Consider the following 225006-nt stretch of genomic DNA (forward strand, 5'->3'; position numbering starts at 1 on the left):
TCCACCGGACCCTCGGACTCGGCGACATGTCCCGGGTGGACCTCATGGTCGACGACGCGGGCGGCATCCAGGTCCTGGAGGCCAACGTCGCCCCCGGGACCACCGAGACCTCCCTGCTGCCCATGGCGATCGAGGCCGCGGGCCTCGACTTCGGCGAGGTCCTCGCGACCATGGTCCACCGGGCGCTCGCCCGCGGCTAGCCGAACGGCGACGAGACGAGAGGGCGTCGATGTTTCACGTGAAACATCGACGCCCTTCTGCATGGCGTTGCGGGGGTGTCTGAGCCCCGGATGGCAAGGGGCCGTTGAGGTTCAGTCGTCGCTGAGCCAGGCGGCGATGTATTCGAGGTTCATCTTCCACTCGTGCTCCTCGACCGGCGGGAGGATCTCGTCCCACATGGTCATGAACGGGCCGCGGAGCTGGAGGTAGCCGTGGGGGCGGGCCAGGAACCACTGCTGGAGGTGCGCGGTGCCGTCGCCCCAGCGGTTGACGTGGACCTGCGCCACCGATTCGAGCGAGCGGATCGCGCGTTCGAGGCGCACGGTGAGGACGCCGAGCTCGGCGGCGTGCATCGTCGACAGGTCCCCCAGATCGAGGTGGGCCCGCGGTTCGAGGATCACCACCACCGGGAGGCCGCTCGGCGCAGGCGGCGACTTCAGGCGCCAGCGTTCGTTCGACCAGAGGTACACCGAGTCGGGCGTATGGCAGGCCGCGCACTGCTCCTGGCGGTCGCCGCGACGGGGCGGCTCGGCCGGGACCGGCTCCTGGAGCGGCTTGATGCGGAGGTCCCCCTCGAAGGGGAAGGCCGGCCAGTCGACGAACGCGGGCAGGGCGGGGCGAACGCCGCTCGCGCGTGGTGTCGGGGGTCGGGTGCTCTGATTCGCCAAGTCGGGCTTGGAATTCGGGCCGGGGGTACTCGCAGCTGCCACCATCGAAAAATACCCCATGAACGCGAGCGTGGAAACCACCGGAATCCACCTTTTGGCAGATTTCAAATGGGTTAACTCACGGTCCACTCGTTCGACCCCCGACTGTGGAGGGATCATGGCCCGCGAACCAGGAGAATCAGCCCGGAAAATGGTATTCGAGGGCACAAGTGACGTGCGCCCATATGGCGGGAAGCCCCTGTCGGGAGGGCCGGTCCGTAGGGCAAGCTGGAAGGCGTGCAAGCAACAGTGACTGATAGTTCCACGCCGGAGGCGACGCCCGTTTCGGGCGACGACATCGCCGTCCTGGTGGACCCGCCGGTCACCGCCGCGCTCGTTGACGAACTCAGCCATCTCTGGGTGAGAGTGACGAACGCCGGCGGTTCCGTCGGGTTCGTCCCGCCGGTCAACATCGACGAGGTCCGCCCTCACACCGTCTCCATTCTCGCGCGAGTGATCGACCGGACTGACACGCTGGTCGCTCTAAAGGAAGGAGCCGCCATTGTCGCTTGGTGTGTTCTCACATCAAACGACAGCCCGCCGCGACACGGGTGGCGGACCATGCGCCACGTCCAGGTCGACCCCGCCCGGCAGGGCGGCGGACTCGGGGGCAAGCTGCTGGCGGCCGTCGACCACGTTGCCCGCGAAGAGCTGAAGCTGGAGGCGCTCAGCCTCAAGGTCCGCTCGGGCACCGGCGCCGACGCCTTCTACCGCCGACACGGATTCACTGAGGTGGGACGTCTGCCGCGCGCCGTGCGCATGGCCGATGACGACTACCGGGACGACATCATCATGTGGCGGGAACTCTCCTAGCCGCGCAGAGCGAATAGAACGAGGGGCGGGATGTTTCACGTGAAACATCCCGCCCCTTGCTCGTGCCTTGGAACTACTCGGCCGTGCGGCTACTCCACACCGATCTGCTCGACGATCCGGTCGAGGTCGGAGAGCGAGCCGAACTCGATGACGATCTTGCCCTTCTTGCGGCCCCAGGAGATCGACACCTGCGTCTCGAAGTGGTCGGAGAGGCGCTCCTTCAGCTCCTCCAGACCGGGGGCCTTGATGCGGTCCTTCGCGGCGCGCGAGTCGCGCGGGCGGGGCTCGTCGAGCTCCGGCTTCTCCTCCAGGCGGTTGGCCGTCACGAGCTCCTCGGTGCTGCGCACCGACAGGCCCTCGCTGATGATCCGCTCGGCGATGTGCTCCTGCGAGTCGGCGCTGTCGAGGCCGAGGAGCGCGCGGGCGTGGCCCGCGGTGAGGACGCCCGCGGCGACCTTCGTCTGCACGGTCGGCGGGAGGCCGAGGAGGCGGATCATGTTGGAGATCTGCGGGCGGCTGCGGCCGATCTTCTTCGACAGCTCCTCCTGCGTCACGTTGAACTCTTCGAGGAGCTGCGCGTAGGCCGCGCCCTCTTCGAGCGGGTTCAGCTGGACGCGGTGGATGTTCTCCAGGAGCGCCTCGCGGAGCATCTCGTCGTCGGCCGTGCGGCGCACGATCGCCGGGACGGTCTCCCAGCCGAGGGCGGTGGCGGCGCGGAGGCGCCGCTCCCCCATGACGAGTTCGAAGCGGGCGCCGTCCTCGCGGGGCTCGTCCGGAGTGCGCTCACGGACCGCGATCGGCTGGAGCATCCCGACTTCCGTCAGGGAGGTCTGGAGTTCGAGGAGGTGCTCGTCGTCGAAGAACTGCCGCGGCTGCTTCGGGTTGGTGCCGATGTCGGCGATCGGGATCAGCTGGAAGCTCGCCCCCGGGACCGGCACGAGATCCGGGCCGTCCGATGTTTCACGTGAAACATCGGGTTCGGGGGACGCCTCGGGGGCGGGCTCGGGAGTCGATGTTTCACGTGAAACATCGCGCTCGACCGGAGCAGCCTGACGGGGTGCCGCCACCGGAGCGGGCGCCGGGTCGTCCTCGGACTCCGTCGTCGTGCTCTCGGCCAGACCGGTCGGGATGAGCGCGCCCAGTCCGCGACCGAGCCCTCCGCGCTTCGCCGCAGCCATCGACTAGTTCCCGCCTTTCTGGTTCTTCCCGCGCCGGGAGAGCTTCGCACCGCGCAGGGCGATCTCCTCGGCCGCTTCGAAATAGCTCGTCGCACCCCGCGAGCCGGGGTCGTAGGTCATGATCGACTGCCCGTAGCCAGGGGCCTCGGAGACGCGCACGCTCCGCGGGACGACCGCGTCGAGGACGATCTCGCTGAAGTGCCCGCGCACCTCCTGCTCCACCTGGTCGGCGAGCTTGGTCCGCTTGTCGTACATCGTCAGCAGGATCGTCGAGACCCGAAGGCGCGCATTGAGGTGCGCCTTGATGAGCTCGATGTTCCGCAGCAGCTGGCCCAGCCCTTCGAGCGCGTAGTACTCGCACTGGATGGGGATGAGCACCTCCTCCGCGGCGACGAGCGCGTTCACGGTGAGGAGGCCCAGGGACGGCGGGCAGTCGATGAAGATGTAGTCGAGCTCCCCGCTGAAGGTCTCGATGCTCTTCTCAAGGCGCCCTTCGCGGGCGACCACGTTGACGAGTTCCACTTCGGCGCCGGCGAGGTCGATCGTCGCCGGGATGCAGTAGAGCGAGGGGATGCCGTCGACGGGCTTCGCGATCTCGTCGAGCGGCTGGCCCTCGACGAGCGCCTCGTAGACGCTCGGGGTGCCCGCGCCGTGCTCGACGCCGAGACCGGTGGAGGCGTTCCCCTGCGGGTCGAGGTCGATGACCATGACACGGTTCCCGTGCAGCGCCAAGGCGACCGCGAGGTTCACGGTGCTCGTGGTCTTGCCGACGCCGCCTTTCTGGTTGGCGACGGCGAAGACGCGGCGGCGGGTCGGGCGCGGCATCGTCACGGCCCCGGAGGGGTTGAGGACGCGCACCGCGCGCTGGGCCTCGCGGGCCAGCGGGAGGTCGTCGTCCAGCGGCCCGCCTTCCTTGATCGACGACGCCTGCTGCGGCACCGTCTTCGCGGCGGCCTTCCGCCCGTTGTTCGCCTGCGCCTCTTCCGGCGCCAGATGCCGTCCGGTCTTGCCGCGCGATGCTCTCGCCATGCCGTCCCCCCGTTCCCCGCTGGTGTCAGACCGGTCGGACGTGCCGACGCCCGCGCCGGACTGCCTCGCAACCGATTCTGACCCAGTCTGCCCGTAGGCCGGGGCTGCGCCACCCGATTCGGGGGAGGTTTCTCGATAGCGGTGGCGGCGGGAGGGGGGCGCCTCCTCGCTCACGGCGGCATCGAGGAGGTTCCGGATGCGCCGCTCGGCCGGGGTATCGCCGCCAAGGGAGCTGTGTTCACGATCTTCGGAGGGAAGGGGGTCGCGCACGTTCACCGCCACAGACTACGGGCCGAATGTTTCACGTGAAACATCGCCCTGCTCGGAGTAGCTTACTCGGGATAGGTTATCCGAACCCGGAGCGCACTGCCGAATACGCAGTGCCGCGATGCGGGTCTCATCGCGGCACTCGTTGCAGCCCTTGGGCTTTCGCTGTATGAATTTTCCGGTCGGGTTGGCTGGGCGGCTATTTCACCCGCTCGATCTCCACAACCGTTGCGGGGACGGGGAACACGGGGTCGCTCAATTTCGACTCGCCGCACACGATGATCCTGGCGGGCCCGCCGCCGAGGCGCCTGACGGCCCGCGCGTCGCGCTCGATCTCCTCGGCCGCGCTCTGCCCCTTGATCGCGAGCATGACGCCGCCGACCCGGGCCAGCGGCAGGCACCAGCCCGCAAGCTTCCCCAGGGGCGCCACGGCGCGCGAGACGACCACGTCGGCCTTGCCCCGCGGGTCCACCTCTTCGGCGCGGGCGCGGAGCACCTCCACGTTCTCCAGGCCGAGCGCGGCGATCACCTCGTCGAGGAAGTCCACGCGCCGCTGCATCGGCTCCACGAGGGTCACCCAGAGGTCCGGCCGCGCGATGGCGAGCGGGATGCCGGGGAGGCCGCCGCCGGAGCCGACGTCGATGACGTCGGACTCGCGGGGGATCGCCTCCTCGACCACGGCGCTGCCGAGCACATGCCGCCCCCACAGCCGCGGCACCTCGCGCGGCCCGATGAGGCCGCGCTCGATCCCGATGGTCGACAGGAGGCCGACATAGCCTTCCGCCAAGGCGATCCGATCCTCGTCCGCTCCGAACACAGAGGCCAATGTTTCACGTGAAACATTGGCCTCGGCGGGTTCAGAGCCTTCCGGCTCGTCGTTCATGCGTTCTCGGGCTCCGTACTACTCGGCCGGCTTCACGACGACCCGGCGGCGCGGTTCAGCGCCCTCGGACTCGCTCTGCACGCCGTCAGTGGCGTTGATGACGTCGTGGACGCACTTGCGCTCGAAGGCGCTCATCGGGTCGAGCTTCACCACGCTGCCGGTCTCGATCACGCGCTTGGCGGTCTTCTCGGCCAGCTCGGCGAGCTTCTTGCGACGCCCGGCGCGGTACCCGCCGATGTCGAGCATCAGGCGCGAGTGGTCCCCGGTCTTGCGGTACACCGCGAGCCGGCACAGTTCCTGGAGGGCTTCGAGGGTCTGGCCCTTGGGGCCGACGAGCCCGCCGAGGTCTTCGCCGACGATCTCGACCTGGGGGCGGTCGCCGACGACGAGTTCGTCGATGTCCCCGTCGAGGTCGAGGATGTCCAGCAGGCCCTCCATGTAGTCGGCTGCCACTTCGCTCTGCTCGAAGAGGTCGTCTTCGGAGGCCACCTCGTCCTCCCGCACCTCAGTTGCTCCCATAATTGCCAACTCGTCCTATCGCTCGTTATAAGCCTAGTTTGCACCATTGTGGCTGATCCGCGGCGCCTGCGCCGCCGCGGACCGTCCCCCTAGCCTTTTTTCTTCTTGGAGGCCTGCTGCGCGCCGCTGACCTTCTTGGCCCGGGCGATCCGCTCCGCCCGCGAGAGGTTCTTGCCCGCGCCCGGCCCGCTCTTGGCGGCGCCGGAGCCGTTGACGTTCGCGCCGTTCACGCCCGAGCCGGAGGCCGGCTTCGAGGCGCCGCCGGCCTGCTTCGGCTTCTGGCCCGGCTTGGGGGCCAGGTCCTTGCGGCGCTGCTCGGTCTCGCGCTGCTCTTCGAGCATCTTCTCGTGGGCCTTCGTGCCGGGCTTCGGCGGCTTCGCGTTCGCGGTGTTCTGCTGGGGCGGCGGGTACTTGCGGAGCACGTACTGCTGCTGCGCCAGCGAGAACAGGTTGTTGATGGTCCAGTAGATGACCACGCCGATCGGGAACGCGCCCGCGGAGAAGACCATGATGACCGGGATGCCGTAGAGCATCACCTTCTGGATCATCCGCTGGTTCGGGTCCTCGTTCCAGCCGGTCTTGAGGATCATCTGCCGGGTGGTGAGGAACGTCGTGAGGATCATCGCCGCGCCGAGGATGCCCGCGACGAGCTTGACGTTCAGCGAGGAGGAGTCCACGGCGTCGAGCTGCGAGGCCGGCGTCAGGAAGGTGCTCCAGAACGGGGCGCCGAAGAGCTTCGCGTGGACGTACGTGTTCCAGTCCGAGGCGGGCCCGCCCGCGAGGCCGGTCCACCCGTACAGGTCCGTGTTCAGGGTCTGCTCGGGGTCGGGGCGGCGGAGGATGTGGAAGAGCGCCAGGAAGACCGGCATCTGGATCAGGATGGGAAGGCAGCCCATGAGCGGGTTCGCCTTCTCCTTCCGATACAGCTCCATCATCTCTTTCTGGAGCGTCTCGCGGTCGTTCTTGTAGCGCTCCTGGAGCGCCTTGATCTCGGGCGCGAGCTTCTGCATGGCCCGCTGCGACTGGATCTGCTTGACGAAGAGCGGGAACAGGATGATGCGGAGGGTGATGACGACGCCGACGATGGAGAGGACCCAGGCCCAGTCGCTCTGCAGGAATCCGTTGTCGTCGCCGCCGAAGACGTTCGACCAGAGGTCGTGCCACCGCAGCAGCACCCACGACACGCCGTTGTAGGCCCACTCCATCACTTGCGGACTCCAGTCATCTCGCTCGAATTCATCACGTGCTCACTCATGCCGAGGGGGCACGGGGTCGAAACCCCCCGGATGAAAGGGGTGGCACCGTCCCAGCCGTCGCAGGCTCAACCATATGCCACGGGCTGCACCGTGCCGGGACAGCGCCTCAAGGGTATATGCGCTGCAACTGGGGTAGAAGCGGCAGCGTGCCGGAAGCGCCGGGCTTATCCACCGACGGTACGCGATCACGGGGGCGGCCACCACTCGGACCAGGCGTGATTCCGCCTTGCGGTCAAAGGCTTTCGCCGTAGGCGAACAAGGGTCCGGCGCCCTGGGCGAACAGCCGTCGTGGGGTGAGGCGGCGGCGGTCACGACCGGCCCCGGTGCTGGCGGCCGCTCTTCCCGGTGCGGGCCGCCTGGACGGCCTCGGTGAGGTCGCGGCGCAGTTCGGCGAAGTCCCGCTCGGCGGCTTTCGGGGTGGCCCGGACGACGACGTCGGTCCCGGCGGGCCAGTGGGGGAGCTCCGCGGCGGCGGCGTGGCGGAGGCGGCGCTTGACCTTGTTGCGCACCACGGCGTTGCCTACTGCCTTGGAGACGACGAAACCCGCCCGCGCCGTGCGGTCCGCATCGGCTTCGGACGGTGTCGCCGGCTCGCCGGCCGGTTGGAGCGCTGGTGCCCAGTGCACGACGACGCCGCCGCGGGCGGCGCGGCGGCCGCGCTTGAGCGCGGCACCGAAGTCCCGGCTGCTGCGGATGCGCGCGTCGGCTGGTAGCACCTGGATCACGTCCTCATCCCCCGCGGGCGGGCCTTCGCCCGCCTCGCGCAGGGGATCTGAGGCAAGCGCTCAGACGGTCAGCTGCTTGCGACCCTTGTTGCGGCGCGCGTTGATGATGGCGCGGCCCGCACGGGTGCGCATGCGCAGCCGGAAGCCGTGGGTGCGCTTGCGACGGCGGTTGTTCGGCTGGTAGGTGCGCTTGCTCACGACGGATGTCTCCCATTACGAATCAAATTGCCACTGCGCCGGGCCTTCGAGGGCCCAGCCCCGGATCGGGGCTACGGGGACGCGGAGAACAGCCTAGCAGGGCTTTCGCTCCGGGCCCCAGCCGCGGACGGCCGATGTGGCATGCCCCTCTGGTTCGACGGGCAACCACCTCATGTTACTCGCCGCACCGGGAGGGTCGCCGCCGCGGGTGCTTCGGCGCGGGACGCGCGGCCGCGGTCGTCCACAGGTCGATCCGGACGGTCCCGGAGGGCGTCCGGGGAGGTCGCGCGACCGCCGCGAGCAGCCTGTGGATAACTTCTCCCGGACTGTGGGCGACTTCCGCGGCGCCGGAACGGCATCGTCAGGGACGTTGCGAGAAATACCAGGTCATGACCGTGATTCAGGAAACATTGTCACAAGCGGCGCACGTGCACAGGGCACCTGAAGGCCTGTGGATAACCTGTGGAAAACTTGCTGGGACGCGGCGAGGGCGCCGCCGCGGGAAGCGGGTCCGGCAGTGCGGACCGCCTGGATCCGAGCCTACCGTCCGCGGCCGCGGAACTTCGCGAAACCGGCCGTTCGGGACAAGAGCACACCGACGATGAACACGAGGGATGGCGAACGTGACCGACCAGGATCTGTCGGCAGTCTGGTCGGCGGTGTCCGCCGAGCTGGCCGAGGCGTCGTCGCTCACCCGCCAGCAGGCGGCGTGGATGCGCCTGTCGCAGCCGGTGCTGTCGATGCCGGGCACGTTCATCGTCGCCGCCCCCGACAAGTTCGCCCGATCGGCGTTCGAGTCGAAGCTCCGCGTCCCCATCAGCGAGGCCCTCTCCCGGCACCTGGGCCAGCCGACGCAGATCGCGGTCACCTTGCAGGAGAAGCAGGCCGAGGCCGCTCCCGCTCCCGAGGCGCCGGCCGTGCCCGAGCAGCAGCCGGCGAACGGGACGCCCGCGCCCGACGCCGCCGACGCGACGATCGTGTTCGAGCGGCCGAAGTTCGACGACCCCGAGCCCCCGGCCGCGCCGCGCGGGCCGGTGCCCGCGCAGAACCCGCCGAGCCTGTTCGACACCGCGGCGTTCCGCCCCGGCGAGCCCGCCGCCGCGCCTGAGCGCCCGGCGCCCGAGCGTCCCGCGCCTCCCGTCGAGCGCGCCCCCGAGCCGGAGCCCGAGCGGCCCGCGCCGATCCCGCACCAGCCGGCGCGCCCGGCCGAGGCCGAGGCGCCCCGCTGGGAGGAGCGCACCCCCGAGCCGCCCGCCGACGGCGCCGAGCTCGAACGGGTGCTCTCCGAGACCGCGGCCCGCCGCGCCGACGGCCACAAGGACCAGGCCGCGCCGCCCGTCGCCCCGCCCCCGTCGGACGACCCCGACCCCGAGCGGCGCGGCGGCATCACCAAGGCCCACCAGGCCGCGCCCGCGAAGGCCGTCGACGGCGTCGGCCGCCTGAACCCGCGCTACAACTTCGACACGTTCGTCATCGGCTCGTCCAACCGGTTCGCGCACGCGGCCGCGTTCGCCGTCGCCGAGGCGCCCGCGAAGGCCTACAACCCGCTGTTCATCTACGGCGGCTCCGGGCTCGGCAAGACGCACCTGCTCCACGCCGTCGGCCACTACGCGCACGACCTGGGCACCGCCCAGTCCGTCAGGTACGTGACCACGGAAGAATTCACCAACGACTTCATCAACTCGCTGTCGGACCGCCGCCAGCAGGCGTTCCAGCGCCGCTACCGGGACGTCGACATCCTCCTCATCGACGACATCCAGTTCCTCATGGACCGCGAGCGCACGCAGGAGGAGTTCTTCCACACCTTCAACGCGCTCCACAACGCCAACAAGCAGCTGGTGATCTCCTCCGACCGCTCGCCGAAGCAGCTCCAGACCCTGGAGGACCGCCTGCGGACCCGCTTCGAGTGGGGCCTGCTCGCGGACATCCAGCCGCCGGACCTGGAGACGCGCATCGCGATCCTGCGCAAGAAGGCGGTGCAGGACGAGCTGAACGTCCCCACCGACGCGGTCGAGTTCATCGCGACGCAGATCCACCACTCCATCCGCGAGCTCGAAGGCGCGCTCATCCGGGTGACGGCGTACGCGAGCCTGAACAAGAAGCCGGTGGACCTGGGCCTCGCCGAGGAGGTGCTGCACGACTTCATCCCCGAGGGCGGCAACACCGCCGAGGTGACGGTGGACCAGATCATGCAGGCGACCGCCGACTACTTCGGGGTGGCCTCGGCCGACCTGAAGGGGAACTCGCGCTCGCGGATCCTCGTGAACGCCCGGCAGGTCGCCATGTACCTGTGCCGGGAGCTGACGGACATGTCGCTGCCGCGGATCGGGCAGGCGTTCGGCGGCCGCGACCACACGACGGTGATGCACGCGAACAAGAAGATCCGGAAGCAGATGGCGGAGCGCCGGGCCCTCTACAACCAGATCGCGGAATTGACGAACCGTTTGAAACACACCGACGAATGAGCGGCCTGTGGACAACTCTGTGGAAAAGCTGTGGATAAGCCCAGGAATCTGTGGAAAGCCTGTGGACGACGTGTGGAAAACAGGCGGAAGCGCGATTCTCATTCGCTTTGCGGCTGTGGAGAACCCTGTGCATAACCTGTGGAAAAGCTGTGGACAGACCTGTGGATGAGATGTGGAAAACTCGGCGGGTGTCGGAGGCTGTGGATAAGCTCCTGATTCATCCACAGGTTCTCCACAGGCCGTCCACAGGCCCGTAGCCGGAACACGCTGCGGAAAGGCGGGTTTTCCACAGTTTCCACAGCACCGACGACTACGACGACAGTTATATCTATAGAGAAACCATTAGTAATAGCGCTGTGAACAACCGAGCTTCATCGAGAAGGAGCGACCCATGAAGTTCCAAGTCGAACGCGACACCTTCGCGGACGCGGTCTCCTGGACCGCGAAGAGCCTCCCGGCCCGCCCGTCGGTGCCTGTCCTCGCGGGCGCCCGCCTGTCGGTCGACGAGGGCACCCTGACGATCTCCGGTTTCGACTACGAGATCTCCACCCGGGTCACCGTCGAGGTCACCGGCGAGAGCGCCGGGACCGCGCTGGTCTCCGGCAAGCTCCTCGCCGAGATCGTCAAGGCCCTCCCCAACAAGCCCGTCGACTTCGTCGTCGACGGCCCCCACGCCGAGCTCACCTGCGGGTCGGCCCGGTTCACCCTGCCGACCATGCCCCTGGAGGACTACCCCTCGCTGCCGCAGATGCCCGAGGCGATCGGGACGATCGACGCCGAGGAGTTCGCGAAGGCCGTCGCCCAGACCGCCGTCGCCGCGGGCAAGGACGAGACCCTGCCGACGATGACCGGCGTCCAGGTCGAGATGACCGGCGGCGGCATCGGCATGCTCGCCACCGACCGCTACCGCATGGCCATCCGCGACTCGTCGTGGGAGCCGGGCGACTCCAGCGTCTCGGTCACGGTCCTGGTGCCCGCCAAGGCCCTCGCCGACACGGCCCGCACCTTCGGCTCCCTGTCGGGCCCGGTGACCATCGCCGTCCCCACCGGGACCGACGGCGCCCCCGGCATGATCGGCTTCACCGCGGGCGGTCGCCAGACGACCTCCCGCGTCCTTGACGGCCAGCTGCCGCCGCTGCGGAGCCTCCTGGCGACCTCGTACGCGACCACGCTGAAGGTCAAGACCTCCGAGCTCATCGAGGTGGCCCGCCGCGTCGCGCTCGTCGGCGACCGCAACTCGCCGATCCGCCTCTCGTTCGACGAGGACGGCCTCGTGGTCGAAGCGGGCGGCGCCGAGGACGCGAAGGCGTCGGAGGCCATGGACTGCGCGCTCGACGGCGAGCCCGGCAAGATCGCGTTCAACCCGACGTACCTCCTCGACGGCCTCGCCGCCATGGACGCCCCCTACACGGCGTTCAAGATGAACGAGCTGGGGAAGCCGGTCGTGATGACCGGGCAGCCCGCGCCCGAAGATGAGGATTCGGACACAAACCACGACGTGTACCTGTACATGCTGCAACCATTGCGTTGGGACGCCTGACCGCACAACGACGTGAACGACCCTGGCGCGAACACCGCGGAACGCTTTCGTGTTTGAAAGGGGGCGCGACATGCAACTCGGCATGATCGGGCTCGGCAAGATGGGCGGCAACATGAAGTTGCGGCTCGAAAAGGCTGGACACCGGGTCGTCGGCTACGACCGCAACCCGGACGTCGCCGACGTGGACTCGCTCGCCGCGCTCGTGGAGGCGCTCGACGCCCCGCGCGCCGTGTGGGTCATGGTCCCCGCCGGCGAGGCCACCAGGTCCACCGTGGAGGAGCTGGCCGGGCTGCTGTCCGAGGGCGACATCGTCGTCGACGGCGGCAACTCCCGCTTCACCGACGACGCGGTCAACGCGAAGACCCTTGCCGCGGGCGGCATCGGCTACGTCGACGCGGGCGTCTCCGGCGGCGTGTGGGGCCTGACCGAGGGCTACGCGCTCATGGTCGGCGGCGCCGAGGCCGACGTGCGGCGGCTCCAGCCGGTGTTCGACGCGCTCAAGCCCGAGGGCGAGCACGGCTTCGTCCACGCGGGCGGCGTCGGCGCCGGGCACTACGCCAAGATGGTGCACAACGGCATCGAGTACGCCATGATGCAGGCGTACGCCGAGGGCTACGAGCTCCTGGAGGCCAGCGAGTACGTCGACAACGTGCCCGAGGTCTTCAAGTCGTGGCGCGAGGGCACCGTCATCCGGTCCTGGCTGCTCGACCTCATGGACCGGGCGCTGGAGTCGGACCCGAAGCTCGACCACGTCAAGGGCTACGTCGAGGACTCCGGCGAGGGCCGCTGGACCGTGGACGAGGGCATCCGCCTGCGCGTCCCGCTCCCGGCCATCACCGAGTCGCTGTTCGCCCGCTTCACCTCGCGCCAGGAGGACTCCCCGGCGATGAAGGCCGTCGCGGCCCTGCGCAACCAGTTCGGCGGACACGCCGTGAAGTCCGAATAACCGAGACGGCAAGATAGAGGCGTGCGTGTACGACAGCTGCAATTGACGGACTTCAGGTCCTACGCGCACGCCCAAGTCATGTTCGACGAGGGGCCCTCGATCCTGGTGGGCCCCAACGGACACGGCAAGACCAACCTGGTCGAGTCCCTGGTCTACCTGGCGAACCTCCGCTCCCACCGCGTCTCCTCCGACGCGCCCCTGGTCCGCCAGGGCTGCGAGCAGGCCGTCGTCAGGGCGGAGATCCTCCACGACTCCCGGCGCCTCCTCGCCGAGCTGGCGATCGTCCCCGGCAAGTCGAACAAGGCCCGCCTCAACCGGACCGACCTCAAGCGCCCCCGCGAGATCATCGGCGCCCTCAAGGCCATCGCGTTCGCCCCCGAGGACCTCGCGCTCGTGCGCGGCGAGCCCTCGGCGCGCCGCCGCTACCTCGACGAGCTGCTGTGCGCCCGCTACCCGCGCTTCGCGGGCGTGCGCGCCGACTACGAGCGGGTCCTCAAGCAGCGCAACACCCTCCTGCGCACCGCGTACCTCGCGAAGAAGACCGGCGGCCGCGGCCCCGGCGGCGCCGAGATGGCGACCCTCGACGCGTGGGACGCCCACCTCGCCGCCCACGGCGCCGAGCTCATGGCCGGGCGCCTCGCGCTCCTCGACGACCTCGCCGAGCCCGTCGCGAAGGCCCACTCGCGCATCGCCGACGGCCGCGCCGAAGTGGCCCTCACGTACGAGTCCGAGCTCGGCGGCGGCCTCACCGCCGACCGCGACGTCCTCGAAGCGCGCCTCGCCGCCGCGCTCGCCGCGGCCCGCTCCAAGGAGGTCGAGCGCGGCTCGACCCTCGTCGGCCCGCACCGCGACGACCTCGACCTGGTCCTGGGAAGCCTCCCCGTCAAGGGCTACGCGTCCCACGGCGAGACCTGGTCGGTCGCGCTCGCGCTCCGCCTGGGCGCCTTCGAGCTGCTGCGCGCCGACGGCACCGCCCCGATCCTCATCCTCGACGACGTCTTCGCCGAGCTCGACGCCACGCGGCGCGAGCGCCTCGCCGAGTACGCCGAGGCCGCCCCGCAGACGCTCATCACCTGCGCGGTCGCCGGAGACGTCCCGGACCGGCTGACCGGCGCCCGCTACGACGTGTGGGAAGGGGAAGTGAAGCGTGTCCTCTAACGGCGGCTACGACTACCGCCCGCGCCCGCGCCGGCGCGGCAAGTCCGACGACCCGCGCTTCCGCAAGGAGTGGTCGGGCCCCGGGCCCGACAAGCGCGACCCCGAGCTGCTCGGGAGCCTCCTCCCCCAGATCGTGCGCAAGAACGGCTGGACCCGCAAAGTCGCCGACGCGTCGGTGTTCGGCCGCTGGGAGGCCATCGTCGGCCCCGACATCGCGGGCCACTGCCGCCCCGAGCAGCTGGAGAACGGCGAGCTCCTCGTCGTCGCCGAGTCCACCGCCTGGGCCACGCAGCTGCGCCTGTTCTCGCGCCAGATCCACTCGAAGATCGCCGCGGCCCTGGGCCCGAGCGTCGTCAAGCGGCTGAAGATCGTCGGACCGAGGCAGCCGACTCGTTCCTACGGTCCCAGGCGGGTGCGGTTTAATGGCTCTCGTGACACGTTCTGAAGCCGTCCACCCCTAGGTCCGTAGGGGGGTTCATGTCCGCGGCTCCCAGTGCGACTGTGACGACAATGAGGCGCACAGACACCGGATCGCGAGCTGAATCGCAGTAGACTTGACGGATGCAGTCCGGCCGGCGCTCCCAGCGTCCGGCCGTCTCCATGGCCGACCCGCCGCCGCGGGGCCCGCGCCCTCCCACCCGGACCAGACAATCCGGCAGGGCCGAGGCCAGACGGCTGAAAAGTGTCACAACCATGGACTAGCTTTCTCACTACGATGCGTGAACGACAGAAGGAGTTGCCGGTGGCGGCGAAGCAGCAGGACGAGTACAGCGCCAGTTCGCTTCAGGTGCTCGAAGGCCTTGAGGCCGTCCGGAAGCGCCCGGGCATGTACATCGGCTCGACCGGCGAGCGCGGCCTGCACCACCTCATCCAGGAGGTCGTCGACAACGCGGTCGACGAGGCCATGGCGGGATTCGCCACGGACATCCTGGTGACGCTCACCGACGACGGCGGCGTCAGCGTCCGCGACGACGGCCGCGGCTTCCCCGTCGACCTCCACCCGAAGCTGAAGAAGCCCGGTGTCGAGGTCGCCCTCACGGTCCTCCACGCGGGCGGCAAGTTCGACTCCCAGACCTACGCCGTCTCCGGCGGTCTGCACGGCGTCGGCGTCTCGGTCGTGAACGCGCTCTCCACCCGCGTCACCGTCGAGATCAAGCGCGACGGCTACAACTGGCGCCAGGACTACAAGCACGCCCAGCCCGGCCCGCTCGAAAAGGGCGAGCCCACCGACGAGACCGGCACGGTCGTCAGCTTCTGGCCCGACGGCGACATCTTCGAGACCCTCGAATTCGACTACAAGACGATCTACCGCCGCCTCCAGGAGATGGCCTTTCTCAACAAGGGACTGGCCATCACCCTCCGCGACGAGCGGCCCGAGCAGGTCGACGAGGACGGCAACGTCCGCGAGGTCAAGTTCCAGTACGACGAGGGCATCGCCGACTTCGTGCGCCACCTGAACGCCTCCAAGAACCCGATCCACCCCACGGTGGTCCAGTTCACCGCGGAGGACGAGAAGGAGTTCCACACCGTCGAGATCGCGATGCAGTGGAACGAGTCCTACGGCGAGTCGGTCTACACGTTCGCGAACACGATCAACACGCACGAGGGCGGCACCCACGAGGAGGGCTTCCGCGCGGCGCTCACCAACGCGGTGAACAAGTACGGCCTTGAGAAGAAGATCATCAAGTCCGAGAAGGACCGCCTCTCCGGCGAGGACATCCGCGAGGGCCTGGCCGCGATCATCTCCGTGAAGCTCCGCGAGCCGCAGTTCGAGGGCCAGACGAAGACGAAGCTCGGCAACACCGAGATCAAGGGCTTCGTGCAGCGCGTCTGCAACGAGTGGCTGCCCGACTGGCTCGACCGCCACCCGAAGGAAGCGCGGATCATCGTCCAGAAGGCCTCCAGCGCGGCGAACGCCCGCAAGGCCGCGGCGCAGGCCCGCAAGCTCGCCCGCCGCAAGAGCCTCCTGGAGACCTCGTCGATGCCCGGCAAGCTCGCCGACTGCCAGTCGACGAACCCGGAGGAGTGCGAGATCTTCGTGGTCGAGGGCGACTCGGCCGGCGGCTCCGCGAAGCAGGGCCGCAACCCGCGCACGCAGGCGATCATGCCGATCCGCGGCAAGATCCTCAACGTGGAGAAGGCCCGGCTCGACAAGATCCTCAAGAACAACGAGGTCCAGGGCATGATCACCGCCCTGGGCACCGGCATCCACGAGGAGTTCGACGCCGAGAAGCTCCGCTACCACAAGGTCATCCTGATGTCGGACGCCGACGTCGACGGCCACCACATCAACACCCTGCTGCTGACGCTCCTGTTCCGCTTCATGCGCCCGCTCATCGAGCTGGGCCACGTGTACATGAGCCAGCCGCCGCTCTACAAGATCAAGTGGAACAAGAAGGGCGACCTGGTCGACTACGCGTACTCCGACGCCGAGCGCGACCGCATCGTCGAGGCGGGCGTCGCGTCCGGCAAGGCCGACCCGCGCAAGTCCGACGGGATCCAGCGCTACAAGGGCCTCGGTGAGATGAACTACACCGAGCTGTGGGAGACGACCATGGACCCCTCGCAGCGCAACCTGCTCCAGGTTCAGCTCGACGACGCGGCAACCGCCGACGAGCTCTTCAGCGTCCTGATGGGTGAGGACGTGGAGAGCCGCCGCCGCTTCATCCAGGAGAACGCCAAGGACGTCCGGTTCCTGGACATCTAGGCAACGGCCCGATACGACTTCGTCTGACACAGCAAGGAAGCACTGGTGCCTGAGAACAACCAAGACCAGCTGGAGATCCCCGAGGGCCACGGCCGCATCGAACCGGTCGGCATCGAAGTGGAGATGTCGCGCTCGTACCTCGACTACGCGATGAGCGTCATCGTCGGGCGCGCGCTGCCCGACGTGCGGGACGGCCTCAAGCCGGTCCACCGCAAGATCCTCTACGCGATGTACGACGGCGGCTACCGCCCCGACCGCGGGTACGTCAAGTGCTCGCGCGTCATCGGCGACGTGATGGGGCAGTTCCACCCGCACGGCGACGGCGCGATCTACGACTCGCTGGTGCGCATGGCCCAGCCGTGGAGCCTGCGCTACCCGCTCATCGACGGGCAGGGCAACTTCGGGTCCCCCGGCAACGACCCGGCGGCCGCGCACCGGTACACCGAGTCGCGCCTCGAACCGCTCGCCATGGAGATGCTGCGGGACATCGACGAGGAGTCGGTGGACTTCGAGCCGAACTACGACGGCAAGACCACCGAGCCGACGATCCTCCCCAGCCGCATCCCGAACCTCCTCGTGAACGGCTCCGAGGGCATCGCGGTCGGCATGGCCACGAAGATCCCGCCGCACAACCTGCGCGAGGTCGCCAAGGCCGTCGACTGGTGCCTGGAGCACCCGGAGGCCACCGAGGAGGAGGCCCTGGAGGCGATCCTCGGGATCATCACCGGCCCCGACTTCCCGACCGGCGCGACCATCCTCGGCCGCGCCGCCATCGAGGACGCCTACCGGACCGGCCGCGGCTCGATCAAGATGCGCGCCGTCATCGAGGTCGAGGAGGACACCAAGGGCCGCCCGTGCCTGGTCGTCACCGAGTTGCCGTACCAGGTGAACCCCGACAACCTGGCCGAGCGGATCGCCGACCTCGTCAAGGAGGGCAAGCTCGGCGGCATCGCCGACATCCGCGACGAGTCCTCGGGCCGCACCGGCATGCGGATCGTGGTCGTGCTCAAGCGCGACGCGGTCCCGAAGGTCGTGCTCAACAACCTGTACAAGCACACGCAGCTCCAGGACACGTTCGGCGCGAACATGCTCGCGCTGGTCGACGGGGTCCCGCGGACGCTGAACATCGCGCAGATGGTCCGCTACTACGTGGCGCACCAGATCGACGTGATCGTCCGCCGCACCCGGTACCGGATGCGCAAGGCCGAGGAGCGCGCCCACATCCTGCGCGGCCTCGCGAAGGCCCTCGACCTGCTCGACGAGACGATCGCGCTCATCCGCCGCTCGCCGTCGGCCGAGGAGTCGAAGCAGGGCCTGATGGAGCTGCTGGAGGTCGACGAGGTCCAGGCCGTCGCGATCCTCGACATGCAGCTGCGGCGCCTCGCGGCCCTGGAGCGGCAGCGGATCATCGACGAGCTCGCCGAGATCGAGGCGAAGATCGCCGACCTCGCGGACATCCTCGCCAAGCCCGAGCGGCAGCGCGAGATCATCCGCGAGGAGCTCGGCGCGGTCGTGGCCCGCTGGGGCGACGACCGGCGCACGCAGATCCTCCCCGACGCCGGCGAGGTGTCCATGGAGGACCTCATCGCCCGCGAGGACATCGTGGTGACGATCACCCGCGGCGGCTACGTCAAGCGCACCACCACCGACTCGTTCCGTTCGCAGAAGCGCGGCGGGAAGGGCGTCCAGGGCGCGCAGCTCAAGCAGGACGACATCGTCAGCCACTTCTTCGTGACGACCACGCACGACTGGATCCTGTTCTTCACGAACAAGGGCCGCGTGTACCGCGCGAAGGCGTACGAGCTGCCGGAGGCGTCCCGCACGGCCCGCGGCCAGCATGTGGCGAACATCCTCGCGTTCGGTCCCGATGAGACGATCGCGCAGGTCATCCAGCTGCCCCACTACGAGGTCACGCCGTACCTGGTGCTCGCGACCCGCAACGGCCTGGTCAAGAAGTCCAAGCTCACCGACTTCGACTCCCCGCGCACCGGCGGCATCGTCGGCATCAACCTGCGCGACGGCGACGAGCTGGTCGGGGCGGCGCTCATCCAGCAGGAGGACGACCTGCTGCTGGTCTCGCGCAAGGCCCAGTCGATCCGCTTCCAGGCGACCGACGAGGCGCTGCGCCCGATGGGCCGGGCCACCAGCGGCGTCATCGGCATGCGGTTCGTCGGGGACGACGAATTGCTCACGATGATCGTGCTCCGCGATAATATGGACATCCTCGTCGCGACCAGCCGCGGCTACGCGAAGCGGACTCCGGTCGACGCGTATCCGCAGCAGGGCCGCGGCGGCAAGGGCGTCCTGACGGCTAAGATCACGGAACGGCGCGGCGACCTGGTTGGGGCGCTGTCGGTGACGCCCGACGACGAGCTGTTCGCGATCACCTCGGAGGGAGGGGTCATCAGGACTCCTGTGAAGCCGGTCCGCCAGACTTCGGACCGCAACACCCAGGGCGTCAAGCTGATCGACCTGCCCGAGGAAGTGTCGCTGCTCGCCATCACCAGGAGCGCCGAGGAACCGGAACCCGATGAGGGGCAGGACGAGTAGATGACCGACGCGAAGGCCACCGCAGCGGAGACCGAGCGCGAGGACGACGTGCCGGAGCTGCCCTCCGAGTCGCCCGCCGACACCGAGCCGACCGCCGACGACAAGCCGTCGCCGGAGCCGGCCCCGGCGCAGGACCAGACGCTGACGCTGCGTCGCCCTCCGGGGATGACGCCGCCGCCGGTGACGCCCGAGGCCGTCCCGATCGCGCAGTCGACCGGGCCGACCGGCAACACCGCGGCCCAGCAGGCCGCGGGGGTCGCCTCCTCGGCGCGCGTCGCCGACGCGGTCCGGGCCGCCCGCGCGGCGGTCAGCCAGGCCGCGGCCCGCGGCCCGCGCCGGGCCCGCCTGCGGCTCAAGCGGATCGACCCGTGGTCGGTGATGAAGTTCGCGTTCGCCGTGTCGATCGTGCTGTTCATCGTCATGGTCGTGGCGACCACCGTCCTGTACATCGCGCTCGACGCGATGGGCGTGTTCGACACCGTCAACGACATGCTCCAGATGCTCATGGGCGGCAGCGGCGACTCGGCCGCGGCGGCCGAGGACTTCAGGATCACCGCGAAGGGCGTCATCGGGGCCGCGGCCCTGCTCGGCGTGGTGAACATGGTCCTCTTCACGGCGCTGGCGACCCTCGGGTCGTTCATCTACAACGTCTGCGCCGACCTCGTCGGCGGCGTCGAGGTCACGCTCGCCGAGCGCGACTAGCAGGACTCTGACGGAGCGCCCGCGGCCATTCCCGGCCGCGGGCGCTCCGCCGCTGTGCCCCCGATGTGTCCCAGTGATGCCCGTCCCTCCAGGGAGGGCCCCTGATTCGCGCACGGGACGAACGTGGGGTAATCTTTCTCAGCGCCGCCGATGAGCGGCCGAAGCAAGGGCGTATAGCTCAGGTGGTTAGAGCGTCGAGCTGATAACTCGAAGGTCCCAAGTTCGAGTCTTGGTACGCCCACAGACACCCGCCGGTCATCGGCGGGTTTTTTCTTGCCCGGAATACCGGGACCGGCCCGCGGCCTTGAACGGGGAGACCCCATGTCCCCCGCTCGAAGGTGCCCCCATGGACTCCCCGCGCTCGTTCCTGTTCGTCCTCGGCAGCTCCCGCACCGGCGGCAACACCGAGACCCTCGCCCGCGCCGCCGCCGAGCACCTCGAACCCGAGGCGGCCCAGCAGTGGCTGCGCCTGTCCGAGCTCGGCCTGCCGCCCTTCCGGGACCGCCGCCACCTCGGCGACGGGAAGACCCCGTTCGCCGAGGGGCCCGAGAAGACCCTCCAGGACGCGACGCTCGCCGCCACCGACATCGTCATCGCGTCGCCGCTGTACTGGTACTCCGTGAGCGGCTCGGTGAAGAACTACCTCGACTACTGGTCGGGCTGGCTCCGCGTCCCCGGCCTCGACTTCAAGGCCCGCATGTGCGGGCGGCGCCTGTGGGGCGTCACCGTCCAGGGCGACGAGGAGCCCGACGTCTCGGCCCCGCTCGCCGGGACCCTGCGCCTGTCCGCCGAGTACCTGCGCATGGAGTGGAAGGGCGTCCTCCTCGGCTACGGCTCGCGGCCCGGCCAGGTCCTGCGCGACGAGGCCGCCCTCGCCGCCGCCAAGACCTTCCTCGACCCGGCCCGCGACACGCCCGGCATCAGGTACTGAGCCTGCGGGCCGCGGCCCGGCGGCCCGCCGCGCCGCAGTTTCGCTATGCTGAGGCGCATCGCGCGATGCCGACCGCGGCATTGCTGTACGCGGCAATCTCTGATATGGGGGCCTGGGTCCATGTGGAAGAAGATCTTGATCGTCGCCGGCGTGGCGACGGTCGCGTTCGTGGTCGCCAAGAAGGTCAAGTCGATCAACGACGACCGCACCCTGTGGCACGAGGCCACCACCTCCGCGGAGGACGTGCGCTAGCGAATCGCGTTAGCCACCTCACTGCACCGCGGGTATCCTCGCTGTTGCCCCGCGCGCAGCGGGGATACTCGAACGGACCGGCCTCACCGCCGGCCCGCGAGGGGTCTTAGCTCAATTGGCAGAGCACCGCCTTTGCAAGGCGGGGGTTAGGGGTTCGATTCCCCTAGACTCCACTGTGAAAGCCCTGGTGACAGGGCTTTTTTCGTGTCCAGGGGGCGGAAACGGCCGTGCGGGGTCCGGGGCGGGGCCGGTAGCCTGCTGCGGTGGACGCTTCTGAGGGGCCCGGGGCCGGGATCGACGCGGTCGCCGCGGTGTACAGGCTCGGGGCGGTGCGCCGGGTCCGGTATCTGGCCGACGGGCTGCTGAACCGGAACTGGCGGGTCGAGGCGGACGCGGGGGTGTTCGCGCTCAAGGAGCTTTCCTCGACCGAGCCGGAGGCGGCTCGGCGGAGTCTTGCGGTGATGGGGGCCGCCGGGGAGGGCGGGGTGCCCGTCGTCTCGGTGGTTCCGGGGCCTCGCGGTGAGCTGGTCACTGAGGTTGGCAACCACTGCTATTACTTGGCGCGGTGGGTCGACGGGGATCATCGGCGTGGCAGCGAGATGACCTTGGACGCGTCGTTTCATATGGGCGAGATGCTCGGGCGGGTGAGGCTCGCGTTGGCGCGGCCCGGATTGCTTCCCGATGAGGCGCCTCGGGTGGAGCCACCGCCTTCTGTCGGAACGGCGAAGGAGCGGATCGGGGATTATCTCGGGCTCATCGGGGCGAAGGGGGAGCTTGACGAGTTCGATTCGGCGGCTTTGCTTCTGCTGGAGAGTCGGATCGAACTGGTTGCGGCCCATGGGCGTCTGCGGCCCGAGGGGCCGGTGGTCGGGCCGGTGGGGTGGATCCACGGGGACTGCCAGAACTGGAATCTGATCTGGCAGGGGGAGCGGATCGCGGCGGTGCTGGACTGGGACCGGTTGCGGGTCAACGCGTACGGGGAGGAGGTCGTGCGGGCCTCCATGTACCAGTGCGCGCTTCCGGACGGGAGCGTCGACCTGGAGTGCATCGCGGCGATCCTGGACGGGTACCGGTCGGTGGTGCCGATTTCCGGTGCGGCGCTTGCGGATGCGGCGCGGCGGCGGTGGTGGCGGCTCATCACCAGCGTGTGGCACTTGAAGTACCACTACTACCTGGGCGAGCCAGCGAGCGACCGGGTGTTCTTCTCGGACGAGCGGCTGCTGCGGTGGTGGACGGCGAATCTCGATGCGGTGGAGGCGGTGTTCGGTCAGCGCCAGCGGTAGCGGCGTTCGGGGCGGCCGCGGCCGGCGTATTTGAGGGCGACTTCGGCGCGGCCGCGTTCGGTGAGCTGTTCGAGGTAGCGGCGGGCACTGACGCGGGAGACGCCGATGCGCTCGGCGCATTCGGCGGCGGAGAGGGACCCTTCGGCGTCGCGGAGTGTCGACTCGACCAGTTGGGCCGTCTCGCTGCTGAATCCCTTGGGCATCAAGGTGGCCGAGCCGGTGCGTTCGAAGGCCCGGTCGATGTCCGCCTGGTCGTGGACGGCCAGTGCGAGGCCGGCGCGGGTGTTGGCGTACTGCTCCAGGCGTTCTTGGAAGTCGTTGAAGCTGAAGGGCTTCAGGAGGTACGAGACGACGCCGAGGCGGACGGCGGCCCTGACGGCCTCGGATTCGCGGGCCGCGGAGATGACCATGACGTCGGTCTCGTGGCCTTCGGCCCGCATGCGGCGCACCAGGTCGAGGCCGAAGACGTCGGGCAGGTAGAGGTCGAGGAGGACGAGGTCGGGGCGGTGCTCGTCGAGGGCGGCGAGGGTCTCCTCGCCGGTGCGGGCCGAGGCGACGGCCTGGAAGCCCGGGGTGCGTTCGACGAATCCGCGGTGGATGTTGACGAGGCGGAAGTCGTCGTCGACTACCAGCACATCGATCATGTCGGTTCCTCAGCCGTTGCAGCAATGGACGTTGTCGGGGCGGGCGTTGAAGGGACAGGCGTTGCCGGGACGGGTCGGTCGGGCAGCGGCAGTTCCGCGGTGAAGCGGGCGCCGTCGCCGGTGTTCTCCACGCGCACGCCGCCGCCGTGATGCTCGCACACGAGCCTGGTCAGCGCCAGCCCGATCCCGCGCTCGGCGGTGGTGCCGGTGTTCGCGGACTTCGTGGTGAAGCCGTGCTCGAAGACCTCTTCCGCGGTCTCCTGCGGGACGCCGGGGCCGTTGTCCTCCACCGTGATCGTCACGGCGCCTTGGGCTTCGCGGATGTCGACCCTGACCCAGGCTTCGGCCGCGAGGGGGAGGGGGGAGCCTGCGGCGGCGTCGACGGCGTTGTCGATGAGGTTGCCCAGGACGGTGCCGACGTCGGCCGAGTCCTCAGCGGAGAGCGGACCGAGGGCGGTGCCTTCGGCGATGTCGAGGCGCACCTGCCGTTCGGAGGCCTGCGCGGACTTCGCCATGAGGAGCGCGGCGATGGCCTTGTCGCGGATGGGGCCGCCGATCGACAGGTCGAGGGACTGGCGGTGGCGGTTGAGGGCGTCGATGTAGCGGACGACCTCGTCCTGCTCGCCGATCTGGATGAGCCCGGAGATGGTGTGGAGCTTGTTGTCGAACTCGTGGGCCTGCGCGCGGAGGGCCTCGGCGGTGGAGCGGAACGAGCCGAGGTCGCGTTCGAGCTGGGCGAGTTCGGTGCGGTCGCGGAGGGTGGCGACGGCGCCGAGGGCGCGGCCGTCCTTCTCGACGGGCATGCGGTTGACGACGAGGACCCGGTTGCCCTGGAGGACGACCTGGTCGGAGCCGGTGACGGTGCCGGTGAGGACGTCGCGGAGGCGCGCGGTGAGGTCGAGGTCGTCGAGGGTGCGGCCGACGGCGCCGTCGGGGAGGTCGAGGAGGCGGCGGCCGACGTCGTTGACGAGGGTGACGCGGTGCTGGTCGTCGACGGCGATGACGCCTTCGGCGATGCCGTAGAGCATGGCCTCGCGGTGCTCGGCGAGCCCGGCGATCTCCCTGGGCTCCATGCCGAACGTCTGCCGTTTGATGCGGCGGGCCAGAAGCCACGACCCGGCGACGCCGAGGACGCTCGCGACCCCGAGGTACAGCAGGAGCGTCGGCACGGCCTGGACGAGGAGCCGCGCGAGCGTGGGCGCCTCCTGGCCGACGACGGCGACGCCGAGCTGGACGCCGAGGTTCTCCGGTTCGGCGCCGATGACCGGGGCCTGGCCGACGAGTTCGGTGCGGCCGCCGAGCTCGATCTCGCCGCGCCAGCCGCGGCCGTCGAGGACGCCGTCGCCGAGGGGGAGCTGCGTGCCGATGAGCAGCGGGTTCGTGGAGGCGACGATCCTGCCGTCGGGGTCGGCGAGGGTCACCGAGGAGACCTGCCAGCGTTCGAGGTCGGCCTGGATCTGCGGGGCGAGCGTCTGGGAGGGCGCGGGCTCGGGGAGGCGGCCGCGGACCAGGTCGGAGGCGGCGAGCGACTCGGCGAGCTGGGTGACGCGGCGGCCCTGCTCGGCGTTGAAGACCGCCGCGGACTGGGCGAGGGAGAGCCCGGCGACGGCGGCGAGCACCAGCAGGATCACCGTGAGCTGGAAGAGGAGGAGCTGGCCGGCGAGGGTCGGGCGGGTCAGGGGCCTGAACACAATGAACTCAATGATCGATACGGACACAAGGCTGACGCGGGGGCGGCGCCGGGGTGACCATCGTCTCTCACCCCGACCCCGAAATGAAAGAGCAACGACGATGAAATTTCACCGGAGGGCCCTCCTCAGCGCTGCGGCGGCCGTCCCGGCCCTGGCGGCGGCCTCGGCGTGCGGCCTGACCGCCGAGGGCGAATCGGGCGACGGACCCCTGACCGGCCTGCGGATCATGGTCCCCAACAGCCCCGGCGGCGGCTACGACACGACCGCGCGCTCCATCGCCCGGATCATGGAGGACGAGGGCATCGCCAAGGCCATCGAGGTGTTCAACCTCGAAGGCGCGGGCGGCACCGTGGGCCTCCAGCGCACCGTCAGCGAGGAGGGGAACGGCGACCTCGCGATGCAGATGGGCCTGGGCGTCGTGGGCGCCTCCTACACCCAGAACTCCGAGGCGAAGCTCACCGGCACGACGCCGATCGCGAAGCTCGTGGAGGAGTCCGGGGCCATCGTCGTGCCCGTCGGCTCCCCGTACCAGACGATCGAGGACCTGGTGGCGGCCTGGTCCGCGGACCTGGACGGCGTCACCGCGGGCGGCGGCTCCTCCCCCGGCGGCCCCGACCACCTGCTGCCGATGCGCCTCGCGAAGGCCGTCGGCATCGACCCGGTGCAGGTCAACTACGTGTCCTATGACGGCGGCGGCGAATTGCTGCCCGCGCTGCTCGGCGAGAAGGTGTCGTTCGGCGCGAGCGGCGTCGGCGAGTTCATCGACCAGATCGAGGCCGGCCAGCTGCGGGTCCTCGCGACCTCCGGCGCCGAGCGGGTCGACGTCGTGCCCGATGCGCCGACGTTCCGCGAGTCCGGGATCGACTTGGAGTTCACGAACTGGCGCGGCTGGGTCGCCCCGCCCGGGATCTCCGACGAGGACGTCCAGAAGTGGACCGACGCGCTCACCGCGATGTACGAGTCGTCGGCGTGGCAGGACGAGCTGGAGAAGCAGGGCTGGACCGACGCGTTCATGACGGGGAACGACTTCGCGGACTTCCTCACCGACCAGGACTACACGGTCGCCGCGACGCTCCAGGAACTGGGCCTCGCATGACCGCTGCCGACCGCGGCGACGCCGCCGAGGCCGTGGAGACGGAGGCGGACGAGGCCGCCGCGACCGAGGCCGTCGATTCCGAGACCAAGGCCGCGGCGCCGCCGAAGCGGGACCTCGCGCAGCTGTGGGTGTGCGGGTTCCTCGCCGTCCTCGGCGTCCTGGTCATCGTCGACGCCTCCCGCCTCGGCGGGTTCTCCGCCTCGAACGACCCGATCGGCCCGAAGCCGATCCCGATCATCCTCGGGGTGCTCCTGTTCGCCGTCGCCGCGTTCTACGCGCTGAACGTGCTGCGCGGCGGGCACGGCGAGGACGAGGGCGCCAACGCCAACGAGAAGTTCGACCTGAAGACCGTGGGCCTGCTGTGCGCCGTGTTCATCGCGAACGCGCTGCTCATCGACTGGCTCGGGTGGGTCATCTCCGGGTCGCTCCTGTTCTGGGGCGCGGCGATCGTGCTGGGCTCGCGCCGGTACTTCCTGACGCTCGCCGCGGCGGTGGTGCTCGGCCTGGCCACGTTCTACGGGTTCGCGATCGGGCTGGGCCTCGGCCTGCCCGCGGGCGTCCTCCAGGGAATCCTGTAGGGGGGCAAGCGAAATGGACAACCTGAACTCGCTCCTCGACGGCTTCGCCGCGATCCTCACCCCGGGGAACCTGCTCATCGCGCTCCTGGGCGTCACCATCGGCACGGCCGTGGGGATGCTGCCGGGCCTGGGCACGGCCATGGCGATCGCGCTGCTCCTGCCGATCACGTACGGGATGGAGCCGACGCAGGCGTTCATCATGTTCGGCGGGATCTTCTACGGCGGCATGTACGGCGGCTCCACGACGGCGATCCTGCTGAACACGCCGGGCCAGTCCTCGTCGGTGGTCACGGTCCTCGAAGGCTTCAAGATGGCCCGCAACGGGCGCGGCGGGCAGGCCCTCGCGACCGCGGCCATCGGCTCGTTCGTGGCCGGGACGATCGCGACGGTCGCGCTCGTGTTCGTCACGCCGATCACCGTGCAGTTCGCGATCGGCCTCGGCGCGCCCGAGTACTTCGCGATCATGGTGCTCGCGCTGGTCGCGACCGCGTCGGTCCTGGGCTCGTCGCGCATCCGCGGGTTCGCGTCGCTCCTGGTGGGCCTGGTGATCGGGACGATCGGCATCGACGCGGTGACCGGGCAGCAGCGCCTCACGTACGGCGTGCCGGAGCTGGCGAGCGGCATCGACATCGTCATCGTCGCGGTCGGCGCGTTCGCCGTCGGCGAGGCGCTGTGGACGGCGGCGCGCCGCAAGAACGGCAAGGACGAGATCATCCCGGTCGGCCGGGTGTGGATGGGCCGCAGCGACTGGCGCCGCTCGTGGGGGCCGTGGCTGCGCGGCTCCGCGCTCGGGTTCCCGTTCGGCGCGGTCCCCGCCGGGGGCGCGGAGGTGCCGACGTTCCTGTCGTACGTGACGGAGCGGCGGCTCTCGAAGCACAAGCAGGAGTTCGGGAACGGCGCGATCGAGGGCGTCGCGGGCCCGGAGGCGGCGAACAACGCCTCCGCGGCGGGCACGCTCGTGCCGATGCTCGCGCTCGGCCTGCCGTGCAACGCGACCGCGGCGGTCATGCTCGCGGCGTTCCAGACCTACGGCATCCAGCCCGGTCCGCTCCTGTTCGAGAAGGAGTCGGCGCTGGTGTGGACGCTCATCGCGGGCCTGTTCGTGGGCAACGCGATGCTGCTGGTGCTCAACATGCCGCTGATCCCGGTGTGGGTGAAGCTGCTGCGCATCCCCAAGCCGTACCTGTTCGCGGGGATCCTGTTCTTCGCGACGATGGGCGCGTACGCGACGAGCGGCCAGTCGTTCGAGCTGTTCGTGCTGCTGGCGCTGGGCCTCATCGGGCTCGCCATGCGGCGCTTCGGGATTCCGATGCTGCCGATGATCGTGGGCGTGATCCTCGGCCCGATGGCGGAGCGGCAGGCGCGCATGGCGCTCCAGCTGTCCGGCGGCGAGCCGTCGGGCCTGGTCGGCGGGCCGGTCGCGTGGACCGTGTACGGGATCATCGCGCTGATCGCCTTGTGGCCCTTGGTCTCGCTCGCGCGGCGGCGCCTGACCCGCGACCGCACCGGCGACCGCGAGGCGGTCGCCGCCTGACCTGTCGGGTGAGTGGGAGGTGCGGGCCGGTCGTTCCCCGGCCCGCACCTCTTTCCTTGTCTCCTAGCGGAGGACGGCTTTCTGCAGCGCCTCGGCGGGGCCGCTGCTGAAGCGGCGCAGCCACAGCCGGGACCCGATGAGGAGGAACGCGCTGATGCCGAGCCACAGGGCCGGGGCGAACCAGGCCTGCGTCCCGTACTGCGCGGCGAGACCGAGGCCCCAGCCGTAGCAGACGACCGACGCGAGGAGGTTCTGGAGGATGTACCCGCTGAGCGCGGTGCGCCCCAAGGACTCCAGCGCGGTCATGACGGGGCCGCGCCGCAGCCGCTCCACGAGGAAGCCGGTCAGGCCGATGTACCCGAGCATGACGACGGGCGCGACGAGGTACCGCTCCGCGTAGAGGAAGTCGTCGGGCGCGAACTGCACGGCGATGTTCAGCGGCAGGCCCAGGCCGAGGCCCCATACCATGAGGCGCTTCCTGATCCGGCGTCCCGCGTCCTCGGTGCCGAAGGCCCCGGCGCGGAACAGCTTGACGCCCACCAGGAACAGGAAGACGAGCATCGGGAACGTGATGATCGGCTCGATGCGGAAGACCAGGGCGTGGTCGAGGCGGAACCGGACCTGGTCGAGCCAGGAGCCGTCGGCGTAGAGCGCCGCGACCTCGGCGTCCCGGGACGGGTCGTTGCCGGGGCCGAGCGCCGTCGCGGCCGTGATGAGCGCGATGATCGCGAGGTGGAGGCTCAGCGCGGTCCACATGACGGCGCGCTGGGCTCGTTCGGAGCGCTTGAGCAGCCAGGCGACGGTGATCGCGGTGACCGCGTACCCCATGAGCACGTCCCACGCGAACAGCAGGACGAAGTGGACGGTGCCTTCGGCGAAGAGGAACAGGGCCCGCCAGTGGTAGCGGCCGGGCCAGCGCCGCCCCTTCTTCTCGGCGGACCGGTACTGGATGGCGAGGCCGACGCCGAAGAGGACGGTGAGCATGGAGAGGAACTTGCCGTTGGCGAGGAGTTCGAAGACCTCGCCGAAGGGGCCGCCGCCGGTGATGCCGTAGCCGAGGAGCGGCCCGGCCTCGCCGTGGGCGGAGGTGAAGATCCAGACGTTGGTGCCGAGGGTGCCGAGGATCGCGACGCCGCGGAGGACGTCGAGCAGCGGGAGCCGCTTCGCTGCGGGCGCCGCGGTCCGCTCGGGCGCGGTGGCGGTGGTGGTGTCCATGCCCTTCAGCATCGCGCCGGGGCGGGGCCCGCGAATCCTTCCGCGGCATGGACTTTCACGCAAGCGAGGGGCGACCGGGGGTGGAGCCCCGGCCGCCCCGAAGGTGGCACCGGCCGTTACGCGGCTGCGACTTTCGTCGCAGGGGTGTTCCGCGCGCGGCGCTTGGGCCTGCGGTCGAGCCACCACTGGGCGATCATCAGGTTGACGATCCAGCTGAGCCAGATGGAGGCGACGGCGACGTCCGCGACGAGCGCGTCCATGTCGCCGCCGTAGTAGGAGTCCTTGAACGGCAGCAGGATGACGAGCAGCAGGACGATCCACACGCGGTTGACGACGATGGACCAGCACAGGGCGAAGCTGCGGATCATCCAGCGGCGGTGGGCCTGGAAGTCGTGGCGGCGGGCGGCGAGGAATCCGGCGAACGTCGTGGCGAACCACAGGAGCGAGAGCAGGACGTTGCCGATCTTCCCGTCGGGGCCGACGGTCGACATGATGGAGACGACGAGCGCGAAGATCCCGGAGGGGACGACGCCGAGGAACACGTAGAGGCGCCCGGAGATGCGGTGGACCTTGGGGTGCTTCTGGCGCAGCCAGGTCCACACCTGCATGGAGCAGGTGATGAGGGCGACCGAGCCGAACAGGATGTGCGCCGAGAGCATCAGGTAGTGGGTCTCGGGGTTCGCGGGCTGGAGTTCGACGAGGGAGTCGCCGGTGTCGAAGGTGAGGTAGAAGGGGAGCCGGGCGGCGACGAACAGCCCGGCGACCGCGAAGAGCGGGACGATCCAGGGGCGTCGGTACCACTTGGGCCTGGCTGGCGCGGGGGTGCTGTCGGGGCGGTCGAGGGTCTGGGTCACCGGTTTCTCCGATCGATGGTGGGGTCCGATCGATGCGTATGGGATACGCTATTAAGCGTACATCATACGCACGCCCGGTGGGTGCACGCGAGTCCGCCACGGGCCCTAGGCTGCGGAGCAAAACGAGGGGGTGCGGCGCTGTGGGACAGGGCGAGTACGAGCTGCTGTGGGAAGGGGCCGCGGGCGCGGCCCCCCGGCCCGGGCGCGGGCGGCCCTCAGGCCTCACCCGCGAGCGCATCGTCGCTGAGGCCGTCGCCATCGCCGACGCCGAAGGGCTCCAGAAGGTCTCGATGAAGCACCTCGCCGACCGCCTCGGCTCCGGCGTCATGTCCCTCTACCGGCACGTCCCCGGCAAGGACGAACTCGTCGTCCTCATGTACGACTCCCTCATGTCCGCCCCCGCGCCCCTCCCCGACGCCGACACCTGGCGCGACGTCCTCGCCGGATGGGGCCGGTGCGTGCGCGACCTGTTCCTCGCCCACCCGTGGGCCCTCCCCGTCGCCACCGGCGACCGCCCCATGGGCCCCGGCGAAGCCGGCTGGGTCGACCAGGTCCTCGGCCGCCTCGCCGCCGTCGGCATGCCCGAAGGGACCGGGCTCCTCGCCGTCCTCACCGTCGACTGCTTCGCGCTCGGCGCCGTCCGCCCCGAGATCGGCGGCGGCGAATCCACCGGCGCGTTCTTCCGGTTCCTCCAGGACCCCGCCGTCGCCTCCCGCTTCCCCCACCTCGCCGCGCTCGCCGTCGCCGGACCCGCCACGAACCTCGGCCACTTCGAATTCGGCCTCCAGCGCGTCCTCGACGGCCTCGAACAGCACTACGGCGCTTAACGAACGAGGGGCCGGCCCTTCCGGACCGGCCCCCCGCTACTCAGGAGAGAACAAAGCTATGCGGGCTGGAGCGCCGCCTCGCCCTTCTGCTGCGAGGGGACGTCGCCCCCGAACGCGGCCGCCTCGTCGAGCGGCTGCGGCGCCGCGTCGTACACGCCGCGGTCGAGCAGCTTCTCCGACTTCGCGACGATCACCGGGACGACCATCTGCCCCGCCACGTTCGTGGCCGTGCGGATCATGTCCATGATCGGGTCGATCGCCAGCAGCAGGCCCACGCCTTCCAGCGGCAGGCCCAGCGTCGAGAGGGTCAGCGTCAGCATCACCGTCGCGCCCGTGAGGCCCGCGGTCGCCGCCGAGCCGATCACCGACACGAACGCGATCAGGAAGTAGTCCTGCACCGCCAGGTCCACGCCGTACACCTGCGCCACGAAGATCGCGGCGATCGCCGGGTAGATCGCGGCGCAGCCGTCCATCTTCGTCGTCGCCCCGAACGGCGACGCGAACGACGCGTAGTCGCGGTCCACGCCGAGCCGGTCCGTGACGGTCTTCTGCGCGAGCGGCAGCGTCCCCACCGACGAGCGCGACACGAACGCGAACTGGATCGCCGGCCACGTCTTGCGGTAGAACTGCACCGGCGAGACCTTCGCGAACACGCGCAGCAGCACCGGGTAGACGATGAGCAGGATGATCAGCGCACCCGCGTAGATGTCGATGCTGAACACCGCGAGCGGCTCCAGCAGGTCCCACCCGTACGCGTACACCGACTTGCCGATGAGCGCCGCGGTCCCGATGGGCGCCAAGCGGATCACCCACCACAGCGTCTTCTGGATCAGCGCCAGCGCCGACGCGTTGAACTTCAGGAACGGCTCGGCCTTGTCGCCGAGCTTCGCCGCCGCCGCGCCGACCACGATCGCCACGAACACGATCTGGAGCACGTTGACGTTCACGAACGCGTCGACGAGGTTCGTCGGGATGATGCCGGTCAGGAAGTCCGTCCACGAGCCCTGCGTCTCCGGGGCGGCCGCGGCGCTGGAGAGCTCCACGCCCGAACCCGGGTTCGTCGCCAGGCCGATCGCGATGCCGATGACCACGGCGATCAGCGACGTGATCGCGAACCAGCCGAGGGTCTTGGCGACCAGGCGGCCCGCGTTCGCGAGGTTGCGGAGGTTCGCGATCGACGCGACGATCGCGGTGAACACCAGGAACGGGACGATCAGGAACAGCAGCTGCACGAACAGCGTGCCGACCGTCTCCAACGTGGTGCCGAGCCACGCGACGGACCACTCGCGGGCCACGTAGCCCAAGGCGAGGCCGAGCACGAGGCCGATGAGCAGCTGCGCGGCGAACGGGACGCGCTTGCGGCGCTTGGGCTTCGAAGAATCAGATTCCACCACGGCCTGGTCGGCCGTGCTGTCGGGAGCACTGGACATGAATAAACCTCTGGTGAAGGCGGGCGCACCGCGACAGGGCGCGCGGTCGCGCACCTCAAGCGGTGTCAGGAATGCGGGTCGGGCTCGGACCCAGCGGGAGAAAAGACGAGTACGTCGGCGAGCCGGCCGGTGGGAGCGGCGCTAGCGACGACAGAGCACGGTCGACACGCGGCAGAAGTCGAGGTGACGCCTGCGTGTCAGGTACTGGTTCGTGACGGTGTAACTCATCGCCTGCCAACGGTAGCGCCTTTCGCATTTCGGGCGCAAGAGGCGTGAGGGATCGCATACGGCCCGCGCCGGGGACTAGATTCGAGCCGTGCCCGGAACCAACCGACCCACCCTGCGCGACGCGCTCCGCACCGTCCCGCCCGTCGTGCTCGGCGCCGTCGCCCTCGGCGGCGTCATCGGCTCCCTCGCCAGGTACGGCCTCCTCGTCGCCTTCCCGCCCCAGCCCGGCCGCTTCGAGACCGCCACGTTCCTCGCCAACGCGATCGGCGGCCTCCTCATCGGCGCCCTCATGGTCGTCGTCACCGACATCGCCCCCGACCGGCGCCTCCTGCGCCCCTTCCTCGGCGCCGGCGTCCTCGGCGGATTCACCACCTTCTCCACGTTCATCGTCGGCGTCGGCCGCGCCGTCGACGCCGGCGCCGCCCTCCTCGCCCTCGCCTACGCCACCGCCACCATCGCCGCCGCCCTCGCCGCCGCCGCGACCGGCATGTGGGCCACCCGCCGCCTCACCGCCCGGCGGCGCCGATGACCCTCCTCCTCGTCGCCGCGGGCGCCGCCCTCGGCGCCCCCGCCCGCTTCCTCACCGACCTCGTCGTCGCCCACTACCTCGGCCGCTACCTCCCCTGGGGGACCCTCACCGTCAACGTCCTCGGCTCCGCGCTCGCGGTGTTCCTCGCCGTCGCGGTCGCCGACCCCACCTGGTCCGCGGTCCTCTCGATCGGCTTCTGCGGCGCCCTCACCACCTACTCGACGCTCTCCTACGAGACCCTCGTCCTCGTCGAAGCGGGCCGCTGGCCCCACGCCGCCCTCAACATCGCGATGAACCTCGCCGGGGGCCTCGCGGCCGGGCTCGGCGGGTTCGCGCTGGCGCGCGCCCTCGGGTACTGACGCCTGCGGCGGCGGCCCGACACGCGCGCGGGCCGCGCGGCAAATGCGCGGTTCCGCGCGGTCGATGCCCGACGATCGAGGTCCTGCCATAGCCGCCCGCCGGGGGTTCCGGGCGCCTCCGCGAACCCCCGGCGGGCGCCCCACCCGAAGGGACTCCCGATGCCGGGCTCGCGCACGCTCCCCTCCGTCCCGCCCGCCTGGCGGCGGCCGCTCGCCGCCGCGGTGGCACTGCCGCTGCTGGCCCTCGCCGCGCCCGCCGCGCACGCGGAGCCCGACGGGCCCGCGCAGGTGTGGCTGATCGAGTTCGCCGAAGGCGCCGACGCGTCCGTGCTCGACGCCGCGCAGGGCCTCGACTTCGAAGTGCGCCACGACTTCGAGCGGATCTGGAACGGCGTCTCCGTGGAGGCCGACCCGGCGACCGCGCGGCGCCTCGGCCAGCTCGGCATGGTCGAACGCGTCTGGTCGGACGTCGTCTTCGGCGGCCCCGCGACCCGGTCCGACGCGGTCACCGAGTCGGACGCGGCCGCCGAATCCGGCCCGGTTCCCGAACTCGCGCAGGCGATCCAGACGACCCGCGCCGATGTGGCCCATGACCGCGGGATCACCGGCGAGGGCGTCAAGGTCGGCGTCATCGACACCGGCATCGACTACACCCACCCCGACCTCGGCGGCTGCTTCGGCGACGGCTGCCGCGTCGCCTTCGGCACCGACTTCGTGGGCGACGACTTCGACTCCGACGACCCCGAGCGCTCCGAACCAGCCCCGGACGACGACCCCGCAGACTGCGCCGGGCACGGCACCCACGTCGCGGGGATCGTCGGCGCCGACGGCGAGGTCACCGGCGTCGCGCCCGACGTCGAGTTCGGCGCGTACAAGGTCTTCGGCTGCGAGGGCTCCACGAGCGCCGAGGTCATCATGCAGGCGCTGGAGGCCGCGCTCGACGACGGCATGGACGTCGTGAACCTCTCGCTCGGCCAGTCGTTCCAGTGGCCCGGCTACCCGACCGCGAAGGCCGCCGACCGGCTCACCGAGGAGGGCGTGGTCGTCGTCGCGTCGATGGGCAACGACGGCGAGTCCGGGATCTACTCGGGCTCGGCCCCAGGTGTCGGCGAGGACGTGATCGCCGTGGCCTCCACCGACAACCCTGCCGAGCGCATGGACGCCGCGTTCGTGTCGGCCCTCGACCGCCCGGTCGGCTACAAGACCCTGTCGGACTCCCCTGAACCGGAAGGGAAGACCGACGGCCTGGTCTGGCTCGGCCGGGCCTGCAAGGACGACCCGTCCGAAGGCGACGTGAACGGCAAAGCGGCCCTCATCGTCCGAGGCACCTGCACCTTCAAGGAGAAGTACGAACGAGCCGTCGAGGAAGGCGCCACGGCGGTCGTCATCTACAACGACAGGCCCGGCCCCTTCGGCGGCTCCGGCATCGAAGACCTCGGCGTCCCCGCGCTCTCCGTCACCGACGCCGACGGCAAGGACCTCCACGACCTCGCCGCGATCGGCGAGGCCCCGGTCCTGGAGTTCACCGGCGACACCGTCCTCGTCGACCTGCCGCGCGGGGGCCTCGCGTCGAGCTTCTCCGCGTACGGCCCGGCCCCGGACCTCGCGTTCAAGCCCGACGTGGCCGCGCCCGGCGGCGGCATCTGGTCCACCGTGCCCGTCGCCGACGGGTCCTACGAGTCGCTCTCGGGCACCTCGATGTCCTCCCCGCACGTCGCGGGCGCCGCGGCCCTGCTGCTCGACGCGGAGCCGCGCCTCGACCCGCGCGACGTGCGCACCCGCCTCGCGAACTCCGCGAAGCCCGTCCCGTGGGGCGACAATCCGGGCCTCGGCGAACTCGAAGCGGCGCACCGGCAGGGGACCGGCGTCATCGACGTGGTCGACGCCCTCGACGCCGAGGCGTGCCTCTACCCGACCGGCGTGAACACCGGCGACGGCACCGGACCGCGCACCTTCGAGCTCACGCTCACCTCCCGCGACCACCACGTGCGCGACTACACGATGACCCACCAGGCGACCATCGCGACCACCGGCGACGACCGCGACCCCGGTTTCAGCGCCGCCGCGCCCGAGGTGGACTTCTCACCGAAGGAACTGCGCCTCTACCCGGGCCAGTCCGCCACGATCGAGGTCACCGTGACGCCGAGCGCCGACCTCCCCGAAGGCAGCGTCTTCGGCGGCCGCATCACCGCCCGCCCCGAGGGCGGCGGCGAGTCCCTGACGGCCGCGTACTCCGGCTACCAGGGCGACTACCTCGCAATCCCGGTCCTGGAGCACCCGGACTTCCCCAAGCTCGCGGCCGTCGTCGCCCAGGACCCCGAGACCCGCGAGTACGAATACCGCGACATCGAGGACGGCGAGACCTTCAGCCTCGCCGACGGGCCCGCCCTCGCGGCCCTGGTCTATCTCGGACACCAGCCCACCGCAATGGCCGTCAGCGCCGCGAACGCCGACACCGGGGAGGTGGTCGAATGGGACCAGGAGGCGTTCCTCCCGCGCTCCCCTGGGCCCGACGACGCGATGGGGGTCCACCTGGAGGACCTCGTGGCCCAGCGCCCGGGGGCCCTGGAGCCCGGGCGGTGGACGCTCACGGTGAAGGTGCTCAAGGCCCTCGGGGACGAGGACGACCCCGGGGACTGGGAGCAGTGGACCTCGCCCGAGTTCAGTTTGAGTGAGTAGCGCTGGACGGCTTGATCTGTGGTTCGTCGCGGGCGGCCGGCTGTACTGGCCGGCCGCCCGCGGTCTCCGCGGAGGAGGTGGCACCTGCGGCGGTTCCGCGCGGGGAGCTCCCCGCGCGAGACCTGGCGACGTTCGCGAATTCCCCTCTGTCGCCGCCATCCCGCAGGTGCCGGATGGCCTGTTTTTGCTATCTACTACAACAGGTGGGGTAGCAAAGTGTCGAATGTGAAGAACGTACTTGTGGATAACTTTGTGTAGTGCCTGGTCAGAGCTTATTGGCGGCGGTGGACCAGTTGGGCGCCCGCCTGGTCTCGCGGGGTGATGGTGAGCTGGTCGATGTTGACGTGGGCGGGCCGGGTCGCGACCCAGGCGATGGCGTCGGCGATGTCGGCGGCGACGAGCGGGGTCATCCCGGCGTAGACGGCGTCGGCGCGGTCCTGGTCGCCCTCGAAGCGGACGAGGCTGAACTCCGTCTCGACCATGCCGGGGTCGATCTCGCACACCCGCACCGGCTGGCCGAGCAGCTCCATGCGCAGGACCCGCGTGATCGCGGCCTCGGCGTGCTTGGCGGCGTTGTACCCGCCGCCGCCCGGGTACGGCTGGTGGCCCGCGATGGAGCCGATGACGACGACCTGGCCGTCGCCGGATTCGACGAGCTTCGGCAGGAGCGCCTTGGTGATCCGGGCGGTGCCGAGGACGTTCACGTCGTACATGCGCTGCCACAGGTCGAGGTCGGCGCCCGCGATCGAGTCGAGGCCGAAGGCGCCCCCCGCGTTGTTGACGAGAATGTCGCACCGGTCGATCTTCGCCGCGAAGTCGGCCACGGACTGCTCGTCGGTGACGTCCAGCGGGAGCGCGGTCCCGCCGAACTCGGCCGCGACCTCGGCGAGCCGGTCGGCCCGGCGCGCGCCGAGGACCACGTCGAATCCGGCCTCGGCGAGGGCCCGGGCGGTGGCCGCGCCGATGCCGCTGCTCGCTCCCGTGACGACTGCGGTCTTCCTGCTCATCGATTCCTCCTCGGGCGTGTACCGGGCCGCGGTCCCGGCCCGGCTCGGACCTTACTCGGCGGCCCGCAGGGTCCCGCGCCGGTTCTCACACTCTGGCCGGGACGCACGGCACGCCCGGCCGCGGCCGTACCATCGCAGTCGACGCTGGTTCCGCAGCGCCGCAAGGCGCCGCGGCCAAGAGGGAATCTGGTGCGAATCCAGGACTGCCCCGCAGCGGTGAGGGGGAACGAAACCCGCCATGAGCACTGGGCCCGCGAGGGCCTGGGAAGCGGCGGGGAGTAGGTGCCGGCGACGGCGCGCCTCCGAGTCCGAATACCTGCCCGCGTACCGCGCGCGACCGCGCGCGGTCCCGCTGTCGCAAGTTCGAGGGAACTGACACATGAACCATCGCACTGCCGTGCGCTCGACCGCTCTGGGCTACCCGCGCATCGGGTCCGACCGGGAGCTCAAGCGCGCGCTCGAAGCCCACTGGGCCGGACGCCTCGACGCCGCCGGGCTCGAACGGGCCGCCGCGGCCGTCCGCGCCGAGATGCTCGACGACCTGTCCGTGCTCGACCAGGTCCCCACGGGCGTCTTCTCCTACTACGACCACGTGCTGGACGCGGCGTTCGCCGTCGACGCGGTTGCACCTCGTCATCGCCGCGGCGACCGGCTCGCGTCGTATTTCGCCGCCGCCCGCGGGGACGATGCCGCTGCTCCTCTGGAGATGACCAAGTGGTTCGACACCAATTACCACTACCTGGTGCCTGAAATCGGGCTTGCCACTGCCTTCGCTCCCCGGCCTGAGAAGGCTGTCGCAGAGTTTCTTGAGGCTCGTGAGCGCGGGCTGAGCGCCCGGCCGGTGCTGGTCGGGCCCGCCTCGCTGCTGCTGCTCGCCAAGGCCGCCGAGGGGGCGCCCGCGGATTTCCGGCCGTTCGACCGGCTCGGGGATGTCGTCGAGGTGTACGTCGAGTTGCTTGCCGCTCTTGCTCAAGCCGGGGCCGGGCTGATCCAGCTCGACGAGCCCGCGCTCTGCGCCGACCGCACGCCCGCGGAGCTGGAGGCCGTCGCCGCCGCGTACCGGCGGCTCGTCGCCGAAGCGGAGATCCTCGTCGCCGGGGGCTACGGGCCGTTCGGCGAGTCGCTGCCGGTGCTGCTCGAATCGGGTGTCGAAGGCATCGCCCTCGACCTGGTTCGCGGCCGCTCCGACCTGGAAGCACTTGCGTCTCTGGATGTTTCACGTGAAACATTCATCGTCGCCGGGGTCGTGGACGGCCGCAACATCTGGCGCACCGACCTCGCCGACGCCGCGGCCGACATCGTGGCCGTCAAGGCCCTCACCGACCGCGTCGGCGTCGCCTCCTCGTCGTCGCTCCTCCACGTCCCCGTGGACCTCGCGCCCGAGACCGGCCTGCCGCCGCTGCTCGCCGAGCGGCTCGCGTTCGCGCGCCAGAAGCTCATCGAGCTCACGGTCCTGGCCGATCCGGACGGCGCCCGCGACGCCCGGCCCGCGAGTCCCGACGCCTGGCGCGACGCCGCCGTCCGCGAGCGCCTCGCCGCGCTCGGCGACGGCGCCGACCGGCGCGCGCCCTACGCCGACCGTCAAGCCTCCCAAGCGAAGCGCGTTCCGCTGCCGCCGCTGCCGACCACCACGATCGGCTCGTTCCCGCAGACCGCCGAGCTCCGCAAGGCCCGCGCCGCGCACCGGCAGGGCCTCATGATCGACGCCGACTACCAGGCCCGCATGAAGGCCGAGGTCGCCGCCGTCATCGCCGAGCAGGAGCGGCTCGGCATCGACGTGCTCGTGCACGGCGAGCCCGAGCGCAACGACATGGTCCAGTACTTCGCCGAACTCCTCACCGGGTTCGCGACCACGGCCGCCGGATGGGTCCAGTCGTACGGCTCGCGCTGCGTGCGCCCGCCGATCCTCTACGGGGACGTCGCGCGCACCGCGCCCATGACCGTCCCGTGGACCTCCTACGCGCAGTCGCTCACCGCGAAGCCCGTCAAGGGCATGCTCACCGGGCCCGTGACGATCCTCGCGTGGTCGTTCGTGCGCGACGACCAGCCGCTCGCCGACACCGCAGACCAGGTCGCCCTGGCCCTGCGCGACGAGGTGGCCGACCTCGAAGCGGCCGGGACCGCGATCATCCAGGTCGACGAGCCCGCGCTCCGCGAGCTCCTGCCGGTGCGGGAGGCGCCCCGCGCGGCCTACCGCGAGTGGTCGACGCGGTCGTTCCGGCTCGCGACCTCCGGGGTGCGGCCGGACACCGCGATCCACACGCACCTGTGCTACTCCGAGTTCGGCGTGGTCATCGACGCGATCGCCGCGCTCGACGCCGACGTCACCTCCATCGAGGCCTCGCGCTCGAAGATGGAGATCGTCGCCGACCTCGGCCGCGCCGGGTACCGCAGCGGCGTCGGCCCCGGCGTGTGGGACATCCACTCCCCGCGCGTGCCCGCCGCCGCCGAGATGGCCGAGGCCCTGCGCCTCGCCGTCGCCGCGCTCGGCCCCGACCGGGTCTGGGCCAACCCCGACTGCGGCCTGAAGACCAGGCGCTACGAGGAGGTCGTGCCCGCGCTCGAAGGGCTCGTGGAGGCCGCGCGCACCGTCCGCGCCGAGGCGGCCTAGCGGCCTTCGGGCATGGCGGCGGTTCCGGATCGTGCATCCTATTTCCTATAGGATGCACGATCCGGTCGCTGCGGCCGGGCCGCCGCGGCGCCACGTACCCTTGAGCCGTGGCGATGGACAACTACCGCATCCTGACCGAGCCGGTGAACGGCGGCATGTCCGGCCTGGCGAAGGCCAGCGCGGACTGGCGGCGGCTCGCGCACAACGTCGAGGCGCTCGCGCGCACCGCGGGCGTGCCGATGATGGCGATGGTCAAGGCCGACGCGTACGGGCACGGCATGGTCCCGGCGGCGCGCGTGGCCGCCGAGGCCGGGGCCGACCGGCTCGGGGTCGTGACCCTCAAGGAGGCGTGGCAGCTCCGGCAGTCGGCGGGTCTGGAAGCCGTGCCGGTGATGGCGTTCTTCTTCGCTCCCGAGCAGCCCGGCCTCGCGGAGGTCGTGGGCGCCGGGATCGATCTGGGCGTCTCGTCGCTCGCGCAGCTCGAAGCGGCCGCCGCGGCCGGGGACCGGGCGGGGACGCCCGCGCGGATCCATCTCAAGGGCGACACGGGGATGTCGCGGGGCGGTGTCGCCGAGCACGAATGGGAGCTCGCGGCGGAGGCGGCGGCGAAGCACCAGGCCGCGGGGTCGGTCGTGGTGGCGGGGGCGTGGAGTCATCTGGCGTGCGCCGACGAGATCGGGCATCCGGCGAACGCGGCGCAGAAGGCGGCGTTCGAGCGGTTCCTGTCGGCGGTGTCCGCGGCGGGCCTGGCGCCGGAGGTGCGGCACCTCGCGAATTCGGCGGCGCTCATCAGCGACCCGGAGACGCGGTACGACCTGGTGCGGCCGGGGATCGCGCTGTACGGATACAACCCGGTGCCCGATTTCCCGGTGGACCTCCAGCCGGTGGTGGAGGTGCGCAGCCAGGTGATGAGTGTGAAGCGGCTTCCGGCGGGGTCGGGGATCTCCTACGGCCACACGCACATCCTGGAGCGGGACACGAATGTGGCGCTGGTGCCGCTGGGGTACGCGGACGGGATTCCGCGGGCCGCGTCGAACAAGGCGGAGGTGTACCTGGCGGGGAAGCGCCGCCGCGTGCTCGGGCGGATCTGCATGGACCAGTTCACGGTGGACTGCGGTGACGACCCGGTGAAGCCGGGGGAGCCGGTGGTGCTCATCGGCGCGGGCGAGCAGCACCCCGACGCGGACGACTGGGCGGCGTGGGCGGGGACGATCCCGAACGATGTGCTGACGGGCCTGGGGGCCCGGATTCCCCGGTTGTGGAACCGGGGCCTCGACTAGACGTACCATCTTCCTTTCCCTTCCTTTGGACCCCTTGGGCCCGTTGAGTTGTGCAGTGAGGTCGCATGAGCGAGAGGCAATCGGGCCGGGGCGGCCGGCGGGCGCGCGGCTGGGCGATCGCCGGGGGCGTGACCGGCGGGATCGCGGTGGGCGCGGCGCTGGCGTACGGGGTGCCGCGGTATCTGGCGCGGCGGACGCGGGCGTCGTCGGCGGACCCGTATGCGCACGAGCCGTTCGAGATGCCGCCGGTGAACTCGGTGCGGACGGTGGAGGCGCGGGGCGGGGCGTCGGTGCACGTGGAGACGGCGGGGCCGGAGGACGCGGGCCTGACGGTGGTGCTGATCCACGGCTACATGCAGGACATGGGGACGTTCTACTTCCAGCGCAAGGCGATCGCGGATGCGGTGCGCGGCGGGGTGCGGCTGCGGGCGGTGCTGTACGACCAGCCGGGGCACGGCCGGTCGGGGGGTCTGACGCGCACGGAGTACTCGATCGAGGATCTGGCGGAGATCCTGCACGACGTGCTGGAGGAGGCGGCGCCGGAGGGGCCGCTGGTGCTGGTGGGCCATTCGATGGGCGGGATGACGATCATGCAGTACGCCCGCTTGTACCCGGAGGAGTTCCGGGAGCGGGTGAAGGGCGTGGCGTTCCTGTCGACGTCGGCGGCGGGCCTGGACACGGTGGAGACGAAGCCGATGCGGGCGCTGCGGCGGCTGCGGCGGACGGTGCTGCCGATGCTGCAGCAGGTCGCGGGGTGGACGCCGGACCTGATCGACCGGTCGCGGCTGCTGGCGGGGGACCTGGGGTGGCTGCTGACGCGGAAGGCGGCGTTCCGGTCGCCGAATCCGCCGGGGTCGATCGTGACGCTGGTGGAGCGGATGAACCGGCGCACGTCGATCCAGTCGATCGTGGGGTATGCGCGCGCTATCCTCGACCACGATGCGACGGCGGTCCTGCCGCAGTTCAAGGGCCTGCCGATCCTGGTCGCGGTGGGGGACGGGGACCCGTTGACGCCGCCGGGGCATTCGCGGCGGCTCGCGGAGGCGCTGCCGGGGTCGCGATTGGAGCTCATAGCCGAGGCGGGGCATTCGCCGCAGCTGGAGTATCCTGGTGAGATCTCACAACTGTTGTTGGAGATGATCGACAAAGTCGCGGCGGAGATCGGTGACGGTCCGCCGCCTCGGGCGGCCGCGCCGCTTGAGGGCGACCGGGGGCGGCACCGCCGCTGGGCGCCGTTCTCCCACGGGCACCGCCGGGATTCCTGACCGGCATCGATACGGCATTGACACTGAGGAGTGAGACGTGAGGCTGACGCTCCAGACGGCCGGAGACACCCACGAGTTCGGGCTGCGGCTCGCCGCGGTCCTGCGACCGGGCGACCTCGTGATCCTCACCGGCCCGCTCGGGGCCGGGAAGACCGCGCTGACGCAGGGCGTCGGCGCGGGGCTCGGCGTGGAGGGGCGGATCACCAGCCCCACGTTCGTGATCGCGCGGTCGCACCGCGCGGGTGCGGCGGGCGTGCCGCTGGTGCACGTCGACGCGTACCGGCTGGAGACCCTCGACGAGCTCGACGACCTGGACCTGGACACCGACGTGGACGCGGCGGTGACCGTGGTCGAGTGGGGCGCGGGCCTGGCCGAGCGCCTCGCCGACTCGTACCTGGAGGTCGCGATCGAGCGCCGCGCGGACGAGGTGCGGGAGGCGGTCCTGCACGCGCACGGCGGCGACTGGGCCGAGCGGCTCGCGTCCCTGGGCCTGCCGGTCGGCGCGGCCGCATGAGAGTCCTCGCCCTCGACACCTCGACGAGCGCGGTGCAGGCCGCGCTGGTGGACCTCGACGGTCCCGCGTTCGAGCCGGAGCTGTTCCTGACGGCGTTCCGCCGGGAGGTCGACGGCCGCGGGCACGTGGAGAAGCTCGGCCCGTTCATCGAGGCGTGCCTCGCGGACGCGGGACGCACCGTGAAGGACGTGGACGCGGTGGTCGCGGGCGTGGGCCCGGGGCCGTTCACGGGCCTGCGGGTCGGGATGGTCACGGCGGCGGCGTTCGCCGACGGCGCGGGCATCCCGGTGTACGGGGTGTGCTCGCTCGACGGGATCGGCGGGAACACGCGGGGCCGGGCGCTCGCGGCGACCGATGCGCGCCGCAAGGAGATCTACTGGGCCGTCTACGAGGACGGTGTGCGCGAAGGCGAACCGCAGGTCGGCAAGCCCGCGGACCTGCCTGAGACGCGCGCGGACTACGCGGTCGGGGAGGGCGCGGCGAAGTACGCGGCCGAGCTGCCGGTGCCGGCCGAGGCCGGCGCGGTGTACCCGGACCTGGTGAAGCTCGTGGAGCTGGCCGCGCCGCGGCTGCTGTCGGGCGCGCCGTCGGAGCAGTTGACGCCTTTGTACCTGCGGCGTCCGGACGCGCAGCCCGCGAAGGGCGCGGTGGCGCCGCCCGCTCAGCCCGCGAGCGGGGCGTGACCGGCCGGCGCGGCGTGGTACTCCTTGACTGATGAACGGTGAACTGCTGATCGGCCGGGTCCGCTGGTGGCACCTGACCGAGATGGCCCGCATGGAGACCGCGATCTTCGGGCCCGAGGCGTGGAGCGAGGGCCTGCTGTGGTCCGAACTCGCGGCCGGGCACGACTACCGGGCCGTGTTCGACCGGTCCGCGGGCGGCCCCGAGGGCCGGATCGCGGGGTATGCGGGGACGGCGTTCAGCGACACCGAGGCGTGGATCAACAACATCGCCGTCGACGCCGGGTACCGGCGCCGGGGGGTGGCGACGATGCTCATGGACGACCTGGTCGCGCGCGCCCGCGCGGGCGGCGCGAAGTCGGTGTTCCTGGAGGTCGCGGTCGACAACGTCCCGGCGCAGCGCCTGTACGACCGGTACGGCTTCTACGGCATCGGCGTGCGCAAGAACTACTACCAGCACACCGGCACCGACGCCGCCGTGATGAGGATGGACCTGTGAAGACCGAACCTGTGGTGATGGGCATCGAGACGTCGTGCGACGAGACCGGTGTGGGGATCGTGCGCGGCCACGAGCTGCTGGCCGACGCGGTCGCGTCGTCGGTGGACGAGCACGCGCGCTTCGGCGGCGTGGTGCCGGAGGTCGCGTCCCGCGCGCACCTGGAGGCCATGGTGCCGACGGTGCAGCGGGCCCTCGACGACGCCGGGCTCGCGCTCGGCGACCTCGACGGGATCGCCGTCACGGCCGGGCCGGGCCTGGCCGGGGCGCTCATGGTCGGCGTCGGCGCCGCGAAGGCGTACTCGATCGCCACGGGCGTCCCGCTGTACGGCGTCAACCACCTGTCGGCGCACATCGCCGTCGACACCCTGGAGAACGGGCCGATCCCCGAGCCCGCGATCGGCCTGCTCGTCTCGGGCGGGCACTCGACGATCATGATGGTCGAGGACCTCGCCGGGAAGGTCACGCAGCTCGGCGCGAGCATCGACGACGCCGCGGGCGAGGCGTTCGACAAGGTCGCGCGCCTGCTGGGCCTGCCGTTCCCCGGCGGCCCGTACATCGACCGGGCCGCGAAGGACGGCGACCGGGCGTTCGTGGAGTTCCCGCGCGGCCTGTCCGCGCCGAAGGACCAGGAGCGGCACCGCTACGACTTCTCGTTCTCCGGTTTGAAGACCGCGGTGGCGCGGTGGATCGAGGCGCGCCGCGCCGACGGCGAGGACGTGCCCGTCAACGACGTGGCGGCCGCGTTCCAGGAGGCCGTCTGCGACGTCCTCACCCGCAAGGCGATCCTGGCCGCGAAGGAGCACGGCGTCGAGACGATCCTCCTCGGCGGCGGCGTCGCCGCGAACTCGCGCCTGCGCGGCCTCGCGGCCGAGCGCGCCGAGGCCGCGGGCCTGACGCTGCGGTACCCGCGCCCGAAGCTGTGCACCGACAACGGCGCGATGGTCGCCGCCCTCGGCTCGCACCTCGTCGCCGCGGGCGTCGCGCCCTCCCGCATCGACTTCCCCGCGAACTCGTCGATGGACGTCGAGGTCGTCAGCCTCGCCAACACGCTGTAAGGGCCCGCCTGTCGGTCCCCGCCGCTACCGTGACCGGCATGACCGACAACATCCCTTCCTGGGAGCCGCCGCTCGCCGGCACCGAGTCCGAGCACCTGCTCGCCATGCTCGAACGGCTCCGCACCACCTTCCGCTGGAAGGCCGACGGCCTCGACGCCGCGGGCCTCGCCCAGCGCATCGGCGCCTCCGACCTCACCATCGGCGGGCTGCTGAAGCACCTCGCGCGCGTCGAGGACATCACGTTCGCGTGGAAGATGCGCGGCGAGTCCCCCGGCGAGCCGTGGGTGTCCGCGCCGCTCGACGACTCCGACGCGTGGGAGTTCGGCTCCGCTGCCGACGACAGCCCCGAGTACCTGTACGGGCTGTACGACGCCGCGGTCGCCCGCTCCCGCGAGCGCCTCGCCGCGATCACCGCCGACGGCGGCCTCGACCAGGACGCCCACTGGGAGTGGCCCGGCCGCGGGCACTTCAGCGTCCGCCGCATCGTCTGCGACCTCGTCGAGGAGTACGGCCGCCACACCGGCCACGCCGACCTCCTGCGCGAAGCCGTCGACGGCCGCGTCGGCGAGGACCCGCCCGAGGACTGGACGCCCGTCTCCTGAGCCTCCGGTAGCGTTGCGGGTCAACCGCACCGAGGAGGCACCGATGGCACCCGACCCGCACGCGATCGTCGCGGCCCTGCGCGCCTGGGCCGAAGCCGCCGACTGGGTCGAATGGGTCGAACTCGGCGGGTCCCTCGGCCGCGGCGCGGGCGACGCGTACTCCGACGTCGACGCCGGGATCGGCGTCACCGCACTCGCCGACGACGACCCGCGCATCGCCGCCGCGCTCGACGCCGCCACCGGGTTCGCGCCGACCGCCGCGACCCTCCGCCAGCGCCTCGGCGACGTCACACACCTCGTCTGCGTCTACCGCGACGGCCGCCAGCTGTCCCTCGTCGTCTTCGACGCCGCCGCCCGCAACGGCCTCGCCCCGCAGTCGACCGCGGTCGTGGACAAGGCGGGCCGCCTCGCCGAGCCGATCGACCCGGCCCGGTGGACCCCCGACGCGGCGGCGCGCCGCGAGTGGGCGTTCCTGGCGTGGATCGCGCTCGGCGACGCCGCCCGGCACGCGGCCCGCGGGCGCCCCTGGCGGGCGCTCGGGTCCCTCACCGAGGCGCGGAACCACGTGTGGAGCCTCCACGCCGCGGACCTCGGGCTCACCTACCCGCAGTTCGGGGCCGTCACCGTCGAGAACGCCGACGCCCCTGCCCCGCAAGGCATCGCGGCCACGCACCCCGCCGACCTCACCGGCCCCGCGGTGCTCGGCGCGATCGAAGCCGTTGCGGCCCTGCTCGACCAGTACACCGGCGCGGACCTCAAGCCCCTCGCCGACGCGGTCCGGCCCCGGTTCGACCTGCTCAGAGACTGACCGCGGAGGCGTGTGGACGGTGCCGGTTAGGCTCCGGTCCCATGACCGACACCGAAGTGACCGAAGCGGACGGGGCGCCCGAGGCGGCCAAGCGGCCCTGGTGGCGCTCTCGGTGGCTGCGGATCCTGTCGTGGACCGGCACTGCGGGGGTCGTCGCGTACACGCTGATCCGGGTGCTCGGGCTGGAGACCGGGTGGGTCCTGGTCACCACGGTCGCGTTCGTGCCGTACTTCGTGCTCGCGGCGCTCGTCGCCGCGGGGGTGCAGGCGGCCGTGCGGCACTGGGCCGCGCTTGCCGTCACGGGTGCGGCCGTCATCGCGCTCGCCGTGGTGCTCGTGCCGCGGATGAGCGCCGATGAGCTGCCTGCGGCGGGCGGCGCGGAGTTCACCGTCATGTCCGTGAACCTGTACGTGGGCCAGACGGACCTGGGGAAGGTCGTCGACCTCGTCGCCGAGCACCGGCCCGACCTGCTCAGCGTCCAGGAGCTCACGCCCGGCGCCGCCGAGGGCCTCGCCGAGCTCGGGCTGGAGGAGCTGCTCCCCTATTCGATCCTCGAACCCGACGAGCTCGCCGTCGGCACCGGGCTGTACGCCGCGCACCCCCTGGAGCGCATCACCACGGTTGGTCGCGACGGGATCTTCTACCAGATCGGCGCCGAAGTCGACCTCGGCGGCGAGGCCGTCAGGTTCATGGCCGTTCACACCGCCGCGCCCGCGACGCCGGAGCGGATCCCGTTGTGGGAGGACGACTTCGAGCAGATGCCGCGCCCCGACGGCGGCGCGCCGTGGGTCCTCGCGGGGGACTTCAACGCCACGCTCGACCACGACAACCTGCGCGGCCTCCTCGCCGACGGGTACACCGACGCCGCCGACGCCGCGGGCGAGGGCCTCACCCCCACGTGGCGGCCCATCGAGGGCGGGTACCTGAACGGGATCGTCCGCCCGCCCGCCGTGACCCTCGACCACGTCCTGGCCGAGGACGGCCTCGCCGTCCTCGACTACGCGGTGCTCGACAAGGACGGCAGCGACCACGCGCCCGTCCTCGCGACCCTGCGACTGCCCTGACCGGGTTCCCCGCCATGCTTCCTGCCATGCTTCCTGAACTGGATTTCAGGTTCGCGATGAATCCTGTCGGGGGCCGTCGTCATAGTGGGAGAGCGAGCATCCACCGAGCGAAAGGGCCCGCATCATGCGCCAGATCATCGTCACCGCGTTCGTCTCCCTCGACGGCGTCATGGAGGCCCCCGGCGGGGAGCCCGGCTACCGCAACAGCGGCTGGACCTTCAAGGACGTCGAGTTCCTCCCCGAGGCCTACGAGATCAAGGGCCGCGAGCAGGAGGAGGCCGGGGCGCTCCTGCTCGGCCGCGCCTCCTACGAGGCGTTCGCGCCCGTGTGGCCGACCATGACCGAGGAGTTCGCCGGGTACAACGCCAAGCCCCGGTACGTCGTGTCCACCACCCTCAAGGAGGACGACGAGCGCTGGCCCGCCACGATCCTCCGCTCGATCGACGAGGTCGCCGCGCTCAAGGAGACCGACGGCGGGCCGCTGTCGGTGCACGGCAGCGCCACTCTCGGGAAGAGCCTCGCGGACGCCGGGCTCGTCGACCGCTACCACCTGCTGGTGTTCCCGCTGCTCCTGGGTGCCGGGAAGCGCCTGTTCAGCGACGCCGACCAGGACGCCGTGAAGCTCGACCTCGTCGAGCACGAGGTGTACGGCAACGGCGTCCAGAAGCAGGTCTTCGACGTCGTTCGGTAGTGCGGGGTCCGGTAGTGCAGGGTCCGGCAGTGCGGGCGCGGGCCGCGGTCAGGCTCCTTTGAGCGTCAACCGTTCACAGGGGATGGTCGCACCGCTGAGTTCCATGGTCTTGCGGGCGCCGTCGGACTCGAAGCCGTACCGCTCGTAGAAGCGGCGGCTGATCTCGCTGCCCTCCATGATCCACACCCGGACGGGCGCGAACCCCTGCTCGGCGAGCCAGCGCACGCCCTGGTTCATGAGGGCCCGGCCCGCGCCGCGGCTCCAGTGGTCGGGGTGCACGTAGATCGACTGGACCAGGCCGGGGGTGCCGGGGCCGGCGCCGTCCTCGTCGGTCTCGTCGCGGTCCCAGGTGAACGAGGCGAAGCCGATCACGTAGGGGCCCTTCTCGGCCACGAACTCGGTTTCGAGGGGGCGCTTCTGTGCGAGGTAGCGCACGTAGCGTTCGGACGCCTCGTCGGGGAGCCCGGCGAGCACGTCGGCGTCGACCAGGCCTTCGTAGGCCGCGCGCCAGGATGCGGTGCGGACCTGAACCATCTCGTCTGCGTCGGCGGGGGTGGCCGTTCGGATCCTCATGTCTACCAACCGTGCCCGAAGGTCCACAAGAAAGCAACCGCTTAGGGTCCGGGAATTGCGAACGCAGCCCGTTCGTGCAAGAAGCGTCTAGTCGACCGGCGACTCCAGGAGCCGCAGCTCTCGGGCGGTGGCGTCCACGGAGGCCAACGCGCCGATGGGCATCGGCAGGTTCGGGCCGGTATGTCCGAAGTCGACTCCGGCGAGGACCGGGAACGGGTGGTCGCCGAGGACGTCGAGCACGACGTCCTTGACGCCGGCGAGGGTCCCGTCGGGGAGGTCGCGGTCGGAGATCCCGGCGGGGATGCCGACGACCATCGCGGCGGTGCGGTCGAAGACGCCCTGCATGCGCAGCACGTGGAGCTGGTTCCACACATGGCCGAGGTTGCGGCCCACGTCCTCCCAGAAGAACACGGCGCCGTCCCAGGTCTCGGGCGCGAGCGCGTACGGGGAGGCCTGGACGTTGATGAGCCGGTCGAGCAGGCCGCCGACGAGGCGGCCCGTCGCCTTCCCGGGTTTCCATGTCTCCCAAGGCTGGTCGGCGGGTAGGGCGGTCTCGGTGATCTCGCCGGTGAGGAGCCCGAAGAGGAGGTCGCGGATCTGGGCGTGCCGCTCGGGGGAGGCGTCGGCCCAGAACCGGCCGCTGAGGCCGGGCGCGAAGTCGGCGTGCATGCCGACCAGGCCGGTGCGGGAGTGCAGGGCGAGGTGGAGCGCGGTGATGTCGCTGAAGCCGAGGAGCGGCTTGGGGTCGCGGCGGACCGCGTCGTAGTCGATGCGGTCGAGGTACGCGGTGGTCGCGTTGCCGCCCGCGAACGGGATGATCGCCCGCACCTCCGGGTCGTTCAGCAGCGTGTTCAGTTCGGCGGCCTGCTCGGCGGGGGCGGCCGAGCGCCAGAACCGGTGGCCGCCCGCCTCGACGAGGGGCGTGAGGCGGACGCGGAACCCGGCGTCTTCGAGGACGGCGACCGCGCCGTCGAGCTCCTCGGCGCGGTGGGCGCTGCGCGGGCCGGACAGGGCCGCGATGGCGACGGTGTCGCCGGGGCGCAACCGTTTGGGCCGCAAGGGTTCCATGTCTGCTGCCTCCTGTGGGACGGGTCGGGGCCGGGACCAGCCTAACGGCGGTCCCGGCCCGATGCAATGCCTGGAAGCAAGCGTTATCTCAGTTCGAGCGCCCGGTCCTCGGCGTCGACGGTGCGGCGGGCGCGGGCGACGGTGAGGGCGATCCCGGCGGCCGCGACGAGGACGGCCGCGCCGTAGGCGGCGAGCGAGGCCGCGTCGGGCGAGGCGAACGACTGGCCGCGCACGGCCTGCCACGCGGCGGTCGCGAACACCCCGAGGTACCCGGCGGCGCTCCAGCGGACGACCGCGGCGCGGACCCGGTCGTCGCGCAGCCACGCCCGGCGGACCGCCAGGAAGCTCAGGAGCATCCCGAGGCCGATGAGCACCTGGATGCCGTGCAGGCCGATGAAGTGGGCGACGCGCATGTCGCCGCCGGTGGTGGACCAGCCGGTGAGGAACATGCCGTTGCCGTCGAGGTCGCCGACGCCGTGCCCGGCGTTGAGCGGGACCTCGGTCCCGTTGGCGTCGACCTGGGTGCGCTGGCCCTGGCCGCCGACGGTGACGATGAAGAACGCCGCGAACATGCCGAGGCTCGACAGGAGCAGGCCCCACCGGATCACGGCCGTGACGGCCCGGTCGCCGATGCGCTGGAACAGGACCAGGACGGCGATGACGACGTTCGCGAGGAACATGACCGGCACGAACTGGAACGCCATCTGGACGACCTGGTTGAACGCGTCGTCGGAGGCGTTGAAGTGGCTGAACGTGCCCATCGCGGCCGCGGCGGTGATCACGGCGACCTCGGCGGCGCTGATGACGGCGAACAGGGTCCCGAAGGCCCAGCCGGTGCGCCGCAGCTTCGTCATGTGGGAGAGGAGCCAGGCGAGCGACAGGCAGTAGGCGAAGAACGAGAACCCGAACTTGAAGGACTTGACCCAGACGGACTCGCCCAGGATCGTGCGGTCGTCGAACGGCATCGCGGCGAGCGACGCGAGCGCGACGACCCCGCACGCGATCCCGAGGACGAGGAGGGGGCGGTGCCAGCGGCGGTCCCCGTGGGTGAGGGCGATCCCGGCGCCTGAGGCGCGGTCGGCGACGGTGGGGCGGCGGTGGGCGGCGAGGGTGGTGCTCATGCCTACGACGGTATTTCCGATCGCGTTGCCGCACACTGACGTGCGCTGGCGGAACGGTGGTGGGGTCTGCCTTACCGGCCGGGCGGCGGGCGGCGCGAAAGCTCCGGTTGCGCGGGCGGGGGCGGCGGGCGACGTGGGCGAATGGTGCATTGCGGGTGTCGCAGCGGGGGATCTTAGACGAAGTGCGCATGAACGCTTGCGCGTTCATCGCGGCGTAACGAGGATGTGACGAATGAGCTCTAATCTCAGTCGCATCTTGGACAGCGTGGACCCCTTCATCGGTACAGCGGCTACTGATCTGCCCGCGGCGCAGGGGCTGGCCGCCGCTTGGTGGTGGCCGAAGGCCCAGGTGGGGAACACCCACCCCGGGGCGTGCTACCCACTGGGCATGGTCTCGGCGTGCGCGTGCTCGGGCGCCTACCCGACCGGGTACGGGCGGTACGGCATCTCCAAGGAGGGCGCGCCCGAGGCGATGTACGACGAGTACCTCGCCAGCGGCTTCACCCACTTCCAGCAGTCCGGGACCGGCGCGATCCGCAAGTACTACAACTACTTCCGCGTCACCCCGATGGTCGAGCCGCTCGACTCCCTCGGGAACCGGTGGCGCCTGGCCGACGAGGAGGCCTCGCCCGGGTACTACGCCGCGACCCTGGAGAACGGGATCCGCTGCGAGCTGACCGTGGGCGCCAAGACCGCCGTCCACCGGTACACGTTCCCCGAGTCGTCGTCCTCGCGCGTCGTCATCGACTTCTCGTACGGCGGCCTCGCGATCGAGCACGGCACCACCGTGCCGCTGCGCGCCGGCATCGAGAGCCTCGGGCAGGGGTGCGCGCAGGGCACCGTCGTCATGGAGGGCATCCCGCTGTCGGTCTACATCGACACCGACGCGCCCGGCTGGCGCCAGCTCGTCTGGTACGACCGCCGCCGCGTCGACGGCGGCACCCGCCTCGACTTCGACTACATCCGCCGCACCACGCTGCGCCCGTTCGGCCTCATGTTCATGGGCCCCACCAGGGCCGGGCAGGTCGTGGAGATCCGCATGGGCTTCTCCATGCGCGGCACCGAGCAGGCCAAGCGGAACCTGGAGCAGGCCCTCCCCGGGCAGGCCGGGTTCGACGCGGCCCTGGCCGACACCCGCGACGCCTGGTCCGACTACTTCTCCCAGGTCGAGGTCCAGGGCGGCACGCCCGAGCGCCGGACCGTGTTCGCGACGAGCCTGTACCACTCGCTCATCAAGCCGTGCTTCGCGCAGGACGAGAGCCCGTTCTGGCCCTCCAAAGGCCCGTTCGTGTTCGACATCGCGACCATGTGGGACATGTACAAGACCCAGTTCCCGCTGCTCACGGCCCTGAACCCGGCCAAGGGCGCGGACATGCTGGAGGCGATCGTGCGCATCGCCGAAGAGGAGGGGAACCTCCCCATCGGGTACCGGATGGCCCGCGGCTCCGACCGGTTCTTCCGGCAGGCCTCCGCGCTCGCGCACACCGTCCTCGCCGACGGGTTCCAGCTCGGACTCGAAGGGCCCGAATGGGACTGGGCGCTCGTCCACATGCAGGACGACCTGCGGCGCGGCTACGGCGAGGACTACACCGAGCGCGGCGTCGTCCACCCCATCAGCCACACCCTCGACCTCGCCACCGGCTACTGGTGCACCGCGATCCTCGCCCGCGGCCTCGGGGACCTCAAGCTCGCCGACGAGCTGGAGGCCAGGGCGAAGGGCTGGGTGAACGCGTTCGGCCCCGACGGGCTCCTGCGCGATTCGAGCTTCTACGAGGGCGGGCGCTGGAACTACTCGTTCCGGCTCCTCCACGACATGGCCGCCCGCATCACCCTCGCCGGGGGCGATCAGGAGTTCACGTCGATCCTCGACCGGTTCTTCGGGTTCGGGGCCGACCCGGTCGTGCAGCTCGGAGTGCCGCCGTTCGGCAGCGAGTTCGCGATGGGCCTGGACCTCGACCGGTTCGAGGGCCTGAACAACGAGCCCGACATGGAGGCCCCCTGGGCCTACCACTACGCCGGGCGGCCCGACCGGACTGCGGAGGTCGTGCACGCGGCCCTGTCGTACCAGTTCGGGACCGGCCGCGGCGGGCTCGTCGGCAACGACGACTCCGGGGCCCTGTCCTCGTGGTACGTGTGGGCCTCGCTCGGCCTGTTCCCCGTCGCCGGGCAGAACCTGTTCCTCGTCAACGCGCCCGCGTTCGCCGAGGCGCAGCTGCGCTTCGGCGGCAACGACTTCGAGCTGGTCACCACCGGGCACGCCGAGACCGGCATCGGCGAGGACGCGCACGGGACGGCCCCGCGGTACGTCCAGTCCGCGCGCTTCAACGGCAAGCCCCTCGACCAGAGCTTCATCACCGGCAACCAGCTGCACGGCGGCGGGCGCCTGGAGATCGAGCTCGGGCCCGAACCCTCCGACTGGGCGACGAAGACGCGCCCGCCGTCCGCCTCCGACCGTGCCGACCATGCTCGGGACGCCGGAGCCCGCTTCCAGGAGTTCCTACCGTGACCGAGCAGTCCCGCGGCCCGCAGCGCCGCCTCGTCATCGTCGTCCGCGCCGACCCGGTCGTGTGCGGCCACGCCACCGAGGCCCGCGGCCTCGCCGAAGTCGCCCTCACCCGCGGCTTCGACGACGTGCGGATCGTGACCTGGCCGATCGAGACGCTCAAGGCCGCGGGACTGCCGCTCAAACCGCTCGACGAACTCCTCCCCTACTCGGAGGGCATCACCGTCGAGCGGCCCGGACCCGTCGGGGACTACCGCGTCCCCGACGGGCGCCACCTCCTCGGCATGACCGGCCGCCTTGTCGAGCTGTTCACCGACGGCGTGCCGACCGTGTGCATGTCGATGTACCTGTCCCCCCACGCGAACGCCGTCGTCGACGCGCTCCGGTCGGTGCGCGCCGCAGGGCTCGAAGCGGACGTCACCACCATCGCCGAAGCGGTCGGCTCCGACATCACGAACGTCGTGCGCGGCTGCCTCGAACGCGGCGAGCTCGGCGCCGCCGCCGCCCTGTTCACCACCTACCTCGCCAACGACCGGTGCGTCGCGGTCTCCCAGTACACGAAGGACCTCATCGAAGCAGAAGCGGCGCAGGTCGACCTCGCCCTCGGCACCCGGTTCGCCGAGGAGGTCGCCGCGCGCGTCCAGGTCTCCTACCCGGCCGTCGACGCCGCCGCCTACACCGACCTCGACCCGGCGGCCGTCGACGCGGCGCTCGCCGCGCGCGGCCTCGCCCGCGACGGGTACGTCCTGTTCCTCTCCCGCGTCGCCGCCGCGAAGGGCGCCGACGACCTCATCGCCGCCTACCGCGATTCCGCTGCGGCGCAGACGCACCGGCTCGTCATCGCCGGGACCGGCCCGGCCCTCGCGGACACGAAGGCCCTCGCCGCCGGGGACGACCGCATCGTGTTCCTCACCGACGTCTCCGACGAGGAGAAGCCGCTGCTCATGAACGGCTGCGCCGCCTACGCGCTGCCGTCGAAGCCGCGCCCCGAGTTCACCGAGACCTTCGGCATCGCCCTCGTCGAGAAGCTCCTCGCCGGCGGCGGCCCCGTCATCACCACCGCCACCGGCGGCATCCCCGAAGCCGTGGGCGACCACGCCATCGAGGTCCCCGCCGCCGACCCGAAGGCCCTCGCCGCCGCGATCGACCTCGCCGTCTCGATGGACCCCGCCGAACGGGCCGACCGGGCCGAGCGCGCCCGCGCCCACGCGATGCGCTTCGACCGCACCGCCGTCTTCGACAACCTCTTCACCGGACTCACCGCCCCCGCCCGCATCGGCTGACCTGCACCGGCGCTTCCTCGCGAAAAAACTTCGGGAAAACCCCGGACCGGCGGCAACCTTCGGGGCGTCCGCGGCGACTGGGAGACGGTGCGGCAACCCGGCTCCGCCGCACCGCACAGCTACCGGAGGGACGGGCCGCGATGTCCGCAACGACGTTCACCACCACCCCCGCCATGGCGCGCCGCCCGTAACGACTCCGCTGGTTCCACGGATGGGCTTCCTGCCATGGGAGATCGACAGGCGCGGGCACCGGGGGTGCCTGCGCCTGTCGTGCAACGGAACGTGAGGGGGTCACGGTCCTGCTGCTAGAATCGCCTCCCCGCATCGCGACCGGAAGGCCCCCGTTGGACGTCCCCGCTGCACTCGACGAGGACGCCTTCCGCGCCTTCTTCGAGCGGCACCACGCCGAGCTCGCGCGCTTCGCGTGGATGCTCGTCGGCGAGCGCACCGCCGCGGAGGACATCGCCGCCGACGCCATGCTCGCCGTGTGGCGCCAATGGGACCAGGCCCGCCGGGCCCGCTCGCAGATCGCCTACGCGCGCGGCATCGTCGCGAACCTCGCCAAGACCCGCATCCGCGCCGCCGTGCGCGAACGCCGCCGCAACACCCTCTTCTGGCAGAAGCCGACCGAAGCCGCCGAAGGCCCCGACACCGCCGCCGTCGTCGACGTGCGCGCCGCCCTCGACCGGCTCCCCATGCGCCGCCGCGCCTGCGTGGTCCTGCGCCACTCCCTCGGCCTGTCCGAGCGCGAGACCGCCGACGCCCTCGGCATCTCCGTCGGCACCGTCAAATCCCAGACCTCCAAAGGGCTCGCCGACCTGCGCCGCCTCCTCGGGCCCTCCCAGGACGGCCCCGCGTGGGCGCCCATCAGGAACGGGGTGGTGTCGTGAGCGAGGAACTGCCCGACAGGCTCCGCGTCCACGCCGAGGACTTCGAACCCGACACCGACCGCATGTGGAGCCGCGTCGCCGAAGGCATGCGCGCGCCCCGCGGCGCCGCCGCCGCACCCGAACGCGCGCGCTGGCGCGTCCCGCACCTAGCGATGGCCACCGGCGCGGCCGTCGTCCTCATCGGCGGCGTCGTCCTCTTCGGACTCACGCAAGGGGTGCCGTCCGCGGACCCCGACCCGGCCCCGCCCGCCGCCGGCCCCGGCGCCCAGACCTCCGAAAGCGAAGCGGCGGAAGAGGACACGGGCGGCGAGTCCACCCCCGACGGGCCCTCCGGGTCCGGCAGCAGCGCCGAAGGCGACGACGGCACCTCGGACGCGCCCGAGGCCCCCGACTGGCTGCGATGCGAAGGGTCCCTCGACCCGAACAACTCCGACTACTGGACCCAGTCGCTCGTCAAGTTCCGCTCCGAGGAGGCCCTCACGGGCCTCGAAGTGGAGCTGCGCCTCGCCGAAGGCGAGGGCCTCGCCTACCTCGACTCGTGGACCACCGACGACAACCTCTTCACCGAAGCCATCTACACCAGCGAGGACGGCTACGCGGTCCTGCGCTGGACGTTGAAGGACGGCGCGGTCGTCCCCGCCGGGAACGAGTACACGCTCGCGGGCCAGTTCGACCCCAACGGGGGTCCGCGCAGCGCCGACGGCGACGGCTTCACCGTCACCGCGACCGGCGAGGACGGCGAGACCGGCGTCCTCGAAGGCGGCTTCTAGGCGTTCCGGCAACCCCAGAGCGGTGCGGGGGCCGGGCGACCCGGCCCCCGCACCCGCGCACCGGTCGGCCCGGGCGGCGTCAGCAGTCGCAGGAGACGCCGCTCGACGGGGCGGTCAGCGGGTCGGGGCGGCCGCGTTCGACGCCGGCGTCGGTGGCGACCGGGAGGCCCTCGCGCACCCAGTACTCGTAGCCGCCCATCATGTACTTCACCCGGTAGCCGAGCTTCGCGAACTCGACGGCCGCGCGGTAGGCGCCGTTGCAGCCGGGGCCCCAGCAGTACACGACCACGGGCTTCGCGGGGTCGACGAGTTCGCTAGCGCGCGCGGCGATCTCGTCGGTCGGCAGGTGCACGGCCCCGGGCACGCGGCCCTGGAACCAGGCGGCCGCACCGCGGGTGTCGACGAGCGTGAAGCCGGGGTCCTCCAGGTCGGCGGCGGCGAACACGTCGGAGACGTCGGTGCTGAAGGTCAGCAGGCCGGTGAAGTGGGCGAGCGCGTCGGCGGGGGAGGCCGGGGGCACGCGCAGCACGGCGTTCTCATTCGTTCCCATGCATCGAATGTACATGCCAATACAAAGATTTCTTTGCACTGGTACAAAGCGCGCCACCTGTCGGGTCGGGAGGTAGCGTTAGACGCCGAACCGCAACCGATGAGAGAGGGACGCAATCGTGGCTCCCACCGCACCCACGGTCGACCTCGTCCACGGCGCCGCCATGCCGCGCCTGGGCCTGGGCACCTGGCCCATGGACGACGCCGAGGCCGAGCGGGTGGTCGCCGAGGCGATCGGACTCGGCTACCGCCTCGTCGACACCGCCGAGAATTACCGCAACGAGCGCGGCGTCGGCCTGGGCCTCAAGGCCTCCGGCGTCGCCCGCGAGGACCTGTTCGTCACCACCAAGTTCAACCGCGAATGGCACGGCGTGGACCTCGCCGCCGAGGCCGCCGAGCGCGCGCTCGACCGCCTCGGCCTCGACTACCTCGACCTGCTGCTCATCCACTGGCCCAACCCGGACCACGGCAAGTACGTCGAGGCCTGGCAGGGCCTCGCGCGGCTGCTCGAATCGGGCCGCGTCAAGGCGATCGGCACCTCGAACTTCAAGCCCGCGCACCTCGACCGGATCATCGACGCCACGGGCGTGGTGCCGGACGTCAACCAGATCCAGTTGAGCCCCTTCACGACCCGCGACGCCTCGCGCGAGTACGACGCCGCGAAGGGCATCGTCACCCAGTCCTGGTCCCCGATCGGCGGCGCGGGCGGCGAGGTCCGCAAGGACCCGCTCGTGACCGCGCTCGCCGAGAAGTACGGCAGGACGCCGGGGCAGATCGTGCTGCGCTGGCACCTGGAGCTCGGCCTGGCGGTGGCCGTGAAGTCCTCGAACGCCGAGCGCCTGGAGCAGAACCTCGACGTGTTCGGCTTCGAGCTGGACCCGGCCGACGTCGAGGCCCTGTCGGGCCTTGACCGCGGCGAGGCCGCGGCGGCCGACTCGGACCAGTTCGGGCACTAGGGAAGACGGAGACGGCGGCACCGGTCTCCGGTGCCGCCGTTCGCTGTTCCTTACTCGGGTTCGGGGACGAAGCGGAGCACGTCCCCGGGTTGGCAGTCGAGGACCCGGCAGATCGCTTCGAGCGTGGAGAACCGCACGGCCTTCGCGCGCCCGTTCTTGAGGACCGCGACGTTCGCGGGGCTGATCCCCACCGCCTCGGCGAACTCGCCCACGGACATGCCGCGCGCCGCCAGCAGGACGTCGATGTCCACCGCGATGGCCATCAGATGACCTCGGCCATCTCGGTCTTCAGCTCGGTGGCCTTGCGCAGGAGCCCCCGCATGATGACCATGAGCATGGCGAACGAGCACCCGGCCCCGATGCACGAGGCCAGGCCGAGCATCGCGCCGAAGAAGACCATCTCGTCGATCCCGGGGTCGAGGGCGAAGAAGCACACGGTCACGGCGAGCGAGAGGAGCACGCCCGCGAGCGCGGCGCCGATGATGACGTCGATCCAGCGGAACGCCTTGCGGCTGAAGATCGCGTCGCGGTCGATCATGCCGAGGAGCATCCAGCCCGCGACGAGCATGACCTGGACGCAGGCGACGCCGATGATCGAGGCGGCGGCGAGGATCGGCGCGAGGTCGTGGCCGTAGTCGCGCTGGAACTCCAGCATCCCCGAGTTGGGGACGATCATGATCTGGCCGAAGAGGGAGGCGAGGAGGGCGGCGGCGATCGCGAGCCGCAGGATGAGGGTGAAGAACTGGTTCATGCATCGATTCTCGATCGGTATCTATCGAAAGTCAATAGATACCGATCGAGGAACGATGCATGACACGATTCCGGGAGTCCCGGCGCCGTCTCAGTCGTCGAGGAGCGTCAGGTCCATGCCGCGGATCCGGGCCGCGTCGGTGACGCCCTCCATGGCGGTGATCCGGCCGTCCTCGACGGTGAACACGAGGACCCGCGTGGGCAGGCCGGGGATCGAGGAGACCGCGCCGACCTTGCCGTCGACGAACACGAGCTGCGCCTGGGAGGCCATGGCCGCGAACGTCATCGCGCCGCCCGCGATGGTGGCCGCGCCGCGCAGGATGGTCCCGACCTCGGCCGCGTCGGTCCGCAGCGTCACGTCGGGGTCGAGCACCGACACGAGCGCGTCGAAGTCCCCCTCTTTCGCGGCGGACATGAACGCCTCCACGACCTGGCGCTGCCGGGCCGCGTCGCGGCGCTCCGGCTCGCCGAGGCCCCGCACGCGGCTCCGGGCCCGGCTCGCGAGCTTCCTTGCGGCCGTGGGGGTCCGGTCGACGATCTGGGCGATGTCGGTGAACGGGACGCCGAACATGTCGTGGAGAACGAACGCGAGCCGCTCGGCCGGTTCGAGGGTCTCCAGGACCACCAGCAGGGCCAGGCCCACCGAGTCGGCCATGACCGCCGCCGACTCCGGGTCGTCCGGCGCGGGGGCGAGGCCCGGCAGCGGGGCGGGCTCGGGCCCGGCCTCGGGGATGGGCTGCTCGGCGCGGGACTTCCTGCGCCGCAGCTGGTCCAGGCACACGCGCCCGACCACCGTGGTGAGCCACCCGGACAGGTTCTCGATGCGGTCGGCGTCGGAGGCGGCCAGGCGGAACCAGGCCTCCTGCACGGCGTCCTCGGCCTCGCCGGAGGAGCCGAGCATCCGGAACGCCACGGCCTCCAGCCGCGGGCGGTCCTCGTCGAAGCGGCGTGCGAGCCACTGGTCGTCGGTCATGTCCGGTCCCTTCCCCGAAGTGCGGTCACCGGTATGACGCAATCTTCGGCCCCGATGTGACCGCTGAAGCGCCCGAGTGGCGGCGGTCACTATCTGCGGCCGGTCAGAAGTCCACGGGGTCGCGCACGATCGGGCAGGTCATGCAGTGCCCGCCGCCGCGCCCGCGCCCCAGTTCGGCGCCGACGATCGTGACGACCTCGATCCCGGCCTTGCGCAGCAGCGTGTTCGTCTGCGTGTTCCGGTCGTACGTCATGACCACGCCCGGCTCCAGCGCGACCGCGTTGTTCCCCGAGTCCCACTGCTGCCGTTCGGAGGCGTACACGTCGCCGCCGGTCTCGATGACGTGCAGGCCCGATAGGCCCAGCGCCGCCGCCACGATGTCGGTGAACGCGGCCGTGCCGTGGTCGACCAGCTCCAGGCCCGGCTCCCGGTCGGCCGGGTACAGCGAGAACGTGTGCACCGAGTCCATGATCTTCGGGTACAGGGTGACCACGTCGCGGTCGGCGAACGTGAACACCGTGTCGAGGTGCATCGCCGACCGCAGCTTCGGCATGCCCGCCACCACGACCCGCTGCGCCGCGCCGCGAGCGAACAGCGCCCGCGCCACCTGCGTGATCGCCTGCCGGGAAGTGCGCTCGCTCATGCCCATGAGCACCACGCCGTTCCCCACGGGCATGATGTCGCCGCCCTCGAACGTCGCCTGCCCCCACTGCTCGTCCGGGTCGCCCCACCACACCGTCGAGCCCGTGAACTCCGGATGGAACGTGTACACGGCCTTCATCAGCAGCGTCTCGTCGCGCCGCGCGGGCCAGTACAGCGGGTTCAGCGTGAGCCCGCCGAACAGCCAGCACGTGGTGTCCCGCGTGTACAGCGTGTTCGGCAGCGGCGGCATCAGGTATTCGCGCACACCGGTCGACTCGCGGGCCAGCGCGATGTACGGCGGCCGCAGGTCCTCGGGCAGGTCCGCGGTCGAGAGGCCGCCGATGAGGAACTCCGCGAGCGACGCGGGCGTCAGCGACTCCAGGTACGCGCGGGTCGGCTCGACCAGGCCGAGGCCCACCTCGTTCGGGGTGATCTTCCGGTCGAGGAGCCACGACCGGGCCGCGGGGTCGGCGACGGTGGCCGCGAGAAGGTCGTGCAGCTCCACGACCTCGACGCCCCTGGCCTGCATCTTGTTCACGAAGTCGAGGTGGTCGCGCTGGGCGTTCTCCACCCACATGACGTCGTCGAACAGCAGCCCGTCCGCGTTCGTCGGCGTCAGCCGCCGGTGCGCGAGGCCCGGCCGGCACACGAGGACCTTCCGCAGCCTGCCCACTTCGGAGTGGACGCCGTATCCGTTGGCCATGTTGTCTCCCTTAGATGCTGATCCAGCCGAGCGCCAGTGCGAGGACGCCGAGCGCGGCGCCCGCGACGGACACCGCGAGCAGCACCGCCTCGCCAGGGCTGAAGACGCGCCGCCCCTGCTCGCGGCGGGTCATGACGAACAGGATCGTCGCCGGTGCGTACACGATGAACGACACCAGCACGAACTTCAGGCCCGCCGCGAACAGCAGGAACGCCGTGTAGACGACCGCGAGCAGCGCGATCGGCAGCGCCCCGCCGGTTCGCGAGCCCACGGCGCCGCGGTCCCGTCCCGTCGCCACTTTCACGGCGAACAGGGCCGCGAGCAGGAACGGGATGAGCGTCAGCGCGCTGGTGAGGTCGAGCGCGAAGTTGAACGCGTCCTCCGAGAAGTACGTGACGACCAGGACCACCTGGCTCAGCGCCGTCGACAGGGCGAGCGCCGGTACCGGCACGTCCTCCGGGGTCGACCGCGCGAGGAACCGCGGCATGTCCTTGTCCTTCGCGGCGACGAACAGGACCTCGGCGGCCATGAGCGTCCACGCCAGGTACGCGCCGAGCACGGACACGATGAGCCCGATCGAGACGAACACCAGGCCCCAGGTGCCGACCGCGTGCTCCAGGACGCCCGCCATGGACGGCTGGCGCAGCTCCGCGATCTCGTCCATCGGCATGATCCCGTAGGACACGATCGTGACCGACGCGAAGACCGCGAACACCGACAGGAAGCCGGTGACGGTGGCGCGGCCGACGTCCTCGCGGCGCTTCGCGTGCCGCGAGTACACGCTCGCGCCCTCCACGCCGAGGAACACGAACACCGTCGCCAGCATCGTGCCTTTCACCTGGGAGAACAGGGAACCGGCGTAGTCGGCGCCGCCCCAGTTCTCGGCGAGCGCGCGCGGGTCGAGGAAGAACAGCGCGAGGATGACGAACACGGCGATGGGGATGAGCTTCGCGACCGTCACGACCCGGTTGATCGCCGCGGCCTCCTTGACGCCGCGCTTGATGAGCAGGAAGAACCCCCACAGTCCCGCCGAGGAGAGGACGACCGCGAGGACCGTGTCGCCTTCGCCGAGGGCCGGGACGACCGCGCCGACGGTGGACATGATGAGGACCCAGTAGGTGACGTTGCCGACGCAGGCGCTGGCCCAGTACCCGAACGCGGAGAAGAAGCCGGGGTACTCGCCGAACCCGGCTTTGGCGTACGCGTAGACCCCGGCGTCGAGGTCGGGGCGGCGGACGGCGAGGTGCTGGAACACGAACGCGAGCATGAGCATGCCGGTCCCGGCGACGGCCCAGGAGATGAGCGCACCGGCGATGCCGGTCTGCTGCGCGAAGCGGGCGGGGAGGGAGAAGACGCCGGCGCCGACCATGGAGCCGACGACCATCGCGGTCATGGTCCAGAACGTGAACTTCGCTGCGGGGCGGCCTTCGGAGGCGGCAGAGGTGGCGGCGGTGTCGTGCGCCATGGCGTCCTCGCTGCTCGATCGGGTCCGTGACGCCTGAATATAACTCCCGAATGGAGCCGGAAGCGGCGATTCGCACCGATCCCGGGTTGGCGCGGGCCCCGTTCGGGTACCCGGACGGTCCCCCCCAAGAAGGGGCCAGACGGAAGGAGCGGACATGGACGTCTCAGAGCACAAGCCGGACCGCATCGTCGTCGGCGTCGACGGCTCGGCCCCGTCGCAGCGCGCGCTCGAATGGGCGCTGCGCGAGGCCGCGCTCACGGGCGCGGAGCTGGAGGCGGTGCACGCGTGGGAGGTGCCCGCCGCGTACGGCACGGGCATGGTGATGACGCTCCCCAGCAACGAGGAGTTCGAGTCCGCCGCGAAGCAGGTCCTCAGCCGCGCGGTCGACCAGGCCGCGGGCGCCGACCCGGGCGTGGTGATCGTGCAGAACTCGGTCGCCGGGCATCCGGCGCGGGTCCTCATGGACGCCGCCGAGGGCGCGTCGCTGCTCGTCGTGGGCTCGCGCGGGCACGGCGGGTTCGTGGGGACGCTCGTCGGCTCGGTCAGCCAGTACTGCGTCTCGCACGCGCCGTGCCCGGTCGTCGTGGTGCGCGACCTGTCCGAGAAGGACTAGGTCTGCTCAAGGTCAGGGCCGTACTCGGCCCTGACCTTGACCGTTTACGACTGTGCCCTGTTTACGACTGTGCACCGTTTACGACTGTGTGCCGTCGGTCGGCAGGTAGGCGAACCGCCGCAGGACCGAGCCGGTCCCGGTGGCGCCGACGCCGAGCATCCGGCCGGTGAAGCCGGTCGCGACCTCGGTCGACAGGTAGCGGCCGTCGAGGCGCGCGAGCTCGGCGCCGTCGGCGGTGAGCACGAGGTCGTCGGGGCCGTACGCGGTCATCGTCTCGGCCTCGCACTCGACCGCCGCGATCCGCAGGACCGCCTCGGGACCGGCCTCGACCGACCCGAGCTCGGCGGTGACCCCGCCGATCCGGGCCTCCGCAGTGACGCGGCCGTCCGAGTACACCAGGCCGTACCGGTGCCGGTCGTCGATGCGGACCTCGAACCGGCCCGAGCCGGCGAACGCCGCCTCGGCCTCCCAGCGGAGGTCCTTGACGCGCACGCACAGCAGCCCGGGGGAGCCGTCCGCCGGGTCGCGCAGGTCGAGCCCGCCGCCGTCGCGGACCGCCGCGATCTTGTCCGGCTCGCTCGCGGGCGCGACCCAGCGCAAGCCCAGTCTGCCGGCCGTGAACTCGTCGGTGAAACCGGTCGGGTCGGGCGCGAACTCGTAGCGGTCCTCGTCGAAGACCGGCCAGCCGTCGACCCAGTCGACTCCGGCGAGGAACGTCTCGCGGCCGAGCACGTGGAACGAGGGCGTGAACCCGCCGGGGCGAACCGCCAGGTACACGGCGGCCCAGTCGCCGTCGGCGGTCTCGACGAGGTCGGCGTGGCCGGTGTTCTGCACCGGGTGCGGGGTGGAGCGGTGGGTGAGGACCGGGTTGCGCGGGCACGCCTCGTACGGGCCCTCGGGGCGGTCGGCGCGGGCGATCGTCACGGAGTGGCCGCGCTCGGTCCCGCCCTCGGCGAGCAGCAGGTACCAGTGGTCGCCGATGCGGTACAGGTGCGGCGCTTCGGGATACGCGAGGCCCGAGCCCTCCCACACCCGGTACGGGGGCTTCTCGAACTCGCCGGTCTTCATGTCGAGGCGGCCCTGCCAGATGCCGTTCGCGCTGCGGCCGTCGTCGTCGGTGCGGACGGCGCCGGTCCAGGTGAGGTAGCAGGTGCCGTCCTCGTCCCAGGCCAGATCGGGGTCGATCCCGGCGGCCCGCGGCACGAACACGGGGTCGCTCCACACCAGGTTCGCATGGTCGGTATCGGACACGAGCTCGGCCGAGACGATGGTCTGCCCCATGTCGTGGCCGACGTTCGTGGTCACGAAGTACAGGCGGCCGTCGTGGTGGCGCAGCGTCGACCCGTAGATCCCGCCCGATGGACGGCCGTCCCCGCGCAGGAACTGGCCCCGCCGGTCGAGGATGTTCCCGATCTGCCGCCACGACACGAGGTCCCGGCTGTGGAACAGCGGCGCCCCCGGGAAGTACTCGAAGCTCGAATGCGCCAGGTAGTAGTCCTCGCCCACCCGGCACACCGTCGGGTCGGGGTGGAAACCGGAGACGATCGGATGCACGGCTGCGGACACGCGGGGAGTGCTCATGCGACTAAGTTTAGTCGATAAACTTTCTGATCCCGCTTCAGCTCCCCTTCAGGTACCCCCGGCTAAGTTTGAAACCGGGGGCCCTCACCCAGAGGTCAAGCTGCGGCATGCCCTGCTCAGGCCGCGGCGTGCTGGACGCCCCACTGGGCCGCGTAGCGGCCCGAGGCGGCGAGGAGTTCGGCGTGGGTGCCCTGCTCGGCGATCCGGCCGTGCTCCAGGACCACGATCACGTCCGCCGAGCGGATCGTGCTCAGCCGGTGCGCGACCACCAGGGTCGTGCGGTCCCGCATGAGCGTCTCCAGCGCGCCCTGGATGTGCCGCTCCGACTCCGAGTCGAGCGCGCTCGTCGCCTCGTCGAGGAACAGGATGCGCGGGTCGCGGATGAGGGCCCGCGCGATCGACAGGCGCTGGCGCTGCCCGCCCGAGAGGCGCGCGCCCCGCTCGCCGACGACCGTGTCCCACCCGTGCGGCAGGGCCTCCACGAATTCGAGCGCGTTCGCGTCGCGCAGCGCCGCCCGCACGCGTTCGTCCCCGATCGGGCCGAGCCCGTACGTGATGTTGTCGCGCACCGACCCCTCGAACAGGACCGAGTCCTGCGGCACCACCGACACGTGCCGACGCACCGACCGCATGTCGAGGCCCTCCATGTCCGCGCCGTCGACGAGCACCGCGCCCGCCTCCGGCCGGATCAGCCCGAGCACCGTGTTCATGAGCGTCGACTTCCCCGACCCCGACGGCCCCACGAACGCCACCGTCTTCCCCGGCTCGACCAGCAGGTCCACGCCGTCCAGCGCCGGGCGCCCCGAATCGGGGTAGCGCACCGAGACGCCGCGCAGCTCCACCCGTCCCTCGACCGCGTCCACGGACCGGCCTTCGTTGCGCTCGATGTCGGGGTCCTGGAGGACCTCCGCGATCGACCGCACCGACTCCGTGCCGCGCGCCGTCACCGGCACCAGGTTCAGGACCGAGCCCACCGACCCGGTCAGCATCGAGAAGTACGTGCCGAGCAGCACGACCTGCCCGGCCGAGATCGGCGCCCAGCCCAGCAGCGCCACCGCCGCGGCCAGCAGCAGGCACCCGACCGACAGCAGCTGCATGGTCACCCAGCTCGCGGCACCGAAGCGGCCGTTGACGACGTCGAGGCGCAGCCCGCGGTGCCGCACCTCGTCGGCGACCCGCGAGACCCGCTCGGCCGCGACGTGCTCCAGGCCGTGCGCGCGGGTGATCGGCATGAGCGCCGCCATCTCCCCGACGCGCGCCGAGAACACCTCCATCTCCTTGCGGAACTCCTGGTTGCGCTCCTGCGTGCGGCGGCGCGTGAACCACCAGACGCCGAACCCGCACGGCAGCGACAGCGCGAACACCGGCAGGAACTGCGGCACCGACAGCGCCGTCATCGTGATCGCGCCCGCGAACACGAACACCGCCTGGAGGAACGGCCCGCCCGACTGGGAGAGCATGAGCTCGACGTTCTCGACGTCGCGCACGACCTTGCTCTGGATGATCGACGCGTTCGACCGGGAGTGGAACCCGATCGACAACAGCTGGAGCCGCGCCGCGAGCGCGTTCCGCAGGTCGGCGCCGAGCGAGCGCACGACGCCCATGTACAGGCCCGTGAACCACACGTGCGTGAACACGTTCTGGAAGACGAGGACGGCCGCGCCGAGCGCGAGCCAGCCGAGGTCCGAGACCGGCCCGCCGCCGACGACCGCGTCGACCGCGGCGCCGGTGATGACCGGCAGCAGCCACACCGGGCTGTCCTTGACGATGAAGACGGCGACGGCCGCGGCGAGGCGCCCCCGCCGCGGTTTGAGGGTCCGCGCGAGCGACGCGATCGGGTGCTTGCCGTCGAGGGTGATGGAGTCCATCAGGAATGCCCCGGATTCGGTTCGAGGGAAAGGGTCTGCGCCGGTTCGGTTGCGCCGCAGCGAGGCTCGGGGACTGGATGGGGACGGGGGCCGCGGACGCCCCCGCGGCCGCCAGGCCCCGGGGGATCACCGCCGACCATCGTAGCCCCGCCGCGGGCCCGGACGCCCCGGCATTTTTAGTGGCACAGCGGCCGGAACGGGACGACAATCGAGGTGTGATCTGCGGCAACGCCGTCCACCGGCAGGCGTCCCCCGTTCGCGGCTCCAGGTCGGCGGGGCCGCTCAGCGGGGTATCGTGCATCGGTCGGACACGACCGCGGACGCCCGCCCGCGCGTGCCCGCCGACCGACCGCCCGACAGGAAGTGACCGCAAGTGACCGCCGCCGGCAGCGCGGGTCAGCCCGGACCCGCAACCGACACCGCGCCCCAGCCCGGGCACGGCGTCCGGGACGCCACCCGCCTCGCGCTCGTCGTCGGCGCCCTCGGCGTCGTCTTCGGCGACATCGGCACCAGCCCGATCTACGCGCTCCAGACCGTGTTCAACCCCGCCGACCCGCACCCGGTGCCCGTGGCCCCCGAGAGCATCTACGGCGTCGTGTCCCTCATGTTCTGGTCCATGGTCATCATCGTCACGGTGACGTACGTGCTCCTGGCGATGCGCATCGACAACGACGGCGAGGGCGGCATCATGGCCCTCATCACCCTGCTCCACAAGTGGAAGCAGGGGCGCGGGCGCCGCGCCGCGCTCACCCTCGCCGCGCTCGGCATCTTCGGGGCGTCCCTGTTCCTCGGCGACTCGATGATCACGCCCGCGATCTCCGTGCTCTCCGCCATCGAGGGCATCGAGGTCGTCGAACCGCGCCTCGACAGCCTCGTCATCCCCCTCACCGCGCTCATCATCGTGGTGCTGTTCCTCGTGCAGCGCAAGGGCACCGCCGTCGTCGGCCGGGCCTTCGGGCCGGTCATGATCGTGTGGTTCGGCGTGCTCGCCGTCCTCGGCATCCGCGGGATCGGCGGGCACCCCGAGATCCTCAAGGCCCTCTCGCCCTACTACGCGGCGCACTTCCTGTTCGACCACTTCCACATCGCGTTCTTCGCGCTCGCCGCGATCGTGCTGTGCGTGACCGGCGCCGAAGCGCTGTACGCGGACATGGGCCACTTCGGCCGCCCCGCGATCACCAAGGCGTGGCTCATCCTCGTCTTCCCCGCGCTCCTGCTCAACTACATGGGCCAGGGCGCGATGATCCTGGAGGACGGGACCGCCGTCTCCGGCCCGTTCTTCCTCCTCGCCCCCGGCTGGGCCCGCCTGCCGCTGCTGCTCCTCGCCACCGCGGCCACGATCATCGCCGCGCAGGCGGTCATCACCGGCGCCTACTCCGTCGCCGCCCAGGCGTCGCGCCTCGGGTACCTGCCGCGCCTGCGCATCGACCACACCTCCGCGGAGCAGTACGGCCAGATCTACGTGCCGTGGATCAACTGGCTGCTCATGGTCTCGGTGCTCACCCTCGTGTTCGCGTTCCGGTCCTCCCACGCGCTCGCGTACGCGTACGGCATGGCCGTCATGGGGACGATCACGATCATGACGCTCCTGTTCCTGTACATCGCGAAGTCGCGCTGGCAGCTGCCGCTGTGGCTGGTCGTCGGCGGCGGGGCGGTCCTCATCGGGTTCGACCTGCTGTTCCTGGCCGCGAACTTCACGAAGCTCGTCCACGGCGCGTGGCTGCCGCTGCTCATCGGGCTCGCCGCGTTCACCGTCATGGTCACGTGGCAGAAGGGCCGCGCGATCGTCACCGCCGAGCGCGAGCGCCGCGAGGGCCCGCTGCGGGCGTGCGTCAAGCAGCTGCGCGCCGAGCTGCCGAAGACGAACTGCGTGCCCGGCACGGCCGTGTTCCTCAACCGCGGGAAGCTCACCACGCCGCTGGCGCTGCGCGCCAACATGGAGCACAACCACGTGCGGCACAAGCAGATCGTCATCGCCTCGATCGAGACGCGGCCGGTCCCGCGCGTCGGCGACGAGGACCGCGTCTCGGAGGACTTCCTCGGCTTCGCCGACGACGGCATCGTCTACGTGGCGATCCGGTTCGGGTACATGGAGGTCCAGGACGTGCCGCGCGCGCTCGCGCAGCTCGACCGGGCCGGGCACGGCGGGCGGCTGCACATCGGGGACGCCTCGTACTTCCTGTCGACGATCCACCTGCACGCGAGCGAGCAGCCGACGATGGCGCAGTGGCGCAAGCACCTGTTCATCGCCACCTCGCGGATCACCGCCGACGCCGCCGACCACTTCCGGCTCCCGCGCGAGCGGACGATCATCATGGGGTCCCAGATCGAAGTCTGATCCGCCACACGCGTGGACGCGGCGCCCGCGGCGTGTTTATGATCGAAACGAAAACACTTCGTTTCGATAGGAGCAGGCGGATGGAACGACGCTCACGGCTCACGCCCGAGCGCGAGGCCGAGATCTACGAATGCGTCGAGCGCCTGGTCCGCGAGCACGGCTACGAGAACGTGACCATGCAGCAGATCGCCGCCGAGGCGCACACCAGCACCGCCACGCTCTACCGCCACTGGAACGGCAAGCCGCGCCTCGTCGTCGAGGCCGTCCGCAACCGCAAGCCGCACCCGCTCGAAGCCGTCGACACCGGGAGCCTCCGCGGCGACCTCGTCGCCGGCGTCGGCCCCATGGAGCACGCCGCGCCCGGCGACCACGAGCTCATGGCCGGCATCCACAACGCCGCCCGCTCCGACGACGACCTCGCCGCCGCCGTCCGCGAGGTCATGGCCGCCCCGATCGAGCGGGCCGTCGAGACCGTCATCGACCGCGCGATCGCACGCGGCGAGATCCCGCCCGACCCGCCCGGGCGGCGCTTCGTCCACGAACTGCTCCTGGCGCCCATCGCCGTGCGCCCCATGATGACCGGGAAGCACCCGGACTCGGAGTACCTGACCGCCTACATCGACGCCGTCATCCTTCCCGCGCTAGGAGTCCGCCGTGACCACTGAGACCCTCGAACCGCCCGCCGAGCGCGCGGGCGCCAAGCTCCCCTCCCACTTCGGGTGGATCTACGCCGCGCTCATGGTCACCATGCTCCTGTCGGCGCTCGACCAGACCATCGTCTCCACCGCGCTCCCCACGATCGTCGGCGAGCTCGACGGCCTCTCCCACATGGCCTGGGTGACCACCGCGTACATCCTCGCCGCCACCATCGGCATGCCCGTCTACGGCAAGCTCGGCGACCTCATCGGCCGCCGCCAGCTCTTCCTCGCCGGACTCGCGGTCTTCGTCATCGGCTCCGGCCTCGCCGGATTCGCCCAGGACATGCCGCAGCTCATCGCCTTCCGCGCCCTGCAGGGCCTCGGCGGCGGCGGGCTCATGATCGTCTCCCAGGCGATCATCGCCGACCTCGTCCCCGTCCGCCAGAGGGCGAAGTTCATGGGCCCCATGGGCGCCGTGTTCGGCCTCGCCGCCGTCGCGGGCCCGCTCCTCGGCGGCTGGATCACCGACAACGCCGACTGGCGCTGGGCGTTCTGGATCAACCTGCCGCTCGGCGTCGCCGCGCTCCTCATCTCCGCGCTCGCGATCAAGCTGCCGCGCAAGCAGGTCAAGGTCGCCTTCGACTACCTCGGGACGGCGCTCATGGCCGTGGCCGTGACCTCGCTGATCCTGGTGTGCACGTGGGGCGGCACCGAGTACGACTGGACATCGCCGACCATCCTGTGGCTCGGCGCGGTCACGATCGTCGCCGCGGTCCTGTTCTGCATCGTCGAGAGCCGCGCGAAGGAGCCGCTCATCCCGCTGCGCATGGTGAAGAACCCGGTGTTCTCCATCGCCACGCTCATCGGCATGATCGCGATCGGCCTGGGCATGTTCGCGGTCATCTCGTACATGCCGACGTACCTCCAGATGGTGTACGGCTACTCGGCGACCGAGTCGGGCCTGCTGCTCATCCCGATGGTCGCGGGCATGATGCTCACGGCCGTCACCTCGGGGTCGCTGGTGTCGAAGCTGGGGCGGTACAAGGGGTTCGTGGTCGCGGGCATGCTCGTGATGCCCGTCGGCATCTGGCTCATGTCCACACTCGACCCGTCGTCGCCGGTGTGGGTCCTGTGCGCCTACATCGCGGTCCTCGGCGCGGGGATGGGCCTGGTCATGCAGAACCTGGTGCTCGCCGTGCAGAACGCGTTCCCGCAGAGCGAGGTCGGCACCGCGACCTCCTCGAACAACTTCTTCCGCGAGATCGGCGCGACGGTGGGCGTCGCGGTGGTCGGGGCGATCTTCACGAACCGGCTCACCGACCACCTCGCCGGGATCGGCACGGACTTCGGCGGCGCCGGGGCCGAGTCGATCACGCCCGCGATCGTCCGCTCGCTCCCTGACGCCTTGCGCGACCAGGTGATCAACGCGTACTCGGACGCGCTGCTGCCGATCTTCCTGGGGCTGGTCCCGGTGATCCTGGTCGGCACGGCGCTCGCGTTCTTCCTGCCGAACCGGAAGCTCCGGGACGACGCGGAGCACGCGCCCTCGCATTAAGCCGCCGACGGGTAGGGGGTGAACCGGCTCTGGCGGTCGGTCACCTCCAGCGGCGCGCCGATCGCGGGGAACGCCCGCTGCGGGCAGCCCTTGCGGTCGCACACCTTGCAGCCGGGGCCGATCGGGGTGAGCATCGCCGGGTTGGCGAGGTCGAGCCCGTCGGCGTAGACGAGCCGGTGCGCATGGTGGAGGTCGCAGCCGAGGCCGATCGCGAACGTCTTCGCGGGCGTCCCGAACCCGCCGTAGCGGCGGGTCACGGTGCGCGCGACCCACAGGTAGGAGCGGCCGTCGGGCATCTGCGCGAGCTGCGTGCGGATCTGCCCGGGGCTCGCGAACGCCTCGTAGACGTCCCACAGCGGGCAGGTGCCGCCGACCCGCGAGAAGTGGAAGTCGGTGGCGGACTGGCGCTTCGAGATGTTCCCGGCCCGGTCGACGCGCACGAAGAAGAACGGCACGCCGCGCGCGCCGGGCCGCTGGAGCGTCGACAACCGGTGCGCCACGGTCTCGAACCCGACGCGGAAGCGCCGCCCGAGCAGGTCGATGTCGTAGCGCAGTTCCTCTGCGGCCCTGAGGAACGGACCGTACGGGAGGATGAGCGCGCCCGCGAAGTAGTTCGCGAGCCCGATCCTCGCCAGGCCGCGGGCCTCGTCACCGGACAGGTCCGCGGCCTCCACTTCGGACGCGATGAGGTCGTCGCACGCGACGAGCGCGAGGTGCGTGGCGAGCTGGAACGCCCGCTGCCCGGGGCTGAGCAGCGGCGAGACCCGCAGCACCCGGGCGTCGGGGTCGAAGCGGCGCTTCACGCGGTTCGCCTCGCCCGCTTCGAGATCGGCGACGACGGTGCCGTAGCGATCGTGGAGCAGGCGGGCCAGGCCCTCGGCGAGGCTCCCGGGATCGAGCGCGGCCTCCTCGTACATCCGCTCCGCGGCTTCGTCGAGTGCGGCCACATGGTTCCGCTTGGCGTAGAACAGGTCCCGCACCTCCTCGTGTGCTGTCGGTGATCCCGCATCGAGTTCGGCGCTCATCGCCGCGTTGCGCTCCACCATGTGCTGGTAGCGGCGGTGCAGGTCCACCACGTACTGCGCGAGGCCCGGCATCGACTCGGCGAGCTCGCGGGCCTCGCCGTCCGAGACGCGGTCGGCGTGGGCGGTGTCGGCGAGCGCGTCGCGCAGCTGCGCGGTGAGCCGGTCGCTCTCCGAGGCGGAGAACCGCTGCACGTCCACGTCGTAGACCTCGGCGAGGCGCAGCAGCACCGGCCCGGTGATGGGCCGCTGGTTCGACTCCATCTGGTTGACGTAGCTCGTGGAGATCCCCAGCGCCGTCGCGAGCGCGGCCTGCGTGAGCCCATGCTCCTCGCGGAACCGGCGCAGCCGCAGCCCCACCTTCGCCTTGCGCAGCGCCATGGCCTCGTCCTTTCACAGATTCCACAAACCGGCCCGGAATTTTCCACAAGAAACCACATTTACAGCGGTTTCAAGGGCATCCGGGTGTGTGCATACTGTGAAATGTACCCGCCGCCGCAGCGCTAGGAGCCGCCGAGTGATCACCCACCGCGTCCGCACCCACGCCTCCCGCGAGGATCTGCCCCGGGAGGGCCAGCTGGCCTGGAAGCTCGCCGCGGCCGCGGTCGACCCGGTCCCGGTGGAGCGGGAGGTCGCCGAGATGATCGGGAACAGGGTCATCGACAACGCCGCGGTCGCCGCCGCGTCGCTCGCGCGCCGTCCCGTGGCGAGCGCGCGGGCGCAGGCCCGCGCGCACCCGTACGCGCCGGGCGCGGCCGTGTTCGGCCTCCCGGCGGCGTTCCGGTCCTCCCCGGAATGGGCCGCCTGGGCGAACGGGGTCGCGGTGCGGGAGCTGGACTTCCACGACACGTTCCTGGCCGCGGACTACTCGCACCCCGGCGACAACATCCCGCCGATCCTCGCGGTCGCGCAGCACCGGGGCCTCGACGGGCGCGCGCTCGTGCGCGGCATCGCCGCCGGGTACGAGGTCCAGGTGGACCTGGTGCGCGGAGTCTGCCTGCACGAGCACCGGATCGACCACATCGCGCACCTCGGCCCCTCGGCCGCCGCCGGGATCGGCGCGCTCCTCGACCTGCCCGTGGAGACCGTCTACCAGGCGGTCGGGCAGGCGCTGCACACGACGACCGCCACGCGGCAGTCCCGCAAGGGCGCGATCTCCTCGTGGAAGGCGTACGCGCCCGCGTTCGCGGGCAAGGCCGCTATCGAAGCCGTGGACCGGGCGATGCGCGGTGAAGGCGCCCCGTCGCCGATCTACGAAGGCGAGGACGCGGTGATCGCGCGGCTCCTCAGCGGGCCGGATGCCGTGTATGAGGTGCCGCTTCCCGCTGCGGGCGAGGCGAAGCGGGCCATCCTCGACACGTACACGAAGGAGCATTCGGCGGAGTACCAGTCCCAGGCGCTCATCGACCTGGCCCGCCGCATGGCCCCGCGCGTCGACCTCGACCGGGTGCGCGAGGTCGTGATCCACACGAGCCACCACACGCACTACGTGATCGGCACGGGCGCGGAGGACCCGCAGAAGACCGACCCCGACGCGAGCCGCGAGACCCTCGACCACTCGATCATGTACATCTTCGCGGTGGCCCTCGAAGACCGCGCGTGGCACCACGAGCGGTCCTACACTCCCGAACGCGCGCACCGGGAATCGACCGTGCGCCTGTGGCGGAGGGTCCGCACCGTGGAGGACCCGGAGTGGACCGCGCGGTACCACGACCCGGACCCGGACAAGCGGGCGTTCGGCGGGCGCGTCGTCATCACGCTCGACGACGGGACGGTCGTCGAAGACGAACTGGCCGTCGCCGACGCGCACCCGGCGGGGGCGCGGCCGTTCGGGCGCGAGCAGTACGTCGCGAAGTTCCGCACCCTCACTGAAGGCGTCATCGACGAAGCCGAGCAGGACCGGTTCCTCGACCTCGCATGCCGCATCGACGCGCTCGACGCGAACGGCGTCCGGGCCCTCAACCTCGCCGCGCCGCCCGGCGCGCTGACCGAACCGACCGCGAAGGGGCTCTTCTGATGACGACTCCAGCCGAGAAGCGCCGCCGCCTGCGCGAGGGCCTCGCGTCAGGCCGCCTCCAGCGCCTCCCCGGGGCGTTCTCGCCCCTGGTCGCGAAGGCCGCCGCCGACCACGGCTTCGACGGCGTGTACGTCTCCGGCGCGGCCCTCGCCGCCGACCTGGGCCTGCCCGACATCGGGCTGACCACGCTCACCGAGGTCGCGACCCGCGGCGGCCAGATCGCCCGCGCCACCGACCTGCCCACCCTGATCGACGCGGACACCGGCTTCGGCGAGGTCGGGAACGTCGCCCGCACGATCCGGTCCCTGGAGGACGCCGGGCTCGCGGGCTGCCACCTCGAAGACCAGGTGAACCCCAAGCGCTGCGGGCACCTCGACGGCAAGGCCGTGGTCCCCGCCGACGAGATGGTCCGCCGCGTCGCCGCCGCCGTCAAGGCCCGCACCGACCCCGACTTCGTCGTCTGCGCCCGCACCGACGCCCGCGCGATCGAGGGCCTCGACGCCGCGATCGACCGCGCGAAAGCCTATGTGGACGCCGGAGCGGACCTGGTGTTTCCCGAAGCGCTGCGCGACGAGGCCGAGTTCGCGGCCTTCCGCAAGGCGATCGACGTTCCGCTGCTCGCCAACATGACCGAGTTCGGGACCTCCCCCAATTTGACGGCGGCGCAGTTGGAGGACCTCGGCTACAACCTCGTCATCTGGCCCGTCTCCAGCCTCCGCGCCGCCATGGGCGCCGTCGACGAGCTGTTCGCGACGCTGAAGACCGAAGGCACGCAGGCGTCCCTGGTGGAGCGCATGCAGACCCGCGCCCGCCTCTACGACCTGGTCGACTACGCCTCCTACAACGAGTTCGACCAGGAACTGTTCAACTTCGAGATCCCGGGGAGGGAATCGTGAGCACCGCACCGCTGGACGTCCACAAGGGCCTCGCCGGGGTCGTCGCCGACACGACCGCGATCTCCGAGGTCGTGCCCGAGACGCTGTCCCTGACGTACCGCGGCTACCCGGTGCAGCAGCTCGCCGCGTCCCGCTCGTTCGAGGAGGTCGCGCACCTCATCTGGTACGGCGAGCTCCCCGATGCGGCCCAGCTCGCGGCCTTCACCGCCCGCGAACGCGCGCAACGGGAAGTGACGCGTTCGACCATCGGGGTCGTCGACCGCGTCCCCGACGGCTGCCACCCGATGGACCTGCTGCGCACCGCCGTCTCCAGCCTCGGCGCCGAGGACCCCGCCGAGGACGACAACCGGCGCGAATCCAACCAGGCGAAGGCCGAAGCGCTGTTCGCGAAGCTCCCCACAGTGATCGCCCACGCGCACCGCCGCCGCCGCGGGCTCGACCGGATCGCCCCCGACGCGTCCCTGGGCTGGTCCGCCAACTTCTTCCACATGTGCTTCGGCGAGGTCCCGGCCCCGGAAGTGCTGCGCTGCTTCGAGGTCTCGATGATCCTCTACGCCGAGCACTCCTTCAACGCCTCCACCTTCACCGCCCGCGTCGTCGCCTCCACGCTCTCCGACATGTACTCGGCCGTGACCGCCGCGATCGGCGCCCTCAAGGGCCCGCTCCACGGCGGCGCGAACGAAGCGGTCATGAAGATGATGCTGGAGATCGGCGAGCCCGAGCGCGCCGCCGACTGGCTGCGGGACCGCCTGGCCGCCAAGGAGAAGGTGATGGGCTTCGGGCACCGCGTCTACAAGGACGCCGACTCGCGCGTCCCCACCATGAAGGCGGCCTTGGACGACATGGCGGCCCTGACGGGCGGCGAGCGGTGGGTGCGGATGTACGAGGAGCTGGAGTCGGCCATGCTGGCGGCCAAGGGCATCCACCCGAACCTCGACTTCCCGGCCGGGCCCGCCTACTACCTCATGGGCTTCGACATCCCGATGTTCACGCCGCTGTTCGTCATGGCCCGCATCACCGGCTGGACGGCGCACATCATCGAGCAGCTCGACGCGAATGCCCTCATCCGCCCGCTCTCGGCCTACACCGGCCCGGGCGAGCGCGCCGTTCCCGCCGCCGCATAGGCACGTCTCCGGGGCCCGCCCCCTCTGCGGGCCCCGGAAGTCTAAGCGCCCCTGGCGATCTGGAGGCACGTGATCGCGGCGGTCGCCGACCACGCCTGCGGGCGGCACGCCGCCGGGTAGGGGACCGGCCGGTCGCGTTCGGCGCGCGAGAAGCCGGCGTGCAGCTCCGGCATCCGGAACCCGAAGCCCTCCGCGGCGTGCAGGAGCCCCTCGACCACGACCGCGGCCTCCTCGCGGAGCCCGGCGCGGGCCATGCCGTGCGCGATGATCGCCGAGTCGTGGGCCCACACGGCCCCGCCGTGGTAGCTCAGCGGCCAGAACCCGGCCGCGCCGCTCGACATCGTGCGGACCCCGTAGCCGGAGCTCATCGACTCGCCCGCAAGCAGTCTCGCGATGGCCGCCTCGTCCGCGGCGTCCACGATCCCGGTGCCGAGCAGATGCCCGATGTTGCTGGTGAGCGTGTCCACGGCCTGCCCGTCGCGGTCGAGCGCGATGGCCGGGTAGCGGCCCTCGGGGGTCTCGACCCAGAACCGCTCGTTGAACCGCTCGCGCAGCCGCGCCGCCCACCCGCGCCACTGGTCGCCGTCGCCGCCGAACGCGTCGAGGAGGTCCGCGGCGCCCGCGGCGGCCTCGTGCGCGTAGCCCTGCGCCTCGCAGAGCGCGATGGGGCCCTTCGCGAGCCGCCCGTCGCGCCACTGGATCGAGTCGCCGGAGTCCTTCCAGCCCTGGTTCGACAGGCCCTTGCCGTTGCGGTCGAAGTACGACAGGAACCCGTCCTTCGCCGCCGCCGCGGCGATCCACTGGAGGGCCGCCCGCAGGTTCGGGACCAGCTCGGCGACCTCCTCCCGCGGCATCCCGGCCCGCCAGGCGTCCACGAGCAGGCACACCCACAGCGCCGTCGCGTCCACCGTGCCGTAGTAGAGCGGCGGCAGGTCGAGGCCCCCGCCGGAGACGCGGAGCGGTGCCGCGCGCAGCTCGTGCGCGATCTTCCCCGGTTCCTCCTCGGTCTCGGCGTTGTCCGCCTTCCCTTGCAGGCGTGCGAGGACGCGGAGCGTCGAGGCCGCGATCCCGACGTCGACCGGGAGCATCATCCGTGCGGCCCACAGCGAGTCGCGCCCGAACAGGGTGAAGAACCAGGGCGCCCCGGCCGCGAGGAAGTCGTCCCCGGGGTGGTCGGGGAACGCCAGGCGCAGCGCGTCCAGGTCGTCGAGCGCCGTCGCGGCCCAGCGGGCCAGGCGGCCGTCGACCCCCGTGGTGTCGACGGCCCAGCCCGCGCGATGCGCGGCGGCCTGCACGACCAGGCCCGGGTCGCTCACCCGCATCCCCCAGTGCAGCACCGCGGTCCCGTCCGGTCCGACAGTGAAGGGCCACTCCAGGACCAGCGATCCGTCCTCAATGGACCAGGTTCCGGCGTCGGTGCTCAGCGCGAACGACGCGTCGCCCGAGGCGACGACCGCCGAGGCGCCGTCGACGTCCGCGGTCCACGCCGCGGCCCTCCCGTGCCCCGACTTGACCTCCTGCAACGGCGCGAAGTCCGGTTCCACGACGAGCCGGAGCACCGCCGCCACCTCCCGGTCCACGACCGACGCCACGGTCAGCGCCTCCGCGAGGGTCCCGTCTCCGACGGTCCGCTCCCGGCCGAGGCGCAGGTGCGGGTCCGGCGACGGGTCGTCCACGCCTCGCAGGACCGCGTCGAACCCGACGGTGCGCGCGCCGCGCCCGGAGGTCGCGATCGCTTCGGGCGCTTCGCCCTCGACCTCGATCCGGAGGCCGCGCGCGAACCGGCGGTCGCCGTGGAACAGGCCGTCGATCGGGGCGGTCATCGCGCCGTCGGGCCGCGACCACGCCTGGGTGGGCGCGTGCAGCGCGATGACGGCGTCGTGCAGGAAAGGCTGGCGGCCGGGGGTCATCCCTTGACGGCTCCTTCACTCGTGTTCATGATGTGCTTCTGGAAGACGAAGAACAGCACCGCGACCGGGATCGTCATGATCGCGGCGGCCGCGAGCTTGACCGGGTACTGCGTGCCCTGGCTGAGCTGCCCGGACGCGAGCGAGGCCACGCCCTTCGTGAGCGTCGTCAGCTCGGGCGACTGGGTCGAGACGATGAAGTGGCTCAGCTCGTTCCACGACCCCTGGAACGACAGGATCACGATCGTGACCAGCGCCGGGCGCGCCATCGGCAGCACCACGGACCAGAACACCCGGAACGTCCCGGCCCCGTCGATGCGCGCCTGCTCCTCCACCGACACCGGGATCGACTCGAAGAAGCCCTTCATGATGAAGACCCCCGCCGCGTCCACCAGGAGCGGCAGGATCATGCCCGCATAGGAGTCGTAGATGCCGAGCTGGTTGAGCACCAGGAACTTCGGGATCAGCAGGACCACCGACGGGACGGCCATCACCGCGACGATGAGCGCGAAGACGAGCCCCCGGCCGCGGAACTTCAGCCGCGCGAGCGCGTAGCCCGCGAGCGACGCGAAGAACACCCGCCCCGCGGTGACCGCGACCGTGACGACCGCGGAGTTCGCGAACCACAGCGGGAAGTCCGAGCGCGTGAACAGCCGCTCGTACGCGGCGAACGTCCACGTCTGCGGCCACAGCGACACCGCGTTCGCGGCGGCCTCGGCGTCCGGTTTGAACGAGGTCGCGATCTGCACCAGGAACGGGAAGACGTACACGACCGCGAGGGACACGAGCACCGCGTACAGCACCGCCTGCCCGATGCGGGGCCTGCGCTTGCGCGCCGATGCAGTCGTCATGCCTCCGCCCCCTTCGCGAGGCGCTTCGCAACGCGTTTCGAGGTGTCCCGCTCGCGCAGGGCCCACCGCTGGAAGACCGTGAAGACGACGATGATCGCGAACAGCACGAACGAGATCGCCGCGCCCTGCCCCCACGCCTGGTCGGTGAACGCCGCCTCGTACGAGAGGTACGCGGGCGTCACCGTGGTCTTGCCGGGCCCGCCCTGCGTGCCCGTGTAGATCTGGTCGAACACCTGCCAGCACCCGATGAGCCCCAGCGTGAGCACGGTGAACAGCGCGGGCCGCAGCTGCGGGAGCGTGATCTTCCAGAATCGCTGCCAGGCCGTGGCGCCGTCCATGCGGCCCGCCTCGTCGAGCTCCGGCCCGATGTTCTGGAGCGCCGCGAGGAACAGGAGCATGAACGTGCCGCTCGTGGTGAACACCGCCATGAGGATGAGCGCGCTCATCGCCACCGACGGCCCCGACAGCCAGTCCCACCACGTCACGCCCAGGAAGTCCGAGCCGGTGAGGAACGCGGGCCCGTTCCCGCCGCCGAGCGCGACGTGGACGATCCCGCGCGGGTCGTTGAACCAGTTGGGGCCGTTGACGCCGATCCACCCGAGCACCTGGTTGACCGCGCCGGAGGTGGAGAACAGGAACAGCCACAGCACCGTGATCGCCACCGAGCTGGTCACCGACGGGAAGTAGAACGCGGTGCGCAGCAGCCCGCGCCCGCGCAGCACCGCGCGGTTGAGCAGGACCGCCAGCAGGAGCGAGAGGCCCGTCTGGAGCGGCACCACGAGGAGCACGTACCAGGCGTTGTTGCGCAGGGCGATCCCGAAGTTCCGCTCCGCGAGCCCGCCGCCCGAGGTGATCGCCGCGTAGTTGTCGAAGCCGACGAACCCGACGCCGGGCGCGAGCGGGGACCCGCGCCCGGTCCAGTCGGAGAAGCTCACCCACAGGGCCATGAGCACCGGCACGAGCAGGAACAGCCCGAGCACGGCGATCACCGGGAGCGTGAACAGCCACCCGGCGCGCGCGTCCTCGCGCCGGGCCCGCCTGCGCGGTGCTGCCAGGGCCATGGTCAGCCGACCACGGCTTCGAGGTTGCCCTGCACGGTCGCGAGGATCTGCGCCGGGTCGCCGGCCGCGAGCGATTCGAGCTGCGCGTTGAAGTCGGCGATCACCTCGGCGGAGCCGGCCGCGGTCGGCACGCCCGTCGCGTAGTCGGCGCCCGCGAGGAACGCCGCGAGCTCCGGGTTGTCGGTGCTCCACGTGTCGGCCGCGGACTGCACGGACGGCATGGGGCCGAAGGCCTCCGAGAACGCGAGCTGCTGGTCGGCGCTCGTCAGGTACTCCACGAGGTCGAGCGCGGCCTCCTGGTTCGGCGAGTCGGCGGCCATGCCCCAGCAGTTCGTGAACTGGAGGGTGCCCTGCCCGGCCGGGCCCGCGGGCATCTCCACGACCTGGTAGTTGACGTCGGGGAAGTCGGCGGACAGGCCGCCGGTGATCCAGTTGCCCTCGATGGTCATCGCCGCGAGCCCCTTGCCGAACGCCTCGCCGCCCCAACCGGCGCCGAGGTCCGCAGCATAGGCGAACGTGCCGTCCTCCAAGTGGCCCTTGACGTATTCGAGCGCCTCGGTGTTCTCCGCGGAGTCGGCGACCGCGGTCGTGCCGTCCTCGGAGACCAGGCGCCCGCCCGCGCCCGCCATGAACGCCCCGACCCGCTGGTACTCGGCGCCGAACGCGAGCCCGACCGTGTCGCCGCTCGTCAGCGCCGCGGCGGCCGCGTCGAGCTGGTCCCAGGTCGTCGGGATGTCATCGTCGGTGAGGCCCGCCTCGGCCCACAGGTCCGTGTTGATGACCAGCGCGAGCGTCGAGGAGTCCTTGGGGGCGCAGTAGAACTCGCCGTCGAGCGTGAAGTTCTGGACGAGCCCGGGGTAGAAGTCGTCCTTGTTCGCGAGCAGGTCGCCGTACGGTTCGAGGGAGCCGTTCGCGGCGTACCCGGCGAGCTTCTCGGGGGCCAGGTAGAACAGGTCGGGCGGGGAGCCCGCCGCGAAGCCCTGCGACAGCTCCTGGTCCATGTTCGTGGCGGCGACCGCGGTCGCCTCGATGCCGGACTCCTCGGACCAGGCCGCGAGCGCGGCCTCGATCGCCTGCGTCTCGGCCTCGCCGCTGGCGCCGTAGAGGATCGTCAGCGCGTCGTCGGAGGAGGTCAGGCCCTCCGCGTCGTCATTGCCGCTGTCGTCGAAGCCCTGGCCTCCGCACCCGGCGAGGGCCAGCGCGGCGGCGACGGCCGCGCTCCCTGCCGCGAGGGCGGTGCGTCTCCTGCTGCTCACGGTGAATCTCCTTTGATCCATCGACCGACCGTTTTTGGATCGATCAATTTTTATTGGAACGATCATACGATAGGCTCGTCCGCGAGCGAACGTCAAGTGCGAGGGGACAGGGCCGAATGGCGGAACGGAAGGCCGCGACGATCGGGGACGTCGCGCGCGAAGCGGGCGTCTCACGCCAGACCGTGAGCAACGTCGTCAACTCCCCCTCGATCGTGAAGGAGTCGACGCGACTCAAGGTCCAGGCCGCGATCGAGGCCCTCGGCTACTCCCCGAACGCCCTCGCCCGGCGCCTGCGCACCCAGCGCACCTCCACGATCGCCGTCAAGCTCGACCCCTACTCCGGGGGCGTCTCCGGCGTCGTCCTCGACCGCTTCGTCCACGCCTTGACCGAGAGCGCCGCGGCGAGGGGCCTGCGCGTCCTCCTCTACGCCGCAAGGACACTGGAGGAAGAGCTGCGGCACCTCGACGAGCTCGCCGACGCCGGGGAAGTGGACGCGATCGTCCTCACCGGCACCTCCCGCGGCGACCGCCGCGCCGCCCGGCTCCTCGAACGCGGCGTCCCGTTCGCGGCCTTCGGCCGCCCCTGGGGGACCGACACCGCAGCCCACCCGTGGGTCGACATCGACGGCGCCGCCGGGACCCGCAGCGCCACCAGGCACCTCCTCGACCGGGCCGGGGACCGCATCGCGTTCCTCGGCTGGCCCGAGGGCTCGGAGAGCGGCAGCGACCGCGAGCGCGGCTGGCGCGAGGCCATGGGGGAGCGGACCGCCCCGCGGCTCACCGCCGAGGACGGCGTCGCCGAAGGCCAGGAGGCCGTGAAGGCCCTGCTGCCGAACGGGATCGACGGCCTCGTGTGCGTCAGCGACGCCCTCGCGATCGGCGCGCACCTCGCCGCCGTCCAGGCCGGGCGGCCCGAGCTGCCGATCGTCGGCTTCGACAACACCGCCGCCGCCGAGGCGCTCGGGATCTCCAGCGTCGAGCAGCTCCCCGAGCGCGTCGCCGCCGGCATCCTGGAGATGCTCATGGGCCCCGATGGGAACAAGGTCGTGGCGCAGGAGCCGAAGGGCCTGCTCGTGGAGCCGCGGCTCATCATCCGCTAGCAAAAAACACTTAGCCCTTGCACTAAGTGTTTCAGCGAGTAATACTTAGCCTTATGGCACAGTATTCGGAGATGCTGGACGGCACCGCTCTCGACGGTGTGTTCACGGCGCTCGCCGACCCCACCCGCCGCGAGGTGGTCCGCCGCCTCGGGCGCGGCCCGATGAGCGTCGGCGACCTCGCCCGCGAGTTCCCGATGACCCTCCCCTCCTTCATGAAGCACGTGCGGACCCTGGAGGCGAACGGCCTCATCCGCACCGCCAAGACCGGCCGGGTCCGCACCTGCGCGCTCCGGCGCGAGCGCCTCGCGCTCGTCGACGACTGGCTCGCCGAGCAGCGGCGGGTCTGGGAGTCGCGCACCGACCGGCTGGAGCAGTTCGTCACCGATCCCGAGGAGCACCAATGAACACCGAACTCGACCTCGTCATCGAGCGCGTCATCCGCGCGCCCCGCGACACCGTCTGGCGGGCCTGGACCGACCCGGCCCGCTTCGAGCAGTGGTGGCTCCCGGCCCCGTACGCGTGCCGCGTCGAGCGCTTCGACGCCGTGCCCGGCGGCCCGATGGTCACCAGCATGAGCGAGGACGGCGCCGCGTTCATCCCGCACATGGACGCCGCGTTCCTCGTCGTCGAGGACGGCGAGCGCATCGTCTTCACCAACGCGATCGACAGCGCCTGGCGCCCGGCCGAGCCCGAGCCGGTCGCCATGACCGCCGAGATCACCTTCGCCGACGCCCCCGAGGGCACCGCGTACCGCGCGTTGGTGCGCCACGGCAGCGCCGCGTCCCGCAAGCGCCACGAGGAGCTCGGCTTCCACGAGGGCTGGGGCACGGTCGTCGGGCAGCTCGCCGCGCTCGCCGAACGGGAGGCATAGGACGCTCGTTTACGGCTTCGACCTGCGGGTACACCTCCGCATCAAGGAGGTGTGCCCCGCATGGCGCCAGGCAGAGCCGCAACAGTGGCAGTCGCGGGCCGCGACATCAAGGTCTCGCGGCTCGACAAGGTCCTGTTCCCCGACGACGGCCTCACCAAGGGCGACCTGATCGACCACTGCGAGTCGGTCGCCGAGGCGATGGTCCCCCACCTCGCGGGCCGCCCGCTCACGCTGCGCCGCTTCCCCGACGGCATCGGCGGGAGCGGGTTCTTCCAGAAGGACGCCTCCGACCACTTCCCCGACTGGATCCGCACCGAGGCGGTGCGGTCGCGCACCGACGGGGGCACCGTCCACTACGTCGTCTGCGACGACCCGGCGACGCTCGTCTACCTCGCGAACCAGGCCGCGATCGAGTTCCACGTCTGGCTCTCCACCGTCGACGACCTCGAACGGCCCGACCGGCTCGTCATCGACATCGACCCGCCCGACGGCACCGACCACACGGTGCTCCACACGGTCGCCCGGCGCCTGCGCGACGTCTACACCGAGATCGGCCTGACCCCGTTCGTGCAGGCCACCGGCGGGCGCGGCTACCACGTCGCGGCCCCGCTCGACCGCTCCACCGGCTTCGACGCCGTCCGCGAGCTCGCCCTCGCGGTCGCCGACCGCCTCGCCGCCGAGGACCCGGACCTGCTCACCACCGCGCAGCGCAAGAACAAGCGGGGGGACCGGATCTTCCTGGACGTCAACCGGAACGCCTTCGGCCAGACGTTCATCGCCCCGTACTCGCTGCGCGCCCGCCCCGGCGCGGCCGTCGCCACCCCGCTCGACTGGGACGAGCTCGGCCGCTCGCGCCCCGCGAAGTACACCACCGAGAAGGTCCGCCGCCGCCTCATGCGCAAGGCCGACCCGTGGTCGGCGATGGACGCGCACGCCGCGTCGGCCGAAGAGGCCCTGGAGAACCTGGGCTGACGCCCGCTCGGACCGCTCGCACCGCCGCCGCGAAAAACTTGTGCAATCGGTTGCCCAAAACCCTTGATTTCCGGAAAGGGCTTTCCTTAGACTCATTGAAACATGTCAATCCCTAACCCCTAGGAGCTCGGCGATGAGACGATCGCTAGCACTCAAGGTCGGCACGGTGGCCGCCGCGATGGCCGTGGCCGTCGCGGGCATCGCGTTCTCGACCACCGGCGCCTCGGCGCAGTCCAACGCGGCCACCGGCTACGCCACGCAGAACGGCGGCACCACCGGCGGCGCCGGCGGCGCGGTCGTGCGCGCCACCACCGGCACGCAGATCCATGCGGCCCTGTGCAACCGGGCCTCGACCAGCACCCCGATCATCATCCAGGTCGAGGGCACCATCAACCACGGGAACACCACGAAGGTCTCCGGCGACAGCTGCGACACCGCCGCGGACCGCATCGAGCTCAAGGGGATCAGCAACGTCACGATCCTCGGCGTCGGCTCGGGCGCCACGTTCGACCAGCTCGGCATCCACATCCGCGACTCCAGCAACATCATCATCCAGAACGTCACGGTCAAGAACGTGAAGAAGTCCGGCTCCCCGACCTCCAACGGCGGCGACGCCATCGGCATGGAGAGCACGGTCCGCAACGTGTGGGTCGACCACACCACCCTCGAAGCCTCCGGCGGCGAGTCCGAGGGCTACGACGGCCTGTTCGACCTGAAGAACGACACCAAGTACGTGACGCTCTCCTACTCGATCCTGCGCAACTCCGAGCGCGGCGGCCTCGTCGGCTCCAGCGACAGCGACACCGCGAGCAGCTTCATCACCTACCATCACAACCTGTACCAGAACCTGAACTCGCGCATGCCGCTCCTGCGCGGCGGGACCGCGCACACCTACAACAACTACTTCACCGGGATCGTCGAGTCGGGCATCAACCCCCGCGTCGGCGCGAAGATCAAGGTGGACAACAACTACTTCGAGGACTCGAAGGACCCGCTCGGGACCTTCTACACCGACCTCATGGGCTACTGGCAGGTCAGCGGCAACACCTTCGACAACGTGACCTGGTCGTCCCCCGGCACCGACAACCACCCGGCGGGCCCGAACCCGACCTCCACGACCACGGTCTCGATCCCGTACTCGTACAGCCTCGACAACGCGAGCTGCGTCCCGTCGATCGTGACCGCGACCGCTGGTGCCAACAAGGGCCTGAAGACCTCCGACGGCTCCTGCTCGGTGACCTCGCCGACCGCGGGCCCGACCACGACCACGCCGACCACCGACGCGCCGACCACCGGGAACCCGCCCACGGGCGCGAACCTGAGCATCGGCGCGGGCGCCGACGGCACCTCGAAGGCCAGCGGCACCAGCTACGGCAACGTGATCGACGGCTCCACCTCGACCTACTGGTCCCCGAGCGGCACCACCGGGCGCGTCTCGGTCAAGTGGAGCTCCGCGAAGACGATCGACACGGTCGTCATCAAGGAGGCCTCCGACGCGACCGGCCGTATCGGCTCGTGGCAGCTGGTCAACAACGACACCGGGGCGGTCCTCGCCTCCGGCACCGGGGCGGGCACGATCTCCTTCACCGCCACGTCCCTCACCAAGGTCAACTTCGTGATCACCTCGGCCTCCGGCACGCCGAAGATCACCGAGTTCGAGACCTACGCATAACCCGAGGGTTCCGGAACGAGGACGCCCGGGGGGCATGACCCCGGGCGTCCTCACTGCTCCTTACTCCTTTGCGCGCGAGGCGATCCCGGCGATGACCTCCACGACCTCCGGCCGCGAGAACGGCCCGACGTGCGGCAGCGGCAGCGAGTGCACCTCGGTCGGGTTGTCCGGCGTCAGCCGGTCGGCCTCGGCGATGAACCGGTCCTGGAGCGCGGGCGGGATGAGCCGGTCCTCGGTGAACCGCACGTACGTCCGCGGGATGCGCCCCCACCGGTCCGCCTCGACCCTGGTCTCCGCCATGGGGATCGCCGCGGGCTCGTCGGGCTGGAACAGGTTGAGCGCCCGCAGCAGCTCCTCGTCGCCGAACCCGCCCGCGAGGCACTCGCGGATGCCGTCCAGCAGCACCGGGTCGGCGGTCCGCCAGTTCACCCGCGCCACCCCGAGCTCGGCCGGGTCCCCGGCGACGGCCGCGGTGACCTTGGCGATGAGGCTCTCCGCGTTCTCCGGCTCCGCGAGGTACGCGGCCATGCTCGGCAGCTCGACCGGGCAGTACGCGGCCACGTAGACGAGGCGGTCGACCAGCTCGGGCACGGCGTTCCCGACCCGGCTCAACGTGACCCCGCCCTGGCTGGAGCCGACGAGCACGACCGGCCCGTTCCGGCGGGCCCGCCGCACGACCTCGACGGTGTGTTCCGCATAGTCGTCGAGCGTGAGCCCCGCGAGCGGCGACGGCTCCTTGGCAAGGGCCGCAAGGTCCTGCGGCGCCTGGTACGACCGCGGGTAGAACCCGTCGACCCCGTGCCCGGGCAGATCCACTGCGACCGTGGGGAACCCGCGCAGGGTGAGCTCGGAGGTGAGCCCGACCCAGCTGAACGACGAGACGTGCGTGCCGTGCACCAGCACGACGGTGGGATTGGACATGGATTGTGCTCCTTACGAATCGGCAGCGGCGGGTTCCCGCCGCATCGGTTGGACGGGCGGCGCGCCCTCGACCCGGACCGGCCCGCCGAGGTCGGCGAACCCGTGCCGCAGGTACAGGGACCGGCTGCCCGGTGAACTCGCCTCCAGGTACGCGGGCAGCCCGTCCCGGTCCGCGAGCGCCAGCCCGTGCCGCAGCAGCGCCGACCCGATCCCGCGGCCCTGCGACGCGGGGACCACGCCCATGACCGCGAGGTACAGGTGCGGCCGGTCGACCGGATGCCGCTCGCCGAGCGCGGCGCCCAGCGAGAACAACCGGGCGAGGGGCCCGCCGGGAGGCGCGCTGCCCGCGTCGAGCCGTTCGCCCCGGTCGAGCCGCAGCCAGAGTGCAGCGCCCTCGGCCCCGGCGACGTGGGCTTCGGCCCGCGGACGGCCGAGCAGCGACCGGTAGAACCCCTCCTGATACGCCGCCCGGCGGCCCTCGTCGGGGAACAGCCATGCGGCGAGCGGATCGGCGGCGAACGCCGAGGAGAGCACGCCGACGAGTCCGCCGGCGTCGGATGCGTACACTGTATCGATGTTCACGGAACCCAGGCTCACACGGGAAACGGTGCAATGAAAGGCACAGCTGTGGGAAAGTGTGCTAGTCCGGAGATGAATGACCTAGTACACTGGCGGGATGGAACCGCCGTACCGCCAGATCGCCGCGGAACTCCGAGCGGGCATCGCCGCGGGCGACCTGCGCCCGGGGGACCGGGTGCCGTCCGTCAGGCAGATCGCGCAGCGCTGGGGCGTCGCGACCGCGACGGCGAACCGGGTGATGGCGGTGCTGCGCGACGAGGGCCTGGTGGTCACCAAGGTCGGCGCCGGAACGGTCGTGAGCGACCGGGCGAAGCCGGTGCCCGCCAAGAGTCCCGCCCCGAAGGTGCGGCCCGCCCGCAAGGGCAGCCTGCCCCCTCCCCTCACCCTCCCCCGTATCCGCAGGCAAGCCGTCGACATCGCCGACCGCGAAGGGCTGCAAGCGGTCACGATGCGCCGCGTCGCCGCCGACCTGAACGTCGGCCCGATGTCCCTGTACCGCCACGTCGCCACCAAGGAGGACCTCCTCCTCGCGATGATCGAGGAGATCGCCGCCGAACGCCCCCTCCCCGAGCCCGCCGCCGACTGGCGCCGCGGCCTCTACGCGATCGCCCGCCTCCAATGGGACCTCTACCGCCGCCACCTCTGGGCCGCCCGCGCGGTCTCCTTCACCCGGCCCCTCCTCGTCCCGGCCCTCGCCGCCTACACCGAATGGACCCTCCGCGCCCTCGACGGCCTCGGCCTCTCGCCCCGCACCTGCGCCCGCGAAGCCCTCGCCCTCCACGCCCTCGTCAACACCGCCGCCCTCGCGCTCGCCGCCGAAGCCGACGCCGAGATCGAGACCGGCGTCTCCCTCGACCACTGGCACCGGTCCCAGCGCCCTCAGACGGACACGCTCCTGTCCGCCGAGGACTTCCCCCTCCTCGCCGCCGCGCCCCAAGACGCCTTCACCGACCTCGAAGCCCTCTTCGACTACACCCTCGCCCGCCACCTCGACGGCTTCGCCGCCCTCCTCCACGACCGCCGATATATAAATCCATAGTAGACGATCCGTCATTCTCGACCTACCCTCGAACGATGGCCCGCTTCACCGTCCGCCGCGCGGCGCTCGCCGACCTCCCCTTGATCGAAGCCGACGTCGCCGCCCTCTTCGCCGAGGACTCCGGCACCCGCGAACCCACGATCGACCAGGCCTGGCCCGCCCTCCACGCCCGCGCCTGGCTCGAATCCCAGCTCGGCGACGACCGCAACCTCCTGCTCGTCGCCGCCGCGCCCGACCACGCGGGCTACCTCGCCGGGGCGCTCCGCCCCGCTGACGCGATGCGCACCGTCCCGGTCGCGGTGCTCGTGAGCATGTACGTCCGCCCCGCCCACCGCGGCGCCGGAGCGGGCGGCGCTCTGCTCGCCGCATTCCGCGACTGGGCCCGAGCCGAAGGGGCGGAACGCCTCTCGGTCACGGCGTACACCGCCAACACCGCCGCGCTCCGCTTCTACGAACGCGAGGGCTTCCGCCCCCACGAGACCCGCCTCGAAGCGTTCCTCCCGCAGGACTGACTCACCGCGAGGCGAGGTCCACCGGGACCCGTTCGTCCTTGGGGGACAGCACGAACGCCTCGACCACCTGCGCGCGGTAGAGCCGCAGGTGCGCCGCGCCCGTGACGTCGTCCAGGCCCCAGGCGCGGCCGCCCTCGGCCTCCGCGCACCGCGAGTACACCGCGAGCCCGCGTGCGAGGTCGGCTTCGGCCGCCTCCCCCGCGACCGCTTCGACGTACACGCCTTGGCCGGTGCTGATGGGGACCGTCGAGTCGAAGACCGCGATCCCGGCCTGCGGCCGCACTGCGAGGTTCAGCGAGTGCCGCGAGCCCGGCCGCGAGACCCACCACAGCTCCTCGTACCCGTTGTGCGCGAACCACACCGGCGTCGCCCACGGCCGCCCGTCCGCACTGGCCGTCGCGAGCGTCATGTACCGGATGCCGTCGAGGATGCGCCGCCCCGTGCTGCTGTAGTCCATCACCCATTCCTAGGGCTTCAGCGCGGCGAGCGCAACCCGCCGTCCGCTCAGGCGCCCTGGAGGCGGTCGCGCTCGGCCTTGCGGCGGCGCTTCTCCTCAATGAGGGCCTCGGCCTCCGCGGCGGGCACTTCCTCGTAGTCGTAGTCGATGTGGCCGCGGTCGTAGTCCAGGAAGAACGTGGTGCGCACCCAGCCGGGCTTCGCGAAGTCGTACTCCTCGCTCCAGCCCTTCCCGCCCTCGCGGTACTTGCGCAGGAACCCCGCGGGATTGGACCTCGGCCAGCGGTGGCTCACCATCACGAAGTACCTAAGATCCTCCACCGAAACTCCCATCGAACGTCTTCAGGTCCTGCACGTTGCTCGGATGCGGCACCTCGTTGAAGATCTTCTTCTGCTCCGCGTCGAGCGCCGCCTTGCGCGGGTCGGCGTCGTCGAGGACCTTCATCTGATCGTACAGATCGTGCGTGCCCTCGTCCTTGGCCCAGAAGCTCTGGTCGGTGTGGTGCTGCACCTCGAACTGGGTGCCGGTCTCGGGATCGCGCCAGGTCGTGTTGATGCCCTGGTACTTGCCGTCCTGGTTCCACTTGAACTTGTACTGCTTCGGGTCGGGCTCGAACCCGGCGTCCTTGAGGGTCTGCTGGGCGTTCTTGACGCCGTCGGTGTACTTGTCGTCGGCGTGCCCGAGGGTGTACCTGACGGAGTCGTTGATCTCGGCGATCGCGTCGTCCGCGGTCGCGTCCGGGTTGCGCCGCTGGATCCTCGCGACCTTTTCCTTCAGCGAGTCCTCGGTCTTGAGCCGGTGGTCGCGCCCGATGAGCTTCGAGTCGTTGGCGGCGGCGATCTCGTCCATCTTGGGGGTGATCCGCGACTCGGCGTCCCGCGAACGGGCCAGGAACCGGTCCACGGCCGCGTTGTCCTCGGGGCTCAGCTTCACCTCGGGGTGCTTCGGGTGCGTCCAGCCCTTCGGGGCGTCCGGCGTCGGCGCGGTCGTCCTCGGGTCCGGCGCCGCGCTCGTGTCGCCCGGCTTCTTCTTGCGGCTCACGGCCTTCCGGAACGATTTCGGGAGCTTCGCGGCCTTGTTGATGATGGTCCCGACGGCCTTGCCCGCGCCGCTCATCTTGGAACTGGAGCTACCCATTGAGCACCGCGCTCAGCGCCCGGTCCATGAGCTGGTCGATGATGAGCCCGGTGATCTTCTTGAAGATCGGGATCTGCGCCAGCGACGCACCGAACGTGACCGCCGCGAACGCGATGGCCTGCGCGATCTGGAACGCCAGGATCGCCAGCTGCACGATCACGCTGATCTTCAGCGCCAGGATGATCCCGGCGGTGACCATCAGCCCGATGGTGATCTCGTTCGTCGGGTCGGCGACGTCGGCGATGTTCCGCAGCGCCGACTCCTCGTGCTCCCAGTCGGCTCGGAACGCGTCGATGTCGGCGCCCGAGTTCCCCTCGATGAGCGACCGCGCCGCCGCGTCCAGCGACTCGACCCGCCCGGCGACCTGGTCGGCCATGCCGGTCCACTCGCCCGCGAGGTTGAAGATCTTCTCCTCGTCCGACTCGGGCCACTCGTAGCCGAGCACCCCCAGCAGGGTGATGAGTTCGGAGGGCAGCTGCATGCCCATTTGGCGACTCCTCTCCGCATGGGGAGCAAGGGGGTTGGGGGTGGGAAGGGTCCAGGGGCCGAGGCGGAAGGGCTCAGGGTTTGAGTCCGCCGTGGATGGTCGTGAAGCTCTTGGCGACCTCGGCGTCGTTGGCCTCGTGCTCGTCGGCCATCTCGCGGAGGTCCTGCGAGTACGCTTCCAGCGCTTCGATGTTCGACGTGAAGCACTCCGTCGCGACCGCGACGCACTCCTCGTGCGCGGGTCCGGCGATCGACCCGACCATGTCCCCGCCGAACGCGTCGGCGTACTCCGCGAGCGCCGCCGTGAACTGGTCCAGCAGCGCCTGGACCTCGTCCTTCGCGGCGTCCAGTCCGTCGGCGGACCGCCGCATCCCCTCGGGATCGATCTGAAGTCCGGCCACGGTCATCTCCTCGGGGCGCGCCAGGTGAACGCTAAAGATCCCTCACCGTATCGCATTCCCGCCCGCGCCACCAGACGGCCAGTTTCCTTTAACCGCAACGACATCTACACAACGTCCTGGAAACCGGGACCGCGCTCCGCGGCCGCCTTGAACCGGCCGCGGCCGCTGCGTGACGCGCGCCGGAGCGACCCGCAGCCGCTCGGCGCCCCGCCGACCGTCCGCTAGTCGAAGTCGGTGGCGCGGGCGACCGGCTCCCACTCGCTGAACTCGGCTTGCTGCTCCTTGAGCTCGGCGCCGATCGCGTCGGCCGCGTCCGCGCCCAGGACCAGCCGGAGCGGGACGGTGTCGGCCGCGAGCGCGGCGAGGATCGCGGCCGCGGCCTTCGCGGGGTCGCCCGGCTGCTTCCCGGCCGCGTCCGGGAACGCGGACCGGAACGGGCCCACGGTCGCCTCGTACGCGTCGAGCGGCGCCGACTGGACGTGCCCGGCCCCGTTCAGGCCGGTGCGGAACGCGCCCGGTTCGACCACGAGCACGTCGATGCCGTGCGGGCGGACCTCCGCGGCGAGGGCCGCGCTCAGCCCCTCCAGGGCGTGCTTGGTCGCCGAGTACGCGCCCACGCCCGGGAACGACATGCGCCCGCCCATGCTGGAGAGCTGCACGATCGCTCCGCTTCCGTTGGCGCGCATGTGCGGCAGCACGGCCCGGACCAGGTCCGCGGGTCCGAAGAAATGCAGGTCCATGAGGGACCGCAGCTCGGCGTCGGTGGTCTCCTCGACCGCGCCGATGTGGCCGCGGCCGGCGTTGTTGACCAGGACGTCGATGCGGCCGTACCAGAGGACCGCCTCGGCGACGACCGCGCGCACGCGGGCGGGGTCGGTCACGTCCAGGGCCACGGGCACGGCCCGGCCCGGATGGGCGGCGGCGAGGTCGTCGAGGTCCTCGGGGCGGCGGGCCGTCGCGATCACGGTGTCGCCCGCGGCGAGCGCGGCCTCGGCGATCGCCCGGCCGAAGCCGGAGGAGGTGCCGGTGACCAGCCAGACGCGGCCCTCGGCGGTGCGGGTGGGTTCGGTGTCCACGGGGTTTCCTTCCGTCGGTGTGCCGGTCCTTTATCCCCCTGGGGCCCTCGGGGCGTCCAATACCGGTTTCCGACCGGGCCATAAAGGCGGCTTATGATCGCTGCATGGAGCTGCGGCAGTTGCGGTATCTGGCGGCCATCGCCGAGCACGGGAACCTCGGGAGGGCCGCGAAGGCGCTGTACGTCAGCCAGCCCGCGCTCTCCTACGCCCTCAAGGGGCTTGAGGCCGAGCTGGGGGTGCGGCTGTTCGACCGCACCCCCGCCGGCGTCGAGCAGACCGCCGCGGGCGCCGACGTCCTGGACGCCGCCGCCGCGGCCCTCGCCGCAGCCGACGAGGTGGCCGCGGCCGCCGAACGGCACCGCACGGGCGGGGTCCTGCGGGTCGGGTTCGAGGCCAGCGGCGCCGGTGAGCTGACCACGCGCGCCCGCGCCGAGTTCGCGCGCCGCCGCCCCGGGGTCCGGGTGGTGCCCAAGCGGTTCGACTGGGGCGGCGAGGCCGCGGCCCTGCGCGAGGGCGCGGTCGACGCCGCGTTCGTGTGGCTCCCGGCCGACCTGACCGGCTGCGAGAGCGTCCTCGTCCGCACCGAGCCGCGCGTGCTCGGCGTCCCCGCGGGCCACCGCCTCGCGCACCGCGACGCGGTGTCCGTCCTGGAGACGAACGCGGAGCCGCTCATGTGGACGGACAAGGCGCCGCGCGAGTGGGTCGACTGGTGGGCCGTGAACCCCCGCCCCGACGGCAGCGAGCCCCGGTGGGGCCCGAAGAACGACAACGTCGAGGAGATGCTCGAACAGGTCGCCGAGGGCGCGGCGGTGTGCTTCGCGCCCGAGTCGATGGCCGCCTACTACGCCCGCCCCGACCTCGTGTGGGTCCCGCTCGCCGACGCCGAACCGCTGCGCGTCGCCCTCGCCTGGCGGGCCGGGAACCCGCTCGCGGAGGACTTCGCCGCCGTCGTCTGCTCGCTCCTCTAAGGCACGCCACGTCGGCCGGCGGCCGTGTCGGCCGTTCCCGCGAGCTGCACGGGACCGAGCCCCGAACCTTTGAGTCGCAGGATCTCAGGGAACTGGCCGCCGGCTCCCTCACGGTGTCACGCGGCGGGCTTCGCGGAGGTGAAGCCGCTGGCGATCGCGATCCCGGCCCGCCGTGGCAGGAACCTGACGGCGGTCGCCTGGGCGGCGGTGAGCCGGCCGGAGACGATGCTGGGCGGGGCGTTCCCCCGCATCGGCCTCCGCGAAACCTGAACGGGGAGAATGTCCGCATGTCTGATGACCGCACCGACGCGCCTGCCGACCTCGCCCGATGGGGCCTCCACGCGTTCGCGCTCGGCGCCCGCAGCACCCCGCACTCGGTGGTCGCCATGGACGACAACGGCGCCCTGCTCTACCACGCCCGCAACGGAATCACCATGTCCGAGCTGCACGCCCGGGGAGTCAGCGCCTCGCAGAGCCAGCTCGCGCTGCTGCGCGCCTACGACCTGATCACCATCGACGGCGAGGTCGTCACCACCGCCTTCCCGGTGATCGGCCCCGACCTCCTCGGCGCACTCCGCCCCCGAATCCGGGCATTCGCCGACACCCTCGCACCCCGCCTCACCGGCGGCGTCAAGGCGATCACCACCGAGCTGCGCCGCCGCGGCCACACTGCACACGACTTCACCGTCGTCTTCGGCCACGCCGTCGACGGCCTCCTCTGGGACCGCCTCCGCGCACACGGCCTCGTCCCCACCACCGAACTCAGCGTCGAACGCCCTTACTGGAACGGCGCCTTCTGGGCCCTCCATCCGCCCCGCGAGAACACCGCCGGCGTCAACGAGGTCCCCGGTTCCGCCGCAACCCTGGTCATGGTCTGGACCGACGCCACCTCCAACGCCCTATGGGAATTCGCCCGCTCAGACGCCGGTCAGTCCCTGCTCTCCGACCCGCACTCCCAAGGCGCCGTCCCGGTGCTGACCGGGGAAGACGAACTCCACCACCGCAGCCTCGCCATCGCCGACACCATCGCCCGAGCACTCCAGTCCGACCCCGAAGCCCAAGCCCTCGCCGCCGCGCTCCCCGACACCGGCCGTCACGAACCCGTCCTCGTGCTCGCCCATGAACTCATCTGGGACCTCATGACCGCCCTCATCAAGACCGGCCACCTCCACCCCCAGCCGGGCCCCCGAACCCTCACCGACCACCTGCTCCTCCGCGTGCCCCGCTAACGCGATTTGAGATAGCCGAGCAGATCTTCGACCAGGTCTCCGGGCTCGACGGCGCCCTTGCGCTCCCCGGCGAGGTGCCCCGCGAGCGCGAGGTCGGCGGCCCCGTGCGCGAGCGCGCGGATCAACGCCGCCAACCGAACCGCATCCCCCGCCGGAAGCTCCCCGTCGCGCTGCGCGGCGGCGACGAGGTCGACGAAGGCGGCGTTGGCCGCAGTCGCGGCCTCGGCGAGCTCATCGGATTCGATGCTCCAGCGCCCGAACACGAGTTTGAACCGCGCCGGGTACCGCAGCGCCCAAGCCGCGTAGTCGACGAGCACGGTCCGCAGGGCGTCCCCGGGTCGCTGCCCCTCGGCCGCCCGCTCCATCGCCGTGCGCAGTCCTTGCAGCTCGCGCGCGGCGACCGCCGCCAGGAGCGCCTCCTTGCCCGCGAAGTGCTTGTAGGGCGCGTTATGGGACACGCCGGCACCGTGCCCGACCTGCCGCAGTGTCACCGCGTCGGTCCCGCCCTCGTCGAGCAGTCGGGCGGCCACATCGATCAGCGCCTCGCGGGTGCGGTTCACCGAACCTCCTCAGGTTGACAACGTCAACCATCCGATCTAGGTTGACATTGTCAACCTAACATGCGGTGCCGCCGCGAACGGAAAGGACCGAATCCCATGTCCGACACCATGAACGCCGTGGTCACCGGCGCCACCTCCGGCATCGGCGAAGCGATCGCCCGCAATCTCGCCGCCGCAGGAATGCGGGTCGTCCTCGTCGGTCGCAGCACGCGCCGCCTCGACGAGGCGGGCGCCCGCATCCGCGCGGCCGTCCCCGATGCCGATCTGCTTGCAGAGCAGGCGGATCTCGCGCTGCTCGGCGAGGTGCGCGCCCTCGCCGGCCGCCTCGCCGAGGCGGCGCCCGACATCGTGGTCAGCAACGCCGCAGTGGTCGCCGACCCCGACGACCGGACGCCCGAAGGCCATCAGCGCACGCTCGCGGTCAACCACCTCGCGCCCTACGTCCTCCTGCGCTCGCTGATCGAACCGATCGGGGACCGCCCCGCGCGCTTCGTGATCGTCGGCGCCTCCCCGCGCGCCTTGGCCCCCATGCCGGTCGACCTCGACGACCTCGAATGCCGCGACGTCCGCGCTCTGGGCCGCCTGCCCAGCCTCCGACCTGCCACCGCCTACGCCCGCACCAAGAACATGAACGCCATGCTCGTCTACGCGCTCGCCCGAAGGCTCAAGCACACCCGCATCACCGTCAACGGCGCGCACCCGGGCATCATCCGCGGCACCCGCCTCGGCGAAGGCACCATGCGCGGCGCCCTCCGCGCGTTCGCCGCAGCCTCGGCCCTGGTCTCCCCCGGCGGCCCCGACGTCGGCGCCGACACCCCCACCTGGCTCGCAACCGATCCGGCACTGGCATCGACCACCGGACGCTTCTACGTCAAACGCACACCCGCCCCCACCGCGCCCCACACCACCGACCCCGAACGCTGCGACCGCCTCTGGGAACGGACCGCACGGCTGACAGGCATGCCGGAGTGAGACCGAGCGTCCTCCTTGCACGACATTCGCTCACCGCCCGACGTCGTCGCACGCGATGGCGTAGTCGTCCAGGGCGGCGACGAGCGCGAGCGACTCGGCGGTACCGGGGTAGTACAGGTCCTGGTTGTCGACGGCGTGGAGGAGCAGGTCGGCGACGTCCCGGGCGGTGAGTGCGAGTGCTTCGTCCACGGTGGTCTCTGCGTGGGCGTCCCATTCCGCGGCGAGCGCGGCGAGGTCGGCGGGGTCCTGTTCGGCGACGGTGCTGAACGCGGTCAGCTCGGCGATGCGGCCGCCGCAGCCGTCGTAGGGCGGCAGGCCGTCGCCGCTGAGGGTCGTCTCGATGCCGGAGGGGGTCTCCGGCGGCGGTGACGGGGCCGCGCTCGTTCCGGTCGGTTCGGGGCCGGCGTCCGCGGCGTCCTCGGCGCCGCACGCGGTCGCGAAGGACAACGCGAGCGCCGCGAGGGCCAGGCGAACAGTATTGCGGCGCAAGGAGGCTCCTTCGGTCAGCAGGCCGCGAGCGGCCCGGTGTCGTTCGGGCGGTCGGGGTCGACGAGGGTCCAGATGAACGGCACGTAGCCGGTCTCCCCGAGGTAGTCGAGGGCGATGAGCAGGTTCGAGTCGTCCTTGCCCGGGTGGAGGTCGAGGTCGTGCTCCGCGGAACGAGGGCTGAAGACCTCATCGCCCTCTGCGTAGCAGTACAGGTAGAACGAGTCGCCGGGCCCGGTGGCACCGATCGTGTCGGTCACGTCGGGTCCGGAGTAGACGGAGATGTCGCCGCAGCTCTCCACGGTTTCAGGGCAGTCCATCTCGATCTGCCCGAGCACCCATGTGGTCGACACGAAGTCCATCAGCGGCGCCTGGTCGGAGCCTTCGATGTCGAGGGTGAACACGTAGGCCGTGCTGGCCCGCAGGCCTTCCGCGGTGATCTCGTTGCAGTCGCCGCGTACCTCGATGTCGGTCTCGTCGACCGTGAGCACGCATTGGAAGGCGCCCGCCGGGGCGCTGGTGTAGACCGTGAATGACGAGTGCGACACGTCGACGAGGCTGATCTCGATGTCCTCCAAGGGAGTCGGCGCCGCGGACTCCGACCCGGACTCGGAGACGGCGGCGGACGGTTCGGCGGCCTCGTCCCGGTCCGCACTCGCCGCGACCGCCAGGACGATGCCGACCCCGCCGAGCACCATCACCAGTGTGACCACCAGGGCCGTGAGCACCGGGTACAGCTCGGGCCGCCGCCCCGGCGGGCGGACCAGCCGCACCGGTTCGATCGGTCGCGGCGGCGTGAACGGCGCGGACCGGTCCGGCGCGAACGGCGAGTTCGGTTCCGCCGCAGGCACGAACACCGTTCGCTCGGGGTCCTCCGCGGCCGCGGACGACCCAGGCCGCAGCGCCTCGGCGAAGGCCCGGCAGGACTCAGGCCGGTCGGCCGGATCGCGCGCGAGCGCCCGCGCCAGCAGCGACTCCAGCCACGCGGGCACGTCTTCCCGCGGCAGCGGCGGTGGCACCGCACCGCCGACCACCTTGGCGCGGTGGACCTCCGGGTCGGTCCCGCCCTCGGGTTCGGCGAACGGCGCGAACCCCGCGAGCAGGTGCCACATCGAGGCGGCGAGGCTGTACAGGTCGCTGGCGGCCGTCTGCGGCGCCCGCAGCAGCGCCTCGGGCGCGCGGGCGATCCCGAAGTCCGCCAGCGCGGGCCCGTACCGGCCGCGGAGGACGTTCTGCGGCTTCACGTCCCGGTGGAGGATCCCCGCATCATGCGCAGCCTGGAGCGCACCGGCGACGGCCACACCGAGTTCCACCACCTCCTCGACCGGCAGCGGCCCGCGTTCCTTGAGGATCGCCCCGTACGAGCCGCCCCCGCAGTACTCCATGACGATGCAGGGGCGCCCGTCGGAGGTCGCCCCGGTATCGATGAGCGAGACGATGTGCGGGTGGTCGGAGAGCAGGACCGTGGTCTCCAGCTCCTTCGCCACCGACTCGGCGGTCGTCATGTCGCCGTCGACCAGCAGCACCTTGATCGCCACGGTCCGGTCAAGGCGCTCCTGCACCGCCCGGTAGACGACGGCGCTCGACCCGCGGGCGACCATCTGCAGGTCGCGGTAGCCGGGCACGACCGGCGCGTGGTCGGCGGTCACCGGTGCGGGTGGTGGCCGGGCGGGACCGGATAGGGGAACGGGTAGTACGCGGGCACGTGTTTCGGGCTGGGGCCGTAGCGGTTCGGGTGCGGCTGGCCGTCGAGCATCGCGAAGATCAGCAGAACAATGCCTGCGTACGGGACCAGGCTGAGGAGCATCCACCAGGCGGAGTGGCCCCGGTCGTGCAGTCGGCGGACCATGATCGCGAGGGACGGGACGATGATCCCAAGCTCGTAGACGACCAGCGGGGCGAACGCGACGACCGCCAGGACCGGGGAGTCGATGCGGCCCAGCAGAATATCCAGCCCCGCGATCGCAGCGACGAACGCCCACAAGGCAATCCCGATGATGTAGTTGCAGAGCGCGAACATCCAGAACTCTCTGCGACGGGCGCGCCCCGAGAACACCGCGTACTTGCGCAGCGCCCCTATGTACCAGCTCAAAACCCCTCCTTCGGCGAATGTGAAACCGGAAGCCTAGGGAGGCGCGCTTGCCGTTCGCTTGTCGCGGATCGCCGTGGTCGGGCCGGTCGGGGCCGGGTATGTTGGCCCTTCGCCGACCCCGACCGTACGGAACTGACACGGCATGACAGACGGATATCAATTCAAGGTCTTGGGGCCCTTGCACATTCACCCCGTGGACGCGACCGGGTCCGGCCTCCCGCCGCTGCGGCGGCGCCTGCTCGCCGTCCTGTTGTCGCAGTGCGGCCGCGACGTCACGGTCGATGAGCTGGCCGCGGCCCTGTGGACCGGGGCGCCCCCGCCGAGCGCGAACGCCACCCTCCAAGTCCACGTCCACCACCTGCGCAAAGTCCTCGGCGGCACCGGGCAGATCGCCCGCGGCCCGGCCGGGTACCGCATCGACGTCACCGCCGACGAGTTCGACGCCCTCCGCTTCTCCGAGCTGTACGAGCGCGCCCGCCTCGACCGCCACGCCGGATCGCTCGAAGCGTCGATCGAGCGGGTCGAAGCGGCACTGGCGCTGTGGCGGGGCGAACCCTACGCCGACATCGAGCCCTCCCGCCTCATCGCGGCCGAGGCGTACCGGCTCACGGACCAGCGCCTCGTCGCCCGGCAGGCGCTCCACGAGATGAACCTCGACCTGGGGCGGCACCACGGGGCCATCGCACCGCTGACCGAACTCGCCCGCATCCACCCGCACATCGAGCGGTTCGCCGTGCTGCTCATGCTCGCCCACTACCGCGCGGGCCGCCAGGCCGAGGCGCTCGCGGTCTACCGCACCCACCGCGAACGGCTCATCGCCGAACTCGGCGTCGAACCGGGTCAGCTGCTCCAGCGGGTCCACCGGTCGGTCCTAGGCGCCGACGACCGCCTGATGCGCGTCGCCACCAGCACGCTCGAAGGCACTTGGGCGCCATGGGCGGCGAGCGCCGATCCGCCGGTCGAAGGGCTCCCGGTCGAGGCGAAGCGCCTGCTCTCCCGGCTGCGCACGGTCCCGGACGCGGACTTCAGCCTCCAGGACGCCGCGGCCCTGGTCGAGGGCTCCACCGACGTCACCGCGTTCGTCCTCAACCGCCTCGTCGACGCCCGCCTGGTCGCCCACCGAGGCCATGGCCGCTACCGGTTGCAGGACAAGGCAACGCAATGGGAATGAAGCGGCAGAGCATCCTCATCGGAGTGGTCTGCGCGACGGCCCTGACGGTGGTCTGCGGCGGTCCGTGGCTCGCCCTCGCCATCGGGGCGCCCGGTTCCATGCGGGCGCCTTCGGCAAGGCGGCCAGCGAGGACGGGGCCGAAGCCGAGGGGATCCACAACCGCCCACGCATGCTAGGGCAACAAACAAGGGATCATCAATAAGATGATCCCTAATGTCCTGTTTGTGGAGCTTAGGGGATTCGAACCCCTGACCTTTTCCATGCCATTGAACTAGACGTCTAGACCACTATGTTTCGACCTCGGCCATGACGGACTCGCCACCTTGCCGAAGGCGGCGACGGAGTCGACGCCGAGTACCGCGGGGCCCACCTTCGGCGGTGCCGCCGACCGCCACGGTCCGCTTCCACGGCGGCGGCGGACTACGTCCATTTCGGTCTCGCTCACGATGGCGAACTGGGCTACGTCGACATGAGCGCTGCGGCAAGTCGATCTCGGAGCGGAGTTCCCTGAGTCCCCTGTCGCTGCCCAAGCGCCCCGCGCTCACCCTGCTCAGGTCGTTGCGTTCGTCGGCGGCGGCGTCGGGCGGGACCGGCGCCAGCCGCACGCCCGCCCCGAGCGCCGCCCGCCAGGCGCGCTTGCGCGCCCTTGATCCAGTAGAGAAAGTTTGAACACAAGCCGGGGGACCGGCTTACCCAGCGAGGGCCCGCAGGCGCTCCTGGAAGTCCTTGGTGGCGTTCTCTTCCGGGAATCGCTGCTGGAGTTCGCCGGACAGCTCGCCTGCCACCATGAGCAGGGACGGCAGAGACTTCCGCTCGGAGTTGAAGACCTGGTCCGCCTGCTCAATGGCCTGGTCAAGCTCGCCCTTCCGAGCGGCCGTGATCGCAAGGACGAGGCGAGCCTCTTGGTTCCTCATTGGCGAGATCTCAATGCCGTTCGGCGTCGTCCCGAACTTGATCACTTCACCCGCGTACTGAGTCGCAAGGTCGTAGTCCTGTGCCTGCGAGTACGCGTCCATGGCGTAGAACTGCCACTTCGGAAGGTCGATAGCGAAGTGGTTGTCCGACCGCGAGGGAGCCTCGAAGCGCTCCAGGATCACGGCACCCTCGTCCAGTGCCCTGCGCACGCCCTGGACGTCTCCGAGCCGACCAAGCGCCTTGGCCTCCTGCCCGATGAGCTGGACGGCAACATTGTGCCCGGCCGCGAGGTGGCGGCCTTCGGCAACCGCGTTGAGGACGTCCGGATAGCGACCCTGGGTTAGGGCGATCCACGCCTTCATTTCGAGTGCCCAACCGTGAATCTCAGGCGCTCCGGCCTCGACGCCGAGGTTCGACGCCATGATGCGGGTTGCCTCGGCAGAGGCCCGCATACCGAGGTCGTACTCAAGGCAGCCGATGAGCAGCGCGAGCCACCCGGCGTTGACCAGAAGCTCCCTGTGGGCTTGCAGCCCAACAGGTTGCCTCATCAGCCGAGCGACCTCACGAAGCCACCTGTGCCCCTCCGCGCGGAGCTGGGTCGGGTCGGTGGTGGCGTACTGGCAACAGAGGTCTTCGACCGTGGACCGGAGGGCTTCAATGGTGGTGTTGCTCGTGTCAGTCGCGCGGATACGCTCCAGGAGTTCCACCGTCTCGTTGGGCCGGAGGTCCCGCGCGGCGGCGACGTCAAGGTGCGCGGCTCCGATGAGGTCGCCTCGGGCGTTCAGGAGCTCATCGCAGCGTTGGGCAACACGCTCGGACGGCTTCTGCCGACCATTGATGAGCTTCGACAGGTGGCCCTTGTTACACGGAATGGCATCGGCAAGCTGGTTCTGTGACCAGCCCCGTTCTAGGAGGAGGCGACGCAGCGTCTCGGCGAACAATGACCTCATCCCTCCATCGTGGGGTTGCCTAGTTGCCAACGTCAACGAGGCAACTTAGAACGTCTGGGCAACTTCTGTCCCGCCTGGGACCTTGGTCCCATGATGGCACAGATTTCGAACACCCAAGCGACAGAGATCCTTGCGCGGATTGAAGCGATGCGAGTTCAGGTGCGCGGGATTAAGAGGCGTGTCACGGCTCTTGAGTCTGCCGACTCTCAAGCCGCGCGACCCGATCAGACAGGCCGGTGATCTCAGCTTGAAGGTCTTCGAGCTGGGCAAGGATGGCTTCCCCAGCATCGACCTCCGCCGGGACGGGAGCCGGGACGCCGTCGCGTTCAAGGACGAGGGTCCCGCGCCCTTGAATGGCCTGAACGAGGTCCTCGCTCTCCAGGACTTCGATAGCGGCCCGCACGGTCATCCGCGCGACCTTGAACTCCTGGTCCGCAAGGATCGTCTGAGACGGCAGGTAGGTACCCATCGGATACTTGCCACTCAAGATGCGTTTGCGCAGCTCATTGGCGATGCGCAGATAGGTCGGGTTCCTGCTGTCGTTGCCGTCGCTCATGCCGGAAGTCTAGCTCACTAGAGGTCTTACAGCCTAGATGAGCTGGAGTGCTTGACTAGTGGTCTAGACGTATGGTCTACTGAACCAGTTCGAGGCCATCGCGCCCCCACTCGACACAGGGAGAACCGCATGACGACCGCCACCGCGACCCCCGACCGGCCCGACTGGTTCGACGCCGAACCCACGGTGTCCGACCTCGACGCCATCGAAATCGAGTGGCCCCGGATCGAGGCCGACCTCGCCGAGCTTGAGCGAGACCTCGCGGACCCCGCCCCCGAGCGGTTCGTGGCCTTCGACATTGACCGCGCCCTCGGCGACACGCTCGCCGCCGGGTTCCCGACGTTCTCGCTGTCGTAGGGGATGCCGTGAACCTGTTGCGCCGCAACCGCTCCCAGGCCGATCGGGCCGCCGCTCCCGCGTGTGAGTTCCCCGCGTTCGCCTCGCTCACCGACGCCCAGCTCATCGAGCTGATCGAGGAGACCTCGACCGCTCTGGCCCTGTCGGCCCGCGGCGAGAACGTCGCCGCTGAAGCCCTGTTCACCGCCACCGCGATCCGCCTCGGCATCGATGCCGAGGTCGGTCGCCTGTCCGCTCACCTGCTCGCGACCTCGACGGAGGGGAACCGATGACCACCGACAACACCGTGACCGGCCCCGACGAGCCGGGCCGCGACTGGGCCGCCCTGGAAGAGGCCGTCCTCGCCGCCACCGGCATCGAGCCGACCCCCGCACCCGCTCCCGCCGCCGTCCCGGCCCCGGCGGCACCCGCCGTCCCCGAGGTCCCCGCCGCCGCGGAGGAGACTGCGGCCGATGTGGACTCTGACGCGGACTCGTTCCTGTGGCCCTCGGTCGTGGATGCCAAGGGCCGCAACACCGGCGAACTCGCCCGCCCGAACCCCGAGGCGGCCCGTGTGGCGATCCGCCGCGCCGCCGCGGTCACTCCGGCCGACATCGAAGCCCTTGCCGAGGCCATCTCCGAGCCCGAGGCGCGCGACATCATCGCGCAGGCCGCCGGACAGCGTGCGACCGTGCGTGAGCTGAACGCCGGTGTCGCCAAGCTCCGCGCGACCCTCGCCGCCGAGGGTGAGCGCCGCCAGGCCGAGCACGAGGCCCGTATGGCAGAGGCCCGCCGCCGCAGGGAGAACCGCGCCGCCGCGGCCCTGGAGCGCCGCGACCGGGCTCTGGACCCGACCTCGCGGATCGTGCGCCTCGCCGCCGCCGAGCGCTTCGTCCCCTGGGTCGCGGTCCTGCCCGCGTTCCTCGCCGCCGCCCTCGGCGCGGTCAACGTCGGCGTGTCCCTCGACGTCCTCTCGCCGGGCACCCAGCTCATCAACTGGATGGTGGAGCCGCTGCTCACCGTCCCGCTCATCGCGATCCTCATCGCCCAGATCCTCGGCGCGGTCGACCAGGGCAAGGCCAACCCGTACCGGGGCCTGGAGCACGCCCTCGTGACCGTCGCGCTCGTGCTCAACGTCGGCCTGCACATCGTGGTCGACGGCGTCGGGCCCGCCGCGTTCGTGTGGGCCATCGTGCCCGCGGGCCTCGCCATCTCGGCGCACCTGGTGCCGCGGCTGATCGGCAACACCCGCCAGGCCCTGGCCGACGCCTCGACCGAGCCGACCCCCGCCCCCGCCGCGGCCCCCGCGCCCGGCTTCCGCGTCGCCGCCCGCCCGGCCCCGGTCCGGGTGGACTCGGACCGGACTGCGCCTGGACCGGTGCAGGTCAAGTCGGGTGAAGCCCCTGAGTCCAGGTCCGACGCCGACGTGCTCGCCGACCTCGCCACCGCGGTCCAGAACCGCCAGATCGACCCCGGGACCAACCGCCCGATCAACGTCACCTCTGCCGAATCCATCCGCCGCACGATCCGCGTCAGCCGCGACCGTGCGCGGGCCCTGCGCGACCAGTTCGCCGCCACTGAGGACTAACCCCCCGGCGAGGGGCCGGGCTCGCTGCTCGACCCGGCCCCTCGCCTCCACCGATTGGAGACGCCATGGCTACAGGCATTTGGTCCGGGTTCTGGTCCGAGACCGGCCGCAAGGTCGCCAGGCACCAGAAGCACCGCGTGCAGGGCTGGTTCACCAGCCACCCGGCGACGTTCCTGCTCGCGTGGGGCGTCAAGGGCCTGGTGTGGAACACCCCCCGCGCCGCCTGGCGAGGCGGCCGGAAGCTCACCGGCCGGACCCGCAAGACCAAGACCCTCAAGGCCACCAACGAGACCGTCACCGTCATCACCAACGCGGGCACCGGCACCGCGCGCGTCAGCTACGGCGGCGAGGTCGTCACCGTCATCCCGCGCAACGCAACCCGCCCCGCCACCACCTTCCTGAAAGGACCGATCTTGCTGACCGGCAGAGACATGCTCAACTCCACGCCCGTGGGCGGCCTGTTCCTGGCCCTCGCCCGCGAAATCGACATCTTCGCCCCCGAGCGCGACAAGGAAGCGACCTCGACGCTCAACCTGATGAGCGACCTGCACAAGGGGTTCGCGCGATTGGCGGGCGGGGTGGACACGTTCTCGGACACCGTCTTCGCCTGCGGGATGCACGCCCGCGTCGTCCACCACCTCTACCAGGCCGTTGAGGACGCCGAGACACTCGCCGAGCGCGCCCGCCAGGCCCGCCGCCTGGTCGAGGTGATCTACGGCGACCGCCTCGTCCAAGAGGACTCGACCGCGGGCGTGCTCAACGCCCTCCCTGTCCTCGGCAGCGGGGAAGACCCCGTGTCCCTGGTGCCGCTCGCGACCAGGCTCGCGGGCGCTTACATGGCGTTCGAGCCGCGCATCGATGAGGAAGCGGTGTCGGTCCTGGAGCTGATCAAGGTCAGCCAGGCCGGATGGGCGATCCTCGCCGATGCCCTGGCCCGCCTGTCGGCCCGCCTGGGCGGCTTCCAGGTCGACCGGCGGGTCCGCGCCAAGATCACCGCCGCCGAAGACGCCGCCGTGGCGACCGCCGCCGCGTTCGGGGCCGCCCGCCGCTCCATGACCAGCCTCTACCGCGCGCAGATGGCCCAAGAGTCCACCGGCACCACGACCATCCTCACCATCCCGCTGGGCCGCTCCTAGCACCCGTACCGCCGGGGCGGCGACACGTGCCGTCCCGGCCCCTACCTGAGAGGACAGAACCCATGGGCTCCAACACCAACGCCAAGCGGGCCGGTCAGGTCGTGGTCCAGACCGGACGCGGCGCGGTCAAAGCCACCGAGTTCACCGTGCTCCACTGGCGCGGCCTGCTGCCGGTGCTGTGCATCGCCGCCGCCGCCGCGTTCGCGGGCGGCTCCAGCCTCTTCGCGTGGCTCTACGGGCCGTGGGCGTGGGCGTGGACGGCCGCGATCGGCGCGGTCCTGTTCGTGTGGGCGGACGGGTGGGTCGGCACGCTCCACAAGCCCGCCCGCGCCCCCGGCGTCGCGTTCCTGCTCTACACCGCCGCCGCCGCGGTGGTCCTCATCCTGGCCGGTGCCTACGTCGAGGCGTACCTCGTGGTCGGGACTACGGGCCTGGTGCTGGGGACGTGGTGGTGGAACGGGCAGGCGTACCAGGGCCACAAGGCCGAACGCCGCGCCGAGCGGCGCATGGAGACCGTCCTCGCCAAGCTCGGCATCTCCTCCGGGACCCGGATCACCTCCACCCGCGTCCTGCCGGACGGCTCGCGCGAGTGGCGGCTCTACCTGGGGGACGAGGACCGGCCCGACCAGATCAAGGCCGACGACGTCGCCCACATGCTGAAAACCCACCTCGACCGGGTCGTGGTCCGCAAGGTCGAGAAGGGCTCCTCCCGGTCGGTGAAGATCGTCCACCTCGCCAAGTCCCCCGACCAGGTCGCCGAGAAGACCCACCCCGCGCTCAAGGCCGCCAACCGCAAGACCGGGGGCGCGTGGGAGCCCGGCAAGCGCTCGGTGGTCGAGGGCCTGCCCACGGGTTCGGTCCTCGGGTCCGCCGCCACCGCGGTGGTGAAGGTCTACAACGAGAACCGCGACTCCCGGTGCGTGATGCTCCTGGGCAAGTCCGGCATGGGCAAGACCAACACCGCCTCAGCGATCCTGCTGTCCCTCATCGCCTGCAAGGACGTCGTGGTCGGCGTCTGCGACATCCCCAAGGCCGGGAACCTGGGCCTGCCGTTCGAGGCGGCCCTGCACCGCATCGCCACCACCGCCGAGGAGCTGGAGGCCGACCTGGTCGGCCTGTACAACCTCGCCTCGGACCGGTGCGCGCGCCTGGCCCGCGGCGAGGTCCGCACCGCCGACGGCAAGCGGGCCCGCAACTGGGTCCCCTCCCCGGCCTCCCCGGCGATCGTCTACCTCATCGATGAACTCGCCAACACCCTGCTGCGCATCTCCGCGGAGGATGCCGACCGCGGCGAGCGCATCTGGGACCTGCTCATCGGTCTGGGTCAGTTCGTGCGCCAGGCCGGGATCGTGCTGGTGCCGATGTCGCAGACGGCCAAGCGCGACATGATCCGCCCCGACTTCACCTCGCAGATGGGCACCTACGTCGTCCACCAGCTCAAGAAGGCCGTGGACGCCGGGGACATCTGGCAGGGCATGGACGTCAACTACCTGGAGGCCGGACTCCCCAAGGTCGGCATGAACCTCCTGGGGGACCTCGACGGCGGCGACCCGGCCAAGACCATGTCCTACGACATGGACACCCAGATCGCCGACGAGGACGCCTGGAACGCCGTGGTCGCCGCCTACGCCGCCGCCCGCCCGAACCTCCACACCGTGGAGGTCGGGACCCTCGGATGGGGCAACACCCTCGGCGCCAACACGACCGGCGACGCCGAGGCCGCCGGGGCCGGTTCGGACCTCGCGGCGCGCCCGGCCGCCCTCACCGCCGACACCGCCGCGGCGCAGGGCCGCGCCGGAAGCGGCATGGACGCCGCGGCACTGCTCGCCGACGCCATCGAGGAAGACCAGATGCCCGCCGGGGCGGCGATCATCGCCGGTGCCGAGCCGGTCGACGGCGACGACGAGCGCGAGGCCGCCGTCCTCGCCGCCGTGCTCGCCGCCGCCGAGAAGGGCCTCACCCGCGCCGACATCGAGCGCGCCGCCTCCCTGTCGACCTCGACCGCCAAGCGCGTCCTCGGCGCACTCCAGGCAGGCACCGCCCCGCGCATCCGCCGCGAGGGCGCAGGCCGCGCCACCCGCTACTACCCCGCCGACGACCAGCTCATCCCCGCCTAGACCCGCAACCATCAACCGCCGCAACACGAAAGGACCCAGCACCATGGCACCGAGGAAAGCCGGAGACCGGTACGACATCGGCCGCAACCCCTTGGAGGGCTACACCCTCGACGAACTCGTCACCGTCGCGCTCGGACGCGCGAAGGACCACGCCGAGCTAGGCGAGGAGACCGAATCCCTCGCATGGTCGAACCTCGCGCAGGCCGGAGCCACCTTCCACCTGTCCCAGACCATCGCGAGCCTCGCGACCCGCCAGTAGCGGCCCAGGGTCGACCGAATCGGCTCAACCCGAAGAGATTCATACCCGATAGTCCGAATTTACGGGTCAGTTTGCGGCTCACGGCACTGATCTGCGGCTCACGCTGCGGCCCAAGCCAGTCCAATTCATGCCTGAAATTCCGGTTTGCGGCTCACGGTGAGCCGCAAACCGACCCCCCATAGGGGGCAGGTGCCACGGGCAAGCCGCATCCGCCCGACCCGCACACCACACACGAGAGGCACACGCCATGAACACCACCACCCACCCGACCGACGACCGCGGCCGCGCGCTCATCCGCTACACGGGCGACCTGGTCGTCTTCGCCGAGGACTACGAGACCTACGTCCTCGTGATCGAGCGCGGCACCGAGCCGTTCAAGGGCCGCCTGGCCCTGCCCGGCGGGCACGTCGAGCACGGCGAGACCAGCCTGGAGGCCGCCGTCCGCGAGACCGCCGAGGAGACCGGCCTCGCCGTCGACGCCGCCGCCCTCCACCGCGTCGACGTCTTCGACGCCGTCGACCGCGACCCCCGCGGGCGCGTCGTCTCCGTCGCCTACACCCTCGCGCTCCGCGGCCTGCCCCACATCCGCGGCGGCTCCGACGCCGTCAACGCCAAGTGGATCGACGTCGAGACCGCCCTCCGCCAGGGCCGCATGGCCTTCGACCACCGCGACATCCTCGCCGCCGCCCACGACATGTACCTCGACGGCCACCTCGACTAGCCACACCACCGCCGGGGCCGCCGCAGAGCGGCCCCGGCCTACCCCCTCGAAAGGACCCAGTTGCCATGTCCGCCATCGCAGAACAGCCCACGCTGTTCGACCTCGCCGAACCCGAGACCGCCGCCGCCGAGCCCCCTGCACAGCCGCCGATGCCCGGCACGACCACTTGGAAGCTCATCAGCCGCCGCGCCGACTGCGTCGACTGCTGGCACCAGCAAGCCGCCGAGCACGCCGCCGGACGACTCCCGGCCCGCCGCGAGACCGCCCGCGTCCTGATGACCGCCGGGACCGACGCCACCGAGCTGTGCGAGCGCCACGCCATCCGCCGAGGGTGGCCCGGTCGCGCGCACAAGAAGCGCCGCTGAAACCACCGACCCGGGGCCGCCACATGGCGGCCCCAGACCTGAAGGGAGGCAATGGAGTGACGACACAGACTAAGGACCCGCAAGCCTCGCTGAGGGCGTTCGTGGGTTCCACCGCGTTCCCGCAGTGGAAGGCCCTAGTTGAGGGCGTCGGCGGGTGCGCCCGTCCGATCAAGCTCAACCGGCGGGTCACCTCCACCAGCCCGCTTCCGCACACCCGCTCGCTCCACGTGACCGATGTGCTTGAGGACCAGACGATCTGGGTCCGATGCGGTACCCGCCGGGCCTCTGCGTGCCCGGCCTGCTCTGCCCGCTACGAGGCCGACGCCTACCACCTGGTTCGGGCCGGGCTCTCCGGCGACGAGTCCAAGGGTGTCCCGGTCACCGTGGCAACCCGGCCGACTGCCTTCGTGACGCTCACCGCGCCGTCGTTCGGACCTGTCCACAACCGGCCTGGAAAGCGCCCCTGTGCGTGTCGTGCCTGGCACCGCGAGGAGGACCCGAGGCTTGGCACTCCCATCAATCCGGCCGCCTACGACTACGAGGCGGCCGTCCTGTGGAACAACCAGGCCGGAGCGCTGTGGGCCGACTTCACGCGCCGCCTACGCCGCGCCCTGGCACAGGCCGGGGGGTTGACTGTCCGCGACGCCGCCAAGGTCGTGCGCCTCTCGTATGCCAAGGTCGCCGAGTACCAGAAGCGCGGACAGGTGCACTTCCACGCCGCCGTCCGGCTCGACGGGTTCGACCCCTGGGGCGGCTGTGCCGCCGCCCCACCCGCCTGGGCTACAGCCGAAGTCCTCGCCGACGCCGTCCGCGTCGCCGCCGCCGGGACCGAGGTCGACGCCGAGCGCGCCGATCGCCGCCCGCTCACGCTCCGCTGGGGAACCCAGCTCGATATCCAGGCCATCGACACCGGGACCGCGAACGGGGCCGGCGGCCCTGGGCAGGTGGAGGCCGGGCGCGTCGCGGGCTACATCGCGAAGTACGCGACCAAGTCGACCGGCGTCACTGACGGCGTCGACCAACGCGTGACCGCCGTCGACATCGACCGTCTCGACGCCAGCGAGCACGCCAAGACCATGATGCGCACCGCCCTTGAACTGTCGCGCGTGCCGCATCTCGCCGGGCTCCGGCTCGATCAGTGGGCTCACATGCTCGGATACCGAGGCCACTTCCTGACCAAGTCCCGGACGTTCTCCACCACCTTCGCGGCCCTCCGAGGTGCCCGCGCCGCCTGGGTCCTCGCCGAACGCCTCTTGGAGCAGGGCGGCCCTGACGCCGTGGTCAACACCGAGTGGACCGTCATCGGCTACGGCTACCGGACCGACGAGGAGCACACCGTAGCCGCCGCCATCGCAGAACGATCCCTAGCCAGACACAGAGACAAGCGGCCTTCGGCCGGAACGGAGGAATCCAGGTGAGCGCCAAGAAGAAGGGCCGTTACGGCGAGGGCACGGTCTTCTGGGACAAGAGGCGCGGGCGTTGGATCGCTCGCGTCTCGGCGGGCACGCGCCCGGACGGGAGCCGCGACATACGTACCGCCGAAGGACTTACGCCCTCCGACGCACAAGACAAGCTCAACGGGCTCAAGGCCGAAGTGGCGGCAGGGGTTGAGGGCGGCACCTCGTACACCCTCACCGACGCGTGCGCGGCGTGGCTGGAGTACGGGCTCAAGAAGCCCGACGACCACCCGACCAAGGTCAAGTATCGGTCGCTGATCAATGTCAACATCGTGCCGCTACTGGGCCGCGCGCGCCTTAAGAAGCTCCGCGCCGAGGACGTCGACCACTGGCTTGACCAGGTCGCCAAGGATCACGCCACCTCCACCGTCAAGGCACTGCTTGGGCTGCTGCGCAGGATCATCCGGTTCGCCGAGGCGCGCGGCAAGGTCATGCGCAACGTCGCCGAGCTGGTCGACGCTCCCGAAGGGCAGGAGGGCCGCCCGTCCAAGTCGATGACCATCGACCAGGCGCACGCCGTGCTCAAGATCAGCCGTGGTTCCTGGTTGCATGGGTACATTGCCGTCTCGGTGTTCACCGGCGTCCGTACCGAGGAGGCCCGGCCGCTGAAGTGGAAGCACACGCACCTCAACCCGGTGAAGGGCCAGACCTGCACCTGCGGCAAGCAGCACACCGAGACTATGCCGGACGGAAGACCGCTTCCCCCTCACGTGGAGGTGTGGCGCTCGGTGCGGACCAAGGGAGACACCAAGACGCCCAAGTCGCGTCGCACGATCGCCTTGCCCTGGCACGTCGTGACGGTTCTCAGCGCCGTCCGCGCCGCCGCCGAGGTCGACGCGGAGGACGCGGGGCTCGCGATCCGTCCCGAGCACTACGTGTTTGCCTCCGAGGCCGCCACGGTCCGCGACGCTGCCAACGTCCGCCGGGACCTCCGCAAGGCCGTCAAGCTGGCAGGGATCGAAGGGACCTGGACGCCCCGCGAGTTCCGACACACCTTCGTCTCGATCCTGTCCGACGCTGGTGTCAGGGATGAGCTGATCGCGAACCTGGTGGGGCACAAGCGAACCTCGACCACTCGGACGGTCTACCGGCACCAGCTCCGACCGGTCATCACGACCGGTGCCGAGACGCTAGACGACTTGTTCGACAGCGGTCAGCTCGGAGCATATTAGGTATCAATAATCCGGGCTCTGACCTGCAAAAACACAGGTCAATGAGTAACAAATTGAGTAGCAGAAAGGCCACAAGGGATAACCTTGTGGCCTGTTTTGCCTGGTAGATCGTGGTGGAGCTTAGGGGATTCGAACCCCTGACCTTTTCCATGCCATGGAAACGCGCTACCAACTGCGCCAAAGCCCCTTGATTGGCGTTCCAGAGGTCGTAGACCTTGGAACCGGGACTAGTTTACACAGGGTTCGGGGGCGGGGCCGGGGAGGGGTTCGAGACGCGGGTCACGTTGGTGAGCTGGGGATTTACCAGGGGTAGGGGCCCGGTCGGGACTGGGCGGTGATCCAGCGGGTCTCGGTGAAGGCCTCGGTGTTGGCGGCGCGGCCGCCGAAGCGGGCGCCGGTGCCCGAGGCGCGGACCCCGCCGAAGGGGGCGTGGGCCTCGTCGCCGACGGTCTGGTCGTTGATGTGGACGATGCCGGTGGGGATGCGCTCGGCGAGGTCCAGGGCCTTCATGACGTCCCGGGTGATGATGCCGAGGGACAGGCCGTAGTCCGATTCCGCGGCGAGGCGGACGGCTTCCTCCTCGGAGCTGAAGGTGCGGACCGGGGCCACCGGGCCGAACACCTCTTCGCGCCAGACCGGGGTCGCGCCGTCTTCGGCGCGTACGACGGTTGGGCGGTAGAAGAGGTCCTCGTACGTGCCGCCGGTGGTGACCTGGCCGCCCGCTCGGACCAGGGCGTGCATCTTCTCGCGCTGGCCCGCGTCGATGACCGGGCCCAGGTCGACCTTGTCGGTGAACGGGTCGCCGACGGTCATCGCCGCGGCCTTCGCGGTGAGGGCGTCGACGAAGGCGTCGTGGAGGCGCTCGTGGACGAGGTGGCGGCCCGCGGTCATGCAGATCTGGCCCTGGTGGAAGAACGAGCCGAAGGCCGCGGCGCTCGCGGCGGCCTCGACGTCGGCGTCGTCGAGGACCAGGAGCGCGGAGTTGCCGCCGAGCTCCAGGTGGACGCGCTTGAGCAGGCGCCCGCCCGCTTCGGCGACGGCGCGCCCCGCGCGGGTCGAGCCCGTGAAGGAGATGACGCGGATGTTCGGGTCGGTGACGATCGCCTCGCCGACGTCGGGTCCGCCGGGGACCAGGTGGAGGAGCCCCGCGGGCAGGCCCGCCTCCTCGAAGACGCGGGCCATGGCGACGCCGCCGCAGACGGCGGTGCGCGGGTCCGGTTTGAGGACGACCGCGTTGCCGAGCGTGAGGGCCGCGGCTACCGAGCGGATGCCGAGGATCAAGGGGGCGTTGAACGGGGCGATGACGCCGACGACCCCGACCGGGACGCGGCGCGCCATCGACAGGCGCGGCGACTCCGACGGGATGAGCTCGCCGATCGGCGCGGACGCGAGCGCAGCGGCCTCGTGGCATTCGGCCGCGGCAACATGGGTCTCGAAGCCCGCCTTCATCGGGACGGCGCCGGACTCGCGCATGAGCCACTCGTGGATCTCGGCCGCGTGGGCCTCGAAGAGGTCGCCGGCTCGGCGCAGGACCGCGGCGCGGACGTGGAACGGCGTTGCCGCCCAATCGGGTTGCGCCGCCGCGGCGGCGCTCGCGGCGGCCGCGATGTCCGCCGGGGCCGCGACGGCGGCGTGCGCGAGGACCGCGCCCGTGGCCGGTTCCACCACGGGCCGAACGGTGTCGGCGGGGCGCCAGGCACCGTCGAAGCGGCGCGAGTCCCAGACCGCGGGGTCGAGGAGGGAAGCGGGGGAAGGGAGTTCGGTTGACATCGTCGTCGCTCCTGTCGGCGTGGGGGAGGCGGTGCGGGGGCCGAGAGGGTACCGGGGAGTGTTCGTCTTGCGGATCTATGTTCGACATGTGAACGCAAGCATCGTATCGAGATCGGGCATGCGAGGCAAGGGGAGCGGCTGCGCGGCCGTTGGAAAACGATAGATGTTCGTGTATGCTTCGTTCGTTCGCATACCGAACTCCCTGGAGGAGGCCCATGGCGCGGCTGACCGCCCTCCCCGAAGCCCTCGCCGCCGCCGTCCGGGACGGCGACGCCGTCGCCATGGAGGGCTTCACGCACCTGATCCCGCACGCGGCCGCGCACGAGCTGATCCGGCAGGGCAGGCGGGACCTGACCTTGATCCGGATGACTCCCGATGTCATCTACGACCAGCTCATCGGTGCGGGGTGCGCTGCGAAGCTGGTGTTCTCGTGGGGCGGCAACCCCGGGGTGGGGTCGCTGCACCGGCTGCGGGACGCCGTCGAGCACGGCTGGCCGCGCGACCTGGCGATCGAGGAGCACTCCCATGCGGGGCTCGTGAACCGCTACGTCGCGGGCGCGTCGGGGCTGCCGTTCGCGGTGCTGCGCGGGTACGCGGGGACCGACCTCGTCGACGTCACCGACTCCATCGCCCCGATCACCTGCCCCTTCACCGGCGAGCGCCTCACGGCCGTCTCCGCGCTGAACCCCGACGTCGCGGTGATCCACGCCCAGCGCGCCGACCGCGAAGGGAACGTGCAGCTCTGGGGCATCGTCGGCGCCCAGAAGGAGGCCGTGCTCGCCGCCCGCAAGAGCGTCGTCACCGTCGAGGAGGTCGTGGACGCGCTCGAACCCGTGCCCGGCGCGATCTTCTTGCCCCACTGGGTGATCGACTGGGTCTGCGAGGTCCCCGGGGGCGCCGCGCCTTCCTATGCGGCCGGGTACACCGAGCGCGACAACGACTTCTACCGGGACTGGGACGCCGTCAGCCGCGACCGCGACGCGTTCCGGGCCTGGATCGACGCGAACGTCCTGGAGGCCGAGTGAACGACCGCTCCGGGCCGAGTGCCGAGGACATGATGACCGTCGCCGCCGCCCGCGCGCTCGCCGGGAAGCGGACCTGCTTCGTCGGCATCGGCCTGCCCTCGCTCGCGGCGAACCTCGCCCGCGCGAGCTGCGCACCCGGCATCGTCCTCATCTACGAGTCCGGGACGATCGGCTCCAAGCCGCCCCGCCCGCCGCTGTCGATCGGCGACGGGTCGCTCGCCGAGACCGCCGACACCGTCGTCTCCAGCGCCGAGATCTTCAACTACTGGCTCCAGCCCGGACGCATCGACACCGGCTTCCTCGGTGCAGCCCAACTCGACCGGTACGCGAACCTGAACACCACCGTCATCGGCGACTACGCCCGCCCGAAGGTCCGCCTCCCCGGCGCCGGCGGCGCCCCCGAGATCGCCGCGTCCTGCAAGGAGACGATCGTGGTCGTCCGCCACACGCCGCGGATCCTCGTCGACCGGCTCGACTTCACCACCTCCGTCGGCCACGGCGACGGCCCCGGCGCCCGCGAGCGCCTCGGCCTGCGCGGCGCCGGGCCCGTCAAGGTCATCACCGACCTGGGTGTGCTCGAACCGGATCCGGGCACCCGGGAACTGGTGCTCGTCAGCGTCCACCCGGGCGTCGACCCCGCCGAGGCCCGCGCCCGCACCGGCTGGCCCCTGCGCGTCACACCGGACCCGGCAACGACCGAGCCGCCCACGCGCGCCGAACTCGACGCCTTGCGCGCCTTGACCTCCTGACCCACGAAAGGAGCGCCGACATGGCGGAGCCCCTGCGCCGCGACGGCCGCGGCGCCCACCCCGACCGCGACTTCCCCGCCTACCGGTCGACGGCCCTGCGCCACCCGAAGCAGCCGCTCGTCCCGCTCCACGACCCCGAGACCGAGCTGACCGCGCCGTTCCTCGGCACCGGCCCCATCGGCCCGATCGACGCCGACCTCACCGCCCAGCACGACGGGACCCCGCTCGGGGAGCGCATCGTCGTCACCGGGCAGGTCCGCGACGGCAACGGCACGCCGCTCGCCGGGCAGCTCGTCGAGGTCTGGCAGGCCAACGCCTCCGGCCGGTACGCGCAGGCCGAGGACGCCCACGACGCGCCCCTCGACCCGAACTTCACCGGCGTCGGCCGCTGCCTCACCGACGAGCACGGCACCTACCGGTTCACCACCGTCAAACCCGGCCCCTACCCGTGGCGCAACCACGACAAGGCCTGGCGCCCCGCCCACATCCACTTCTCGCTCTTCGGCACCGCGTTCGCCGCGCGCCTGATCACCCAGATGTACTTCCCCGGCGACCCGCTCTTCCCCTACGATCCGGTGATGCAGTCGGTGACCGACCCGGCCGCGCGCGAACGCATGGTCGCGGCCTTCGACCTCGACGCCACGGTCGACCAGTGGGCCACCGGGTACCGCTGGGACATCGTCCTGCGCGGCCCCGACCGCACGGTCTTCGAACACGACCTCCCCGGAAGCGGTGAGGCCTGATGGCGGAGCGGAATGCTGAGGAGGTCCGGGAGCAGCCGCTCACCCCGGCCCAGACCGTCGGGCCGTTCTACGGCTTCGCACTCCCCTACGAGGACGGGCCCGTCATCGTCCCGGACGGGGACCTCCGCGTCCACGGCACGGTCCGCGACGGCACGGGCGAACCCGTCCCCGACGCGCTCCTCGAAGTGCTGCAAGCCGACCCGCACGGCCGCGTCGGCGGCCTCTTCGGCCGCTGCTCCACCGCCCCCGCCGGGCGCTTCGCGTTCACCACCGTCCGCCCCGGCGCCACCGGCGACGGCTGCGCGCCCCACCTCGCGTTCCTCGTCCACGCCCGCGGCCTGCTCCTCCACCTCCACACCCGCATGTACTTCCCCGACGAGCCCCTCAACGCCTACGACCCGGTCCTCGCGAAGGTCCCGAACGACCGGCGGCACACCCTCATCGCCGTCCCCGACCGCGACGGCCTCCGCTTCGACATCCGACTCCAAGGCTCTGGTGAGACAGGCGGGGACGAGACGGTGTTCTTCGATGTGTGAGGGGACAGCGCGGTGACCGGACTCTTCGACGCAGTGTTCTCCCGCGGCCGGGCCGCGGAGGCGGTCTCGGGCCGGGCATGGCTGGACGCGCTGCTCCGCTTCGAAGGCGCGCTGGCGGAAGCGGCCGCTGACGCCGGGGCGCTCGATCCCGAGGCGGCCCGCGCGGTCGCCTCCGCGATTGAGGAGGGCGGATTCGATCTCGGCGCGATGGCGGACTCGGCGGCGGCGATCGGGAATCCGGTGGCGGGCGTGGTCGACGCGCTCCGCGAGCGCGTTCCCGAGCGGCACCGCCACGCGGTCCACTTCGGCGCGACCAGCCAGGACGCCATGGACACGGCGATGATGCTGGTCGCCAAGGAGGCGATCCGGCGCCTGCACCATGACTACCGGCGCTGCATCAGCGCCGCCGGCTCCTTCAAGGACCGGTATCCGGACCTGGAGATGAACGGCCGGACGCTGCTCCAGCAGGCGGAGCCGGTGTCCTTCGGCGGCGCCGCGGAGACCTGGGCGGTGATCCTGGCGAACGCCCGCAAGTCGAAGGCGCACTTGGAGTACCGGCTCTCGTACACCGGGCCGGGCGGGGTCGGTGCGACCCGGGACCCGCTCGCCGGGGACCGGTACCGGATCGCCGCCCGGTTGGGGGAGCTGCTCGGACTCGACGCGACATGGGCCTGGATCCACACCGACCGCACCCCGGTCGTGCAGATCGGGTCGGTCGTGGCCGCGATGGCGGGGGCGTGCGGGAAGGTCGCGGTCGACGTGATCCTGCTGAGCCAGAACGAGATCGGCGAGGTGAGCGAGGGCCGTCCCGGCGGCTCCACGTCGATGCCGCACAAGCGCAACCCGGTCGCCGCGACGTGCGCCCGCGCATGCGCCGTGCGCACGCCGGGCCTGGTGGCGACGCTGTTCGCGGCGATGCCGCAGGAGCTCCAGCGCTCGCCGGGGCTGTGGCACAGCGAGTGGGAGACGCTCTCGGACCTGCTGCAGCTCACCGGGTCCGCCGCGGCGTGGCTGCGTGAGTCGTTGCAGGGTCTCCAGGTCCACCCCGACGTCATGGAACGCAATCTGCGGGAGGCCGAAGGATGATTCCCCACTACGAGACCGACGGCGCGGGGCCGCCGCTGGTGCTCGTCAACTCGCTCGGCACTTCGATGGAGATGTGGCGGCCGCAGGTGACGCCGCTCGGCGCGCGGTTCCGCCTGGTGCGCTTCGATGCCCGCGGGCACGGCGGGACGCCGTTCGAGGCCGGGCCCGGCGGTTCGCTCACCGTGGACGACCTCGCGGGCGACCTCGCCGACCTCCTCGACCATCTGGGGATCGGGCGCGCGCACGTCGCGGGCGTCTCGCTCGGCGGCGCGGTCGCGCTGCGGCTCGCGGTAACGCGGCCCGAGCGCGTCGACAGGCTCGTCCTCCTCTCGACCGCAGCGAAGATCGGCACGCCGGAGGGCTGGCGCGAACGCGCCGAGCAGGTGCGGGCCGAGGGGTGCGCGTCGATCAGCGGCGCGGCGATGGGCCGCTGGTTCTCCCCGGCGTTCAGCGAGGACCAGCCGGAGACCGTGGCCGCGTTCCGGCGCCGCTTCGACGCCTGCGACCCCGCAGGCTACGCCGCCTGCTGCGAAGCCTTGGGCGCCATGGACCAGCGCGCCGACCTGGCCCGGATCGCCGCGCCCGCGCTCATCGTCGCGGGGACCGCCGACGAGGTCACGACCCCCGCCGACGCGGCGTTCCTCGACGAGCACCTCCCCGACTCCCGGACACTCCTCGCCGAGGGCGCGAAGCACCTGCTCACCGCGGAGCGGCCCGACTGGTTCAACCGCGCCGTCATCGGCTTCCTCGGTGAGGGACAAGGACTTAGCGAGCCGCACGGGCCCGGTGAGGGGCATGGCCGCAGCGAGGGGCGCCGCCCGGAGCGCGGCCCGGCCCGGGACCGCGGGGAGGCCGATCGTGACGGATTCTGACGGCGAGCGGGTGCGCCGGGCCGTGCTCGGTGACGCCCACGTGGACCGCTCGAACGCGTCCCGCACGGACTTCGACCGCGACTTCGGGGCGTTCCTCACCGAGTTCGCCTGGGGCGGCGTCTGGTCCAGGCCCGGCCTCGACACGCGCACCAGGCGCCTGCTCACCATCGCGGTCCTGTGCGCGACGGGCTGCGAGGACGAGCTCGTGATGCACGTCCGCGCCGCGCTCGGCGACGGCGTCAGCGCCGACGCAGTGAAGGAGGTCCTCCTCCACACCGCGGTCTACGCCGGGCTGCCCCGCGCGAACCGGGCGTTCCGCCTCGCGGGCCGCGTCGTCGCCGAGCACGCCGCCGCGGACGGCGATACCGGACCGGAGCCGGATCAGGAACCGGACGCACGCCCTGCCGAGCGCGGCTGAGGCCGCCGCGGCCGACCACGGATAGGGTGATTCCATGCAGGAGACCCCGGACAGCGACGAGGCGGCGACGAGCGCGCCCCGCAACTCCGACTACGTGCAGACCCTCGCGCGCGGGCTCGCCGTCATCCGCTCGTTCTCGGCCGAGCGCGAGGCGATGACCCTCAGCGAGGTCGCCAAGGAGACCGGGCTGACCCGCGCGACCGCGCGGCGGTTCCTCCTGACGCTCACCGAACTCGGGTACGTGCGCTTCGACGGCCGCTACTTCGCGCTCACCCCGCGGGTCCTGGAGCTCGGGTTCGCGTACCTGTCGAGCCTCACGCTGCCCGAGATCGCGCAGCCGCACCTGGAGCGGCTCGTCGCCGAGGTGCAGGAGTCGGCGTCCGTCGCTGTCCTCGACGAGACCGACATCGTCTACGTCTCGCGCGTCGCGACGCAGCGGATCATGCGCGTCTCCATCAACATCGGCACCCGCTTCCCGGCCGCGAGCACCTCGATGGGCCGGGTGCTGCTCGCGGACCTGCCGGGGTACCGGCTGGACGAGATGCTGGAGTCGATGGAGCTGACGGCGTTCACGCCGCACACGATCACCGACGTCGAGCAGCTCCGCGAGGAGCTCGACCGGGTGAAGGCGCAGGGGTGGGCGTTCGTCGACCAGGAGCTGGAGGAGGGGCTGCGGTCGATCGCGGTGCCGATCCGCGACCAGTGGGGGAAGGCCGTCGCGGCCGTGAACGTCTCCTCCCACGCCAGCCGCACCGACCTCGACAAGGCCCGCCGCGACCTGCTGCCGCCGCTGCTGGTGACGGCCGCGCGCATCCTCGCCGACATGGCGATCCAGTGGGGCTGACCCGCGGTCCCCTTGCGTCCTAGGCCGCTTCGAGGACGACCGCGATCCCCTGCCCGACGCCGATGCACAGCGCGGCCATCCCGTACCGCCCGCCGTCGCGGCGCAGCCGCCACGCGAGGGTCGCGAGGAGCCTCGCGCCGGAGCAGCCGAGCGGGTGGCCGATCGCGATGGCGCCGCCCTGCGGGTTGACGATCGCGGGGTCGAGGCCGGGCCACGACGCGAGGCACGCGAGCGACTGCGCCGCATAGGCCTCGTTGAGCTCCACGGTGTCGAGGTCGCCCCAGCCGATCCCGGCGCGTGCGAGCGCGCGTTCGGCGGCGGCGACCGGGCCGATGCCGTACCGGTGCGGCTCGACGGCGGTGACCGCGCGGGAGACGATGCGCGCCAAGGGCTTGCCGTGGTCGGCGGCGGCCCGCTCGCCGCCGAGGAGCAGCGCGGCGGCGCCGTCGCTGAGGGGGCTGGCGTTCCCGGCGGTGACGGTGCCGCCGGCGCGGAACGCGGTCCGCAGTCCCGCGAGGATCTCGGGGGTGGTCGCGGGGCGGATCGCCTCGTCGCGGTCGAGCTCGGGGAGGGGCAGGATCTCGTCGGCGAAGGCCCCCGATTCCCATGCGGCGTGGGCGAGCCGGTGGCTGCGGGCGGCGAAGGCGTCCTGCGCCTCGCGGGTGATGCCGAACTCGTCCGCGAGGATCTCGGCCCCTTCGCCGAGGCTCACGGTCCACTGCGGGTCCATGGCGGGGTTGACGAGGCGCCAGCCGAGGGCGGTGTCGGCGAGTTCGATCCCGCCGCGAGGGAAGGGCCGCTCGGTCTTCGGGAGGACCCACGGGGCGCGGCTCATCGACTCGACGCCCCCGGCGACGACGAGGTCGGCGTCGCCGCACTCGACCGCGCGGGCCGCGGCGACGACGGCCTCGGCGCCGGAGCCGCAGAGGCGGTTGACGGTGGTACCGGGGACGCTCGCCGGGAGCCCGGCGAGGAGGACGGCCATGCGGGCGACGTTGCGGTTGTCCTCGCCCGCGCCGTTGGCGTTGCCGAGGACGACGTCGCCGATCGCGGCCGGGTCGAGCGCTGCTTGGCGCGCGACGAGGCCGCCGATCGCCTTGGCGGCCAGGTCGTCGGGGCGGACCTTCGCGAGCGCGCCGCCGTGGCGGCCGATCGGGGTGCGGACGGCGTCGAGGATGAAGGCAGTGCTCACGGCGGCCCCAGGGTTCGCGGAGGAGGTCCGAATTCAGTGTGCGCATGATGAAACTGTGTGCACATCGCGAACACTAGTGAACCCGAGGAGGGTTCGCAAGAGGGCCGGACGAGCCGCGGAGCGGCTCGTCCGGCCCGTCAGGTCGGTTCGGGTCCCGGCTAGTCCCAGCTCAGGCCCGGCGCGTAGCGGCGCGGGCGGAGCTTGGCGATGAGCTGGGCGGCGACGTCGAAGAGGCGGCCGGTGGAGCCGGGCGGGCCGACGAGCTGCACGGTCGCGGGGGCGCCGTCGGAGCGCATGCCGACCGGGACGACCAGGGCGGGCAGCCCGGCGAGGCTGAACGGGGCGGTGAAGGCCGCGGCCGAGGCGAGGTGGGTGACGTTGGAGCGCAAGGGCTCCAGGGACCACTCCTTGGCGGCGGGCGGGGCCGCGGGCAGGCCGGGGGTGATGAGGACGTCGTAGTCCTCCAGGTCGAACCAGTCCTCCAGGTGGCGGCGGACGCGGTTGCCGTCGCCGAGGACGCCGCCGAACAGGCCGCCGAGGTACGTCCGCTCGCCCACGGCCACAAGGCGCTTGGTGCGCCGCTGGAGCCCGTCGGGCCCGCACTTGAGGCTGCGGAGATATGCGGCGCAGGTCCACGCACCCGACGACGCGGGCGTGAGACGCGCGCCGAAGCGGGGCTTGGCGCGGAACGTGTCGTGGCCGAGGTCGGTCAGCGACCGGACGGCCTTGAGCAGCCACTTGGTGGCGTCGTCGTCGACGCGGGCGGGCAGCGGGGCGGAGTTCGTGGCGGCGATGCGCAGGCGCCCCGGGTCGCCGGTGGAGCGCGGGGAGCGGTGCGTCAGGGCCGCATAGGCCAGCGCCGCATCGTCCACTGTGGTCGCCATGACGCCGACGTGGCCGCCGAGCCAGTGCTCGGGGTCGGCGTTGATGTCGGCGGGCACGTGCTCGGGGCTGTAGGCGACGATGCCGCAGGCCGCGGCGGCGGTGCGGACGCCGCCCGCGGAGCCGGGGCCGTCGAGGCCGATGCCGATGGGCGCGGCGCCGGTGGCGACCGCGAGGGCGGTGCCGCCGGAGGGGCCGCCGATGCCGCGGTCGGGGCGCCAGGGGTTGGCGGGGACGTTGCCGTCGTCGTCGGTGGCGGGCCACAGCCCCAGCTCGGAGGAGCGCCCGAACGCGACGACGACCGCGCCCGCGCCGCGGATGCGCTGCACCGCACGGTGGTCGGTGTCGGCGATGGGCAGGACCGCGGCGTTGGACCCGAGCCGCGGGGCGTGCCCGGTGACCGGGAGCTGCTCGCAGACCGCGACGGGGACGCCCGCGGCGGGGAGGGCGTCGCGGTTCTCGATGTCGTCGACGGCCGCGGCCTCGGCGAGCGATTCGATCTTGCGGACGCTGGTGAGGGCGGCGTCGGCCTCGCGGTGGTCCTCGATGCGGCGCAGATGGTGGTCGACGACGACCGAGGCGTCCGCGTCGCCGCGCCGGACCGCCTTCGCTATCTGCTGCGCAGTGGTTCCCGACCAGCTCACTGATCGTCCTTTCTCGCGGGGGACTGGGGCTCTACCGGGGAGAGGCGGCGGTCAGCCGAGCGCCTGGCGCAGGTCGGCCAGGAGGTCGTCGGCGTCCTCGATGCCGACCGACAGGCGCACCAGGTCCGCGGGGACCTCCAGGGCGCTGCCGGCGACCGAGGCGTGGGTCATGCGCCCCGGGTGCTCGATGAGGGACTCCACGCCGCCGAGGGACTCGCCGAGCGTGAACACCTCGGTGCGGGCGCAGACGTCGACCGCGGCCTGCTCGCCGTCCTTGTGGCGGAAGGAGATCATGCCGCCGTAGCGCTTCATCTGCTTGCCCGCGACGTCGTGCCCGGGGTGCTCGGCGAGGCCGGGGTAGCGGACCTCGGCGATCTTCGGGTGGCCCGCGAGGAACTCGGCGACGCGCTCGGCGTTGTCGCAGTGGCGGTCCATGCGCACCCCGAGGGTCTTGACGCCGCGGAGGGTCAGGAACGCGTCGAACGGCCCGGCGACGGCGCCCATCGCGTTGTGGTGGAACGCGATCGCGTCGGCGATCTCCTTGTCGCGGACGACCGCGGCGCCGCCGACGACGTCGGAGTGGCCGCCGATGTACTTGGTGGTGGAGTGGACGACGACGTCGGCGCCGAGCGCGAGCGGCTGCTGGAGGTACGGGCTCGCGAACGTGTTGTCCACGACCAGGATCGCGCCGTGCCGGTGGGCGATGTCGGCGATCTGCTCGATGTCGGCGATGTTGAGCAGCGGGTTGGTGGGCGTCTCGACCCACACCATCTTCGTGCCCTCGCTCATGCACGCGGTGAGCGCGGCGAGGTCGGTGATCGGCGCGGCCGTGTAGTGCAGGCCCCAGCGGACGGCGACCTTGTCGAACAGGCGGAACGTGCCGCCGTAGGCGTCGTCGGGGATGACGACGTGGTCGCCGGGGGACAGGAGCGCCCGCAGGATCGCGTCCTCTGCGGCGAGGCCGGAGGCGAACGCGAACGCGCGCGTGCCGCCCTCGATCGCGGCCAGGCAGGTCTCCAGCGCGGTCCGGGTCGGGTTGCCCGACCGGGAGTACTCGTAGCCGCCGCGCAGGCCGCCGACCCCGTCCTGCTTGTAGGTGGAGGTCGCGTAGATCGGCGGAACTACCGCGCCCGTCAGCGGATCCGGCTCCTGACCGGCGTGGATGGCGCGTGTGGAAAACCCGTGACCGTCATGCATGTCCCTAAGCTAGCCGACGCGAGTACCACTGGCTATGGATAGGCGCGCTATCGTGCAGACGACACTTACCACTTCCTTGCTTAGGAGATGCCTCATGGGCTTCGACGAAGTACACAAGATGGACATCACCGGCGACGGTGTCGACGAGACGGTCGGCGTGCGCCGCAACGGAGACGGGTCGGTCGAGTACCACGTGGACGTCGACGGCGACGGCACCGCGGACCTCCTCGCGGTCGACAAGGACGGCGACGGGGTCATCGACCACGTGCTCATCGACCACGACGGGGACGGCAAGTACGACACCGCCGCCGTCGACGCGGACGGCGACGGCCAGCTCGACGCCGTCGCAGAGAAGTAGCCCCCGAGCAGCCCAAAGGCCTGACGGGAACGGCTTCGGCAGGAGTCGCCGCCGGGCCGCGCCACCGGACTTCGCATCGCGGGCCGCCCCGGACGGGGCGGCCCGCGGTCGCGTCTCAGGCGTTCTTCGCGGCCTCGCGTTCGGCCTCGGAGCGCTCGACGCAGAACTCGTTGCCCTCCGGGTCGCGCAGGGTGACCCAGCCGGCGCCGTCGGGTTTGCGGTGGTCCTCGTAGAGGGTCGCGCCGAGGGCGAGGAGCCGCTCGACCTCCTCGTCCCGGGTGCCGGTCTCCGGGGAGATGTCAAGGTGCATGCGGTTCTTGACCGTTTTGCCCTCGGGAACGTTGATGAAGAGGAGTCCCGGGTGATCGCCGCCGGGGCCGATGAAGTTCTCCTCTTCCTCCGGCTTGTTCGGGTAGTCGGGGTGCTCGGTGTAGCCGGTGACCTGCTTCCAGAACTGCGCCAGCCGGTAGCCGTCGCGGGTGTCGAAGGTGAACTGGTTGATTTTCGAGACCATCGCCTCACCGTAGCGGCCGGGTCCGACGCCTGGCACCTGTTATTCGCCCCTGACCGGGACTCCCCAGACCGGGCCTACCGGCGCCGCCGGTCCCGGCCGCGCACCTCCGCGGAGACGGCCCGCATCGTCTCGGTGCTCACCGTCAGGAACCGCCGCACGACCTCCCGCTCCTCGGCGGTGAACCCGGTCCACGCGCCGCTGAACGCGACCGCGAGCGGCGCGAACAGGTGCCGGTTCGCCTCCAGCGCCGCCGCGGGCACCTCCAGGGCGACGCGGCGCCGGTCGTCGGCGGGCCGGGTCCGCTCGACGTGGCCGAGCGCTTCGAGGCGGTCGACGAGCGCCGTGGTCGCCGACGGCGACAGGCCCAGCTCCTTCGCGAGCGCCGACGGCGACAGCGGCTCGCCGATCCGCGCGGCCTCCATGATGAGGACCAGCGCGTTCACGTCGGTGCGGTGCAGCCCGTGCACGGCGCCGAACCGCTCCGCGTACTTGTCGGACTCGACGGTGAGGTTCTGGAGCAGCCGCGACAGGTCCCTGTCGGTCGGTCCGCCGCCGTCGGTGTCGCGGGTCATACGCGCCGTCCTGTTCTCGTCCGTGGCCGAAGTGCAGTCTACTGTTTCGATCATCGAAATATTCGCCGATGGAACCACCGGCCCGATGCGACGCGAGGAGACTCCCACATGGCCCCCGAACGACCGCGGCCCGTCCGGCGCCTGCGCTGGCTGATCCCCGCGCTGCTCGCGCTCGCCTGGCTCGCCCTCGGCTCCTTCGCCGGACCCTACGCCGGGAAGCTCAGCGAGGTCGCGAGCAACGACGGCTCCGCGTTCCTCCCGTCGTCGGCCGAGTCCACCGAGGTCATGGAGCTGCGCAAGGCCTTCGACGACACCGGGGCCGTCCCCGCGATCGTCGTCGCCGAACGATCCGGCGGCCTCACCGACGCCGACCTCGCCTACCTCGACGCCGCGGCCGCCGGCCTCGCCGCGCTCCCCTTCAACGCCGGGCCGCCGATCCCGCCGCAGCTCTCGGACGAGGACCCGCCCGAAGCCGCGCAGCTCGTCGTCCTCATCGACAGCGACACCGACGACGCGGACGCCGTCGCCGACATCCGCGGCCTCCTCGCCGAGGACCGACCCGACGGACTCGACGTCCTCGTCACCGGCCAGGCCGCGCTCGGCGCCGACCTCGGCGCGGCCTTCGGCGGCGTCGACGGCCTCCTCCTGCTCGTGGCCGCCGCCGTCGTGGCCGTGATCCTCGCGCTCGTCTACCGCTCCCCGCTCCTGCCCGTCCTGGTGCTCCTGTCCTGCGGGTTCGCGCTCGCGGTCGCCAGCGCCGCCGTCTACCGGCTCGCCGACGCGGGCGCCGTGGACCTGAACGGCCAGAGCCAGGGCATCCTGTCGATCCTCGTGTTCGGCGCCGCCACGGACTACGCGCTGCTCCTGGTGGCGCGCTTCAAGGAGGAGCTCGACGGCGGCGCCGACCGGTTCGCCGCGGTGCGCCGGGCCCTGCGCGGCACGATCGAGCCGATCGCGGCCTCGGCGGGCACCGTGGTCCTCGGCGTGCTGTGCCTGCTGTTCAGCCAGCTGGAGTCGAACCGGGGCCTCGGGCCGGTCGCGGCGATCGGCATCGGCGGGTCGTTCCTCGCCGCGGTGACGTTCCTGCCCGCGGTGCTGGCCCTGTTCGGGCGCGCCGCGTTCTGGCCGCGCCGGGTCGGCGCCGGGCGCGCCCGGCCCTCGCGGCTGTGGGCGGGCGTCGCGGCGCTCGTCGCCCGCCGCCCCCGCGTCGTGTGGGCGGTGACGGCCGCGGGGCTCGCGGTCGCGGCCGCATTCACGGTGCAGCTCAAGGCGGACGGGACGTCGCAGACCGACGTGTTCCTCACCGGCGTGGACTCGGTGGCGGGCCAGGAGGTCCTCGCCGCGCACTTCGCGGCCGGTGCGGGCGCCCCCGCGGTGATCGTCGCGGACGAGTCGTCCCTCGACGAGGTCCTCGCGGCCGCGCAGGTCGACGGGGTCGCCTCCGCCGCGCCCGCGGTCGACGAGACCGGGCAGGTCCGTACCGCGGACGGCCTCGTGGAGATCGAAGCGGTCCTTGAGGACGCGCCCGACTCCGACGCCGCACTGGACACTGTGGAGCGGCTGCGGGACGCGGTCCACGCCGTCGACGGCGCATTGGTGGGCGGCCCGACCGCGGTCCAGCTCGACACGCTCACGACGTCCGAACGGGACCGCGCGGTCATCATCCCGATCGTCCTGGCCGTGATCCTCCTGGTGCTCATGGCACTCCTGCGGTCGATCGTCGCCCCGCTGCTGCTGACGGCCACCGTGGTCCTGTCCTTCGGCGCGACCATGGGCGTCTCGGCCCTGGTGTTCAACCACCTCTTCGGGTTCCCCGGCGCCGACCCGACGGTCGTCCTCTTCGGATTCGTGTTCCTCGTGGCCCTCGGCATCGACTACAACATCTTCCTGATGACGCGGGTCCGCGAGGAGTCCGCGCGCCTGGGCACCCGCGCCGGGACCGTCCGGGGCCTGGTCGCCACCGGCGGGGTCATCACCTCGGCCGGGGTGGTCCTCGCGGCGACGTTCTCGGCGCTCGCGGTCCTGCCGATCCTGTTCCTCGCGCAGATCGCGTTCGTCGTCGCCTTCGGGGTGCTCCTCGACACCGTCGTTGTCCGGTCCCTGCTCGTCCCGGCGCTCACGATCGACATCGGTAAGGCCGTCTGGCGGCCCTCCGAGCTCGCGAAAGTAAGGCCTCCGGCCCGCGGGTAAGGGACCTGAGGGTGCTGAGGCCCGGAAGTAAGGGGTCTGCGGCGGTCTTCGACGCGGACGCCTGATGCCCGGGGCCGGGCCTCAGCACGAGTATTGGTGTCAGGCCGGAAACGCCGGCCACTGACACCGAAGGAACGAAGATGAACGACTTCGACCTGCACTACCTCCACTACGCCCGCTCCGAGGAGCTCCGCCAGGAGGCCGAGAACGAGCGCCAGGCCCGCCGCCTCATCAAGGCCGCCAAGGAGACCCGCCGCGGCGGCACCCACGTCCGCCACAGCGGCGTCGCCGACCGCGTCGTGCGGGCCCTGGGCCTGCGCCACGGCGCCGAGCACACCGAGGAGGGCGCCGCCGTCGCCGAAACCGACCGGGCCGCCGTGTCCTAAGGGCGTGTCATGATTGCAGACATGCCGCGCCTAGGTTCCGACCTCCCGCTCTTCGCACGCGACGCCGAGCTCGCGTCGCTGCGCGACGCGCTCGACGCCGCGAAGCACGGCAGGCCGGCCACGGTCCTGGTCTCGGGGGACGCGGGGGTCGGCAAGACCCGGCTCCTCCACGAGTTCAACGACAGCGCCGGTGACGGTGTCCTCACCGTCACCGGCCACTGCCTCGACACGGCCGACTCCGCACTCCCCTACCTCCCCTTCGCCGAGATCACCGGCACCCTCGCCCGCGACCAGCCCGACCTCGTCGCCGCCCACCCCGGCCTGCGCCCCCTCCTCCCCGGCCACCCCGCCTCCGACGGCGACCTCGGCCGCCTCGGCCTGTTCGAGGCGTTCCACGCCGCGCTCGCCGACCTCGCCGCCGACCGCACCGTCGTCATCACCCTCGAAGACCTCCACTGGGCCGACCGCTCCAGCCGCGACCTCCTCGCGTTCCTCACCTCCCGCCTCACCGGCCAGCGCCTCCTCATCCTCGGCTCCTACCGCGCCGACGCCGTCCACCGCGGCCACCCCCTCCGCCCGCTCCTGGCCGAGCTCGTGCGCCTCCCCGCCGTCCAGCGCCTCCAGATCGACCCGTTCGACTCCCAGCACGCCGCCGACTTCGTGCGCGAGCTGAACACCGGGCTCGACGAGGTCTCCGTCTCCAAGATCGCCGCCGCCTCCGAGGGGAACGCGTTCCTCGCCGAGGAGCTCGCGGCCGCCGAGACCCACACCGTCACGTTCGAGCTCGCGGAGGTCCTCCTGGCCCGCCTCGAACGCCTCCCCGACGCCTCCCGGCAGGTCGTGCGCCTCGCCTCCGTCCTGGGCCGCCGCTTCACGTACGCGCGGCTGAACGCCGCCGCCTGGTCGCTGCTCGACGAGACGGGCCTGCGCCACGAGCGGGAGCTCGACGAGGCCCTGCGCGCGGCCATCTCGCACGGCATCATCGTGCAGAAGAGCGCCGACACGTACGCGTTCCGCCACGCCCTCCTCGGCGAGGCCGTCTACTCCGACCTCCTTCCGGGCGAACGCATCCGGTACCACCAGAAGATCGCCGAGTCCCTCGCCGGCGACAACGGCAAGGGCGCCGAGGCCGAACTCGCCCACCACGCCTACGAGTCCGGGGACCTGCGCTGCGCGCTCGCCGCGTCGGTGCGCGCCGCCGACGAGGCCGTGGAGCTCGCCGCGCCCGCCGAGGCGCTCCTGCACCTGGAGCGGGCCCTGGCCCTGTTCGAGCGGGTCCCGGCCGCGCAGCGGCCCGTCGGCATCACGGAGCTGCGGCTGACCACCCGCGCCGCCGCGAACGCGGAGGCGTCGGGCGAGATCAAACGCGCCCAGTCGTTCTCGGCCGCCGCGGTGCGCCTCGCGGACGCCTCCGGGGACCCGATCCTCGGCGCCTCCACGCGCCGCAAGTACGCCAAGCACCTCCTCACCATCGAGGGCGACGAAGACCAGGCGCACCGGGTCGCCTGGGAGGCATGGGAACTGGTCAAGGACGAGGAGCCCCGCGCGGTGAAGGCGTGGGCGCAGGCCGTCGTCGGCCGCACCATCTACGCCAACCGCCGCCACGAGGACGCGAGGGCGTGGACGGCCGCGGCCATCGCCACCGCCGACGCGGTCCTCGCCGAGTCCGACGACCCCGACGAGACGTCCGCGGCCCGCGCCGCGAAGGCCGACGCGACCCTCACCGACAGCCTCGCCGCGTTCCGCCGCGGCGAGCAGACCGTCGAGCAGTCGATCGCCCGCAACACCGAGGCCCTCGACCTGGTCCGCGGCCTCGAATGGCACGAGGTGGAGCTGCGCGGCCACTTCAACAACGGACTGGTCCTCGTCGAGGCCGCGCGCCTGCGCGAGGCGCTCGTGCACTTCGACCGCGGCATGGAGCGCGGCCGCTGCACCGGCGACAAGTGGAGCGGCTTCGGCGTGGAGATCGCCGTCCGCCAGGTCATCTGCAACTACATGCTGGGCCGCTGGGGCGACGTCGACGCGAACGGCGAGATGGCCTCCAGCGTCCTGCCCGGCGTCGTCCTCACCCGCCTCGCCGCCGCGGTCCTCCTCGTCGACGTCGCCCGCGGCCGCTTCGAGACCGCCGACCGCCGCCTCGACTACCTCGCCGACCGGTGGCAGATCGACGGCCAGGTCCTCGCGCTCGCGACGCTGTGCGGCGCCGAGCTCGACCGCTGGCGCCACCGGCCCGCCGACGCGCTGCGCCGCGTCGAGCGCGCCACGGAACTCATGACCCGCATGCGGGGCTACTACCTCGCCGGGGTGTCGGTGTGCGCCACCGGCATCGGCGCCGCCGCCGACCTCGCCCACCAGTTGCGCCGCGACGGCGACACCGCGGGCGCGAAGGACGCGGTCGCCGCGGGCGAGCGGCTCGCCGAGCGCGGCCGGTTCTTCCTGGAGCACGGCCAGCCGATGTCCGGGACCCTCGGCCCCGAGGGGATCGCGTGGGCCGCGCAGCTCGAAGCGGAGGCGACCCGCCTGTACGGCGACGGCGACCCCGAGCGGTGGCGCACGGCCGCCGACGCGTTCGACTACCGGACCGCACTCGCCGCCCAGGCCCCTGCGCCCGCGGGCGGGCCCGCGGCCGACCCGGTGCCGCGCCTGACCGACCAGGAGCGCCTGGACCTGGCCTTGACCGACCCGCTCGCGTCCGAGACCCTCGCGATGCTCGAAGGCGGCGCCGCGCCCGCGCCCGCGCCGGCGCAGGACTGGGCCGAGCCGTACCGGCAGGCGTACGCCCGCTGGCGCCTCGCCGAGGCGCTCCTCGCGTCCCCGGGCGCCGACGCCCGCCTGAAGGCCGCGGAGGCGCTCGTCGCCGCGAAGCGCACCGCGATCGAGCTGGGCGCCGAGCCGCTGCGCAAGGAGCTGTGCGCGCTCGCCGAGCGGGCCCGCCTCGACACGGCCATGCCGACGTCGACCCCGTTGACCCCCAGGGAGCTCGGGGTCCTGCGCCTGGTCGCGCGGGGCCTGACGAACCGCCAGATCGGCGCCGAGCTGTTCATCTCCGAGAAGACCGTGAGCGTCCACCTGTCGCGGGCCATGGCGAAGCTCGAAGTCGCCGGCCGCGCCGCAGCGGTGAACGCCGCCCACATCCGCGGCTACCTCGCCGAGGAATAGGGCCCGCGTCCCGAGGCGATACCCGGGGTTGACTCGCGGGTGCCGCGTAGTCCCCACGGTGTACGGGCATTGCCTCCCTCGGCCCGATGCATCGGGCGGGTCGCGCCGCGACCATTGCGTTCATGAAGCGGCGTAATGCACTGAAGTGGACCCTCATCGGTGTCGGCGGCGGCGTGGGCGTGATCGCGCTCGGCGGGGCCGGGACCGTCGCGTACCTGTGGAGCAGCGCGAAGCTCGACACCGCCGGGAAGGTCGACTTCGACAACCCCCTCGCGATCCCCCCGCTCGCGGAGTCCGCCGACGACCCCTCCGGCGCCCGCGTGTTCCACCTCGACATCAAGGCCGGCACCACCGCGCTCAAGGACGGCGCCGAGACCGCCACCTGGGGGATCAACGGGAACTTCCTCGGCCCCACCATCCGCGCCAAGCGCGGCGAGGAGATCGCGTTCTCCGTGTACAACGGGCTCGACGAAGGCACCTCGATCCACTGGCACGGCATGCACCTGCCCGCCGTCATGGACGGCGGCCCCCACCAGGAGATGGAGCCTGGCGGCGACTGGACCCCGCAGTGGACGCTGAACCAGCCCGCTGCGACCCTCTGGTACCACCCGCACCCGCACGGCCGCACCGCGCACCACGTCTACAAGGGACTCGCGGGGATGTTCATCATCGACGACGAGGAGTCCGAGGCCCTGCCGCTGCCGTCCACGTACGGCGTCGACGACGTCCCGCTCATCGTCCAGGACCGCAACTTCAACGGCGACAACCAGTTCGAGGACGGCGGCTCGTTCATGAGCATGCAGGGCATCCTCGGTGACGAGATCATGGTCAACGGGACCCTCGGCCCCTACTTCGACGTGACCACCCGCCTCGTGCGCCTGCGCCTGCTCAACGGCTCGGTCTCGCGCCTCTACAACTTCGGGTTCAGCGACGACCGCCCGTTCCAGCTCATCGCCACCGACGGCGGCCTCCTCCCCGAGGCGTGGGAGACCGACCGGCTCCAGCTCTCACCCGGCGAGCGCGCCGAGATCGTCGTCGCCTTCGAACCCGGCGAGACCGCTGTGCTCAGGTCCCACCCGGCCGCCGAGGGCTACACGGGCCCGCTCGCCCGCGTCAACGGCGCCGAGGACCTCCTCGACGTCTGCCAGTTCCGGGCCGCCGACTCGCTCGCCGACGAGACCTCGGTTCCCGAGGCCATGGGCGCGGCCCCCGACGTCGACCCCGCCGAGGCCGCCGAGGAGCGCTCGTTCTCCCTCTCCGGGTTCAGCCAGATCAACGGCGAGGCGATGGACCTGGCGCGCATCGACTTCGGGGTCCGGGAGGGCACCGTCGAGGTGTGGGAGGTGACCAACGCCGACGGGTACATGCACAGCTTCCACGTCCACGACGTCCAGTTCCGGGTCCTCGACGTCGACGGCGCCGAGCCGCCCCCGCAGCTGCTCGGCTGGAAGGACACCGTGCAGCTCGTCCCGCAGCGCAAGTACCGGCTGGCCATGCGGTTCGCCGACTACACCGACCCGAACCTGCCGTACATGTTCCACTGCCACATCCTCGCCCACGAGGACTCGGGGATGATGGGCCAGTTCGTGGTCCTCGGCGAAGGCGAGGAGATCGGCGAGGTCCCCGCGCCCGCGCACGCGACGCACGGCTGACAGGACAGCGGCGCCGGGCCCCGATCCGTAGGCACCACGGGGGGCCCGGCGCCGCTCTACGTCGTTGCGGGGCTTAGAGGGAGCAGGCGGCGATGTGCTTGGCGACTGCGGGCAGGTCGACGTTCTCCTTGAACTCGAAGCGGACCTTGCCGAGCCCGGAGAACCACAGGTCCAGTTCGCCGTCGTTGTCCATGAGGCCGTCGGTCTCCACCGAGTACGCCTGGATCTTGCTGAAGGGGAGGGTCGTGTAGTCCTTCTTGCGGCCGGTGATGCCCTGGACGTTCACGGCGATGATGCGCTTGTTCGTGAAGACGATGAAGTCGCGCACTCCCTCGAAGGTCAGCGCCACCTCCTCGCCGTCGACCAGCAGCGGGGCGACCTCGTCGCGGAAGCCGGGGTCGTCGGTGAGCTTGAGCTTGAAAACCGAACCATTCTCGAAATCGATCATGCGGGCAGGATACCGACTCCCACCCACGACCCGGTCAGTGCGGATACTCCTGCGCCGCAAGGGCCGTCGCCTGCGCTACGACCACTTTCAGCGGCCGCCCGAGCGCGGCCGCCGCGGCCGCCGCGTCCTCGTACTCGACCGACGCGTTGACGACCTCGCCGTGCTCCAGCGCGGTCTTCACCCCGATCGAGTGACCGTCTACATCGACCACCGTGTAGCGGCGCTCCAGTGCGTACTTGTCGATCTCGTACGAGCGCATGCCGATCGTCGTCGTGTGCCGCACCAGCGCCGACCGCACTGCGGCCACCGCCTCCGCCCGGCACAGCACGTGCACCGTGTGCGCGGGACGGCCCTTCTTCATGAGGATCGGCGTCAGCCACGCGTCCGACGCGCCCGCCTCCAGCAGCGCCGCGAGGGCCGAGGGCCACAGCCGCGGGTCGAGGTCGTCGACGTTCGTCTCGATGACCACCGGCTTCGCGCCGGCGCTGCCGACGCCGTGGTCATGCGGATCGCGGACCGCCTGCGGCCCATGGGCATGGCCGTGATCGTGCCTTTCCGGGGCGCCTTCTTGACGGCTGTGTTCATGACCGTGTTCATGCGGCTGCGCCTGCTGCTGCGACGCGGCCCCGACCCGGTGGACGTGCGCATGCGCCGCCCGCCGAGCCGTCACCACCTCGCGGCCGATCACGATGCGCAGCAGGTTCGCCCGCTCCTGCGGGTCGCGCCCGCCCGCGCCGACGCCCACCCGCTCCACGACCATCTCCGGCAGCGGCCCGTACCCCGAGGCCGCGGCCGCGACGATCGCCGCGCCCGTCGGCGTGCACGCCTCGTACGGCACCGCGCCCACCACGGGCGCGCCCGCGTCGGCGAGGACCCGCAGCACCGCCGGGGCAGGCAGCGGGATCGACCCGTGCGACCCGCGCGTCGTGCCGCCCCCGAGCGTCACCGTCGACGCCGTGACCTTCGCGAGCCCGAGCGACGCGAGCCCCGCGGCCGCGCCCACGATGTCCGCGATCGAGTCGAGCGCCCCCACCTCGTGGAAGTGCACGTCCTCCTCGTCGATCCCGTGCGCCGCGGCCTCCGCCGCCGCCAGGCGCGCGAACGCCCCCAGCGCCAGCTTCCGGGCCGCCTCGTCGAGGTCCGCGCCTTCGAGCATCGCCCGGATCGACCGCCAGCGCCGGTCGTTCGCGGCCTCCGGGACCTCCACGTCCACCTTCACGCCCGCGAGCCCGTGCCGGGCGACCCGCTTGGCGCGCAACCGGATCGGCTCGGTCCCGAGCGAGTCCACGGCCGCCTGCATGAGTTCGAGCGGCACCCCCGCGTCGACCAGCGCCCCCAGGAACATGTCGCCGGAGGCGCCCGCCGAGCAGTCGAGCCACGCGACCGTCATCGCTCCGCCTTCACGTTCAGGATCCGGGCCGCGGCCATCGCCGCCCCGAACCCGTTGTCGATGTTCACCACCGTCACGCCCGGCGAGCACGAGTTCAGCATCGTCAGCAGCGGCGCGAGCCCGCCGAACGCGGCCCCGTACCCCACTGACGTGGGCACCGCGACGACCGGCGCGGACACGAGCCCCGCCACGACCGACGGCAGCGCCCCGTCCATGCCCGCCACCACGATCACGCACACCGCTTCGCGCAGTTCGGGCAGCTTGTCGAGGAGCCGGTGCAGCCCGGCCACGCCCACGTCGGGGGTCAGGCGCGCGTCGAGGCCGTTCGCGCGGGCCGTGACCACGGCCTCCTGCGCCACCGGCAGGTCCGAGGTCCCCGCGCACACCACCGCGAGCGGCCCGGATTCGACCGCCGGGAACTCGCCGACGGCGCACACGCCCGCCTCCACGAGCACCGGCTCGCCCGCGAACCGCTCCCGCACGGCCGCCGCGCACGCCTCGTCGCAGCGGGTCGCCACCGCGACCCGCCCCGGGTGGGCCTCGCGCAGCGCCGCGAGCGCACCCGCGACCTGCGCCGGAGTCTTGCCCGCCGCGTACACGGCCTCGGCCGTGCCCGTCCGGGCCGGCCGCCCGACGTCGATCTTCGCCCACCCCAGGTCCCGGTAGGCCCCTTCCTCGTAACGCACGCCCACTATCCTCCCACCCGTCACCCGCCACCGCCCAAAACCGTCGCCGCGGTCCGCTGCCCGCCCCACGCCCGAGCGCGTCGGCGCCCGGCCACCAGACGTTCACCCGAAGCGGACGTGTTCACCGCCACAACGCGAACCGGACACCGCGGAGCGACCACGCCGTCGCCCCCACCGTCTATCGTTCAAAGGGTGTCCCACCCGCTGATCGCCGCCCACAGAGGCGCGAACGAGTTCCTGCCGGAGCACTCCCTCGCCGCGTTCCGCCAGGCCATCGTCGAGGGCGCGGACGGGTTCGAGTTCGACATCCGCCTCACCGCCGACGGGCACCTCGTCCTCCACCACGACCGCACCGTCAAGCGCACCTCCGACGGCAAAGGCGCCGTGGCCGACCTCACACTCGCCCAGTTGCGGGAGTTCAACTTCGCGCACCAGTACCCCGACTGCGCGGGCAATCCCGAGGCCGAGCGCATCCCCACCCTCGAAGACGTCTTCGGGCTCGTCGTCGACTCGGGCAAGGACCTCAAGCTCCTCATCGAGGCCAAGCACCCCTCGAAGTTCGGGCCCCGCCTCGAACTGCGCCTGTGGGAGACCCTGAGGCGCTGGCCCGGGCTCGACGTCACGGTCATGTCCTTCTCGCGGGCCGCGCTCAAGACCTGGCGCGGCCTCGACGCCGACACGCCGCTGGTGTGGATCTTCGAGTACCCGTTCCGGCGCCCGCCCGAGGGGGTGCAGATCCTCTCCTCGCGCGTCGACTACATCGATTCGACACCCGATTTCGTCGAACGCAGCCACGAGGCGGGGTACGAGGTGTACACCTGGACCGTCAACGACGCCGACACGGCGCACCGCATGGCGGGCCTCGAAGTCGACCTCATCATCTCCGACCGGCCCGCCGCGATCCGCCAGACCCTCACCGGCTGATCCCGGCGCCTCAAGACGGACTCAGGGTCCGACGGTAATGCTGGCGTAGCGAGTGCGTAAAGGGTAGTTTGCTGTATAGCTTCCCCAGGGCACGTCGGAAGGAAGGGAGAACGCGATGCCAGCTGCGATACCGGCGCCGGAGCGGCTGCGCGTCCCCCACCAGTCCGGGGCGCCCGGCCAGGTCCGCCGGTGGCTGCGCGACGCGCTCCCCGACCTCCCCGACGAGGCCCGCGACGACCTCCTGGTGTGCGCTACCGAGCTCGTCTCGAACGCCGTCCGCCACGCCCGGCCGCTCCCGGGGAACGAAGTGTGCGTCACCTACGTCCTCGGCCCCGCCGACGTCGAGGTCCGCGTCATCGACGGCGGCTCCCGCACCCACCCCCACGTGTGCTCCGTGAACCTCGACTCCGCGCACGGCCGCGGCATGTTCATCGTGTCCAAACTGTCCACCGACTGGGGCGCCCGCACCCTCGGCGACGGCACCCAGGAAGTCTGGGCGAGGATCCCCTTCCACTAACCGGTCCCGGCGGCGCCCTCTTGCCGGGCGCTGCTGTCAGACCCTGGTGTCACCCTTGTGGCCGGGGGCCCGGAATCCGCGTCCTGACGACGCGAGGCGCTGCCCTGAAAACGCCGCCGCTCCGGATCCGGCCGCCGCGGCGGATTGTCGGACCCCGGTGTCACCCTTGTGATCGGGGGCCCGCGGTCCGCGCCTTCCCGGGGCTCGCTGCTGCCGTCCTGCGGGGCGGGTCCGGTCACCGTACGATGTCCGGGTGTCGCACCGTCCGCTCTACATCGACCTCGCCCTGTACGCCGCCGCCGCGATCTTCGCGGGCGCGACGGCGCTGTGGACCACCCTTGTCCCGCACGAGGTCTGGGGCGCCGTCGCCATCGGCGGGTACCTCCCGGCGGCGGTCTGCATCGCGGTCCTGCTGACCCAGACCGGGGCGGTCTGGCGCGGCCGGGCCGTCGTCGCGGGCGGGACCGCGGTCGCCGTCACCGCGTTCCCGCTGGTGTTCATGGCGGTCGAGCGCGCGATCGGCGTTGGCGAGCGCCGCGCGCAGTCCGAGGTCGAGGTCGTCGAGGAGTCAGGCGCGCGCCTGCTCGACACCGGCAGCCCCTACCTCCACGCCGACGTCATCACCACCCTCCCGAACCCCGTCCACGGCTACAACCCGTACCAGCCGGGCATGGCGGTCTTCGGGTTCCCGGCCGCGCTGTTCGGCCAGCACTGGTGGACCGACGCCCGCATCTACTTCCTCCTCGCCGCCGCGGCCTGCGCGTACGGCGCGTTCCGGCTGCTGCGCACCCGCCCCGGGGTGCTCGGCGCCGGGAAGGGCCCGCTGCTGCGGGCGTTCCAGGCGATGTTCGTGTTCCCGGTGTGCGCGTTGACGTTCGCGACCGGCGGCGACGACATGCCGGTGGTCGCGCTGCTGGTCCTCGCGCTCGCGTTCGCGCACCGCGAGCGGTCCCTCGCCGCGGGCCTGGCGGTCGGCGCGGCGGCGGCGCTGAAGCTGTTCGCGTGGCCCGTCGCGGTCGTCATGGCGTTCCTGATGTGGCGCCAGGGCGGCCTGCGCCGCTTCGCCGCGGGCTTCGCCGTCCCGGTCGCGGCCACGATGGCGCCGGTGCTCGCGGTGGACGCGCGCGGGTTCTTCGACAACGTGATCGCGTTCGGCTTCGGGCACGGCGTGGTCGAGTCCCCGGCGCAGTCGCCGTTCATCGGGTACCTCGTCGTCAACCACCTGCCCGCCGGTGACCTCATCGCGAAGGGCCTGCTGGGGCTCGCGGCGGTCGTGATCGCGTGGCTGCTGTGGACGCGGCCGCCGTCGACGGCCGCGGCGGCGGCGATGTGGTGCGCGGCCGGTCTGACGACCGCGTTCCTGCTCATGCCCGCGAGCCGCTTCGGGTACATGCTGTACCCGGTGGTGCTGCTCGGCTGGTGGCTGCCGCTGCGCGACGCGGTCGCCGGGGCCGCGCACGGGACGCTGTTCGCGGGCGTCGACGTCGGGGACGAGGCGGTCGACGAACTGGAGCACGAGACGGGCCCGGGCCCGTCGATGGCGGTCGAATGGTGGCGCTGACGAGCGGCGGCGCTAGGGAACGGGCGTCCTAGACCGCCATGTCGACGAAGCGCGACAGGTGGAGCTGGGCCGCCACGGTGATCGTGTCCGTGGCGCCGTTGCGGTGCTTGGCGACGATGAAGTCGGCCTCGCCCGCGCGCGGGGACTCCTTGTCGTAGTAGTCCTCGCGGTGCAGGAGGATGACGACGTCGGCGTCCTGCTCCAGCGAGCCGGACTCGCGGAGGTCGGACAGCTGCGGGCGCTTGTCGGTGCGCTGCTCGGGACCGCGGTTCAGCTGCGCGACCGCGATGACCGGGCACTGCACCTCCTTGGCGAGGAGCTTGAGGCCGCGGGAGATCTCGGAGACCTCCTGCTGGCGCGACTCCACTTTCTTCGGCGAGGTCATGAGCTGGAGGTAGTCGACGACGATGAGCTTGAGGTCGTGGCGCTGCTTGAGGCGCCGGGCCTTCGCCCGGATCTCCATCATGGTCATCGACGCGGTGTCGTCGACGAACAGCGGCGCCTCGGAGATGTCGCCCATGCGCTTGGCCAGGCGCGTCCAGTCGTCGTCGGAGAGGTCGCCCGAGCGCAGGACGTGCATGGGGACGCGCGTCTCGGCGCTCAGCAGGCGCATCACGATTTCGAGCTTGCTCATTTCGAGGGAGAACAGGGCCGCGGCGTGGCGGTGGTGGAGGGACGCGTGCCGCATGAAGTCCATTGCGGCCGTGGACTTTCCGGCGCCGGGGCGGCCGGCGACGATGATGAGCTGGCCAGCCTGGAGGCCGGAGAGGAGCCGGTCGAGGTCGGCGAAGCCGGTGGGGATGCCGGTCATGACGCCCTGGTTGGCGCCGATCGCCTCGATCTCGTCCATGGCGGGCTGGAGGAGGTCGGAGAGGACCGCGAAGTCCTCGCTCTGGCGGTTGTCGGTGACCTCGTAGACGGCCTGCTGGGCGAGGTCGACGAGGTCGTCGATGTCGCGGCCGCCCTGGCCGCCGCCGTACCCGTACTGGACGACCTTCGTGCCGGCCTCGATGAGGCGGCGCAGGATCGCCTTCTCCTTGACGATCTTCGCGTAGTACCCGGCGTTCGCGGCCGTGGGCACGGTGTTGAGGAGGTCGTGGAGGTAAGGGCCGCCGCCGATCTTGGCGAGGTCGCCGGTGTCGGCGAGGGCCGCGGCGATGGTGACGGCGTCGGCGGGCTCGCCGTTGCCGAACTTGTCGATGACGGCGTCGAAGATCATGCCGTGGGACGGCTTGTAGAAGTCGCCGGGGCCGAGGACCTCGATGACGTCGGCGATGGCGTCCTTGCTCATGAGCATGCCGCCGAGGACCGACATCTCGGCCTGGAGGTCCTGGGGCGGGGTGCGCTCGAAGGTGCGGGCGCCGCCGCCCCCGTGGCCGTTGCCGCCGCCTCCGCCGCCCGCGAAGGGGTCCTCCGGGGGCGTGTCGAAATAGGACCCGTTCGCTCCGTTGGCGCCTCGCGAGAAGACGCCGTCCGTCGACACGTCGGCCATGCCATCCACCCCCTCGGTCACCGTGCGTTCATGGAGACAGTACCGCCCGCATACGACAGAAGGGCGGCGTCAATGACGCTATGTCGCGCCGGGCACGGTTGCAAACGACCCTGTGGACAACCTGTGGACAAGGTTGTGGATAACCTGTGGATAACCCGGCCCGGGCCTGTGGACAACCTGTGGACAACAACGCGACCGGGCCTCGGATGCGGGTCGGGAGCTGCGGGGACGCCGTCCACCGCCTGTGGACGGAAATCCGTTCGTGCCAACTTGCCGATAGCATGGGGGCGACCCCGGCACGGATCAGAAGAGAGACCGGCTCATGACCGCTCCGCAGCGCCCCGAACGCAGGCCCCGGCTCGACCCCGAAGGCGACGACCGGCCGGGGGAGCGCGCGTTCACCCCGACGCTGCTCGTGACGCTCGCCTGGTACGCGGTGCCGGCGGTGGTCTACTTGACGTGGGTGGTGTCGCAGCCGCCGGTGGACGCGAACTGCGCGGCGTCGGGGTGCACGGTGGCGGGCCGGGTCGGCGCGGCGGTCGCGGGCGGCTGGGCGTGGACGCTCTCGTCGCTCACCGCGAGCCTCCTCGTCGCGGTCCTGCTGCGACTCCCGCGCGCCGGATGGCGTGCGGGCGTGGCGGGCTCGGCGGCGGCGATCCTCGGCGCGGGCCTTGTGACGGTGGTCCTGCGGACCGCCGGCTGGGTGATCTGACGCCGTACGGGCGGCCCCGGGTACCCACCCGAACCCACCTTCACCACTACCGATGAAAAGACCCAGCAGTCGAAAAGCACCAACTTCCCACACGGGTGCGACGGCGGGGGTCGGGTGTGGAGGGAGGGCGGGGGCGAAGATGTCGAACACAGGCGGGCAAACCAGGTGAAACGGGTGAATCGGGCGGTGCGGATTCACTCGAAGGTGTGGACGGACATGACGAGGGCCCGCGACCGGATGGTCGCGGGCCCTCGTACGTGCCTTGCCTACTTCTTGCGGCGCTTGGCCGGGGTGACCTGGAGCTTGAACTTCGCGGTCACCTCCGGGTGCAGCTTGACCGTGACGTCGTAGGTGCCGACCGACTTGATGGTCGAGGCGAGCTCGACGCGGCGGCGGTCGATCTTCGGGCCGCCGGCCTCGTCGACGGCCTTGACGATGTCGGCCGCGGTGATGGAGCCGAAGAGGCGGTCGCCGTCGCCGGTGCGGGCGACGATGTGGGCGTCCGTCTGCTTCAGCTGGTCCGCCACCGAGCGGGCCTTGTCCAGGTCGTGGATCTGGCGGGAGGCACGAGCGCGCTGGATCGCGTCGACCTCCTTCTGGCCGCCCTTGGTCCAGGCGATCGCAAGGCCCTGCGGCAGCAGGTAGTTGCGGCCGTAACCGGGCTTGACCTCGACCACGTCGCCGGCCGAGCCGAGGTTGGGCACCTCATGAGTCAGGATGATCTTCATGTTGCGCTCCTTCCTAGCGGGTCTGGCTGGTGTACGGGAGCAGGGCCATCTCGCGGGCGTTCTTGACGGCCGCGGCGATCTGGCGCTGCTGCTGGGTGGTCACGCCGGTCACACGGCGGGCACGGATCTTGCCGCGGTCGGAGATGAACTTCCGCAGCAGCGCCGTGTCCTTGTAGTCGACGTAGGTGATGCCCTCTTTTTCAAGCGGGTTGGGCTTCTTCTTCGGCTTCCGCAGGGGAGCCGATTTCGGGTTGGCCATGTCTCTGTCTTGCCTCTTACTCGAGATCGTTCCGGGCTGAGCGCCCGGTTAGAACGGCGGGTCCTCGTCGAAGCCGCCGGAGCCGGCGGCGCTGGCGCCGCCCGCGGGGGCGGCCGAGGCCCAGGGGTCGTCGGGCATCGAACCGCCGCCGGAGCCGCTGCCGCCCCCGAAGGAACGGCCGCCGCCTCCGCCGCCGGACGCGCCGGACCGGTTGAGCTTCGCGGTGGAAAAACGCAGGGCCGGGCCCACTTCCTCGACGTCGAGCTCGTACACAGTGCGCTTCTCGCCCTCGCGGGTCTCGTAGCTGCGCTGCTTGAGCCTGCCCTGCACGATCACGCGGGTACCGCGCGAAAGCGACTCGGCGACGTTCTCGGCGTACTGGCGCCAGACGCTGCAGGTGAGGAACAGGGCCTCACCGTCTTTCCACTGGTTCGACTCGCGGTCGAACGTGCGCGGGGTCGATGCGATGCGGAACTTCGCGACGGCGGCACCGGACGGCGTGTAACGCAGCTCGGGGTCGTCGACGAGGTTGCCGATAACCGTGATGACTGTCTCTCCTGCCATGACCTATCTCCTTGACGGTCTCGCAGTTGCAGGGTCGGGTTACCGAAGCTCCGGTCGCAGCACCTTGGTCCGCAGCACCGACTCGTTGAGCCGCAGCTGACGGTCCATCTCAGCGACGGGACCGGGCTCGGACTGCAGGTCGACGACGGCGTAGACGCCCTCGTTGCTCTTGTTGATCTCGTATGCCAGACGGCGACGGCCCCAGACGTCGATCTTGTCGACGGCCCCTCCGGCGTCCTTGACGCCCTTGAGGAACTTCTCCAGCGTCGGGCCGACCTGTGCCTCCTCGATGTTCGGTTCGAGGATCACCATGAGTTCATAGTGACGCAAGATCGATCCACCTCCTTCGGTCTCAATCGGCTGCGGTCTCTCCGCAGCAGGAGGAATCACTTGCGCGCTGCCGCGCCTCGCGGCGGGCAACCTGGCAATCGTACCTGCTTACAGGCGGTGCGGCCGGGGCCGCTCCGCCTGGGTGTGACGGTACCCGCCGGGTCCGACAGGACCGGGCGCGACACCGCCCCGAAACGGCCGCGGCGTCCGGTTCGGACCGGAGTCGCGCCGCGCCCGGCCCGCGCGGGCCGCCGCGCTAAGTTCGATGTCATGACATCGGAGTTCCACTACACCGACCTGCTTCCCACCGGCCCGGACACCACCGAGTACCGCCTGCTCACCACGGACGGGGTGAGCACCGTCGAGGCCGCCGGGCGGCGCTTCCTCACCGTGGAGCCCGAGGTCCTCACGCAGCTCGCGGCGGAGGCCGTCAAGGACATCTCCCACTTCCTGCGGCCCGCGCACCTCGCGCAGCTCCGCTCCATCCTCGACGACCCCGAGGCCAGCGGCAACGACCGCTTCGTCGCCATGGACCTGCTCAAGAACGCGAACATCGCCTCCGGCATGGTCCTGCCGATGTGCCAGGACACCGGCACCGCGATCGTCATGGGCAAGCGCGGGCGCCACGTCCTCACCGACGGCCGCGACGCCGAGCACCTCTCCCGCGGCGTCTGGCAGGCCTACCGCGACCTCAACCTCCGCTACAGCCAGATGGCCCCGCTGACCATGTGGGACGAGAAGAACACCGGCTCGAACCTGCCCGCGCAGATCGACCTGTACGCCGAGGGCGACGACGCCTACAAGTTCCAGTTCATCGCCAAGGGCGGCGGCTCCGCGAACAAGTCGTTCCTGTTCCAGGAGACCAAGGCGATCCTCAACCCGGACGCGATGATGCGGTTCCTGGAGGAGAAGCTCCGCCAGATCGGCACCGCCGCGTGCCCGCCGTACCACCTCGCGATCGTCATCGGCGGCACCAGCGCCGAGTACACCCTCAAGACCGCGAAGTACGCGTCCACGAAGTACCTCGACTCGATGCCCACCGAGGGGTCCCCCTCCGGGCACGGCTTCCGCGACACCGCCCTGGAGCAGGAGGTCCTGGAGCTGACCCGCCAGTTCGGGATCGGCGCCCAGTTCGGCGGCAAGTACTTCTGCCACGACGTGCGCGTCGTCCGCCTGCCCCGGCACGGCGCGTCCCTGCCCGTCGCCATCGCCGTCTCCTGCTCGGCCGACCGCCAGGCCATGGCCAAGATCACCGCCGAGGGCGTGTTCCTGGAGCAGCTGGAGCGCGACCCGAGCCGGTACGTGCCCGAGGTCTCCGAGGACGACCTCGACGACGACGCGGTCCGCATCGACCTGAACCGGCCCATGTCCGAGATCCGCGCCGAGCTGTCGAAGTACCCGGTCAAGACCCGCGTGTCCCTCACCGGGACGCTCGTGGTCGCCCGCGACATCGCCCACGCGAAGATCAAGGAGCGCCTCGACGCGGGCGAGGAGCTGCCGCAGTACCTCAAGGACCACGCCGTCTACTACGCCGGCCCCGCGAAGACCCCCGAGGGCTACGCCTCCGGGTCCTTCGGGCCCACCACGGCCGGGCGCATGGACTCCTACGTCGACCAGTTCCAGGCCGCGGGCGGCTCGTTCGTCATGCTCGCCAAGGGGAACCGCTCGCAGCGCGTCACCGACGCGTGCAACGCGCACGGCGGCTTCTACCTCGGGTCCATCGGCGGCCCCGCCGCGAAGCTCGCCCAGGAGAACATCAAGTCGATGGAGGTCCTGGAGTACCCCGAGCTCGGCATGGAGGCCGTCTGGAAGATCGAGGTCGAGGACTTCCCGGCGTTCATCGTCGTCGACGACAAGGGCAACGACTTCTACGAGGCGACCCGCCAGCCCGTCCTCACCGTCGGGCGCCGCCGCCACATCACCGTCACGTAATCGCGAATTCACATAGGACGCTGAGACGTCCGGCCGCCGACCCCGGTGTCGGCGGCCTTTCTCGTTGTGCCCCTTGGCTACTCGGGTGGGCTGTGAGGCGTCGCACAACGCTTGTCCGGATCAGTGCGAACGGTCAGAACAGATTCACCCGGTCGGGGGAATTCTCGGGCCGCGACTGTCGCCCCTGTGCCCTTCCGAGCGGTTTCGTTGGTGTGCAAAACATCGCACAATCCATATTCCGAACAAAACGCACGGCACGTGGAACCCCCTCGCCGCGATTACGATCCGATCATCCCTACCGCCCAGTACCCACCCCTCGGAATCCGCGATGATCGAACACTTCTCACACGGGTACACCACCCTCCCCGTGGCCTTCCTGGTCTCCATGACCGGCTCCGCCCTCGGACTGCTCCTCGCCCGCCACGCCCGCCGCCACAAGGGCGCGGGACGGCGCGCCCTGTGGCTCACCGTCGCCGCGTTCGCCATCGGCGGCACCGGGATCTGGGTCATGCACTTCGTCGCCATGCTCGGCTTCGCCGTCCGCGACGCCCGAATCCTCTACGAGCCGTGGACGACCGCGCTCAGCGCCCTCATCGCCGTCGCCGTCGTCGCCTGCGGCCTCTACGCCATCGGCCTCGGCCGCTACACGCCCCTCAAACTCGCCGTCGCCGGGACCCTCACCGGCATCGGCGTCGCCGCCATGCACTACACCGGCATGGCCGCCGTCAGCGCCGACGTCGAACTCGACTACCGCCTCGGCTACGTCATCGCCTCCGTCGCCATCGCGATCGGCGCCGCCACCACCGCCCTGTGGCTCTCCTGGCGGCTCCAGCGCGCCTCCTCCATGTGGCTCGCCGCCGCCGTCATGGCCCTCGCCGTCAACCTCATGCACTACACCGGGATGCTCGGCCTCGTCGCCGGCGGCGAAGCCGACGAGGCCCCGCACGGCGTCGACGCCGTCGACCTCGTCTTCCCCATGGCCACCCTCACCGCGATCGTCCTGCTCTTCCTCGTCTTCACCGTCGTCATGGTCCCCACCGACGAGGAGCTCAAAGCCGACGAGCACCTCTCCTCCCTCCAGCGCCGCACCACCGACCGCCCCGTCGCCGGCCGCAAGCCCCCACGCTACTGAGCGGACCCCGCGGGCAAGCGGTTCCACCTAAGCTGGAGTGCCGACCCCACCGCGAAAGGCCCCGCATGCTGCGACTGCGCTCCTCACTCACGACCGGCCTGATCGCCGCCGCGGCAGGCGCGATCGGCATGGCCCTCATGCCGCTCATCGAAGGACTCGACGTGGACTACTTCGAGATCGGCACCCTCTACGCGATCGGCATCGGGGCCGGCGTCGTCTTCCTGATCTGGTGCGCGACCTACCCCTGGACGGGATTCGTGATCGAGGACGGGCGCCTCCGCGAGCGCGGCGGACGCGTCTACGGCGAACTCGAACCGGGCGACACGTGGGCCGTCGCCGACGGCCGCATCTGGATCCGCCGCCGGAGCGGGGAGACCGAGCAGATCCGCTGGGTGTCGCGGCGGTGGGTCAACCGGCGCGACTGGGAGCGCCTCGAAGCGGCCCTCGCCGAGCAGGACGGGTGAACGCGCGGACCGGCCCCGCCCTCGTAGGGCGGGGCCGGTCCTCTTTGCGAGAGAGGGTGAAGCGTTCTATCCGACGGTGTTGGCGAAGTTGTAGCCGTTCGTCTTGTCCCAGTTGATCGACCAGGTCATCGCGCCGCCCATGCCGGGGTAGGACTGGGACGGGACGAAGTCGCCGCAGCGCTGGCGGGTCTCCAGGCAGGTGAGGGCGTCGTTGACCATCGTCGGGTTGACGTAGCCCGAGCCCGCGGCGCTCTGGACGGCCGGGAGGCCCAGGCCCACCTGGGACGGGGCGAGCCCGGCCTGGAGCTGGATGCAGGCCTGCGCGGTGAGGAAGTCGATGTCGCCCTGGGCGTACACCTGGCCGTTGCAGCCGAGCATCGAGCCGGAGTTGTAGTACTGCATGTTGACGATCGTGAGGAGGTCCTTGGTGTTCACCGCGAGCTGGTAGTACCCGGCCGAGGTGGACTGGAAGTCGATCGTCTGCGGCGCCATCGTGTACGTGAAGCCGGGCTTGGCGCTCGCGACCTGGCGCAGCGCGGTCTCGATCGCGCCCGCGTTGATGCCGTGCTCCAGGTCGATGTCGACGCCGTCGAAGCCGTACTCGTTCATGAGCGACACCACGGAGTTCGCGAACGCCGCGGCCGTGGCGGAGTCGTTGATGGTGACGTTGCCGCGCTCGCCGCCCACGGAGATGATGACGTCCCGGCCCTGGGCCTGGATCGCGTCGATGTCGGCCTTGAACTCGGCCTCGGTGTACCCGGCGTTCGTGAGGCTGGAGTCGAGCGCGAAGTCGATCTGGCCGGGCGTGGCGGTGGACTCGGCGAAGGCCACGGCGATGATGTCGTACGCGGCGGGGACGGCGTTGAGCTCCATGACGCCCGAGCCGTTGTCGAAGTTGTGCCAGTAGCCGGTGAGGAGGCGGTCGCCCTGGCCGGGGCCGCCGGTGGGCTCCTCGGTCGGCTCCTCGGTGGTGGGCGGGTCGGTCGGGCCCGCGCCGTCGCAGGCGCCCAGGTCCTCCCAGACGCCCCACTGGCCGGTGGTGCCGGGGGTCTCGCCGGTGGTCCACCACTTGGCGCGGTACTCGCGGTCCTGGTGGCTGACGCGGTCGCCGCCGACGTAGACGGCGCTCGACTGCCAGGGCGCGCCTTCGCAGGCGGCCTCGGCGAACGCGCCGTTCGCGAAGGCGACCGGCAGGGCGACGGCGCCTGCCGCGGCGAGGGTGGTGGCCGCGATGACGGCCGCGGATCGTAGGCGTCGCAAGGGACCTCCATATATTTAAAGATTCCTAAATGTATGTCCCCAATCGTGTCGGTCATCACGGCGCTTGTCAAGGCCCCGGGACGCAGAAAAATCCGACTCGCCCGGTTTGCGGGCCGCCTTGCGAAGGCCCGCAACCGAACGAGTCGGATTCTTTACTGTTCGTGTCTACGCGGCACCGCGCCGCTCCCGGCGGTCCTCCCCGCGCAGCCGCCGCTCGCGCTTCCCGCGCGCGAGCTCGGTCTCCAAGGCGTCCAACGGGCCCGCGAACGCGTCCTCGAACCGCGCGAGCCACGCCCGCACCCGGTCCAGCCCCGCGTCGTCGACGCCGTAGATCCGGCGCGTCCCCTCCGCCCGCACCGTCACCAGGCCCGCTTCGCGCAGGACCTTGAGGTGCTGGGAGACCGCGGGCTGGGAGATGCCGAGGCCCTCGCGCATGACGGCCGCGACGTCCCCGGCCGGGCGCTCGCCCGCGCCGAGCAGCTCCATGATGCGGCGCCGCACCGGGTCGCCGAGCGCGTCGAATACCAAGTCCGACATCGGGCCTCACTCTCAACGACTTCGCGGCAGGGACCGCGCAATTATGCCGAGCCCCTCACGCCTCCTCGGGCGGCACCGTGAAGAACTTGATCGCGTTGGCCGCGGCGGCTTTCGCAGCCTGCGGCGCGTCGCCGTCGGCAATGGCGGCCTCGCCCCAGGACTCGCCCGCGATGGTGGAGAACCGGACGCCGACGGGGCTGACCGCCCACTTCTCGGCCTCGGCCTGGTCGACGTCCTCCCCGCCCGCGAGGTGCAGGTCGAGGCCGAACAGCGCCGAGTCCCAGCCGATGCCGACCGCGCCGGGACCGAACTGGCCCCAGAACTCCGGGTCGACGAGGGCCTCGTGGACGAGTTCGAGGACCGTGCCGTCCGCGGCCTCGCTCAGGTGGACTTCGAGCCAGGAGACGCCGCCCATGAACTCCCACGTGACGGCGAGTGAGGCGGGCGCGTCGCAGCGCTCGATGAGGCCCCCGGCGTTCCCTTCGAGCTGGTACCGGCCGCCTTCGCGCAGGTCGCCGCTGAGCGGCAGGAACCAGCGGGGGATGCGGTCGGGACTGGTGACGGCGTCCCAGACGTCCGCGCGGTCGGCGCGGTAGGTGCGGCGCGCGACGACCAGGCGCGTCGGCTTCCCGTCGCGTTCGCCGGTGCGGACCTCCCGCGCGACCGCCTCGACGGCCGCGATCGGGTCTACGGCATCGAACATGTGCCCCTCCTAATATAAGTTGAGACTTATACTAGGAGGGTGCGGGGCCTTCCGTCAACGGAACCGGGAAATCAGCCCTCCACGTACCCGAGGAGGTCCTGCCGGGTGAGCACGCCCACCGGCTTGCCCTCGGCGAACACCATGAGCGCGTCCCGGTCCTGGAGCGCCGCCACGGCCCGCTCGACCTGCTCGCCCGAGCCGATCGTCGGCAGCGCCTCCCCGATGTGCCGCTCGATCGGGTCGTGCAGCGTCGCCTTCCCGCCGAACAGCGCGTCCATGAGGTCCCGCTCCGCGACCGCGCCCGCGACCTCGCCGGACGTCACCGGCGGCTCGGCCTTGAGCACCGGCATCTGGCTCACCCCGAACTGGCGCATGATGTCGATCGCCTCGCGCACCGTGTCCTGCGGGTGCACGTGGACGAGTTCGGGGATGTCGCCGTTCTTGCCCGCCAGGACCTCGCCCACCGTGGTCTCGCCGGAGGCGCTGAGGAACCCGAACTCGGTCATCCACGAGTCGTTGAAGATCTTCGACAGGTAGCCGCGGCCGCCGTCGGGGAGGATCACCACGATCACGTCGTCGGGGCCCGCGTCCCGCGCGACCGCGACCGCCCCGACCACCGCCATCCCCGCGGACCCGCCCACGAGCAGGCCCTCCTCGCGGGCGAGGCGCCGCGTCATCGCGAACGACTCCGCGTCGGTGACCTCCACGATCCGGTCGGCCAGGTCCCGGTCGTAGTTCGCGGGCCAGAAGTCCTCGCCCACGCCCTCGACCAGGTACGGGCGGCCGGTGCCGCCGGAGTACACCGAGCCCTCCGGGTCGGCGCCCACGACCTGCACCTTCCCGCCGGAGACCTCCTTGAGGTACTTGCCGATCCCGGTGATGGTTCCTCCCGTACCGACGCCCGCGACCAGGTGCGTGATCTTTCCCTCGGTCTGCTCCCAGATCTCCGGGCCGGTCTGCGCGTAGTGCGACGCCGGGTTCGCCGGGTTCGAGTACTGGTCGGGCTTCCACGCGCCGTCGATCTCGCTGATGAGCCGGTCCGACACCTTGTAGTAGGAGCGCGGGTCCTCCGGATCGACGGCCGTGGGGCACACCACGACCTCGGCGCCGTACGCCTTCAGGACGTTCCGCTTGTCCTCGGAGACCTTGTCGGGGCACACGAACACGCACTTGTACCCGCGCTGCTGCGCCACCATCGCCAGCCCGACGCCGGTATTCCCGCTGGTCGGCTCGACGATCGTCCCGCCCGGCCTGAGCGCCCCGGACGCCTCCGCCTCGTCGATCATGCGCTGGGCGATGCGGTCCTTGATGGACCCGCCCGGGTTGAGGTACTCGACCTTCGCGAGGACGGTCGCCGAAGCGCCGCCGGTGACGGCCCCGAGCCTCACCAGCGGGGTGTTGCCGATCAGGCCGAGCACGGAATCGTGATACTGCATGGTCACAGCCTAGGGCCTGGCCCGCCCGGCGGGCCGTGCGCAACGGCCGGTGGACGTCCCGCCGTGTGGATACGATCGGCGGTGGTGCGCCCCGCGCCGGGCCGACCGGCGAGAATCGGGGCGGACACCTCTTCACGCAACGTAGGGAGACAGGCATGAGCACCGCCGACATCGGCGTGGTCGGGCTGGCCGTCATGGGCTCCAACCTGGCACGCAACTTCGCCCGGCACGGCTTCACCGTCGCCGTCTACAACCGCACGTACGCCAAGACCACCGAGCTGATCGACGCGCACGGCGACGAGGGCGACTTCGTGCCCTCCGAGGAGCTCGCCGACTTCGTGGCCTCCCTCAAGCGGCCCCGCAAGGCCATGATCATGGTCCAGGCCGGGCCCGCCACCGACGCCGTCATCGACCAGCTCGCCGCCCTCATGGAGCCCGGCGACATGGTCATCGACGGCGGCAACGCCCACTTCGAGAACACCCGCCGCCGCGAAGCGGCCCTGCGCGAGAAGGGCCTCCACTTCGTCGGCACCGGCGTCTCCGGCGGCGAGGAGGGCGCCCTCCTCGGCCCCGCGATCATGCCCGGCGGCTCCGAGGAGTCCTACGAGTCCCTCGGCCCGATCCTCGAAGCCATCGCCGCCAAGGCCCCCGACGGCACCCCGTGCTGCACCCGCCTCGGCCCCGACGGCGCCGGGCACTTCGTCAAGATGGTGCACAACGGCATCGAGTACTCCGACATGCAGCTCATCGGCGAGGCCTACGACCTGCTGCGCCGCGGCGTCGGCATCGAGCCCGCCGACCTCGCGAAGACCTTCGCCGAATGGAACGCCGGCGAGCTCGACTCCTACCTCATCGAGGTCACCGCCGAAGTCCTCGGCCACGTCGACGCCGCCACCGGCAAGCCCCTCGTGGACGTCATCGTCGACCAGGCCGGCCAGAAGGGCACCGGCCGCTGGACCGTCCAGAACGCCCTCGACCTGGGCGTCCCCGTCACCGGCATCGCCGAGGCCACCTTCGCCCGCGCCCTCTCCTCCGGCACGAAGCAGCGCGAAGGCGCCGTCGACCTCCTCACCGGGCCGACCGCGAAGACCGACTTCCCGGAGACGTTCGTCGAGGACGTCCGCCAGGCGCTCTACGCCTCCAAGATCGTCGCGTACGCGCAGGGCTTCGACCAGATCGCCGCCGCCTCCGCCGAGTACGACTGGGGCATCGACCTCGGCTCCTGCTCGGCCCTGTGGCGCGCCGGGTGCATCATCCGCGCCCGCTTCCTCGACCGCATCACCGACGCCTGGCGCTCGGACCCCGAGCTGCCGACGCTCCTCGCCGCGCCCGAGTTCACCAAGATCGTGACCGACGCGCAGGACGCGTGGCGCCGCGTCGTCGCCACCGCCGCCCTCGCGGGCATCCCCACGCCGGGCTTCTCCTCGGCGCTCGCCTACTACGACGGGCTGCGCTCGCGCCGCCTCCCGGCCGCGCTCATCCAGGGCCAGCGGGACTTCTTCGGCGCGCACACGTACAAGCGCGTCGACCGCGACGGGACCTTCCACACCGACTGGTCGGGCGACCGCACCGAGCACGAGGTCTAAGGGCCGCAACGTGACACGCCCCCGCCCGATGGGCGGGGGCGTGCTGCGTTCAGTCGCCGAAGCGCGGGCCGTAGGACCCGCCGAGGTCGACCGGCTCGGCGGGCCGGTCGCCGTCCCTGAGCCGCTTGACGAGCTCGACGAGCCGCCACGGGTCGAGCATCCCGTCGGTGGAGCCGCACTCCTCGACCGGCAGCCACCGGAAGGTCAGGTGCCTCTCGTAGTCGATGTCGCTGAGCATGCGCGGCGCGAACCGCTCGACGGGCAGGTGGAAGTACCAGTTCTGCTGCACCAGCAGGCGGCCGTGCGGGAAGCACACGTAGGTCCCGTGCCCGACCGGTTCGCCCAGCGCCTCGGCCGAGACCCTCAGCGCGGTCTCCTCGTACAGCTCGCGGGCGGCCGCGGCCGCGGGGGCCTCGCCGTCCTCGACGCCGCCGCCGGGCGTGAACCAGCGTTCGACGCCTTCGCGGCACCGGTCGCCTCCGACGTGGAGGACGGTGCCGTCGGGGGCCGTGAGGATGACGCGCGTCGAGACGCGGAACCCGGCGCCGGTCGCCGACTCGATGCTCATCGGACGGAGGTGTCGGCGGTGCGGCTGCCGGCGGGTTCGAGGCGGAGCGGCTCAGCCGGGACGTCGCCGGAGACGAGCCGCTTGATGAGGTGCAGGAGCGGGTCGAACGGGGCGTCGTGTCCCTCGGCGGCGGCGAGCTCGTCGACGCCGATCCACTTGAACTCAAGGTCCTGCTCGTAGGCGTCGCCGCCGGACACGCGCGCCTGGAAGCGCGGGACGCGCGTGAAGAACAGGTAGTTGTCCTGCGTGAACACCTCCCCGTCGCGGGAGCGGCTGAAGGACCGCCGGGCGACCGGCCCGGTGACGTCGGCGGGCGGCACGCGCAGGCCCGTCTCCTCGAACAGCTCGCGCACGGCGGCGTCGAGGGGGGTCTCGCCGGGGTCGATGCCGCCGCCGGGCAGGAACCAGCGGGCGGGGCGGTCCGCGGTGGCCGACCGGCCGATGAACAGCACTGCGTCCTGTTCGTCGATCACGATGCACCGCGCGCCGTACCGGTCGATTCGGGTGGGTTCGTTCGTCGCGCTCACCGGTCAAGTATGGGGGCACGCTCGGTAGTCGTCCAGCCCCTATCGGTGTCCCAAGTCCATGCGCCCCACGGGATGCGAAGGGGCGCAGCGGGAATCGCTCCGTCCAGGAGGGCGGTGAGCAGGGACGCGATCCGCGCGGGGAACACCAGCGCATCGATCTGCGTCACTTCCGGAATCGTGAGCCACACCGCTTCGGTGAACTCCCGCTGCTCGATCGCCTCCAGGCCGTCGCGGACCGGGTCGAAGTGCGGGACGCGCACGAAGAAGTACGCGTCCTCCGATTCGACCGCCAGGTCCGGGCCGTCGGACCAGACGCCCGCCGTCTCGGCGACCACCGGCCCCAGCGGCGCGTCGAGCCGCAGGCCCGTCTCCTCGAAGACCTCGCGGACCGCGCCCGCCTCCAGCGACTCGCCCGCGTCGAGGCCGCCGCCGGGCGTCACGTAGTACTCCACGCCCGGCCCCATGTAGTCGACGCTGCGGAACAGCAGCACCCGGTCCTCCTCGTCGACCAGCAGGACCCGCGCGCACCGGCGCCGCACCAGCTCACCCATCCCCCGAGCATCCCACCGCGCGAGCCCGGGACGCGGGCGGGCCCGCGGCGCGATGCGCCGCGGGCCCCTGGTTCCCTTCATGCAGGTCTCATGCCGCGGCCGGGACGGCCCCCGCGCCCTCTGCGGCCTCCTTGCGCTCGGCGATGAGGCGCTTCGCGAGCCGCGCCGACGCCTCCGCCACGCCCATGATCATCAGCGCGTTGATCGCGTGGAACCCGAAGATGATCTGCCCCGGCGTCGTCCCCGCCACGCTCACCAGCGCGATCAGCGACTGGAGGACGACCAGGCCGAGGACGCCCGCCGCGAGCCCCACGAGCTTCCCGCCCGCCCGCGACAGCGCCGCGAACAGGATGCCCAGCAGCGCCACCGCCGCGATGAGCCGCCCGTTCATGATGTGCAGGGAGAACGACTCGTCGGGGGAGCCGGTCCCCAGCGCCCCGTACCCGGCCAGGAAGAACTGGATCCCGATCAGCGCGTGGAGTACGCCGATCCACACCCGATAGAACCTAAGCATCGACATTCCTCGTTTCGATCTCGTCTTGGACGGCGTCGACGGCGGTCATCGCCCCGAACGCCAGCAGATGGACCACGCAGTGGTCGGTGAACACCTCGCCCCGCCACGACGCCACGTCGGCGTCCGCGACCGCGCCCGGCGCGAGCGCCGCGCCCACGGCCAGCCGCGCCCCCAGGGCCGCCTCCCGCGGCAGGTCCGCCGCGCCCGCGAGCTCCGGCACCCGGTCGGCCAGGTCCGTGCCCCGCGCGCCCACCGTGCGGGCCACGGCCTCGACGGCCGCGTCGGACAGGAGCATCGACCCGTACGCGGCCATCGACCGGACCGCGCCGTACGCGCTCCCCACCGGCGACCCTGCGGCCCAAGCGGGTTCGCGGACCACGGTGCCCCGCGCCCACTGCGGCCGCTCCTCCAGCAGCGGCAGCGACGCCCCCGGCTCCAGCTCCGCGGCCACCAGCTGGCGGACGATCCGCGACCCCACCGACCGGCCCAGCCGCGTCGTCAGCACCGGGCTCGGCGCCTCGTTCTCCGCGAGCACTTTCAGCAGCCGCGTGAGCAGCTCGAACACCAGGGCCGTCCCGATGAACCGCGGCGCGGCCTCCGGAGCGAACGGGCCGTCCACGGTGGGGTCGGCCGCCCAGTCGGCGAGCGCCGCCCACTCCGGCGGCGCCACCCCGGCGCGCAGGCCCTCGGCGAGCTCAGGCTCGCCCGCGGCGTGCAGCATCGTGACGTGCGCGTCGGTGCAGAACCGGCACCCGTTGCGCACCGCGACCACCGTCGCGACGACCTCCTTCGCCTTCCGCTCCTCAGGGCCGCCGACGAGCAGCGACTCGCGCAGCAGCGACCACACCGGCGCCAGCAGCTCCGGCGCGGGCGAGAACATCGTGAGCGCCGGGCCCAGGACGCCCAGCTCCGACTTGACCTGCCGGTACACCTCGGCCACAACGCCTTCGGCGTGCTTCGGATCGACAGGGACGACATGCCTGACCGCAGGGGACACGGGGGGACTCCCTCCTCGTTGGGCTACCGGCGGCACCGCGGCCGCCGCATGGCTCCAGCCTCCCCGCCGCGCGCCCCCGCGTCGTCCGCCCCGAGGCGGCGATAACGGCCTCGCCGAGCGCAGCAGCACCCCGCAGGTCGTACAACCAGCGGCGTACCCGCGGCCTGCACCGCGGGCCGACGACGCCGCCCGCCTGCGGCGATACCATCGGGTCATGCCCAGTCCCCCCGAGCCCAGCGCCCCAGGCAGCCGACTCGCCGACGGCCGCGCGCGCGTCCTCGCGGGCAGGCGCCTCGACCTCGTCGTCACCGCCGTCATGCTCGCCGACACCCTCACGGCGGGCCTCATCAAAGACGTGCGCGACGGCATGCCGGTGTGGGGCTGGCTGCCGCTCATGCTCGGACCCCTCGTGTTCCCGCTGTGGCGGCGCCGCCCGCGGCTCGTCCTGGCCGTCTCGGTCGGCGCGGTCCTCGCCAGCGGGCCCCTCGGGGTCGGGCCGCTCGCGGTCGTCCCGGCGCTGGTCGCCATCGCCGTCGCCATGTACACCGGCTACCGGGCGCTCTCGGTGTGGACGGTCCTGGCGCTGTCGGCGATGACCGCGCTCGGGAACCTCCGCACCGCGGGCTGGGAGTTCGACGCGGGCGTCGTCGAGCGCACCCTCCTGGTCGTCGGCTGGCTGCACGTGGCCCTCATCTCGGGCCTGTCGCGGCGCCAGCGCGACGCCTACATGGCCGAGGCCGAGCACGTCCGCGAAGAGGCCGTCAAGCGCAAGGCCGCCGACGAACGTGTGCGGATCGCCCGCGAGCTCCACGACTCCCTCACCCACTCGATCTCCGTCATCCGCGTCCAGGCCGGGGTCGCGATCCACTTGGCACGCAAGCGCGGCGAGGACCCGCCCACGGCCCTGGTCGCCGTCGAGTCCGCCGCGAAGGACGCCACGCGGGAGCTGCGCGAGACCCTGACGATGCTCCGCGACGACGACGGGCACCGCCTCGACCGCGTCGAGGACCTCGCCGACCGCTACCGGGGCCTCGGATTCACCGTGGACGTCGACTGCGAGATCGACTGCGACCTGCCAGTGGACCGCGAGACCGACCACGCCGCGTACCGGATCGTCCAGGAGGCGCTCACGAACGCGGTCCGCCACTCCACGGGCGACCGGGTCCGGGTGCGGGTGCGCCGCGAGGACGGCGCGGTCGTCGTCGAGGTCGCCGACAACGGCGACGCCGCCGCGGTCGTCCCCGGCAACGGGATCACCGGCATGCGCGAACGCGTCGACGACCTCGGCGGGACCCTCGATGTCGGACCCGGCGAGTACGGTTTCACCGTCCGGGCGCGGCTCCCTGAGGCCGCAACTCAACCTGCCGCCAGCTCCGCGGCCGCGGGGGCCGCGCCCGAACTGGAGGAGTCGCGGTGATCCGGGTCCTGCTCGCCGACGACCAGCCGCTCATGCGCGGCGGGTTCCGGGCGCTCATCGACGCCGAGGACGACATGACCGTCGTCGCCGAGGCCGCCGACGGGCCCACCGCGGTGCGCCTCGCGGCCGAGGCGCTGCCCGACGTCGCCCTCCTCGACGTCGAGATGCCCGGCGGCGACGGCATCGGCGCGGTGCGCGCCATCGCCGCCGACGACCGGCTCGGCGACGTGCGCGTCGTCATGCTCACCAACTACTCCTTCGACGCGTACGTGTTCGACGCGCTCCGCGCAGGCGCCGCCGGGTACCTCGTGAAGGACACCGAGCCGGAGGAGCTGCTGCGCTGCATCCGGGCCGCGGCGGGCGGGGAGACGCTCCTGTCGCCGCAGATCGCCGCGAAGCTCGTCGCCGAGTACGTCGCGCATCCGCCCTCGCGCCTCGCCGGGCAGGTCGAGGGGCTCACGACCCGGGAGACGGAGATCGTCGCGCTGGTGGCCCGCGGGCTGACGAACGCGGAGATCGCCGAGCGGCTGTTCATCAGCCCGGCGACGGCGAAGACGCACGTGCACCGGGCGATGATGAAGCTCGCGGTCCGCGACCGGGCGGGCCTGGTGGTGTTCGCGTACGAGTCGGGCCTGGTGCAGGCCAAGGGAACCGGCTAGGTCTCGGCCGCACTGGGCTCGGACGCCTCCCCCGCGGCCGTCCCGGCCGTGTCGGCCTCGGGCTCGGCGGTCGCGTTGTACTCGTACCCGAACAGCAGGGCGGCGTTGGTGATCCACAGCCACACGAGGAACACGATGACGCCGCCGAGCGCGCCGTACGTCTTGTCGTAGCTGCCGAAGCTCGCGGCGTAGAGCCCGAACCCGGCCGAGGCGGCGAGCCACAGGACGACGGCGAGGGCCGCGCCGGGCGCGCGTCGGCGCAGCCGGGACCGCTTCGCGGGCGCGAGCCAGTACAGGAGCGCGACGATCACGATGACGAGCACCGTGATCGCGGGCCATTTCACCCAGCCCCACACGGCGACCGCCGCGTCCCCGGCGTGCAGTGCGCGCCCGACGGCGCGGGCCACGGACCCGCCGGTGGCGGAGACGACCGCGCACACGGCGGTCAGCGCGCCGACGACGAGGGTGAGCACGACCCGCACGATGAGGACGGTCCACCATTTGCGGGACTCGTCCACGTCGTCGACGGCGTTGAGGGCGCGGGAGAACGCGGCCACGTAGTTGGAGGCGGCCCACAGGGCCGTGGCGAGGCCGAGGAGCGCGAGGAGCCCGGCGGTGCGCGGGTCCATCTGGAGGCGCGCCACCGCGTCCTCGATGATCGACATGGAGTCGCCGGGGACGAGCGTTCCGGCGCCGTCGAGGAGCGACGCGGTCGCGTCGGCGTCGAGGAGCCCGATGAGGGAGGTGCCGACGAGGATCGCGGGGAACAGCGACAGCACCGAGTAGTAGGTGAGGGCGGCCGCGGCGTCGCCGCGGCTCGCGGCGCCGTATCGCTTGGCGGCTTTGACGATCGACCGTCCACCCATCCCTCCACCGTGCCAGGCCCGCGGGACTCACGTGGCGGTTCGGGAGATCTAGTCCCGTTCTCCGTGCTCGGGACCGGTGGTGAGCGCCCAGATGACGAACACGTCGACGGCGATGACGAGGGTCGCCCACAGCGGGTACTGCGGGGCGAGGAAGAACTGGTTCATGGCCGAGACGACGGCGACGAGCAGCCCGGCGTACCCGGTGCCGCGCAGCCGCTCCAGCCGCCGCGACCGCACCCGGCCGAGCTGCACGAAGCCGATCGCGATGGCGGCCAGGCCGATCGCGAGGTTGACCCAGCCCCAGCCGGCGTTGTCGGCCCGGTACCAGTAGCCGCCGCCGGTGAACACGTACGCGTCGCCGGAGGCCACGGCGTACCCGATGAACACCTGCCAGGCGCCCACGAGCAGGAGCAGGACCCCCGCGAACCGGGAGCCGCCGCCCTTGCGGCGCGGAGCCCAGTCCTTGTCGGTCATGCGCGGTCCCCCCGGGAGCAGGCGGCGTTGTCGCCGCATCCGCACAGCCTAGGCGACCGCGGTGCGCAACCGGGGCATCCACACTCGACCGCGCTCATGGTGCCGCCGTCCCGGCGCGCTCCGCGGACCGCGCGGCACGCGCCTCCCCGGCGTCTCACGCGCCCCCGGCGCTAGGCCCGGTCCCGGTGCGGCGCAGCCAGTTCGCGAGGAGGGCGCTGCCGTCGTCGGTGAGGATCGACTCGGGGTGGAACTGGACGCCCTCGACGTCGACGCCGCGGTGGCGCAGCCCCATGACCGTGCCGTCCTCGCTGGTCGCGGTCACGCGCAGCGGGTCGCGGACGCTGCCGGGCTCGACGGCGAGCGAGTGGTACCTGGTGGCGGTGAACGGGTTCGCGAGTCCGGCGAACACGCCCGTGCCGTCGTGGAGGATCGGGGAGGTCTCGCCGTGGCGCAGCTCGGCGGCGCGGGAGACGACCGCGCCCCAGTGCTCGGCGATCACCTGGTGCCCCAAGCACACCCCGAGGATCGGCACGTCCCCGGCGAACCGGTCGAGCAGGTCGTGGCCGAGGCGGGCCTCGTCGGGGCGGCCGGGCCCGGGGGAGAGCAGCACCCCGGCGGGGCGCAGCCGCACGGCTTCGTCCACATCGGTCCGGTCGGAGCGGCGCACGTCGACGCGGGCCCCGAGGGCCCGCAGGTAGGAGACGATGGTGTGGACGAACGAGTCGCGGAAGTCCACCACCAGCACGCTCCCGGTCACGGCCCGCTCCGGGCGGTCACCCGTCGCCCTCGCTCGTCTCCCCGGTGGGGGACTCGGCGGTGTGCCAGTCCTCGGGGTCGAACTGGGTGTCCTGGCAGTCGAGGCCGGGCGTGCACGTCGGCGACGCGTCGCCGCCCCCTTCGGGCTGGTCGACGTTCACGCCGCCCGCGGGGTCGACGTTGCTCCACGGCATGTGGGGCCGGATCGCGGGGAACAGCACGAACCACAGCAGCGCGAGCGTCCCGGCGCCGAGGGCGACCGAGCCGATGATCTTGCCGGGCAGGCCGAACGGGAGCTTGCGCCAGATCCACGAGTACACGTCAGGCCTCCGCGTCCACGGCCGCGTCGGGCAGGTCGCCCTCGGCGTCGCGATCGATGGTGTCGACGAGCTGGCTGTACACGACGTACCGCTCGTAGTTGTCCCACAGGGGGTGGCAGGTGAACAGGGTCAGCCAGTAGTCCTCGTCGCCGGGCTCGGCGCCGGGGTCGCCGGGGACGGGCGCGGTGATGTCGACCTGCGTCTCGTCGACGACGACGTGCTCCTGGACCTCGTAGACGTAGAAGTAGTCCTTGGTCTCGATGACGACCTTGTCGCCCGGTTCGAGGTCGCGGATCTTCTGGAAGATCGCGGGCACGTTGTGCCCGGCGAGCGTGAAGTTCCCCTGCTCCCCGGGCATGGCGCCGTCGAGGTAGCGGCCGGGCGCGTACTCGATGTCGGCGGGCTCGGTGCCCTCCACGAGGGTCCACGACTCGGGGCGGATGTCGGGCGCCCACATGCGCGCGAACGCGTCGCCGAGCTCGGGGACCGGCGAGCCCTCGTCGCCCTCCTCCTCGGCCTGCCACATGGTGTCGAGGTCGGTGGAGAGGGTGTCCTGCTCGTTGTTGATCTCCCCGGAGACGCCGAAGACCTCGTAGGCGGCGTACAGGAGGACGATGGCGCCGAGGCTGATGAGGACCTCGCCGAGGCCGCGCACGGTGGAGCGGGCGCCGCCTTCGCCCCTGTGGCGCTTGACGGTCCGCTTCTTGCGGGCGGCGGACTCGGCGCCGGGCGGGGCGGGGACGTCCTCGGCGGGGATGACCGGGAGGATCGCGGTGCCGTCGGGCTCGGGGACGAGCGGGGCCTTCGCGAGCTTCGGCGGGCGCAGCGCGGTCGTGGTGTCGTGGTCGGGCTCGGCGGGCGGCGTGCGCGGGCCGGGGCTCGGCCTCGCGCCGGGCGGGCGCTCCCCGGGCGGCTGCGCGCCGGGGACGCTGGCGCGGCCGGGCGTCGTCGGCGGACCCGCTTGGGGCGCAGGCGAAGGCGCCCGCGGAGGGCTCGGCTGCCGCGGCCCGTTCGGCGGTGTCTGCTGCGGCCCTTGCCTTTGCGGCGCGCGCGGCGGGCTCGCCGGCTGCTGGGGCGCCGGTCCGGGAGCGGCCCCCTGGGGACCCTGCGGACGAGGGGGAGGCTCGCTCGCGAAGGGGGACCAGTCCTGATCGCTCACCTGGAAATTCCCCTCAGTCGTGCCCGTGTGCTGCGGGCGCTGTCGTAACCATAACGCGCGAGGCAATCCTAGGGTTGTCCCGCGAGGCCGAGTATCGCCCGAACGGGCAGCCCACCGGCGCGGCCGGGACCTCGTGGCCCCGGGCGCGCCGGGCGGGCCGCCCGTCGGTCCCGCCATACTCCTTACACGCGTTCGCCGCCCGGAACCGGGCAGGTCGCCGCCGGGGTGTGAGCTACGCGATGCCGCGCGGACGCCGCGTCACCGGCGGGCGGTACCCTGGACGCCGGACATGTCCCTCAGTTGGAGAGTCGTCGATGCCGAAGTCACGCGTGCGCAAGAAGAAGGTCTACTCAAGCTCTGCTGGCACGAGCACCAGCTCGGGCGAGAGCTACGAGCCGAGCCCCACCTGGGTCCCGATCACCGCCGTCGCCCTCATCGTGATCGGCATCGGCTGGCTGACCCTGTTCTACCTCTCCGGCATGGCCTTCCCCGTCGAGGCCTGGGGCTACTGGAACCTCGCGGTCGGCTTCTCCTGCATGGTCGCGGCCCTGCTCGTCCTCTCGAAGTGGCGCTGACCGGGCCCGTCTCAGGCAGGCCCCGGCACCCCGCCCCGAACCCGAGTCCTCCTCGCGTGGACTCGGCCCCAAACATGTCGGACCCCCGGCGTACTCTTGTGCCAGGGGTCCCTTAAGGGCGGATTTATCGCGTTATTTCGTGATCTGCCGGGTTGCTCCGGTTTCGTTACAGCAGTTCGAAGACCGTCGCGTTCGCCATGCCGCCGCCCTCGCACATGACCTGGAGGCCGCGGTGCAACCCGTCGGCCTGCATGTGGTGCAGCATGGTCGCGGCGAGGCGCGCGCCCGAGGCGCCGAGCGGGTGGCCGAGGGCGATCGCGCCGCCGTTCGGGTTCATCCGCTCCTCGTCCGCGCCGGTCTCCGCCAGCCACGCGAGCGGGATCGCCGAGAACGCCTCGTTCACCTCGAACACGTCGATCTCGTCGAGGTCGAGTCCGGTGCGCCGCAGGATCTTCGCGGTCGCCGGGATCGGCCCGTCCAGCATGAGCACCGGGTCCGAGCCCACCGCGCACGCCGCGGCGATCCGCGCGAGCGGCCGCACCCCGAGCCGCCGGGCGTGCTCGTCGGTGGTGACGACCAGCGCCGCCGCCCCGTCGGAGATCTGCGACGACGACCCCGCCGTCACCGTCCCGTCCGCGGTGAACGCCGGGCGCAGCCCCGCGAGCCGCTCCAGGCTCGTGTCCCGCCGGATGCCCTCGTCGGCCTCGACGCCTGCGATCGGCGCGATCTCGGCCTTGAAGCGGCCCCTGTCGGTCGCGGCGGCGGCCTTCTCGTGGCTGGCGAGCGCGAACGCGTCCATCGCCTCCCGGCCGATCCCGTACTTCGCGGCGACCCGCTGCGCGGCCACGCCCTGGTTGAACGGCATCGCCTCCGTCGCGTCGACCTGCGCCGCATAGCGTTCGCGCACGGCGGGCCCGTACGGCTCCCCCGCGCCCGCGCCGAGGCTCGACCCCATCGGCACCCGCGACATCGACTCGACGCCGCCCGCGACGACGACGTCGGCGTGCCCGGCGAGCACCGCCGCGGCCGCGAACGCGACCGCCTGCTGGCTCGACCCGCACTGCCGGTCCACCGTGGTCCCGGGGATCGCGTCGGGCCAGCCCGCGGCGAGGACCGCGTTCCGGGCGATGTTCCACGACTGCTCCCCGACCTGCGAGACGCACCCGAGGACCACGTCGTCGACGGCGTCCGGGCCCAGGCCCGACCGCTCCAGGGCCGCGTTCATCGCATGCGCGGCCAGGTCCACGGCGTGGACGCCGGAGAGCACGCCGCCGCGCCGCCCCAGCGGGGTGCGGGCGGCGGCGAGGACCACGGCCTCAGCCATTGCGGTACACCGGCGCGATGACGGCGCGCGCGATCGTGTTGAACGTCAGGTGGAACGCCCCGACCGCCATCGACGAGGTCGGCTCGACCTCGACCTGGTCCTTCAAGGCGTGCACGGCGAACAGGTAACGGTGGTCGGGGTCGCCGGGCGGCGGCGCGGCGCCCGCGAAGCCGACGGTCCCGGAGTCGTTGCGCAGCTGCACGACCCCCGGCGGCGGCGAGGCCGCGGCGCCGGTCGGCAGCTCGGTCACGGAGGCGTCGAGGCCCAGGAGCATCCAGTGCCACCAGCCCGACCCGGTGGGCGCGTCGGGGTCGTAGCAGGTCACGGCGAACGCCGCGGTCTCGTCGGGGAACCCGGACCAGGCCAGGTGCGGGGACACGTCCTCCCCGGCGACCTGCGCCTGCGGGAGCACCTCGCCGTCGGCGACGTCGTCGGAGACGACGGTGAACGACGGGACGGGGGGAAGGAAATCGTAGGGCCACGGGGCCCTCGTGCGGTCGAGCGACGTCATCGTCCTCCTCCTTCCGGGCCCCCGGCGCGGAACCGGTCCGCCCGCGGGGCCGCGGGATATGCGCTTCTGCGAACGGCTTCTCCTGCACCGTATCGCGCCCGGTGCTCCCGCCGGAGCGGACCGCGCGGCGGACCCGCCGCGCCGGCGCCCGATCCGGGTCCCGCCCCGGGCACATTCCGGTCCCGTTCCCCGCCCGATCGGGTCCCGCGCCGGACCCGTCCCCGGCCCGTGCCGGGCACTGACCGGTGCTGCCCCGCGCTCCCTCCCGGTGCCCCCGCGTGAGCTGCGCCGCGGCGCGCCCGCATACCGCTCGACGCCCGCCCTATGGGCCGCTTACGCTGGTGTCATGCCGAACACCGACGTCATCTCTTTCTCCCGGGGCGCCCCGTCGCTCGACATCGTCGACACCGAGGGCATCAAGGCCGCGGCCACGGCCGCCCTCGACGCCGACCCGGCCGGGACCACCGGCTACGGCACGTCCGTGGGCTACCCCGCGCTGCGCGAGTGGATCGCCGCGAAGCACGGCGTGAACCCCGAGAACGTGCTGGTCACCAACGGCTCGATGCAGGCCGACGCGTTCCTGTTCGACGCGCTCGTCAAGCCCGACTCGCCGGTGATCGTCGAACGGCCCACCTACGACCGCACCCTGCTCGGCCTGCGCGAGCGCCGCGGCCGCCTCCACCCGGTCCGCGTCCAGGCCGACGGCCTCGACATCGAGGAGCTGGAGGTGCTGCTCAAGGGCGGCGTGCGCCCGTCCCTGGCGCACATCATCCCGAACTTCCAGAACCCGGCCGGCGTCACGCTCTCCGGTGAGAAGCGCGTCCGCCTCCTCCAGCTCGCGAACGAGTACGACTTCACGATCTTCGAGGACGACCCGTACCTCGACATCCGCTTCCGCGGCGAGCAGTTCCCGACCATGCTGGAGCAGGACCGCGACCAGCGCGTCGTGTACGCGTCCTCGTTCTCCAAGACTGTCTGCCCCGGCCTGCGCACCGGCTACCTCGTCGGCCCCGCCGACCTGATCGCGCAGATCGCGGCCGCCGCCACGAACACGTACATCGCGCCGAACATGTTCGCGCAGTCCACGATCTACCAGTTCGCGGCCTCCGGCGCGCTCGACCGGTCGATCGAGACGGTGAAGGCCGCCCTGGAGGAGCGCGTCGACCAGCTCGCCGCGTCGCTGCGCGCGCACCTGCCGAACGCCGAGTTCGTCGTCCCCGACGGCGGCTACTTCCTGTGGGTCGACCTCGGCGAGGGCGTCGACTGCGCGAAGGTCGCGGCCGCGGCCGCCGAGGAGGGCGTCCAGGTCGTCAAGGGCACCGACTTCGTGCTCGAAGGCGGCGAGTCCTGCCTGCGCCTGGCGTACTCGGCCGTGAAGGCCGACCGCATCGACGAGGGCGTGCGCCGCCTCGCGAAGGCCGTGGAAAGCTCTCGCGCCTGACCGCGGCACCTTTCGTCATGACACGTATCGTGACGGCACGGGAACACTCGGTCGAGTATGGATGGCGGTTATGCGACATGGCGTATAACCGCCACCGCACCGCCCTTCCCCGCGAGCGAGCGGGGCGACACAATCGGTTGCGTGGCCGCGGCCCAGCCGCGGCAGCAGCCGTTATCCCGCCCCCTGACGCCGGATCGGTGGACTCGCCCACTCCCCCCCGGGACGAGACACCGGTCCGGCGTTGCCCTTCCCCGGCGTCCCGCGCTCTCCTTGCCCCGGAACGATTCCGGGGACCCGTGCCCGCACGGATCCCCGATAGCCCGGCCCACGGCCGGACGGTGTTCCTTCTCTTGTGGCGCGGCGGCGGCATCCCCCCGGATTGCCGAGCCGCTGGTGCCGCTACCGGCTCGCGCTGTCGACGAGCTCCTCGTGGAGCGCCCGGTCGTCCAGCTCCGTGTCGTCGAGGAGCTCGTCGGCGAGGAGCTGCTCCCCGATCGACTCGGTGCGCCGGCGGTACCACAGGTACGCGACGGCCCCGCCGACCGCCAGGCCCGCCCCGATGGCGCCGGCGACCCACGGCCACTTGGGCGCCGGGGGCTTGCGCAGCCCCACCTTGGTGAGGACGACGTTGACCTTCGGCGCCGCGGCGTCGCGCGTGCCGCGCGCGGCCGCGAACCCCGCGTCCTTGAACGAGGTCACACCGTGCTTGAAATGGTCCACTGCCTCCCGGGTGGGAGTCGCGGAACGTCGGCTGAAGCCCATCGTGAATGCCTCCTCTAGGTGCATGTACAACTCATCGTGCACCGGCCTGTGACACCCGTCGAGGGAAACGGGGGAGAAAGTTGGACGAACCTCGGCCGTCTGGCACCATTGACGCCATGACGAAGGCGACGCTCAAGACCAATGCCGGGGACATCCGGATCGAACTGCTCGACAACCACGCGCCCAAGACCGTGGCGAACTTCGTGGGGCTCGCGGAGGGCACCAAGGAGTACAAGGACCCGGAGACCGGCCAGCCCGGCTCGGGCCCGTACTACGACGGTGTGATCTTCCACCGCGTCATCGACGGCTTCATGATCCAGGGCGGCGACCCGACCGGCACCGGCCGCGGCGGCCCCGGCTACCAGTTCGCCGACGAGTTCCACCCGGACCTCCACTTCGGCAAGCCGTACCTCCTCGCCATGGCGAACGCCGGGCCCGGCACCAACGGCTCCCAGTTCTTCATCACGCTGGGCCCGACCCCGCACCTGAACTTCAAGCACACCATCTTCGGCGAGGTCACCGACCCCGAGTCGCAGTCGGTCGTCGACCGCATCGGCAAGACCGCGACCGGCCCGATGGACCGCCCGGTCAACGAGATCGTCATCGAGTCCGTCGTCATCGAGAAGTAGCAAGGCCTCGATGAGCGAAGAGCAGTCGGCCCCGGTCTGCTATCGCCACCGGAACCGCCAGACGTATCTGCGCTGCGTGCGCTGCGACAAGCCGATCTGCGCCGACTGCCGGATCGACGCCCCTGTGGGCTTCCAATGCCCCGACTGCGTGGCCGAGGGCCGCCGGACGATGCGCAAGACGCGTTCGTCGTTCGGCGGCGGCTCGCGCGCGGGCGCCGCAGGGACCGCCACGAAGATCCTCATCGGCGCGAACGTCGCGGTGTTCATCCTGGCGATCATCGCGGGCGGCAGCCTCGCGGCGGTCACGACCTCGACGATGACGCCGCTGCACATGCTCGGCGCCGAGATCGGGTACGTGCCCGGCTACAACACCGACGTGCCGGTGGCGCTCTTCGGTAGCACGTTCACCGCGCCGGTCGTGGCCGCGGGCGGGTACTACCGCATGATCACGGCCATGTTCCTGCACTTCGGCGCCATCCACCTGCTGTTCAACATGGTGGTGCTGTGGATGCTCGGGCGGATCCTCGAACGCGACCTCGGGCCCGCGCGGTTCACCGCGGCCTACTTCCTCTCGGGCCTGGCCGGCTCGGTCGCGGTCTACCTGTTCTCCTACGACACGTTCACGGCCGGCGCCTCCGGCGCCGTCTACGGCCTGTTCGGGCTCCTCATCATGGTCAACCGCAAGCTCCGGCGCGACAACCAGGGCATCTACGTGCTCCTGGGCCTCAACCTGGTGCTGACCATCTTCATGGGCTTCAGCCTCGCGGGCCACGTCGGCGGCCTCATCGGCGGCCTGATCTGCGGCGCGATCCTCACTTTCACGCCGCGCGAGCGGCGCCAGTTGCACTGGGTCGGCTTCGCGCTGTTCCTGATCGCGCTCGCCGCGGTCACGTTCTTCCAGACCGGCGCCCTCGACAACCGCTTCGACGTCGTCTGACCCCGGGCCGCCGCAAGGCGGCCCCGGGGCCCGGCGGGTCCAGTCGGGCCGGGGTTCATGCGCGACGCGAGTGCTCCGCGCGATCACCCTTGGGGGCCGGAGCTGAGGGCGCTTGTCCTGCACTACTCACGATCGCTTCGGGGGCCCCTCCCCCCCCGCCCCCACCCCGCCCCTCGCCCACCCGCCCGATGTCGTTTGCCTGCATGGTGTCGGAGGCCGTCGCCTCGGCGGCGGCCGGCGGTCGTCGTTGACCGCCCTTGCGGCAGGGCGACCGGGGCCGTGCGATGCCGGGGAGGCCGGTGGTCGCGGTGGCGTCGGTCGTGGTCGGTGCCGCTATTTCAGGTCGGCGGCCCAGGTCCGGGCCTGGTCGAGGTCCTCCGGGGTGTCGCAGTCGAACCACGGGGGCGGACTGGCGTCCTCCCAGACCACGGTCTCGATGTCGATCCCGGTGAACAGGAGCCTCGCGGGGGCTCCCGGTTCGACCCCTGCCGCGTTTCGGCGGAGGCGGTCCGCGGGCCATACGCCGCACAGCCACTGCCTGCGTCCCGCGTTGTCGCAGAAGACCGCTCCGGTCTCCGGGCTCCCCGCGTCCGCCGTGCCCAGGAGGAGCCGCAGCGCCTCGGGCGTCAGGAACGGGAGGTCCCCGGGGAGGACCGCCACCCGCGTGCAGTGGTCGGGGACGTGCCCCAGGCCGGTCCGGACCGACCTCGCCGGGCCCGAACCCGGCGGGTCCTCCAGGACCTGGACCACCCCTTCGGGGAGGGGCGCGGCATCGGAGGGCCGCGCGCCCACCACGACCCGGGCGGCCGCCCCGGCGCAGGCCGCCAGCATGCGTTCGAGGATCGTGGCGCCGTCGACGACCAGTTCGCTCTTCGCGCATCCGGCGAATCGCCGGGCCCTGCCGCCGACCAGGAGGATCGCGGCGAAATCGCTCGGGAGTTCACCCATGCCCCCAGACTAGCCATCCCCGGCGGGGCGCGGTGGCCTGTGGAAGGTGCGGCTCCGGTGCGTGTCTGCTCCGATCGATGAAGTTTCGATTCCGGTGGCATTACTGCTCTTCTCTCTTGGTGGGTTTCCGGGGGAGGCCGGGTCTTCGGGTCAGTCCTCTTTCTCCGCGGCTTCGACGTCGCCGGTGCCGATGTTTCCGAGGGCGCTCGGCGGATAGCCCGCCTGGAGCGCGGCCATGAGCATTTGCGCGAGCCGGTAGTGCGGGCTCGCCTTCAGCGCCGTCTCGAACGCTTCGAGGGCGAGGACGCCGTTCCCGAAGCGGTAGGCGGCGAAGCCCGCGACCGTCGCGGCCGGGGCGAGGAGGTCGTCCGCCATGTGGCGGGCGACCCACAACCACAGGTCGATCCGGTTGCCTTCGAGCCGGCCGCTGGAGATGCGGCGGAGCGCGTAGTCGCGGATGTCCAGGTCGCCCAAGGCGAGGCCGATCGAGGCGATGTCGTCAGGGCCCGGGAGAGCGCTCGTGCTCAGCCAGTGGTCGATCGCGTTGAGGTCCGCGGAGCGCTGGCCCGCCCAGTCGAGGTCCGCTTCGGCGGCGAGCGACTTCGCCACCGCCCGTTCGACCGCGGCGCGGCGGCCCGGCGGGGCCGGGGCCAGCTGCTCGGCGATCGCGGCGCGGTCGGCCGCCGCGTGGCAGCCCGCGACCGCGACCTCGCAGGACGCCGGGGTGGACTCGGGGAGGAGCATGCCCTCGGCCGGGCAGCAGGGCTGGTCGCAGGTCAGGCTGAACCAGCGGCCGTCGGTCACGCGGAGCTGGTCGAGCGGACGGATGCCCGCGTGGTCGAAGCGGAGGGCCGCGCGGGCGATCGAGGCCTCGGCGACCTCCTTGTCGCCGTAGGCGACGACCACGCACTCGTCGCAGTTGTTGCGGCTGAGCTGGGCCGTCAGGTCGACCAGGTGCTCCAGGTGGTCGGCCGAGCCGGGGAGGTCCACCCGGAAGGTGCACTGGAGCTTCCGCTTGATGAGGCCGACCGCGACGAGGCTGTGCTCGGGATGGAAACCGAGCAGGTGCGGGATCGTGGTGAGGAGGTCCGTAGGGCCCTTGATGCTGATTCTCGCCTGTGTGGTGTGCATGGGTCAACTGTCCGTCAGGGGTCGACTACTGGCAAGAATTCTTTTTCGGGCTGTGGATAACCGTTTTCGACCTCGAAAGTGGTTGTGGATTGTTTGGCGTGTTGCGCCGCGGCGTGGTAGCCGGGGGCGGCGCGTCTGCGCCGCCCCCGGCTACCGGGTCAGGCGAGGCGCTTCGCGCCCGCGCCTTCGAGCACCGCGAACAGCGCCACCAGGGCGGCCCCGCCGAGCAGCACGATCGTGCCCAGGACCGTCAGGTCCACCAGGCCCGTGAACGGCAGCGCCGCCAGGGCAACTGCGGCCGCGGCGTTGTTCGCGACCACGCCGATCACCTGCCCCCGCACCAGCGCCGGGTACCCGGCGACCAGCGCCAGGGCGGCCGCGCAGCCGAGCAGGTACACGCCGAGCGGCACCGACCAGGCCGGGCCGAGGCCCAGCAGCCGGTCGACCAGGGCGAACCCGGCGGTCATGAGGAGGCCGAAAGCCGCGCAGGCGGCGGCGTCCTGGCGCAGGACCGAGCGCAGACGGGCCTCGGAAGCGGAGCGGGTGGTCGTCGTCATGAGATCCTCCGAAAGGGCGGGACCCGGGCGGTCGCCGCATGCCGACCATCGTCGGCGCGCCCGGTCCGGCCCGCAATGACCTCGGAGGTCATGGCCCCCGGTCCGGGCCGCGGATACGGTTGCGCCGTGACCGTCCAGACCCTCCCCGCGTTCGGCGCGCTCCTGCGGCAGTGGCGCGAGCGGCGCCGCCTGAGCCAGTTCGAGCTGTCCGTGCAGACCGGCGTCTCCGCGAGGCACCTCTCCCGCGTCGAGACCGGCCGCGCCGAGCCCAGCCGCCGCATGGTCCTGCGCCTCGCCGAGGCGCTCGGCGTGCCGCTGCGCGAACGCAACGCGCTGCTCGTGGCCGCGCGCTTCGCGCCCGAATGGGACGAGACCGACTACTGGGACGACCGGCTCGCCGTGGCCCGGCAGGCCGTCGGGATGATCCTGGAGCACCACGACCCGCTCCCGGCGGTCGTCGTCGACCGGTTCGGGAACCTCCTCGACTTCAACGGCGGCGCCGCCCGGCTCATGGAAGGCGTCGACCCGGCCCTGCTCTCGGGCCGCGCCAACCTCGCCCGCGCGGCCCTGCACCCCGGCGGGCTCGCGCCGCGGCTGCTGAACTTCCGCGAAGTGCAGCAGTACTTCCTGGACCGGCTGCGCGAGCAGTTCGCCGTCGACGAGCACCCGGCGGTGGCCGCGCTCGTCGAGGAGGTCCGCTCCTACCAGCCCGTCGGCGAGGACGACGGCCGGTGGGACGGGGCCGCCCTGAGCCCGATCGCGCTGCCCCTGCGGGTGCGCACCCCGCGCGGCGACCTGTCGATGTTCACGACGATCGCGACGTTCGGCGCGCCCCGCGACGTCACGGTCTCCGAACTCGCCGTGGAGCTGTTCTTCCCGCTCGACGACGCCACCCGCGAGGCGTTCGCCGAGCGCCCCTGAGCGACCCGTGGCGGCGCCCATCGGGGCCGCGGAGGCCGCGCGGCCGGGCCCGCCGGGGGGCTAGGCTAGAGGGTCTGGAGCGGGCCGTCCGCGGGGGCGCGGCCGGGGGCCCAGCGAGGACAAAACCACAGGTCAAAGCGGGAGCGAAGCGTGTCGAACCAGTACGTCCACCTGCACGTGCACACCGAGTACTCGATGCTCGACGGAGCCGCGAAACTCAAACCCCTGTTCGCAGAGGCGCAGCGGCTCGGCCAGCCCGCGATCGCCATGACCGACCACGGCAACATGTACGGCGGGTACGCCTTCTACCAGGAGGCGAAGAAGACCGGCATCAAGCCGATCCTCGGCATCGAGGCGTACATCGCGCCGCAGGACCGGTTCCACAAGAAGCCCGTCTTCTGGGGCGAGCCGAGCCAGCGCGGCGACGACCTCTCCGGCGGCGGCTCCTACACGCACATGACGATGGTCGCGAAGAACTCGACCGGCCTGCGGAACCTCTTCAAGCTCTCCAGCATCGCGTCCTTCGAGGGCTACTACTACAAGCCGCGCATGGACCGCGAGCTCATCGCCCAGCACGCCGAGGGGATCGTCGCGACCACCGGCTGCCCCTCCGGGGAGGTGCAGACCCGGTTCCGGCTCGGCCAGCACGAGGCCGCGTACCAGGCGGCCTCCGACTACCGGGACATCTTCGGGCCGGAGAACTTCTTCCTGGAGATCATGGACCACGACAACCAGATCGACATGCGCGTCAAGAACGAGCTGTACGAGATGGCGCAGAAGATGAAGCTGCGGCCGCTGGTCACCAACGACTCCCACTTCGTGACCGAGGACCAGAAGTCGACGCACGCGGCGCTGCTGTGCGTCCAGTCGGGGACGACGCTCGACGACCCGAAGCGGTTCAAGTTCGACGGCGAGGGCTACTTCCTGCGCTCGGCCGAGCAGATGTACGGGATCAAGAACGACGACCTGTGGCAGGAGGGCTGCGCGAACACGCTGCTCGTCGCCGACATGGTCGAGTCCTACGAGGACGTGTTCGCCGTGCAGGACCGGATGCCGGTCATCGACGTGCCCGAGGGGCACGACCAGGGGACGTGGCTGCGCGAGCAGGTGCGGGTCGGCCTGGCGGAGCGGTTCCCGGGCCGGGACGTGCCCGCGGAGTACCTGGAGCGGGCCGAGCTCGAACTGAACGTCATCATCAACGCGGGGTACCCGTCGTACTTCCTGGTGGTCGCCGACCTCATCTCCCACGCCCGCTCGGTGGGGATCTACGTGGGGCCGGGCCGCGGGTCCGCGGCCGGTTCGCTCGTCGCGTACGCGATGAAGATCACGAACATCGACCCGATCGAGCACGGGCTGCTGTTCGAGCGGTTCCTCAACCCCGAGCGCGTGTCGATGCCCGACATCGACATCGACTTCGACGACCGGCGGCGCGGCGAGATGATCACGTACGCGACGGAGAAGTACGGGAAGGAGTTCGTCGCCCAGGTCATCACGTTCGGCACGATCAAGACCAAGGCCGCGATCAAGGACTCCGCGCGCGTCCACCACGGGCAGCCGGGGTTCTCGATCGCCGAGCGGATCACGAAGGCCCTGCCGCCGCCCGTGGCCGCCACCGACATCCCGCTGTCGGGGATCATGGACCCGGGCCACGAGCGGTACAAGGAGGCCCAGGAGGTCCGCAGCCTCATCGAGTCGGACGGCGAGGTCCGCACGATCTTCGACACGGCGCTGGGCCTGGAGGGGCTGATCCGCAACGCGGGCGTCCACGCGTGCGCGGTCATCCTGTCGTCGCAGCCGCTCGTGGACTGCATCCCCATGTGGGCCAGGCCGGACGGGTCGATCATCACCGGGTGGGACTACCCGTCGTGCGAGGACATCGGCCTGCTGAAGATGGACTTCCTGGGGCTGCGGAACCTCACGGTCATCGGCGACGCGATCGAGGCGATCAAGCTCAACCGGGGGATCGAGCTGGACCTGGACACGCTCGCGACGGACGACCCGAAGGCGTACGAGCTGCTGGCGCGCGGCGACAGCCTCGGGGTGTTCCAGCTCGACGGCGGGGCCATGCGCGAGCTGCTGAAGCGGATGCAGCCCACCGAGTTCAACGACATCATCGCCGTGAACGCCCTGTACCGGCCGGGCCCGATGGCCGCGAACTCGCACAACAACTACGCCGACCGCAAGAACAAGCGGCAGGAGGTCACGCCGCTGCACCCGGAGCTGGCGGACGCACTGGAGGAGATCCTCGCCGAGACGTACGGCCTGATCGTCTACCAGGAGCAGATCATGCGCATCGCGCAGAAGCTCGCCGGGTTCACGATGGGGCAGGCGGACGTGCTCCGCAAGGCCATGGGCAAGAAGAAGCTCGACGTCCTGGAGAAGCAGTTCGCGGCGTTCGAGGCGGGCATGCAGTCGAACGGGTACTCCAAGGACTCGATCAAGACCCTGTGGGACATCATGCTCCCGTTCGCCGGGTACGCGTTCAACAAGTCGCACGCGGCCGGGTACGCGCTCGTCGGGTACTGGACCGCCTACCTGAAGGCGAACTACCCGGCGGAGTACATGGCGGCGCTGCTCACGTCGGTGGGTGACTCGAAGGACAAGGCCGCGGTGTACCTGTCGGAGTGCCGGCGCATGGGGATCACGGTGATGCCGCCGGACGTGAACGAGTCGCGGCACATGTTCCACCCGGTCGGCAAGGACATCAGGTACGGGCTCGGCGCGGTGCGCAACGTCGGCGCGAACGTCGTCGCCGGGATCATCGAGGCGCGCGAGGAGAAGGGCGCGTACGCGGACTTCAAGGACTTCCTCCAGAAGGTCCCGGCGGCGGTGTGCAACAAGCGGACCGTGGAGTCGCTCATCAAGGCGGGCGCGTTCGACTCGCTCGGGCACGCGCGGCGGGGCCTCGCCGAGGTGCACGAGAAGGCGATCGACGCGATGGTGTCGATCAAGAAGGAGGAGGCGCGGGGCCAGTTCGACCTGTTCGGCGGGATGATGGAGGAGACCACCGACACGCTCGGCGTCGACCTGACCATCGCCGACGACGAGTGGGACCGGCGCGACAAGCTCGGGTTCGAGCGGGAGATGCTCGGCCTGTACGTCTCCGACCACCCGCTCAACGGGTTCGAGCGGCTCCTGTCGTCGAACGCGGACCGGCCGGTCGCGGCCCTGCACGGCGAGGAGCTGCCCGACGGCGCGAACGTGCGCGTCGCGGGGATTCTCCAGAACGTCGCGAAGCGGGTCACCAAGCAGGGCAAGCTGTGGGCGTCGGCGACCTTGGAGGACCTCGCGGGCTCGATCGAGGTGCGGTTCTTCCCGAACACGTACGAGCTGGTGTCGGAGTCGCTCGCCGACGACCTCATCTGCTGCGTCAAGGGCAAGCTCGACCGGCGGGACGGGACCGCGCAGCTCATCGCGCAGGACCTCGCCGTCCTCGACACGACCTCGGGCCCGGAGTCGAACTCGGCGCCGATCACGCTCGCGCTGCGGGCCGCGTCGGTCAACCCGGACCTGATCGAGAAGCTCTCCGATACGTTCCGGACCCACCGCGGCGAGGCGCAGGTCCGCGTCCAGATCGCCAACGGGCCCAAGACGACCCTGCTGGCGCTCGGCGACGCGTGGCGGGTGCGGCCGTCCGTGGAGCTGTCCGCGGACCTGAAGGCGCTCCTCGGCGCCGGGGCCCTCATGGGCTGACCGCGTTTCGGGGACGGGCCCGCCGGGGACGGCGGGCCCGTCCGCGTTTGCGGCGCAGCGCTTCGCGGAGGATCATCGGACCGTGACCCAGACCCCTGTCCACGACCTCGGCGCGGCCTCGCCGAAGCGGCGCACCGCCGCGGCCCTGCGGTTCCTCACCGAGATCGCCGCGTGGGCCGCGCTCGGCACCGCCGCCGCCCAGGTCAACCTCGCCCTCGGCATCGCCGCGGTCGTCGTCGCGATCGCCATCCCGACCGTGTTCGCCACGCCCGGCGACAAGCCCTCCGCGATCATCCCCGTCCCCGGACCGGTCACGGTCCTCATCCTCGCCGCGACCATGGCCGCCGGGGTCGTCTGCGCCTGGATCGCCTGGCCCGCATGGGCCGCGATCGCGTTGAGCGCCCTGACGGCGGCGTCGCTGGCCGCGGAGCTGCCGCGCTGGTGGTGGCTGCTCGCTCAGTAGCCCATCGCGCGGGACACGTGCTCCCACGCGTCCAGTTCCGCGCCCTGCGCGGCGAGGTCCCTGCGGATCGCGTCGACCGCCGTGTCCCCCAGGACGAGGCGCAGCGGCACCTCCTCGGCGCCGAGCGCCGCGACGATCGCCGCCGCGGCCTTCGCCGGGTCGCCCGGCTGGCTGCCGTCCGACGCCGGGAACGACTCGCGGAACCGCCCCACCGTGTCCTCGTAGCCCTCCACGGGCGCCGACTCGGTGTGCCCGCCGCTCGCGAACGACGTGCGGAACGCGCTCGGCTCCACCACCATCACGTCGATCCCGTGCGGCCGGACCTCCGCCGCGAGCGCGACGCTGAGCCCTTCGAGTGCGAACTTCGTCGCCGAGTAGGCGCCCACGCCGGGGAACGAGGTGCGCCCGCCCATGCTGGAGAGCTGCACGATCGCGCCCGAACGGCGCAGGCGCATGTGCGGCAGGACCTCCCGGACCAGGTTCGCGGGCCCGAACACGTGCAGGTCCATGAGGGACCGCAGCTCCGCGTCCGTGGTCTCCTCGACCGCGCCGAGGTGCCCGCGGCCCGCATTGTTGACCAGGACGTCGATGCGGCCGTACCAGAGCATGGTCTCGGCGACGACCGCGCGGATCCGCTCCGGGTCGGTCACGTCCAGGCGGACCGGGACGACCCGGCCCGGGTGCGCCGCGGCCAGGTCGTCGAGCGCCTCGGGGGTGCGGGCGGTCGCGACCACCGTGTCGCCCGCTGCGACCGCGGCCTCGGTGATCGCCCGGCCGAACCCGGCGGCGGCGCCGGTGACCAGCCAGACGCGGCCCTCGGCGGTGTGCGTGGGGGGAGTGCTCATGGGGTGTCCCTTCGTCGGTGCGCCTTTCAACGCCGGGCCCGCGCCGACCCCTCCCGCGATCTCATGTGACGCGCATCGCAAGAAGGGCGGTCACATCGGCGTCCCGGCATCCGTCATGGAGGCAGAACCGCGAACACCGAGAAGGGAACACCGCCATGACCGTCCTGCCCCGCATCGAGAACCCCGCCCAGTACCTGCCCGTCGTCAACGAGATCGCCGCCGCCGTCAACAAGGTGAACGCCGACGGCGTCCTCCCCGCGAAGACCGCGTCGCTCGTGCACCTGCGCGTCGGGCAGCTCCTCGGCTCCAGCTACTTCACCGCCCGGCAGCTCGAAGCCGCCGACGACACCCCCGAGCGGCTCGGCGCCGTCGCCACCTGGCGCACCTCGCCGCTGTTCGCCGACGCCGAGCGGGCCGCGCTGGCCCTCGCCGAGGCCGTCCACACCCCGAACCCGACCGGCGAGCGCGTCTCCGACGAGCTCGTCGACGAGGCCCGCAAGCACCTCACCGAGGAGCAGATCGTCGTCCTCATCGGGGTCCTCGGGCAGATCGGGTTCTTCACGCCGCTCGCGCTCATCGGCAGCCCCAAGGTCGGCGTCTCCTTCGCCGAGCAGTGGCAGCGTTAAGGGAACAGGAGGAGGGGCCCGCGCGGTGCGCGGGCCCTTTTCCTTTGCGGCCGTGGTGGAAAGGCTCAGACGAGGATGCCGAGGGTGAGCGCGGCGGCCGCCGGGACGAGGTACATGAGCGGGGCGACGAGCATCCCGTACGCGCGGGCCCGCGCCACGGTGACGACCGCGCCGAGGAAGTACAGGACCAGGCCGGTGCCCGCGGCGATGCCGATCCACGGGACGGCCAGGCCGACGAGGAGGCCGGCCGACCCGGCGGCCTTCGCGAGGCCCAGCCAGAACCACCACGACTGCGGGACGCCGTAGTGCCGCAGGGGCTCGACCACGTACGGGGCCTTCGCCCAGATCGAGTAGGCCGAGAACCCGGTCCAGAGGGCCGCGGCGACGGTGACGATGGTGAAGGCGATGCTCATCGGACTGCTCCGGTTCTGTAGGACGCTGTTGCCCGTGTGAACCGGCCGGGCCCTCCGATGTGACCGGCCGTGACCGGTGTCACCTGTCGGTGGCGGGCTCTAGTATTCGTCGGTGACACCGCAGCTGCTGCCGGTCCCCGCGGGGACCGCGACGCTCCACGACCGGCGGACCGAGCGCTCCTGGACCGCCGAGGTCGCGCCGTTCCGCCTGGCCGCCGTCCCGGTCACGCGCGGGCTGTACGCCGAGGTGCTCGGCGGCGGGGTGCTCGACGGGGAGGACGCCGAGGACCTCCCGGCCGTCGAGGTGTCCTGGCTCGACGCCGTCCGCTGGTGCAATGCGCTGTCGGAACGCGAAGGGCTGCAACCGGTCTACGCGGGAGCCGAGACCGGCGAGAGCGATGCCGTCGTGTGGGACCGCGCCGCGGACGGCTACCGGCTGCCCGCCGAGGCCGAATGGGAGCACGCCTGCCGGGCCGGGACCGCCGGGCCGCGCTACGGCGACCTCGACGCGATCGCCTGGCACCGCGGGAACTCCGGAGAGCGCCTCCACGAGGTCGGCGGGCGCGAGCCGAACCCGTGGGGCCTGTACGACATGCTCGGCAACACCTGGGAGTGGTGCTTCGACGTGTACGACCGGGAGGTCTACCGCGACTACCGGGTCATCAAGGGCGGCGGCTGGTTCGACGAGCACTGGTCGTGCCGGGCCGGGGTGCGCCGCCGCACCATGCCGGTGCTGCGCATCGACGACCTCGGCTTCCGCCTCGCCCGCAACGCCTGAACGCCTGGGTCCCGCCGGGCTCGTCGCCGCTAGGACCAGTTCGCGCGCCGGGCCGCGCGCCGCAGCACCCGCAGCAGCAGCGGGCCTGTGAGCATGAGCAGCACCGCCGTCGTGGCCGCCCGTCCCACGTCCCAGCCCAGCGACGTCGCCAGCGAGTACGCCAGCAGCCGCGGCAGGTTCTCGCCGAGCCCGCCGCCCGGCACGTACGCCAGCTCCCCCTGCGTGATCGCGAACGGCCAGAACGACAGGTTCATCAGCAGCCCGTACGCCAGCGACGCCGCCACCCCGTAGACGACGAGCAGCGCCAGCTCCCCGGCCCGGCCCGCCCGCGTGTCCGGCGTGCGCGGCAGCAGGCCCGCGCCCAGGCCCACGAACGCCGCCGCGAACATCTGGTACGGCATCCACGGCCCCACCCCGCCCGTGAGCAGCGCCGACGCGAACAGGCCCGTGCACCCCAGCAGGAACCCGAACCCGGCCCCGAACACCCTGCCTGCCAGCACGATCAGGAAGAACACCGTCTCCACCCCGGCCGCCCCGGCCCCGAACGGCCGCACCGCCGCCACCACCGCCGACAGCACGCCCAGCAGCGCCACGGCCCGCGCGTCCAGGCCGCCGTCGGCCAGCTGCACCACCACCGTCGCCGTCACGAGCGGCAGCAGCAGTGCGAACAGCCAAGGGCCCGAAGTGGTCTCCGTCAGCGCCCCGCCCGGCGCCGCCAGCAGCGGCCACGACATCGCCACCAGCCCGAACCCCGCCGCGAGCGCCAGCGCCACTGCCGCCCGCCGGTGCACGGCGGGACGCGCGGCCGGGAGCGCCGCGGGCCGCACCTCACTCACCGTCGAGCCCCAGGGCCGCGGCGACCTCGGCGACGGTCTGCCAGCCGGGCAGGATCTTCTCCACCTGCGGCGCGAACATCGGCGACGCGGCGGTGATCTGCCGGGCCGGGCCGTCGGCGACGACCTCGCCGTCCGACAGGACCACCACGCGGGAGGCGAACTCGGCGCAGAACTCGACGTCGTGCGTGGACACGACCACGCAGTGCCCGGCCTGCGCGAGGGCTTTCAGGCGCGCGGCGAGCGCGGCCTTCCCCGGGTAGTCGAGGCCGCGGGTCGGCTCGTCGAGGAGCAGCAGCGGCGGTGCGGCCGTGAGGGTCACGGCGAGCGCGAGCGCGAGGCGCTGCCCTTCGGACAGGTCGCGGGGGTGGGTCTCGGGGTCGACGCCGTCGACGAGGTCGTCGAGGATCTTCGCGCAGGCGCCCTTGGGGGCGCCGCCGTCGGCGTCGGCCCCGGCGCATTCGGCGGCGACGGTCTCGGCGTACAGCAGGTCGGCGGCCTCGGCGGGCACGAGCCCGGCGAGGCGGCGCCGCTCCCCGGGCCTGCGAGACGCGGGGTCGGTTCCCGCGATGGCGACGGTCCCGCCGGAGCGCTTCCCGGTGCCCTGGAGCGCCCACATGAGGCTGGACTTCCCGGACCCGTTGCGGCCCATGAGGGCGATGCGCTCGCCGCGGCGCGCGACGAGGTCGATCCCGGCGACCGCGCGCACCCCCGGGTAGTCGACCGTGACGCCCCGGGCCTCCAGCAGCGGCGGTTCCAGCGATGCGGACGGGACGGAAGTGTCGGTGGGTCGCGCTACGGTTCGGGCACGTTCAGTGAGGGTCTCGCGGAGTCCGGCGGCGTGGCGCCGGGCCTCGCGGATCGTCACCGGCGGGCCGGGCCATCCGGCCAGCCGCCCCAGGCCGACCACCGGGGGAGCGACAGGGGACTCGGCGAGCACCTCGCCGAGCGGACCGGCGGCGACCTTGCCGCCGTCGAGAAGGAGGGCGGAATCTGCATATTGGACGACCCGTTCGAGCCGGTGCTCCGCCAGCAGCACCGTGACGCCGAGGTCGTGGACGAGCCGGTGCAGCACTGACAGCACCTCGTCGGCCGCGGCCGGATCGAGCGCCGACGTCGGCTCGTCGAGCACGAGCGCGGCCGGGCCCGCGACCAGGGCCGCGCCGATCGCGACCCGCTGGCGCTGACCCGACGACAGCTGCGCGAGCGCGCGGTCCCGCACGTCGGCGAGGCCCAGCAGGTCGACGATCTCGGTGACCCGCTTGCGCATCGCCGCGGGCGCGATCCCGAGCTGCTCGGCGGTGTAGGCGAGTTCGAGCTCGACCTCGTCGGTGACGAACCCCGCCAGTGGGTCCTGGCCGACGTAGCCGACGACGTCGGCGAGGTCGGCCGGGGTCGCGGTGCGCACCTCGCGCCCGGCGACGGCGATGCGGCCGTGCATGTCGCCGCCGGTGAAACGGGGCACGAGCCCGTTGACGGCCTTGAGGAGCGTGGATTTCCCCGCGCCCGTCGGGCCGACGAGCAGGCAGAACTCGCCTTCGGGGAGCGCGAACGACACGTCGTCGAGGACGGGCGCCGCCGGGACGGTCCGGCCCGCGCCGGTCGGGGCCGCCCCGTAGGCGAAGGTGACGTGCTCGAACACGATGGCGTCGACGGTCATCGGGTGCCTTCCGTTGCCGAGGTGTCGGTGCCCGAGTCGCCTCGCGGCGCCGCGGATTCGGCGTCCGCGGCGGGACGCCGCCCGCCTTGCGGTGCGCCGGTGCCGACGCTCGAAGCGGGCTGCCGGTTGCCGCCCGGTGTTCCATCGCCGTTGCTTGCCGGAGCCGCGGTGGCCACCGATCGGGCCGTGCGGCGGCGGCCTGCGGTGCCCGCGGGCGCGGCCGGAGCCTCCGCCGGGGCCGTTCCCGCTGCGGAGGCGCGGATCCGGGCGCGGTCGTGCACCGGTCCGGCGGCGCTTTCGGGCGTCGACGGCACGAGGAATGCGGGTGCGGCCGCGAGGAGGACTCCGGCCGCGGCGTACAGGGGGAGCGGGGGTACGTGGAGCGGTGCGGTCGCGGGCCACAGGGCCGCGGGTTCGAGGGCGAGGCTCGCCACCGAACCGGCGACGGCGGCCGCGCCGGAGGCGGCGACCGCCCAGTCCTTGGGGCCGAACCGGTCAGGGCGGTACCTGGTGTGCGGCACGCGCCGGGACGCGAACGCGATCCCGAAGACCGCGGCCGCCGCGCCGACCGCGAGGACCGCCCACGCGAGCGGCGCGGGAGTAGCGGTGCCGAGGAGCGCGTACGCGCCCGCGCACAGGCCGAGGAGCCCGGTGAGGAGCGCGGCGCCGGTGGCGCGGCGGGCCGGGGCGGGCACGCCCGCGGCGCGCCCGTACCCGCGGGACGCCATGGCCGCGGCCAGGTGCAGCGACCGGTCGAGCGCCTCGTGCAGCACCGGCGCGACGACCGTCCGCATGAGGTTCGCCGGACTCCGGCTCGTGTTGCCGCGCAAGGCCCTCGCCCGCCTGACCCGCCCGACCGACGCGACCAGCTGCGGCGCCACCGACAGCGCCACGACGACCGCGACGCTGACCTCGTACAGCGCGGCCGGAACCGACCGCAGCAGCCGCCGCGGACTCGCGAGCGCGTTCGCCGCGCCCACGCACACGAGCAGCACCGCGAGCCGCATCCCGTCGTACAAGGCGGCGAGCGCGCCCTCGGCGGTGACGTCGCCGCCGAGCCGGAACCCGGCCGCCCACTCCGGGAGCGTCGCCGACGGCAGCGTGAACAGGACCGTCGGCCCGTCGGAGCCGCCGAAGACCACATAGAACGCCATGCGGACCGCGACCGCGCTCAACCCGATGTAGAGGAACACCCGGTACGCGCCCGACCAGGGCTCGTCGCCCCGGCAGAACGCCACCACGAGCCCGGCGACCGCGGCGATGAGGAGCAGCAGCCACGGGTTCGCGGTGCGCCCCGCGGCGGTCGCGAGCAGCAGCGCCCACGCCCACCAGGCGACGGGGTGGGCGGTGCGGCGGCGCATCGGGCCGGGTCCGGTCGGCACGGTCAGGCGCGCCGCTGCCGGAGCCGCCACGCCGCGAGCGCGCCGATGACGGCGAGCACGGCCACGGCGACGATCCACGTGTACGACGACCCGCCGGACTCCGGCTCCGACCCGGCCTCCGATGCGACGGCGTCGCCGGGCGCGAGCGCGGGCGGCGCGGAGCCGTCCCCGAACGCCCAGCCTTCGACGTCGCCCGCGTCAGGGGTCGCGTCGGCGCCGCCGACCATCGAGTACGTCCACTCCTCGTCCCCGGCGTTCGCGTGCCAGTACGACCAGTACGCGTCCGCGGGAGGCGAAGCGCCGCAATCGGTCGCGGGCAGCGCGTCAATGCTGCACACCATGCCGCGGATCGCCGCGACCTCCGTGACCGCGAACCCGGCCTGCGCGAGCGCGTCGAGCCCGTCCGCCGGATCGGCGGCGCACCCGGTCCGCAGGTCGTCGAGCTCGCCGAAGTCGACGACCACGGTCACGCCCGCGCAGGCGTCCTGCGCCGCTGCGGGTGCCGCGGGCGCCACTGGCGCGGCGGCCGCGAACAGCGCCGCGAGCGCCACCGCGCGCACGCGCAGCCAGCGCCCGCCGCTCAGGCGGGCGCTGGCTGCGCGTCGTTCGCGAAGGGACACGGGAGGGACTACTTGTCCTTGCCCTCGTCGGCGTCCTTGCCCGCCGCTTCGTCCGAAGCGGACCCGCCGGAAGCAGCGTCGTTGGAAGCAGTGTCACCGGCGTTCGGCCCGGCCGGCGCCGCGGCGCCCGCCCCGCCTGAGCCGCCGCCGCGGCGCGAGCGCAGCGCGAAGACGACGATGAGCGCGGCGATGACGACGACCGCGGCGATGATCGCCCAGGGCAGCCAGGAGGCCGAACCGGACTCCTCGTCGTCGGCGGCCGTGGTGGCGCCGTCGCCCGCGTCCGCGGACTCGCAGTCCACGGCGGGGACGTCGGCGGCCGAGCCGGAGGCGTCGAGCGTCGCGAGGTCCTGGCCCGAGACCGGGACGATCGCCTGCGCGGTCGCCAGCAGGCGCGTCGCCTCGCCGAAGTCGGCGTCCTCGGGGTTCGTGTACATGAACGCACCGGGGGCGGCGCCGTCGCAGCCGAACTGGAGCGTCAGCAGGAACGCGACCGCCCGCTCGGCCGCCTCGGGCCGGTCGGCCGCGAGGAGCGCCTGTGCGGCCATGGCCGTCGAGTTCGCGTTCTCGCCGAACCCGCCGTCGAACCCGCCGTCCTCGGCCTGCGCCGACTCCAGCCAGGCCACCGCAGACTCCAGGGACGCCGCGGCCGGGTCGCCGAGGGTCGTCAGCGCCGAGACGGCCAGGCCGGTCGTGTCCGGGTCGGAGGCGCAGTCGTCGCCGCCGTCGACGTCGCCGAAGCTGAAGCCGCCGTCGGGACACTGGACCGCCGCGAACCCGGTCGCCGCGGCCTCGCCCGCGGGCGTGTCGGTGCGCGAGAGGCCGAGGACCGCCCACGCGGTCGACAGGGCGGTGCCGTCGCCGTAGGTGCCGTTCGCGGCCTGCGCGGCGGCGGTCTCCTCGGCGAGCTTGATGCCGCCGAAGTCCGTCGGGTCGCCCCCGGCGGTCGCGACGGTGTACATGACCTTCCCAGCCGACCCGGCGTTGAACCCGGCGCCGCCCGCGGCGGTCGTGTTCACGTACGGGTCGAGGACCGCGGTGTCGTTGAGCCATTCGAGCGCGGTCTGCACCTGGTCGCCGCCGACGCGGGCGGCCTGGAGGCCGATGACCGCGTCGAGCGTCGTCGCCGGGTCCTGGTTCCAGGCGGTCCCGTCGGACTGGGCGGCCAGCCAGGACGCGGCGGCCGCGGCGGGCTCGGCGAACGGCTGCGACGACTGGGCGTGCGCGGGCGACGCCGCGAGCAGGGTGACGGGCAGGGCCGCTGCGATGAGCACGCGGCCGGCAAGGTGGCGCATTGCCTGACCTTTCCTAGAGCGAGTGGGTCTTCGGGCAGGCGGCTGCGCCGCAAGCGCCTGTAGACCACGACAGGCGTTGACATTTCCGTTGGGCGCGGCGGGTATTCGGGCTCACGCGGGTGGACCGGGCAGGAGCAGAAGGGTGCCCGGTTGTCGCATTTCGCGACCGCGACTACCGTTGCGGGTCAGCGCCGGCCTTTCACCGGACTTCCCCCGCCAGACGCCTGTTCAGTTTGCGCTCATTCTCGCCGCTGCCCCTGGGGGTGTCAAGCCGGGCGCCTGCGCAGTGCGACCGTTCACTCGCGCCTCGTGAGTCAACTCCCGCCTTGCGGTTATTGACCCGTAGCACCGGGTGTCGATACGGTGCTCAACGTGAGCAGAAATAAGAACGCCGATTTGGACAGAGTCCTTCGCGCTGCGACACGGGTGTTCCTGGACCGCGGGTTCTCCGCGACCTCCATGTCGGACCTGGTCGCCGCCACCGGCATGAACCGCGCCGGGCTCTACGCCGCGTTCGGGTCCAAGCACCAGCTCTACATCACAGCGCTGCAACGATATAGGGACGACACCGAGCCGGAGCTGCGCGCGATAGCCCGCCGCGCGACAGGCCGCGAAGCCGCCGACGACGACCCCGCGGACGCGCTGCGGGCCGTCGCCGAGATCCTCGACGTCGTCGTCAGGCACTCGAAGGAGGGCGGGTTCGTCGTCCGCGCGGCCGTCGAGCTCGCCGACGACCCGGCCACGATGCGCCGCGTCCAGGACGCCTGGACCGACCTCGAACGCGACCTCGCCGCGATCCTCGCCCGCGCCGTCGAGCGCGGCGAGCTCGACCCGGCCGCCGACCCCGGGCGGCTCGCGCGCACCGCCCTCGTGTTCGTCCAGGGCGCGCTCGTCACCGGCCACGCCGACGAGGACGACTCCCGCCTCGCCGACGCCGCCGCGGGCCTCGTCGACCTCCTGGCCTCCTACAGGCCCTCGGCCACCGCCGCGCCGATCCGCAGCCAGGCCGCGGACGACGCCTTGCTCAACGAGTCGTAGCGGATCGGCTCGCCCGAGTCGAGCAGCTTCTCGTACGGCGCCAGCAGCACCGCCCGGGTCCGGGCCGCGAAATGCCGCTGCACCGCGGGCAGGTCCACGTCCTTGCGGTGGGCGGGCATCGACACCACCGACACCGCGCCCCGCACCAGGTCCCGGCGGCCCGTCTGCTCCAGGTGGTCGAGCATCCTCGCGGCGGTCTCCGCCGAGTCGTTCCGCGCCGACATCGTCACCACCAGCTGGTCGGTCGCGTCGATCGCCGCCTGCCAGTTCTGGGCCCGCACGTTGTTCCCGGTGTCGACGACGATGAGCTTGTAGAACCGCGACACCGCCTCCCGCAGGTCCCCGAACGACTGCGCGGTGAGCATCTCCCCGGCCGTCGCCGACTCGTCGGAGGCGAGCACGTCGAACATCGCGCCGCCCTGGGCGCGCACGTACTGCGACAGGTCGCCGATCCGCCCCGTGGGCCCCTTGAAGTGGTCGAGGTCCCGCAGCAGGTCGCGGACGGTGCGCACGTGGAAGTCCTGCTGGGCGCGCATGCCCAGCGTCCCCTGCGTCTCGTTGTTGTCCCAAGCGAGCACGTACCCGCCGCGGTGGCGCCCGAACGTCATCGCGAGCATGAGGACCGCGACGGTCTTCCCCGCCCCGCCCTTCGGGTTCACGACGGTGATCTGGCGCAGGCCCCCGAAGTTGCGGCGCACCGTCTCGACCGCGCGCTGCCGGGCGCGCTCGCGCGGGCCGGGCGGCAGCGCGACGGCGCCGAAGCTCAACCGGTGCAGCGCCCCGCGCAGGCCCGTCTCGGCGACCGGCGGGCGCGGCGGCACGACCCGCCGCGACGCGAAGTCGTCGGCGGTGACGCCGACGCGCTCCAGCGCACCGGCGTGATCGGGGAACACCGGCACCGGGACGTGCGGCGACACCGGCGGCACGCCCTGGGACGGCGGCGACGGCCAGCCGTCCGACGCGGCCTGCTGCGGCTGCGACGGGGTCGGCGACTGCGGCTCCGCGGGCATCGGCATCGCGGGGGGCGGCGGCGCGCTCGGCACGTGGTCGGTGGTGCGCGGATTGTGGACGGCCTCCGGGCCGGCCGCGTACTGCGCGTTCACTTCCGGCGGTGCGAACGGAGACCAGGCGGGAGCATCCGGCCGGTGCAGAGGAACGGTGTCCTCTTCGGTGTGCTCCATCGGGACTCCCAGCGTGAGACGGCGGTTACCCGCCTATTGTGTCCCATCCGTTCGTGTCCGCGTGGGAACTCCACGTGGTCGGACCGCGCGTGCTACAGCAGTCGCGGCTGCTCAGGGCCCGAGCGCAGTTGCGGGACCATCCCGAAAGGACTGAACAGGCCCTGGTCCACATCGGCCAGGAGCGGCGATCCGGCACCGGTGTGGGAGACGTAGGCGAGGTCGCGGGTCCGGCCGAGCGCCACGTACAGCTCGCGGCGGGCCGCGGCCGTGTTCGGCCAGTCCTCGGCGGTCACGCCCGTGAGGCACACCACGCGGTACTCGCCGTCGGCCGCCTCGGCGACCGACAGGCCGTCCGGCCCGATGACCGCGAGCTCGCCCTCGGCGACCCCGAGGTCGGCGAGCCGCTCGGTCAGGGCCTCCACGAACCGCTTCTCGTCGTCGGCGTCGACCGCGAAGTACCGGCCGATCCCCGAGCCCTCCAGGGCCGGGCGCTCGGGCTGCACGAGGCGGCCCGGGACGCGGCTGATCGGCTCGACCACCTGCGAGGCGGCCACGAGGACCGCGGCGGGGCTGCGGTGGTTGCGCGACAGGCGCATCACGTGCGCCTGCGGGAACTGCTCCCCGAACGCCGCGAACGCGGCCGGTTCGCCCGCGCACAGCGCCGAGTCCGGGTCGCCCGTGGCGGTCACGTCGGCCTCCGGCCCGCGGTGCTCGGTCAGCTGCCGGAACAGCCGCATCGGCATCCGCGGCAGGTCGTCGATGAACAGGTGCCCGAGCTCGGGCGGGGACGCGGCGGTGAAGTCGTCGAACTCGGCGACGGTGATCGCGGCGGCCTCGCGCCCCAGCAGCGTCCCCAGCTCCCGCCTGATCCGCGCCGCGCCCGCCGTCGAGGCGGCCAGCACCAGGCACTGCCTGGCGGGCACGCCCAGCTCCTGCACCAGGTACGCGGTGCGGCGGATGAGCAGGTGGGTCTTCCCGGTCCCGGGCGAGGCGTTGATGAGCAGCGGGCCGCGCCCGGCGGACGCGGCGACGCGCTGCATCGCGTCGAGGGAGTCGAGCAGGCCCGCCCCCACTTCGTCCATGCCGGTGAGCAGCGGGGCGGACTCCAGCCACGGGTCGGGCGTCCGCGTCGTCAACGCCGGCTCCGGCATCGGCACGGACTCGCGGACGTACCGCGAATGGGGCCGGTGCGAGCGGCGCCGCCGCTCGCCGGTGGTCCGCATGTCGGCCGAGAGCTCGAACAGCGGGGACGCCACCTGCGGCTGCTTTCGTTCATCAGGACGGCGCACACATGCATCCTCGCAGACACGCACCGCCCCCGAGCCAGCGGCTCCCGCCCCCGACCCGGACCCGCACCCCCGCACGGCCTGCGATCCCCGCCCGAACCGGCCCGGAACCGGGCCGCACCTGCGAACGCGCACCGTGTCGGACCCGGAGCGTACGGTCATGGAAAGGGGGCGCGGCGCGGGACAAATCCGGAAAATCCGCTTTCACGTTCCGGCCCGCACCCGGACCGGGCCCGCCTCACCCGCCCGCGAACGGCGGCAGCACCTCGACCACGACCCCCGCGGGCAGCACCGTCCCCGGGTCCCGCGCGGCCAGCCCGTCCACCAGCAGCGTCGACGCCGACAGGACCTTCCCCAGGACCGGCCCGTGCCGGCCCTCCAGGACCGACTTCAGCTCCGCGACGTCGGCGGCGCTGACCTGCTCCTCGCCGCGCCCCGCGGCCGCCTTCGCGCCCGCGAAGTACCGCACCGTGACCACCCTCAGCCCCCGATCGCCGACATGGGCCGGGACGGCTGGAGGAACGACGGGTCGTCGATGCCGTGCCCGGGCAGCTTGCCCCACATGGCCTCCCGCCAGCGCCCCGCGACCTCCGCGTCCGAGGCGCCCTCGCGCAGGAGGCCGCGCAGGTCCGTCTCGCCCTGCGCGAACAGGCAGTTGCGGACCTGCCCGTCGGCGGTGAGGCGGGTGCGGTCGCAGTCGCCGCAGAACGGCCGCGTCACCGAGCCGATGACGCCCACTTTCGCGGGTCCGCCGTCGACCAGCCACGTCTCGGCCGGGGCCGACCCGCGGTGCGCGGGGTCGGGGACCAGGTCGAACTCGGCGCGCAGGGCGTCGAGGATCTCGGCGGCGGTGACCATCTCGTCGCGGCGCCACACGCCCGCCGCGTCGAGGGGCATCTGCTCGATGAACCGCAGCTCGTAGCCGTGTTCGAGGGCGAACCGCAGCAGCGCGGGCGCCTCGGTGTCGTTGACGCCGCGCGTGAGCACGGTGTTGATCTTGACGGGCGCGAGCCCGGCGGCGGCCGCGCCCTCGATCCCGGCGAGGGTCGCGTCGAGCCGGTCGCGCTTGGCGAGGGCCTTGAACGTGTCGCGGTCGAGCGTGTCGAGGGAGACGTTGACGCGGTCGAGCCCGGCGGCGACGAGCGTCGGCGCGAGCTTGTCGAGGCCGATCGCGTTGGTGGTCAAGGAGATCTCGGGGCGCGGGTCCAGTGCGGCGGCCTCGGCGACGATGCCGGGGAGGCCGGGGCGCAGGAGCGGCTCGCCGCCGGTGAAGCGCACTTCGCGCACGCCGAGGTCGCGCACGGCGATGCGGACGAGCCGCGACACTTCGTCGTCGGTGAGCAGGGTCGGCTTCGGCAGCCACGGGAGTCCGGCTTCGGGCATGCAGTAGGCGCAGCGCAGGTTGCAGCGGTCGGTGAGGGACACGCGCAGGTCGGTGGCGACGCGCCCGTGCCGGTCCCGCAGGGCGCCGGGGCCCTGGGCGCTCGCGGGGGCCGCGGAGCCGGGTGCGGGGATCGGTGCAGGCATGGTTCGAGCGTAGTCCCCCACTATGACAGTTTCGTAAAGTGAGACACGAGTCCCATCAATTGGGAGCGGTAGGCGCGGCCGAAGAGCGTCGTGTGGACCAGGAGCGGGAACAGCTGGTGCAGCGGGGTCCGCTCCTCCCAGCCGTCGGCGAGCGGCGCGGCCTCGGCGTACGCGGCGAGGATCGTGTCGATCAGCGGGGTCCCGCCCCACAGGCGCAGGTTCGCGAGGTCGGTCTCGCGGTGGCCGCCGTGCGCGGCCGGGTCGATGAGCCAGGCCCGCTCGGCGCCCCACAGGACGTTGCCCCACCACAGGTCGCCGTGGACGCGGGCGGGCGGCTCCTCGGGCCCGGCGAGGCCGCCGAGCCGGGACGCGAGCCGCTCCACGGCCTCGACGTCGGCGGCGTCGAGGGCGCCGTTGTCGCGGGAGGGCTTCAGGTACGGGGCGATCCGCTTGGCGGCGTACCACTCGGCCCACGTCGCACCGGCCGGGTCGTTGTCCATGAAGGTCTCGCCGATGTAGCCGCGCCAGGGCGCGCCGAACCGGTCGGCGCCCGCGGCGTGCATCCTCGCGAGGTCGCGGCCGAGCGCGGCGGCGTGCCCAGGGGTCGGGGCGGCCGGTTCGATCCACGGCTCGACGAGCATCCCGTCGTCGGCGTGCAGCACGGGCACGACCGCTTGCGTGGCCTCGCCGAGCCAGCGGAGCCCGTTGGATTCGGCGGCGAGGTAGCCGGGGGCGCGGCCCTCGGCGAACTTCGCGAACAGGTGGGTGCCGTCGTCGAAGGTGAGGCGCTGCGCGGAGGCCGATCCGGCGCTCGGGGTCTCCAGGGGCATCGAGAAGTCGTTGGCCTTCACCGGGGTCGTGCGCACCCGCTGGTGCTCGATGAGCTGCGGCAGCAGGCGGAGGTCGCGGCGGTCGGGGGCTTCTCTCACCGTTTCAATGTAACCGAATCCGGTGCGCGCCGAACGGAACCGGGCCGGACCGCTTCGCGGTCCGGCCCGTCAGGTGCCGGAGTGCGGCTCCTGAAGCGAACGTCCAGTTCAGAGGCGATGTCGGTGGCAGCCGGTACGGTCGTGTCGGTCGGACGGCCCGGCATGCGGGTGCCGGGCCGCCCGACCGGCCGAGGAACCGTTGCGGCCGCTCTAGCCGAGCTTCGCGGCCACGTAGTCGATCGCCTCGGTGAGCTTGGCGGTGTCCGCCGGGTCCACCGCGGGGTAGGTGGCGATGCGCAGCTGGTTGCGGCCGAGCTTGCGGTACGGCTCGGTGTCGACGATGCCGTTGGCGCGCAGCACCTTCGCGATCTCAGCGGCGTCGACGCCCTCGAAGTCGACCGTGGCGACCACGTTGGAGCGGAGGGAGGGGTCGGTCACGAACGGAGTCGCGAACGTGCTCGCGTCGGCCCACGAGTAGATCGCGCCGGCCGACTCGGCGCAGCGCTTGGTCGCGGCGTCGAGCCCGCCCGCGGCGTTGAGCGCGTCGACCTGCTCGGCGGCGAGCACCACGGTGGCCACGGCCGGGGTGTTGTAGGTCTGCTCCTTGCGGGAGTTGTCGATCGCGGTCTTCAGGTCGAGGAACGCGGGGATGTACCGGCCGGACGCGGCGATGCGCTCGGCGCGCTCGATCGCGGCGGGGCTGAGGACCGCGATCCACAGGCCGCCGTCCGAGGCGAGGCCCTTCTGCGGCGCGAAGTAGTAGCAGTCGGTCTCGGTGAGGTCGACCGGCAGGCCCGCGGCGGCGGAGGTCGCGTCGTGGAGCATGAGCGCGCCCGGGTGCGCGACGCGCTTGACGTCGACGGCCACACCGGTGGAGGTCTCGTTGTGCGGGGTGGCGTAGACGTCCACGTCCTCCTCGTAGGCGAGGTACGCGGCGGTGCCGGGCTCGGCGGTGACGATCGTCGGGTCGCCGAGGTGCGGGGCGATCTTGATGGCCTTCGCGAACTTCGACCCGAACTCGCCGAAGCTGGCGGCCTGGGCGCGGTCGTCGACGAGGCCGAACACGGCGACCTCCCAGAACGCGGTCGCGCCGCCGACGCCGAGGACGACCTCGTACCCGTCGGGGAGGCCGAAGAAGTCGGCGAGGCCCGCGCGCAGGCGCCCGACCTGCGACTTGACGGCCTTCTGGCGGTGGGAGGTGCCCATGACGGACCTGCCGAGACCGGACAGCGCGCTCATGGCCTCGGACGGGACCTTGGAGGGTCCGGATCCGAAGCGCCCGTCGGCGGGCAGCAGCTCTGCGGGGATGGTGATCTGGTCGGTCACGGTAAGGCTCCCATCTGGGTCGGTCCTGGGCCTCACTGTAAACCCGGGCCTGCGGGGCGTGATCGCGCGGGCCCGGCCCGGCCGCAGGCTGGGACGGGCGGACCGGCAGGTCAGGCGGCGCTCTCCCACCCGACGGGCGGCGGCGCGCCGGGCCCGGCCTGCGCCGTCCACAGTTCACCATCGGCGGCGACGGCCCACAGCCGCAGCGACCCGTCGGAGCCGAACGCCGCGGCGGGGCGCTTGAGGACGGTGACGTCGCCGCGGGTCCACGGCCGCGACAGGAGCGCGAGCTCCCCCGCGGCGCCGTCGAGGTCGTCGAGGTCGAGGACGAGGGCCGCGGGGGCGCCGCTGCCGTCGTCGCAGACGACGGCGATCGCCCCGTCGGGGCCGAGCGCGACGGTGGGCGCGAGGATGCCGCCTTCGAGGGGGACGCGCACGCCCGTCCACGCCGTGCCCTGCCCGAGGTGGAGGACGACGTCGCTGCCGCCGGCGGCGCGGGAGGCGATCAGGAGGCGCCCGTCGGGGACCTGCTCGGCGGTGACGGCCCCGGCGGGGATGTGGGGGGCGCCGTCGGCGCCGGGCAGGTCGAGGCCGCGCTGGGTCCAGGCGGTGCCGTCGCCTTCCCAGGCGGCGATGTTGTCGGGGGTGGCGGCGACGATGGTGAAGGCCCCGGCGGCGCCGACCGCGGCGGGCGCCTCGTGGACGGCGGGCCCGGGAAGGTGCGCCCAGTCGCTCCAGCCGTGCGCGGTGCGGGTGCGCACGGCGAGCCCGCCGTCGGGGTGGCGCAGGCACGCGACCGCGGTGGTCCCGTCGTCGGCAGCGGCGGGCTGCCCGACGGTGCGCGCGGCCGGGCCGGTCCCGGCGGGGTTGCCGAGGTTCGCCCACTCGCCGGTGTCCCGGTCGAGGCAGTACAGGTCCCGCACGTGCGCGGCCGGGTCCTCCGTCAGTTCGGGGCCGATCCCGTACAGGCGGGTCCCGGCGGCCGCGAGGGACGGGAAGAGGACGGGCCCGCCGAGGTCGTCCCAGCCGCGGCCCCCGCGCAGGACGGCGGCGCGCCCGCCGCGCACGGCCGCCGGCGCGATGCCCGCGGCGGTATCGACGGGGACGAGCGCCTGCGTGTACCGCGGGTGGGTGGCGTGCCCGTAGGTGGTCCCCGCGCCGGGGCCGACGATGAGCCGGTCGCCGCAGCCGGGGGCGTGGCCGCAGTCGCCGCCGTCGGCCCACGCGTACGCGTCCAGCGCTGCGCCCTTGGCGTCCAGGTCCGCGGGCCCGAGGTTCCCGGGCCAGCGCCGGTTGTAGTAGCCGCGCCAGGACTCGACGGTCGCACTGGTCCCCAATGCGGCTTCCCATGCGAAGAGGGCGGCGGCGGTGTGGTCGATGTGGTCGGAGTAGCCGGTCTGCTCGGCGCCGAGCCGCTCCCCGGCGACGGGGTCAGGGTCGAGGTCGAGGGTGTTCACGGCGACGGGCCGGTACCGGTCGAGCAGCTCGGCGAGGCTCGCCCGCACCGTGGCGCGGTCCACGGTCGACCCAGCGCCCAGCGGCGATCCGGCGGGCGGCAGGACCGCGGAGGCGTCCAGGCGGCCCTCCCACAGGGCGAGGAGGCGCGTGAAGTCGCCGGTGACGCGCCCGAGGTTCGTCCACAGGGAGCAGAACACGAGGTGCACGCCGGGCCGGTCGCGCAGGACGCACAGCTCGACGTCCTGCCCGGAGCCGAGGGTCGCCCGCGACCGGTCCCAGGGCGCGTCGGCGTCGCCGAGGGCCATGAGCGCATAGGCGCGGCGCAGCCCGTTGTTGCGGGAGGCGGCGTACCCGGCGTAGTCGACGGGAGCGGCGGTGTCCCACGTGTTGCGCCCGTCGGCCTCGCCCGCGGTGAGGACCACGGTGCACAGGTCCGCGCCGTCCTCGACGACGCGGGCGACGCGCGGGTTCACGAAGTACAGGCAGTCGTCGGGGTGCGCGCCGATCATCAGGTGGACGGGGCCGGTACGGGGCGGCTCGGGGAACGGGGTGCCGGACGCGGCGTCCCACACCGACCTGGCGCCCTCGGCCGCCGCGGCGGTCACGGCCAGCCCGGCGAGGCCGCCGACCAGGAGGTCGCGGCGGCGCAGGTGCGGCGTCCGGGGGGAGGGCATGCGTCGTCCCGTTCGGGTGGTGGGGTTTCGGGGACGATCCTATCCCGACCGCGCATACCGGGTATCGCCGAGGGAATGTGAAAGCGGCCCGCACCCCGAGGGGCGCGGGCCGCTTCGCAGGCGTTCGGGCTAGTTCCAGCCCTCGACCTCGTCGAGGCCGCGCGGGCCCGGGCCGACGTAGGTCGCGGACGGGCGCACGATGCGGCCGAGCTTCTTCTGCTCCAGGATGTGGGCGCTCCAGCCGCCCACGCGGGCGCACGTGAAGATCGGCGTGAACAGCTCCGCGGGGACCTCCGCGAAGTCGAGGAGCACCGCGGACCAGAACTCGACGTTCGTGGCGAGCACGCGGTCGGGCTTGCGGGCGCGCAGCTCGGCGAGGGCCGCGGACTCCAGGGCCTCGGCGACCTCGTAGCGGGGGGCGCCGAGTTCCTTCGCGGCGGCGCGGAGCACGCGCGAGCGCGGGTCCTCGGCGCGGTAGACGCGGTGGCCGAAGCCCATGAGGCGCTCGCCGGAGTCGAGGAGGTTCTTCACGTAGCCCTCGGCGTCGCCGGACTTCTCGACGCCCTCGATCATGTGGAGGACGCGCGAGGGGGCGCCGCCGTGCAGCGGGCCGGACAGGGCGCCGATGCCCGAGGAGATCGCGGCGGCCGCGTCGGCGCCGGTGGAGGCGACCACGCGGGAGGTGAACGTGGAGGCGTTCATGCCGTGCTCGGCGGCGGACATGAGATAGGTGTCGACGGCCTTGACGTGCGCGGGGTCGGGCTCGCCGCGCCAGCGGCGCATGAACCGCTCGGTGATGGTCTCGGCCTTGTCGATCTCCGACTGGGGCACGGCCGGGCGGCCGGAGCCGCGCGCGGACTGGGCGATGAACGACAGCGTGGTGACGGACACTCGGGCGAGATCGTCCCGGGCGGTCTCGTCGTCGATGTCGAGCAGCGGCTTCAGACCCCAGTAGGGGGCGAGCATGGCGACCGCGGCCTGGGCGTCGACGCGGGTGTCGCCGGAGGAGACCGGGACGGGCACGGGCTCCGCGGCGGGCAGGCCGCTTCCGAACTTCCCGTCGACGAGGAGGCCCCATACGTCGCCGTAGGTGCTCTGCGCTACCAGGTCCTGGATGTCCACCCCGCGGTAGCGGAGCGAACCACCCTCTTTGTCAGGCTCGGCGATCTCGGTTTCGAAGGCGATGACGCCTTCGAGGCCGGGCTTGAACTCAGACATCGTTGTACTCCTGAGTGTGTTGTCCCTGTGGTTGCCGACCGGGGGCTTCCGGGAGGCGACGGTTCGTAGTTATCTGGAAATGGTGCCTCACGGCCGTCCCCGACGGAAGTGCCCGCGGGGCGGGGGTGATCCTCGACGGCGGTACGGAAGTGGCGCAAAATATGAGACAAGCATCGTGAGCTTAGTTATTTGCCCAATTTTGCCCGGTTTGATGGGAGGGTTTCAATAATGGGTCTTGTTGGTTTCAACGGTTTCCTGCGATCTCGCCCACATCGACACGCGTGCCGCAGGTCATCCGACATGAGCTAACGTCAAAGCACATCCAGCCCATCGATAACGACATGGAGGTAACCCCTATGGCGCTGTCCGGCGAGCAATGGGTGATCGCCTACAACGACCACGAGGCCACCATCGTCGCTGTCGGCGGCGGCGTGCGCTCGTACTCCTACCGCGGCCGACCGGTCGTCATGAGCTACGGCGACGAGGAGCTCGCCCCCGGCTGGTCCGGCCACGTCCTGGCCCCCTGGCCCAACCGCATCCGCGACGGCAAGTACACCTTCGACGGCACCGAGTACCAGCTCCCGGTCAACGAGATCGAGACCAACACCGCCCTCCACGGGTTCGTCGCCTGGGCCGAATGGTCCGCGGTTGAGGTCACCGACACCTCCGTCACCCTCGAATGCCGCCTCCCCGCCCGCCTCGGCTACCCGTGGACGCTGCAACTGCGCACCCGCTGGTCCGTCGGCCCCGGGGGCCTGCGCGCCGCCCATACCGTCTCCAACCCCGGCACGAAGACCGCGCCGTTCGGCATGGGCACCCACTCCTACCTCATCCCCGGCTCCCTGGAGCGGATCGACGAGGCCACCCTCCACGTCCCGGCCGCCAAGAAGCTGAAACTCGACAAGCAGAGCATCCCCGTCGGCTCCGGCCCCGCCGACTTCGACGAGCCCACGGTGCTGAAGGACCTCGTCGTCGACGACGCCTACGGCGACCTCAAGCGCGGCTCCGACGGCAAGGCCGAAGTCCGCCTCGCCGACCCCGTCTCCGGCCAGGCCGTCACCGTCTGGATGGACGAGTCCTTCGGCTGGGTCCACATCTACACCTCCGACGGCCTCGAAGGCGACCGCAAGCGCGCCTCCGTCGCCATCGAGCCGACCACCTGCCCGCCGAACGCCCTCGCCACCGGGGAGGACCTCATCGAGCTCTCCCCCAGCGAAGCCTGGTTCGGCGTCTGGGGCATCCGCCCCGAATAGGAACCGCCGACCTCCACGAGGGACCGTCCCGCCGGGACGGTCCCTCGCCACATATCCGAACCCGACTCACCTCCGCGAAGTTATCCACAGGCCCGCGACCTGCGGCTCCGCGAGTTATCCACAGCCCCAAAACTTTTCCTTGCCGGTTCCGGCCCCCACCCGTCAAGGTTGCTCCACGTCACGCGAACACCACTGAGCGTAGGAGCAACCATGGCCGCGATCCTCGACCGCACCACCGCCACCGCCGCACCCGCGGCCGAATCCATCCTCGTCACCGCCGACGACCGCCTCGCCGAAGCCGTCCTCCCCCTCGCCGCCGCCGCAGGCCACCCCGTACGCCGCATCGACCACGCCCCCGACGCCGCCGCGACCTGGCAGCGCGCCCCCATCGTCCTCGTCGGACCCGACCTCGGCGCCGCCTGCATCGAACTCGGCTTCCCCGCCCGCGAACACCTCGTCTTCTGCACCACCGTCGCCTGGCTCGGCAACGACCCCGCCGACGAATCCATCCTGTGGCCCATGGCCTTCCAGCTCCAGGCCACCAGCGTCATCGCCCTCCCCGCCGCCGACAAATGGCTCTCCGACCTGTTCACCCGCACCGCCCGCGACACCGAACCCGCACCCGTCATCGCCGCCGTCGCCGGACACGGCGGCGCCGGCGCCTCCACCATCGCCCTCGCCGCGGCCGGCAGCGCCGCCCGCGACGGCCGCCGCACCGTCCTCATCGACCTCGACCCCACCGGCGGCGGCATCGACGCCGCCGCCGGACTCGCCTCCCAACCCGGCTGGCGCTGGCCCTCCCTCGCCGAGGGCTCCGGCCTCCTCGAACCCGAACGGCTCCTCGACGGCCTGCCCCGGCGCGGCGGCCTCCACCTCATCGGCCCCGACCCGCGCAACCCCACCGACGTTCCCGCCGACGTGTTCGACCAGGTCCTGCGCGCCGCGCGCCTCGCCGCCGACCTCGTCGTCGTCGACCTGCCCCGCGCCAGGACCGAAGCGGCCGCCCACGCCGCCACCGCCGCCCGCTCGGTCGCCGTCGTCATCGGCCCCGGCGAACGGTCCTGGGAAGCCGCCCGCAGCGTCACCGCCGCATACGGCCTCTACAACGCCCACCTCGGTGCGGTCCTGCGCGGCGACGCCCGTCCCCGCCCCGCCGGCGTCTCCTGGGACGGCCCGCGCGAAGCGGACTGGGCCGAACCCCCGGTGTGGGGCGCGATCCCCACCGACCGGCGCCTCCCCGTACTGCTGCGCCAAGGCCGCGTCCCGCGCGGGCGCCTCGCCCGCGCCGTCCACGACCTCACCGCCGAACTCAGCCGCGAGCGCCCGCGCAGCGGCCTCGCCCGCACCGGTGCGGTCCGATGAGCCTCGAACTGCTGGACCGGGTCCGGCGCCAGCTCGCCGCGCAGTCCCGGCCCGGCGGACGCGACTCCGCCACCGCAGAGATCGTCCGGGCCCTGCGCGCCTCCGGGGCCGCCCCGCCCGACCAGGACTCGCTCCTGCGGCTCACCGCGTCGCTCAGCGGCGACCTCATCGGCGCCGGGCCCCTGCAACCGCTCCTCGACGACCCGGCCGTCACCGACGTCGTCGTCAACGGCACCGGCGGCGTCTGGGCCGACCGCGGCGACGGCCTGCGGCCCACCGAGGTCCGCCTCGGCCGCGCCGACGCGGTCCGCTCCCTCGCCTGCCGCCTCGCCGCCGCGGCGGGCAGGCGCCTCGACGCGGGCAGCCCGTACGCCGACGTGCGGCTCCCCGACGGCACCCGCTTCCACGCCGTCCTCCCGCCGATCGCCGCCACCGGCCCGTACCTGTCGTTCCGCACCCACCGGTCGAAGGCGTTCACGCTGACGCAGCTCGTCGAGGCCGACACGCTCACCGCCGACATGGCCGACCTCCTGCTCCGCATCGTCGAAGCGAGGCTCCCGTTCCTGGTGACCGGTGGAACCGGCAGCGGCAAGACCACGCTGCTCGCGAGCCTCCTGTCGACCGCGGCCCGCACGGAGCGGATCGTGATCGTCGAGGACGCCGCCGAACTCGCCCTCGACCACCCGCACGCGCTCACGCTCGAATCCCGCCCGGCGAACGTCGAAGGCGCCGGAGCGGTCGACCTCGCGGCCCTGGTCCGCCAGGCACTGCGGATGCGGCCCGACCGGATCGTCGTCGGCGAATGCCGCGGCGCCGAGGTCGTGGAACTCCTGGGCGCCTTGAACACCGGCCACGAAGGCGGTGTGAGTTCGCGAAAATCATTTCACCTTCCCATGATAGGTTTCACCAGCCATTTCACCTTCCTGCGAAAGATTTCACTGTGGGGGGGGTCGGGGCTTGTGCGGAGTGCGTCAGGCGGCAGACTGGTGACGATGTTCCGGACTGGCAGTGCGGGGGTGATCGCCTGGACTGGTGCCAACCGTCCATCCCGTCATCCACGTCGACGCATTAGTGACGCTTGACACGCCATGTCCCCGAAATCCGGGGCCGGACCGTTTTCTTAGTCGAGGCGCACCGTCGGCGGCTCCACGTGAAGCGGCCGGGTCCGACGGCGCCACAGGGCTGTACCCCCCGGAGAGGCAGTGCGGGTCGCAGGGGGCGCGATCCGCGTACGAGTCAGGTGCGGCAGATCAGGGCAAGTCGACTATGAATGGGGCAGGGGCCTTGAGCAGCGGAGATCAACGAGATCCACAGGAAGTGCTGTTCGAACAGTACGGAGACGAGCTGGCGGCGTACGTGAAGCGCCGCATCCCCCACCGCGAGATGGCCGAGGATGTCATCGCGCAGATCTGGTGCAAGACCATCGACAATATACCGGGTCACGACCATCCCGAATGGTTTCTGTTCAGGGTCGCGAAGAACGCCGTCATCGACTGGAGCCGGGCGAACAAGCGTGTGCGAATGGAGCCGTACGACGAGCTCGCCGAGCTGACTGTCACCGGCCCGGTGCACTTCTGGGCTGAAGCTCAGGACCCCGGGGTCATCGTGCCCCCGCGGCTGGATCTGGAACAGGCCATCAGGAGCCTGCCGGATCGGATGCAGGAGGCGTTCATCCTCACCATGGTCGACGGGCTTCCTTGTGAGGTAGTCGCTGCGATGATGGGGATCGGGCCCGAGACCGTGCGGACGCATGTCGCTCGGGCGCGAGTGAAGCTGCAGGTACACGAGTCGCTGAACGGGTACATGCCGATCCGGTAAGCGCGGGAACAGGGAACGATGATGTCTGAGCACGATGATGACCAGCCAACGTGGCTTGACGAGTCTATTCAGGAGCTGAAGGCTGCATCATTGCCAGGGCACGTCGGGCCGCCGATGAGCTATCACGAGCTCATGGCGAAGGTTGACGCTGTGAAGCGGTCGAGGAGCGACCAGCAGCGGATGCAGAGCGAGCAGTTCACACTCGGCGCGGACGCGTATGAGATCGGGGTCAACTTCCTCGAGCTCGGCCGTCTTGACCGGGCTGAACACTGGCTGCAGTGCGCGGCCCGGTACGGCCTCCCCGAAGCGACTGACAAGCTCGCTGACCTCAACGCGTTGCGGGCGATGCTGGTCGAACTTGAACCGCAGGATCTGCCCGAACATCCGAACGCAGCGCAGGTGAGTGCAGGGGAGCACAGGTCAACAGCCTCGGCGCAATCGATAGAGGCGGCCGCTCGGCGTGAGCGAAATGAGATCCTCGACAGGGCTCGACAGGATGCTGAACAGATCCTCGAAGACGCTCGGCGCCAAGCCACCGAGATCCTCTCTAATGCTGAGAACGAAGCTGCAGCGGCAGCGAGCACCGCGGACAATACCGCGTGCGCATCGTGGAGGCTGAAATCGCTTGACCTGATTTGGCAATCACAATCCAGCGCGCGGCTCCATCCTGTCACTCCGATCTGGGGTGTACCGGGATCGGGAAAGAGTCACCTGCTCGGCAAACTTCGCCAGTATCTTGCAAGCGGTTCCTCGTTGGAAATGGCTCGAGGAAGCATGCTGTTCTACACCTCGCACAATAGGAAACTAGACGCCCTGCCTGATGTTGTCAGGCACGCATACCGAGGGCAGTTTCAAATTACCTGGCGGCAAGAAGCTTGCCAGCCTTCGCCCAAAGCATGGTTCTGGAAATCTGACTGCAGCCTTGAGACCCTGCGACGTTACAACAACGCCGATCCGGATCGGGACGAGTTCCTCGACCGTGTGCGCGATGCGTTGGTTCGACATGGTGCAGACCGGCGAAGGCGGAGTGTGTTCTTGGACAGCTTGGCGGCCGTGCTCGAAGAGCGCCTATGCAGCGACAGCATGCGAGCCTACGGTTCGGAACCGTGGATACCGCTGACCAGCACCGTTCACGGCAGGGTTTCCGCTGCGCTGCTGGACAGCGAGCCCGGCGCGATCGAGGAGCTCATGTTCGAGTTGACTGGCTGAACTCCCGCCCTGGCAGGGCTTTTTCAAGTTCCTGAAGAGCTCCTTCGTGGTTGACGGAACGCTTTGGGTGGTGAATCAGAGGGCGTCGTAGACGGTAGTCAGGTATCCGGCGAGGCGGTCGAAAAGGACGATGCCGCCGTCGGCCATCTTGTTCATGGCGTAGGCGAAGGTGACTCGCCGGTCGAGGTCCATGACGGTGATGGAGCCGCCCCATCCGCCCCACCAGGCGACGTTCCCTTCTGGGAGGAAGGGTGCGACCTGGGAGGGGGTGAGGCCGAAGCCGATGCCCCAGCGGGTGTGCGCTCCGTTGACGAGGTCAGAGCCGTCGGCCTGTATGTCGAAGATCCGTTTCACGGTGTCCTCGGAGAGCAGGTGGACGCCGTTCGCGGTGCCGCCGAGTGTGACGACCCGCAGGAGGTCGGACAGTCCCCTTGCGTTGGTGTGCGCGTTGGCGGCGCCGATCTCTGCGCGGCGCCACTCTGGGGTGTTCACCAGGGCGGCGTCGGGAGTCGGTCCGGTGAAGGTCCGTACGGCAGGACTGGCCGGGTCCATGGCGGACGTGTCGAGCGCCAGCGGTGGCGGTGCGATGACCGGGGCGACGCGTCCCCAGTCATGTTCGCGGGCGCCGATCTGGACGTCGGCGCCGAGCGGGGCGGCCAGCTCCTCGTCGACGAAGGCGGTCAGCGAGCGCCCGTCGACGCGGCGCACGAGCTCGCCGAGCAGGTGGCCGTAGCTGAGGGCGTGGTATCCGGCGGCGGTGCCCGGAGCCCACCATGGCGCCTGCCTGGCGAGCCTGGCCGTGGAGGTCTCGAGGTCGTAGAGGTCGGGGATGGTGACGGGCGGTTCCCACCCGGACACCCCGGAGGTGTGCGCGAGGAGGTGGCGGACGAGGACGGCGTCCTTGCCGTTGGCGGCGAACTCGGGCCAGTAGGTGGCGACCGGGGCGTCCAGGTCGAGCTGGCTCCGGTCGGCGAGCGTGAGGACCGCGAGCGCGGTGATGTTCTTCGTCGTGGAGAAGACGTTGACGATCGTGTCGCGATCCCACGGGAGGGTTCGAGCTTCGTCTCGGTACCCGCCCCACAGGTCTACTGCGTTCTGCCCGTCGATGTCCACGGCCAGCGACGCACCGAGTTCCTCGGCTTCCAGTGCGGCGTCGAACCGCTCGCGGACGCGTTTGAGTGCGGGGTCGATGGTTCCTTGTGATGGCATCGGTTCGTGCTCCTTCGTGCTGGTGGGGTGCGGGGCGGCGGTGCGCCGCCCCGCACCGGGAGGGTTATTCCTGGATGGCGTCGAGGGACAGGTCCCACAGGCGTGCGGCGGCGTCGGGGTCGGCGGCGTGGGGAGCGAGTCCGTTCGGGTTGGTCTGGGACTTCTCGATCACGTTGGCGTCGGCGAAGTAGCCGCCGGTGACGCCTTCAAGCAGCGGTGAGGCTGCCAGGAGGGTCTGGGTGGCGGCGCCCTGCTGGACGGTCTTCCACGGTGTGGCGTCCACGATCTGCTGGAACTCGGGGGTGATCTGGACGTGGCGCAGCAGTCCGGTGTCGTAGATCGCGCCGGGCTCGATCGCGTTGACCGCGATCTTGTCTCCGGCCCACCGCTTCGCGGCTTCGATGGCGAAGAGGATGTTCGCGGTCTTGGACTGCCCGTACGCCTGCCACGGGTCGTAGTCGCGGCTGGTGTAGTTGATGTCGTCGAACACCACGCCCGAGGCGTGGTGGGTGCCGGAGCTGACTGCGACGACCCGGGCGCCGTTCGCGGCGGCGAGGGCGTCGTGCAGGGCCAGGGTGAGGGCGAAGTGCCCGAGGTGGTTGGTCGCGAAGTGCTGCTCCCAGCCGTCGGGGCTGAGGGTGCGCTCGGGCAGGGCCATGATGCCGGCGTTGTTGACCAGGATGTGGAGGGGCCCGTCCCAGGCGGTGGCGAACGCGTCGATGGAGGCGCGGTCGTCGAGGTCGAGGCGGACGGCGTGCACGTGCGGGTTCCCGGTGGCGGCGGTGATGTCGGCGGCGGTCTTCGCTCCGGCCTCGGTGTTGCGGACGGCGAGGGTGACCTCGGCTCCGGTGGCGGCCAGGGCTCGTGCGGTCTCGGCGCCGAGTCCGGAGGACGCGCCGGTCACGATGGCGCGCTTGCCGGTCAGGTCGACTCCGGCGATCACGTCGTCGGTGGTGGAGTCCTGGTCGAAGGGTAGGTCGAGTCGGGTGGTCATGGCGGTGTTCCTTTCGGTTGGTGTTGTTCTGTTTCTGGTGGTGTCCGGTGGAGCAGGGTGGTCAGGGGCGGATGAACGCGCCGCCGTCGACGTCGAAGCTGGCGCCGGTCATGTACTTGCCGCCTTCGGTGGCGAGGTAGACGCACAGGCTGCCGACGTTGAGTTCGGCGTCGCCGATGCGCCCGAGCGCGATGCCTTTCAGGATCTCGGTGATCACTTCGGGGTATTCACGCTCGTAGCGTTCGGACTCGGCCGAGGCGACGTAGGGGTTGATGACGTTGACGGTGATGTCGTCCGCGCCCCATTCCTTGGCGGCGATGCGCGAGAGTCCGCGGATGGCCTCTTTGTTGGGCCCGTAGGCGCCGTGGCTGCGGACGGCCTGGACGCCCGCGCCGCTGGCCATGTTGATGACGGTGCCCTTGGTGTGCTGCAGGTGCGGGTAGGCGGCGGTCATGAACCGCCAGGTCGCGAAGAACCCGGAGTCGAAGCTGGCGCGCATGTCGTCCTCGGTGATGTCTTGGACGGCCTTGCCGGTGCGGAACTCCTGGGCGTTGTTGATGAGGATGTCCAGTCGTCCGAACCGCTCGACGGTGTCGGCGACGACCCGGGCGGGGACCTCGGGGTCCTTGTTGTCGGCGGTGAGTGCGAGCACCCGCGCGTCGGGGACGAGCTGTTCGAGCTCGGCCTTGGCTGCGTCGAGGGCGTCGGCGCTGCGGCCGGTGATGGCGACGGCGATGCCTTCCTTGACGTAGGCCTTGGCGATGCCCAGGCCCGTGCCTTTGCTGCCGCCGGTGATGATGGCAGCCTTCCCGGTCAGAGAAGCAGTAGTGGACATGGTGGTTCCTTTCGATGACTAGCTAGTCGGTGAGCCGGTGTGCGGTCACAGGTGCCGCGGTGATCTGCTCGAGCTGGGTCGCGGTCGCCTCGTAGCGGCCAAGATGGACGAGCGCGCTGCGGGGCGGGTAGCCGGCGGGGTCGTACCAGAACGCGATGCTGTTCCACGGCGTGAAGCCGATCAGGTCGCCGGGTCGGATGCCTGAGGCCGGGGAGCCGGTCGTGTCGAGCGGCTGGTCGAGACGGACGAGCTTCTCTACCCCGCCGTTGTCGGCGAACACCAGCCCGCGCAGCGGCAGCTGGGCGATCAGTGAACGGGCGGCGGGGTTGTCCTCGTCGACGGTGACGTCGATGCTTGTATGCGGGTTGACGAACCGGATTACGGTTCCGGCAGGACCGGTCATCGCTGCCCGCCTACAGTGGTCGGCACCGGTCCCGTGGACGCGGCCCCGCGCTGCCTGCGCCTCGCCACCAGCAGTGCGATACCGGCGATGGCCTCGGCGGCCATGACCGCATAGACCGCGATCCGCTCAGGGATGCCGTCGACGGCAGTCCCGGAGTTGGCCAGCAGGGAGGCGAACGCGACGATCCCCGTAGCACCGACGGCGATCAGCACGGCCCCCAGGCCGCGGACGCGTCGGCGCAGCAGGTCGCTGCCCGCGATGATGGCCGCCGCGTTGCCCGCGCCGATCGCCAGCAGCGCGCCGACCCCGTGGAGCGGTGCGGTGCCATCGTCGACGGCGGCCTGGGAGCCGTGGAACAGGCCCACCAAGCTGATCCCGACGCCGTGCAGGACGGCGAGAACGAGATAGGCCCGGCGCAGCCCGGGGCGGGCGACGGCCGGCCACAGCAGGGCGGCGGCGATGACGAACACGACCCCGTGCAGCACGAACGCGGTGTTCATCACCAGGTGCAGCGGCGAGTCGATCATCCGGCCCTGGAACTCGGCGGTATCGGGCACGCCGAGGTCAGAGATGTAGTTGTAGCTGTAGCTGTAGGCCGGGTTCCGCCACGCCGCCGCGGCGACCGCCTCCAGCACCACGTAGGCCACCGCGTTCACGATCAGCAGCACCGCGCCGATCGCGAACCGGGGGCCGCGCACGTCCGGGGTGCGCGCCAGGCCAGTAGCCATGATCTGCTCCACACCGATCGAAGTCAGGCTGCGGGGAGGGTGACGCCGGTGAGGCGTTCGGCCTCGGTCCACAGCCGGGCGGCGACCTGCCCGTCCCGGCCGCGCTTGGACACCGACGCCTTCGCGGGGCGACCCACCAGGCCGAACCGCGGGCCGTAGTAGCCTGCCTGCTCGACATCGGATGCGGTCGCGGCGTACAGCATCGGGTCAGCGCCCGCCTCGGCGGAGTGCATGGGGGTAACCCTGGCTGCCAGTCGCAGCAGGCGTGGCTGGTCGCCGCCCAGCTGCGTGCCGTTCTCGAAGATGCTCGTCGCCGCGCTGCCCGGGTGGGCGCCGACCGAGAGCAGGTTCCAGCCGCGTTCGGTCGCGATGCGGGCGAGCTGGCGACTCAGCAGCAGGTCGGCGAGCTTGGAGCGCCCGTAGGCGCGGATCGGGTTGTACCCGGTCGCCCACTGCAAATTGTCGAAGTCGATCGGGGCCTGGTTGCTACTGGCCATCGTCACCACGCGCGGCGCTTTCGCTTTCAGTAGGGCCGGGAGCAGACGCAGGGTGAGGGCGAAGGGGCCGAAGAAGTTGGTACCCAGCTGCATCTCGAACCCGTCGACGGTCTCGTGGCGCTCGGGCAGCATCATCACTCCGGCGTTGTTCAGCAGCAGGTCGACCGGGCGCCCGTCGCTGACCATGGTCTCGGCGAATTCCTGCACACTGGCGAGGTCGGCCAGGTCGAGCCGACGCACCTGAACGTCGGCGCCCGGGTGCGCGGCGAGGATCCTCCCGCGCGCGGCCTCGCCCTTGGCGGGCGTGCGCACGGCCATGACCACCGTCGCGCCCGCGCCCGCGAGTTTGCGGGCGGCCTCGAAGCCGGTGCCGCTGTTCGATCCGGTGACGATCGCGAGCTTGCCACTCTGATCGGGAACCTGATACATCTCCACTCCTTAGAGACTGGTGGTCTGTTGTTACCGACCATAACGCACCACTGGTCTGTTGTCAACAGACCAGTGGTATGTAATATCGATGACATGGAGTTTCAACGAGCCCGGAGCGCCTCCCAGCGCGAGCAGCGCCGCCGGGCGATCCTGGAGACGGCCGCGGCGATGCTCGATGAGATGCCCGTCGGCCAGCTGAGCTTGAACGAGCTGAGCCGCCGCGTCGGTCTGGCGAAGTCGAACGTGCTGCGCTACTTCGAATCGCGTGAAGCAGTGCTGCTCGAACTGCTGGAGGTGCAGACGCGGGACTGGGTCGCCGCCCTTGAGGAGGTGCTCGTGCCCGTCGAGGGCACGGTCGCCGAGCGCGGGGACCGCCTGGCGGCGCTGCTGGGCCACTCGCTGGCCGAGCGGCCCGTGTTGTGCGACCTGATCAGCACCCAGGCCGCCGTACTGGAGCACAACGTGTCGGCGCAGGTCGTCCTCGAACACAAGCGGGCGTCCCTGCGCGCCGTCGAACGCCTGCGAAACGCGGTGCGGCGGGCGCTGCCCGAGCTCGGTGTCCAGGATGCGCACCGGCTCGTGGCCATGATCCTGCTGACCGTCGGAGCCGCCTGGCCCCATGCCCGCCCGCCCGAGGCGCTGCGAGCCGCCTTCGACGCCGATCCGGCTCTGGCCCCCCTGCGCGTCGAGTTCACCGACCTGGTGGCCCAGATGGTGGCCGTGTCCGTCTCCGGCCTGCTCGCGCGCGCTGAAGACCGGCCCCTCGGCGCACGCGTACCGGCCGCTCGGGCCAGTCCGCTCCTCGAACGGTGACCCAACCGGGCCCGCCCCGACCACGAAGCCACCACGTTGGCGCCTCGACGACCGGTGCGTGCCCGTTCTGAATATCGCCGAACCCGGCGGCCCTGACCCGCCGAAGCGATAGCAGACTGGTAGTCTTTTAACTTGCGGAGGCAAGGACGAAGGAGGCCGCCCGTGACATTCCAGCGCGCCCGCACACCCCAGCAACGCAGCGAACGACGCCGACAGATCCTGGACACCACCGCCCAGATGCTGACCGAGACGACGATCGCGAACCTGAGCCTCAACGAACTGAGCCGCCGCACCGGACTGGCAAAGTCGAACGTGCTGCGCTACTTCGAATCGCGCGAGGCGATCCTGTTCGAACTCCTCGACGCCGAACTCCAGGACTGGCTCACCGCACTGGAAGGCTCACTGGACGGCGTCGAGGGAACCCCGCGCCAGCGCGGCGACCGCTTCGCCCGCGCCGTAGCCCAATCGCTGGCTGAACGACCGGTGCTGTGCGACCTGCTCAGCGCACAGTCCGCTGTCCTCGAACACAACGTCACTCCACAGGTCTCCTACGAGCACAAGCACGCCACCCTGCGCAGCTTCCGCATCCTGGCCGGACTCGCCCGCCGATGCCTGCCCGAGCTAGGCGCCGAAGACGCCTTCCGCCTCACCGGATTCATCTCGCTCGCCGCCAGCGCCACCTGGCCCTACATCCAACCCTCACGGGCGCTGACCGCCGCCTACCCCAATGATCCGGTCGTCGCCGCCATGGACGTCGACTTCGCCGACGTGGTCAGCCAGGCGGTGGCCGTGTCCATCTCCGGCCTGCTCGCGCGCGGCGAGGACATCCCCCTCGGCGCCCGGCCCCTCGCAACAATCGACGCCGAAGCCGATCCGGAGCAGCACGCGGCCGCGGCCCCGCACTGACCACTCCGACCGGCGCTAGAGGTATTTCGCGACATCCCTGCTGCCGGTGCATTGTGGTAGCGAAGCTGGACGACCACGAATGCAAGCCGTGCCTTGAAGTCCGGCTGGAGGCGAGTCGGCATCCGAGGTTCCGCCGTTGGGTGCAGGGAACACCTGGCTGTTACGTTGCGCGCCTAGTGAGACGACCGGAGTTGGGCAGCCAGGCCCGGCGTCGGTCAGGAAGAGGTGGTGCCAGGCATGGCGATGTAGATCTTCTCGGACTCCGCATCTGTGATCGTGCGAGGAAGGCCCGAGACGTGCTGGCGCAATGAGACGGGGTCCATCGCTGGAGTCGAGTAGAAGCTTTGGATGATGAACTCGGTGAACTCGCTCGGCGACGCAGGCCGTGAGACCGGCACCCGGCAGTGCTGGTACTGCCCCATCGTCAGATGAGCGGCAGGGTGGACCACGTCCACGGCGACACCGTCGCGGTTGTCGTAGTCCAGGCGAATCGGTACCGGAACTACCTGGTGTCCGACGATCTCGACGAAATGGAGTTCGCGGATATAGAGATCGGGGTTGTTCTGGAACGACTCAAGCCGCGGTGAAGGAAGATAGGCGAGGCGGTGCCGCACCACTTGCTCGCTGATGCCTTCGTAGGAGAACTGGAGGAGGGCGCCGTCGAGAAGGCGCATGGCATAGCTGCGCGCCGACTCCAGATCACGGTAGATGTGGTCGTAAGGACGCTTCTTCAGCGAGAGGCTCATCGGTGCGCCGCCTTGGTCGACCGTCCAGGACCCGCCCGGTCCTCTCCGAAGGGAGGCGAAGTTTTGGTCGTCGACCATCCCCAGCTCGACAAGTTCTCCAATGAGTTCGTTGAGCTCCTTGTGGATCGACCTGGCGACTCGGGGGTCAGCCACCTTGTCCGTCCTCGTAGAACTTCTTGAATTGTTCAAGGAGGTGGGGAGGGAGGTCCTCCATGTAGAGCTGGCCCGACCGCATGCCATCGAGGAAGCGCGTGAACACCTTCTCGGCTTCGGAGATTCGTGCCTGGTTGGCGTCTGACATCTCGCGGTGGACGATGCGCAGGTGCGCGCGCTGCTGTTCCGAGGGGTAGTCGAACCGGAGCCGGAAACCGTCCTGCTTGACCCGGCGGAACTCTTCGACCAGCAGGTCCATTTCGGGTCCGACACCGCAGACGCGGACCCAGGCCTTGCTGCGGGTGATGGCGGTGAACAATCGGTTTCTGACTGCGGCAAGATTGCCGCGGTTGTTGTTGCCCTCTTGCGCGTTGACGACGTACACCATGCCGGCTTCATTGCCTTTGGCGCGGTTGATGCCGGTGAAGGTGATGGACTCACGCCCTGGGGCGAAGAATACGTCTGCTGACATGTCGACCCCGGCCATGTGGTTGTTGATGCCCAAGTCCATGAGTCGCCTGCGGAGCGGCCCGAGGTACGCCCGTGCACTGAACGGGTCAGGGCTGATAACCATGATGTCGTCGAAGCGGAGTTCGTCCTCTTGCAGGTTGCGCCGGATTTCGTCGGCTACCCACGCGTCTTGTTCTTCGGCAGTCTTGAAGGTGCGGAAGTCGATGAGGTCGTCGAACGTGGAGTGGGACTCAAGGAACTGTGGGCTTGTCGAGGGTATTCGCTCCAGTTCTACGGTGCGGCCCGCAACGAAGTCGCCTTCAACGAGGTGGTAGCCGATATCCGACCACAGCTCCGGCTGGTCGAACATCTGCACCAGGCCGATCTTGTCGTTGAAGCGTGGCTTGCGGGCGGTTCCGAATCCGAGCGCGTGTGCGGTGACCAGCACCGGCCGTGAATTCCGGTAGCACTGCTCGAGAACGATGTCCCGGCGTGCGCCGAGGTCGTAGCTGGTGTTCTCGAACGTCACGAGCGCCTTGCCCTGCGCATCGAGGCCGAAGATCTCCTTTGCGTCGGGCATGCCGACGCCGGTGAGGCTCTGCAGTTCGTCGTAGGCGTACACCAGCCGCCGCTCGGGTCCAAGCATCCGGTAGCACATCCGCAGGAACGAGGGCGGGAAGTCCTGTGCTTCGTCGACCAGGATGGCGTCGTAGACCTTGGTGGGCTCATTCGCCTGGGTCAGTGCGGCGGTGACCGCGCCGTCGAACGCGTCGGGTTTCCCGAACCGCTCACCAGCGGTCTGGAAGTCGAGGTACTCGACGTCGTTCGCATCGCAGAACTGCTTGTACATGCCGGTGCGTTCCATGCCGCCGCGCCCGCCCCAGGCGTTGATGATGTGGACACGGTCCCAGTCGGGTTCGACGCCGGACTGCTCGACGCAGAAGGTCGTGATCAACTGGCGGAACTGCTCTTTCAGCGCCCGCGTATAGAACGTCACGGCGATCTTCCACGTCGGGCGTCGCCCGTGCAGGTAGGCGGCTTTCAGCGCGAGGATGATCGTCTTTCCCGAGCCGGCGAGACCGCGGATCCGCTGCACTCCGTCGATCGTCTCGATCACCGCGTGATGTTGCTGGTTGTCGAGGGTGGCGATGGAGCTTTCGAGCCCGAGGAGTTTCGCTCCGCGGGACTCCTTGTTGTCGACGACACGGGTCTGCCGTGCCCGGCGGATGGATGAGATGTTCTGCGCAGCCGAAAGCAGCCGCGTGAACGTCTCGGGGCTCAGATTCTGACGTTCCAGCCCGTCGATGGTCGTGAACAGTGAGTCTCGGTCAGCGACCAGCACTTCATCGTTCGCGTGCCCGCGGATGGTGGCGCCAGGCGCGAACGTGAGCACCGTGGGTTTGACGATGAGTTCGCGGCGGCGAACCAGGTCGCGGTTCTGCAGCAGCCGCGACTGGAACAGGCGGTAGAGGTCGTCTTGGCGGCGGTCCACGTCTCCGAGGTCGGTACCCTCGACGAGGTCGAATAGCACCGGTCCGAACGTGGGCGACAACCAGAGCGCGTCGGAGGTCGCATCGTCAGGATGCCCGCCCAAGTTCGGGAAGCCCAGGATCAGCTGACCGTCAGCCTCGTCCTCCTCCGCGAAGAGCCGAATGAGCGCATCCGTGGACGCAGGTTTGGTGTTCGTTCCCCGGATGATCTCGACTGCCATGCAGGAATGATATTAGGGACGCCTCCGCTGCACTGTATGGCCGTGTGGTGAGTCCAATTCCGTCAACTTTCACGCGCGGTACCGGTGCCGCTCATATGTTGCAGACGTGTCGGATGATTCGTTTTGTGGCTCGGGTTGCAATGCTCGGGGCCTGGATCGGGTTGCTCGTGCTCGCCGGCTTGCGGTGGCGGTCGAGCCGGTCTCCGGGGAGTCGCTGCGGTCGTGGCTGGTGCGCTCGGCCGCTTTCATGGAAGTCCCGGCCGGGCAGCTCGCGATCGAGTTGGGGCTGCCGATCCGGCGCGGTCGTGGCGTAGTGCGGCCGGTGCTGTTCGGCATCGACCTCGCCCCGGACCGGCGGGCGTGGGTAGCGGCAGGGGCGGGACTTCCTGCGGCGGCGATCGAGGAGATGCACCTGGCACGGTACCGGTCGACCGCGCTGGATCTGTCCCGGCTCGACTTCGCGAGCGAGCAGGCATCGATGGCGGTCTTGAAGCACGAATGGGGGTTGTGGCACCGGTCTCGGGTGTGCACACTGTGCGTAGGCCCGGTCGGTATCTGGAAGCTCTGGTGGAAGCTCGGCATGGCAGCGGTGTGTCCCCTTCACGCGACATTCCTCAGCGACGCATGCCCAGCCTGCGGTATCCGTTGGCAGCAGGGATTCGCGAGGACCTCCCCGCAGGGCCTGTCGCGCATTCGGGTCCCCGTGCCGGGCCAGTGCGGGAACTACACCGGCAACGGGCCCTGCCCGCAGCCGGTCGGCGCAGTCGAGGCCGCAGCAGCTCCGGCCAGGCTCGCCGCATTCCAACAGGTCGCCCTCGATGCCGCCGAAGGCCGCGGCACTGCGATCGCCGGCACCGACGTGGACACGTCGGTGTGGTTCACGGCGTTCACCTATCTTGCCGGCGCCGCCCGCTTCGCCGTCGAGACCGCGACCGGGCCGGATCGGCTCGTCGCGGATCCGGTCCTGCGGCGGGCCTTGGAGGCGGACCGGGACCGGCGCGTGGGCGCCAACGGATCGGCTGCGCTCGTGTTCGCGCCTCCTGTCACTGCGGAACTGGCAGCAGCGGTGTTGGCGGTGGCAGTCCCTATTCTGGCCGCACCCGGCGTCGACGCCGCCGCGGCGGCAGCAGGGCCGCTGGTCGCGTGCCTTGCCGCTGCCCGCCGGGCTCGATCACACCGCCATAGCCCGTTGCGGGCGCGCGAGGTCCCGTCGGAGCTTGAGGCGGTCCTGGCCGCCGCGGCGCCCACGGCGGGCGTCGCGGCGGCAATGCCCCGTCCGGTGGCGGCCGTGCCTGACTTCGCGGCAATGCCGCAACTGCTCGATGCCAACGACTACCGCGACCTGATCGCGCCGCTCCTGCCAGGCACTCTCGAACGCACCGGGCGTCGGTTCGCCGCACTCGCCCTCGCCCGCCTGTGCGGGGCCGCCAGTTGGCCTGAAGCTGGCCGGTACTTGGATTTCGCGCCTGCGCAGGCGGTGGCCGCGGCCGACCGGCCCGGTCGGCGCGTCCTCGACCCCGCACGATTTTGGACGGCGATCGCGGCCGCGGCCGCCCGCGCCGCACAGCGGCCGAGGGTTGACTATGCCGCGCGGCGCCGTGTCCTCGCCGATCTCACTGCAGTCCCCACCACGGTCATGCAGCCCATGCTCGCCCCCGTCGAAATGGTCCCAACGGTCATGCGGTGCCGCCATGCCGCGGCCTGGGTGTGGGCCGACCTGACCGGCGGCGACGTCCGCGACGCCCCGGCCTACCGGATCCCCTGGGCGGCCTCGCCCGCCTCCAAGTGGGCTGCCGTCGCACGGTTTCGTTCCGGCGTCCTGCCCCATGTGGAAGCGCCGCTGCGGACCTGGGGAAGGGAACGTCTCGCGGAAGGACTCCGGCCATGACCGGCGCTGCAGCCGCCCTCGTGCATGTCCGCTACCGCGACGGCGACGGCATCGACCGGTACTGCTCTCCCGCAGAGGCCGCCCGGGTCGCGTTCGAGTCGTGCCTGCCGGCGCGGAGCATCCCCAACTACCCTGGACAGCGGCACACCCCTGGCACCTTCTGGTCCGCGACCACCGACGACCTCATCGACTACGAGAGCAACCTCGAACGCCAGCATCTGCTCCTGCTCGACTTCGACCCCGACATCACGGCCATGGTCGGTCAGCCGCTGATCTTCGAGGGTGTCGACGCCGAGGGCGCCTGGGAACACACGCCCGACTTCTTCGCCCGCACCCGCGCGGGCCGTGCCGTCCTGATCGACGTTACGGACCCCACCCGCCTGCATTGGCCGGAGGTGATCCTGCAGGCCCGCCGCACCGCCGTCGCCTGCGCCGTCCTCGGCTGGGACTACCGCCGCCTCAGCTCCATCGATCCCCTGCAGTGGGCGAATGTGTCCTGGCTGGCCGCCTACCGGCGGCCCCTGCACGCCGGAGTCGACCTCGTTGACCCCCTGATCGCCGCCGCACAAGAACCGGTCGCAGTAGGGAACCTGCTTGCGGCCTTCCCGGTGCCCGAACTGGTCCGGCCGGTTCTGTTCCACCTGTGCTGGCACCAACGCATCGCCATCGAACTCGACCGGCCGCTGCGCGAGTCCACCCTGGTATGGGCCGCCGGCTCCGGTGAGGGGACGCCATGACCGGGACCAAGCTGCAGATCGGTGACTGGGTCACCTTCGACGGCGAACGTCACGAGGTCTGCTCCTTCGTCGACACGACCGTCGTCATGCGTTCGGAGACGGGGCACGTACAGGCGCTGCCAGCCGCCACGGTGCTCGCCGCACAGGGCCACACCGAGGCGCCTGAGGCAGCGGTGCTGGCACGGTACGACCGTGAGGCCGAGCTCGCAACTCTCGACCCGGCTGAACGCGCCCGCGTCGACCGGCTCGAAGCACATCTGCTGGAGATGCTGACCGGGTACGCCTCTGGCGACCCGACCCAGGCGGGGCCGGGTGAACCGCGCCCCGAGTACGCGCCCGAGCGCACCTTGAAGGCCCGCGCTGAGGCCAAAGCCGCCGAGATCGGCCGCAGCTCGCGGCGCGTCCTGCAACTGCTGCGGCGGTGGCGCGAGGAAGGGCCCATCGGCCTGGCCGACGGCCGCAAACTCCGCGAGCGGAACCCACTGGTCAACGTCGACCCGCGCCTGATCGCGGCGATCCGAGCCCAGTACCAGGCCGAAGAAGAGGATTCCGCGGCCACGATCGGCGGCCGGTTTCGCCGCCGCGTCGAGAACCGGCTGGACCACCGACACGGACCCGGAACGGTACCGATGCCGCCGACCTCGAGCTGGTACCGGATCGTCGACGCCGTGCTGGACGGCCGGCCAGACGAGCCCACCGGCACGCGCCGCAACCGCGCCTCCCAACCCGATCGCCCCTTCGGGACCGTGCAGGCGAGCCAGCCCGGTGAAGTCGTCATGATCGACACGACCAGGCTGGACGTCATCGCTTACGACCCGGTCACCGACACCACGAGCAGCTGCGAACTCACCGTTGCCCTCGACCTGGCCACCCGGTCAATCCTCGCCTGGCGGTTGACCCCGCGAGGAACCAAGGCCGTCGACCTCGGCCTGCTCCTGGCCGACATGATGACCCCCGAGCCAATGCGCGCCAACTGGCCAGACACGCTGCGCTGGTCGATGTCGCAACTGCCGATCGGGCGGCAGATGAGCCTGGACGAGCGCATGGCCGCCGCGGCGATGCGCCCGGTCATCTACCCCGCGGCGATCATCGTCGACCAGGGCAGCAACTACCAGTCCGACGTGATGCGCCGCGCCTGCCGCCGGCTCCGCATTGAGACCTTCGACGCCCGCGTCTACAAGGCCACCGACAAGCCGCACGTCGAACGGCTGTTCGGGACGATCAGGACCATGTTCAGCGAACACGTCGCCGGATACAAGGGCTACGACGTCGCACACCGAGGCCGCCACAGCGACGAGGAAGCCCGCTGGACCATCGCCGAGCTCGAGGAGTTCTTCGCCGAGTTCGTCGTCGCCGTCTACCAGCGTCAACGACACAGCGGACTCACCGCCCCCGGGCACCCGCGCACGCCCCTGTCACCGAACGAGGCCTACGGGCTCGCCGTCGCCGCGAGCGGCTACCTCACCTGCCCCAACGACCCCGACCTGTACTTCGAGCTGCTGCCGATCAAATGGCGGCGGATCCATCCCCACGGCGTCGAAGTCGACCGGCTCCTCTACGACGGCGACATCCTCTTCCACTACCGCAACCGCCGCTCGCCCTACGGCGGTCAACACCTCGGCAAATGGCCGATCCACATCGACCCGCGCGACTGCCGACACGCCTACCTGCGCGATCCAGCCGACGGCGCCTGGCACACCCTCAAATGGATCCACGCCGACGACGACCTCCTCGCGTTCACCGACACCACCCTGCGCGAATGCAAACGACTCCTAGCCCTGCGCAACAGCGACACCAGCGACCAGGACGCCCTCGCCACAACCCTCCGCGAACTGCAGAACCGCACCGACGCCCCCGAATCGTGGAGCACCAGCCGGCGCCGCCGCCGGTCCCGCGACGCCACCTACGCCAGGGCCGTCGCCCGGGACCGGCCCGCCGACCGCGCCCACCCTCCGGTCCCCGCCGACGGCAACGGCGACGGCGACGCGAACGGTGGCGCCGAGGTCGACCTGTCCGGGCTCGGCAGCTTCGGCGTCATCGAATTCGGGCCCATTCCCGGGGAGGACTGACGTGACCGACCGCGCCGAGCACACCGAGCAGTCCGTCGACTTGGGCTTCGACTTCGATTTCGACTTTGGCGGGCCGCCGACGGCAGCCGAGCCTCGCACGAAGGAGGACTGGCGGTCCTACATCCGGGCCGCCCCGCCCCCGCGCCCGCAGCTGCCGCCCCCCGCCGAATACGACCTGATGCCCGCGCATGAGCGCCGGCTGCTCAACCAGGCGCGAGCCCGCTACCACTCACACCTGATCATCGTGAACACCCCGGCGATGCGCCGGATGCACGCCGAGGTCTACCGCAAGATGCGACTCAACCACGACCAGCCCCCCGGAGCCCGCCGCGGCCTGGTCATCGACGGGCTGCCCGGGATCGGGAAGTCCACGATCGTCAAGACCTTCGCGGCCTCATTCGAGCGGAGCCTGCACCTCGAACACCCCGAACGGTTCGCAGAGCCGCTCCGGTTCGAATACCAGGGCCAGATGATCCGGTGCGACTACACGCCGGTGATCTACATCAGCATCCCGACCCAGGCCACTCCCAAAGATCTGTCGGTGGCGATCGCCGAATGGCTGCACGTCCCGCTGCGTCGCACCGGCGGCACCAAGACCCAGATCACCACCCTCGTCCTGCGGGCGATGCAGGCGTGCGGCACGGTCCTGGTCATCCTCGACGACGTCCACTTCCTCCGCTTGGGCCACAAGGAAGGACAGGTCATGAACGACCACCTCAAACACCTGGCCAACCACACCAGCGCGACATTCGTGCTCGTCGGCCACGGCCTCGAAAAGGCGGGCCTGTTCGGCGAGGGGTCTGCCACGACGCGGGCGACCCAGACTTCGGGCCGGTTCTCCCGTTACGACCTCGGACGCCTGTCACCCAAAGGCGAGGCCGGCATCCGCGAATGGGCGACCGTCATCGCAGACCTCGAACGCGCGCTCGTCCTCTACCGGCACCAGGCCGGCAGCCTCGCCGAGAAGCACTGGAAATACCTGTACGACCGCACCACCGGCAGCATCGCCAGCCTCTCCGAACTCATCCGGGCTGCCGCGCACCACGCCGTCGACACCGGGACCGAAGCGATTACCCTCCCGGTCCTGCGCGCCATCACCACCGACTTCCGGTCCACCGATGCCTTCCAGCGGCGCCGCCGCAGCAGCACCGAACCAGGAACAGTGGAGCCATGACCCGCCGCCTCGCCGTCTTGGTCGAACCCGCACCCGGCGAGGCGTTCTACTCCTGGCTCGTCCGCCTCGGCGACTTCCTGCAGATCCCGGTCGGCCACCTCCCCCGCCTCCTCGGCCTCGAATGCGCATCGTATGAACCGGTCCGGCCGCGGTACTTCGGCATCACCCTCACGGCCGCCAGCCGCGCGGAACTGACCGCCGCGACCGGACTTGGGGCCGCCGCCATCGACGCCATGCACCTGACCGCCTTCCACGGCACAGTCCTCGACCTGCACGACATCACCGCTGCGATGGACCAGAGCCACTACGCCGCCCAGTCGTTCAAGCGCGCCTGCCCCGACTGCCTGGCCGAATCCGGCGGCGTCTGGCAGCTGTGGTGGCAGCTCGCGTTCGCCGCCGTCTGCCCCCGGCACCGGCTCTTGCTCCACGACCGATGCCCGGCCTGCCACACCAGGTTCGGCTCGTACGGCTACCGCGGCGACTTCGGATGGGACCTCTACGGCATCACGTTGCACCGCGGCTTCCTCCCCGACCCCATGCAATGCGGCACTTCACGGTTCGAGCCACACCGCTGCAACTTCCCGCTCGAGGACCTCGCCCGGATCCGCGTGCCGGAATTCCTCGTCGAAGCCCAGCGCCGCTACCTCGACGCACTCGCCCCCCGGAAGGCAGCCCTCGGCGGCGTCCGACTGCCGCCGTTCGACTGGTACCGCATCGTGCACAAGATCGCGGCCGTCTACTACACCCTCGCCCCCTACCTGCACATTCCTCGATTCGGCGAGCTACCGACTGCCGTGCAGCACCGATACGGCCAGGTCGCGCACGAGAAGATCAGCGACTTCGGGTGGAGCAGGCACTTCTCCCCGCCGGCGCTCTACGACCGCCAGTCCGGGCTGCCGAGATGGCTCGAGCGCGGCCGCCTGCACCCGCACCCGCCCTTCAACGCCTCAGAGGCCGCCGCGCTCCTGTGCCTGCTGCACCCGCTGCTTGCCGCCGACGACCGCCGCCAGTTCCTGCAGGCGCTGCGCCGATTCCACCGCGCCGGACGCGTATTCCTCCGGGCCCGAAACCCACCCCAGGACCTGCCCGAGCTCTTCCGGCGGGACTGGGACGACATCGCACGCTCCCCAGGGCGCTACACGCCCTTCGGGCTGCTGCAGGAGCCGATCGGGCACCCAGGGCCCCTGGGAGAGGCCACTTAGCATCCAACGACCGCCGCGCCGGGGCCCCGCCCAGCCGACCAGGGCTGCACCGATCCCGCGGCTTGCACCGAACCTGGCCGGCGGCACATCGGTGGCCTGGAGGAGCAAGAGGACCGGTGGTGCCCGGCAGGGGTCGCCTGCGGGGCACCACCGCGATGGTCGAGCGCACCGCCGCCACCCGGCCGCCTGCCCGGCGCCGCTTGCAGAATCGCGGCCGCCTCCTGCGGACAGGGGCACGCCCGGAGCATCCAAGTGGTTCCTGAACGGGCGTGCATCATGGGGATCGTCGGGTGGTGAGCGGTACCGCCGGTGATCCGGTCGCGTGAGCGCCGGTACCGGCGGAGTTCGTGCGGTTCCTGCCTAGGGTTGCTGCTGGAGCAGCTGCATGCACAGTTCGCGAACCCGGGGCGGGTTCGAGATGTTCGTCGCTCCGTGGAGGAGGAGCTCCTGGGCCGCGGGGTGGCCCAGCCGGTACAGCCGCCCGGTCGCCGGGACGCGGTCGAACAAGTCGATCGAGCGGTCGGTCGTCAGGAACCAGTACGCCTCGATCATCGTCTCGTGCTTGTAGATCCCGGCGCGCTCGGCCGCGAAGTACCGGTCCTCGTGGGCGAAGTCGGTGTCGGTGACGATCCGGTAGAGCGCCGAGGCGGCCCGGTTGGCGTCAGTGCGGCCCAGCCGTTCGGCGGCCATGATCCGCTCACGCGCACCGAACTCGGACGAGTCGGCGATGACCTCATAGGCGAGCGCCGCCATCCCGGGGTCCCAGGCGTGCATCTCATCGACCGCGAGGATGCGGATCTCAGAGGGCAGGCCCGCCTCGGTGAACAAGCGCCCGAGCAGGTCGACCCCGCGCGAGCGCTCCCGCCGCGCGATGTTCGTCGCGATCAAGACCCGTGCCCAGGGCCGGGTCTCGGCGTTGAAGAACAGCCCCTCCAGGGCCACCCGCTCACGCTCCCAGGTCTCCTCCGGCGCCAGGAGCGCGGCCTGCATCCGGAACAGGAGCATGTCGATCGACCCGTCGATGCCGGCGTGCATGCCGATGATGTTCGTGCTCAAGGACCGCTCGGTGTCGCCGCCCAGCATCTGATCGAACCGGGACGCCGCCCCCGCGGGCGGCAGCTCGAGCCGGCGCTGCTGCCGGCGCATCGCCTCGAGCCGACGCCACCACCGGCGCGAATGCCGCCCGGTGAGCGCGACCCAGGCCTTCTCGACCAGCGAGGCGAAGTTCCCCATCGCCGGCTTCATGTGCGTCTCGATCTGCTGCTGTGCGGTCTTGATCCTTTCAATCGCGATGGTGCCGAGCGCCGCGAGCGAGCCGCCGACGAACGGGAGGTGCTGCAGCGCCACCCACCCCGCGAGCGTGAGCACCGGGGAGATGAGCGCGATGACAATGAACGTGATGACCAGAGGGTGGCGGCGCCACCACGGTCGTTTGTCCCCATGCGAATCACAGGGCATAGAGGTCAACTCCTCTGTTGAACGTTGCGCCGTAATGGATTCGGGTCGCTACGATCAGCGACCTGCTGCCGGGAATGGTAGCGGCTCAACTCTAAACGGTGACTTTCTCACTCGACGCACAGCGAGTCCGATAACGCCGGGTGAAAGCCTTTGCAAGACGGATGTCCTGTATGGCATTGTCGTGAATATCGATATGATGCAAGCACATTGGTTCTGATGGTCGGTGACTCCCGTTGCGTCGCTGCAGGTCTGACCGCGCCACTCTGTCGAGAATGCACTCGCGACCGACATCACATGTCAAGTGTCAGCTTTCTGACAATCTCGAAGTTCGTGCGCTCGTCGAGATCAGGATCACGCAAGAACGCCTGCAGCATGAGTCGCCCGTCGGCCTCGTCGATGCCGCCGAGCCGGACGGCCGCGTCCATGCGCACCGCCCACGGCAGGCTCGGATCGTGCGCCATGGCCTTGTAGCAGTGCAACGCCTGCACCGGGTCGGCCTGCTGGAGGAGCGCGATCGCGGCGAACCGCCGGTCGGCGTCGACCAGGGGATCGTTCGCGAGCGTCCACAGCGCCCGGGTTGCGCGGGCCGGGTTGGACCGGGTGAGCTGCTGGGCCGCCTCGAAGCGCACCTCGGCGCTAACGGCGGACTCCCCGACGAGGTAGGCCAGCAGCGAGGCCGACTCGGTCACGGGCATGCTCTCTGGCTCGCCTGCGGTGTACGCGGCCGCGGCTTGCAGCCGCAGCGTGTCGGGGATGTCGGTGGACTTGACGATCGACTGGAGGAACGGCTCGCCGGCCTGGCGCGAGTGCGCGTACAGCAACTCGGCCGCGGTCAACTGCGTTGAGACGGGGACGTCCTCGTCGGCGGCGACGGCCCGGTAGGTTCGGGTCGCCAGGATATGGTCCCGGTCGGCGAGACCCGCCGCGATCTGCAGGCGCACTTCAGGAGCCGTCTGCGGGTCGGAGGCCAGCGGGCGGAGCTCGGCGAGGATCTCCTCGTCGGCGTCCCGCATCAACAAGCTCACCACCTCAAGCTGCGTCGGCAGCGACAGCGAGGCATCTGTCAGCGCCCTCGCAAGCGCCCGCCGCCAGCTTCGCGCGCGCCACCGGTCGAACAAGGTCGCTGGCGACGGCAAGGCGGCGATCGGCCCCTGGCGGTTGATGCGGCGGGAGACGGCCGCAGCGCCGGGAGGAAGGAACCAGGCGAGGACCAGCCACAGCCCCAGGACGACTGCGGCGCTGAGCGTCGCGTCCAGCCAAGAGTCGACGAGGGCGATCACGGCCACGGCGGTGGCGCCAAAACCGGCCGTTGACCACAACACCGCACGCCGGTGGTCCGCAAACCACCTGCGCACGGCTTGGCGGCGGCGCCGCTGCTTCATGGTCTCACCCCGACGTTGGTGGATGCGTGCGCGGCGCGCACGGTGACACGCCTGCACGCAAGGCCGGTTCGACTGCGTTCACGCAAGCATATCGATGCGACGCACCAAGCGACCGGACTAGTTGTCCGTTGTGGCCGAGGGAGATTCGGCTGATCAATCATCCTGCCCAAACCCTTCTGCTGAAGGCGTCGCTGGGAGCGACGCAGAAAGTGAAATCTTTCGTGATAAATCCGATGCCGGGGGCCTCTCAGCCGAGGTTTCACCTTGCAGGTCAGGCCGTCTTTGAGGTGAAACGTTCAGGGAAAACAAACAGGCGGCGCCGGGACGCTCCACTGCAACACCGCCGCCGACGTGCCCGCCCGCCTGGAGGCCCTCGCCCTCCCGCACGGCCTCCCGCGGGCCGGACTCCACGCCCAGCTCGTCGCCGCCCTGCGCGTCGTCGTCCACCTGCGGCGCACCGGCACCGGCCGCCAGGCCGCCGAGATCGCCGTCATCGAAACCGGGCCCGCCGGGCTCGCCGTCACCACCGCCTGGACCCGCCACGGGCCGGGCGAATCCGCCGGAATCCTCGAACGACTGCTGAGGGAGCGAACCGCATGACCGCCATCGCCACCGCCCTGATCACCCACCGGCCCAAGACCACCGCCGCCTGCATCGCCCTGACCGCGGCACTGCTCGCCGCCTGGCTCGCCGGATACCGCCACCAAGGCGGCCTCGGCCCGCTCGCGGCCGCCAACGCCGCACTCGCCGCCGCCGTCTACGCCGCGACGGCCGCCATCAGCTGGCACCGCGCGCTCCTGCGGAAACGACGGCGCGACGCCGACCGGGCCGCGGCCGACACGGTCGCCTACCTCGCGGCCGACCTCACTGCGGGCACCGACCCGGCCCGCGCCCTCGCCTCGGCCGAACCCGACTGGCCCGCCGAGGCCACCGCCACCGCGTCCCGCCTCCGCGCCGCGCTCGCGATAGCCGCGGAACTCGGCGCGCCCGCCGCGGACCTGTGCCGCCGCCTCGCCGAGCACCTCCGCGAGACCGAGCAGTCGACCGCCCGCGCCTACGCCCAGACCGCGTCGATCCGCGCCACCGCCGCACTGCTCATCGCGCTCCCCGCGGTCGGGGTCGCCTTCGGCGAACTCCTCGGCGCCCAGGCGCTCGCGTTCCTCCTCGCGAACCCGCTCGGCATGGCCGCCGCCGCGACCGCCATGGGCCTGCAAGCCGCAGGACTCGCCTGGACCGGCGCGCTCATCAACTCCGTCGGACCGGGAGGCGCGTCATGATCCGCCGCCTCATCGGACCGCTCCTCGGGGTCCTCGCCGCCGTCGCCGTCGGCGGGCCGACCGGCATCCTCGCGGGCTTCGCCGCCTGGTGGCTCGCCGCCCGGCTCCTGCGCCGCGACCCCGACCGCGCCGAACGGGCCGCCGCCGACCGGCTCGCCCCGGCCTGGCCGTGGACCCTCGACCTCATCGCGGCGGGCCTGCGCTCCGGCGCCCCGTTCCCGCAGGTCGCCTTCGCGGTCGCCGACACCGAGGACCCGCTGATCGGCGAGCGCCTCAACCGGTTCGCCGGAGCGATCCACCTCGGCGCCACCGCCGCCGAGGCGCTCCCCGAACTCGGCAGGCTCCCCGGCGCCGCCCGGCTCGCCCGCCAGCTCGACCGCTCCGGCGACACCGGCGCTGCCGTCGCCGGAGGACTCGAACAGCTCGCCGCGTCGCTGCGCGCCGAGCAGCGCACCAGGACCGACGAACGCGCCGGACGCGCCGCAGTGGCCCTCGTGGGCCCGCTGTGCCTGTGCTTCCTGCCCGCGTTCGTCATCGCCGGCATCGGCCCCGTGGTCCTCGGCGTCGTCGCCGAGACCCTGGCCCCCGGCCTCTGACCCGACCGCACGACAACCGAAGAGAGGACACCGCAATGCGCGCCGACACCCGAACCGCCGACCACCGACCGTCCCCCGCCGTGCAGGCCGCCTGCCGGCCAGACTCGATCCGCTGGCCCACCTGCCGCACCGCGACCTGCGACGCCCCCAGGTGCAAGGCGTTCCGCGACGACCGAGAGCACGACGACCTCGACGAGCCCACCGTCCGCCCCACCGCGGCGCCCGTGGACGCACCGGCCTGGTCCCCCGGGGCCAACCGCGCCCGCACGCCCATCACCGCCGAGGACCCGCAGGTCCCCGACGACCGCCCGGCCTCCCGGTACCGCCGCCCCGGCCCCGGCGAACCCGACGAATGGCGGCCCGGCCGCATGCGGGGCACCGCGAAACCGAGCTGGGGCGGCAAGTTCGCGTCCCGCATGCGCGGCGAGAGCGGCATGAGCACCGCCGAGTACGCGCTCGGCACGCTCGCCGCGGTCGCCTTCGCGGGCATCCTCATGAAGGTCCTCACCTCCGGCCCGGTCGAGGCCGCCCTCCAGGCCCTGATCGAACGGGCCCTCCAGTGAACGCGCCGCACCGGTCCCGGCCCCGCGCGAGCAGGCCGCCCGACCGGCGGACCCGCGACGACCCGCGCCAGCGCGGCTACGTCACCGCCGAGACGGCGGCGGCGCTCCCGGCGGTGGTCGCGGTCCTGGCGCTGGGGCTGTGGGCGGTATCGGCGGTCGGTCTGAAGGTCCGAGCCATCGACGCGGCCAACAGCGCCGCGATCGCCGCCGCCCGAGGCGAGGACGCGCACGCCGTCGCGGACGCGTACCTGCCCGACGGCGCCTCGGTCGCGGTCTCCGAGGACGGCGACCTCGCACGGGCCGTGGTCACCGCGCCGACGCGGCCGCTCGGCCCGCTGACGCCGCCGATGACGATCACCGCGACCGCTGTCGCGCCGCTCGAACCGGGGCCGGTCCGATGAGGCGGACCCGTATCCGCTCCTGCCGGAGCGCCCGCGTGCGTCTGATCCGGCGCACCCGGGGCGCTAGCGAGCAGGGCTCGGCGACGGTCCTGGCGGCGGGAGTGGCCGCGGCACTGGTCGCGATGGTGGTGGCCTACACCGCGATCGGCCAGGCCGGGGCCGCCCGCCACCGCGCCCAGGGAGCGGCCGACGCCGCCGCGCTCGAAGGCGCCTCCAGGGTCCTCCTCGGCGAAGGGGAGGCCTGCGGGGCGGCGAGGGCAATGGTCGAGCGGACGTCGACGGAGTTCGTCCGCTGCGACGTCAACGGCCTCGAAGTGACGGTCCTCGTCACCGAGACCCCCACCGGCCTCCCGCAGTTCCTCGGCCCCGCCAGGGCCGTCTCCCGCGCGGGCCCGGTGGCCTTCCAATAACCGAACCGACGACGAACGACCCGCCCCCCGGCGGCCGAGGCCAGGCCGCCGGGGGACCGGAAGAAGACACAGGCTTGACGAGTAATTGGTGTGCTGGTCGGCGGAGGGTGGGCACGGGGAGGGGGAGGGGCCCCGGAATCAGTCCGCCCGAGCCCGAACCGACACTTGCCGAACCGCGCCCCGGCGGGTTCGATCATTCGGCGCGGGGCGCCACGAAACCGGGATCCGTCTGAGGGCGCTTCGCGCCCCGGCCGCGCCCGGCTAGGAGGGATGAAAGCGCTGACAGCGTAGGGAATGAGGTGGTTTGGTCACACTCCCGAGTGTCGAGGGGCTGGAGGGTCGCTACGCAGGCCGCGGGCTGTCTACACTCGCGCAATGGAGAAACACCGTTCTTCACCTGACCAGGTGACCGCGACCCGGTCGCCCGGCCGCCGCACGTACCTCATGTGCCGCCCCGCCTACTACGCGGTGGAGTACGCCATCAACCCCTGGATGGACACCACCGCCCCCGTCGACGCCGCCCTCGCCTGCGCCCAGTGGGAAGAGCTCGCCGACATCTACACCTCTCTCGGCCACGACGTGCTCCGCCTCGAACCCGAGCCGGGCCTGCCCGACATGGTCTACGCCGCCAACGGCGCGTTCGTCGTCGACGGCATCGCCTACGGCGCGAGCTTCCGCCACCCCGAGCGCCGCCCCGAGGCCGACGCCCACGAGAAGTGGTACCGCACCTCCGGCTGGACCTTCGCCGAGCCCGAGCACATCAACGAAGGCGAAGGCGACTTCACCTACCTGCCCGGCCGCGAACTCGTCCTCGCCGGCTGGGGCTTCCGCACCGACGCCCGCGCCCACGCCGAGGCCGCCGACGTGTTCGGCCGCCAAGTCGTCTCCCTGCGCCTCGTCGACCCCCGCTATTACCACCTCGACACCGCCCTCGCCCCCCTCGACGACCACAACATCGCCTACTTCCCCGACGCCTTCGCCCCCGGCAGCCGACTCCTCCTCGAACGGCTCTTCCCCGACGCCGTCATCGCCGACGCCGAGGACGCCGCCGGATTCGGCCTCAACTTCGTCTCCGACGGCCGCAACGTCGTCATCAACGCCGAAGCCGAAGCCATGGCCCGCAAGGTCGAGGACGCCGGGTACACGCCGGTCCCCGTCGACCTCTCCGAGCTCAAGAAGGGCGGCGGCTCAGTCAAGTGCTGCACCGCCGAACTCCGCCGCTAGAGCTCGGGCGGTAAGGGACAGCAAGCAGCGCAAGGGGGCCGGTGCGACAGCGAGTCGCACCGACCCCCTTCGTCAACCGCTGCATGGATTTCGAGGATGCGGGCCGCGTCCTGCCGCGGCAGGCGTCCAACCGCCGCCGCGGCCCGCACCCTGGTCTCAAGCCGGGCCGAGAAGGCCCGGTGAAGAGGTCAGGCCGCCGCCAGCGTCGGCGCCGGGCCCACCGGGCTGGCCCCCACCGGGCTGGCCTCGACAGGACCCTGCACCGCTGCGCCCTGCGCCGCCGGGCCGGGGGACGGCCGCCCCGCGTTGAGCGGCGACGACGGCGGGCGCGGTGACGGCACTGCGGCGTGCGGCGGCTCGATCGCCGCCACTGCCGGACGCACCAGCCGCTCCAGGCGGACCGTGTCGCTCATCGGGAGCGGGCTCGTCGGATGCCCGCCGTCCCCCGGGAAGAGCGCGCCCGCGAGCGGCGCGGGGACGACCGGGAAGACGCCGCTGGGGGACAGGAGCGGGTTCGGCCGCTGCTGCCGCGGCCGCCAGGCGGGGCGGGCCGTGACCTTGGGGCGGCGGAATGCCCGCGCGAGCAGCGCGTCCACCCGCCACACCCGCTTGGCGTGGCTCGCGGGAAGCCAGAAGTGCCAGCGGTGCGGCTCGCTCGCGCCCGGGCCTTCCAGGACCGTGAAGTTGAGTTCGACGCCGGGACCGGCCGGGTCGGCCGACCAGCGGAGGTTCTCGATCGCCGCGACCGGCGCGTCGAGGCACAGGCGCACGCGGCCGAGCAGCCGCGACTGCCGGGTCACCACCAGGCGCTCGCCCGTGAGCATCAGGACGTGGTCGCCGCTGCCGAGACCGTCGGAGCCGACGCAGCGGCTCAGCAGCGACACCTGGTCGCCGGTCCGGATGTTGCGGCGAAGGAGTGGAACGTGCCGTGACAGCGCCGTCGTGGTCAGGCCCGCTTCGGCCGAACACGCCAGCATGCTGCGAGAGAAGAGATCCATTTGCTTGTACCCCACCTAGATCCGTGCGCGCCTCGATCGCTCGGGGACGCGCCCTCGAAGGGGGTAACGGCAATCCGCATATGCAGGTTACGGCTGCGGGGTGGCCTTCCCCACATCTCACCCCTTCGGGCGAGCAGGTTCGGCAGGGCGCGGGGTGTCGCGGTAGGGGACGGGATCAGTCCTCGTCTTCGGTCGGAAGCGGTTCGGGCGCTTGGAGATCGAGGTCGACTTCGAGCTCGGCTTCGAGCTCGGGGCTGGATTCGGAACCGGGTTCGGTGTTGAGGTCGGCATCGGCATCGACCCCGGCATCGGCTTCGACTTCCGGATCTGCGGCGGGGTCGGAGGCTTCGTCGTCGCTGCTGGACTCGCTCCAGGCGTCGTCCCAGCTCCCGCCCCAGTCGTCCCGGCCGCCGTCATCCCACTCGCCGTGGTCCCAGTCGTCCCACCCGTCGTCCCAGCCGCCATTGTCCCAGTCGCCGTGGTCCCAGCCGTTCCCGTCGTCCTCGCCGTCATCCTCGGCGTCGTCCTCTTCGCCGTTGCCGCCCGACTCCTCAGGCCCGCACGGGTCCTCGCCGATCGGGACGAGCCGCGGCGGCTCGGACCCCTCGCCGCCCTCCTCCACGGGAGGGCCGGGGGCGTCGTCGGGCTCGCCGCGGTCGCGCTGGGGGACGAGTTCGGCCTGCGGTTCGGCTGCGACGGGCTCGACGCCCTCGCCGGGCTCGGCCAGGCCGCCAGGGTCCGGCTCGGCGCCCGCGAGCCCCGCGATCTCGCCGGGCGTCGCAGGGGGGTCCTCGCCCTCGATGATCACCGTGCCGGACTCGATCTCCATCGGCTCGGTCCCGTCGGCGCCCGTGTAGAGCCCGCGCGTGAAGGTCCACCCGACCATCGCGAAGGACGCCACCGTGCCGGCGCTGATCCCCACGAGGGCGAACCAGATCCCCACCGGCCAGCGTCCCCCCTGGTCGCTGCCTCTGCCGTGCACTGCGTGCTCCTTCCCGCCACCCCCGTGCGACGAAACGGCCGTTCAGGGCCGATGATGTCGATGATCGACAGCCCTCGGCTACTCAGTGTCAGACTTCAGTCCCGAATAGTAATCGGGTGAAGGGTGTGACGCGCACCGCCCAGGGCTTTGGGATGCTTGGATGTACCGGAATACGAATATGAGGAGGCATCAATGGGCGACACACAGCGTCCAGCCAAGAAGACGGTCAAGAGCCGTCCGAAACCCGCCTCGACGAACGAACCACAGTTCGTGCAGCTGCTCTCACCCGAGGGTCGGCGCGTCAAGCATCCCGACTACGACATCGACCTGAGCGACGAGGAGTACCGCGGCCTCTACCGCGACCTCGTCATCACCCGCGAACTGGACGCGCAGGGCACCGCCCTCCAGCGCCAGGGCCAACTCGGCCTGTGGCCGAGCCTCCTCGGCCAGGAGGCCGCCCAGGTCGGCTCCGGCCGGGCCCTGCGGCCCCAGGACACGGTCTTCCCCGCCTACCGCGAGCTCGGCGTCCAGTGGTGCCGCGGCATCGACCTGATCTCGTCGTTCGCGCTGTTCCGC

At 71.5% G+C, this 225006-nt stretch carries 223 protein-coding genes, 3 tRNA genes, 1 pseudogene and 2 riboswitches (2 of these 229 only partly in view); of the genes and pseudogenes, 119 read left to right on the forward strand and 108 right to left on the reverse strand.

Annotated features, from left to right (window positions below):
- Nucleotides 1-200: the 3' portion of a D-alanine--D-alanine ligase family protein gene (locus WA640_RS17175; protein ID WP_442904780.1), read on the forward strand. Its footprint begins 712 nt before the window's first position; the window shows 200 of its 912 coding nt (coding positions 713-912); the start codon falls outside the window, past its left edge; it ends in the stop codon at nt 198-200.
- A 111-nt stretch (nt 201-311) separates the two neighbouring features.
- On the opposite strand, the gene WA640_RS17180 is transcribed toward WA640_RS17175, so the two are convergent.
- Nucleotides 312-887: a hypothetical protein gene (locus WA640_RS17180; RefSeq protein ID WP_106362855.1), complete on the reverse strand. Its 576-nt coding sequence runs from the start codon at nt 885-887 to the stop codon at nt 312-314.
- A 288-nt stretch (nt 888-1175) separates the two neighbouring features.
- Here WA640_RS17180 and WA640_RS17185 point away from each other — a divergent pair, with 288 nt between their 5' ends.
- Complete coding sequence (locus WA640_RS17185; RefSeq protein WP_181245651.1) at nt 1176-1739, forward strand: GNAT family N-acetyltransferase; 564 nt, start codon at nt 1176-1178, stop codon at nt 1737-1739.
- Between the two features lie 89 nt (nt 1740-1828).
- Here WA640_RS17185 and WA640_RS17190 read toward each other — a convergent pair whose 3' ends face one another.
- From WA640_RS17190 to rpmH, 8 genes are all read right to left on the reverse strand, one after another.
- Complete coding sequence (locus tag WA640_RS17190) at nt 1829-2917, reverse strand: ParB/RepB/Spo0J family partition protein (RefSeq protein WP_442904771.1); 1089 nt, start codon at nt 2915-2917, stop codon at nt 1829-1831.
- A gap of 3 nt (nt 2918-2920) precedes the next feature.
- Entirely contained in the window at nt 2921-3946 is a 1026-nt protein-coding gene (locus WA640_RS17195; protein WP_335989160.1) for a ParA family protein, read from the reverse strand.
- Nucleotides 3947-4412: 466 nt separating this feature from the next.
- The gene (gene rsmG, locus WA640_RS17200; RefSeq protein WP_245888894.1) at nt 4413-5000 is read right to left on the reverse strand and encodes a 16S rRNA (guanine(527)-N(7))-methyltransferase RsmG; all 588 of its coding nucleotides are present in this window, start codon (nt 4998-5000) and stop codon (nt 4413-4415) included.
- Between the two features lie 114 nt (nt 5001-5114).
- Entirely contained in the window at nt 5115-5615 is a 501-nt protein-coding gene (locus tag WA640_RS17205; RefSeq protein WP_106362850.1) for a Jag family protein, read from the reverse strand.
- An 89-nt stretch (nt 5616-5704) separates the two neighbouring features.
- Nucleotides 5705-6823, reverse strand: coding sequence for a membrane protein insertase YidC (yidC, locus tag WA640_RS17210; RefSeq protein ID WP_442904772.1), 1119 nt, complete (start codon nt 6821-6823; stop codon nt 5705-5707).
- A 39-nt stretch (nt 6824-6862) separates the two neighbouring features.
- Nucleotides 6863-7075 carry a membrane protein insertion efficiency factor YidD gene (yidD, locus tag WA640_RS17215; RefSeq protein ID WP_342761196.1) on the reverse strand — a complete coding sequence of 71 codons (213 nt, stop codon included), beginning with the start codon at nt 7073-7075 and terminating at the stop codon, nt 6863-6865.
- A gap of 104 nt (nt 7076-7179) precedes the next feature.
- Entirely contained in the window at nt 7180-7587 is a 408-nt protein-coding gene (gene rnpA, locus WA640_RS17220; protein WP_442904781.1) for a ribonuclease P protein component, read from the reverse strand.
- A gap of 69 nt (nt 7588-7656) precedes the next feature.
- A complete protein-coding gene (rpmH, locus tag WA640_RS17225; protein WP_106362847.1) occupies nt 7657-7794 on the reverse strand; it encodes a 50S ribosomal protein L34 in 138 nt (45 codons plus the stop codon).
- 614 nt (nt 7795-8408) lie between these two features.
- Between rpmH and dnaA the strand changes: the two genes are divergently transcribed.
- The 13 genes from dnaA (at nt 8409) to WA640_RS17290 (ending at nt 22328) form a co-directional block, all read left to right on the forward strand.
- A complete protein-coding gene (dnaA, locus tag WA640_RS17230) occupies nt 8409-10259 on the forward strand; it encodes a chromosomal replication initiator protein DnaA (protein ID WP_442904773.1) in 1851 nt (616 codons plus the stop codon).
- Between the two features lie 391 nt (nt 10260-10650).
- The gene (gene dnaN, locus WA640_RS17235) at nt 10651-11799 is read left to right on the forward strand and encodes a DNA polymerase III subunit beta (protein ID WP_106362845.1); all 1149 of its coding nucleotides are present in this window, start codon (nt 10651-10653) and stop codon (nt 11797-11799) included.
- A gap of 49 nt (nt 11800-11848) precedes the next feature.
- Nucleotides 11849-12745, forward strand: a complete 897-nt coding sequence (gnd, locus tag WA640_RS17240) for a phosphogluconate dehydrogenase (NAD(+)-dependent, decarboxylating) (RefSeq protein ID WP_335989163.1) — start codon at nt 11849-11851, stop codon at nt 12743-12745.
- 78 nt (nt 12746-12823) lie between these two features.
- Complete coding sequence (recF, locus tag WA640_RS17245) at nt 12824-13903, forward strand: DNA replication/repair protein RecF (RefSeq protein WP_442904782.1); 1080 nt, start codon at nt 12824-12826, stop codon at nt 13901-13903.
- The gene (locus tag WA640_RS17250) at nt 13893-14348 is read left to right on the forward strand and encodes a DciA family protein (RefSeq protein ID WP_335989165.1); all 456 of its coding nucleotides are present in this window, start codon (nt 13893-13895) and stop codon (nt 14346-14348) included. Before recF ends, WA640_RS17250 begins: the two co-directional genes overlap by 11 nt.
- A gap of 270 nt (nt 14349-14618) precedes the next feature.
- Nucleotides 14619-16610 carry a DNA topoisomerase (ATP-hydrolyzing) subunit B gene (gene gyrB / locus WA640_RS17255; protein ID WP_335989166.1) on the forward strand — a complete coding sequence of 664 codons (1992 nt, stop codon included), beginning with the start codon at nt 14619-14621 and terminating at the stop codon, nt 16608-16610.
- 45 nt (nt 16611-16655) lie between these two features.
- Nucleotides 16656-19160, forward strand: coding sequence for a DNA gyrase subunit A (gene gyrA, locus WA640_RS17260; protein WP_106362840.1), 2505 nt, complete (start codon nt 16656-16658; stop codon nt 19158-19160).
- On the forward strand, nt 19161-19862 hold the full coding sequence (locus tag WA640_RS17265; protein WP_106362839.1) for a DUF3566 domain-containing protein: 702 nt from the start codon (nt 19161-19163) through the stop codon (nt 19860-19862).
- Between the two features lie 167 nt (nt 19863-20029).
- Nucleotides 20030-20103, forward strand: a tRNA-Ile gene (locus WA640_RS17270).
- Nucleotides 20104-20208: 105 nt separating this feature from the next.
- On the forward strand, nt 20209-20793 hold the full coding sequence (locus WA640_RS17275) for a flavodoxin family protein (RefSeq protein WP_335989167.1): 585 nt from the start codon (nt 20209-20211) through the stop codon (nt 20791-20793).
- Nucleotides 20794-20913: 120 nt separating this feature from the next.
- Entirely contained in the window at nt 20914-21045 is a 132-nt protein-coding gene (locus WA640_RS17280) for a DLW-39 family protein (protein ID WP_218125197.1), read from the forward strand.
- A 100-nt stretch (nt 21046-21145) separates the two neighbouring features.
- Nucleotides 21146-21218 (forward strand) — tRNA-Ala (locus tag WA640_RS17285).
- Between the two features lie 90 nt (nt 21219-21308).
- A complete protein-coding gene (locus WA640_RS17290; protein ID WP_335989169.1) occupies nt 21309-22328 on the forward strand; it encodes a phosphotransferase in 1020 nt (339 codons plus the stop codon).
- Here WA640_RS17290 and WA640_RS17295 read toward each other — a convergent pair.
- A complete protein-coding gene (locus WA640_RS17295) occupies nt 22313-22972 on the reverse strand; it encodes a response regulator (protein WP_335989170.1) in 660 nt (219 codons plus the stop codon). The genes WA640_RS17290 and WA640_RS17295 overlap by 16 nt on opposite strands.
- Nucleotides 22969-24663 (reverse strand): sensor histidine kinase, encoded by a 1695-nt coding sequence (locus WA640_RS17300; protein WP_335989171.1) that lies wholly within the window; start codon nt 24661-24663, stop codon nt 22969-22971. The genes WA640_RS17295 and WA640_RS17300 overlap by 4 nt, the downstream gene beginning before the upstream one ends.
- A gap of 100 nt (nt 24664-24763) precedes the next feature.
- On the opposite strand from WA640_RS17300, the gene WA640_RS17305 reads away from it, so the two are divergent.
- The 3 genes from WA640_RS17305 to WA640_RS17315 are packed head-to-tail and all read left to right on the forward strand — an operon-like array spanning nt 24764 to nt 27871.
- Nucleotides 24764-25759, forward strand: a complete 996-nt coding sequence (locus tag WA640_RS17305; protein ID WP_335989173.1) for a Bug family tripartite tricarboxylate transporter substrate binding protein — start codon at nt 24764-24766, stop codon at nt 25757-25759.
- Entirely contained in the window at nt 25756-26337 is a 582-nt protein-coding gene (locus WA640_RS17310) for a tripartite tricarboxylate transporter TctB family protein (RefSeq protein WP_335989174.1), read from the forward strand. Before WA640_RS17305 ends, WA640_RS17310 begins: the two co-directional genes overlap by 4 nt.
- 13 nt (nt 26338-26350) lie before the next feature.
- A complete protein-coding gene (locus WA640_RS17315; RefSeq protein ID WP_335989175.1) occupies nt 26351-27871 on the forward strand; it encodes a tripartite tricarboxylate transporter permease in 1521 nt (506 codons plus the stop codon).
- Between the two features lie 63 nt (nt 27872-27934).
- On the opposite strand, the gene WA640_RS17320 is transcribed toward WA640_RS17315, so the two are convergent.
- Nucleotides 27935-29086, reverse strand: a complete 1152-nt coding sequence (locus tag WA640_RS17320) for a DUF418 domain-containing protein (RefSeq protein WP_335989176.1) — start codon at nt 29084-29086, stop codon at nt 27935-27937.
- Between the two features lie 116 nt (nt 29087-29202).
- The gene (locus WA640_RS17325) at nt 29203-29940 is read right to left on the reverse strand and encodes a DUF2306 domain-containing protein (RefSeq protein WP_335989177.1); all 738 of its coding nucleotides are present in this window, start codon (nt 29938-29940) and stop codon (nt 29203-29205) included.
- A 140-nt stretch (nt 29941-30080) separates the two neighbouring features.
- Between WA640_RS17325 and WA640_RS17330 the strand changes: the two genes are divergently transcribed.
- Complete coding sequence (locus WA640_RS17330; protein WP_335989179.1) at nt 30081-30767, forward strand: TetR/AcrR family transcriptional regulator; 687 nt, start codon at nt 30081-30083, stop codon at nt 30765-30767.
- Between the two features lie 56 nt (nt 30768-30823).
- Here WA640_RS17330 and WA640_RS17335 read toward each other — a convergent pair whose 3' ends face one another.
- On the reverse strand, nt 30824-32197 hold the full coding sequence (locus tag WA640_RS17335) for a dicarboxylate/amino acid:cation symporter (RefSeq protein WP_335989181.1): 1374 nt from the start codon (nt 32195-32197) through the stop codon (nt 30824-30826).
- 316 nt (nt 32198-32513) lie between these two features.
- On the opposite strand from WA640_RS17335, the gene WA640_RS17340 reads away from it, so the two are divergent.
- From WA640_RS17340 to WA640_RS17350, 3 genes are all read left to right on the forward strand, one after another.
- On the forward strand, nt 32514-32954 hold the full coding sequence (locus tag WA640_RS17340) for a fluoride efflux transporter FluC (RefSeq protein ID WP_335989183.1): 441 nt from the start codon (nt 32514-32516) through the stop codon (nt 32952-32954).
- Nucleotides 32951-33313, forward strand: a complete 363-nt coding sequence (locus tag WA640_RS17345) for a fluoride efflux transporter FluC (protein WP_335989185.1) — start codon at nt 32951-32953, stop codon at nt 33311-33313. The genes WA640_RS17340 and WA640_RS17345 overlap by 4 nt, the downstream gene beginning before the upstream one ends.
- Before the next feature lie 159 nt (nt 33314-33472).
- Nucleotides 33473-35992, forward strand: a complete 2520-nt coding sequence (locus WA640_RS17350; RefSeq protein ID WP_335989187.1) for a S8 family serine peptidase — start codon at nt 33473-33475, stop codon at nt 35990-35992.
- Between the two features lie 272 nt (nt 35993-36264).
- Here WA640_RS17350 and WA640_RS17355 read toward each other — a convergent pair whose 3' ends face one another.
- Nucleotides 36265-36999, reverse strand: a complete 735-nt coding sequence (locus WA640_RS17355; RefSeq protein ID WP_335989189.1) for an SDR family NAD(P)-dependent oxidoreductase — start codon at nt 36997-36999, stop codon at nt 36265-36267.
- A gap of 128 nt (nt 37000-37127) precedes the next feature.
- Nucleotides 37128-37337: riboswitch (cobalamin riboswitch) on the forward strand.
- Nucleotides 37338-37378: 41 nt separating this feature from the next.
- Here WA640_RS17355 and metE point away from each other — a divergent pair.
- The 11 genes from metE to WA640_RS17410 all read left to right on the forward strand — a co-directional run bounded on the left by metE (nt 37379) and on the right by WA640_RS17410 (nt 48068).
- Nucleotides 37379-39610: a 5-methyltetrahydropteroyltriglutamate--homocysteine S-methyltransferase gene (gene metE, locus WA640_RS17360; protein WP_335989191.1), complete on the forward strand. Its 2232-nt coding sequence runs from the start codon at nt 37379-37381 to the stop codon at nt 39608-39610.
- Between the two features lie 113 nt (nt 39611-39723).
- The gene (gene alr / locus WA640_RS17365; protein WP_335989654.1) at nt 39724-40890 is read left to right on the forward strand and encodes an alanine racemase; all 1167 of its coding nucleotides are present in this window, start codon (nt 39724-39726) and stop codon (nt 40888-40890) included.
- Between the two features lie 65 nt (nt 40891-40955).
- Nucleotides 40956-42155: an alpha/beta fold hydrolase gene (locus WA640_RS17370; RefSeq protein ID WP_335989193.1), complete on the forward strand. Its 1200-nt coding sequence runs from the start codon at nt 40956-40958 to the stop codon at nt 42153-42155.
- Nucleotides 42156-42192: 37 nt separating this feature from the next.
- Nucleotides 42193-42669 (forward strand): tRNA (adenosine(37)-N6)-threonylcarbamoyltransferase complex ATPase subunit type 1 TsaE, encoded by a 477-nt coding sequence (tsaE, locus tag WA640_RS17375; protein WP_245888891.1) that lies wholly within the window; start codon nt 42193-42195, stop codon nt 42667-42669.
- Complete coding sequence (gene tsaB / locus WA640_RS17380; RefSeq protein WP_335989196.1) at nt 42666-43352, forward strand: tRNA (adenosine(37)-N6)-threonylcarbamoyltransferase complex dimerization subunit type 1 TsaB; 687 nt, start codon at nt 42666-42668, stop codon at nt 43350-43352. The genes tsaE and tsaB overlap by 4 nt, the downstream gene beginning before the upstream one ends.
- A 31-nt stretch (nt 43353-43383) precedes the next feature.
- Nucleotides 43384-43848, forward strand: coding sequence for a ribosomal protein S18-alanine N-acetyltransferase (rimI, locus tag WA640_RS17385; protein WP_335989198.1), 465 nt, complete (start codon nt 43384-43386; stop codon nt 43846-43848).
- A complete protein-coding gene (gene tsaD, locus WA640_RS17390) occupies nt 43845-44903 on the forward strand; it encodes a tRNA (adenosine(37)-N6)-threonylcarbamoyltransferase complex transferase subunit TsaD (protein WP_106362822.1) in 1059 nt (352 codons plus the stop codon). Before rimI ends, tsaD begins: the two co-directional genes overlap by 4 nt.
- Before the next feature lie 38 nt (nt 44904-44941).
- The gene (locus WA640_RS17395) at nt 44942-45505 is read left to right on the forward strand and encodes a mycothiol transferase (protein WP_335989200.1); all 564 of its coding nucleotides are present in this window, start codon (nt 44942-44944) and stop codon (nt 45503-45505) included.
- A gap of 43 nt (nt 45506-45548) precedes the next feature.
- Nucleotides 45549-46313, forward strand: a complete 765-nt coding sequence (locus WA640_RS17400) for a hypothetical protein (RefSeq protein WP_335989202.1) — start codon at nt 45549-45551, stop codon at nt 46311-46313.
- A 41-nt stretch (nt 46314-46354) separates the two neighbouring features.
- The gene (locus WA640_RS17405) at nt 46355-47377 is read left to right on the forward strand and encodes an endonuclease/exonuclease/phosphatase family protein (protein ID WP_335989204.1); all 1023 of its coding nucleotides are present in this window, start codon (nt 46355-46357) and stop codon (nt 47375-47377) included.
- Between the two features lie 124 nt (nt 47378-47501).
- A complete protein-coding gene (locus tag WA640_RS17410; protein ID WP_335989206.1) occupies nt 47502-48068 on the forward strand; it encodes a dihydrofolate reductase family protein in 567 nt (188 codons plus the stop codon).
- A gap of 48 nt (nt 48069-48116) precedes the next feature.
- Here the strand turns inward: WA640_RS17410 and WA640_RS17415 are convergent, their stop codons facing one another.
- From WA640_RS17415 to WA640_RS17425, 3 genes are all read right to left on the reverse strand, one after another.
- The gene (locus tag WA640_RS17415; protein ID WP_335989209.1) at nt 48117-48641 is read right to left on the reverse strand and encodes a GNAT family N-acetyltransferase; all 525 of its coding nucleotides are present in this window, start codon (nt 48639-48641) and stop codon (nt 48117-48119) included.
- A gap of 87 nt (nt 48642-48728) precedes the next feature.
- Nucleotides 48729-49709, reverse strand: coding sequence for a S66 peptidase family protein (locus WA640_RS17420; RefSeq protein ID WP_335989211.1), 981 nt, complete (start codon nt 49707-49709; stop codon nt 48729-48731).
- Nucleotides 49710-49792: 83 nt separating this feature from the next.
- Nucleotides 49793-50830: a hypothetical protein gene (locus WA640_RS17425; RefSeq protein ID WP_335989213.1), complete on the reverse strand. Its 1038-nt coding sequence runs from the start codon at nt 50828-50830 to the stop codon at nt 49793-49795.
- Nucleotides 50831-51062: 232 nt separating this feature from the next.
- Between WA640_RS17425 and WA640_RS17430 the strand changes: the two genes are divergently transcribed.
- The 4 genes from WA640_RS17430 to WA640_RS17445 all read left to right on the forward strand — a co-directional run bounded on the left by WA640_RS17430 (nt 51063) and on the right by WA640_RS17445 (nt 56276).
- Nucleotides 51063-53336, forward strand: a complete 2274-nt coding sequence (locus WA640_RS17430; RefSeq protein ID WP_442904774.1) for a glycoside hydrolase domain-containing protein — start codon at nt 51063-51065, stop codon at nt 53334-53336.
- Nucleotides 53333-54616 (forward strand): glycosyltransferase, encoded by a 1284-nt coding sequence (locus WA640_RS17435; RefSeq protein WP_335989215.1) that lies wholly within the window; start codon nt 53333-53335, stop codon nt 54614-54616. The genes WA640_RS17430 and WA640_RS17435 overlap by 4 nt, the downstream gene beginning before the upstream one ends.
- Before the next feature lie 344 nt (nt 54617-54960).
- A complete protein-coding gene (locus WA640_RS17440) occupies nt 54961-55506 on the forward strand; it encodes a SigE family RNA polymerase sigma factor (protein ID WP_106362813.1) in 546 nt (181 codons plus the stop codon).
- On the forward strand, nt 55503-56276 hold the full coding sequence (locus WA640_RS17445) for a hypothetical protein (RefSeq protein WP_335989216.1): 774 nt from the start codon (nt 55503-55505) through the stop codon (nt 56274-56276). The genes WA640_RS17440 and WA640_RS17445 overlap by 4 nt, the downstream gene beginning before the upstream one ends.
- Nucleotides 56277-56355: 79 nt before the next feature.
- Here WA640_RS17445 and WA640_RS17450 read toward each other — a convergent pair whose 3' ends face one another.
- Nucleotides 56356-56826: a rhodanese-like domain-containing protein gene (locus WA640_RS17450; RefSeq protein ID WP_335989217.1), complete on the reverse strand. Its 471-nt coding sequence runs from the start codon at nt 56824-56826 to the stop codon at nt 56356-56358.
- A gap of 163 nt (nt 56827-56989) precedes the next feature.
- Here WA640_RS17450 and WA640_RS17455 point away from each other — a divergent pair, with 163 nt between their 5' ends.
- The gene (locus tag WA640_RS17455; RefSeq protein WP_442904783.1) at nt 56990-57781 is read left to right on the forward strand and encodes an aldo/keto reductase; all 792 of its coding nucleotides are present in this window, start codon (nt 56990-56992) and stop codon (nt 57779-57781) included.
- Nucleotides 57782-57831: 50 nt separating this feature from the next.
- Here the strand turns inward: WA640_RS17455 and WA640_RS17460 are convergent, their stop codons facing one another.
- The 5 genes from WA640_RS17460 to WA640_RS17480 all read right to left on the reverse strand — a co-directional run bounded on the left by WA640_RS17460 (nt 57832) and on the right by WA640_RS17480 (nt 62242).
- Complete coding sequence (locus WA640_RS17460; protein ID WP_335989220.1) at nt 57832-58044, reverse strand: helix-turn-helix domain-containing protein; 213 nt, start codon at nt 58042-58044, stop codon at nt 57832-57834.
- The gene (locus WA640_RS17465) at nt 58044-58532 is read right to left on the reverse strand and encodes a DUF2975 domain-containing protein (protein ID WP_335989221.1); all 489 of its coding nucleotides are present in this window, start codon (nt 58530-58532) and stop codon (nt 58044-58046) included. The genes WA640_RS17460 and WA640_RS17465 overlap by 1 nt, the downstream gene beginning before the upstream one ends.
- A 90-nt stretch (nt 58533-58622) precedes the next feature.
- Nucleotides 58623-59504 (reverse strand): sigma-70 family RNA polymerase sigma factor, encoded by an 882-nt coding sequence (locus WA640_RS17470; protein ID WP_335989223.1) that lies wholly within the window; start codon nt 59502-59504, stop codon nt 58623-58625.
- A 103-nt stretch (nt 59505-59607) separates the two neighbouring features.
- Nucleotides 59608-60849, reverse strand: a complete 1242-nt coding sequence (locus WA640_RS17475; protein WP_335989225.1) for an arginine deiminase — start codon at nt 60847-60849, stop codon at nt 59608-59610.
- A gap of 10 nt (nt 60850-60859) precedes the next feature.
- Nucleotides 60860-62242: a basic amino acid/polyamine antiporter gene (locus tag WA640_RS17480; protein ID WP_442904784.1), complete on the reverse strand. Its 1383-nt coding sequence runs from the start codon at nt 62240-62242 to the stop codon at nt 60860-60862.
- Between the two features lie 226 nt (nt 62243-62468).
- Between WA640_RS17480 and WA640_RS17485 the strand changes: the two genes are divergently transcribed.
- Nucleotides 62469-62927 carry a universal stress protein gene (locus WA640_RS17485; protein ID WP_106362804.1) on the forward strand — a complete coding sequence of 153 codons (459 nt, stop codon included), beginning with the start codon at nt 62469-62471 and terminating at the stop codon, nt 62925-62927.
- 78 nt (nt 62928-63005) lie between these two features.
- On the opposite strand, the gene WA640_RS17490 is transcribed toward WA640_RS17485, so the two are convergent.
- Together WA640_RS17490 and WA640_RS17495 are read right to left on the reverse strand one after the other, a co-directional pair.
- Nucleotides 63006-64508: a glycoside hydrolase family 43 protein gene (locus WA640_RS17490; RefSeq protein ID WP_335989229.1), complete on the reverse strand. Its 1503-nt coding sequence runs from the start codon at nt 64506-64508 to the stop codon at nt 63006-63008.
- 116 nt (nt 64509-64624) lie between these two features.
- Nucleotides 64625-66376 (reverse strand): ABC transporter ATP-binding protein, encoded by a 1752-nt coding sequence (locus tag WA640_RS17495; RefSeq protein ID WP_335989230.1) that lies wholly within the window; start codon nt 66374-66376, stop codon nt 64625-64627.
- Nucleotides 66377-66749: 373 nt separating this feature from the next.
- On the opposite strand from WA640_RS17495, the gene WA640_RS17500 reads away from it, so the two are divergent.
- The 3 genes from WA640_RS17500 to WA640_RS17510 all read left to right on the forward strand — a co-directional run bounded on the left by WA640_RS17500 (nt 66750) and on the right by WA640_RS17510 (nt 70907).
- Nucleotides 66750-68714: a potassium transporter Kup gene (locus tag WA640_RS17500; RefSeq protein WP_335989231.1), complete on the forward strand. Its 1965-nt coding sequence runs from the start codon at nt 66750-66752 to the stop codon at nt 68712-68714.
- 80 nt (nt 68715-68794) lie between these two features.
- A complete protein-coding gene (locus tag WA640_RS17505) occupies nt 68795-69379 on the forward strand; it encodes a TetR/AcrR family transcriptional regulator (RefSeq protein WP_335989232.1) in 585 nt (194 codons plus the stop codon).
- A complete protein-coding gene (locus tag WA640_RS17510) occupies nt 69369-70907 on the forward strand; it encodes an MDR family MFS transporter (protein WP_335989233.1) in 1539 nt (512 codons plus the stop codon). The genes WA640_RS17505 and WA640_RS17510 overlap by 11 nt, the downstream gene beginning before the upstream one ends.
- Here the strand turns inward: WA640_RS17510 and WA640_RS17515 are convergent.
- Nucleotides 70904-72304, reverse strand: coding sequence for a short-chain fatty acyl-CoA regulator family protein (locus WA640_RS17515; RefSeq protein WP_442904785.1), 1401 nt, complete (start codon nt 72302-72304; stop codon nt 70904-70906). The two genes, WA640_RS17510 and WA640_RS17515, sit on opposite strands and share 4 nt — an antisense overlap.
- Before the next feature lie 142 nt (nt 72305-72446).
- Between WA640_RS17515 and WA640_RS17520 the strand changes: the two genes are divergently transcribed.
- From WA640_RS17520 to WA640_RS17530, 3 genes are read left to right on the forward strand one after another with little or no spacing between them, the layout of a single operon-like run.
- Nucleotides 72447-73946, forward strand: a complete 1500-nt coding sequence (locus WA640_RS17520) for an MmgE/PrpD family protein (RefSeq protein WP_335989235.1) — start codon at nt 72447-72449, stop codon at nt 73944-73946.
- Nucleotides 73946-74842, forward strand: coding sequence for a methylisocitrate lyase (gene prpB, locus WA640_RS17525; RefSeq protein WP_335989238.1), 897 nt, complete (start codon nt 73946-73948; stop codon nt 74840-74842). Before WA640_RS17520 ends, prpB begins: the two co-directional genes overlap by 1 nt.
- The gene (locus WA640_RS17530) at nt 74839-75966 is read left to right on the forward strand and encodes a bifunctional 2-methylcitrate synthase/citrate synthase (protein ID WP_335989240.1); all 1128 of its coding nucleotides are present in this window, start codon (nt 74839-74841) and stop codon (nt 75964-75966) included. Before prpB ends, WA640_RS17530 begins: the two co-directional genes overlap by 4 nt.
- Nucleotides 75967-76007: 41 nt before the next feature.
- On the opposite strand, the gene WA640_RS17535 is transcribed toward WA640_RS17530, so the two are convergent.
- The 4 genes from WA640_RS17535 to WA640_RS17550 are packed head-to-tail and all read right to left on the reverse strand — an operon-like array spanning nt 76008 to nt 81062.
- Nucleotides 76008-77876 carry a glycogen debranching N-terminal domain-containing protein gene (locus WA640_RS17535; RefSeq protein ID WP_335989243.1) on the reverse strand — a complete coding sequence of 623 codons (1869 nt, stop codon included), beginning with the start codon at nt 77874-77876 and terminating at the stop codon, nt 76008-76010.
- Nucleotides 77873-78724, reverse strand: coding sequence for a carbohydrate ABC transporter permease (locus tag WA640_RS17540; RefSeq protein WP_335989245.1), 852 nt, complete (start codon nt 78722-78724; stop codon nt 77873-77875). Before WA640_RS17540 ends, WA640_RS17535 begins: the two co-directional genes overlap by 4 nt.
- Nucleotides 78721-79785: a carbohydrate ABC transporter permease gene (locus tag WA640_RS17545; RefSeq protein ID WP_335989247.1), complete on the reverse strand. Its 1065-nt coding sequence runs from the start codon at nt 79783-79785 to the stop codon at nt 78721-78723. The genes WA640_RS17540 and WA640_RS17545 overlap by 4 nt, the downstream gene beginning before the upstream one ends.
- A gap of 2 nt (nt 79786-79787) precedes the next feature.
- Nucleotides 79788-81062 (reverse strand): sugar ABC transporter substrate-binding protein, encoded by a 1275-nt coding sequence (locus WA640_RS17550; protein ID WP_442904775.1) that lies wholly within the window; start codon nt 81060-81062, stop codon nt 79788-79790.
- A gap of 95 nt (nt 81063-81157) precedes the next feature.
- Between WA640_RS17550 and WA640_RS17555 the strand changes: the two genes are divergently transcribed.
- The 5 genes from WA640_RS17555 to WA640_RS17575 all read left to right on the forward strand — a co-directional run bounded on the left by WA640_RS17555 (nt 81158) and on the right by WA640_RS17575 (nt 85656).
- Nucleotides 81158-82141, forward strand: coding sequence for a LacI family DNA-binding transcriptional regulator (locus WA640_RS17555; protein ID WP_335989249.1), 984 nt, complete (start codon nt 81158-81160; stop codon nt 82139-82141).
- A 53-nt stretch (nt 82142-82194) separates the two neighbouring features.
- Nucleotides 82195-82545: an ArsR/SmtB family transcription factor gene (locus WA640_RS17560; protein ID WP_335989250.1), complete on the forward strand. Its 351-nt coding sequence runs from the start codon at nt 82195-82197 to the stop codon at nt 82543-82545.
- Entirely contained in the window at nt 82542-83012 is a 471-nt protein-coding gene (locus tag WA640_RS17565; protein ID WP_335989252.1) for an SRPBCC domain-containing protein, read from the forward strand. Before WA640_RS17560 ends, WA640_RS17565 begins: the two co-directional genes overlap by 4 nt.
- Nucleotides 83013-83072: 60 nt before the next feature.
- Complete coding sequence (gene ligD, locus WA640_RS17570; protein WP_335989253.1) at nt 83073-83984, forward strand: non-homologous end-joining DNA ligase; 912 nt, start codon at nt 83073-83075, stop codon at nt 83982-83984.
- Nucleotides 83985-84117: 133 nt separating this feature from the next.
- A complete protein-coding gene (locus WA640_RS17575; RefSeq protein ID WP_335989256.1) occupies nt 84118-85656 on the forward strand; it encodes a pectate lyase family protein in 1539 nt (512 codons plus the stop codon).
- A gap of 60 nt (nt 85657-85716) precedes the next feature.
- Here the strand turns inward: WA640_RS17575 and WA640_RS17580 are convergent, their stop codons facing one another.
- Nucleotides 85717-86577, reverse strand: a complete 861-nt coding sequence (locus tag WA640_RS17580; RefSeq protein ID WP_335989257.1) for an alpha/beta hydrolase — start codon at nt 86575-86577, stop codon at nt 85717-85719.
- Nucleotides 86578-86589: 12 nt separating this feature from the next.
- Nucleotides 86590-87159, reverse strand: a complete 570-nt coding sequence (locus WA640_RS17585) for a GNAT family N-acetyltransferase (RefSeq protein WP_335989259.1) — start codon at nt 87157-87159, stop codon at nt 86590-86592.
- A 94-nt stretch (nt 87160-87253) separates the two neighbouring features.
- Here WA640_RS17585 and WA640_RS17590 point away from each other — a divergent pair, with 94 nt between their 5' ends.
- Nucleotides 87254-88195, forward strand: a complete 942-nt coding sequence (locus WA640_RS17590; RefSeq protein WP_335989261.1) for a GntR family transcriptional regulator — start codon at nt 87254-87256, stop codon at nt 88193-88195.
- Nucleotides 88196-88230: 35 nt separating this feature from the next.
- A complete protein-coding gene (locus tag WA640_RS17595; RefSeq protein WP_335989262.1) occupies nt 88231-88707 on the forward strand; it encodes a GNAT family N-acetyltransferase in 477 nt (158 codons plus the stop codon).
- Between the two features lies 1 nt (nt 88708).
- Here the strand turns inward: WA640_RS17595 and WA640_RS17600 are convergent, their stop codons facing one another.
- The 6 genes from WA640_RS17600 to WA640_RS17625 all read right to left on the reverse strand — a co-directional run bounded on the left by WA640_RS17600 (nt 88709) and on the right by WA640_RS17625 (nt 92264).
- Complete coding sequence (locus WA640_RS17600; protein WP_335989264.1) at nt 88709-89164, reverse strand: pyridoxamine 5'-phosphate oxidase family protein; 456 nt, start codon at nt 89162-89164, stop codon at nt 88709-88711.
- A gap of 47 nt (nt 89165-89211) precedes the next feature.
- Nucleotides 89212-89484, reverse strand: coding sequence for a hypothetical protein (locus tag WA640_RS17605; protein ID WP_335989265.1), 273 nt, complete (start codon nt 89482-89484; stop codon nt 89212-89214).
- Nucleotides 89471-90301, reverse strand: coding sequence for a hypothetical protein (locus WA640_RS17610; protein ID WP_335989267.1), 831 nt, complete (start codon nt 90299-90301; stop codon nt 89471-89473). Before WA640_RS17610 ends, WA640_RS17605 begins: the two co-directional genes overlap by 14 nt.
- Entirely contained in the window at nt 90294-90788 is a 495-nt protein-coding gene (locus tag WA640_RS17615; protein WP_335989269.1) for a WXG100-like domain-containing protein, read from the reverse strand. Before WA640_RS17615 ends, WA640_RS17610 begins: the two co-directional genes overlap by 8 nt.
- 73 nt (nt 90789-90861) lie before the next feature.
- The gene (locus WA640_RS17620) at nt 90862-91188 is read right to left on the reverse strand and encodes a WXG100 family type VII secretion target (RefSeq protein WP_335989270.1); all 327 of its coding nucleotides are present in this window, start codon (nt 91186-91188) and stop codon (nt 90862-90864) included.
- A gap of 221 nt (nt 91189-91409) precedes the next feature.
- Entirely contained in the window at nt 91410-92264 is an 855-nt protein-coding gene (locus WA640_RS17625) for an oxidoreductase (protein ID WP_335989271.1), read from the reverse strand.
- Between the two features lie 104 nt (nt 92265-92368).
- Here WA640_RS17625 and WA640_RS17630 point away from each other — a divergent pair, with 104 nt between their 5' ends.
- The gene (locus WA640_RS17630) at nt 92369-93232 is read left to right on the forward strand and encodes a LysR family transcriptional regulator (RefSeq protein WP_335989273.1); all 864 of its coding nucleotides are present in this window, start codon (nt 92369-92371) and stop codon (nt 93230-93232) included.
- Between the two features lie 116 nt (nt 93233-93348).
- Here the strand turns inward: WA640_RS17630 and WA640_RS17635 are convergent, their stop codons facing one another.
- The gene (locus tag WA640_RS17635; protein WP_335989274.1) at nt 93349-93483 is read right to left on the reverse strand and encodes a hypothetical protein; all 135 of its coding nucleotides are present in this window, start codon (nt 93481-93483) and stop codon (nt 93349-93351) included.
- Between the two features lie 36 nt (nt 93484-93519).
- Between WA640_RS17635 and WA640_RS17640 the strand changes: the two genes are divergently transcribed.
- Nucleotides 93520-94461: a hypothetical protein gene (locus tag WA640_RS17640; protein WP_335989275.1), complete on the forward strand. Its 942-nt coding sequence runs from the start codon at nt 93520-93522 to the stop codon at nt 94459-94461.
- Here WA640_RS17640 and WA640_RS17645 read toward each other — a convergent pair.
- On the reverse strand, nt 94458-95021 hold the full coding sequence (locus WA640_RS17645) for a TetR/AcrR family transcriptional regulator (protein WP_335989276.1): 564 nt from the start codon (nt 95019-95021) through the stop codon (nt 94458-94460). The genes WA640_RS17640 and WA640_RS17645 overlap by 4 nt on opposite strands.
- Before the next feature lie 96 nt (nt 95022-95117).
- Between WA640_RS17645 and WA640_RS17650 the strand changes: the two genes are divergently transcribed.
- Nucleotides 95118-95993 carry an SDR family NAD(P)-dependent oxidoreductase gene (locus WA640_RS17650; protein WP_335989278.1) on the forward strand — a complete coding sequence of 292 codons (876 nt, stop codon included), beginning with the start codon at nt 95118-95120 and terminating at the stop codon, nt 95991-95993.
- 30 nt (nt 95994-96023) lie between these two features.
- On the opposite strand, the gene WA640_RS17655 is transcribed toward WA640_RS17650, so the two are convergent.
- From WA640_RS17655 to WA640_RS17665, 3 genes are read right to left on the reverse strand one after another with little or no spacing between them, the layout of a single operon-like run.
- Nucleotides 96024-96482 (reverse strand): hypothetical protein, encoded by a 459-nt coding sequence (locus WA640_RS17655; protein ID WP_335989280.1) that lies wholly within the window; start codon nt 96480-96482, stop codon nt 96024-96026.
- Nucleotides 96483-96496: 14 nt separating this feature from the next.
- The gene (locus WA640_RS17660; RefSeq protein WP_335989282.1) at nt 96497-98128 is read right to left on the reverse strand and encodes a protein kinase domain-containing protein; all 1632 of its coding nucleotides are present in this window, start codon (nt 98126-98128) and stop codon (nt 96497-96499) included.
- On the reverse strand, nt 98125-98571 hold the full coding sequence (locus WA640_RS17665) for a DUF805 domain-containing protein (RefSeq protein WP_335989284.1): 447 nt from the start codon (nt 98569-98571) through the stop codon (nt 98125-98127). Before WA640_RS17665 ends, WA640_RS17660 begins: the two co-directional genes overlap by 4 nt.
- 193 nt (nt 98572-98764) lie before the next feature.
- On the opposite strand from WA640_RS17665, the gene WA640_RS17670 reads away from it, so the two are divergent.
- On the forward strand, nt 98765-99742 hold the full coding sequence (locus WA640_RS17670) for an AfsR/SARP family transcriptional regulator (RefSeq protein ID WP_335989285.1): 978 nt from the start codon (nt 98765-98767) through the stop codon (nt 99740-99742).
- Nucleotides 99743-100431: 689 nt separating this feature from the next.
- Here the strand turns inward: WA640_RS17670 and WA640_RS17675 are convergent.
- Nucleotides 100432-101598 (reverse strand): helix-turn-helix domain-containing protein, encoded by a 1167-nt coding sequence (locus WA640_RS17675; protein ID WP_335989286.1) that lies wholly within the window; start codon nt 101596-101598, stop codon nt 100432-100434.
- Between the two features lie 190 nt (nt 101599-101788).
- Nucleotides 101789-102163 carry a GntR family transcriptional regulator gene (locus WA640_RS17680; protein WP_335989287.1) on the reverse strand — a complete coding sequence of 125 codons (375 nt, stop codon included), beginning with the start codon at nt 102161-102163 and terminating at the stop codon, nt 101789-101791.
- Nucleotides 102164-102292: 129 nt separating this feature from the next.
- Between WA640_RS17680 and WA640_RS17685 the strand changes: the two genes are divergently transcribed.
- The 10 genes from WA640_RS17685 (at nt 102293) to WA640_RS17730 (ending at nt 111314) form a co-directional block, all read left to right on the forward strand.
- Nucleotides 102293-102520: a hypothetical protein gene (locus WA640_RS17685; protein WP_335989289.1), complete on the forward strand. Its 228-nt coding sequence runs from the start codon at nt 102293-102295 to the stop codon at nt 102518-102520.
- Between the two features lie 8 nt (nt 102521-102528).
- Nucleotides 102529-102792 carry a hypothetical protein gene (locus tag WA640_RS17690; RefSeq protein WP_335989290.1) on the forward strand — a complete coding sequence of 88 codons (264 nt, stop codon included), beginning with the start codon at nt 102529-102531 and terminating at the stop codon, nt 102790-102792.
- Complete coding sequence (locus tag WA640_RS17695; protein WP_335989292.1) at nt 102789-104087, forward strand: hypothetical protein; 1299 nt, start codon at nt 102789-102791, stop codon at nt 104085-104087. The genes WA640_RS17690 and WA640_RS17695 overlap by 4 nt, the downstream gene beginning before the upstream one ends.
- A 65-nt stretch (nt 104088-104152) precedes the next feature.
- On the forward strand, nt 104153-105223 hold the full coding sequence (locus tag WA640_RS17700; RefSeq protein ID WP_335989293.1) for a hypothetical protein: 1071 nt from the start codon (nt 104153-104155) through the stop codon (nt 105221-105223).
- 62 nt (nt 105224-105285) lie between these two features.
- Entirely contained in the window at nt 105286-107340 is a 2055-nt protein-coding gene (locus WA640_RS17705) for a hypothetical protein (protein WP_335989294.1), read from the forward strand.
- A gap of 43 nt (nt 107341-107383) precedes the next feature.
- Complete coding sequence (locus WA640_RS17710) at nt 107384-107599, forward strand: hypothetical protein (protein ID WP_335989296.1); 216 nt, start codon at nt 107384-107386, stop codon at nt 107597-107599.
- Between the two features lie 247 nt (nt 107600-107846).
- Nucleotides 107847-108320 carry an NUDIX hydrolase gene (locus WA640_RS17715; RefSeq protein WP_335989298.1) on the forward strand — a complete coding sequence of 158 codons (474 nt, stop codon included), beginning with the start codon at nt 107847-107849 and terminating at the stop codon, nt 108318-108320.
- A 65-nt stretch (nt 108321-108385) separates the two neighbouring features.
- On the forward strand, nt 108386-108685 hold the full coding sequence (locus WA640_RS17720; protein WP_335989299.1) for a hypothetical protein: 300 nt from the start codon (nt 108386-108388) through the stop codon (nt 108683-108685).
- Nucleotides 108686-108741: 56 nt separating this feature from the next.
- A complete protein-coding gene (locus tag WA640_RS17725; protein ID WP_335989300.1) occupies nt 108742-110103 on the forward strand; it encodes a replication initiator in 1362 nt (453 codons plus the stop codon).
- Nucleotides 110100-111314 (forward strand): site-specific integrase, encoded by a 1215-nt coding sequence (locus WA640_RS17730; RefSeq protein ID WP_335989301.1) that lies wholly within the window; start codon nt 110100-110102, stop codon nt 111312-111314. Before WA640_RS17725 ends, WA640_RS17730 begins: the two co-directional genes overlap by 4 nt.
- 111 nt (nt 111315-111425) lie before the next feature.
- Here the strand turns inward: WA640_RS17730 and WA640_RS17735 are convergent.
- Nucleotides 111426-111501, reverse strand: a tRNA-Ala gene (locus WA640_RS17735).
- A gap of 113 nt (nt 111502-111614) precedes the next feature.
- A complete protein-coding gene (locus WA640_RS17740; RefSeq protein WP_335989303.1) occupies nt 111615-113084 on the reverse strand; it encodes an aldehyde dehydrogenase family protein in 1470 nt (489 codons plus the stop codon).
- 215 nt (nt 113085-113299) lie between these two features.
- Between WA640_RS17740 and WA640_RS17745 the strand changes: the two genes are divergently transcribed.
- Genes WA640_RS17745 through WA640_RS17780 form a run of 8 tightly spaced genes read left to right on the forward strand, consistent with a single transcriptional unit; the run spans nt 113300 to nt 119357 of the window.
- Complete coding sequence (locus tag WA640_RS17745) at nt 113300-114109, forward strand: CoA transferase subunit A (protein WP_335989305.1); 810 nt, start codon at nt 113300-113302, stop codon at nt 114107-114109.
- A gap of 29 nt (nt 114110-114138) precedes the next feature.
- On the forward strand, nt 114139-114858 hold the full coding sequence (locus tag WA640_RS17750) for a CoA-transferase subunit beta (protein WP_442904786.1): 720 nt from the start codon (nt 114139-114141) through the stop codon (nt 114856-114858).
- A 20-nt stretch (nt 114859-114878) separates the two neighbouring features.
- On the forward strand, nt 114879-115601 hold the full coding sequence (pcaH, locus tag WA640_RS17755) for a protocatechuate 3,4-dioxygenase subunit beta (protein WP_335989309.1): 723 nt from the start codon (nt 114879-114881) through the stop codon (nt 115599-115601).
- Nucleotides 115601-116137, forward strand: coding sequence for a protocatechuate 3,4-dioxygenase subunit alpha (pcaG, locus tag WA640_RS17760; protein WP_335989310.1), 537 nt, complete (start codon nt 115601-115603; stop codon nt 116135-116137). Before pcaH ends, pcaG begins: the two co-directional genes overlap by 1 nt.
- A gap of 12 nt (nt 116138-116149) precedes the next feature.
- The gene (locus tag WA640_RS17765) at nt 116150-117223 is read left to right on the forward strand and encodes a lyase family protein (RefSeq protein WP_335989311.1); all 1074 of its coding nucleotides are present in this window, start codon (nt 116150-116152) and stop codon (nt 117221-117223) included.
- Nucleotides 117220-118095 carry a 3-oxoadipate enol-lactonase gene (gene pcaD, locus WA640_RS17770; protein WP_335989312.1) on the forward strand — a complete coding sequence of 292 codons (876 nt, stop codon included), beginning with the start codon at nt 117220-117222 and terminating at the stop codon, nt 118093-118095. The genes WA640_RS17765 and pcaD overlap by 4 nt, the downstream gene beginning before the upstream one ends.
- Complete coding sequence (gene pcaC / locus WA640_RS17775) at nt 118082-118513, forward strand: 4-carboxymuconolactone decarboxylase (protein WP_335989314.1); 432 nt, start codon at nt 118082-118084, stop codon at nt 118511-118513. Before pcaD ends, pcaC begins: the two co-directional genes overlap by 14 nt.
- A gap of 34 nt (nt 118514-118547) precedes the next feature.
- Nucleotides 118548-119357: an IclR family transcriptional regulator gene (locus tag WA640_RS17780; protein WP_335989315.1), complete on the forward strand. Its 810-nt coding sequence runs from the start codon at nt 118548-118550 to the stop codon at nt 119355-119357.
- A gap of 19 nt (nt 119358-119376) precedes the next feature.
- On the opposite strand, the gene WA640_RS17785 is transcribed toward WA640_RS17780, so the two are convergent.
- The 3 genes from WA640_RS17785 to WA640_RS17795 form a co-directional block, all read right to left on the reverse strand.
- Nucleotides 119377-120549, reverse strand: a complete 1173-nt coding sequence (locus WA640_RS17785; RefSeq protein ID WP_335989316.1) for a thiolase family protein — start codon at nt 120547-120549, stop codon at nt 119377-119379.
- Nucleotides 120550-120707: 158 nt separating this feature from the next.
- Nucleotides 120708-122075: an amidase gene (locus tag WA640_RS17790; RefSeq protein ID WP_106362755.1), complete on the reverse strand. Its 1368-nt coding sequence runs from the start codon at nt 122073-122075 to the stop codon at nt 120708-120710.
- 51 nt (nt 122076-122126) lie between these two features.
- On the reverse strand, nt 122127-123272 hold the full coding sequence (locus WA640_RS17795; RefSeq protein ID WP_335989317.1) for a cystathionine gamma-synthase: 1146 nt from the start codon (nt 123270-123272) through the stop codon (nt 122127-122129).
- A gap of 94 nt (nt 123273-123366) precedes the next feature.
- On the opposite strand from WA640_RS17795, the gene WA640_RS17800 reads away from it, so the two are divergent.
- The gene (locus WA640_RS17800) at nt 123367-123630 is read left to right on the forward strand and encodes a hypothetical protein (RefSeq protein ID WP_106362753.1); all 264 of its coding nucleotides are present in this window, start codon (nt 123367-123369) and stop codon (nt 123628-123630) included.
- Between the two features lie 115 nt (nt 123631-123745).
- Here WA640_RS17800 and WA640_RS17805 read toward each other — a convergent pair whose 3' ends face one another.
- On the reverse strand, nt 123746-124144 hold the full coding sequence (locus WA640_RS17805; protein ID WP_335989319.1) for a VOC family protein: 399 nt from the start codon (nt 124142-124144) through the stop codon (nt 123746-123748).
- Nucleotides 124145-124218: 74 nt separating this feature from the next.
- On the reverse strand, nt 124219-124716 hold the full coding sequence (locus WA640_RS17810; protein ID WP_335989320.1) for a MarR family winged helix-turn-helix transcriptional regulator: 498 nt from the start codon (nt 124714-124716) through the stop codon (nt 124219-124221).
- Nucleotides 124717-124824: 108 nt separating this feature from the next.
- Between WA640_RS17810 and WA640_RS17815 the strand changes: the two genes are divergently transcribed.
- From WA640_RS17815 to WA640_RS17830, 4 genes are all read left to right on the forward strand, one after another.
- Nucleotides 124825-126906: an MMPL family transporter gene (locus WA640_RS17815; RefSeq protein ID WP_335989321.1), complete on the forward strand. Its 2082-nt coding sequence runs from the start codon at nt 124825-124827 to the stop codon at nt 126904-126906.
- A gap of 140 nt (nt 126907-127046) precedes the next feature.
- Nucleotides 127047-127292, forward strand: a complete 246-nt coding sequence (locus WA640_RS17820; protein WP_335989324.1) for a hypothetical protein — start codon at nt 127047-127049, stop codon at nt 127290-127292.
- A 21-nt stretch (nt 127293-127313) separates the two neighbouring features.
- Nucleotides 127314-130451 (forward strand): AAA family ATPase, encoded by a 3138-nt coding sequence (locus WA640_RS17825; protein ID WP_335989326.1) that lies wholly within the window; start codon nt 127314-127316, stop codon nt 130449-130451.
- A gap of 122 nt (nt 130452-130573) precedes the next feature.
- Nucleotides 130574-132103: a multicopper oxidase family protein gene (locus tag WA640_RS17830; RefSeq protein WP_335989327.1), complete on the forward strand. Its 1530-nt coding sequence runs from the start codon at nt 130574-130576 to the stop codon at nt 132101-132103.
- Nucleotides 132104-132176: 73 nt separating this feature from the next.
- Here the strand turns inward: WA640_RS17830 and WA640_RS17835 are convergent, their stop codons facing one another.
- From WA640_RS17835 to larB, 3 genes are read right to left on the reverse strand one after another with little or no spacing between them, the layout of a single operon-like run.
- Nucleotides 132177-132551, reverse strand: a complete 375-nt coding sequence (locus tag WA640_RS17835; RefSeq protein ID WP_335989329.1) for a PH domain-containing protein — start codon at nt 132549-132551, stop codon at nt 132177-132179.
- A gap of 34 nt (nt 132552-132585) precedes the next feature.
- Nucleotides 132586-133941 (reverse strand): nickel pincer cofactor biosynthesis protein LarC, encoded by a 1356-nt coding sequence (gene larC, locus WA640_RS17840; RefSeq protein ID WP_335989331.1) that lies wholly within the window; start codon nt 133939-133941, stop codon nt 132586-132588.
- Nucleotides 133938-134627, reverse strand: coding sequence for a nickel pincer cofactor biosynthesis protein LarB (gene larB / locus WA640_RS17845; RefSeq protein ID WP_335989333.1), 690 nt, complete (start codon nt 134625-134627; stop codon nt 133938-133940). Before larB ends, larC begins: the two co-directional genes overlap by 4 nt.
- A gap of 192 nt (nt 134628-134819) precedes the next feature.
- On the opposite strand from larB, the gene WA640_RS17850 reads away from it, so the two are divergent.
- The 3 genes from WA640_RS17850 to WA640_RS17860 all read left to right on the forward strand — a co-directional run bounded on the left by WA640_RS17850 (nt 134820) and on the right by WA640_RS17860 (nt 137629).
- Nucleotides 134820-135551 carry a glycerophosphodiester phosphodiesterase gene (locus tag WA640_RS17850; RefSeq protein WP_335989335.1) on the forward strand — a complete coding sequence of 244 codons (732 nt, stop codon included), beginning with the start codon at nt 134820-134822 and terminating at the stop codon, nt 135549-135551.
- Between the two features lie 115 nt (nt 135552-135666).
- Nucleotides 135667-136068, forward strand: coding sequence for an ATP-binding protein (locus tag WA640_RS17855; RefSeq protein WP_335989336.1), 402 nt, complete (start codon nt 135667-135669; stop codon nt 136066-136068).
- A gap of 253 nt (nt 136069-136321) precedes the next feature.
- Nucleotides 136322-137629, forward strand: coding sequence for a glycosyltransferase 87 family protein (locus tag WA640_RS17860; protein ID WP_335989338.1), 1308 nt, complete (start codon nt 136322-136324; stop codon nt 137627-137629).
- A 28-nt stretch (nt 137630-137657) separates the two neighbouring features.
- Here WA640_RS17860 and dnaB read toward each other — a convergent pair whose 3' ends face one another.
- A complete protein-coding gene (dnaB, locus tag WA640_RS17865) occupies nt 137658-139121 on the reverse strand; it encodes a replicative DNA helicase (RefSeq protein WP_106363395.1) in 1464 nt (487 codons plus the stop codon).
- 322 nt (nt 139122-139443) lie between these two features.
- On the opposite strand from dnaB, the gene WA640_RS17870 reads away from it, so the two are divergent.
- A complete protein-coding gene (locus tag WA640_RS17870; RefSeq protein WP_106362739.1) occupies nt 139444-139833 on the forward strand; it encodes a hypothetical protein in 390 nt (129 codons plus the stop codon).
- Between the two features lie 266 nt (nt 139834-140099).
- On the opposite strand, the gene rplI is transcribed toward WA640_RS17870, so the two are convergent.
- From rplI to rpsF, 4 genes are read right to left on the reverse strand one after another with little or no spacing between them, the layout of a single operon-like run.
- Complete coding sequence (rplI, locus tag WA640_RS17875) at nt 140100-140561, reverse strand: 50S ribosomal protein L9 (RefSeq protein ID WP_106362738.1); 462 nt, start codon at nt 140559-140561, stop codon at nt 140100-140102.
- A 13-nt stretch (nt 140562-140574) separates the two neighbouring features.
- Nucleotides 140575-140820 (reverse strand): 30S ribosomal protein S18, encoded by a 246-nt coding sequence (rpsR, locus tag WA640_RS17880; protein ID WP_106362737.1) that lies wholly within the window; start codon nt 140818-140820, stop codon nt 140575-140577.
- Between the two features lie 48 nt (nt 140821-140868).
- The gene (locus WA640_RS17885; RefSeq protein ID WP_335989341.1) at nt 140869-141384 is read right to left on the reverse strand and encodes a single-stranded DNA-binding protein; all 516 of its coding nucleotides are present in this window, start codon (nt 141382-141384) and stop codon (nt 140869-140871) included.
- Between the two features lie 39 nt (nt 141385-141423).
- Nucleotides 141424-141714: a 30S ribosomal protein S6 gene (rpsF, locus tag WA640_RS17890; RefSeq protein ID WP_106362735.1), complete on the reverse strand. Its 291-nt coding sequence runs from the start codon at nt 141712-141714 to the stop codon at nt 141424-141426.
- Nucleotides 141715-141984: 270 nt separating this feature from the next.
- On the opposite strand from rpsF, the gene WA640_RS17895 reads away from it, so the two are divergent.
- The 3 genes from WA640_RS17895 (at nt 141985) to WA640_RS17905 (ending at nt 145242) form a co-directional block, all read left to right on the forward strand.
- Entirely contained in the window at nt 141985-143646 is a 1662-nt protein-coding gene (locus tag WA640_RS17895; RefSeq protein WP_106362734.1) for a fumarate hydratase, read from the forward strand.
- Nucleotides 143647-143974: 328 nt separating this feature from the next.
- On the forward strand, nt 143975-144778 hold the full coding sequence (locus tag WA640_RS17900) for an MHYT domain-containing protein (RefSeq protein ID WP_335989342.1): 804 nt from the start codon (nt 143975-143977) through the stop codon (nt 144776-144778).
- A 65-nt stretch (nt 144779-144843) separates the two neighbouring features.
- Complete coding sequence (locus WA640_RS17905) at nt 144844-145242, forward strand: hypothetical protein (protein WP_335989343.1); 399 nt, start codon at nt 144844-144846, stop codon at nt 145240-145242.
- 66 nt (nt 145243-145308) lie between these two features.
- Here WA640_RS17905 and WA640_RS17910 read toward each other — a convergent pair whose 3' ends face one another.
- The 4 genes from WA640_RS17910 to WA640_RS17925 form a co-directional block, all read right to left on the reverse strand.
- Nucleotides 145309-146502, reverse strand: a complete 1194-nt coding sequence (locus tag WA640_RS17910) for a glycosyl hydrolase family 18 protein (RefSeq protein WP_335989344.1) — start codon at nt 146500-146502, stop codon at nt 145309-145311.
- A 165-nt stretch (nt 146503-146667) separates the two neighbouring features.
- Complete coding sequence (locus tag WA640_RS17915; protein WP_335989345.1) at nt 146668-147039, reverse strand: ArsR/SmtB family transcription factor; 372 nt, start codon at nt 147037-147039, stop codon at nt 146668-146670.
- Between the two features lie 55 nt (nt 147040-147094).
- Complete coding sequence (locus WA640_RS17920) at nt 147095-147742, reverse strand: SRPBCC family protein (protein ID WP_106362730.1); 648 nt, start codon at nt 147740-147742, stop codon at nt 147095-147097.
- A gap of 71 nt (nt 147743-147813) precedes the next feature.
- On the reverse strand, nt 147814-149178 hold the full coding sequence (locus WA640_RS17925) for a cystathionine beta-synthase (protein WP_335989348.1): 1365 nt from the start codon (nt 149176-149178) through the stop codon (nt 147814-147816).
- A gap of 155 nt (nt 149179-149333) precedes the next feature.
- On the opposite strand from WA640_RS17925, the gene gndA reads away from it, so the two are divergent.
- Complete coding sequence (gene gndA / locus WA640_RS17930) at nt 149334-150764, forward strand: NADP-dependent phosphogluconate dehydrogenase (RefSeq protein ID WP_106362728.1); 1431 nt, start codon at nt 149334-149336, stop codon at nt 150762-150764.
- Nucleotides 150765-150813: 49 nt separating this feature from the next.
- Here gndA and WA640_RS17935 read toward each other — a convergent pair whose 3' ends face one another.
- The 5 genes from WA640_RS17935 to WA640_RS17955 all read right to left on the reverse strand — a co-directional run bounded on the left by WA640_RS17935 (nt 150814) and on the right by WA640_RS17955 (nt 153921).
- The gene (locus WA640_RS17935; RefSeq protein ID WP_335989351.1) at nt 150814-151332 is read right to left on the reverse strand and encodes an NUDIX domain-containing protein; all 519 of its coding nucleotides are present in this window, start codon (nt 151330-151332) and stop codon (nt 150814-150816) included.
- Complete coding sequence (locus WA640_RS17940) at nt 151329-151859, reverse strand: NUDIX hydrolase (protein ID WP_106362726.1); 531 nt, start codon at nt 151857-151859, stop codon at nt 151329-151331. Before WA640_RS17940 ends, WA640_RS17935 begins: the two co-directional genes overlap by 4 nt.
- The gene (locus tag WA640_RS17945; RefSeq protein ID WP_335989353.1) at nt 151856-152410 is read right to left on the reverse strand and encodes an NUDIX hydrolase; all 555 of its coding nucleotides are present in this window, start codon (nt 152408-152410) and stop codon (nt 151856-151858) included. The genes WA640_RS17940 and WA640_RS17945 overlap by 4 nt, the downstream gene beginning before the upstream one ends.
- A gap of 88 nt (nt 152411-152498) precedes the next feature.
- Entirely contained in the window at nt 152499-152924 is a 426-nt protein-coding gene (locus WA640_RS17950) for a DUF6220 domain-containing protein (RefSeq protein WP_335989355.1), read from the reverse strand.
- Nucleotides 152917-153921, reverse strand: coding sequence for a carboxymuconolactone decarboxylase family protein (locus WA640_RS17955; RefSeq protein ID WP_335989357.1), 1005 nt, complete (start codon nt 153919-153921; stop codon nt 152917-152919). Before WA640_RS17955 ends, WA640_RS17950 begins: the two co-directional genes overlap by 8 nt.
- A gap of 214 nt (nt 153922-154135) precedes the next feature.
- Between WA640_RS17955 and WA640_RS17960 the strand changes: the two genes are divergently transcribed.
- Both WA640_RS17960 and WA640_RS17965 read left to right on the forward strand, forming a co-directional pair.
- The gene (locus tag WA640_RS17960; RefSeq protein WP_335989359.1) at nt 154136-155338 is read left to right on the forward strand and encodes a sensor histidine kinase; all 1203 of its coding nucleotides are present in this window, start codon (nt 154136-154138) and stop codon (nt 155336-155338) included.
- On the forward strand, nt 155335-155997 hold the full coding sequence (locus WA640_RS17965; RefSeq protein WP_106362722.1) for a response regulator: 663 nt from the start codon (nt 155335-155337) through the stop codon (nt 155995-155997). The genes WA640_RS17960 and WA640_RS17965 overlap by 4 nt, the downstream gene beginning before the upstream one ends.
- On the opposite strand, the gene WA640_RS17970 is transcribed toward WA640_RS17965, so the two are convergent.
- From WA640_RS17970 to WA640_RS17990, 5 genes are all read right to left on the reverse strand, one after another.
- The gene (locus WA640_RS17970) at nt 155994-156863 is read right to left on the reverse strand and encodes a YihY/virulence factor BrkB family protein (protein ID WP_335989362.1); all 870 of its coding nucleotides are present in this window, start codon (nt 156861-156863) and stop codon (nt 155994-155996) included. The genes WA640_RS17965 and WA640_RS17970 overlap by 4 nt on opposite strands.
- A gap of 48 nt (nt 156864-156911) precedes the next feature.
- Nucleotides 156912-157337 carry a DUF7144 family membrane protein gene (locus WA640_RS17975; RefSeq protein ID WP_335989364.1) on the reverse strand — a complete coding sequence of 142 codons (426 nt, stop codon included), beginning with the start codon at nt 157335-157337 and terminating at the stop codon, nt 156912-156914.
- Between the two features lie 154 nt (nt 157338-157491).
- Nucleotides 157492-158094 carry an anthranilate synthase component II gene (locus WA640_RS17980; RefSeq protein WP_335989367.1) on the reverse strand — a complete coding sequence of 201 codons (603 nt, stop codon included), beginning with the start codon at nt 158092-158094 and terminating at the stop codon, nt 157492-157494.
- A gap of 16 nt (nt 158095-158110) precedes the next feature.
- The gene (locus WA640_RS17985; protein ID WP_106362719.1) at nt 158111-158413 is read right to left on the reverse strand and encodes a hypothetical protein; all 303 of its coding nucleotides are present in this window, start codon (nt 158411-158413) and stop codon (nt 158111-158113) included.
- Between the two features lies 1 nt (nt 158414).
- Nucleotides 158415-159572 (reverse strand): class E sortase, encoded by a 1158-nt coding sequence (locus tag WA640_RS17990; RefSeq protein ID WP_335989369.1) that lies wholly within the window; start codon nt 159570-159572, stop codon nt 158415-158417.
- Between the two features lie 314 nt (nt 159573-159886).
- Here WA640_RS17990 and WA640_RS17995 point away from each other — a divergent pair, with 314 nt between their 5' ends.
- Nucleotides 159887-160147, forward strand: a complete 261-nt coding sequence (locus WA640_RS17995) for a cell division protein CrgA (RefSeq protein WP_106362717.1) — start codon at nt 159887-159889, stop codon at nt 160145-160147.
- Nucleotides 160148-160313: 166 nt separating this feature from the next.
- On the opposite strand, the gene WA640_RS18000 is transcribed toward WA640_RS17995, so the two are convergent.
- Complete coding sequence (locus WA640_RS18000) at nt 160314-161471, reverse strand: thiolase family protein (RefSeq protein WP_335989374.1); 1158 nt, start codon at nt 161469-161471, stop codon at nt 160314-160316.
- Nucleotides 161464-161982, reverse strand: a complete 519-nt coding sequence (locus WA640_RS18005) for a YbhB/YbcL family Raf kinase inhibitor-like protein (RefSeq protein WP_335989375.1) — start codon at nt 161980-161982, stop codon at nt 161464-161466. The genes WA640_RS18000 and WA640_RS18005 overlap by 8 nt, the downstream gene beginning before the upstream one ends.
- Nucleotides 161983-162328: 346 nt before the next feature.
- On the opposite strand from WA640_RS18005, the gene WA640_RS18010 reads away from it, so the two are divergent.
- On the forward strand, nt 162329-163423 hold the full coding sequence (locus tag WA640_RS18010) for an aminotransferase-like domain-containing protein (protein WP_106362714.1): 1095 nt from the start codon (nt 162329-162331) through the stop codon (nt 163421-163423).
- A gap of 399 nt (nt 163424-163822) precedes the next feature.
- Here the strand turns inward: WA640_RS18010 and WA640_RS18015 are convergent, their stop codons facing one another.
- Nucleotides 163823-164122 (reverse strand): hypothetical protein, encoded by a 300-nt coding sequence (locus tag WA640_RS18015; RefSeq protein ID WP_106362713.1) that lies wholly within the window; start codon nt 164120-164122, stop codon nt 163823-163825.
- A gap of 179 nt (nt 164123-164301) precedes the next feature.
- On the opposite strand from WA640_RS18015, the gene WA640_RS18020 reads away from it, so the two are divergent.
- Nucleotides 164302-164814, forward strand: coding sequence for a peptidylprolyl isomerase (locus WA640_RS18020; RefSeq protein ID WP_335989376.1), 513 nt, complete (start codon nt 164302-164304; stop codon nt 164812-164814).
- Nucleotides 164815-164824: 10 nt separating this feature from the next.
- Nucleotides 164825-165751 (forward strand): rhomboid family intramembrane serine protease, encoded by a 927-nt coding sequence (locus WA640_RS18025; protein WP_335989378.1) that lies wholly within the window; start codon nt 164825-164827, stop codon nt 165749-165751.
- Between the two features lie 333 nt (nt 165752-166084).
- Here WA640_RS18025 and mobA read toward each other — a convergent pair whose 3' ends face one another.
- From mobA to WA640_RS18040, 3 genes are all read right to left on the reverse strand, one after another.
- Nucleotides 166085-166699, reverse strand: a complete 615-nt coding sequence (mobA, locus tag WA640_RS18030) for a molybdenum cofactor guanylyltransferase (RefSeq protein ID WP_335989380.1) — start codon at nt 166697-166699, stop codon at nt 166085-166087.
- A 150-nt stretch (nt 166700-166849) separates the two neighbouring features.
- Entirely contained in the window at nt 166850-167830 is a 981-nt protein-coding gene (locus WA640_RS18035) for a DUF4192 domain-containing protein (RefSeq protein ID WP_335989383.1), read from the reverse strand.
- A 158-nt stretch (nt 167831-167988) separates the two neighbouring features.
- Nucleotides 167989-168387, reverse strand: coding sequence for a hypothetical protein (locus WA640_RS18040; RefSeq protein ID WP_335989385.1), 399 nt, complete (start codon nt 168385-168387; stop codon nt 167989-167991).
- Nucleotides 168388-168513: 126 nt separating this feature from the next.
- Here WA640_RS18040 and WA640_RS18045 point away from each other — a divergent pair, with 126 nt between their 5' ends.
- The 3 genes from WA640_RS18045 (at nt 168514) to WA640_RS18055 (ending at nt 173464) form a co-directional block, all read left to right on the forward strand.
- Nucleotides 168514-169308 carry a helix-turn-helix domain-containing protein gene (locus WA640_RS18045; protein WP_335989387.1) on the forward strand — a complete coding sequence of 265 codons (795 nt, stop codon included), beginning with the start codon at nt 168514-168516 and terminating at the stop codon, nt 169306-169308.
- Nucleotides 169309-169458: 150 nt separating this feature from the next.
- On the forward strand, nt 169459-173001 hold the full coding sequence (gene dnaE / locus WA640_RS18050) for a DNA polymerase III subunit alpha (RefSeq protein WP_106362706.1): 3543 nt from the start codon (nt 169459-169461) through the stop codon (nt 172999-173001).
- Between the two features lie 82 nt (nt 173002-173083).
- A complete protein-coding gene (locus tag WA640_RS18055) occupies nt 173084-173464 on the forward strand; it encodes a DUF2568 domain-containing protein (protein WP_335989388.1) in 381 nt (126 codons plus the stop codon).
- Here the strand turns inward: WA640_RS18055 and WA640_RS18060 are convergent.
- Nucleotides 173458-174309, reverse strand: coding sequence for an oxidoreductase (locus WA640_RS18060; RefSeq protein WP_335989389.1), 852 nt, complete (start codon nt 174307-174309; stop codon nt 173458-173460). The two genes, WA640_RS18055 and WA640_RS18060, sit on opposite strands and share 7 nt — an antisense overlap.
- A 155-nt stretch (nt 174310-174464) precedes the next feature.
- On the opposite strand from WA640_RS18060, the gene WA640_RS18065 reads away from it, so the two are divergent.
- Complete coding sequence (locus WA640_RS18065; RefSeq protein WP_335989392.1) at nt 174465-174935, forward strand: carboxymuconolactone decarboxylase family protein; 471 nt, start codon at nt 174465-174467, stop codon at nt 174933-174935.
- 65 nt (nt 174936-175000) lie between these two features.
- Here WA640_RS18065 and WA640_RS18070 read toward each other — a convergent pair whose 3' ends face one another.
- Nucleotides 175001-175348: a DoxX family protein gene (locus WA640_RS18070; protein ID WP_335989393.1), complete on the reverse strand. Its 348-nt coding sequence runs from the start codon at nt 175346-175348 to the stop codon at nt 175001-175003.
- Nucleotides 175349-175460: 112 nt separating this feature from the next.
- Between WA640_RS18070 and WA640_RS18075 the strand changes: the two genes are divergently transcribed.
- Nucleotides 175461-176126, forward strand: coding sequence for a formylglycine-generating enzyme family protein (locus WA640_RS18075; protein WP_335989395.1), 666 nt, complete (start codon nt 175461-175463; stop codon nt 176124-176126).
- Between the two features lie 29 nt (nt 176127-176155).
- Here WA640_RS18075 and WA640_RS18080 read toward each other — a convergent pair whose 3' ends face one another.
- From WA640_RS18080 to WA640_RS18100, 5 genes are read right to left on the reverse strand one after another with little or no spacing between them, the layout of a single operon-like run.
- Complete coding sequence (locus WA640_RS18080) at nt 176156-176962, reverse strand: ECF transporter S component (protein WP_335989396.1); 807 nt, start codon at nt 176960-176962, stop codon at nt 176156-176158.
- Nucleotides 176955-178619 (reverse strand): ABC transporter ATP-binding protein, encoded by a 1665-nt coding sequence (locus tag WA640_RS18085; protein WP_335989398.1) that lies wholly within the window; start codon nt 178617-178619, stop codon nt 176955-176957. Before WA640_RS18085 ends, WA640_RS18080 begins: the two co-directional genes overlap by 8 nt.
- On the reverse strand, nt 178616-180001 hold the full coding sequence (locus WA640_RS18090) for an energy-coupling factor transporter transmembrane component T (protein ID WP_335989400.1): 1386 nt from the start codon (nt 179999-180001) through the stop codon (nt 178616-178618). The genes WA640_RS18085 and WA640_RS18090 overlap by 4 nt, the downstream gene beginning before the upstream one ends.
- Nucleotides 180002-180003: 2 nt before the next feature.
- The gene (locus tag WA640_RS18095) at nt 180004-180621 is read right to left on the reverse strand and encodes a hypothetical protein (protein ID WP_335989402.1); all 618 of its coding nucleotides are present in this window, start codon (nt 180619-180621) and stop codon (nt 180004-180006) included.
- 8 nt (nt 180622-180629) lie between these two features.
- Nucleotides 180630-181916, reverse strand: coding sequence for a hypothetical protein (locus tag WA640_RS18100; RefSeq protein ID WP_335989404.1), 1287 nt, complete (start codon nt 181914-181916; stop codon nt 180630-180632).
- 79 nt (nt 181917-181995) lie between these two features.
- A riboswitch (cobalamin riboswitch) is annotated at nt 181996-182152 on the reverse strand.
- A gap of 160 nt (nt 182153-182312) precedes the next feature.
- Between WA640_RS18100 and WA640_RS18105 the strand changes: the two genes are divergently transcribed.
- On the forward strand, nt 182313-182954 hold the full coding sequence (locus WA640_RS18105; protein WP_335989405.1) for a TetR/AcrR family transcriptional regulator: 642 nt from the start codon (nt 182313-182315) through the stop codon (nt 182952-182954).
- On the opposite strand, the pseudogene WA640_RS18110 reads toward WA640_RS18105, so the two are convergent.
- The 8 genes and pseudogenes from WA640_RS18110 to WA640_RS18145 form a co-directional block, all read right to left on the reverse strand.
- A pseudogene (locus WA640_RS18110) lies at nt 182882-184156 on the reverse strand (MinD/ParA family ATP-binding protein); the annotation flags it as partial. The gene WA640_RS18105 and the pseudogene WA640_RS18110 overlap by 73 nt on opposite strands.
- A gap of 71 nt (nt 184157-184227) precedes the next feature.
- Nucleotides 184228-185424, reverse strand: coding sequence for a UvrD-helicase domain-containing protein (locus tag WA640_RS18115; RefSeq protein ID WP_335989407.1), 1197 nt, complete (start codon nt 185422-185424; stop codon nt 184228-184230).
- A 235-nt stretch (nt 185425-185659) separates the two neighbouring features.
- Complete coding sequence (locus tag WA640_RS18120) at nt 185660-185890, reverse strand: MoaD/ThiS family protein (protein WP_245888883.1); 231 nt, start codon at nt 185888-185890, stop codon at nt 185660-185662.
- Nucleotides 185891-185901: 11 nt separating this feature from the next.
- Nucleotides 185902-186948, reverse strand: coding sequence for a GTP 3',8-cyclase MoaA (gene moaA / locus WA640_RS18125; protein ID WP_335989409.1), 1047 nt, complete (start codon nt 186946-186948; stop codon nt 185902-185904).
- A gap of 20 nt (nt 186949-186968) precedes the next feature.
- On the reverse strand, nt 186969-187877 hold the full coding sequence (locus tag WA640_RS18130; protein WP_335989410.1) for a fructosamine kinase family protein: 909 nt from the start codon (nt 187875-187877) through the stop codon (nt 186969-186971).
- 210 nt (nt 187878-188087) lie between these two features.
- Entirely contained in the window at nt 188088-189203 is a 1116-nt protein-coding gene (gene serC, locus WA640_RS18135; RefSeq protein WP_335989412.1) for a phosphoserine transaminase, read from the reverse strand.
- A 110-nt stretch (nt 189204-189313) separates the two neighbouring features.
- Nucleotides 189314-191335 carry a PIG-L family deacetylase gene (locus WA640_RS18140; RefSeq protein WP_335989414.1) on the reverse strand — a complete coding sequence of 674 codons (2022 nt, stop codon included), beginning with the start codon at nt 191333-191335 and terminating at the stop codon, nt 189314-189316.
- A 129-nt stretch (nt 191336-191464) separates the two neighbouring features.
- Nucleotides 191465-192553 carry a citrate synthase 2 gene (locus WA640_RS18145; RefSeq protein WP_106362694.1) on the reverse strand — a complete coding sequence of 363 codons (1089 nt, stop codon included), beginning with the start codon at nt 192551-192553 and terminating at the stop codon, nt 191465-191467.
- Between the two features lie 341 nt (nt 192554-192894).
- On the opposite strand from WA640_RS18145, the gene WA640_RS18150 reads away from it, so the two are divergent.
- The 5 genes from WA640_RS18150 to WA640_RS18170 all read left to right on the forward strand — a co-directional run bounded on the left by WA640_RS18150 (nt 192895) and on the right by WA640_RS18170 (nt 198195).
- On the forward strand, nt 192895-193806 hold the full coding sequence (locus WA640_RS18150) for an aldose 1-epimerase family protein (protein ID WP_335989415.1): 912 nt from the start codon (nt 192895-192897) through the stop codon (nt 193804-193806).
- Between the two features lie 210 nt (nt 193807-194016).
- Nucleotides 194017-195168, forward strand: a complete 1152-nt coding sequence (ssd, locus tag WA640_RS18155; protein ID WP_335989417.1) for a septum site-determining protein Ssd — start codon at nt 194017-194019, stop codon at nt 195166-195168.
- On the forward strand, nt 195165-196250 hold the full coding sequence (locus tag WA640_RS18160) for a TadA family conjugal transfer-associated ATPase (RefSeq protein ID WP_335989418.1): 1086 nt from the start codon (nt 195165-195167) through the stop codon (nt 196248-196250). The genes ssd and WA640_RS18160 overlap by 4 nt, the downstream gene beginning before the upstream one ends.
- Before the next feature lie 235 nt (nt 196251-196485).
- Nucleotides 196486-196986, forward strand: a complete 501-nt coding sequence (locus WA640_RS18165) for an RNA polymerase sigma factor (RefSeq protein ID WP_335989419.1) — start codon at nt 196486-196488, stop codon at nt 196984-196986.
- Between the two features lie 21 nt (nt 196987-197007).
- On the forward strand, nt 197008-198195 hold the full coding sequence (locus WA640_RS18170) for a hypothetical protein (RefSeq protein WP_335989421.1): 1188 nt from the start codon (nt 197008-197010) through the stop codon (nt 198193-198195).
- A gap of 75 nt (nt 198196-198270) precedes the next feature.
- Here the strand turns inward: WA640_RS18170 and WA640_RS18175 are convergent, their stop codons facing one another.
- The 6 genes from WA640_RS18175 to WA640_RS18200 form a co-directional block, all read right to left on the reverse strand.
- Nucleotides 198271-199404, reverse strand: a complete 1134-nt coding sequence (locus WA640_RS18175) for a serine hydrolase domain-containing protein (RefSeq protein ID WP_335989422.1) — start codon at nt 199402-199404, stop codon at nt 198271-198273.
- Nucleotides 199405-199468: 64 nt separating this feature from the next.
- Nucleotides 199469-200398, reverse strand: coding sequence for an SDR family NAD(P)-dependent oxidoreductase (locus tag WA640_RS18180; RefSeq protein ID WP_335989423.1), 930 nt, complete (start codon nt 200396-200398; stop codon nt 199469-199471).
- 61 nt (nt 200399-200459) lie between these two features.
- On the reverse strand, nt 200460-201233 hold the full coding sequence (locus WA640_RS18185; protein ID WP_335989424.1) for an SDR family NAD(P)-dependent oxidoreductase: 774 nt from the start codon (nt 201231-201233) through the stop codon (nt 200460-200462).
- A 22-nt stretch (nt 201234-201255) separates the two neighbouring features.
- A complete protein-coding gene (locus WA640_RS18190; RefSeq protein WP_335989426.1) occupies nt 201256-201636 on the reverse strand; it encodes a cyclophilin-like fold protein in 381 nt (126 codons plus the stop codon).
- Entirely contained in the window at nt 201633-202364 is a 732-nt protein-coding gene (locus WA640_RS18195) for a DUF998 domain-containing protein (protein ID WP_335989427.1), read from the reverse strand. The genes WA640_RS18190 and WA640_RS18195 overlap by 4 nt, the downstream gene beginning before the upstream one ends.
- Nucleotides 202365-202387: 23 nt before the next feature.
- Complete coding sequence (locus tag WA640_RS18200; RefSeq protein ID WP_335989429.1) at nt 202388-203290, reverse strand: SDR family oxidoreductase; 903 nt, start codon at nt 203288-203290, stop codon at nt 202388-202390.
- 93 nt (nt 203291-203383) lie between these two features.
- Between WA640_RS18200 and WA640_RS18205 the strand changes: the two genes are divergently transcribed.
- Together WA640_RS18205 and WA640_RS18210 are read left to right on the forward strand one after the other, a co-directional pair.
- On the forward strand, nt 203384-204103 hold the full coding sequence (locus tag WA640_RS18205) for a TetR/AcrR family transcriptional regulator (RefSeq protein WP_335989431.1): 720 nt from the start codon (nt 203384-203386) through the stop codon (nt 204101-204103).
- 162 nt (nt 204104-204265) lie between these two features.
- The gene (locus WA640_RS18210) at nt 204266-205009 is read left to right on the forward strand and encodes a TetR/AcrR family transcriptional regulator (RefSeq protein ID WP_335989432.1); all 744 of its coding nucleotides are present in this window, start codon (nt 204266-204268) and stop codon (nt 205007-205009) included.
- A gap of 215 nt (nt 205010-205224) precedes the next feature.
- Here WA640_RS18210 and WA640_RS18215 read toward each other — a convergent pair whose 3' ends face one another.
- Entirely contained in the window at nt 205225-205908 is a 684-nt protein-coding gene (locus WA640_RS18215) for a DUF2290 domain-containing protein (protein WP_335989433.1), read from the reverse strand.
- A complete protein-coding gene (locus WA640_RS18220) occupies nt 205901-208069 on the reverse strand; it encodes a DEAD/DEAH box helicase (protein ID WP_335989435.1) in 2169 nt (722 codons plus the stop codon). Before WA640_RS18220 ends, WA640_RS18215 begins: the two co-directional genes overlap by 8 nt.
- Nucleotides 208070-208253: 184 nt before the next feature.
- Here WA640_RS18220 and WA640_RS18225 point away from each other — a divergent pair, with 184 nt between their 5' ends.
- Genes WA640_RS18225 through WA640_RS18245 form a run of 5 tightly spaced genes read left to right on the forward strand, consistent with a single transcriptional unit; the run spans nt 208254 to nt 215139 of the window.
- Entirely contained in the window at nt 208254-209957 is a 1704-nt protein-coding gene (locus WA640_RS18225) for a TniQ family protein (RefSeq protein WP_335989436.1), read from the forward strand.
- On the forward strand, nt 209954-210694 hold the full coding sequence (locus WA640_RS18230) for a TnsA-like heteromeric transposase endonuclease subunit (RefSeq protein ID WP_335989438.1): 741 nt from the start codon (nt 209954-209956) through the stop codon (nt 210692-210694). The genes WA640_RS18225 and WA640_RS18230 overlap by 4 nt, the downstream gene beginning before the upstream one ends.
- Nucleotides 210691-212763 carry a hypothetical protein gene (locus WA640_RS18235; RefSeq protein WP_335989440.1) on the forward strand — a complete coding sequence of 691 codons (2073 nt, stop codon included), beginning with the start codon at nt 210691-210693 and terminating at the stop codon, nt 212761-212763. The genes WA640_RS18230 and WA640_RS18235 overlap by 4 nt, the downstream gene beginning before the upstream one ends.
- A 1-nt stretch (nt 212764) precedes the next feature.
- A complete protein-coding gene (locus WA640_RS18240) occupies nt 212765-213937 on the forward strand; it encodes a TniB family NTP-binding protein (protein ID WP_335989443.1) in 1173 nt (390 codons plus the stop codon).
- On the forward strand, nt 213934-215139 hold the full coding sequence (locus tag WA640_RS18245; RefSeq protein ID WP_335989444.1) for a TniQ family protein: 1206 nt from the start codon (nt 213934-213936) through the stop codon (nt 215137-215139). The genes WA640_RS18240 and WA640_RS18245 overlap by 4 nt, the downstream gene beginning before the upstream one ends.
- Before the next feature lie 360 nt (nt 215140-215499).
- Here the strand turns inward: WA640_RS18245 and WA640_RS18250 are convergent, their stop codons facing one another.
- Entirely contained in the window at nt 215500-216597 is a 1098-nt protein-coding gene (locus WA640_RS18250; RefSeq protein ID WP_335989445.1) for a hypothetical protein, read from the reverse strand.
- A 290-nt stretch (nt 216598-216887) separates the two neighbouring features.
- Nucleotides 216888-217979 carry a hypothetical protein gene (locus WA640_RS18255; RefSeq protein WP_335989446.1) on the reverse strand — a complete coding sequence of 364 codons (1092 nt, stop codon included), beginning with the start codon at nt 217977-217979 and terminating at the stop codon, nt 216888-216890.
- A 351-nt stretch (nt 217980-218330) separates the two neighbouring features.
- Here WA640_RS18255 and WA640_RS18260 point away from each other — a divergent pair, with 351 nt between their 5' ends.
- The 7 genes from WA640_RS18260 (at nt 218331) to ddaH (ending at nt 222450) form a co-directional block, all read left to right on the forward strand.
- Nucleotides 218331-218579, forward strand: coding sequence for a hypothetical protein (locus tag WA640_RS18260; protein WP_335989447.1), 249 nt, complete (start codon nt 218331-218333; stop codon nt 218577-218579).
- Nucleotides 218576-219256 carry a type II secretion system F family protein gene (locus WA640_RS18265; RefSeq protein WP_335989448.1) on the forward strand — a complete coding sequence of 227 codons (681 nt, stop codon included), beginning with the start codon at nt 218576-218578 and terminating at the stop codon, nt 219254-219256. Before WA640_RS18260 ends, WA640_RS18265 begins: the two co-directional genes overlap by 4 nt.
- Nucleotides 219253-219852, forward strand: coding sequence for a type II secretion system F family protein (locus tag WA640_RS18270; protein WP_335989449.1), 600 nt, complete (start codon nt 219253-219255; stop codon nt 219850-219852). Before WA640_RS18265 ends, WA640_RS18270 begins: the two co-directional genes overlap by 4 nt.
- A 416-nt stretch (nt 219853-220268) precedes the next feature.
- The gene (locus WA640_RS28880) at nt 220269-220415 is read left to right on the forward strand and encodes a DUF4244 domain-containing protein (protein ID WP_425433430.1); all 147 of its coding nucleotides are present in this window, start codon (nt 220269-220271) and stop codon (nt 220413-220415) included.
- Nucleotides 220412-220816 carry a TadE family type IV pilus minor pilin gene (locus WA640_RS18280; RefSeq protein ID WP_335989452.1) on the forward strand — a complete coding sequence of 135 codons (405 nt, stop codon included), beginning with the start codon at nt 220412-220414 and terminating at the stop codon, nt 220814-220816. The genes WA640_RS28880 and WA640_RS18280 overlap by 4 nt, the downstream gene beginning before the upstream one ends.
- A gap of 35 nt (nt 220817-220851) precedes the next feature.
- Nucleotides 220852-221226, forward strand: coding sequence for an Rv3654c family TadE-like protein (locus WA640_RS18285; RefSeq protein ID WP_335989453.1), 375 nt, complete (start codon nt 220852-220854; stop codon nt 221224-221226).
- A gap of 375 nt (nt 221227-221601) precedes the next feature.
- Nucleotides 221602-222450, forward strand: a complete 849-nt coding sequence (ddaH, locus tag WA640_RS18290) for a dimethylargininase (protein ID WP_181245638.1) — start codon at nt 221602-221604, stop codon at nt 222448-222450.
- Between the two features lie 188 nt (nt 222451-222638).
- On the opposite strand, the gene WA640_RS18295 is transcribed toward ddaH, so the two are convergent.
- Together WA640_RS18295 and WA640_RS18300 are read right to left on the reverse strand one after the other, a co-directional pair.
- Complete coding sequence (locus WA640_RS18295; protein WP_335989454.1) at nt 222639-223427, reverse strand: hypothetical protein; 789 nt, start codon at nt 223425-223427, stop codon at nt 222639-222641.
- Between the two features lie 196 nt (nt 223428-223623).
- The gene (locus WA640_RS18300; protein ID WP_335989455.1) at nt 223624-224430 is read right to left on the reverse strand and encodes a hypothetical protein; all 807 of its coding nucleotides are present in this window, start codon (nt 224428-224430) and stop codon (nt 223624-223626) included.
- Between the two features lie 192 nt (nt 224431-224622).
- Here WA640_RS18300 and pdhA point away from each other — a divergent pair, with 192 nt between their 5' ends.
- Nucleotides 224623-225006: the beginning of a pyruvate dehydrogenase (acetyl-transferring) E1 component subunit alpha gene (gene pdhA, locus WA640_RS18305; RefSeq protein ID WP_335989456.1), read on the forward strand. 786 nt of this gene lie beyond the right edge of the window; the window shows 384 of its 1170 coding nt (coding positions 1-384); it begins with the start codon at nt 224623-224625; its stop codon lies beyond the right edge, outside the window.

Source organism: Glycomyces sp. MUSA5-2, assembly GCF_037034145.1.
GTDB classification, from domain to species: Bacteria; Actinomycetota; Actinomycetes; order Mycobacteriales; family Micromonosporaceae; genus Glycomyces; species Glycomyces artemisiae.

What these genes read in the sequence shown, in the direction of transcription:
- WA640_RS17190 (WP_442904771.1), bottom strand. Translation starts at nt 2,917, where the DNA reads ATGGCTGCGGCGAAGCGCGGAGGGCTCGGTCGCGGACTGGGCGCGCTC.
- WA640_RS17195 (WP_335989160.1), bottom strand. Translation starts at nt 3,946, where the DNA reads ATGGCGAGAGCATCGCGCGGCAAGACCGGACGGCATCTGGCGCCGGAA.
- WA640_RS17205 (WP_106362850.1), bottom strand. Translation starts at nt 5,615, where the DNA reads ATGGGAGCAACTGAGGTGCGGGAGGACGAGGTGGCCTCCGAAGACGAC.
- dnaA (WP_442904773.1), top strand. Translation starts at nt 8,409, where the DNA reads ATGGCGAACGTGACCGACCAGGATCTGTCGGCAGTCTGGTCGGCGGTG.
- dnaN (WP_106362845.1), top strand. Translation starts at nt 10,651, where the DNA reads ATGAAGTTCCAAGTCGAACGCGACACCTTCGCGGACGCGGTCTCCTGG.
- recF (WP_442904782.1), top strand. Translation starts at nt 12,824, where the DNA reads ATGTTCGACGAGGGGCCCTCGATCCTGGTGGGCCCCAACGGACACGGC.
- gyrB (WP_335989166.1), top strand. Translation starts at nt 14,619, where the DNA reads ATGCGTGAACGACAGAAGGAGTTGCCGGTGGCGGCGAAGCAGCAGGAC.
- WA640_RS17265 (WP_106362839.1), top strand. Translation starts at nt 19,161, where the DNA reads ATGACCGACGCGAAGGCCACCGCAGCGGAGACCGAGCGCGAGGACGAC.
- WA640_RS17275 (WP_335989167.1), top strand. Translation starts at nt 20,209, where the DNA reads ATGGACTCCCCGCGCTCGTTCCTGTTCGTCCTCGGCAGCTCCCGCACC.
- WA640_RS17280 (WP_218125197.1), top strand. Translation starts at nt 20,914, where the DNA reads ATGTGGAAGAAGATCTTGATCGTCGCCGGCGTGGCGACGGTCGCGTTC.
- WA640_RS17295 (WP_335989170.1), bottom strand. Translation starts at nt 22,972, where the DNA reads ATGATCGATGTGCTGGTAGTCGACGACGACTTCCGCCTCGTCAACATC.
- WA640_RS17305 (WP_335989173.1), top strand. Translation starts at nt 24,764, where the DNA reads ATGAAATTTCACCGGAGGGCCCTCCTCAGCGCTGCGGCGGCCGTCCCG.
- WA640_RS17310 (WP_335989174.1), top strand. Translation starts at nt 25,756, where the DNA reads ATGACCGCTGCCGACCGCGGCGACGCCGCCGAGGCCGTGGAGACGGAG.
- WA640_RS17315 (WP_335989175.1), top strand. Translation starts at nt 26,351, where the DNA reads ATGGACAACCTGAACTCGCTCCTCGACGGCTTCGCCGCGATCCTCACC.
- WA640_RS17320 (WP_335989176.1), bottom strand. Translation starts at nt 29,086, where the DNA reads ATGGACACCACCACCGCCACCGCGCCCGAGCGGACCGCGGCGCCCGCA.
- WA640_RS17335 (WP_335989181.1), bottom strand. Translation starts at nt 32,197, where the DNA reads ATGTCCAGTGCTCCCGACAGCACGGCCGACCAGGCCGTGGTGGAATCT.
- WA640_RS17345 (WP_335989185.1), top strand. Translation starts at nt 32,951, where the DNA reads ATGACCCTCCTCCTCGTCGCCGCGGGCGCCGCCCTCGGCGCCCCCGCC.
- WA640_RS17350 (WP_335989187.1), top strand. Translation starts at nt 33,473, where the DNA reads ATGCCGGGCTCGCGCACGCTCCCCTCCGTCCCGCCCGCCTGGCGGCGG.
- WA640_RS17355 (WP_335989189.1), bottom strand. Translation starts at nt 36,999, where the DNA reads ATGAGCAGGAAGACCGCAGTCGTCACGGGAGCGAGCAGCGGCATCGGC.
- metE (WP_335989191.1), top strand. Translation starts at nt 37,379, where the DNA reads ATGAACCATCGCACTGCCGTGCGCTCGACCGCTCTGGGCTACCCGCGC.
- alr (WP_335989654.1), top strand. Translation starts at nt 39,724, where the DNA reads ATGGACAACTACCGCATCCTGACCGAGCCGGTGAACGGCGGCATGTCC.
- WA640_RS17370 (WP_335989193.1), top strand. Translation starts at nt 40,956, where the DNA reads ATGAGCGAGAGGCAATCGGGCCGGGGCGGCCGGCGGGCGCGCGGCTGG.
- tsaB (WP_335989196.1), top strand. Translation starts at nt 42,666, where the DNA reads ATGAGAGTCCTCGCCCTCGACACCTCGACGAGCGCGGTGCAGGCCGCG.
- rimI (WP_335989198.1), top strand. Translation starts at nt 43,384, where the DNA reads ATGAACGGTGAACTGCTGATCGGCCGGGTCCGCTGGTGGCACCTGACC.
- WA640_RS17395 (WP_335989200.1), top strand. Translation starts at nt 44,942, where the DNA reads ATGACCGACAACATCCCTTCCTGGGAGCCGCCGCTCGCCGGCACCGAG.
- WA640_RS17400 (WP_335989202.1), top strand. Translation starts at nt 45,549, where the DNA reads ATGGCACCCGACCCGCACGCGATCGTCGCGGCCCTGCGCGCCTGGGCC.
- WA640_RS17405 (WP_335989204.1), top strand. Translation starts at nt 46,355, where the DNA reads ATGACCGACACCGAAGTGACCGAAGCGGACGGGGCGCCCGAGGCGGCC.
- WA640_RS17410 (WP_335989206.1), top strand. Translation starts at nt 47,502, where the DNA reads ATGCGCCAGATCATCGTCACCGCGTTCGTCTCCCTCGACGGCGTCATG.
- WA640_RS17415 (WP_335989209.1), bottom strand. Translation starts at nt 48,641, where the DNA reads ATGAGGATCCGAACGGCCACCCCCGCCGACGCAGACGAGATGGTTCAG.
- WA640_RS17420 (WP_335989211.1), bottom strand. Translation starts at nt 49,709, where the DNA reads ATGGAACCCTTGCGGCCCAAACGGTTGCGCCCCGGCGACACCGTCGCC.
- WA640_RS17425 (WP_335989213.1), bottom strand. Translation starts at nt 50,830, where the DNA reads ATGAGCACCACCCTCGCCGCCCACCGCCGCCCCACCGTCGCCGACCGC.
- WA640_RS17430 (WP_442904774.1), top strand. Translation starts at nt 51,063, where the DNA reads ATGAGCTCTAATCTCAGTCGCATCTTGGACAGCGTGGACCCCTTCATC.
- WA640_RS17450 (WP_335989217.1), bottom strand. Translation starts at nt 56,826, where the DNA reads ATGGGAACGAATGAGAACGCCGTGCTGCGCGTGCCCCCGGCCTCCCCC.
- WA640_RS17455 (WP_442904783.1), top strand. Translation starts at nt 56,990, where the DNA reads ATGCCGCGCCTGGGCCTGGGCACCTGGCCCATGGACGACGCCGAGGCC.
- WA640_RS17460 (WP_335989220.1), bottom strand. Translation starts at nt 58,044, where the DNA reads ATGGCCATCGCGGTGGACATCGACGTCCTGCTGGCGGCGCGCGGCATG.
- WA640_RS17465 (WP_335989221.1), bottom strand. Translation starts at nt 58,532, where the DNA reads ATGAACCAGTTCTTCACCCTCATCCTGCGGCTCGCGATCGCCGCCGCC.
- WA640_RS17470 (WP_335989223.1), bottom strand. Translation starts at nt 59,504, where the DNA reads ATGACCGACGACCAGTGGCTCGCACGCCGCTTCGACGAGGACCGCCCG.
- WA640_RS17475 (WP_335989225.1), bottom strand. Translation starts at nt 60,849, where the DNA reads ATGGCCAACGGATACGGCGTCCACTCCGAAGTGGGCAGGCTGCGGAAG.
- WA640_RS17480 (WP_442904784.1), bottom strand. Translation starts at nt 62,242, where the DNA reads ATGACCGCGATGGTCGTCGGCTCCATGGTCGGCGCCGGCGTCTTCTCC.
- WA640_RS17485 (WP_106362804.1), top strand. Translation starts at nt 62,469, where the DNA reads ATGGACGTCTCAGAGCACAAGCCGGACCGCATCGTCGTCGGCGTCGAC.
- WA640_RS17490 (WP_335989229.1), bottom strand. Translation starts at nt 64,508, where the DNA reads ATGAGCACTCCCCGCGTGTCCGCAGCCGTGCATCCGATCGTCTCCGGT.
- WA640_RS17495 (WP_335989230.1), bottom strand. Translation starts at nt 66,376, where the DNA reads ATGGACTCCATCACCCTCGACGGCAAGCACCCGATCGCGTCGCTCGCG.
- WA640_RS17505 (WP_335989232.1), top strand. Translation starts at nt 68,795, where the DNA reads ATGGAACGACGCTCACGGCTCACGCCCGAGCGCGAGGCCGAGATCTAC.
- prpB (WP_335989238.1), top strand. Translation starts at nt 73,946, where the DNA reads ATGACGACTCCAGCCGAGAAGCGCCGCCGCCTGCGCGAGGGCCTCGCG.
- WA640_RS17535 (WP_335989243.1), bottom strand. Translation starts at nt 77,876, where the DNA reads ATGACCCCCGGCCGCCAGCCTTTCCTGCACGACGCCGTCATCGCGCTG.
- WA640_RS17540 (WP_335989245.1), bottom strand. Translation starts at nt 78,724, where the DNA reads ATGACGACTGCATCGGCGCGCAAGCGCAGGCCCCGCATCGGGCAGGCG.
- WA640_RS17545 (WP_335989247.1), bottom strand. Translation starts at nt 79,785, where the DNA reads ATGGCCCTGGCAGCACCGCGCAGGCGGGCCCGGCGCGAGGACGCGCGC.
- WA640_RS17550 (WP_442904775.1), bottom strand. Translation starts at nt 81,062, where the DNA reads ATGGATCAAAGGAGATTCACCGTGAGCAGCAGGAGACGCACCGCCCTC.
- WA640_RS17555 (WP_335989249.1), top strand. Translation starts at nt 81,158, where the DNA reads ATGGCGGAACGGAAGGCCGCGACGATCGGGGACGTCGCGCGCGAAGCG.
- WA640_RS17560 (WP_335989250.1), top strand. Translation starts at nt 82,195, where the DNA reads ATGGCACAGTATTCGGAGATGCTGGACGGCACCGCTCTCGACGGTGTG.
- WA640_RS17565 (WP_335989252.1), top strand. Translation starts at nt 82,542, where the DNA reads ATGAACACCGAACTCGACCTCGTCATCGAGCGCGTCATCCGCGCGCCC.
- ligD (WP_335989253.1), top strand. Translation starts at nt 83,073, where the DNA reads ATGGCGCCAGGCAGAGCCGCAACAGTGGCAGTCGCGGGCCGCGACATC.
- WA640_RS17575 (WP_335989256.1), top strand. Translation starts at nt 84,118, where the DNA reads ATGAGACGATCGCTAGCACTCAAGGTCGGCACGGTGGCCGCCGCGATG.
- WA640_RS17580 (WP_335989257.1), bottom strand. Translation starts at nt 86,577, where the DNA reads ATGTCCAATCCCACCGTCGTGCTGGTGCACGGCACGCACGTCTCGTCG.
- WA640_RS17590 (WP_335989261.1), top strand. Translation starts at nt 87,254, where the DNA reads ATGGAACCGCCGTACCGCCAGATCGCCGCGGAACTCCGAGCGGGCATC.
- WA640_RS17595 (WP_335989262.1), top strand. Translation starts at nt 88,231, where the DNA reads ATGGCCCGCTTCACCGTCCGCCGCGCGGCGCTCGCCGACCTCCCCTTG.
- WA640_RS17600 (WP_335989264.1), bottom strand. Translation starts at nt 89,164, where the DNA reads ATGGACTACAGCAGCACGGGGCGGCGCATCCTCGACGGCATCCGGTAC.
- WA640_RS17610 (WP_335989267.1), bottom strand. Translation starts at nt 90,301, where the DNA reads ATGGGTAGCTCCAGTTCCAAGATGAGCGGCGCGGGCAAGGCCGTCGGG.
- WA640_RS17615 (WP_335989269.1), bottom strand. Translation starts at nt 90,788, where the DNA reads ATGGGCATGCAGCTGCCCTCCGAACTCATCACCCTGCTGGGGGTGCTC.
- WA640_RS17630 (WP_335989273.1), top strand. Translation starts at nt 92,369, where the DNA reads ATGGAGCTGCGGCAGTTGCGGTATCTGGCGGCCATCGCCGAGCACGGG.
- WA640_RS17635 (WP_335989274.1), bottom strand. Translation starts at nt 93,483, where the DNA reads ATGCGGGGGAACGCCCCGCCCAGCATCGTCTCCGGCCGGCTCACCGCC.
- WA640_RS17640 (WP_335989275.1), top strand. Translation starts at nt 93,520, where the DNA reads ATGTCTGATGACCGCACCGACGCGCCTGCCGACCTCGCCCGATGGGGC.
- WA640_RS17650 (WP_335989278.1), top strand. Translation starts at nt 95,118, where the DNA reads ATGTCCGACACCATGAACGCCGTGGTCACCGGCGCCACCTCCGGCATC.
- WA640_RS17680 (WP_335989287.1), bottom strand. Translation starts at nt 102,163, where the DNA reads ATGAGCGACGGCAACGACAGCAGGAACCCGACCTATCTGCGCATCGCC.
- WA640_RS17685 (WP_335989289.1), top strand. Translation starts at nt 102,293, where the DNA reads ATGACGACCGCCACCGCGACCCCCGACCGGCCCGACTGGTTCGACGCC.
- WA640_RS17695 (WP_335989292.1), top strand. Translation starts at nt 102,789, where the DNA reads ATGACCACCGACAACACCGTGACCGGCCCCGACGAGCCGGGCCGCGAC.
- WA640_RS17700 (WP_335989293.1), top strand. Translation starts at nt 104,153, where the DNA reads ATGGCTACAGGCATTTGGTCCGGGTTCTGGTCCGAGACCGGCCGCAAG.
- WA640_RS17705 (WP_335989294.1), top strand. Translation starts at nt 105,286, where the DNA reads ATGGGCTCCAACACCAACGCCAAGCGGGCCGGTCAGGTCGTGGTCCAG.
- WA640_RS17710 (WP_335989296.1), top strand. Translation starts at nt 107,384, where the DNA reads ATGGCACCGAGGAAAGCCGGAGACCGGTACGACATCGGCCGCAACCCC.
- WA640_RS17715 (WP_335989298.1), top strand. Translation starts at nt 107,847, where the DNA reads ATGAACACCACCACCCACCCGACCGACGACCGCGGCCGCGCGCTCATC.
- WA640_RS17720 (WP_335989299.1), top strand. Translation starts at nt 108,386, where the DNA reads ATGTCCGCCATCGCAGAACAGCCCACGCTGTTCGACCTCGCCGAACCC.
- WA640_RS17740 (WP_335989303.1), bottom strand. Translation starts at nt 113,084, where the DNA reads ATGTCAACCGAACTCCCTTCCCCCGCTTCCCTCCTCGACCCCGCGGTC.
- WA640_RS17745 (WP_335989305.1), top strand. Translation starts at nt 113,300, where the DNA reads ATGGCGCGGCTGACCGCCCTCCCCGAAGCCCTCGCCGCCGCCGTCCGG.
- WA640_RS17750 (WP_442904786.1), top strand. Translation starts at nt 114,139, where the DNA reads ATGATGACCGTCGCCGCCGCCCGCGCGCTCGCCGGGAAGCGGACCTGC.
- pcaH (WP_335989309.1), top strand. Translation starts at nt 114,879, where the DNA reads ATGGCGGAGCCCCTGCGCCGCGACGGCCGCGGCGCCCACCCCGACCGC.
- pcaG (WP_335989310.1), top strand. Translation starts at nt 115,601, where the DNA reads ATGGCGGAGCGGAATGCTGAGGAGGTCCGGGAGCAGCCGCTCACCCCG.
- pcaD (WP_335989312.1), top strand. Translation starts at nt 117,220, where the DNA reads ATGATTCCCCACTACGAGACCGACGGCGCGGGGCCGCCGCTGGTGCTC.
- WA640_RS17780 (WP_335989315.1), top strand. Translation starts at nt 118,548, where the DNA reads ATGCAGGAGACCCCGGACAGCGACGAGGCGGCGACGAGCGCGCCCCGC.
- WA640_RS17795 (WP_335989317.1), bottom strand. Translation starts at nt 123,272, where the DNA reads ATGCATGACGGTCACGGGTTTTCCACACGCGCCATCCACGCCGGTCAG.
- WA640_RS17800 (WP_106362753.1), top strand. Translation starts at nt 123,367, where the DNA reads ATGGGCTTCGACGAAGTACACAAGATGGACATCACCGGCGACGGTGTC.
- WA640_RS17805 (WP_335989319.1), bottom strand. Translation starts at nt 124,144, where the DNA reads ATGGTCTCGAAAATCAACCAGTTCACCTTCGACACCCGCGACGGCTAC.
- WA640_RS17810 (WP_335989320.1), bottom strand. Translation starts at nt 124,716, where the DNA reads ATGACCCGCGACACCGACGGCGGCGGACCGACCGACAGGGACCTGTCG.
- WA640_RS17815 (WP_335989321.1), top strand. Translation starts at nt 124,825, where the DNA reads ATGGCCCCCGAACGACCGCGGCCCGTCCGGCGCCTGCGCTGGCTGATC.
- WA640_RS17820 (WP_335989324.1), top strand. Translation starts at nt 127,047, where the DNA reads ATGAACGACTTCGACCTGCACTACCTCCACTACGCCCGCTCCGAGGAG.
- WA640_RS17825 (WP_335989326.1), top strand. Translation starts at nt 127,314, where the DNA reads ATGCCGCGCCTAGGTTCCGACCTCCCGCTCTTCGCACGCGACGCCGAG.
- WA640_RS17830 (WP_335989327.1), top strand. Translation starts at nt 130,574, where the DNA reads ATGAAGCGGCGTAATGCACTGAAGTGGACCCTCATCGGTGTCGGCGGC.
- WA640_RS17835 (WP_335989329.1), bottom strand. Translation starts at nt 132,551, where the DNA reads ATGATCGATTTCGAGAATGGTTCGGTTTTCAAGCTCAAGCTCACCGAC.
- larC (WP_335989331.1), bottom strand. Translation starts at nt 133,941, where the DNA reads ATGACGGTCGCGTGGCTCGACTGCTCGGCGGGCGCCTCCGGCGACATG.
- WA640_RS17855 (WP_335989336.1), top strand. Translation starts at nt 135,667, where the DNA reads ATGCCAGCTGCGATACCGGCGCCGGAGCGGCTGCGCGTCCCCCACCAG.
- dnaB (WP_106363395.1), bottom strand. Translation starts at nt 139,121, where the DNA reads ATGGCCGACGTGTCGACGGACGGCGTCTTCTCGCGAGGCGCCAACGGA.
- WA640_RS17870 (WP_106362739.1), top strand. Translation starts at nt 139,444, where the DNA reads ATGACCGCTCCGCAGCGCCCCGAACGCAGGCCCCGGCTCGACCCCGAA.
- rplI (WP_106362738.1), bottom strand. Translation starts at nt 140,561, where the DNA reads ATGAAGATCATCCTGACTCATGAGGTGCCCAACCTCGGCTCGGCCGGC.
- rpsR (WP_106362737.1), bottom strand. Translation starts at nt 140,820, where the DNA reads ATGGCCAACCCGAAATCGGCTCCCCTGCGGAAGCCGAAGAAGAAGCCC.
- WA640_RS17885 (WP_335989341.1), bottom strand. Translation starts at nt 141,384, where the DNA reads ATGGCAGGAGAGACAGTCATCACGGTTATCGGCAACCTCGTCGACGAC.
- WA640_RS17895 (WP_106362734.1), top strand. Translation starts at nt 141,985, where the DNA reads ATGACATCGGAGTTCCACTACACCGACCTGCTTCCCACCGGCCCGGAC.
- WA640_RS17900 (WP_335989342.1), top strand. Translation starts at nt 143,975, where the DNA reads ATGATCGAACACTTCTCACACGGGTACACCACCCTCCCCGTGGCCTTC.
- WA640_RS17905 (WP_335989343.1), top strand. Translation starts at nt 144,844, where the DNA reads ATGCTGCGACTGCGCTCCTCACTCACGACCGGCCTGATCGCCGCCGCG.
- WA640_RS17915 (WP_335989345.1), bottom strand. Translation starts at nt 147,039, where the DNA reads ATGTCGGACTTGGTATTCGACGCGCTCGGCGACCCGGTGCGGCGCCGC.
- WA640_RS17920 (WP_106362730.1), bottom strand. Translation starts at nt 147,742, where the DNA reads ATGTTCGATGCCGTAGACCCGATCGCGGCCGTCGAGGCGGTCGCGCGG.
- WA640_RS17925 (WP_335989348.1), bottom strand. Translation starts at nt 149,178, where the DNA reads ATGCAGTATCACGATTCCGTGCTCGGCCTGATCGGCAACACCCCGCTG.
- gndA (WP_106362728.1), top strand. Translation starts at nt 149,334, where the DNA reads ATGAGCACCGCCGACATCGGCGTGGTCGGGCTGGCCGTCATGGGCTCC.
- WA640_RS17935 (WP_335989351.1), bottom strand. Translation starts at nt 151,332, where the DNA reads ATGAGCATCGAGTCGGCGACCGGCGCCGGGTTCCGCGTCTCGACGCGC.
- WA640_RS17945 (WP_335989353.1), bottom strand. Translation starts at nt 152,410, where the DNA reads ATGGGTGAGCTGGTGCGGCGCCGGTGCGCGCGGGTCCTGCTGGTCGAC.
- WA640_RS17950 (WP_335989355.1), bottom strand. Translation starts at nt 152,924, where the DNA reads ATGCTTAGGTTCTATCGGGTGTGGATCGGCGTACTCCACGCGCTGATC.
- WA640_RS17960 (WP_335989359.1), top strand. Translation starts at nt 154,136, where the DNA reads ATGCCCAGTCCCCCCGAGCCCAGCGCCCCAGGCAGCCGACTCGCCGAC.
- WA640_RS17970 (WP_335989362.1), bottom strand. Translation starts at nt 156,863, where the DNA reads ATGGGTGGACGGTCGATCGTCAAAGCCGCCAAGCGATACGGCGCCGCG.
- WA640_RS17975 (WP_335989364.1), bottom strand. Translation starts at nt 157,337, where the DNA reads ATGACCGACAAGGACTGGGCTCCGCGCCGCAAGGGCGGCGGCTCCCGG.
- WA640_RS17995 (WP_106362717.1), top strand. Translation starts at nt 159,887, where the DNA reads ATGCCGAAGTCACGCGTGCGCAAGAAGAAGGTCTACTCAAGCTCTGCT.
- WA640_RS18000 (WP_335989374.1), bottom strand. Translation starts at nt 161,471, where the DNA reads ATGGCTGAGGCCGTGGTCCTCGCCGCCGCCCGCACCCCGCTGGGGCGG.
- WA640_RS18005 (WP_335989375.1), bottom strand. Translation starts at nt 161,982, where the DNA reads ATGACGTCGCTCGACCGCACGAGGGCCCCGTGGCCCTACGATTTCCTT.
- WA640_RS18010 (WP_106362714.1), top strand. Translation starts at nt 162,329, where the DNA reads ATGCCGAACACCGACGTCATCTCTTTCTCCCGGGGCGCCCCGTCGCTC.
- WA640_RS18020 (WP_335989376.1), top strand. Translation starts at nt 164,302, where the DNA reads ATGACGAAGGCGACGCTCAAGACCAATGCCGGGGACATCCGGATCGAA.
- WA640_RS18025 (WP_335989378.1), top strand. Translation starts at nt 164,825, where the DNA reads ATGAGCGAAGAGCAGTCGGCCCCGGTCTGCTATCGCCACCGGAACCGC.
- mobA (WP_335989380.1), bottom strand. Translation starts at nt 166,699, where the DNA reads ATGGGTGAACTCCCGAGCGATTTCGCCGCGATCCTCCTGGTCGGCGGC.
- WA640_RS18035 (WP_335989383.1), bottom strand. Translation starts at nt 167,830, where the DNA reads ATGCACACCACACAGGCGAGAATCAGCATCAAGGGCCCTACGGACCTC.
- WA640_RS18040 (WP_335989385.1), bottom strand. Translation starts at nt 168,387, where the DNA reads ATGACGACGACCACCCGCTCCGCTTCCGAGGCCCGTCTGCGCTCGGTC.
- WA640_RS18060 (WP_335989389.1), bottom strand. Translation starts at nt 174,309, where the DNA reads ATGAGCACTCCCCCCACGCACACCGCCGAGGGCCGCGTCTGGCTGGTC.
- WA640_RS18065 (WP_335989392.1), top strand. Translation starts at nt 174,465, where the DNA reads ATGACCGTCCTGCCCCGCATCGAGAACCCCGCCCAGTACCTGCCCGTC.
- WA640_RS18070 (WP_335989393.1), bottom strand. Translation starts at nt 175,348, where the DNA reads ATGAGCATCGCCTTCACCATCGTCACCGTCGCCGCGGCCCTCTGGACC.
- WA640_RS18085 (WP_335989398.1), bottom strand. Translation starts at nt 178,619, where the DNA reads ATGACCGTCGACGCCATCGTGTTCGAGCACGTCACCTTCGCCTACGGG.
- WA640_RS18100 (WP_335989404.1), bottom strand. Translation starts at nt 181,916, where the DNA reads ATGCGCCACCTTGCCGGCCGCGTGCTCATCGCAGCGGCCCTGCCCGTC.
- moaA (WP_335989409.1), bottom strand. Translation starts at nt 186,948, where the DNA reads ATGCCTGCACCGATCCCCGCACCCGGCTCCGCGGCCCCCGCGAGCGCC.
- WA640_RS18140 (WP_335989414.1), bottom strand. Translation starts at nt 191,335, where the DNA reads ATGCCCTCCCCCCGGACGCCGCACCTGCGCCGCCGCGACCTCCTGGTC.
- WA640_RS18145 (WP_106362694.1), bottom strand. Translation starts at nt 192,553, where the DNA reads ATGTCTGAGTTCAAGCCCGGCCTCGAAGGCGTCATCGCCTTCGAAACC.
- WA640_RS18150 (WP_335989415.1), top strand. Translation starts at nt 192,895, where the DNA reads ATGGAGGTAACCCCTATGGCGCTGTCCGGCGAGCAATGGGTGATCGCC.
- ssd (WP_335989417.1), top strand. Translation starts at nt 194,017, where the DNA reads ATGGCCGCGATCCTCGACCGCACCACCGCCACCGCCGCACCCGCGGCC.
- WA640_RS18160 (WP_335989418.1), top strand. Translation starts at nt 195,165, where the DNA reads ATGAGCCTCGAACTGCTGGACCGGGTCCGGCGCCAGCTCGCCGCGCAG.
- WA640_RS18170 (WP_335989421.1), top strand. Translation starts at nt 197,008, where the DNA reads ATGTCTGAGCACGATGATGACCAGCCAACGTGGCTTGACGAGTCTATT.
- WA640_RS18175 (WP_335989422.1), bottom strand. Translation starts at nt 199,404, where the DNA reads ATGCCATCACAAGGAACCATCGACCCCGCACTCAAACGCGTCCGCGAG.
- WA640_RS18180 (WP_335989423.1), bottom strand. Translation starts at nt 200,398, where the DNA reads ATGACCACCCGACTCGACCTACCCTTCGACCAGGACTCCACCACCGAC.
- WA640_RS18185 (WP_335989424.1), bottom strand. Translation starts at nt 201,233, where the DNA reads ATGTCCACTACTGCTTCTCTGACCGGGAAGGCTGCCATCATCACCGGC.
- WA640_RS18190 (WP_335989426.1), bottom strand. Translation starts at nt 201,636, where the DNA reads ATGACCGGTCCTGCCGGAACCGTAATCCGGTTCGTCAACCCGCATACA.
- WA640_RS18195 (WP_335989427.1), bottom strand. Translation starts at nt 202,364, where the DNA reads ATGGCTACTGGCCTGGCGCGCACCCCGGACGTGCGCGGCCCCCGGTTC.
- WA640_RS18200 (WP_335989429.1), bottom strand. Translation starts at nt 203,290, where the DNA reads ATGTATCAGGTTCCCGATCAGAGTGGCAAGCTCGCGATCGTCACCGGA.
- WA640_RS18205 (WP_335989431.1), top strand. Translation starts at nt 203,384, where the DNA reads ATGGAGTTTCAACGAGCCCGGAGCGCCTCCCAGCGCGAGCAGCGCCGC.
- WA640_RS18220 (WP_335989435.1), bottom strand. Translation starts at nt 208,069, where the DNA reads ATGGCAGTCGAGATCATCCGGGGAACGAACACCAAACCTGCGTCCACG.
- WA640_RS18230 (WP_335989438.1), top strand. Translation starts at nt 209,954, where the DNA reads ATGACCGGCGCTGCAGCCGCCCTCGTGCATGTCCGCTACCGCGACGGC.
- WA640_RS18235 (WP_335989440.1), top strand. Translation starts at nt 210,691, where the DNA reads ATGACCGGGACCAAGCTGCAGATCGGTGACTGGGTCACCTTCGACGGC.
- WA640_RS18245 (WP_335989444.1), top strand. Translation starts at nt 213,934, where the DNA reads ATGACCCGCCGCCTCGCCGTCTTGGTCGAACCCGCACCCGGCGAGGCG.
- WA640_RS18250 (WP_335989445.1), bottom strand. Translation starts at nt 216,597, where the DNA reads ATGCCCTGTGATTCGCATGGGGACAAACGACCGTGGTGGCGCCGCCAC.
- WA640_RS18255 (WP_335989446.1), bottom strand. Translation starts at nt 217,979, where the DNA reads ATGAAGCAGCGGCGCCGCCGCCAAGCCGTGCGCAGGTGGTTTGCGGAC.
- WA640_RS18265 (WP_335989448.1), top strand. Translation starts at nt 218,576, where the DNA reads ATGACCGCCATCGCCACCGCCCTGATCACCCACCGGCCCAAGACCACC.
- WA640_RS18270 (WP_335989449.1), top strand. Translation starts at nt 219,253, where the DNA reads ATGATCCGCCGCCTCATCGGACCGCTCCTCGGGGTCCTCGCCGCCGTC.
- WA640_RS28880 (WP_425433430.1), top strand. Translation starts at nt 220,269, where the DNA reads ATGCGCGGCGAGAGCGGCATGAGCACCGCCGAGTACGCGCTCGGCACG.
- ddaH (WP_181245638.1), top strand. Translation starts at nt 221,602, where the DNA reads ATGGAGAAACACCGTTCTTCACCTGACCAGGTGACCGCGACCCGGTCG.
- WA640_RS18295 (WP_335989454.1), bottom strand. Translation starts at nt 223,427, where the DNA reads ATGCTGGCGTGTTCGGCCGAAGCGGGCCTGACCACGACGGCGCTGTCA.